Below are 224,100 nucleotides of genomic sequence, written 5' to 3'. Positions count from 1 at the left end.
GAAGATCGCGGTGGGGGGATGCGCGGCGTCGAGGAGAGCGCGGGTGGCGTCGCGGGCCTGGTCGACGGTCTGCTGGTTCGTGGCGACGATGTCCGGGTCGACGGTGAGACCGTGCTCCGACAGGGCGCGGACGAAACCGGCGTAGCGGCGCTCACCGGTGAAGATCGAGAGCGCGTTGCCGAGGTAGCCGATGCGGGTGTGGCCGTGCTCGATGAGTGCGCTGGTTCCGCGGTGGGCGCCGTCGTCGTCCGCGAGCACGACGCTGTCGGCGGCGAGTCCCTCGATGCGGCGGGAGGCGAGGACCACGGGGACGCCCTGACTCTGGGAATGGGCGAGGTGCGCGGACGAGGTGCCGGCGGGGACCACGATGAGCCCGTCGACGCGGCGACCGAGGAAGTCACCCACGAGGTCGGCCTCGCGCGCGGCGTCCTCGGACGTGTTCCCGAGGAGGATGCGACGACCGGTCAGGGCGGCTTCCTCCTCGACGCCCAGCGCGAAGGTGCTGTAGTACGGGTTGGCGATGTTCGTGATCGCGACGCCGATGAGTCCGCTGCTGTGGCCGGGGCGGATGCTGCGGGCGTTCTCGTTGCGGTGGTAGCCGAGCTCGGCGACGGCCTCCATGACGCGCTGCTGCACGTCGGGCTTCACGTTGAGTCCGCCGGAGAGGGTGCGCGACACGGTCATGGGGCTCACGCCCGCTCGGGTCGCGACTTCCTTGACGGTCGGGCGGCGCGCTCGTTCGCTCATCACTGCCCTCCGAGGTGTGGTGTCGCCGATCAAGGGAACGTTACCAGCGGGGCAGCCGCGGCGCGTCGCGTTCACAACTCAGGAGAATTCTTTCTGATGAGTCTCCCGGACCCGGTTGAGGGCCAGCGGAGCGCAATCTTCCGGAGTTGTGAACGCTGCAGACCCGAGCCCCTCCCCCTGGGGCGTCGTCACGCACCGAAATCTGACCTGCACCGGCACGCGGCCGTCCGTAGATTGGTCGGATCCTGCCCGGGAGGAGACCATGCCTGACGACTGTCCGTCGCATCCGTTCGATGCGCGCACCCGAGTGCACCTCGATCGTCCGCAGAGCCGCAAGTGGAGCCTGCATCCCGGTCGGATCGGCGCGTGGGTGGCAGAGATGGACTTCGGGATCGCGCCCGAGATCGCCGACGCGCTGCACCACGCGATCGATGACGAGAACCTCGGCTACCTGTCGCCCCCGCAGGCCGCAGAACTCGGAGAGGCCACCGCCGCGTGGATGCAGGACGAGTACGGCTGGGCGGTCGACCCGGAGCGCGTGCACCCGGTGTCGGACGTGATGGCGGCTCTCGGCGTCGCGGTGCGGGAGTATGCGCCCGCGCGGTCGCCCGTGATCGTGCCCACTCCGGCGTACATGCCGTTCCTGACATATCTTCCGGCGATCGGCCATCCGGTCATCGAGGTCCCGGGTGTCGAGGTCGACGGGCGGTGGCAGCACGACCTGCAGCGCATCGACGAGGCCTTCGCCGCGGGAGCGCGCACGCTCGTGCTCTGCAATCCGCACAATCCCACCGGCACGCTCCTCGGTCGCAAAGAACTCGAGGCGATCGCGGAGGTGGTGGAGCGGCACGGCGGACGGGTCTTCGCGGACGAGATCCACGCCCCGCTCCGCTATGACGGCGCCCCGTTCGTGCCGTATGCCTCGATCTCGGATGCCACCGCCGCCCACACCGTCACGGGGACGAGCGCCTCGAAGGCGTGGAACATCCCCGGACTGAAGTCGGCGCAGCTGATCACCTCGAACGACGCCGACCAGGCGCGGTATCGGCGGTTCGGCTTCGCGGTGCAGCACGGTGCGTCGACCCTGGGGGTGGTGGCCTCGACCGCCGCATACCGTCACGGTGGGCCATGGCTGTCGGACGTGATCTCGTACCTCGACGGGTCGCGGCATGCGCTCGCGGCCCTGGTGGACGAACACCTGCCTGGTGCGGTTTACCGCATTCCCGAGGCGACATACATCGGCTGGATCGATACCGCTGCCCTGCGGATCCCGGGGCCGCCCGCCGAGTTCTTCCGCGAGCGGGCGGGGGTCGTACTCACCGAGGGGCGGCTGCTGGGTCGCGGTGCGGAGAGCCATGTGCGAGTCGTGTTCGCGACGCCCCGTCCCATCCTCGCGGAGGCTGTCACGGCGATGGGTGCGGCGGTTCGGGAAGCCTGTCTCCTGCGCTGACGGCCTCCGCCCCGAGCTCCTGTCAAGAGGGTGTCAAGGGGCTCTACCGGTGTCGGTGGTCTGGCGTAGAAAGGAATGCGAGAGAAGGGATTCCGCATGGCCGCCGGCGATATCGAGACGTTCCACCGCAACGGCATCTGGTTCAACCGCATCGAGGGTGAATCGCAGACGTTGGGCAGCAGCTTCGAAGATGAGGCCGAGGCGGTGAAGGTCGGTCGCAGCGCGGCGGTCGCGCGCCAGGTCGCGCATACCGTGCGCACGGAGGAGGGGCCCTCGCCGGAGGCGCACATCTACGATCTCCACCCGCGTGAGCTGATCGGGTGATCGGGGCGCCCTCGGATCCGCCTTCGCGCCAGGAGTCCGAAGGAGGGATGCTGCTGCAGGCATGTGTCAACGGTGCCCGCGATCTGGTCGAGCATCCGTGGTTGAGTGCGGATGCGAGCGTTGTCGCCGAGGATGCGGCGCGGGCTGTGGATGCGGGCGCGCGGGAGGTGCACGTGCACCCGAAGAACGCGCGCGGGAACGACAGCCTCGCAGCGCCGGACGTCTCGCGGTGGGTCTCAGCCGTCCGCGCGGCGCGGCCCGGTGTCCCGGTGGGGGTCACGACCGGGGCGTGGGCGGAACCCGATGTCGAACGTCGTCTGGCTGCGATCGCGTCGTGGACGGAGGCGCCCGATCATGCCTCCGTGAACTGGCATGAGGTCGGTGCTGACGAGGTGGCGGCTTCGCTGCTGCGCCGTGGCATCGCGGTGGAAGCGGGGCTGTGGGATGCGTCCGGATTCGAGGTGTGGAAGCGTTCGCCCGTCCGGGGCGAGTGCTTGCGGGTGCTGATCGAGTTGCCGGATGAGCCGGCGGAGACCGTGCGCGCGCATGCCGAGGCGATGATCGCGCACGTCCGGCTGGAGGAACCTGGCATGCCGATCCTGCTCCACGGCGAGGAGAGGTCGACCTGGCCCGTGTTCGATCTGGCGGTCGAACTCGGCCTGGCCGCACGGATCGGGGTGGAGGACACACTCCTCCTTCCCGACGGCAGCACGGCGCCCGGCAATGCGGCGCTGGTGCGGGTGGCTATCGAGCGGATGCGGGGAGTCTGACCGACCCGGCAGCGCCTCGGGGGCATCCTGGGGTCATGTTCGGTGAAAACGTGCTTCTCTTCATCCTGTTCTGGGCGGCCGTGTTCCTCAGCGGCATCCTCATCTCGTGGCTGGTGATCTACTCGGCCGTGCGTGCGGCTCTCTACTCGCATCGGCAGGCGATGGCGCGTGACGGGCGTCCGGGTCAGGTCTGATCTCCGGGCTCTTCGGCTGAACGGCACGGTCGCCACCCGGGCGGACTCGGTCGTGTCTTCCCGGGAGCCCGGCCTGCGTGTGACACGTTCTTCTCTATGACTGAATCGCCCGTCGTCGCTGCCGATCCGATCGAGCGGTCGCGCGCTCTGCCGCTCTTCCTCGGCATCGGTGGTGCTGTGCTGGGCCTCTTGCCGTGGGTGATTGCCGGCACGTTGCCGTTGCAGAACCTGTGGGCGTCGCCGACGATGCCGGAGGACATGCCGTTCGTGCTGCTGCCGCTGAGTCAATATCAGGCGACGCTGCTCTTCTCTCTGGTGCTGCTCGGCGGGGTGTTCGCCGGTATCGCGGTGAACGTGGTCGCGCGGCGCCGCGACGTCGCTGTGTGGCCGGCGGCTCTCGGCGTCGCGGTCGTGCATCTGGTCGCGATCATGCAGAGCTTCGGCGTGTTGGCCGGAGGGCTCGGGCTCGGCCGTGGGGGTGACTCGCGCGCGATGCTCTACTTCGCCGGCATCCTGAGTGGCGTGATCGTGGCAGCCCTCCTGGCGCAGCTTGGCCTGTGGATGACGTCGCGCCGCTCGATCGGGGTCGCTGCGCTCGGTGTCGCGCTTGCGGCCGTACCGTTCGGGAGCTGGGTCGGCCGGTGGTTCCTGGCTTTCACCGGCGAGGTGTTTCCGCCGGTGTTCCTGCCCGAACTGCTGCGGTGGATCCCAGCGATCGTGGTCGGCGCTGCACTCGTCTGGTGCGGGGTGCGGCCGGCGTCGCGGATCGTGGTGTGGGTGGTGGCGCTGCTGTCGCTGTGGCTGGTGCCCGCGCTGTTCACGGCGATCCAGTACGGGCTCGGGATGCGGGTGCTCGACGGGGATGTCGCAGAGATGGCACGGGTCTCGGTGCAGTTGTTCCCGATGGTGCTCGCGGAGGTGTGGCTGCCGGTGGTCGTGGCTCTCGTGATCGCAGTGGTCGGGACGGTGGTTCGGATGGTGGTGGAGCGCGACCGTCCGCGTGAGGTCACCGGTGAGCGCGTGCTCTGACCGCCCCGATAGGGTGCAGGCATGGAAGCGACACAGGGTGATGCAGCGACCGTCTCGGCGGAGGAAGTGCAGCGGACGATGATTCGCCGCTGGTCGTGGACGGTTGCCGTCGGCCTTCCGCTGATCGCGACGATCGTCGGCATCGCGCTCACGAGCACCGGGACGATCGAGCAGTGGAACTCGCTCGGCGATGACATGTACGACGTCGTCATGCTCGCCGTCTGGCCCGCCGGCCTCGTGCTGCTCAGCGTCGGGCTGCTCGGTCTGACCGCGACGGCTCTCACTGCCGCGGTGCTCACGACGAAGCGCTCCTCCTAGCCCAGACGCGAAACGCCCCCGCCGTTCGGGTCGGCGGGGGCGTCGGTCTCGCGGGTGCGGCTTACTGCACCGACCATCCGCCGTCCGAGGCGAGGATCGCACCGTTGATGTTCACGGCGTCGTCCGACAGCAGGAAAGTGATGGATGCCGCGAGGTGCTCGGCCGTCGCCACGGTCGGGATGGCCTGCTGGAACGGGGCGAGCCGGCCGGAGCCGTACTCCGACATGTGCGGGGGCATCGGGATGCCGGTCGCGACTCCGCCCGGGGCCACGGAGTTCACGCGGATGCCCTTCGGCCCGTACATGAAGGCTGCGGACTTGGTGACGCCGATGATGCCGTGCTTGCTGGCCGTGTAGGCGTTGCCCGAGGCGTTGCCGCGCAGGCCTGCCTCGCTCGAGACGTTGAGGATCGCGCCGCGACCGGCCGCCTCCATGACGGGGATGACCGCGCGCATGAGCTTGAACGGAGCGGTCAGGTTGATCGCGATCACGCGGTCCCAGACGGCGTCGGGGGTCTCTCCCGCGGGGGAGAAGTCATCGTTGATGCCGGCGACGTTGGCGAGACCGTCGATGCGGTCGCCGGCGGCGGCGAGGACGGCGTCGATCGCGTCCTGCTTCGTGAGATCGCCCGCGACCGTGACGATGTCGGCGTCCGGAAGTTCGGTCTTGAGGGCGTCGAGCTTCTCGGCGGCGATGTCGCTGGCGACCACGCGTCCGCCTTCGCGGGCGATGCGCGCGGCGGTGGCCTTGCCGATGCCGGAGGCGGCGCCGGTGACGATCACGGTCTTGCCGGCGAAGCGACCGGCGGTGGGCTTCTCGGTCCAGCCCTCGGAGGCGTCGTCTTCGGGGATCTCGCCACCGTTGGCCGCGCGGACGAGGTCGTCGACGACCGACTGGGGGAGCTGGCCCTGGCTCATCGCGACGAGCTGCTGAAGGGGGAGGCCGAGCACCGGGGTGAGGAGCTCGGGATCGGCGCCCGTCTTCTCGAAGAGTCCGCGGATGAGGGGCCCGCCGGTCGGGTCGTTCATCCAGTCGCCGATAGTGGAGTGTGCGGTGAGGGCCATGCTCGTTCTCCTTGTTCGGGTTACGCAACGGTGCGTCTACTTATGTTCCAGTGTACGCCTGAGTACGCTCGGAAGGTGCCTCGTCCTCGTAGTGAGAAAGCCCGCCAATCCGTGCTGGAGGCGATGCGGCGCGCGCTCGCGGCGGGTGACTACGATGCCGTGACCATCGAGGGTCTGGCGGAGGCCGCGGAGGTCTCGAAGCAGACGATCTACAGGTGGTGGCCGTCGAAGGCGGCGATCCTGGGTGAGTCACTGCTCGAAGGCGGATTGCCCGGTGCCGAGATGTCGGTTCCGATGACGGCCGATCTCGGGGCGGACCTGCGGGCGTGGTTCTCGGCGATGAGCGCCGCGCTGGCGGATCCGGAGGGCGTCGCGGTGGCTCGCGCGTTGATCGTGGTGACCGCGTCGGATCCCGAACTCGGGCTGGCGTTGAACGAGAAGCTCGCGGCGCCGATCCGCGAGTGGGTCGCGGCACGGGTCGCACGGGCGGTCGAAGCCGGAGACGTGCGGGCCGATGCGGATGCGGCGGCCATCGCGGATCAGTTCATAGCGATGGCCAGCTATGCCGCTCTGCTCGGGCGACCGCTGAGCGAGGGACGGGTGGACGCGACGGTGGCGGTGTTGCTGCGGGGGATCACGGCGCGTTCCGCCGGTTGAGTGACCAGCGACGGTGGCCGTCAGCGGTAGGTTAGGCCCTCGCACGTCACGGCATCGCGGAACTCGCCGTCTTCGACCTCGACCTTCACCGATGCCGTGTACGCGCTCTTCGGGATGATCGAGATCTCGGCGGCACCTGCAGTGTCGAGGTGAGGATCGTCGGCGCAGATCGCCACGACGATCCACTTCGACGGATCCGACGTCGAGAGGTTGAAGGATGCGGATTCACCCACACGCGGGGAGGAGTCCTGGATCAGGAACTCCGTGTCCGTGGGCGCGGTTTCCGTCACCCAACTGAGGGGCTGCCCCACGGCCTCGCCGGTCTCCACGGCCGGTTCTCCCGAGCAGGCCGTGGCCGTCACCATGAGGGTCATGGTGACGGCCACGGTTGCTGACGCTCTGACTACAGACCGGGTGCCCATCGTGCGTGCCTCGACACTTCGTGTTCTTCGGAGATCGGGAGACGGAGGCGGAGGCTTCCGTCATCGAGTGATACTCACATCTAAGACACATATGAGGACATAAACAATACGTGCGACGACAGCATGCCAGAGTATCGAGACGATACCTGCAAGGACGGCCTGGAGCGCGCAGCTAGAGCTCGTGCCGGTGGAGCAGCAGGAGAGCGGCGGCGGCGACGCGGATGGAGGCGTCGTCGACGTATCTTCCGCCGATGATGGCGAGCAGCAGCCCTTCGATGGAGCGGAGGATGGCATCCACCTGGCGTGCGTGTGAGGGGTCGCGGCGGATCCCCTCCCACCGGGGCCGGAACGAGCGGAGCAGTTCCAGGATGAGTCCGATGAACGCGGCGGTCCGGCTGTCGATGCCCAGCTCGGCGGTGGCCGGCCACCATTGCTCGCCCATCGATTCGTCGAGGTTCGCCAGGGCGCGCTCGAGGGTGTCCTGACCGAAGAGGTCTTCGCACGTGCGCATGAGGCTCTCGCGGTCGAAGCTGTCCCAGTGCGGGGCGGGCGGCAGGGCGACGGTGTCGGCGGGGAAGGGCACGGCTTCCGAATACGGAGGTGCCGCCTCGCGCTCGGCCTCGCGGGCATTCAACGAGGTCAGGTCGGACTGGATGAGGGAGAGTCGTTCGCTGATGTCCCCGCCCTGGGTGGTGACGGCGGCTTGCAGATCTTCCAGGCGTGACCGGGTGGCGGTGGTCGTGTCGTCGATGTGGGTGGTCTTGTCGCGGGTTTCGGTGACCTTCTCGACCAGCTTCTTGAGCGTGACGCCGAACGCGCTGAACTCCGAGAGGTCGGGCCAGAGCAGCAGAAGGACGAAGACGACCGCAGCGAGCACGCCGGCGCTCGTGAGGTTCGGGCCCGCGCAGGTGCGGGTGATACCGTCCTTCTCGGAGTCGACCACTTCGCACACCTGGAACCATCCGGTGAGCGACAGGTAGACGGCCAGCCCGACGATGACGAGGACGAGGAGGTAGCGGAGGACCCGTCCGCCGGGGCTCTTCAGCGCGTCGTGGAGCTTCTCCAACCGGCCCGGCGTGGGCTTGGGGTCAGGGGTGGGAGGGGTGTCCGCCGTCATGGGGCTCATGGTGGCAGAACTCCGGGTGCTCCGGAAGGGGTGCTGCGGAAGGGAGCTGCGTCAGGACTCGGTGGCGATGGCAGTGCCGCGACCGTAGGTCGGTTCCGGTGCCACGGCGAATGCCGAGGTCACAGGAGCAGTAGCCTGCATGCAGACGGACTGCAAGTCCTTCGTCTGCACGAGCTCCGGCTCGTTCGCTCTGTCGTAAGGAGAAGGAGTCTTGGAAGCATCGCTTTTCAGCTGGTGGGGGCTCATCATCAGCGTCGCGGTCGTCGTCGCCATCCTCGCGATCGCCTTCCTTCTCGTGCGGGCAGTCGTCCGTTGGGTCAGGCGGCGAACGCGTGGGGGTGCTGCCCGCGGGTCGGGTGGGGCGACGGGCTAGCTCCCGACGTTCGCTTGCGGAGTCGTCGTCGCCGTGCGTCCGTCCGCGAATCGCGCCTGGGCCCGGTCGTGCCGCTTGCCGACTTCGACGAGCTCCGTCGCCTTTGGTAGCCCCATCGGCTTGGTCGAGACGTACACGCTCTCGGCGGTGTCGACGCGGAAGGTCTCGTGCCAGACACCCACGGCTCCCGGAGCCTTGCGGGCTGCGCGGTTGAAAGCGGTCCAGGCGGGGCGGTGCTCCTGATGCGGGCTGGAGGCGTAGGCGTAGAGCTTGTCGACCGAGGACCAGTACTGCACGACGTAGGGGCCGCCCGAGCCGAGGAGCAGGTGGTAGCCGAGCAGGCCCGAGTCGGGGTCTGTGCTGAGTTCGCGCAGCATCCGAGGCATGGCGACGAAGGCCGGCATCCACAGGTCGGGGCGCCACCAGCGGTTGATCTGCATCCCGATGTGGAACACGACGAGCTCGCCCTCGTGGCGGTGGGTCATGCGACCCGTGATGACTTTCGACATGGAGTCTCCTTGATTAGATAGCGTCACTATCCATAATGGATAGCGCTACTATCGATGTCAAGAGGTGGCCATGAGAATTTCCGAGCTGTCAGCCGAGGCCGGCGTGACCGTGCCGACGATCAAGTACTACCTGCGCGAAGGGCTGCTGCCCGAGGGCGAGCGGACGTCGCCGACGCAGGCCGCCTATGGCGAGAAGCACGTGGAGCGGCTGCGGGTGATCCGGGCACTGCTCGACGCCGGGGTGAGCATCGCCGAGACGCGGCGGGTGCTCGGGGCGCTGGACGATCCGCCGGCGAATGCCCATGACCTGCTCGGAACGGCGCACGCGGCGATCACTCCGCCGGTCGAGGACTCACTGGATCTGGCGGAAGCGGAGGCGCTGGTCGCCGGGCTCGGGTGGAAGCCGGGGATGTGCGATCAGGCGGTGCTGCACGCGGTCGCGCGCGCGATGCAGGGGCTGGAGCGCGTCGGGTTCACCGTGCCGGACGCGGTGATGGCGGAGTACCTCGCGAGCATGCGGCGGATTGCGGACGCGGAGATCGCCGGGGTGCCCGAGGAGTCTGCGGAGGCCGCGGTGCGATACGTGGTGCTGGGGTCGGTGCTGGTGGAGCCGTTGTTGTTGGCCCTGCGGCGGGTGGCGCAACAGGTGAGCTCGGGGGAGCGGTTCGGAGGTTCTTAGAACGCTCCGCCGCCTGGCTCGTGGGCGACGATTCCCCGGCGGGATGCGGCCAGCTGGGCTACCTGCGGAGTCAACTCTCGTCGAAGGTTGCCGAGATAGACCGCGTAGTGGTCGGGGTAGGCGGCGCTGAGTTCGAGATACCGGTTACAGGAGCGAGTCATCTCCGAAAGCGGAGCCTGAAGTGAGTCCAGCTGCCGAACGCGGTCGCGGGTCGCACGGATCTCTGTGCGCATCGACGCTACGCTCGCGTTCGCCCTGGCGAAGTCGGCTGACTGCTCGGCCCCAGGAATCACCGGTTCGGGCCCCTCGGCTATCGCTCGTCGACGATGAAGCTCGCTGATGAGCGACTGAATCGCTCGCTTCTCATCAAGGCGAACCTTCAGCACATACGTGATTAGTGCGATCAACACCGTGAACACTGCGCCGATAATCGCCACCACGACGTCTGGAATAAACGATTCCCACATGACGACACTTTGGCAGGCGATCCGACAGGTTGCAGCTATTGAGTCAGGACGCGGTTCCGGCGGCATCTGGCGACCGAGGGCCTCTATCGTCTGCCCGACGTGCGACCCGTTGCCTTCTCTTGCTTGGGGCAGGCCTGACGGTTGATGCGTTCCGCGCCGGTAGGGGGCACCAACTGCTGCTCCCCGCGCGCGATCGAGCAGGTAATCGCCTTCCTGATCCGGCGACAACCGCTAGATAGGATGGACGGACGCGGGCACCGCATCGTTGGAGAGGCGGCAAGGCTGCGTGATGTGCTGGCTCCCAACTTGGCGTGCGTGAGAATAGGACCTCCATATGGCGAGACTCAGCCTCAAGGCGGTCGAGGAGCGCGTCGCGCCTCTGGCTAGTCGTGAAGAGTACGACCGAGAATTCATCTTCGACCTGCTGCTCGCCTACGGGAAGCCCCAGGGCAACGTCACGAGGCTGCGCAACGGCTCGCTCAACGTGGCAGTTGACCCGTCGACCGAGGTCGCGCAGAAGAACGTCGTCTACTTCAAGGAGACGACCAGCGACCCTCTCGAGGTCATCGAAGACCTCAAGTCGACCCCAGCCGTGGTCCGTTTCAGCACGCGGTTTGTCATCGTCACGGACTACGTCGAGCTGGTCGCACACGACATCAAGACGAACGAGACGATCGGCTTCCCGATCCGCGAGATCGACCAGCACTTCACTTTCTTCCTGCCGTGGGCAGGCATGGAGAAGGCGCAGTACGTGGCTGAGTCTCACGCCGATGTCAAGGCCGCTGAGCGAATGGGGAAGCTGTTCGACGAGCTCCTGCAGGCTAACCCCGGCATCTTCGACGACGAGCGCGGTCGTCATTCGCTCAACATCTTCTTCACCCGTCTGTTGTTCTGTTTCTTCGCCGAGGACACGGGCATCTTCGGGGACAACCAGTTCACGACCGCGATCGGATCCCAGACCCAGTCCGACGGCTCGGACCTCGCTGAGTTCCTGACCGACCTGTTCAAGGCCCTCGACACAGAGAACGCGGCTGACAAGCCCAAGCACCTCGCCGATTTCCCCTACGTGAATGGCCGGCTGTTCACGGTAAAGGACGACCAGGTCGTGCCGCGCTTCACGAAGCAAGCGCGAGACGAGCTCATCGCCTCAGGCACGCTCATCTGGCGCGACATCAACCCCGACATCTTCGGCTCGATGTTCCAGGCGATCGTCACACCGGGCAAGCGCAGCGACCTAGGGCAGCACTACACCTCGGTGCCGAACATCCTGAAGACGATCGAACCGCTCTTCCTCGATGACCTGAAGACCGAGCTCAACGAGGCTCAGAACAGCGAGCGGCGGCTGATGCGCCTGCTCGACCGCATCACGGATATCAATGTGTTCGACCCGGCGTTTATGCGCAAGTCGGATGTCTCACGAGACATAGAGCGGGATCCGCTGGAGCTCTTTGGCCGGGCAGCGTAACCGTCGGCGGTCTCGGTTCGCGACCAACGTCCGGGCCTGAGTCTAAGCGAGCGCCTTGTTGATCCCAGTCGACAGCGAACGCCACGCCTCAAGCTCCGAAGGATCGAGCGCTGCTGTTCCGTTCGCACTCAACCACTTCGCGAAGGCGCGCGCGAGTTTCCACTTGGACACTCCCGAATGCTCCGCGACGAGGATCTCCATCAGAGGGCGGGTGGGTTGGCTTTGCACGGTCGCGACGCTGTCCCACCCGAGATCGTCTCGAGCAATCTGAGCCAGAGTCTGACGCAGCAGGTCCTCGATCTCGGCACGTTGCACGCCGGTGAGGTGGTCACCAGTCCGGAGGATTCGCTTCGTGCTCAGAAGCTGCCACAGTGCTTCCTGCTCGGCAGCCAGATCACCGGCAGAATCCGAGTCCAAGAGCGCCGCCACCTTGAGGCTCTGGCTGGTGAGGATCGTGCTGTAGTAAACGACCTTGCTTGCGCTTCCGGCGGGAACGATTGCGATGTCGCTATCCAACGCTGGTCCGCCGTTCGAGGAGAACTCGGCGTTCAGGGCCTCGATGATGAGGAGGTCGGTGATGCCCTCGACCACCAGGTTTCGTTGGTGCGTGAACATGCTCTGCGCAAGGTCGTAGCCGAGTGCCGCCTGAAGCGGGTAGATCGACTTTGGATCGTCGACCGCCAGGCGCGTGTGGACTTTCGTTCCGACCTTGCGGTCCACCATCTCGACCACCCGAACGAGATCCAGTTCGTCCGCTCCCACCATGAAAGGCGAGTGCGTCGTGTAGATGATCTGATTCCCCTCGGCCAGGGCGGACACAGTCTTGCGGAACTCTTGCTGTTTAAGCGCGTGAAGGCTGAGCCCAGGCTCGTCGAGGAGCAGGATCGCGTTCCGGAGATCGTCTTTGGCCTGAGCGTGGAAGACGACGAAGAACGATACGAGCCAGCGGAAGCCCTCGCTTCGCTGGTCGAGTTCGACGGGAATCCCGAGTTCATCCTCGACGAGCGTTTGAAGGTACTGGCCGTCGACGTCGAGCCGGAGTGTGAGGGAGTCATCGTTCCATACGCGACGAATCTCAGCGGTCAGACGTGCGCCAGCGGTCTGCAGCGCGCGCTTACGCTCCGTGAGCCGGCGTTCATGCGCGGCAAGTTCAGTTTTGTACCGTTCCTGCTCCTGGACATCCGTGTCGTAGTAAGCCCCCTTTGTAGGAGCCTCCGAGTCCATATCCGACAGCTCGCGGGCAGTAAAGCCTAGGAACTTCAGCAGTTGCAGATTGCCGAAGTCATAATCGAGGTCAATTTCGCCTGACTCTTCCCGCTCCGCCAGGCGGTTCAGGTGGATTCGGGGGCGCACCGAGAAGTAGGAGGAGAAGTAGACGAACGGTGGCAACTTTGACAGAAGGTGCTTGCCAATCTTGTCTCGTTGCGTCGCCTCTTTGACGACGGAGTCCAGCGCATCCCAGTACCCTTCGGCAGCGGAGCCGTCCGCGAACAACGGCAATAGCGCATCCAGGTGGCCGCGGAGTTCTTTCGCGATCTCGCCGCTGATCGGGTCGTCTTGGCCGTGGCTTGCCCTCCAGCCGGTCAGCGCCTGAGCGGCGTCCTTCGCGTCTTCGCTCGACTGCTTCGACATCGCGCTGGTGAGGCGAACGATGCTCTTGTCAACGTTTCCGAGCGAGGGGGATGGCTGCAGACCCGTGACATCGTAGGTGCGCTTGCCGCTGAGCCACGCAGTCATCTCAAATCGGATGTCGGCGCCATTCGTGAGCGCAAGACCCTCGAGATCGGTCGCGTCGGGCACCAGCACGACCTTGGCGACCGCCATCTGCTCGCGATCTAGGTTCCCGCGTCGGATGTCATCAACCATCGGTGCAGGAGCGTCAAAGAGCCAGTCGATCCTAGGGGTGTCGGGCGTCGGGCTGACGAGCTGTATCGCCTTCAATAGCGCAGTCTTACCTGCTTCGTTGATCCCGACCAGGATTGTCTTGTCAGTTTCAACGCCGAACTCTCCGCTGTCGACGATGCAGCGATAGTTGGTTGCAACTGCTGATTCGATCCTCATCCTTGAGGTCCCTTCCATCTTGATGCCGATCCGATGCACGCCTCATGCACGGCGGACTGCTTACATTGACTAGTTCTCGAAGCCCGAGCTGGCGTCGAACTTCAGCACGCGAGTGTTCTCGGAGATTGTGCGCATCTCGCCCTCGTCGAAGCCGTCACTCTTGATCGCCTGGATGTCGATCGTGATCTCGAGTTTCGCACCGGCGCCGACCAACCGATCGATGACCTCTCGAGTCACGTTGCCGATATCCCGCGAGTACCGAGTTGGATCTACCTTGACTGAGCCGAAGTAGCGGATGGGGCTGCGAGCGGTGTCCGGAGCAGGCGTTGGAACCTCGGGTGCGAAGTCGACTCCTGGACTCGGCGTTACGTAGTCGACCGGTCCGATGGGTTCCGTTCCGTCACCGGCTGCGTCTACCGCAGCTCGCCGAATTGCCTCAGCACGCTCCACTTGCGCTTGCTGCTCGGCCAGGCTCCAGTCGACGAGGATCGTGCTGTCGGTGATCTGAAGTGCCGCGTTGTGGTCGGGCGGGACAATCAGCCCACGGTAACGACCGGTCTCGGGGTCTTTGCCAGATGCGATTGCAAAACGTTCACGGTCGACCAGAACTGCATTGAGCGCGCGCTCGAGGGCGGACTCCAGCACTTCACGATTGGTAAGACGCGGCAGGTAGACGTAGCGGGTGAAGTACCCCCAGAGTTCGCCGACGCTCATTTCCCGCGCGCTGGACCACAGCGTTCCTAGCTCCTCATGCAGTGTCGCGCCGAGAATCGGAGCCCCCAGCTCGGTGACGAGCTGATCGTCACGGCCAAGCTTCGCGCCAACGCGCTCGGCCAGGGAGCGGCCGGCGGAGTCAGGCACCTTCTCGCTCACAATCTCGAAGGGCTTAGTCGGGTCGAACTGTTCCGGGTACAGCGCCCATGCGAAGGTCTCACGGATCCGGTCCGACACCGTCTGATTGAGTCGGGTCACCCACTCGTCAGTCTGCTTGCGTTGCTGCGTGGAGAGGTTGAGCGAGTCGCTCGTCGCCTGCACTCGCTTCCATCCGAGGTAGCTGCGAGTTGCGGCCTCCAGGCTCTCCAACTCGCTCTTGTCCGCCATCAAGAACACGAGTGTGTTCCGGTGGACGCGCTGGCTCGCCCCCTTCGACTCGATCGCATCACGTACCCACTGATGCGCTGCGGAATCGCTTCCGTCTTGCTTGCGGCGGGAATGACGCGGATGGACGATCACTAGGCGCGTGTTCTCGAGGTCTGGAATGTCGGCGCTCGACTCAGGCGCTACATGAACTCGATCGAAAACTCCGCGGGCGCGCTCCTCGCCGCGCAGCCGCTGCACGATCTCGTTCCACACAGTCTCGACGTCTTCACGAAGGCGCTCGGCGTAGTCGCTTGCGGTCTTCGTGACCGACGGCTGAGTGTCGAACCAGTAGTGTCCCTGCTCCTCGTAGAAGTAGGTCGACCGCTGCGCGAGCTGATCGATGGCACTGCCAAAGTTGCCGAGCGTGTCCCCGGGCGTGCCTGTGCCGAGCCAGACGTACTGCTTGTCGAGGCCTTTACGGCTCGCCTTGCTGCGGGGCGCCGCGCCCATGAAGANCCCCCCCCCCCCCCCCCCCCCCCCCCCCCCCCCCCCCCCCCCCCCCCCCCCCCCCCCCCCCCCCCCCCCCCCCCCCCCCCCCCCCCCCCCCCCCCCCCCCCCCCCCCCCCCCCCCCCCCCCCCCCCCCCCCCCCCCCCCCCCCCCCCCAGGCCGGCTCTTGTCGATCTCGGCTGCAGTGGATCCAGGGCCGTCGATATCGGAGTCGATGATCGGCTTCCACTGGTCCTCGAGGTACTGCGTCAGGTCGGTGTTGACCGTGCTCGCATCGAGCGGCACGTAGCCGGGCATGATCAGAGGTGCGGCATCGTCGGAAACCCACAGCTCGTGGACGATCGAAGAAACGAGCTTGAGGACACCGCGGGTGCGCTGGAATCGCTCGAGCGTCGACCAGTCCTCATACAGACGGTCCAGTAGTTCCGGGTGGAGCGGGTACGAAGCTCGGATCCGCGTCTCGTAGTCGTCGCCGGGCGTTGTGGCATCCCGGGGGAAGAGTTCTTTGTTTGTCCGGTACATCGTGACGAAACTGCGTGCCGTGGCAGAGATCGCCGTGAGTCCCTCAGCGTTGGGCGCCTGGAACAGGCGACGACGGACGATCTCGAAGGACTCATCCTTGCTCGACGGCCGCCACTGGTCTGCGACTCGACGGATCACATTCTGGAGGCGCTCCAGCGCGAGCTGGCCGTTCGCGCCGCCGATCTCGATGTCCGCGCCGCTGCCGTCCGTGCCCGTGTCGGATGCCGGGATCGACACGACCAGCATCGCACCGGGTACCGACTTCACGATCTCAGTGAGCGACTGCGCGAACGTGAACTGCGTCTCGAAGGAGCCGGCAGGAAGCTCCTTTTCGGTGACGAGTTGGCGCGCGTAGGCGACCCATTCGTCGATCAGGATCAGTGCGGGGCCGTTTGTCTGGAACAGCGTCAGCAACGCGTCGCCGGGGTTGGTGCCGGCCGCATCATCGGCAGCGATGAGGTCGTATGCTTCTCGGCCGCCGAGCTGCCAGGCGAGTTCCCCCCAGAGCGTGCGGACTTCGGTGCCGTCCGGCTTGATGATCGGTGATCCAGCCTTGAGGTACGTGCCGACAAGGGCGACCCGCTTCACCCTCAGCTCTTCGAGGTGTTCGATCCCGGCCACTGCAACCAAGTCCTGCAGCTCGTTCGGCAGGTGGGCCGTGCTAGTGCCGCTGAACAGGTGGTAGAGCGCGAGCATCGAGTGGGTCTTGCCGCCGCCGAAGTTGGTCTGCAAGTTCACCACGGGGCTGGCATTGCCATCCCCGTTCAGGCGCCGCAAGGCACGTGAGAGAAGGTCTCGCAGGCCTTCTGTGAGGTAGGTGCGGGTGAAGAACTCGATTGGATCGTTGTACTCCGATCCGAGCGCTTGACCCGTATGTACGAGGTGAAGATCGGCTGCGAATTCCGACGCGGTGAACTCACCACGGGCGACATCATCGTGGGGTCGGATGACCTCCCGCCACGGCCGCAGCCCTGAGTCTGGTGTCGCGGAGACCACGCTGCGCTTGACCTGCTTGCGTGTCTGATCCTCGAATACAGTGCGCTGGAGATCGATGCGGAGACCACGGACATCCTTCGCCGAGTCCACCGCTCCGACCGCCTGCAGCAGCCGCTCCATCGTATCCAGCGCACGAGCAGTGTCGTCGGAGCTGAGCTTGCCGGCCTGACCGTGCATGACTGCGTTACGAATCTCACGTAGTTCGGACGCGTAGCCCTGCTGCGCCCGCGAGAGGACGTCCTTGAAGTAGTAGCTCTTTTCGGTCAGCGCACGCAGGAGCACCTGGACGTCGTCCTTGTCCATCACCTGTGGGGCGCGGCCGTTCTTTGCCGCATCCTCGCTGGCCCACTTCGTGGGCCACTCTGGTGTGCCGAGCCCCTTGGTCATGACCTCGTCAACGACATCTCCGAGGCCCTCGGCGAGGAGCACAAAGGCCTTGAAGAGCCGCTCCTGGTTGTTGATCGCCATCGCTCAACCCTCCATGTCGTCGAAATCGAATGCCTGTTGCGAACCCAGTCGTGGGGCCGCTGCCGCAAATTTGCGGGCCTGCTCGTTGAGATCGCCCCACGCTCCCACGAGCCCGTTGAAGAGACCCGCGTCCTTCGAATCCTTCTTCTTCTCTGCCTCATGGAATAGCAGGAAGCCGAGCTCCTTAACGGCCTCTAGGTTGACGCGGGTCTGCACCACTGGAATCAGTTCGGCCACTTTGTCGGCGCCGTCCTTTGCCATCACCGCGGCCAGCCGCATGGTCGCTTCCCAAACGCTCACTCGGTCGTCCGCAGCCGCATCCCACGCCCCCTCGAGCGCGGAAGGCGCAAGAAGTCGTGCCTTGCCACCCTTGGTTTCGAAGATTCCGCCCCGCTCGAGCGCACCGATCGACGTGTCCGATGACCTGGCGAGTTGGTCGGCGATGCCGGAGCGCTCCTGGCCCCAGCCATATTGTCGGTACCACTTGATTGCGAAACGCGTATCAGGATCAAAGTCGCTCTCTTGCTCACCAAGGACCTCGTCCAAGGTTGCGTTGATCAGCAGCAGAGCATCCTTTACGCTCATGTCCGACCCGTCAGCTTCGCGTACTCGTGAGTAGCGGGAGAAGACAGCGATGCCGGGGCCGATGGCTGCCTGTGCAAGGTCAACAGGAGCAATATCTCCGGACAACAAGTCGCGAAGGGCTCCCGGAAGCTCGGCTTTCAGAGCGGCCACGAACGCGCGCCGAGTCGTTGCGCCCGCGTCCTGCGGCCGTGGGCGGCAGGCCAAGACGATAGAGGACGCAAGCGCATTCGTTCCAACGCTCAGCATCCGCCCACTGCGTTCGCTGCGCATGGGCCATGTGGCAGTGATCTCCCAGCCCGAGTGAATAAGTCCGTCTAAGAGTGTGTGCCAGCCTGTGGACGATGTGCCGGCATCCCGAGTGTCTTGCTGCTTGTACGCGTAGTAGACCGTCATCGGTACGTTCTTGTTGGCCCCAAGCCTCATTCTTGAGAAGACTCGGTTGAACCCTTCAACGAAGAACTCGGCTGCTTGTTTCTTTCCGTCGTGCCGATACTGGCTGGCAACGAGTTCTTCTGCCTTGGGTGTGAGGAGGGTCCCGAGGACCTTTGGATGAACCTCGCCGATCGAGCGCCGCAGCCACACGTAGAAGAAGTCAGAAAGATCAGCATAGGAAATGTTGTCGTAGTACGGAGGATCAGTCGAGATGACTACGTTGTCGTACGACCGGCTCGACGCATCGGCCTGGGTTACATGCCCCGGGGTATCCCCCGGGGCAGGCATCGCATTGACCCCCGCAGCAACCCAATTGACGTGCGACAGAAAGTTGCCAACCGACTCTGAAAACGGGTTCACTTCGGCGTAGTCCCATGCCATGGGTATCGACTGACGTGCGAATGTATCGCGCACACCTTGAATCGTATTGATCCAACTGCAAGAGGTTGACGACCAGTCTGCGAGCTTGCTTATGGCGAACGAAAGGTACGTCGCCACGGCGTCGCCGTACGCAATTGCGCCATTCCCCCCTTCCTCCAGACGTGCTCCGCGTGGCATCCCAGCTGCTTCCGCGTCACGTACGACAAGTTCACGGGCTTCAGAAACGAGCTCGCACAAAGTAGTCAGGACCGCGAGTTGACGATTTGTGAAGAGATCAGAGAACCGTGTCAGGCCGTATGGCGGAGTCCAGATATTCCGTGGGTCGTAAGGAAGCTCCTGATCGGGGACGTCGATGGGCCTTGGTGCATCGGCCGCTTGGATGTGCTCATCAGTCGGGGGCAGATACAGGCGACTTCTCTTGCCTTCGGCGACGATGGCGATCAGGTGAGCGCCAAGTCTGCCCGCCGAACCTTCCGACTTGATGTAGTCGGCTGAGATCGGCGTGCCATCAGCGATACTCACTGCACCGCGACCAACACGCGTACCGTCTTGGTCCCCTTGGGGGCCATGGGCGTTCGTGCGGATGTCGTAGCTGACCTTTCCGTCAACAACGGTCGGGACGATGTACGCCTCCTTCCCCTTCTTTTTGCTTAGCCACCAAGTTGCCGCAATCGGCACTTCGATCGGGTTTGCCGGATTAGGACTTTGAACCGTACGTGCCCAGATCCAGGCAATGACCTTATGCTCAGTCCCGCCCGGAGCTACGACCTTTGGATAGAGGCCAGCGAGTCTGAGCTCCGCTTCGTCCCGCATCCACTGCCCGTAGGCGCGGACATCTTCGGCCAGGCCTTCTGCTCGTAGCCACGGTGTTGTGCGGCCTTCGGCATGAGGGCTCACCGGTGATTGACGTTCGAAGCGAGGTGGGATCTCGATGAGTCCCTTAGTCCGTAGGACGGCAACAGGGTTCAGGTCCGACGCAGACGCTGTTAGGCCAAGTCGCTGTGCCTCGAGTGGTATTGCGCCTCCACCAGCAAACGGATCGAGGAAGGTCGGGACACCACTCGGGTTAGACCGTCGAATCTCATCTCTCGCCTGGGAAAGCAGCGTTTCATCGTTCGAGTTCTCCCAACGCACAAGTTCGGCTAGGAGAGCGTGGAGGCGCGCACGCTCCTGATCCTGAGCGTCCTGCGTTGGGTACTCGTCAGGGTGAGATGAAGGGTCATCCACGAGTTGCGCGAAGAGAACCGCGCGAGCGGCGGCAAGCGGACGAGGCGCCCAATACAGATGCATGGTTGAGGGGTGGCCGCGACGTGGCACAGATTTCTCGTGTTGCGCTGCATCGTTGATCGCCTGGAGTGGCAGTGAGACTTCGATGAGCTTCTTCTTGGGCGCGTCGGTCACGGTGCTTCTCTCGTTGGTATTGCTCTGGTGCTCGGTGGTGTGGGTCATCGCGGCGGTCCTCCGCGTTCCCAATAGTCGCGCCAGAGCTCGTTGTACGAACGGGTGGTCGCGGATGGTCCGAGGTGCGCGAAAGCACCGGAGACATAGCGCAGTTGGTCCTGCTCAGGGCCGCCGGTCGATACTTCGACAAGTGCGAGCCTGTGCCGTTCGCCCTGGGTCTGCGCGAAGGTGACCTCGTTCGTGGTGATCGTGAACGTCTCGGAACCCTCGATGCGGCCCTTCACTTCGATGTAGAACACGCGTCCATTGGCATCCGTCGATCGGATGTCGTAGCCCGGGTTGTTCCTGGCCATTTCGACCGGCTCTCGACCGAGTGCGCGCTCGGCCGCGAGCGTTGCGTCGACTGCACGGCGTTCCACTTCCTCAGTGTTGCGCGCGAATGTAGCCGGGTGCTGTTCGCCCGTGGTGAGCATGTCGTCGGGAATCACGAGTGCGGCGCCGAGGATCACGGAGGGGACGGCGACGATGTTGGTGGCTTCGTCGAGCTCCCGCATCCGCTGCTCGAGTCGTTCGTCGAGCTGCCGCGACCGGGTAAGAGCAGTTTCGGCGCGCACCCGACCGATGGTGCCGCCACGCTCGAGCGCGTCAAGACGGCTGTGCTCGCGATCCCAGTGGTTGATCTCGGCGAGAAGTCGATCTCGCACTTGAATGCGGGTCCGCGCGGACTCTACCTCCAGTCGCGCCTTCACCTCGTCGATCCGCGGCTGGAGGCCGTGTCGGAATGCTTGGGCGCGGATCAGCTTCTCGTGGTTCTCCTTAGCCCAATCACTCGTCACGATCTCGTCGATCAGCTCGGCTTCGTGGGGCAGCGGGCGGTCGTAGTCGAGGTACGGCGGGGTCGGTGCGACCGTGACTGTGCCGTCGCTGGAGTACTGCGGGTAGTCGAAGTGGTGTGAGATAGCGTCCGGCTCGGGAGCGGTGTTCTGAATCCGCTGCTCCACCGCGTACATGAGCGCCGGCTCCGCAGCCTGCTTGTTACGTCGGTCGATGAGAATTGTGCCGCGTTTCAGAACATCGCCGAGGTCGTCGACCGTGGCGTCGATCACGGCGTGCAGCAGCGGATGCCCGGGCGCGATGAGTGCTGCCTCGACCTGCCCGTCGATGCGCTTCTTGTCGAGCTCGAACGTGACCCGCTCATACTGCTCGGCGACCGGTGCCCACCTGTTCAAGCGCCGTGCTGTGTCGACGACGCGACGCGGAACGCGAGTGACCTCATAGCGTCCCCTCTCGCGTCGACGGATCCGGCCGCCGAGGCGCTCGAAGGCAGGGATGAAGAACGCGGCGATGTAACCGGGCTGGAGCTTTCGTTCCCGAGCCTTCTCCATGCGAGCGCGGACTTCTTCGAGGTTCAGCGCGCTGAACATCTCCGGGTGCAGCGCACGCTCTTCGAGCATGTCGTCGAGCCCGTGGGAAACACTGGCGTCGATGATGCGGTCAAGCTTTGCCTTGGTCTCGGGCTGGTCACCGTATCGGATCGCTTCGATCAGCAGGTCGCGCAGGGAGCGTTCCTGGAAGGCGTCGGAGTCGCCGAGTACGTTGAAGAGGCTGCCGTTGTAGGCGATCGACATCTGGTCGATTTTGGACAGGAGCCGGGTGAACACATCGCCTTCGCGCGTGTCTTTCGCGACCATGTTCCAGAGGTGACAGACCTCGCGCTGGCCGATTCGGTGGATGCGCCCGAAGCGCTGCTCGATGCGGTTCGGGTTCCACGGCAGGTCGTAGTTCACCATCAGGTGCGCGCGCTGAAGGTTGAGACCTTCGCCGGCTGCGTCGGTTGCGAGCATGACGACTGTGTCAGGGTCATGGGTGAACTGTTCGCGCGCTGCCTTGCGGTCCTCGCGCCTTGTCCCGCCGTGGATCGTGATCACCGAGTCGGCCCGTCCGAGTAGCGCGGAGATCTTCGACTGGAGGTAGTCAAGGGTGTCTCGGTGCTCGGTGAAGATGATGATCTTCCGCGGTTCGCCCGAGCTCGCGTGCGTAAGTAGTTGTTCATCGAGGATCTCGCGGAGCTCGACCCACTTCTTGTCGTCGTCTTGGAGGCGCACGCGACGTGCGGTGCGGACGAGGTCCTCGAGGATCGCGATCTCGGCGCGCAGCTCGGGGATGGTCTTTGCTGCGGTCGCGAGGTCGACGACCGTGTCGACTTGCTCCTCGAATCTGGCGCGTTCTTCCTCGGTTGTCTCTTCGTCGATGTCTTCGTAGTCGTCGACAGACAGGTTCGGGAGAGCCTGCTCGGCGAAGTCCAGCTCCGTGCGACCTGTCGTCCACTGATCGATGTGGGCGGAGATGCTGGAGGTGTCTCGGGCCGTGTCGGCTGCTCGTTGCATCTCGCGGAGCTTCGCTTCGAGGCGGTGCTGGCGTCGCTCGAGCGAACGCAGTATTGCTTCGGGGCTGGAGGCGAGGCGGCGTTGCAGCACGGTGAGGGCGAAGCCCACGTTGTTGCCACGCTTCTTGTCGCCTTCGGCTGCGATGCGCTCGGCGCGTCCCATCTCTGTGCGCACGTAGTTGGTGACCTGTTCGTAGAGATCACGCTCTGCCACGCTCAGCTCGTACTCGACGGTATAGGCACGGCGCTCGGGGAAGAGCGGCTTGCCCTCGAAGGTGAGGAGGTCTTCCTTGACCATGCGCCGCATCAGGCCCTGGGTGTCGGTGCGGTGCACCCCCTGGCGGAACTGGCCTTCGAACCGGTCCCGATCCAGAAGGGACATGAACAGTTGGAAGTCCTCCTCCTTGCGAGCATGCGGGGTCGCCGTCATGAGGAGGAAGCTGTGCGCGGTCTCAGACAGCAGCCGCCCGAGACGGAAGCGTTTGGTCTCATCGACCTCGCCTGCCCACGACGAGTAGTGGGCGGACATGCGGTGGGCTTCGTCGACGATCGCGACGTCCCACTGCACATCTGAAAGCTGCTCCATCAAGTCCTCGCTGCGCGAGGCCTGGTCCATCCGGACGATCAGGTACGGATGGAGATCGAACACATTGCGGCCCTCGGCGTCGTCGACCATCTGGCGACTGAAAACCTCGAAGCGAAGATCGAACTTCTGCGAGAGTTCCTCGCGCCACTGCTCGACGAGACCGCCGGGGGCGACTATGATGGCCCGTTCGCAGTCTGAGCGCAGGATGAGTTCTTTGAGGTAGAGCCCAGCCATGATCGTCTTACCCGCGCCGGGGTCGTCGGCAAGGAGGAATCGCAGGGGAATCCGTGGCAGGAGTTCTTCGTACACGGCGCGAATCTGGTGCGGCAGCGGGTCGACGTCAGAACTGTTGACCGCGGCCATGGGGTCGTAGAGCGCGGCGTACTTGATCCGTAACGCCTCTGCGGCCAGACGGAACTCGTCCGGGTCTCCGTCGAACGGGGGCGCTTGGTCATAGTCGCGTGCAAGTTCGAGCCGAGCGATATCGACGTCGGTCATAGTCCGTGCGCCACTGCGACCGGAGTCTTCCCGGTAGAAGATCTCGAAGAGTGAGTCGTCGATGGCGTCGACCGCGATCAGCGTGACCGCTCCACTCGGAACGAGCCCGCGGACGCGTTGGCCAGCATTCAACGCAGCTGGCGTCATCGTGGCTTCATCCACTTCGCTCCTCCTCCGATTTTGGGCAGTCGATCAGGATACGTCTGGCCGCCGACATTGCGGCGGCGAGTACGACTACTCGGCCGACGCGGCGTCTCCGCGGCGCACCCAGTCATCGACTTCGCTCGTCTGGAACTTCCAGAGACGACCGACCTTGTGGGCCGGCATCCCCTTGTCGGCGATCCAGGCGTATATCGTGTCCTTTGTCACGCCCAGGTAGTCCGCGATGTCGTCGGCAGAGAGCCATGGTTCAGGCACGCGAGCTCCTCGGAGGCGAGTTGAACCGGATTTTTCCGGATATGTCCGAGACTAGCGGGTGAACGCCCGGCGGCGTCAGAGTGGCGGGGGCGACTAGTCAGGAGTGGCCGTCAGCGACAGCGATTCGCTCTTTGTGGTGGTCGGGGCACAGCGTCGACACCCAGAGGCGGATCACGTACTGAGCACCGGTAGCCCCACACTCCTCGCAGGTCTCGATGCTCTCCCACTCGGCTGCGCGGATGGCGTCGTTGAACTCTTCGTTGTACTCGCTGACGTCATTCGACGGGGAAGCATAGAACGACAGCGAACCAAACTTCGACTTGCACTGCTGCACGACATAGGACGGCGCGATCGCCGTCAGGCGGGCGTCAAGTCGTGTCAGCAGCGGGTACCAGCCCGGGCTGACTTCCAGGATGGGCGGCCAGCCTGGCGCGATGCGGTCGATCAGGCGCTGCATGTCTGGTGGATACTCGCTGTGTTCCATCGTTCTGACCATTCACCTTTCGATCGCGGGTCCGCCATCAGATGTCCTACGCGTTCTCATCCATTCGTATCCGAGGCGTCCGACATTCCGTTCTCGAGCCTCGACGCTCCCGCAAGGCGTGCCAGCTGTCGGTGCCGTGATCGTTCGCGGAACGCTCGCCCGACGCGCAGGCTCCGCGTGACGTCTTTGTCGAAGCTGATGAGTCCGCGACGGCGCCAGTCGATCGTGACGTGCCCGCGGAAGGCTGTGACTGCGCGTCTTCGTTCGATGAACTCCATCCCCGGCGGGAAGGGAGCCGGTAGGCCGCTGCTCTCCGGCATGAGATGTGTGAACAGTTCCGCGAACGTCGGACCGAGGCCGTTGCGTCGACGCGTTTGAGCGATGAAGATCGCTGCAGCCAGCGCCCATTCATCACCGGTGTCATCGCCGGTGAAGGACTCGAACATGTAGGTCCACTCGGCGGGCGGCGGTACGTCGGGGCCCCGCCACCAGATCGGGTACGAGTCGGAAGCCATGGCCGCAGTCACATTCGCGGTCGCTGCACGGGCCTTGCCCGCGACGCGACCGGAAGTCATCGGGCTGGGCAGCACACGTGCAAGAAAGCGGAGGAGTCCGATGGGCGTTGATTGTTTCGTATGGCCTCCGAAATTATGCCATACGGAATAGGCCATACGAGGGCGCGACTCTCGCAACCCTGAAAAGATGGCGCGCCGAGACGATACCGCTGACGCGGAGTGGTCTGTTTACGCTCAGCGGCTGGCCACAGCGCTTCGCCGCGCGCGCGAAGGGGCGGGGCTCAGCCAGGAACAGGTGGCCTATCGCGCAGGACTCACGCGATACACCTACCAGAAGTACGAAAAGGGCGAGTCCCGACCAGGCACTCCGGCGAATCCCACGCTGCGTACGATGTTGGCGCTGTCGCAGGTCCTCGACGTGACGGTCGCGAGTTTGATTCCTGCAGACGCGCCTGACCTCAGGAGTCGGTAGGTTCCGCTCTAGATTCGCGATTCCACAGGGACGTGTGAAGCCGTCGTCTCGGGCGTGGGATCGGCAGGCGGGTGCACGCCTTCGCAGTCTGGTCCATGCGAGGTCTGCTCCATTCCGTCGAGGTCGCCTTGATAACTGATCACGTTGTACTCCGCACCGCACACGAAGCAAGCGCCCGACGACCAATCGATCTCTGAGATCTCGTCGCAGCACCCGCACATAACGTGGAGCTGTCCGCACGCGTCGCATTGGCCCACATAGATGCCGTCCACCGGCCCCAACTGGACGTTGCCATACCAACAGTTGTTGGCTTGGCAGTTCCCGAGTACTACTTCTTCCACCAGATCAGAGAAGTCCACGGCATGCTCGTCAAGGACACTCTCGAGAGCGTCGGCAGCCACCTGCGAGGGGTCCGCGTAGAGCGGGACGTCGGACATATCGCGTAGCGTGACCCGCGGGTTTACGCTCCCCTGTGCGCGCAGTCTCGCCGGTTCCGTGACACCACTCGTCGCATACAGGATGCCGTGCGCACACCCGAGGTCAACCAGCTTGCCGACGAACTCATCAATCTTCCCGATGCCGAGTTTTCGCTTGTACTGCTTGCATTCGATCACCACTTCGACGGGTGCTCCCGCCAACGACTTCCTCGCAACGGCGTCCAGCTGGCGCATCGTCCCTGAGAAGTGGCCCCTGACGTGTTCATCGTGCACCACCTCCGCGGCTGGATCGAGATTGGTGATGGTCTTGACCACATCGATTTCGAACTGACGCCACGCGGGAGTGGTCTTGTCCTCCACGACTGATGCGTCTTCATCGGTCGTGAGGTCATCGGTATCCAAGGACGGCCCATCGTTCACCGGCCAATCATCTCAGCAGTTCTCCTCTTTGCGCTCCACTCCGATCTCGCGCGGACTAGCGACGATTGGTGCTGGTCGGCCTCATCGGGCTGACGTTGCGCGTCTGATCCTCACCGCGCAACAGCTCGTTCTCGACGTGCAACTTCGCGACCGCGGTCGCAGCGATGGTGAGTTGCCCTTCGAGTTCCTTGACCCGGGTACGTAACTGCCGTATCTCCGATCGCCGCTCTGTCAGCTGACGCTTTAGGTTCTCGATCTCCTTGTCCCGCGGTTGCGTGCCGTCGACTCGACGATTCCATTCTTCGAGCACGGCCGTGGCGCGGTTCATCGTGGCACGACTTACCTCCGCCTCGCGATACAGGTTCTCCTTGATCAGTCGGCCGTCCGTGCGCAGTGGAGCGCCGGCAAGCAGACGCTCCATCGCTTCGCGGAGCCTGCGCTCCGATGCGCTCATGGCGTCAGGCATCCGTGAATCTCCTTGTGATCTTGCGTACATCTTGAAGCTCGGCCTCAAGCTGCTCGCGATTGTGCGGGGCGACACGTCGATCTCGGAGTTTTGCCACGAGGTTACGCTCCTCGGCGATCCACACAGGCGCATGTTCGTCCGTGATGACAGAGTTGCCGCACACGGTTGGCTGACAACGATTCGGCATGACGCCGTCCGCGGCCGCCGTCGCGGGCAACCCCGTGAGGCAAACGGCCTGCTCTGGATCTCCGAGACAGTGGTTGATCGTTCCCCACCGCAGGGTGCTGAATCGGTCTCGAAGGAGAGCGCGCAAGGTACGTTCGTCTCCGATCTTGACCGCGCTGCCGGCGTCTTCCTCGACGTGCGTCAGCGCGCTGCGGAAGCGTTGCGCGCCGGCGCCAGCAAGTCGGAGGTGGCTCACTGAATCTGAGGACCACATGCCGACGAGACGCGAGGCTACGGCCTCCTGAAGTTCGTGCTCGAACTCCGCAGCCCATTCCGGTGTCTCGCTTGCGTATCCGGACGTCGTGCCATTCGCGACGGCCCGACGCGCGGCATGCTTCAGCTGGATGCCGAGCGCTATCTCTCCGTCGGGCTGCTGAGCTGTGATGGCCGCCATCGTGCGGCGAAACATGTGTGGGGCGAGGTGGAAGTTCGGAATCGGTTCGAGGCCAGCGCCCGGCCCCAGTGCGTTGAGCTGAGGGATGAACTTCTTAAGTTCATCGTGCCGATCAAAGTGGACGGTGCGGCCTCGGCCGTCGCGGTTGCGTCGTGTCGAGCCGAACACCTCCTCGCCAAGCGCGAGCCGCTCCGCGACAGCTATCGCCTGTGCAACGGGTTCGATGATCCACCAGTTGCGCAGGTGCGTTCCTTTTCGGCCCTTGCGCAACTGGGACGTGACCGCCGGCGCGCCGTAGGAGGTCGTGAGTGCATCCTTCTTGATGCTCAGCAGCTCGGAGTCGCGCATCATTGTGAGCGCGGCGCAGAAGACGTAGCAAGCGTTGCGAAGGACCTTCAGTTGCGCGCGGACAGTCGCCGGGTCGAACCCGTTGATCCAGGGACCGACGCTGCCGTCCGCTCGGGTGACATCAGTGGCAGTGGTCATCAATCCGCCCGGGGTCGTCCGAAGTGCGCCCGTTGCGATCGCGTGCGTCACCTTGTGTCGGCGACGCACTACGGCAGGCGAAGTGAGTTCCGCGAACATGCTCTTGCTGTGGCCGCCGGTGACGAGCAATGAAAGCAATGTCCAGTGAATCTCTCCCTGCTGGAATCGTCCGTACGTCAGACGATGCAATGGGACAGAGCTGCTCGTCGCGTCGATCCAGCGCTCGAGAGTGCCGTCAGGATCGTTCAGTCGTACGCGATCCTCCGCAGGACGATCGAGGGCAGCCCATTCGGCAGCTGCAGCAAGAATGTCGTGTGAGAACACATCTATGTACTGCCAGCTGGCTCGCAAGAGAGGCCACCAGACCGCTGGTGGGATCACGGGCGTGCTCAGTTCCTCGCTGGTTGAACGCCCGCTCAGCGCCATCGTCGTCTGAGCTCCCCACGGGCGGAAGGCGATTCCGCCTCCGGTGAGGACGGCGTCGAGGTCATGAAGCGAACGCACTGCATCGACAGCTGAGGTAGTCGCTGAGCTGACGTTCAGCGACTTCATCTGGACAAGGAACTGGTCCAGATGTGCTTGCTGTAGATCCCGTAGCGGGAGCCCCCCGCAGTTTTCTCGGTGCCACGAAGCGAAGTGTTTCAGGCCGAACAGGCGAGAGCTGATCGTCTTGACCGACACCGGTGTCGACCGGCGGTAGACCCCGTGCGCGCGGAGCGTCTTGTGGGCGGGATTGAGTAAAGCGATCGCGAGTTCGCGGGCACGTAGGTTCCATGCGCCGTCGAAACTGTCGAACAGCAGGGACGCGGAATGTCGACCGGCGGCTGGATTCCATCCCAGGGCGAGGAGATCCCATCGCTGGCGGTCACCGAAGGTCGGGATCACATGCTCATTCTCAAGATGTCGGTGCCGCAGAACAGGTTCGTCATCAGGCCAGAAGTCGCTCAGCCGCTCCGAAGCTGGTGCGTTTTGCGCGATCGACGTGGTGTTCATAGGTGAGTTCCCCGTTGGGCGAGGGGTACATGGATGGTCGGTTGCTGATTGTCGATCTTGTTCTCGGCCGCCTGCAGATCGTCGGGCGTGAACTCGCTCAGTATCCGCTCGACGTTCATGAGCTGTTGGCCGTGGACTGCAGCAAACTGGCCAGGGGACATCTCCTTCTCATACCCACGAAGGATGTCTCGGTATGCAAGGATTCGCGGCAGATGGTCGGTGAACACGATTGCGTTCGGACAGGCGAAACACATCGAGGGTCGATGCTCGCAGAGCCGACCGGCGGGACTGAAGGGCGACCCATAAGGCGAGGAACACTGGGCAACGTTCATCGCACGGTCAGTTGGGCTCGATGACAGCTCGGCCGTTGCGGCTGTTGAAAGTTCGCTCTTTGTGTCTGTCGTCACGGCCTTGGCGGGCGACTTGACGAAGATCGGCCCCTCTCTAAGTCGATCGAACACAAGAGCTTGAGCGGCGTTGACAGCGGCGCCGGCGAGGACGTGGACGGTGGTGGACTGGGCGTAGTGGCGTTGATAGACGGCGATGCTGTGATCGTCGCCGGCCGCGGCATCGGCGCTTCGCAGCACCGCTGCGCGAACACTCTTCACCGTCTTGCGAAGCCGTCGAGCGTCGTGAGGCCGCGAGATCCCCGGTGCGATGCTGCTGAGCAGCGCGCCGAACGGTTGGCGGTGGAATGGAGACGCGCGGGGTTCGAGGTGGCGACTGATCGTTCTTTGAACGGTGAGGAACAGGGCATCTATCGTCGGATGCTCCATCGTGTTGGCCTCATCTCTGGCGTGGGCGGTGGCAGCGAGGAGGCGGCGGACGAGGTCGCCGGCTTTCCAACCGTTGTCGGCGTCTGCCGAGGTGATCGGACAGCGGATGGTGCGGCTTCGATGCGCGCGTGCTTTGTGGACGCGCACGTGGAGCGCTGCATCGCTCGATTCAATGTCTTGAACCGTGACACCTGACCATTCCTCGGGAGCTGCTCCGGTGGCCAGCTGCAGCAGAGTGCGGAACGCGATCAAATCCTGGTCCGACGGGTAGAGGTATGACATTGCACGGATCATCGACTGGTGAACGGATTCGTCCTCGAGGCCGGCGCCATCGAGCTGGTTGAGCACGCCGGACCTGCACGCCAGAGCCACATCATCGAAGATCGATGGGTTGTCAGCCCGACCCAACCATCGGACGCCCCACAACACACTGGCGGGGCTCGACCAGCCGTCATCTTCGGGGTTCTTGTTATCGAGCAGTAGCTGTCGCCCAAGCGAGAGTCTTGCTTCAAGGGCGCGTATACGGTTGCGGCAGGCGTCTCGAATCGCGAGGCGCTCCGCGTTCGAGAACTCGTCCAACGGTCGATCCTCACCGCCGCGATGAAGGACCGGGCCTTGGGCCCACCGCATCAGGGGTTCGCTGACTTGCTGGCCGCTGGCTGCGCGTACTCGGAGGAGCCGCCGGATCTGGCGGCCTCGGCGGTGAGGCACGTGGCTTTCGGCTGAATGGGCCTCACTGAGTGAGGATTCCCACTCATGCAGCGCCTCAACCACAGAAGCATCTGCTCGTGACAGGGAGGCCCCTCGGGGGATGGATTCTGGTAAGTCCGTCAGGAGGCTCTCGAGGCCGCGGCGGTAGTGGTACATCGTGCCGTCAGCGAGGCCAAGGGAACTCCTCATTTCAAGCAAGGCGTCGGCGAGCTCGGCTGCGAACACTGGGTGCCGATAGTCCAGTGGGCGTACGACGGAGTCAACGACGCTGCCGGTATCCGTGCGGAACGACATTGGGCGTGGCGCTAGGTTGTGATCGATCATGAGTTAGTCCGATCGGCTAGTGCAGCCTCCGCAAATGTCACTGCGTCATCGTTCCAACTCTCGAACACGTCCTGGATCAAGGCATCCGTGTCCTCGACATAGCGAAGGTAGATCATGGTCGTCGCAGGATTTGAGTGTCCAAGTAGCCGTTGTACGGTCAGCCGAGGATTCATCGAAATGTGCTCGGAAAGCGTCGCCGGGCCGAGCGAGCCCGCTCGACGCTCTGCCTCGCGAGCCAGAGCGAGCTCGGTCAGCGCCCGGAGCGTGACCACTGCGAATGTGTGCCGCAGATCGTGTGGAGTGACGCGCTCGCGGCGTCCACCGAGTCGCTCCGGAGCTAGGTCCACCGCGCGCGCACTCGCGAGCTCAAAAGCTGAGTGCCATGCTCGCAAGCTGATCGGCAGACCGCCTCGCCCCAAGAAGAGGCCGAGCGCTTCAAGCCCGTGCTCGCGCTCAACAACGGCGATCCGTCGGAGATGAGGCGGCAGCAGGTGGAGCCTCCACCTGGAACGACGGCCATCGAGGCGACCACGAATAACACCGGCCGCGGTATCCAGCTCTTCGACGACGAACAGCTCATCGCGGCGGGCCCACAGCGAAGACGCCGAGCGCCGCACGAGTACGCGCCGCTCCGTTTGCCTGTAGAGGTCGATCGTACGCAGCGTCGACACCGGGATGGATACTCGACGGCGCTTCTGATACTTCGCACATGCCTCGAGCAGGATGGATGAGCCCACCCCCGACGGCGCGGTCACCTCTGCGTCGAGGAGAGTGGAGAACTCGGACACTCTCATTCCTGTCGTCACAGCGATCTCGGCGCCGGCCAACGACCGAAGCGAAGAGCGACCGCGCCAGCTTGGGTCGATCCCGCCTGTCGGCCTCATCCCTCTGAGGCCGACGTCGCGGAATGCGACCCACTGCTCCCGAGTCAACGGCCGGATATCAGGCTCGCTGTGCCAAGGGCTGCGCAAGGCTGACGAACGTCCAATCGTGATCCACGGTTCACGGTCGATCATCCCCGTCTGCATCAGCAGGCTGTAAACGCCACGGATCACGACTACCTCTCGTTGCCACGTCGCCGGGGACACCGGCTCGGTGCTGGACAATCGCGAGTCGCGGTAAGCGACGATGTCATCTGTGGTCGCCTGGATGACGTCGGTCCCGCGTTTCGCGAGGAACGATGCGAACCGGAACGCGTCGTAGCCATAGTTGCGCACGGTCGTCTTACCCGTGGCGGCCGCGATGGACCGAAAGTATGTCATCCACGGTTCGACAGGGCGCCACTGATCGTCGAACAAGAGCGGCGTCCCGTCAGGCAGCGACGATGTCGACGCGTATGTATCCCGAGTCAGATTGTCGGCAGCGATCGACGGCGAGAGCCGACGATTGATGAATCGAAGGTGCATGGTGCTCCGGGGTTCTGATCGGTGCTTGATTGAGACACTGACAGAACCTACACATAACTGCGTGTGGATCGGGCAACTTCCTCGTTATCGCCTACAAGGAGCTGCGCAAGCTCGAGCACGCCATCCTCGAGCGGCTCGCAGAGCTGAGCTCCTCGCACCAGATGCTCTGGGCGGACTCGAAGATCAGCATCGAGAACTTCTACGGCATCGAGATCGACGACTTCGCCGTGGAGGTTGCGATCCTCTCGCTCTGGATCGCGAAGCACCAGATGAATCGGGAATTCCGCGAGAAGTTCCGTGTCGAGATCCCGCTGATCCCGCTCAAGGAGACCGGGCAGGTCAAGGCCGGAAACGCGGCGCGGGTGGACTGGAACGAGGTATGTCCGAATGACGGTGAGTCGGAGATCTACCTGATCGGCAACCCGCCGTACAAGGGTGGTAAGTCGCAGAGCAAAGAACTGAAGGCTGACTATCCGTTCGTGTTCGGGACGCGTCCCCACTCGAAGGACCTCGACTACATCGCCCTCTGGTTCGTGAAGGGTGCCGATTACATAGAGGGCACGCGTGCGGAGCTGGCTTTCGTGACGACGAACTCGGTCGCCCAGGGTGAGCAGGTCGGGCTGATGTTTCCGATGATCTTCGCCAAGGGTATCGAGATCGGGTACGCGTACACGTCCTTTAAATGGGAGAACAACGCCAAGCACAATGCTGGCGTGACAGTTGCCGTGATCAACCTCCGTGTTGCACGACCTGGGCAGAAATTCATCTTCACCGATGGGCTTCAGATCGAAGCTAAGAACATAAACGGGTATCTGGCTGATGCTTCCTCCGTGTTCATCTATCGCCGAACTGGAGTGCTCAGCCATTCGCTACCGCGCATGGTCTTGGGCTCTATGCCAAAGGATGGCGGGCACCTGATCCTCGACTCGGCGGAGCGCAACCATGCGATCGAGGCGGCCCCTGAGGCGGACAAGTACCTCAAGCAGTACGTAGGGTCGGCAGAGTTCATCAACGACATCCAGCGATTCTGCGTATGGGTCTCAGACGCAGAACTGTCTTCCGCGAAGCAGGTGGGACCGATCGCAGCACGACTTGATGCCGTAGCCGAATGGCGCGGGGGTCGCGAGGAAGTCGGCGTCCGTGCATTCGCCGAGTTCCCTCACAGGTTCAAGCAGGTCGCCTACAAGGCCACCGAGTCGATCATTGTGCCGCGGGTGTCCTCGGCGCGACGAGAGTATGTCCCGATCGGGTATCTCGGAGAGAACGCCGTAATCTCCGATGCAGCCAATGCGGTCTATGACGCGGAGCCGTGGATCTTTGCGCTGCTCACTTCGAGGATTCACATGGTGTGGCTCGCTGCGGTCGGCGGTCGAATGAAGACTGACTACCGCTACGGTGCTTACATCGTCTACAACAACTTCCCCGTCCCCCCGCTGTCGGAGGCGGTGAAGGAGAAGCTCACCGTCGCCGCCCTCCGCGTGCTCGACGTACGGGAGTACCACTGCGAACAGACGCTGGCCGAGCTCTACGACCCCGAAAAAATGCCGCAGGACCTGCGCGACGCACACGCCCAGATCGACGCGCTGGTTGACTCGATCTATTCGAAGAAGCCTTACGAGACGGACGAGCAACGTCTGTCCGACCTGTTCGCGCTGTACGAGCGGATGACCGCAGAGGAGGCCGCGAAGGCCCCGGCGAAGAAGACCCGGAGGACTGCGAAGTGAACGCGATCAACAAGCCCTTGAACATCGTCGACGTCACGTATGCACAGACCAAGGCTTCGGTGAACACCGACGCGCTGGGCATGCGCGAGATGCAGCAGCGCGTGTTCGAGCAGCGCGACGCCCAGCACCTGCTGGTGAAGGCCCCACCGGCGTCGGGCAAGTCCCGCGCGCTGATGTTCGTGGCGCTGGACAAGCTCTACAACCAGGACCGCAAGAAGGTCATCGTCGCCGTGCCGGAGCGGTCCATCGGCGCGTCATTCGCCTCGACAGCGCTGACGAAGCATGGCTTCTGGGCGGACTGGGAGATCAAAGACGAGCACAACCTGTGCGACGCAGGATCATCGGCGGGCAAGGTCGACGCGTTCGTAAAGTTCCTCGAGGGCCCCGATGCCGCGCTCGTGTGCACGCATGCGACCCTGCGGTTCGCGTTCGAGAAACTGGCCCCGGAATCGTTCAACGGCGCGGTGCTGGCGATCGACGAGTTCCACCACGTCTCCGCCGACACCGAGTCGTCGCGGCTGGGCGCGCTGCTCCGGGACGTGATGAACGGCTCGGACGTCCACATCGTCGCCATGACGGGGTCGTACTTCCGCGGAGACTCCGTGCCGGTGCTCTCGCCCGAGGACGAGGCGAAGTTCACACCGGTCACGTTCAACTACTACGACCAGCTCAATGGCTACGAGCACCTACGGTCGCTGGGCATCGGACACCACTTCTACCAGGGCCGGTACACGGACGCGATCCATGAGGTGCTCGACCTCGACAAGAAGACGATCGTGCACATCCCGAGCGTGAACTCCGGCGAGTCCACGAAGGACAAAATCGAGGAGGTCGGCCGGATCATCGACGCAATCGGTCACGTCGAGTCGACGGACCCGGACACGGGGATCATCAGCGTGCGTCGCGAGGACACGGGTGCGGTCGTGCGAGTCGCGGACCTCGTCGACGACACCGATCAGAAAAAAGCGCGGCGACACGCTGCACTACCTGTCACATACCGCGTCGAAGGAGCGCGACGGCGTCGATATCATCATCGCGCTGGGCATGGCGAAGGAGGGCTTCGACTGGCCGTTCGCGGAGCATGCCCTGACGGTCGGCTACCGAGCGTCGCTCACCGAGGTGATCCAGATCATTGGGCGCGTGACGCGCGACAGCCCGGGCAAGATGCATGCGCAGTTCACGAACCTGATCGCCGAGCCCGATGCCTCGCAGGGCGAGGTCAAGGTGTCAGTGAACAACATGCTCAAGGCAATCACGGCGTCTCTTCTTATGGAGCAGGTGCTCGCGCCGAACTTCAACTTCAAAACGAAGAAGTTCGATGACGATGTGCCGGCAAAGAAGGGCGAGCTCAAGATCAAGGGCTTCAGGGAACCCTCGAGCGACCGTGTGAAGCAGATCGTCGCGACGGACCTGAACGACCTGAAGGCGACGATCCTGCAGGACGACACCTTCGCCCGCGCAGCCGCAGGCTCCGTCGACGCAGAAACGACCAACAAGGTACTGATTCCTAAGATAATTCGTGAGAAGTATCCCGACCTCACCGAGGAGCAGGTCGAGGAAGTGCGTCAGCAAGTCGTCGTGGACTCGGTGATCAAGAACGGTGAGGTGCGCGAGGTCGGTGACAAGCGGTTCATCAAGATGGCCGAGAAGTTCGTGAACATCGACGAGCTGAACATCAACCTCATCGACTCGGTGAACCCGTTCCAGCGGGCGTTCGAGGTGCTGTCGAAGTCGGTTACGCCGTCGGTGCTGCGCTTGATCCAAGACACGATCACCTCGACGAAGATCGAGTTCTCGGAGGAGGAGGCGCTGGCACTGTACCCGAAGATCAAGGCCTGGGTGCAGGTCAACGGCAAGCGCCCCGATCTGCGCTCGGATGACCCTGCGGAGAAGCGCATGGCCGCGGCGCTGCTGTTCCTGCAGAAGCTGAAGCAGAAGCGCGAGGCCGAGAAGACAGCGACCGAGATGGGGGAGCCGTCGTGACCCCGATCGATTTCACGTTCAACGAGAACGTGGTCCTCACAATCGACGACATCCTCGACGACGAGCTGCTAAAGGCGCCGGAGCAACCGAAGAGGATCACGTCATCCGACCGCCTGGAGCGTGCTTTCCTCGAGATCGTCGAGTTCCGGCGTAGCGAAGGGCGGGCGCCCAGCCCGCAGACGCGTGAGATCGCCGAGCGCAAGCTCGGTGCGCGGCTGGATGGCTTTCTCGCCAACGAGGCGAAAGCTGAAGCGGTGAAGCACCTCGACGAGTTCGGTCTGCTCGAAGCACCTGCAGCGCCAGCGTCGCTCGATGAGCTGCTCGAGAGCGACGATCTCGACGATCTGCTGGGCGATGACGCCGGGATACTTGATGTGTCTGGCTTGCCTGTAATCAAGCGGCCAGAGTCCGCCGAGTCTGTCGCACAGCGCGTGAAGGCGAAGGACTTCGAACAGTTCGAGCCACTGTTCAAAGCCAAGCACACAGAGCTCACCGACGGCACTTTCACGCTGAAGCCATTCACCGGCATGGACCTGATCCGAGAGGGTGTGTTCTTCGTCCTCAACGGCGTCATGTGCTTCGTGGCAGAGGTCGGTGACGACGTTGACCTCGTCGTAGGTGGAAAGCGCACCCAGAAGCAGCGCCTGCGAGTGGTGTTCGAGAACGGCACCGAGTCAGCAATGTACAAGCAGAGTCTGATGACGCGGATGTATGAGGCACAAGGGCAGGTTCTGGCTCGCGCCGGTCACGACTCGGATGAGATCCTGGACGCAGACATCGAAAGCGGCCACATATACGTGCTGCAGTCACTCAGTACAGACCCGCTGATCGCGAATCTCGAGCACCTGCACAAGATTGGCTTCTCGACCACGAGTGTCGAACAGCGCGTGAAGGGTGCATCCACGTCCCCGACCTATCTGATGGCTCCCATCAAGATTGTCGCGGACTACAGGGTCTACAACCTCAAGGCCTCCGCGTTGGAGAGTCTTCTGCACCGTGTCTTTGCGGACGTTCGCCTCGACCTGACGCAGACCGACCGGAAGGGACGCGACTACGATCCGTCCGAGTGGTTCGTCGTTCCGCGCGATGTCATCAACCAGGCCGTGGCGATGATCATGTCCGGAGAGATCGTCGACTACTCCTACGACAAGGTGCAACAAAAGTTGGTGCGACTTGCCGAGTGAGTCCAGCGCCTCTTCCCTGTCGTTCAGACGAGGTTTTGCCGCGCCATCGCTGTGAATCTCAACGTGCCTGGTGGGTGGGCGCAGATTGATCGCCCCAACCGCCAGGTCTCGGCCCATTTCGCCTTGCTGCATCAGCCGCACCATGTCCTCCTGTCGGGGTTGCCCGAGGATGAGGCGGTACAGGGGCAGGGCGTCGAGCAACCGCTCGTACTTCTCGTGATCCCTTCTCAACGTGAACGAGGCAATTCGCCGCTGGATCCGGGCGTCCCCCTCGTACACCCACCATGGCGCGAACTGGTCCAAATCGCTTGGTTTCGGGCGACGCGAGAGCAGCAGCGAACGCCGCGTCTCATACCTCCTCCGAGCCGAGCAGACCGTCCGCATCCGGCGAGAACCGCAGGGTCTCGATCAGCTCCAGCTCGGTCGCATCGGGTTGGCGCGTGCCGCCCTTCACGCGTCACTTCGACTGTGCGGCGTACTGGAAGCACCACGGCACGAACAGCAGATAGCGCACGCGGGTGTGCAGGATTGACGTGCAAGGGAACAGGGCGTCGCTGATGCCGTCGCGGAGCTGCCCGATGCCCAGCTTGTTTCGGCTGTCTCGTTGCGTGAACATCGCCGCGAGTTCTCGCATCCGTAGCTGCTCGTCTGCCGACACGTCGAGCCAGGTGATCACGGACGTCATCAGGTCGCCGCGTGTCTCTTGGCCTCATGGGCTTCCCGCACGCGGGCTCTGATCTCCTGCGCGTCCTGATCGGCCGCGCGCATCAGCTCCAGCAGGTGCTTGTGGTGCGCCCAGTGCTGCTGCCACAGGTCGGGCCCGACCGCCGCTTCAAAGTCGACACGAGTCGGGGATGCCTGGCGCTCGTACTCCTGTAGGCGAGCGATGCGATCTTCGATGTCAGGAACACCGCGAGATTCCGGAGAGAGCGGGGCCGAGCTGCGCATCCAGGTCAGCCAGTCCTTGTTGCCCTTGCTCTGGTTGCACTTGCCGCAGGCGGGTACGAGGTTGTGTATCTCGGAGATGTATCCCGTCGGTCGCTGGTTGCTCACCAGAGGACGAAGGTGGTCCCATTCCGTGCTGGTGTCGCCGCAGTAGCTGCAGCTCACACGATCGAGCATGCCGAGAATCTCGAGGGCTGCCCGGACCTCTGCCTCGGTCGGTACGACCACGGGGATGATGCCGTTCACGAACGAGTTCGTGATGCTCGAACTCCGACCCATGATCCGCACGGGCTTCGGCATCGCGAACAAGCTGAGGTAGATCGGGGACTTCATGTCTCGATCATGGCGGAATCCGCGGCGAGAGCGTCAGAACAAGCGCCGACGGTCGCCGATACAGTGGCACCATGACCTCGATTCCCGTGCCCTCCTCCGGTTTCGCGACCATCGACTTTGAGACCACGGGTTTCTACGCCGAGTGGACCGATCGGGCGATCGAGATTTCCGTGGTCCACTCTGAGCCTGATGGCACGATAACCGGCCAGTGGGAGACGCTCATCAACCCGGGGCGGGACCTCGGGCGTCAGGACATCCACGGCATCAGTTCCCGGGAGATCTTGCGAGCGCCGCAGTTCCCGGGCATCACTGCCGACCTGGTCGATCTGCTCTCACGGCGCGTGGTCGTCGCGCACAACGCATCCTTCGACATGAGATTCCTCGAAGCTGAGCTCGGGCGCGCGGCCTATTGGGCAGGCGTGCCGTTCGTTAGCCTCTGCACGATGCGACTGGCGCGCACCCACCTCGGCGGAAGCAGCACGCTCGCCGATTGCTGTGCTGCCTTCGACATCGACCTCAGCGGGGCACACCGTGCAGCGGTTGATGCGCGCGCGACGGCGGAACTCCTTGGCGCTTTCGTGGCGAGTACGGGACAGTCCACTTGGCGTGATTTGCTCGGCCGGGCTGAGCGCCTCGCTCCGTACGCGGGGGAGCGCGGCGAGTGGCTCGCTCGTTCGAGCGTCGAAGAGTATTCGCCGAGCTTCCTGGAGAGAATTGTTGACCGCGTTCCGGACGTCAGCGACTCCGATGAGCAGGCGGAGTATGTCGCTCTCGTCGAGCGGTGCCTCCTCGACCGCTATCTGTCGGAGCATGAGAAGGACGCTCTCGTCGCATTCGCGGAGCGAGCCGGTCTGCCACGCTCAACGGTCGAGCGGCTGCATCGCGACTACCTCGCCGCGTTGGTCAAGATCGCCTGGGCAGATGGCGTCGTCACCGAGGACGAGCGTGCCGATCTGATCTCCGTTGCGGAGCTTCTCGAAGTCCCCGTCGAGATCGTGCTGGATGCCGTGGCTCAGCCCGTTGAGATCGTGGAGCCTCCGTCGATGTCTGCTTTCGCGCTGAGCCCTGGAGACATTGTCGTTCTCACGGGGGAGATGACGCGAGCACGCTCCGAGTGGGAGCAACGTCTCCGCGAACACGGGATCATCGCGAAGCCCGCCGTGACCAAGGCAGCGCGCCTCGTGATCGCGGCCGATCCCGACTCCCTCTCCGGCAAGGCCCGAAAAGCTCGCGACTACGGCATCCCCATCGTCGGCGAGTCTTGGCTCGCCGAACGCTACGCCTGATCTACCCAGGTAGATCAGGTCACTGACGATGCTTCAGATCCGGGCAGTGCTTCGCGACCCTCGCGCGAGTGGCCTCGGGATCTCTTCAACCAGCTAGCTCCTGTCGGGTTCACGACGTGAGGAATCCTGTCCTTCGTCTCCATGGATTAGCTCCCGCGCAGCCCATTCACCACATAGCCGGTCGGATCCCGATCGAGTCGCCCTGATTCGAGTCCGTAGGCAAGCCCAGCTTCGAGGCGTTCCCTGATCGCGGCGGTGAGGCGCTTGCCACCGAACATGCCTAACGCGTCGCGCTTGATCTCTTCGTCGGTCATGCCGCCCGAAAGGTCGGCGCTGACACGCATCGCGTTCGCGATCTCGACCAGCGAAACATGCTCGACATCGCGAGAGGCGCCCGCTTCAACACACTTGACCCCCATCCACGTGTCGGGCTCGATTTGTTCCGGCCAGAGGAAGGTACGTTCTCCGTCGGCCCGGCTCAGCTCGCTCGGTACACAACGGAGGATGGCGGCCGCACGCACCTGTGAGACTCGGTCGAGCCCGAAGGCGGAAGCGACGAGCTTCACGACACGCGCGCGGTGGACCGGACCTTCTGCCCGGACCACTTCCCGGATCGCGTCACGCACCTGGGTGGCGCTTCGACCGTTCGGGAGTGAGTCGAGGACAGCCACCGTTCCCAGTCGAACAGGAATCCATGGGGCGAAGTCTGCGACGTCAGGGTGTCTACGGGGCGTGAAAGGCGCGGGCTCTGTGGGAGTGATCGGCGCTGCGCGGATCAGCCCCGTCGCGCGGTCGAGCTCGACCCGTGCGCTGCTGATGTCTTCCTTGGCCGAGATGGCCACACAAGACTCAGTGATCGAAGGCTCGGGCCCGTCCCCAGATATATCCGCGGCAACGGTCGCTTCAGATGCGTGCTCGCGTGCCGTCGCGAGGAAGTCCTTCGCATCTTCGACAGCCTCCGCCAGACGCTTCAGGGAACCCTCGTGATCGTGCAGCCACTCCGGGAGCCATACTCGCACGACGCTTGGCCAGCGCATCAGCCCCTTCAAGACATCTACCGGAAGCCCGTCGCGGTCGGCAACGGTCTGTCGTGCTCGCCAGTTCTCGCCGTCGAGGAGCACCGCGACGAGCGGCTGATCGGGCGCATCAGCATCGGCGATGCTGATGTCGACTCGAAACTCGGAGAGTCCGACATCGGTGAGCACCGCGTATCCAGCGGAGCGGAGCTCGGCGGCGATTTCATCGCGGTGTCGATCGATACGAGGCATCCGACGCGCTTCATCAGTGACCGCTTCGACACCGCGCGCGGCGAGCTCGAGGTAGGCCTTGAGGTGCTTGATACCGACCGACCCGGTCTGTTCCGCCCGAAGTTGGTCGGGGTCGAAGCTTGCGAACAGCACCACCTGACGGCGGGCGCGAGTGATCGCCACGTTGAGTCGACGTTCTCCACCGGCGCGTGACAACGGCCCGAAATTCAGAGGGAGCACCCCTCGATCGTTCACGCTGAACGCGACCGAGAACAGGATGGTGTCCCGCTCGTCGCCCTGCACGTTCTCGAGGTTCTTCACGAAAACGCCGTCGCGGGCATCCAGAGCGGCGAGGATGCGGTCATCTCCGGTGTCGCGCAGCATGTTGTCGACGAGGTCGCGCTGCTGAGCGTTGAAGGTGATGATGCCGAGCGACGGAATCTCGTCAGGTGACGCGGTGAATCGGCGACGCACCTCATCGACGATCGCCTCTGCCTCGACTCGGTTCGTGCGAAGCGCCTTCCCTCGCCCGGACCGTTCGAAGTGCCCGTGCACGCGCGCGAAGGCGATGCCGTGCCCGTCGATGCCGTCGTCTGCGGCAGTCGACATTGGAGCCGGGAATGACGAGAGCCGGTTCTCGTAGTAGTGGTGGTTGCTGAACGCGATCAGTGATTCGTCTTGGCTGCGGTAGTGCCAGGACAGCCACTTCCGGGGGACCTGGGCTTGGACGCTTTCCGAGAGAATGGACTCCTCGTCGACGACAGTCTCCGGCGTGTAGTCCGTGTCATCGTCGATCGAGGTGCCGGCGTCCGCGAACGACGTCGGCGGCATCTGCTTGCTATCGCCGACCACGACGACGGCGCGGCCTCGTCCCATCGCTCCGACGGCGTCGGCCACGCGAATCTGGGACGCCTCGTCGAACACCACGATGTCGAACAGGTCGGCTTGCGCGGGGAAGAATCGAGCGACCGACTCGGGGCTCATCAGCGTGCAAGGCATGACCTCGACGATGAGATCACCGAAGTTCTCGAGCATCGTGCGCACCGACATGCCGCCTCGCTGCCGGTCGAGTTGGCGCCGGAGGGCTCCCATCTTTCCGCCTGCCGCAGATGAGACTCGCCTGTCAGCCAACAGTTCAGCCGGGATGGATCGGGGGAGCTCGGAGCGTACCGCGTGCGTCGCGTTCGTAAACCTGCTGATGGTGCGGTTGTGTGCTTGGAGATCGAATCCGGTGAGCGCAGTCGCGTCCTGCCGTTCGAGCATCGAGGCCTTTGCGACGCCCTTGTCGAATGCGATCGCCGCGTACTCGGCCGGCACCTCACCGATCAAGAGCGCGCGCCGCGCAGATTCGAGGCCCGCCGCCCGGAGCGGTTCGAGTGCTCTGGTGAAGTCGAGCCAACGCGCGAGTCCGATGTGCCCGGTCTCCGTGATGCGACGTTCCCCACGGGTAGTCCACCACTTCGTGAGGAAGTCCGAATCACCGACCCAGTCGAGTGCGGCCTCGGAATCGGTTCGGGCGGCCGCTTGCAACTCTCGCCAGGCGGACTGGAAGCGGTCCAGCTCTCCAGCGGATGCCCCGACCGGTGTGCTCGCGAAGTACGCGCGTAAGGCGCCGACGAACGGGTCTTCGCTGTTCCCGAGAGCCGTACAGAGCCACGTGGTCCAGTTGAGCCGGGACAAGACGCCCTCGGCGTCGGCCGGAATGAGCGGGTTGAATGAGGCATCCACGAGTGGGATCGGGACTTTGCCGAGTCGTTCGCGGAGCGTGTCAACTGCGGTCGCCGTCGTATCCATTTCGCCGGTCAACGACGACAGATCCTTCAATCGGATGGTCTTCGGCTCGACCGTGAGTTCGTCGGTGAAGCGGGCCAGAACTTCACGTCTGCGCTTCTTGCGCCCGAAGAAACCCGAAGCATCAGCAGCGACGGCGTCGCGGTGAATTCCGTGGATGTCACGGGCAAGAACACTCGCTCCAACCCGTGCGAGCCATGCCGGCTTCGGGAAGCTCGACACTTCAGCGCGAAGGCTCACCAGGAATGCGGTCCACGCCGGGTCTGAGAGGGCGTCGATCGTTGCGAGCGGGTGGCGTGGCGCGCGACTCACTTCGGTCCACGTCGTGATGCCTGCGGGCGAGCCTTCGAGGGCGAGTTGGTTGAGCGGAATCCCACTCTCGACCACAGCAGCGAGGGCTGAATCGAACGCTGCTGCCACGGCATGCAGCTGGGAGCTCTCGACACGAGTGCCTGGGCGTTCATCAACGAAGCCCCACGGGTGGTTCAGGCTCGGCCGGGCCAAGTCCGCGGTTTCGGGGAGCTGACGAAGTGTTTGGCGGAGCGAGTCGAGGGTCGGCGTATCGGCATTCGCGACCAGCGACGACGGAATCGTGAGCGTGGGTGCGTCTGGGTCTAAGGCCAAGTCGGTCGTTCGGGCGGAGTAGAGCGAGAGGCCCGCGGCGTTCGGCTCGTGCAACCGATCTGCGTACCTAGCGAGTGAACGCCTGCTCGACTGGGCGGCTTCGCTGTCGGCGTGAAGCTTCGTGCTGTCGGCCCGAACGTTGAGGTCGAGCGCGCGTTTGATCTGAGCTCGCACTGCGGCAGGGCGTGCCGACTTATCGTGCAGATCCAACGAGAGATCGCCGAGGCCGACGGATTCGAGTCGGGTCTTCACCACGTCGAGCGCCGCTCGCTTCTCGGCGACGAACAGCACTCGCTTTCCAGCCGCCACGGAGCGCGCGAGCAGATTGGTGATCGTCTGCGATTTACCCGTGCCTGGAGGGCCTTCAAGGACGAAGGTTCGACCGGCGACCGCTTCGGCAACCGCATCGAGCTGGGAGGCGTCGGCGGCCACGGGCACGGATTCGCCGAGCTCGTCGAGGTCCACTCCGGCGGCAGGCGCGATCGGGTCGGAGAAGGGCTCGAGCGGAGTCTGGATGAGGTGCGAAACTAGCGAGTTCTTGGCGAGTACTTCCCAGTTCTCGTCGAGATCTTTCCAGAGACGGAACTTCGCGAACTGCAGGATCGAGAGATCGACAGACTCCTCGACCCGGAAGGGCAGACCGGCCGCCGCGATCGCAGTGCGCGCAGCGTGGAACGCGGCGGGGAGATCGATGCCCGAGTCATCCTCGACTGGGTTCGCAAGCCCGGCAATCTCCAGTCCGAACGAGAGCCGAAGCTTTTCGAGAAGGCAGTAGTTCGGGGTAGAGGTGCCGGCCTCGTCGAGGACGAGGCGGTACTCCTGGCCACGGTTCGCCGTGGTCAGGTTCACCGGCACCAAGACAAGCGGCGACCGGAGTTCCCGATCGCTGAACTTCCAATGCAGCATCCCGAAGGCGAGGTAGAGGTTGTTCGCGCCGCTCTCTTCAACGACGGTCTTGGCCTTGTATGCGAGGTAGCGAAGCTTGCTCGTGTAGCTGGCGCCTGTGATGTCGATGTACGCGCGGCGCTTCGTGGTGAGTGCTTCCTCGCGATTCGATTCAGGGAGGTCCTTCGCCCAACGAACGCCGCGCACCTTATCGACGGTCGGAATGTCGTCGGACGCGTTGAGGGCAACTGCCTGGCCAGCGTTGATCGTGTCTTCGAGTCGAGCGACCGACGAGGGTGGAACCTCGAGGCGATAACCGGCACGGTCGGTGTAATTGATTAACTTGTTCCGAAGGCTGAGGTCGAGCAGCGCGTTCTTCCACAACTGCACGCGACGTGGAACCGTCGACCCGCCAGGAGTGGAGCCCGCGGCCCCACTCGGCGCAAAATACGGCTCGGGAGCCACCGGCTTCGGCGCCTCGTACGCGGTGATGACGACAGTTCCGTCGGTCGCGACTGCGCGACTCGGGAGCGGGAAGATCTGATGTTCGCGGGCCTCGCGCACGTCGGTGACCCCGAGCAGCTCGTTCCACTCGGCGTCGGGGCGAAGGTACCTCGCCCGGGGTGCGCGATTCGCGTCGCCGAACGAACGGGACTCAGCGCCGCCAGTGAGCATCGTTGTTTCGATGAGCCCGATATGGCCGAGGTCGACGAGATTGGCAAGCTCCATCGCGTCGGTTGTGGCGACGGTACCGAGCGAGTGGTCGGAGCGCCAGTATCCGAGGAAGATGTGCCCGTTTGCGAGCCACATGGTCGAGTTAACTCCGGCGAGCTCGAGCGCCGATGCCATCGTGATCGTGGTGTCGAGGCACGTGCCGAGACGCTCTTCGAGGACCTCGCGCGGGGTGCGAACTCGCTGGCCGCGCTGTCCCCAGGTCGCGGGCGGCTCGGCATATCGGATGTCCCGACGTCGAATCGCGTCGTAGATCGCAGCTGCGATCGCATCGACCCGATCGGGACTCTCGGACTGGTATCCGTCGATCTCGGTGTTCCCTGTTGTAACACCGAGAATGTCGCTTGCTTCGACGAGCAGGGACGGAAGTGCGGAGGAATTGGGTTGCACGTGGGCTGCCAGCAGTTCGAGGCCGAGTTGAAGCGGAGTGCCGATCCACTGATTCGCCGCGAGCACCCGGACATCCTTCGATGACAGCGCGAGCACGGTTCCTGCCGCGTCGCGAAGCGTGACGCGCAGCACGCCTTGCTGTTCCACGTCGATCTCAAGCATGCGCTGCGGGTCGAGTTGCAGTCCGATGTCGCGGATGGTCGTCGACTGTCCGACCTCCAAGTCGACAAACTGTACCTTCGGGTCGCCGAGGGAGCCGGTTGCGGAGAGTACATCGATTTCGAGGGATGCCCCGCGGTGATCTTCGAGGACATCGACGATAGTGACCTCGTCGAGCACCGGAATTTGGTTCATCGCCATCGGATAGCTGAGGTACGTGATCGCGTTCGTCTCGATGCGCGCGACGGCTCGCTGAGTGATCGATCCGGGCGTCGCGACGGCACCAGCCGCATCGTTGGGAATCCGGGCGCGAGTGCCAGGGTCGAGCGGAGCAGTCGACTCGGCGGCCGGCTGACCCGAGTTGGCCATCGCGGGAGCAGGAAGTATGGGGGTCTTCAACCTCGCGACTTCGGCGGCCTCGTCGTCGGCGGCAATCAGACGAAGGAGCAGCTCCATCGAATCCATAGCGCGGTATGCCTGGGCGGCAGAGAACGATTGATTGTGTGCCCAGCCATTGCGGACCTGCCGAAGCTCGCTCGCATACAGCTTGCCCTGACGCGACAACGCACGTTCGAACGGGTAGCCGAGCTCGCCGAGATGTTCGGTCATGGCGCGCAGCATCAAGGAGAGGTCACCGCGCGAGTACTGGGTGACGTTGCGACCACCGCGACGGTCCTTCTGCTGAAGGATCGTGGTCCAATCGCTGATGTCAGGTGCGGCCTCGGCGAGCACGCGGTCTACGAACGGGCGCAAGCCGTCGATCAGTACTCCGAGCGCATCGCCGACGTCGGAATGATGGTTGCTGTCTTGCACGGGTCTCCTCCTGCTGGACCTTTCGATGCCGAGTCGATCGACGATAGGGGTGACCGACGACATCGCAGGGAGTAAGGCGAGGGTATCGGACGGCTCTCCGTCGACGGAACATGCGCGAACGGCGTCTCATACCCAGTTCCTAGCTCAAGACCGCGGCGAGCTCCGGTCCCTCGCCCTCGCACAGTCGCGCCATTGCGCGAGCCACGGCTTCGGCGCGCAACTCGATGAAGCTCGCGAAGTCCGGCCCGACCTGCGCCAGAAGTTCGGCGCCGACCACCGCGTCCGGATATGGCCCTGCATCTCGAAGAGCCGTGACGGGGATCACGTGACTCCGCAGCCGAGCCTCAACGGACTCCACGCTCGGAGCAGCCTCGGCGCGCGCTGCCAGGTAGGCGATCGGGTCGAGTCGACCGATCGTGCGATTCGTCCGCCACGTGATGAGGGCGCAGTTCAGTGCCAGGTTCGGATCGATTCCGGCGTCGCTGAGCAGCTTCGCCGGGAAGAGGTGGTGGTATTCGCGCTTTCGGACGTTGGAGGCGCTGAGTGGCGAGTCATCCGCGAAATCACGCGCACCGAAGTAGTTGGTCGCGGCGAGTATCGCGCGTGCGAGGCTGCTCCGCCCACTCGGCCACCCTGCGGCCTGGAGCGCCCGAGTACTGGGAAGCGGGTACACCTCGCGGTTGAGGACGGGCACGGTCGAGTCGAGCAATGCGAGCGCACCGGGTGTCGGCGCAGACGCGAAGGTGAGGAGCGGCTTGGCGTCTGCATGCGCACGAGTCGCCGCCGCGCCGTCGTAGCGTCCGGTGAAGAACGCGGTCCACAGGTACTTTCGGCCGACATGTTCGACCAGCCCTCGGGCGTCGCCGAGCTTAGGGGAACGAACGAACATCGCGGCCACGACAGGCACTGCTACGGCAGTGGGCAGTCGCTCGGCATCCCAGATTCGCATCTGCCCGAGAAGCTCGATCGCGTCGAGGAGGCCTTGTAGCGTGAGGTCCCATTCCTTGACGAGTCGATCGGCATCGAGGCTGAAGAAGCCAGACTTGTTCGGCGAGAGATCCTGGTGCAGCGCGATCGTCTGAAGGAGGAGATCGGACACGGAACCGAAAGGGCCGACGTGCGGATGCTGCGCGACGAACGTGTCGATCATCTCCTGCAGCCGAGCTCCCGTCGCGTTCTCCACCTCTGCGACGACGATGTCGAACGGGCGAAGCGGCTTTGCATTGGTGTTCATGTTGATGAACACCTCGAGAGCGACCGACTTTGGTGTGCTGGCGGGAAGATTCAAGTACGGGAGCCGATAGTGCTTGACCGTCTCACGGAGTGGAGAGACGACGTCGTCCTTGAGGAACCGTCGCCGCGCGTCGTAGGCCTCCATGGCGGCGAAGATCTGCGTCGCATCGGAATCGGCGTGGAGCGTTGGCTTGAGGTGCGAAGTCGCCTTCTCGATCCACGCTCCTACCTCATCGTCCGACGCGGGGTCCAGAAGGTGCACGGGAACCAGACCTCGCTGTGCGCATTGAGCGGGGTCTTCGGTCCAGCGTGGCATCAACTGCCCGTTCTTGTTCTTCCACGTCGTGTACGACCAGACGTCGACGCCGTCACCATCGTTCTGCGGGTCCTCGTCGAGCAGGGGGTGATGGACGAAGAACTTGCGATCCTCGTAGTTGCCCTTGAGTGAGCGCCAAAGCGCGGTGAGTCGTTGCTGCCCGTCGAGAAGGTGCTCCGTGACCTTCGCATGCGTCTGCGGAGCGGTTACCAGCGGCCGCGAATGGAACTGCTCTTCCTCGCCGACGTCGAGGACAAGAGTGATTCCCAGCGGAAGATCACGGATGATCGTGCGCAGCATTGACTCGATTCGGCGTCGGTCCCAGGCCTCACCGCGCTGAAAACTTGGAAGGTGAAGCTTGCCGGCCGCGATATCGGAGAGCCACTGGTGGACGGGCCGATCAAGGGCTTTGCTCCCGGTGCTCATGACTCGCCCACCTCGCTCTTCGGGTTGCGGCGTCTGAATGTGCGTCCGGCGAAGTCGGCGAACGATCCCGCGATCTCCTTGGCCTTGTCCACGCCCTCAGCGCCGATGCGTGTGGCGGCCTCGACGCCTTCTGTGCCGAGGCGGCGCGCCGTGTCTACGCCGTCGCTGCCGGCTCGGAGCAAGTCATCGCGGGTGTCCGCAACTGCGGCCGACCAACGCCGGGACTCAAGCTCGTCTGGGGCCGCTTCGACGCCGAGGTGATCGTGGAAAGTTCCGACAGAGTCATTGACTGCGTTCCTCGACCGAACAATCGCCGGAGACTCGATGGGATTGAAGAGCACCTTCGAGTTCGCAAGCGACGCTGCCACGTCCATGCGATTGAGGAGCTGCCGCGTGGCTTGTGTGATCACCTCCGCGCGGTTGGCGCGAGCCGTTCGGAGCGCGATTCGGTGACGGTCGAGTTCCTCGGGAGATGTCTGGAGGACGCGGTCGAGTTCGATGACCCCTGTCGCCTCCTGCAGGTAGAAGCAGTGTGCGAGCACAGCGAGCCAATCCTGCACGTGACGGTCGACGTTCTTCGACAGGTCGGCGAGTTCATTGACGGACTTGCTTTCTAGCTTTTCCGCAAGGGCATCGATCTGGCGCAAGGCGTATGCCTGGGTGCGAGCGATCGTCATCGCCGATCCCTGCACCTTTGACCAAGTCACGTCTGAAACGCCACCGACTTCCTTTCGGATGGTCAGCGCCTCTTCGAGCATCATGTCCACGCCGATCATGTCCGCGAGCACAGCATCTTTCTGCGCTCGGAGCACGTCATCGACCTTCTCGTCTATGACGGCGAGGTAGTCGGTGATCTCTTCCATGGTCTGCTGCATCGCAACCTGGGCCATGATTCCCGCGACGCCCGCGAGCATGGCTGGGTTCGTCAGCATCGATCCCGGCGTCTTGAGGAACTGCAGATTCTTCGCGAACTGCCCATTGGGAGCCCGGAGAGTCGCATGGAGATTACCGCTTGACGAGTTCGTCACTTTGGGCAGTTTTTGCGCGGCAGCCCACGACTCCTCAGTCAGCTTCATCCAGCGCCCGGAGTTCGCTGTGATCTCGGAGCCTGCCTTGAGAGCAGCGGCGCCACCTCCGAAGGCGCTCCCAAGCCGCGGAAGTTCAAGATCGCGAGACTCGAGGCGATTGGATGTCAAGAACTGTTCCACGCTGGACGCTGGGCCGATCAGCGCGAGCCCATCCCCGTCGGTGATCAGCTCGATCTCGGAGAGATCTACGTCGTCCATACGTGATGCCCTTTCGTGCGAAACCCCATGCGCGCCTATGAAGATCATGGCGTATGCGCACGACAACGCGACACTGCGCACCTCCCGCCCCCCTTCCCCCGTCCCCGGTTCCTCCGACATGATGAAGAGGACCGACCTCGAAGGAGTCCGCCGTGTCACTCACATCACCCCCGGCCCCGCAGCCCGACACCACTGCCGCCGGGCTCCCCGGAGCTGTGGTGATCATAGGCATCCGACGGCTCCTCATCTGGGCCCTCGTCGCGGGAGTCCTCTACTCCGTCTTCATGAGCGGCAGCAAGGGATTCTGCCCGGGAGGAATCGATGCCGATGGCGGGTTCATCGACGCGGAGGGCCGGTCGGTCGAGCAGGCTCCGATGTGCGTGTCGTTGGCACTCCGTCCCAGCGTGTTCGTCTATGTCGGCATCGCGCTGATCGTCCTGATCGCGATTGGGCGCGTCACCAAGGCATCGGATGAGCGCGCCGCCCTGCGGACACTGGAACGCGCGATCCGAGGAGCCGGTCTGCTCGTCGCCGTGGCCCTCGTGGTTTCGCACGTGTGGTTCCAGCTGATTCCGCTCGAGCAGTTCTCGTCCGGCTCCTGGTCCGTCTTCAGCCCCTTCCCACTCGGGGTCATCGACGTCGTGATCGAGCCGATGACGGGGCCCTGACGCCCGGACGGCAGGTGTTCTACCTCTAGATCGGATCTTCGGCCCCCCCGAAGGCCCGCCATCACGATTGCGGCACGTTCACGCCTCGGGTGCACGCGTCAGGTTAGCGTGCCTTCATGAAACGTCGGCGCGGTATTGCGATCCTGCTCCTTGCGCCGATGCTGGCATTGACGGCGTGCACGCCTGCCGCCACCGGAACGCTGGGCCTGCTCCGGCAGCCGGACGGCTCACTCGAAGTCCTCGTGCGCCTGTGCCACGGCTCGGTCGATTTCCTCGAGCTCCGTGCCGTCAACTCCTTCCCTCCCAACCAAGACGGCGATCCCGATGGGTGGACCAACGTCAAGACGAAGGAGTTCAACCTGTCGGAGCCGATCAGCGGCGAGGGTGAGGTGGCGATGCCGTTCCGCGAGCAAACACTCGGGAAAGACGTCCTCTTCGCAGTGAAGGCGTTCGGCGACAACGGCGAGAACGCGGAGTCCGGCCTCTTCAGCGCGAGCGAGCTGGCGGCCGTGAAACCTGGCGAGGTGCTCACGCCCATCGGGATGTTCGCGTCCGACATCTACGACTCTTCGGATGACCCCGTCGTGAGTCCCGAGGAATTCGAGCGGTTCGCAGAAGACTTCTGCTCGTGATGATCGGATGCCGACCTCGCTACCGCCCCGCCCGTACCCGCAGTCCGAATGCGATCCCCGCGAGCGCGATCACCACGATCCCGTACCCGACGCACACCGCTTCGAGCCCGAACACCCCGACCAGCGCACCGGCGATCACGGCCGGCACTCCGAAGGCCAGATACGCCAGCACATACAGGACGGCGAAGGTGTCGGCCCGCTGCGTCGCCGGGATCCGCGGAGCCAACGACGCGACGACTCCTGAGAACGCGGTCCCGAAGCCCATGCCGGTGACCGCCGCCGCGACGAGGTAGAACGGCAGCGACCCCACCCCCAGCGCGATCAGCGACAGCAGCGTCCCGACCCCGAGCGCTGACGTGCCGAACAGCACCATCGATCGCGCGGAGATCCGCCGCAGCACGAAGGCCGTCACCGCACCGACACCGGCGAGCAGCACGACGCCGAGCCCCTGCCACACGTGCGCCTCCCCGCCGAGCTCGCCCCGCACGATGTTCGCGCCGAGCGACAGGAAGAGTCCGCCCGTCGCCCACCCCGCGATCACGGCCGGAGCCCCACGCCAGAAGTCGGCCCGAATCGCCGGAGGGATCGACAGCCGGAAGCTCAGCGACGCCCACGCTCCGGGCGTGCGGGGCGCGGTCTCCGGCACCAGCAGGAACAGCGCCGCCAGTACGAGGTAGATCGAGCTCAAGGGCGCGAACACGTCGAGCAGGGCCTCGCCGCTCACGTCGAGCATCACCCCGGACGCGAGCGCCCCGAGCGCGAGTCCGATCCCGGGGCTCAGCGCGTTCCACAGCGCCGCGACCCCGGCACGCCCGCCCGGTGCGAAGTCGAGCACCGTCGCCGACAGGGCCGAGATCAGCAGACCACTCGCCACGCCCTGCAGGATGCGCGCGAGGAACAGCACCGCGACGGCATCCGCGTGCCAGAAGAGGAACATGCTTCCGGCCAGCAGCAGGAACCCGGCGATCGCGACCGGACGACGACCCACGTGATCCGAGAGCGAACCGGCGGTGAGGAGCGTGAGCAGCAGCGCCACCGCGTACACCGCGAATACGGCGCTGATCACCACAGCCGGGAACCCGATGTCCTGCGCGAGCACCGGATAGAACGGCGACGGCGCACTCGCCCCGACCATCATCAGGATCTGCGCCACGATCGCCAGCACGAATCCGAACCGCGCCCGGGGGACCGCGCCGGGCGCGGTGTTGCCCGCCATCGACGGACGGATGATCGGCGCGGTGCTGGTCATGGCGACTCCTCATAAGGTTCGAGAATCATCGAACTATCGGAGCGTACTCGCCATCCTGTGATTGTTCAACTATTCTCGAACCATGCCTGGCGATCTCCCTCACCCGGAACGCTCCGAGATCCAGCTCACGGATGTGCTCTTCGCGCTCAGCGACCCCGAGCGCCTCGCCATCGCGCGCCAGCTCGCCGACGGACCCCTCGACATGGCCGCCTGCCATGCCACCGATCCGAACCTCCCGAAGTCGACCAAGTCGCACTTCATGAAGGTGCTGCGCGAAGCCGGAGTCATCCGCAACGAGCCCAACGGGCGCCGGCGGATGCTGACGCTCCGACGCGACGACCTCGACGCGCTCTTCCCGGGACTGTTGGATTCGGTGCTGCGCACTCCGTGACCGCCCACCGGCCGTCGCGCGTGGATTCCTTGCTCACCCGCAAGAGTGAGTGTATAGTCACTCATGTGTCCAGCACTCGCAGTTCCATCCTTTCGACAGCCGACGCCCGTCGGCCCCTCGTGGCTGCGGCAGCGCTGGCGGCGTTCGCGCGCAGTGGCTATCACGGCACGACCGTCGCCGACGTGGCTCGCGAGGCCAAGATCTCGCCGGCCTACGTCTTCAAGCTGTACTCCGGCAAGGAGGCGCTGTTCGTCGTGGCGCTCGAGGCTTGCTTCGACGCGATCCTCGCCGCTCTCGAGGAGGGGGCGGATGCCGCCGCCGACACCTCGCCGGAAGGCGTGCTCGACGCGATGGGTGATGCCTACGCGCACCTCATCTCCGACCGGACGCTGTTGATGTTGCAGGTGCACGCGCAGTCGGTCGCCGAGATCCCCGCCGTCGGTGGGGCGCTGCGGGAAGGGCTCGAACGCGTCACGACGTTCGCGAAGACCCGTTCTCGGGCGAGCGACGACGACGTGCAGCGCTTCATCGCGTACGGGCAGCTCTGTCACCTGATCGTCACGACGCAGCTCGACGGGCGCCCGGGGGACTGGGTCGCCCTGCTGACCAAGGGGATCACGCACCCCGACTGATGCTTCTGTCGGAGGCGGGTCCTTTTCCGCGCCTTCAAGAGTGAGTGAGCAATCACTCAACACCTCCTCCACCCACAAGAATCGAGAAACGGAGCACGTCATGACCACCCTCACTTCCCTCCCGGCGGTCGCCGCACCGAGCAGCACGCGTCGCTGGCTCGCCCTCAGCGTCCTCGCCCTCGCCCAGTTCCTCGTGGTGCTCGACGCTTCGATCGTGAACATCGCCCTCCCCGTCATCGGGCGGCAGCTGGGCATGGATACCGCCACCCTCTCGTGGGTGATCACCGCCTACGTCCTCGCGTTCGGTGGCCTTCTCCTCCTCGGTGGACGCCTCGCCGACCGCTACGGGCATCGCCGGGTGTTCCTCCTCGGAGCGGCCGGGTTCGTGGCAGCATCCGCGCTCGCCGGTTTCTCCTTCTCGAGCGAGATGCTCCTCTCCGCCCGCGCCCTGCAGGGGGTGTCGGCCGCGCTCCTCGCCCCGGCCGCCCTCGCGCTGCTGACCCAGCTGTTCCCGGACGACGCCGAACGCACCAAGGCGCTGGGCGTGTGGGGAGCGGTCGCCGGCGCCGGATCCGCCGCAGGGGTGCTGCTCGGTGGGGTGCTCACGGCGACCCTCGGCTGGCAGTCGGTGTTCTTCGTGAACGTGCCGATCGGTGCGCTCGTGCTCATCGCGATCCCGCTGCTCATCACCCGTGACGGCCTCCGTGTCTCCGGTCGACTGGACGCTGCCGGCGCCGTGACCGTCACTGCCGCACTGGTCTCGCTCGTCGGTGCACTGAGCGCGGTCGAGCAGGTCGGGTTCGTGCATCCGTTGCCGCTGGGACTGCTCGCCCTCGCGCTGATGCTCGGAGGGGTCTTCGTGGCGATCGAGCGCCGCGCCGCCGCTCCTCTCGTCCCGCTCCGCGTGTTCCGGAACCGCAACCTCGCGCTCGGCAACATCGTCATGCTGCTGGGCGGGGCCACCATGGTCGCCCTCTTCTTCGCCCTCTCGGTCTACATGCAGGCCGTGCTCGGCTATGACGCCCTGACCGCGGGCCTCACGCAGCTACCCCTCGCCGGTGTGCTCGTGCTCGTCGCCGGCGTGGTCCCTGCCGTGATCGCCCGCGTCGGCACGCGGCCGGTGCTGATCGGGGCGCTGCTCCTCCTGGCGGCAGGGCTCGTGTGGCTCTCCGCATCTCCGGTGGATGCCGCGTTCCTCACGCACCTGCTCGGTCCGACCCTCCTGATCGGCGTCGGACTCGGCGGCGCGGTCGTCGCGACCACCCAGCTCGCCGTGGACGGCGTCGAGGGCGGAGAGGCCGGACTCGCGGGTGGACTCGTCAACACCAGTCAGCAGTTCGGTGGCGCGATCGGGCTCGCGGTGCTCGGCACGGTCGCCGGGCTCCGCACCGCGGCACTCTCGGCGGAAGGGTCCTCCCACGCCGAGGCCCTCACGGGAGGGTTCTCCTGGCTCTTTCTCGGCGCGGCTGGACTGGCGGTCGTCGGCGCGGCGATCGTCGCGGTCTGGCGACGCGACTGAGGGTGTCGGAGCGAGCCCGTGGACGACGGCGCAGGGCACGTTCTCCACGGGCTCGTTCGTGTGGGTGGGATCGAAATGACCTTCTGAGTTCGCCGGAAGTCACGGTAATGACAAGTGATGGTTGCCTTTTGTTTGGCATTCTGGCCTCAGATTTGGAACGGATGCCGAGATGGGCGGATACTTCTGGCATCCCGGCCGTCGTGAATCGGCTGGGGAATCGACATGCAGACCTCCACCGCACTCGCGCCAGGAACGACCATCGCCATCGTCGGCGCCGGTCGTGTCGGACGCGTGCTCGCCGGGGCTCTGCGCGCGGCCGGGTTCGACGTCCTCGGACCCCTCCGGCGCGACCAATCGATGCCGAAAGCGGAGATCGCGCTGCTCTGCGTGCCGGACCGCGCCATCCCGGCGGTGGCGTTCGTCGCACGACCGCATGTGCGGTTCGTCGGACACGTCTCGGGTGCCACCTCGCTCGACGACGTCGACTTCCGTTTCCACCCCCTGCAGACCTTCACGGGGACCGAGCCGCCCGACGTGTTCCACGGCATCGGCGTCGCAGTCGCCGGCCGCACCGACGAAGCCCGCTCTGTCGCCGAGCAGCTGGCCCGCGTGCTCGGGACCCGTCCGTTCATGGTCGACGACGAGCACCGCGTGAGCTATCACGCGGCCGCATCGTTCGCCTCGAACTTCGTGCTGACGGTGCTCGATGCGGCCGAGCAGCTCGCCGTCGCCGCCGGCATGCCCGAGGGCGAGGCCCGCGAAATCCTCACCCCGCTCGTCGGTCGCACCATCGAGAACTGGGCACGCGTCGGAGCGCAGGAAGCTCTCACCGGACCGATCGCCCGAGGGGATGAAGCCACGGTCGCGCGTCAGAGGTCGGCTGCGAAGGAACACGACCTTCAGGCACTGTTCGACGCCCTCGCCGTGGTCACCCGAACGATCGCCTCGCGGGAGGCAGGGTCGCGAGGGGTGCTGCAGCGGGAGGGGGTGTCGCGGGAGGGGTCGGGGGAGGTCACGTCGCGGGAGGGGGCGGGTGAGATGGCGTCGCGGGAGATGGTGTCGCGGGAGGAAGGGTCGCGAGGGGTGCCGTCGCGGGAGGCGGTGTCGCGTGAGGGGGCGCGGGGGAACCCGTCGCGAGAAGTTGCCGGCGAAGAGAAGGAGTCTTCTGTATGAGGATCCTCCGCACGATCACCGAGGTTCGGGCGGCCGTTCGCGACGCTCGGCGCACGGACTCGTCGGTCGGGCTCGTCCCCACGATGGGGGCGTTCCATGACGGGCACCTCTCTCTCATGCGTGCGGCCCGAGCGGCTTCTGATCTCGTCGTCGTCTCGCTCTTCGTCAACCCGACGCAGTTCGGCGCGAACGAAGACCTCAGCACCTACCCGCGCGACGAGGCGCGAGACGCCGCGCTCGCCGAAGCCGAGGGCGTGGATATCCTCTTCGCCCCCGCGGCATCCGAGATCTACCCCGACGGGTTCGCGACGAACATCCACGTCGCCGGCCTCACCGATGTTCTCGACGGTGCGAGTCGCGGCGCACATCACTTCGACGGCGTCGCCACGGTCGTCACGAAGCTGTTCGGGATCGTCCGCCCTGATGCCGCCTACTTCGGGCAGAAGGATGCGCAGCAGGTGCTGGTCGTCCGCTGCGTCGTACGCGACCTCGACCTGGACGTGCGGATCGTCGCGTGCCCGATCGTGCGCGAGGCTGACGGGCTCGCGATGAGCTCGCGCAACGTCTACCTCGATGCGGACGCCCGTGCTCAGGCGACCGCGCTCAACCGTGCCCTCGACGAAGCGACCGCGGTGTTCGACGGCGGTGCCCGTGACGCCGGCAGCATCCTGTCGACCGCTCGTCGCGTGCTGGACGAGGCCGACATCGATCCGGAGTACCTCGAGCTCCGCGATGCCGAGACTCTGCGCCCTCTCGGACGCGTCGACCGCGACGCCCTCCTCGCCGTGGCTGCGCACGTCGGGGCTGCTCGGCTCATCGACAACCACATCCTCTCCGGGGGCGACGTCGCCGCCGGCCCCACCGCGACGGAGGTCCGCGCATGAGTGCCCAAGATGCTTCCCACCCCCGTGTCACCCTCGCTACCCTCGCCGCGAAGAAGGACGCGGGCGAAGCGCTCGTCATGGTCACCGCGTATGACCACCCCAGCGCGCAGATCGTGGAAGCTGCCGGGGTCGACATCGTTCTCGTGGGCGACTCGGCCGCGATGACCGTGCTCGGCTACGACAGCACGGTGCCGGTCACGGTCGACGAGATGCTCATGCTCACCAAGGCTGTTCGCCGCGGATTGACCTCCCCGCTGCTCATCGGCGACCTGCCCTTCGGGTCGTATGAAGCCTCTGACGAACTCGCCCTCGCGACGGCACAGCGCTTCATCAAGGAGGCTGGCTGCGACCTCGTGAAGATCGAGCGCGGCGGCGCGACCGTCGACCGCGCTCGGGCCCTGGTTCGAGCCGGCATTCCCGTGGTCGGGCACGTCGGACTCACCCCGCAGACCGCGACGGCTCTCGGCGGCTACCGCGCGCAGGGTAGAACCGCCGAAGCCGCGCTCGCCGTGATCGATGATGCCCTCGCCCTGCAGGATGCCGGGTGCGCGATGCTCGTGATCGAAGCAGTGCCCTCCGAAGTGACCGCAGTCCTCATGCCGCGCCTCGACATCCCGGTGATCGGTATCGGCGCCGGAGCGGGTGCCGACGGGCAGGTGCTCGTCTTCCACGACCTCCTCGGGCTCTATGACGGCGGGGCAGCAAAGTTCGTCAAGCGCTACGCCGATCTGCGCAGTGCGGCCATCGACGGCGTCGAGGCATACGCGCGGGAGGTGCGCAGCGGTGTGTATCCCTCGGCGGAGCACGGCTACACGATGGCGCGCGGTGAGGCGGCGCGCCTGGAGGAGATGCTCGCGACGCGCTGATCCAGCCGGCGCGTGGCCGATCGCCGGCCCCATCGAGAGCATCGCGGGCGTGCGACTCGCATCCGGGGTCATTGTGTGGGGTCATGTTTGCATGGTACATAGTTTCGAAGACGCTTGGTGTGTGATCCCGCGCTTGTGGATAGTTTGCATGGATTCTTGGCGATATTCCGGCATTTAATCGAATAAAGCTTCGAAAGTAGAGCCATTCCGGGTTAGAGTGAAGCATGTCCACTTTGACCGGGTTGCACGAGGCGATGGCTCGCCTCGATGACGCGTGGTCGCGCGCCGAGGAGACCGACGATCTGTCTCGAGCGCAGCTGATCGCCGTCAATGATGCGATCGGTCTGTTGCAGCGGCGTCTGGATGCTGTGCACGTGGAGGTGGCGGCTGGTATCTCACGCGAGTCGCGCCCCGAGTTGGGAGCAGAGAGCCTCGCGAAGCAACAGGGCTTTCGGAGTCCGGCGAAGCTGATCGCAGCGACGTCGGGGGTATCGACGGGTGATGCGCAGCGTCTCGTCAAGGTCGGCGAGGCGACGGCGCCGCGTATGGACCTGATCGGAGCGCGCTTGCCGGCGAGGTATCCGCTCGTACGCGAGGCGCTGGCCACCGGGGCTCTCAGTGCGCAGGCGGCGGCGATGATCGTCGGGCTGCTGGATCGGTGTCGAGTGGCTGCCGGCCCGGAACGCATCGCCGAGGGGGAGCGGGTGCTCGCCGAGAAGGCTCAGGGCCTCGCGCTCGACGACGTCCGCAAGCTCGTGGTCCGCGCGGAGGCGTGGCTCGACCCGCACGGGGTCGAGCCGAAGGAGGAAGAGCGCCGCGGAAAGCGTGCGCTGACGCTGTTCGAGCGTGATGGCATGGTGCATCTGAGCGCGGTGCTGGATGCGGAATCGGCGGCTCCGGTCGTGACGGCGATCCGGGGGTATGTCTCAGCGGCGTTCGCAGCGCGGAAAGATGCGCCGGATCCCGATGCAGTCGATGCGGATCGTCGTTCGGTGCCGATGCTGCAGGCGGATGCACTGGCCGTGTTCGCAGCTCATGTTCTCGGGTGTGCGCAGCGGGTGCCGTTGGCGGGTGCGACGGTCGTGGTGCGGATGCGGCTGGAGGATCTGGAGTCCGGATCCGGAGCCGCAGAGGTCGACGGGATCGAACAGCCGGTCAGTGTCGGTGCGGCGCGGCGGATGGCCGCGGGCGGGGCCGTGATCCCGTGCGTGCTCGGCGGTGCGAGCGAGGTTTTGGACTGGGGCCGGGAGAGACGCCTGTTCACCCGGGCGCAACGGTTGGCTCTGGTGGAGCGGGACGGTGGGTGCGCGATGTGCGGGTTGCCGCCGGAGATGACGAAGGCGCATCACATCCGCTGGTGGAGGCGAGATCGAGGGCCGACGGATCTGTCCAATGGGGTGCTGCTGTGTGAGACCTGTCACCATCGCATTCACGACAACGAGTGGGAGATCCGTATCGATGGGGCTGGCCCGGTAGGACGGGTGTGGTTCATTCCACCCGGATACGTCGACCCCGCCCGCACGCCGCGCCTGGGGGGACGAGCGCGCTTCGACATTGCGGCCTGAGGGCGACACCGCGCGAGGGTTCCGGTTGTCGGCGAGTGGTTGTCAGAGGGCGGTTGTCAGAGGGGGGTTGTCGGGGAGTGGTTATCAGAGCGAGTGGCTGTCGGCGAGTGGTTGTCAGAGATCGGCCGTCGGAGGGCGGTGATCAGCGGGGCCCTTCGCGCTCTGAGCCGGGAGGGGCGGCGCCCGAGAACGTGTCGCAGAGCGAGAACTCCCACCCAACCCACAGCCTGAACGATATATCGTTGAGTATCGTTCACCACAGCAGGAGGTCATCATGAACAACGCATTCCCCTCCAACCCGTTCGGCGGCAACGGCGGCTCCGGGAACAACGGCGGCTCCGGCGGACCGGGCGGAATCTTCGGTGGATCCGGGTTCGGATCCGGCTCCGGGTTCGGCACAGGCCCCGGCGGGCCCGCCGCCGCGATCTTCGAAGCCATGGACCAGCTCCGCAAGTCGTTCGAGTCCCGCCCGTCCGGCGGCTCGCGCATGGCCCGCGGCGACGTCCGCGCCGCCGTGCTCTCACTCCTCGCCGAGAAGCCCATGCACGGCTACCAGATCATCAACGAGATCGCCGAGCGCAGCGGCGGCACCTGGAAGCCGAGCGCCGGCTCCGTGTACCCCACTCTGCAGCTGCTCGCCGACGAAGGACTCATCGAGGCCGAGGAGCAGAACGGCCGCAAGACCTACTCGCTCACCGAGGCCGGCCGCGCCGTCGCCGACGAGAGCTCCGAGACCCCGGCTCCCTGGGAGTCGTCGTCCGGCAAGGACGGCCACCGAGACAGCGCCCGGTTCAATGCACTCCCGAAGGCGGGCGTCGACCTCGCCGCCGCTGCCGCCCAGGTCGGACGAAGCGGCTCGCCCGAGCAGGTGCAGCAGACGATCGAGGTCCTCGACGAAGCCCGCCGTAGGCTGTACTCGATCCTCGCGCAGGACTGACCGCGCAGTGCGGCGGCATCGAGTGAGGACCTGCGAAAGGGCCACACGATGACGGATGCTGCGGCACGGGGCGCCCACCGCGCCCGGTACCGCCGCATCCTGTCGTTCGCCGGCCGGGAGTTCCTCAAGATCTGGTGGTTCGAGCTCGTCCTCCCGCGCCTCGGCATGAGCAGGGTCGCCGAGCGCACACGCGGGCCACGGATGCAGACGTTCGCGCGCCGCTTCCACACGCTCGCCGTGGAACTCGGCGGACTCATGATCAAGGTCGGACAGTTCATGTCGTCGCGCCTCGACGTGCTCCCTCCGGAGATCACCAAGGAGCTCGAAGGGCTGCAGGACGAAGTCCCCGCCGTCCCGACCGCCGCGATCCGCGCGCTCGCCGAGGCCGAACTGGGCATCCCGCTCGAACGCGCCTACGCCTGGTTCGACGACACCCCGGTGGCGGCGGCCTCACTCGGCCAGGTGCACCGTGCCCGACTCTCCGCACTCGACGCTGCCGACACCGGCCTCGAAGACGTCGTGGTCAAGGTGCAGCGCCCCGGGATCGACGAGATCGTCGCCGTCGACCTCGCGGCGCTCCGTCGGGTCGCACGCTGGCTGACCCGCGTGCGCCTCGTCGCCGACCGCGTCGACGCGCCCGCGCTCGTCGAGGAGTTCGCCGAGACCAGTCGCGAGGAGATCGACTACCTGCACGAAGCCGCGAGCGCCGAACGGTTCCGCGAGAACTTCGCCGACGACCCCCGGGTCGGCATGCCGGAGATCGTGTGGGAGCGATCGACCCGCCGCGTGCTCACGCTGTCCGACGTCACCGCCATCAAGATCAACGACACGGATGCGCTGCGGGCTGCCGGCATCGACCCCGCCCAGGTCGCCGAGGTGTTCGCCGAGGTCATGTTCGACCAGGTCTTCACGCACAGCTTCGTGCACGCCGATCCGCACCCCGGCAACATCTTCGTCACGCCGACCTCTCCGACCCCGCCGACCACGCCGACGGCGGATACGACAGATGCGACGCCCGGCGGCTTCCGGCTCACGTTCATCGACTTCGGCATGATGGCCGAGATCCCGGCGAGCCTCCGCGACGGCCTGCGCACCCTCCTGATCGCGGTCACCGGCCGCGACAGCCGGGGCCTCGTCGCTGCGGCCCAGGAGATCGGGGTCCTGCTGCCCTCCGCCGACACCCGCGAACTCGAACGCGCCCTCACCGCCCTGTTCGCCCGGTTCGGGGGCATGGGATTCGCCGAGCTCAGCAAGGTCGACCCCCGCGAGTTCCGTGACTTCGCGGAGGAGTTCGGCGACATGGTGCGCTCGCTCCCGCTGCAGCTGCCCGAGAACATGCTGCTGCTGATCCGCGCCGTCTCGCTGACCTCGGGCATGTGCAGCGGCCTCGACCCCACGTTCAACGTCTGGGACGCCGCCGAACCCTACGCCGGCCGTCTGCTGCGCGACGAGAGCGGCAACATCGTGCAGGCGTTCGCGAGCCAGGCGATGGACACGATGAACACGACCTGGCGCCTGCCGAAGCGCATCGACGACATCATCACCCGCGTCGACGACGGCACCGTCTCGTTCGACACTTCGCGCCTGGAACGCCGCCTCGATCGGCTCGAGGGCATCGCCCGGCGGATTGCCTCGGGCGTGCTCTTCGCGGCGATGCTCATCGGCGGCGCACTGCTCGTGCCCGCGATGCCCCCGCTGGGCATCACGCTGATCTGCGTCTCGGCGCTCCCCCTGCTGCACTCCCTGTTCGCCGGCGTCGGCCGACGGGGCCCGCGGTAGGCGCGGCACGCCCGAGAAACCCGCAGCGTCGAGCATGCACTCGCGCCCCCGCAGGCCCGGGGCGCCGGGGATCGGGCGGATGTTCCGGCATATCGCACAACGAGGGGGCGGCGCCGCGCGTGACAGGATGGGATGCCATGGAGACCCCTGACGAGAAGCCCGATGAACGCTCCGCAGGAAAGACCCCTCCGAGCACCCGGACAGGCGCCGTCGGCACGGGCGTGAACCGACTGCCGGCCAAAGCCACCGAGACCGCCAAGAAGATCGTCCGCGACATCGCGGCGGTTCCTCCGCGCAGCGTCCACCCGGCGCTCGTCCCGGGCGTCTCGGTCGAGGAGACCGGTCGCACCTACCGCACCGACCCGCTCGTGTTCGGCGTGGCGGCGACCCTGACCCTCGCCTTCATCGCCTGGGGCGTGTTCGCGGGCGACAACCTCGCCGGCACCACCCGCACGGTCCTCGACTGGGTCGTCCAGTACTTCGGATTCTTCTTCACCACCATCGCCACCGTCATCCTGGTGTTCATGCTGTTCATCGGCTTCAGCCGCTACGGACGCATCCCGCTCGGGCGCGACGACGAAGAGCCCGAGTACTCGATGTTCTCCTGGATCTCGATGCTCTTCGCCGCCGGGATGGGCATCGGCCTCGTGTTCTGGGGTGCCGCCGAGCCGCTCACCTTCTTCGAGAGCCCGCCGCCGGGCACGGTCGAGGCGAGCACCCTCGACGCCATGCACACCGCGCAGACGCAGGTGCTGTACCACTGGGGTCCGCAGGCCTGGGCGTTCTATGCGCTCGTCGGTGGTGCCATCGCCTACGGCGCCTATCGCCGCGGCCGTACGCCCCTCATCTCCTCGATCTTCGCGCCGCTGCTCGGCGAGGGGCGCACGACCGGTCCGCTCGGCCGCACGATCGACGTCTTCTCGATCATCGTCACGCTGTTCGGCACCGCGGCGTCGCTGGGTCTGGGCGCCTTGCAGATCGGCCACGGCGTCGAGATCGTCAGCGGCATCGGCGAGCTCGGCAACGGCATCCTGATCGCCGTGATCGCCGTGCTCACGGCCTGCTTCATCGCGTCGGCCGTCTCGGGGGTCTCGAAGGGCATCCGCGCGCTGTCGAACATCAATGCGGTCGTCGCGCTCCTGCTCGCCTTCTTCGTGTTCTTCGTGGGGCCGACCCTGCTCATCCTCAACGTGATCCCGTCGGTCGCCGTGCAGTTCATCGGCGACCTCCCGCAGATGATCGGCCGCTCGGCATCGCAGGGTGAAGCGGCTGAGACGTTCCTGTCGGGCTGGACGATCTTCTACTGGGCGTGGTGGATCTCCTGGTCGCCGTTCGTCGGCATGTTCATCGCCAAGATCTCGCGCGGGCGCAGCCTTCGCCAGTTCGTCTCCGTCGTGATCGTGGTGCCGTCGGCCATCTCTCTCGTCTGGTTCGCGATCTTCGGCACCACGGCGATCCAGCAGCAGATGGACGGCGCGAACCTCACGGTCGACCCGCCGGAGGAAGTCCTGTTCGGCGTGCTCGAGAACCTGCCGTTCTCGCTGATCACGAGCGCCATCCTCATCGTGCTGATCGCCATCTTCTTCGTCACGGGAGCGGATTCGGCCTCCCTCGTGATGGGCACGCTGTCTCAGCAGGGCAGGCCGGAGCCGTCGCGTTGGGTCGCCGTCGTGTGGGGTGTGCTGGTCGGAGCGATCGCCGCAGTGCTGCTCGTCATCGGCGAGGAGGGCAGTGGTCTGCGATCGCTGCAGAACGTCACGATCATCGCCGCGCTGCCCTTCGCGATCATCATGGGGTTCATGATGATCGCCTTCATGAAGGATCTCCGACGCGATCCGCTGATCCTTCGTGAGCGTTATGCCCGCGCGGCCGTCCGGCACAGCGTCATGGCCGGTCTCGAGGAGTACGGCGACGATTTCGCGCTCGTGCCGGTCGAGTACGACCACTCCGAGGACGACCTCGACTGGATCGACGAGTCGACCGTCGACGAGACGCTCGCCGAGGTGTACGAGGCCGCGACCGAGGCGATCGACATCATCCCGCCCGCCGAGGTGGATGCGGTCGTCGATGCGTCGATCACGGACCCGACGGCTGCCCCGGACCCGACGGCCGCCCCGGACCCGACGGCTGCCCCGGACCAGCCCCGCACGGACTGATCCGCTCGGACGCCTCCTCGGCGGCAGCGGTGATGCGGGCGGCCATCCCGGCGAAGATCAGTCCGTGGAAGGGCAGCACGGCGAGCCAGTACAGGCGTCCGCTCAGTCCGCGGGGGAAGAAGATCGCGCGCTGCTCGTAGCGCGCGCCTTCGCCGTCCGGCACCGCGCGCAGCTCGAGCCAGGCCTCGCCGGGCACCTTCATCTCGGCGCGGAGGCGCAGCAGGGATCCGGCCTCGGTCCTCTCGACCGCTTCGACGCGCCAGAAGTCGATCGCGTCGCCGACCCTCGCCGCGGTGCGGCTGCGGCGGCCGCGACGCAGGCCCACGCCGCCCACGATCCGGTCCATGAACCCCCGCACGGCCCAGAGCAGCGGGGAGGAGTACCAGCCGTTCTCGCCGCCGATGCCCAGGATCACGCGCCACAGTTCTGCCGCGGAGGCGCGGGTGGCGACGGACCGCGAATCCGTGAACACCGTGCGTCCGGCCCAGTCCGGGTCGCTCGGCAGCGGGTCACTGGGCGCGCCCGACACTTCCGAGTCCTGCCAGCTGGTCTCGATGCTGTCGCCGCGCACCCGCCCGAGCGCGAGGTCGACCGCACGCCGATACGGGGTCAGGCCGTCTTCGGGCCGCGGGATCAGCTCGTCGACCACGTGATCCTTCATGATGCACTCGTTCTGCAGCGATGCCACGAGCGGCCGGGCGATCGAGCGCGGCACCGGCGTCACCAGGTTCACCCAGTGCGAAGCGAGCCCCGGCGTGAGCACGGGGAGAGCGGCGATGGCGCGCTGCCGGAGCCCGGCTTCGACGGCGTAGCCGTTCATCATCTGCCCGTAGCGCAGCACGTCCGGCCCGCCGATGTCGACGGCACGGTTCACATCGGCGTCGACGCGCGCCGCCCCGAGCAGGTAGTGCAGCACATCGCGGACGGCGATCGGCTGGATGCGGTTGCGCACCCACTTCGGCGCCGGCATGTACGGCAGCACGTCGGTGAGGTGGCGGATCATCTCGAACGACGCCGACCCCGAGCCGATCACGACGCCCGCTTGCAGTACGAGCGTCGGCACGCCGGACTGCAGGAAGATCTCCCCCACACGAACACGCGAGCGCAGGTGCGGTGACAGCTTCGCGTCGTCGGGATGCAGTCCGCCGAGGTACACGATCCGTCGCACGCCTGCCCGTGCTGCGGCCTCGGCCACCGTCGTCGCCGCCCGCTCGTCGCTCTCCTCGAAGCCCTTGCCGGCGGACATCGAGTGGATCAGGTAGTACACGACGTCGACGTCGTCCATCGCCGTGGCCACGGCATCCGCATCATCCGCCGAGCCTTCGACGATCTCGCAGTCGCCGCCCCAGGGGAAGGAGGCCGCGCGCGCGGCGTCACGCGCCAGGACCCGCACCCGGTAGCCCGCGTTCAGCAGCCGCGGGGTCAGGCGTCCGCCGATGTAGCCGGTCGCCCCGAGCACGAGGGCGCGCGGGGCGGAGCCGTCGTCGCGGGGTGCGGCGCGCAGCGCCTCTTCACGGCCGGTGGGGTGGGTGAGTTCGGGCATAGGTCGAGCGTAGGTCGCTCCCGCGTCCGGTGGAACGGGGTTGCGGGGCGTCGTGGCGACCGGTACGGGCACAAGCCCCTATTGCAACGCAAGGGTTGCGTTTCCGTCCACGACATGCAACTCTAAAGTTGCAGTCGGTCGCCCGACCGACGGAACATGCAGGAAACGCTGAAAGGAACCATCATGGTGAACATGACCCACAACGAGGCATCCGTCGTCGACGAGGAGACCTTCTCCGTTCGGCGGACCATCCTGATCGCGGCACCCGCCGACAAGGTCTGGCGGGCGGTGGCCGAGCCGGAGCACATCTCCCGGTGGTTCGGGCGCACCGTGCTCGACGGCACCGGGGTCGGCGCGACCGGCACGATGACCTTCCCCGACTACGACGTGATCCCCCTAAGGGTCGAGGAGTACGACGAGCCGCGGCGCATCACCTACCGCTGGAACAACGACGACGCCCTCGGTGCCTTGCCCGACAGCATCGACGAGACCACCTCGACGGTCTTCACCTTCACGCTCGAAGAGGCCGAGGGTGGCACGCGCCTCACGGTCGTCGAGAGCGGCTTCGAGCGCACGTCCGACCCGCGCGCCAACCTGCAGTCGCACCGCACGGGCTGGGACCTGGAGCTGGACAAGATGGTCACCCTGGTGGAAGGCGAAGCATGACAGCAGCAACCCTCCTGCCCATGTTCTCGGCGCTCGCGGACGAGACGCGCTGGCGCATTCTGACGGAGCTCGGGGAGGCGGAGGCGTCGGCATCCGCTCTCGCCGGGCGCCTTCCGGTGTCCCGTCAGGCGATCGCGAAGCATCTCGCCGTCTTGCAGGAGGTCGGTCTCGTCGAGCCCGTGCGGGTCGGCCGCGAAGTGCGCTTCCGCGTCGTCGGCGCCGAGCTCTCCGCCACCGCTGCGAAGCTCGACGTGATCGGGCGCGAGTGGGACCGCCGCCTCGCCGCGATCAAGGAGATCGCGGAGGGGCTGTAGGCGCTCGGGGTGTCGGGCTGTCGGGCTGTCGGGTCACCTTCCCCGCGGACGAAACGCCACATGTCGGATGCTTCGGGCAGGCTCGTCCGACATCTGGCGTGTCGGCGGGGTTGGGTGTCGGGCGGGCGGCGACGGCGGGTCAGCGCGCGGGGCCCGTGTCCTTCTCGTCGCGGATGGCGTCGCGCAGCTCCTGGTCGAGGTCGGAGGCCTCTTCGATCGCCGCCGTCATGCCGGCGAGGAACCGCGTGACCACCGCACGTTCGTCGTCGGACAGCTCGTCGACCAGGGCGAGCATGCGTCGATGCATGGCCCCGAGGGTCGCACGGACCTCTTCGTCGCTGCTCACGGTCGGCACCACGACTCCCGCGCGGCGGTCGGTGGGGTGGGGCTCGCGACGGACGTGTCCGCCCTTCTCGAGCCGGTCGATGAGAGTGGTCGTCGACGCCGTGGAGATGTCGAGCATCTTCGCGATGTCGATCGGGCGGACGATGCGGCCCGCCCGCTGCTCCCGGAGCAGGAAGCGCAGTGCCATCAGGTCGGTCTCGTTCATTCCCATCGATGCGCGGGTGCGTGCGCGCATCGCGGTCTCGGCCGCCCGGTAGCGCCGCAGCATGTTCAGCACGTCGACGGTGCTGACGTTCCCGCCGTCGGGGTACCAGTATCCGGAGCGCGTGTACTCCTGGGGCTCGCTCATGACGCCACCACCTCTCCGTCGGCCTCGGGGAGGGACTCCCGTTCGAGCATCTCCACCGCTCCCGCGGCGACGCCGACGGGGACCACGAGCAGGAACCCGCCGGTGATCGCGTCGTTCTCCGCCACGATGATCTGCTCGATCCTGTCGCGAGGAATCCCGGGGAACCGGCTCTGCAGGTGCTCGAGCAGGCTCGCATAGCCGATGAACTTCTCGTCCTCGAGGGTGACCGGGTCGACCATGGGTTCCTTTCGCGCGGTGAGTCAATCCTCTCATCGTGGGAGGGTCTCGTCGACGACCGAATTCCCTAGTTCGTCAGGTAATAAGGCTACCGAGGTAACATGGGCACCCGGGGTCGAGGGGAGGTGCGAAATGGGGAACGGTCTGGACGTCGTGGCATCGGAGCTCGCCCGCGATGTCGAAGAGTTCCGGCGGGCCGAGGCGCAGCTGCGTCGACGGCTGGCGGCAGCGCGTCAACCCAATGAGACGGATCGCTCGGCCATGCGCATCATCGCGTCGGCTCCGGTCGATACCCCGGTCACGCCCGGCGAGCTGGCCGCTCAGCTCGGGGTGAGCACGGCGGCCGTCACCTCCGTCGTGCGCCGGCTCGCCGAGCGCGGTCAGGTGGTCGTGGCCGTCCATCCGGACGACGCGCGTTCGAAGATCATCCGTCCGTCTCTTCGCGATCTGCACTCTCCTGCCGACGAGATCTCTCGCCGCATCGAGCGGGTGGAGAGGGAGTTCGCACCCGAGCAGCTCGCCGCGATCTCGCTGTTCCTGCGGCGTCTCGCCCGCGAACTCGAAGGCATCGAATAGGCCCGACTTCCATTTAGCTAGTTAAACTAGTAATCTAATTCCTGTACGAAATACGGGAAGGGGACGTCATGGGTCTGCTCAGCTACGCTGGAGAATCGAAGGTCATCGAGATCGACGACCCGCTGCTCGCGCATCTCCGACTCGTCGCCGTCACGAAGCTCCGTCGGGGCGAGTCCTTCCCGCTCACGCTGCGTACGACGGAGTCGACCATCGAGACCCTGTGGATGCACGCGTCGATTCCGGTGCGCTTCGTGGTGGACGACGAGCGTGAGCTCCAGCGGCCGTTGCTGGTGAAGATGATGGCTGCCGCGAGCTCGGCGAACGGGCTGGACCTCACGGATCCCGACTTCGCCGCGTCGTTGCCGTCTGCGGCACCGATGCACGCGGTCGCCTGAAAGCTCGCCTCCGTCAACTCCGCGCTCCTGGGCAAAGCAGCGCGAAGACCGGACGGAGGTGCGTGGCGGTGTCACCGGGGGGTGACGACATCGCTGCTCTTGGCATCCGGCCGCCCGGAATCGGGTCCTGGCGGCCGGATGCCCTTCGCTCAGAGGGCGGTGTATCCGCCGTCGACGAGGTGGTAGCTGCCGGTGATGAAGCTCGCGGCGTCACTGGCGAGGAATGCGATGAGGTTCGCGACCTCGTCGGCCTGGCCCAGTCGGCCGATCGGGTGCTTGCTCACGAGGAACTCCTTCGCCTCGTCGCCCATGTTCGCGAGCAGAGGGGTGTCGATGAAGCCGGGGCCCACCGAGTTCACGCGCACCCCCTTCGCCGAGTACTCGAGCGCTGCCGACTTGGTCATGCCGACCACTCCGTGCTTGGCGGTGACGTAGGCGGGCGAGCCGGCGAACCCGACGCTTCCCAGGATCGAGGCGATGTTCACGACCGATCCGCCGCCGTTCGCGAGGATCGACGGGATCTGCGCCTTCATGTTCCGGAACACGGCGTTGAGGTTGATCGCGATGACCTTGTCCCAGGCGTCGTCCTCGTACTCCGCGGTCGGGGCGCTCGCGCCGCCGATGCCGGCGTTGTTGACCCCGATGCGCAGCGGAGCCAGGGAGTTGGCGGTCTCGATGGAGGAGGCGATCCAGGCGGCGTCCGTCGCATCGCCCACGGAGGCCTCCGCCGTCCCACCGGCCGCGCGGATCTCCTCGACGACCGCGTTCGCGTGCTCGGCATTCAGGTCGTTGACCACGACCGCTGCCCCGTTCTTCGCCAGCAGGAGAGCGGTCGAGCGTCCGATTCCGCTGCCTGCTCCCGTCACGATCGCCGAGCGGTTCGAGACGTCGTACTGAGCCACGAGAGACTCCACTTCCGGGCGGGCACGGTGCCGGGAGATCTTCTCGGACGGTCCGTCCTTCCTTCCACCCTACGCCTTCACGACCGGGGTGGATTCACGTGAATGGAAATGTCTCCGTGCGGAAGGTGCCGGTCAGGCGTCGGCCACGTCGATCCTGCTGAGCGTGGGCGGTGCCAGGATCGCACCCGTCTCCACGGTCTCGACATCGCGCCGGCCCGTGAGGCGCGCGACCGCATCGTCGAACTGCTCGTCGAGCGCGGCCAGTGCGCCCGGTGCGTCGTGGTGCGACAGCGCATCGATCAACGCCTGATAGGTGGGCGAGACGGAGGCGGGCACCGCATAACCTTCGTCGGCACTGAAGCTCGCGATCCGCGTCTGGAGCGCGAGCGTCATCATCGCGCGGGAGAGCCGAGGGCTCTGCGCGGCGTTCACGAGGGCCTGATGGAACGCGATGTCCGCGTCACCGATGCCGAGTGCGTCCGCGCGGGTGCTCGCCTGCCTCAGCTCGGCCAGCGCGCTCTCGAGCTGCTCCGCCGCCGGAAGCCGGTTCCTCACGATGAGGCGCACGGCTTCGCATTCCACGGCCCGGCGCTCGGTGTACAGGTCGGCGATGCCGTCGACCGGGATCACGCTCACGCGCAGGCCCCGACCCGGAAGTGCCGTCAGTGCACCCTCCTGCACGAGTCGCTGCGCCGCCTCGCGCAGGGGACCGCGGCTCACGCCGAGCTTCGCGGCGATGTCCACCTCGCCCAGGGGGCTGCCGACGGGCAGCGCGCCGGAGAAGATCGCCGACCGGAGTTCGGCCGTGATCAGGTCGACCGTCGAAGGCCGTGCCATGCGGAAGACCGCGCCGGGCATCCCGTTCGGGGCGGGCGTGAGTGGCATGAGCGCTCCTGAGTCGATCGTCGGTGACTCCATTCTGCATCCGACGCGTGTCGGCGCCCGACACGTGTCCGCACGGGCCGGGCACCCCACCATAACGAGTTTGTATAAATGTAGACAATCCGACAGTCTGAATGTGCACAAACGGTCGATCCGGCATAACGTGGCCGTCGGCCCGAGGCCGGAGAACGGTCTCGCCCGCCCAACCGCACGCCCGATATCGAAAGAGGAACCGTATGCCCTCCACCCGAACTCATCTGCGCGCCGGCGCCGTCGCGGCCTCCGCCGCGCTCGTCGTGACTCTGGCCGCCTGCTCGTCGTCCGGCACGGACGAGGAGAGCGGCTCGACGCTCGAGCAGCTGCAGAACGACGGGAAGATCACCGTCGCGATCGCCGACGAGCGTCCGTACTCGTGGGTCGAGGGCGGCGAGCCCACCGGCGCGACCATCGCCATGCACCGCGAGATCTTCTCGAACATGGGGATCGACGACGTCGAGGTGGTCGAGGTCGACTGGAACTCGCTTATCCCCGGACTCAAGGCCGGCCGCTTCGACGCGATCAGCGCCGGGATGTCGATCCTGCCCGAGCGCTGCGAGGAGGCGGCGTTCAGCGATCCCGAGATCATGTACACGACCACGCTGATGGTGCCCGAGGGCAACCCGCGCGGTCTCACCGACCTCGACTCGGTCGTCGACGACCCCGACGTCACGCTCGCCGTGCTCGGCGGAGGGATCGAGAGCGGATACGCCGAGAAGCTCGGCATCTCGAACACGGTGTCGGTGGACAACGCGCAGTCCGGCATGGACCTCGTCGCCAACGGGCGCGCCGACGCCTTCGCGATGACGGCGATCTCGCTGAACTGGATGGCGGACAACAACCCGGACGCCGGCGTCGAGACGACCGAGGCGTTCGTCCAGGAGATCGACGGCGTGCCGCAGATCGGTGCCGGGTCGACCGTGTTCCGCACCGGCGACACGGAGCTCCTCGACGCATACAACGAGCAGCTCGCCGCCATCACGGGTGATGAGCAGGCCTACCTCGACCTCGTCGGGGAGTACGGCTTCACCGCGGAGAACCTCCCGCCGTCCGACCTGACGACCGCCCAGCTCTGCGCGGGCGAGCTCGGCTGAGGCCACCGGCGAATGGACAATCTGTCCGCGTTGTGGGCGGCTCTGCCCGCGATCGGCGGCGGCGTGCTCGTCACGCTCACGCTGACCGTGGGCGGGGCCCTCCTCGCGCTCATCGTCGCGGTGGTGCTCGGCCTCTCGGTCCGTGCCGAGAACATCGTCATCCGGGGCACCTCGCGGGTGATCATCGAGTTCTTCCGCGGCACGTCGCTGGTCGTGCAGCTGTTCTTCCTCTTCTTCGTGCTGCCCCAGCTCGGCGTCTCGATCTCCCCGATCGCGTGCGGCATCCTCGGCCTCGGTCTCAACTACGGTGCCTACGGTGCGGAGGTCATCCGCGGCTCGATCAACTCCGTCCCGACCGGGCAGTGGGAGGCGACCACCGCCTTGAGCATGACCCCTGCACACCGGATGCGCCGGGTCATCTTCCCGCAGGCCTGGGCGCTCATGATCCCGTCTCTGACGAATCTGCTCATCCAGCTGCTCAAGGGCACCGCGATCGTCGGGTTCATCACGCTCATCGACCTGACCGTGGCGCTGGACCGCCTCCGCATCCAGACCGACACCTTCTTCTACGGCGTCGTCGGCATGGTGCTCTACTTCGTGATCGCCTACGCGCTGACCCTCGTGATGAACGCCCTGGAGGTGCGCGCGAAGCACAAGCTCGGGCGTGGGGAGTCGCTGGCTGCGACCCTGCGCTTCCGCTCGCCCGTCACCCGAGGGGAGACCGCCGCATGAACGGACCCGTCTGGAGCTGGGACACCGCCTGGGCGGCGCTCCCGCACCTGCTCGAGGGCTTCTTCACGGTCACCCTCGTCGTCACCCTGGCCGGGAGTGCCATCGCCGCCGTGCTCGGCCTCGTGATCGCCGTCGTGCGCCGCAGTGCCCCTCGACCCGTCGCTGCGAGCGTCGGCTTCCTGGTGAACTTCATCCGGATGACCCCGATCGTCATCCAGCTGCTCTTCGCCTACTTCGCGCTGGTGACCGTGGATCCGCTGACCATCGGCATCGCGGTGTTCGGCATCCACTACGCGACCTACATGGCCGAGGTCTACCGTGCCGGCATCGAGTCCGTCCCGCGCGGGCAGTGGGAGGCTGCCACCGCCCTGAGCATGTCCCGCCCGCGCACCTGGACCGCCGTGGTGCTCCCGCAGGCGATCAGGGCGACCGTCCCTTCCCTGGGCAACTACGTGATCTCGATGCTGAAGGACACCCCGTTCCTCATCGCCATCACCGTGGCGGACATGGTCAGCAACGCCCTGGAGTTCGGCGGGAACAGCTTCCGCTACCTCGAGCCCATCACGCTCGCCGGTGTGATCTTCTTCCTCGCCAGCTACCCCGCATCCGTCCTCGTCCGCAGATTGGAGAAGCGCCTTGAATACGCCTCCTGAGAACTCCCGTCCCGCCATCCGCTTCGACGCGGTGCACAAGCGCTACGGCGACCACGTCGTGCTTGACGGCCTCACCTTCGACGTGCAGCAGGGCGACCGGGTCACGCTCATCGGACCGAGCGGTTCGGGCAAGACCACGATCCTCCGTCTGGTCATGACGCTGGAAGAGGCCGACGGCGGATACATCTTCATCGACGGCGAGCCGCTCACGCACGTCGAACGCGGCGGCAAGCGCGTGCCGTTGCGGGAGAAGCACCGCAACGAGGTGCGCAAGCGCATCGGCATGGTCTTCCAGCAGTTCAACCTGTTCCCGAACATGACCGTGATGGAGAACCTCATCGAGGCCCCCGTGCACGTGCTCGGCATGTCGAAGGCGGCGGCCACCGCGAAGGCCACCGACCTGCTGCAGAAGGTCGGCCTCGCGGACAAGGCCGACGCCCATCCGCTGCAGCTCTCGGGTGGCCAGCAGCAGCGGGTCGCCATCGCCCGGGCGCTCGCGATGGACCCGGAGATCCTGCTGCTGGACGAGGTCACCAGCGCTCTGGATCCCGAGATCGTGGGGGAGGTGCTCGGCGTGCTGCGCGACGTCGCCGAGACGACCGACATCACCATGCTCATCGTCACCCACGAGATGCAGTTCGCCCGGGACGTCTCGAACCGCGTGCTGATGTTCGATCAGGGCAGCATCGTCGAGGAGGCCGACCCCGAGACGATGTTCTCCGCGCCGCGCGAGCAGCGCACGAGGGACTTCCTCTCCGCAGTGCTGAGCGACTGAGCCTCGAGCGCGTTTCCCCCTCCCGCTCCTCGTGTCGTCGACGCGAGGAGCGCCCTCCCGGTGGAGGACGAGGAGGCGACGATCCGACGATCCTGTGAGCGCCCCGTGAGGGTCGCCGGGATCGTCGTATGGGTTCTGTAAGGGCGGTCAAAGCAGGGGCACCGAGGGGTGTTGTATCAGGTGTTGCGTCCTCGAGACGCGCGGTCGTCGCCCGGCGATCGCCGCAGCCTGAATGGAGCTCTCTGTGCTTGACCTCGTCTACGTGCTGGGCGTGATCGTCCTGTTCGTGACCGTCGGCCTCGTCGGGAAGGCGGTGGAGAAGCTGTGATCGTGTTCGAGCTTCTCGCGACCGTGCTCGGCGTCGCTGCTGTCGTCTACCTGGTGTTCGCCCTCGTGAAGCCGGAGCGTTTCTGATGGAGTGGGGCTTCCTCATCGCGAGCGTCGCCACCCTCGCGCTCGCCCTCGCCCTCGTCTACCGGCCTGTCGGCGACTACATGGCCTGGACCTTCACGACGACGAAGGACTGGGGTGTCGAGCGCGGCATCTACAAAGTCATCGGCGTCGACCCGAAGCGCGAGCAGTCCTGGCAGGCATATCTGCGTTCGGTTCTCTCCTTCTCGATCGTGGGCGTCCTGCTGCTCTTCGCGCTCCAGCGCACGCAGCAGTGGCTGCCGTACGCCCTCGGCAACGAGAACGTCGAGTCGGGGGTGGCGTTCAACACCGCGATCTCCTTCGTGACCAACACGAACTGGCAGGCCTATTCGGGTGAGGCGCTGTCGTACACCGTGCAGTTCGCCGGTCTCGCGGTGCAGAACTTCGTGTCGGCAGCGACCGGAATCGCCGTCGCGATCGCGCTCGTGCGCGGCTTCGCATACCGTCGATCCGGCGTCATCGGCAACTTCTGGGTCGACCTCGTCCGCGGTACCTTCCGCATCCTGCTCCCGCTGTCGATCATCGCGGCCATCGTCCTGATCGCCGGCGGCGTCGTGCAGAACTTCAACGGCTACGTCGATGTGAGCACGGTCTCCGGTGGCACGCAGACGATCCCCGGTGGTCCCGTCGCCTCTCAGGAGGCGATCAAGGAGATCGGCACGAACGGCGGCGGCTTCTACAACGCGAACGCATCCCACCCCTTCGAGAACCCCGCGGCGTGGACGAGCCTGCTGCAGTGCTTCCTGATCCTGCTGATCCCCTTCTCCCTGCCGCGGACGTTCGGCAGGATCGTCGGCGACAACCGTCAGGGATACGCGATCCTCTCCGTCATGGGAACGCTGTTCCTCGCGTCGACCTTCGCTCTCGCGGCGTTCGAGTTCGCGGGCCGCGGTTCGGCTCCGGAACTCGCCGGCGCCGCGATGGAAGGCAAGGAGGCGCGGTTCGGGCTCGTGCAGTCGGTGCTCTACGCGTCGACCACCACGCTCACCTCGACGGGGTCGGTGAACTCGATGCACGACTCCTATACGGCTCTCGGCGGGATGATGCCGATGGTCAACATGCTGCTCGGCGAGATCGCGCCCGGTGGTGTGGGCGCCGGCCTGTACGGGATGCTCATCATCGCCGTGATCGCCGTCTTCGTCGCCGGCTTGCTCGTCGGCCGCACGCCGGAGTACCTCGGGAAGAAGATCGGGCCGCGCGAGATGAAGCTCGCCAGCATGTACATCCTCGTGATGCCGATCCTCGTGCTCGGGGGCGTCGCCCTCAGCTTCGCGATTCCCGCGCTCCGCGGCAGCATCATCGACGAATCGCTCGCGAACAGCGGTTCGCACGGCCTCTCCGAGGTGATCTACGCGTTCGCCTCCGCAGCGAACAACAACGGATCCGCCTTCGCGGGCCTGACCGCGAGCACGCCGTGGCTGACGGCAGCACTCGGTGTCGCAATGCTCCTCGGACGGTTCCTGCCGATCGCCCTCGTCCTGGCCCTGGCCGGTTCGCTGGCCGCGCAGGACAAGGTCCCCGCCACGGCGGGCACGCTGCCGACGCATCGACCGCTCTTCATCGGTCTCACCGTCGGCACCGCGGTCCTGGTGACCGCACTCGTCTTCTTCCCCGTTCTCACGCTGGGTCCCCTGGCGGAAGGGCTGCTGTAACCATGTCCACCATCACGCACACCCCGTCGCCCGAGACATCGGAGGCGACCCCACCCGCACCGCGCAAGACGCTCACCTGGGCGCAAGTGCGAGCCGCTCTCCCGGGCGCGCTGCGCAAGGTCGACCCGCGCGCGCAGTGGCGCAATCCCGTCATGTTCATCGTGTGGGTCGGCGCCGCCCTCACCACGCTGCTCGCCGTCGCCGAGCCCTTCCTGGGCGGCCCCGCGACGTCGGGTGGCAGCAGCGTCCCGTGGTCGTTCACGTGGATCATCGCGGTGTGGCTGTGGCTCACGGTCGTCTTCGCCAATCTGGCCGAGTCGATCGCCGAAGGACGCGGGAAGGCGCAGGCCGACACGCTGCGCAAGACCCGTACCAGCACCACCGCCCACCGCGTCGACGACTATGACCCGGCGAACGACGGTTCTGCAGAGGCCGCGCGCATCTCCGACGTCTCCTCCGCGGATCTCCGCCTGGGGGACACGGTCGTCGTGTCCGCCGGTGAGCTGATCCCCGGCGACGGGGACATCGTGTGGGGTATCGCGAGCGTCGACGAGTCCGCGATCACCGGCGAGTCCGCCCCCGTCGTGCGCGAATCCGGGGGAGATCGGTCAGCGGTCACCGGCGGTACGCGCGTGCTCTCGGATCGCATCGTCGTGCGTATCACCTCGAAACCGGGGGAGACGTTCGTCGACCGGATGATCGCTCTCGTCGAGGGGGCCGCGCGCCAGCGCACCCCCAACGAGATCGCGTTGAACATCCTTCTCGCGTCGTTGTCGATCGTGTTCGTGGTCGTCGCACTCACACTGAACCCGATCGCCTCCTACCCGGCGAGCCCCGCGAGCATCACCGTTCTCATCGCGCTGCTCGTCTGCCTCATCCCGACCACGATCGGTGCCCTCCTGTCCGCCATCGGCATCGCCGGCATGGATCGCCTGGTGCAGCGCAACGTCCTCGCGATGTCCGGTCGCGCGGTCGAGGCCGCGGGCGACGTCACGACACTGCTGCTCGACAAGACGGGCACGATCACGTACGGAAACCGCCGTGCGAGCGCGTTCGTCCGCATCGACGGCGTCCAGGAGCGAGAGCTCATCGAGGCGGCCGCGAAGTCGTCGCTCGCCGACCCGACGCCCGAGGGCAAGTCGATCGTCGACCTGGCACGTGCCGAAGGCGTCGATGTCGTGGCGGATGCCGGCGGTGAGATCGTTCCGTTCACGGCTCAGACCCGCATGTCGGGACTGGACCTCGACGACGGGACGCAGATCCGCAAGGGCGCAGGCAGCGCCATCACCGCGTGGCTGGAGGAGGACGGCGCGCGTCTGCCGAGCAGCGAACTCGCCGAGCTGGACGAGCACGTCCAACACATCTCGCAGTCCGGCGGGACGCCTCTGGTCGTCGCCGTGAAGGCGGCCGATGGCCGTCGCCGGGTGCTCGGCGTCATCCACCTGAAGGACATCGTCAAGGAGGGGCTGACCGAGCGGTTCGCCGAACTCCGCGCGATGGGCATCCGCACCGTCATGGTCACGGGCGACAATCCGCTGACGGCCGCGGCAATCGCCAAGGAGGCGGGAGTCGACGACTTCCTCGCCGAGGCGACGCCTGAGCAGAAGCTGGCGTACATCCGCAAGGAGCAGGACGGCGGCAACCTGGTGGCGATGACCGGCGACGGCACCAACGATGCGCCCGCGCTCGCGCAGGCCGACGTGGGTGTGGCGATGAACACGGGAACGTCGGCCGCGAAGGAAGCCGGCAACATGGTCGACCTCGATTCAGACCCGACGAAGCTCATCGACATCGTCGCGATCGGGAAGCAGCTGCTCATCACGCGCGGCGCACTGACCACGTTCTCGATCGCGAACGACATCGCGAAGTACTTCGCCATCATCCCGGCCATCTTCATGGGCGTCTTCCCGCAGCTCGCGGTGCTGAACGTCATGGGGTTGCACTCTCCGGCATCGGCGGTGCTGTCCGCGGTGATCTTCAACGCCATCGTGATCGTCTTCCTCGTGCCGCTCGCCCTGCGAGGAGTGAAGTACCGCCCGCTCAACGCCTCGAAGATCCTCGGACGCAACCTCGCCGTATACGGACTCGGCGGCATCATCACACCCTTCATCGGCATCTGGCTCATCGACCTGCTCGTGCGCCTGATCCCCGGCTTCTGATCTGACAAGGAGATCGCACACTCATGAACGCTGGAACACGCAGCGGCGGCCGCACCCTCTGGGTCGCGGTTCGCGCGATGCTCATGTTCACCGTGGTCCTCGGCATCGGCTACACCCTGCTCATCACCGGCATCGGGCAGCTCACATTCCCCGCACAGGCGAACGGCTCAGCCCTCGTCTCGAAGGGCGGGGACGTCGTCGGATCCTCGCTCCTCGGTCAGTCGTTCACCGACGAGGAGGGCAACCCGCTTCCGGAGTACTTCCAGAGCAGGCCGTCGGCGGCCGGCGACGGCTATGACGGCACGGCGTCGTCCGGCACCAACCAGGGGCCGGAGAACGAGGATCTCGTCGCGGCGATCGCCGAGCGCAAGGCACAGATCGCCGAGTTCAACGGGGTCGACGAGTCCGCGGTGCCCGCAGACGCGGTGACCTCGTCGAGTTCCGGCCTCGACCCGCACATCAGCCCGGCCTACGCGCAGATCCAGATCGCCCGCGTCGCCGACGCGCGCGGGATGTCGGAGGACGAGGTCGCCGCGGCGGTGGAGGCCGCCACGAGCGCTCCCGACCTCGGGTACCTCGGGGAGTCGGTCGTCAACGTCGCCGAGCTCAACCTCGCACTCGACGAGTCGGCAGGCTGAGCATGACTCGGGGGCAGCTTCGTGTGCTGCTCGGCGCCGCCCCCGGCGTCGGCAAGACCTACACCATGCTCGAAGAGGGGCGCCGGCTCCTCGCCGAGGGCAAGGACGTCGTCATCGGCATCGTCGAGACGCACGGCCGTGCGGCCACCGCGACCATGACCGACGGCCTCCCGGCGATCCCTCGGATGAACGTGGGTCACCGCGGCGTCGAACTCGAGGAGATGGATCTCGCTGCGCTCTTGACCCGAGCGCCCTCCGTCGCGCTCGTCGATGAGCTCGCCCACACCAACGCACCCGGCTCCCGCAACGAGAAGCGCTGGGAGGACGTCGAGGAACTCCTCGCCGCGGGGATCGATGTGATCTCCACGCTCAACATCCAGCACATCGAATCCCTCAACGACGTCGTCGAACAGATCACCGGCGTGCCGCAACGCGAAACCGTACCCGACAACGTGCTGCGCAGCGCCGATCAGATAGAGGTCATCGACCTCGCCCCGCAGGCGCTTCGCGACCGTCTCTCCGGCGGATTCGTCTACCCGGCCGAACGCATCGACGCCGCGCTGTCGAACTACTTCCGCCTGGGCAACCTCACCGCGCTTCGCGAGCTCGCCCTCATCTGGCTGGCCGATGAGGTCGACCAGGCGCTCAAGGGGTATCGCGCTGAGCACGGCATCGACAGCACCTGGGAGGCGCGGGAGCGCGTCGTCGTCGCCCTCACCGGAGGAGCGGAGGGGGAGACCCTTCTGCGGCGCGGGTCCCGGATCGCGGCGCGGTCGGCCGGCGGCGAGCTGATGGCCGTGCACATCACCAGCCAGGACGGCCTGCGCGCGGCGAACCCGGTCGTGCTGACGGAGCAGCGCGCCCTCGTCGAGAAGCTCAACGGCACCTACCATCAGGTCGTCGGCGAGGACATCCCGACCGCCCTGGTCGAGTTCGCACGATCCGTCAACGCCACCCAACTCGTGCTCGGTGCCAGTCGGCGCGGACGCTTCACGGCGGCGTTCACCGGCCCGGGCATCGGCGCGACCGTCGTGCGCGAGTCCGGTGACATCGACGTGCACATGGTCAATCACTCCGCCGCAGGTCGTCGCTTCGCGCTGCCGCCGCTCACCGGGGCGCTGACCCGCAAGCGCCGCGTACTCGGCTTCCTCGTCGCGCTCCTCGGCGGTCCGCTGCTGACGTTCTTCCTCAGATTCTTCCGCAGCCCCGAATCGATCACGACCGATGTGCTGAGCTACCAGCTGCTCGTCGTGATCGTCGCGCTGGTCGGCGGTATCTGGCCGGCGCTGTTCGCCGCCGTTCTGTCCGGCCTCACCCTGGACTTCCTCTTCGTCGAGCCTCTCTACACGATCCACATCCACGAGCCGCACCACCTGCTGGCGCTCGTCCTGTACGTCATCATCGCGAGCATGGTCAGCTTCATCGTCGATCGCGCCGCCCGATACACGTGCGCAGCGCGCCGGTCTGCCGCAGAGTCCGAGCTGATCCAGACGATCGCCGGCAGCGTGCTCCGCGGCGAGAACGCGATACAGGCGCTCATCGACCGCACGCGGGAGGCGTTCCACCTCGCGGGAGTCCGTCTGGTGCGTGGCGAGGAGGTCATCGCGCGCGCCGGGGAACCCCTGGCGGACAACCGCCACACCGACATCCGCATCGGTGACCACGCTGTGCTCGAACTCCACGGGGGCGATGTGGCAGCGTCCGAGCGTCGACTGCTGGCGGTCATGACCGCTCAGCTCGCCGCGGCGCTCGAGCACCAGCGCCTCGAGAGAACCGCGAAGGAGATCGAGCCGATCGCGGCCTCCGACCGTGTGCGCGGAGCCCTGCTCTCTGCGCTGAGCCATGACCTGCGTCGCCCGCTCGCCGCTGCTGCCGCCGCCGTCGGCGGCTTGCGCGCTGCGGGACCCGATCTGGACCGGCGCGACAAGCAGGAGCTGCTCGACACCGCGGACGAGAGCCTCACCGCGCTCGCGACGCTGGTGACGGATCTGCTCGATGTCAGCCGCCTCCAGACCGGGGTGCTCGCGATCGCCGACATCCCGACCGATCCGGCCGAGGTGATCGCCCCCGCTCTCGACGAACTCCAGCTCGGTCCCACCGACGTCACGCTCGCACTCCATCATGGGGACGCGGTGGCGCAGGCGGACCCGGTGCTGCTGCAGCGTGTGGTCGTCAACCTGCTCACCAACGCCCACCGGTACTCCCCTCCGGACGTGCCCGTGCACGTCAGCACCAGCACCTTCGGTGATCACCTCGAGATCCGCATCATCGACCGCGGGCCCGGTGTCCCGGCCGAGAAGCGCGACGACATCTTCGTCCCGTTCCAGCGCCTCGGTGACACCGACAACTCGTCCGGTCTCGGGCTCGGCCTCGCGCTCTCCCGCGGCTTCGTCGAAGCCATGCACGGGACGCTCACCCCGGAGGACACCCCCGGCGGCGGACTGACCATGGTCATCGCGCTGCCTGCCACCATTCCCGCACCCGGCACATCGGAGGAGACCGAGTGAAGATCCTCATCGCAGACGACGACCCGCAGATCCTGCGCGCGCTCCGCATCACCCTCACGGCCAAGGGATACGACGTGGTCACGGCATCGGATGGCGCCGCCGCCATCGCCGCGGCCATCGACCACCACGCAGACCTGTTCCTCCTCGATCTGGGTATGCCGAAGCTCGACGGGATCGAGGTGATCCACGGAATTCGCGGGTGGTCCGCGGCCCCGATCCTCGTCGTCTCGGGGCGGGCGGGTGCCTCCGACAAGGTCGAGGCGCTCGACGCCGGCGCCGACGACTACATCACCAAGCCTTTCGCCGTCGAGGAGCTCCTCGCCCGGATCAGAGCCCTGACCCGCCGGGTGCCCCAGGAAGAAGCACTTCCCCTCGTCCGGCTCGGCGACATCACCATCGATCTCGCCGCACGCAGCGTCTCCCGCGAGTCCTCCGACGGCAACCGGCAGATCCGGCTCACCCCGACGGAGTGGCAGATGATCGACATCCTCATCCGCAACGCCGGCAAGCTCGTCACCCGGCAGACACTCCTCACGGCCATCTGGGGCAACGAGCACATCGAGGACACCGGGTACCTGCGTCTGTACGTGTCGCAGCTCCGCAAGAAGCTCGAGGACAGGCCGTCGGAGCCGGTGCACATCATCACCGAGCCCGGGATGGGGTACCGCCTGCTGGGCCTGACGGTCGACTGACTCTTGACATGGTCTTCGCTCGGAGTTAATGTACAACCAAATGGTTGTACAAACGGAGTTGAGCGAAGCGGAGGTCGACCGTGTGTTCCACGCACTGGCGACGTCGACCCGGCGCGACATCCTGCGCCGGACGATCGAGCGGGAGCAGTCCGTCTCGACCCTCGCCACTGAATACGAGATGTCGTTCGCCGCGGTGCAGAAGCACGTCGCCGTGCTCGAGGCCGCGAACCTCATCGTCAAGCGCGCCGAGGGACGCGAGCGGCTCGTCCGCGCGAACCCCGAGATGATCGCCCGCGCCAGGGCGCTCCTCGCCCGATACGAAGAGCTGTGGCGATCGCGCATCGCCCGACTCGACGACCTGCTGGCCGAGACGCCTCGGTCAGGCCCCGCCGACACCACCGGCACCACGAGCCCGCAACAAGGAGACTGAAATGCCCGTCACCGATGTCACCACCGACACCGAGAACCTCACGATGACCGTCGTCGCCGACTTCGCCGCCCCCATCGAGCGGGTGTGGAGCGCATACTCCGACCCGCGTCAGCTCGAGCGGTTCTGGGGTCCTCCCGGGTGGCCGGCCACCTTCACCGCCTGGGACCACACCGTCGGCGGCTGCGCCGTCTACTCGATGAACGGCCCGCGCGGCGAGAAGTCTTCCGGATCGTGGGAGTTCGTGTCGATCGACGAGCCTCACGGCTTCGAGGTCATCGACTCCTTCGTCGATGAAGACGGCACACCGCTCGACGGCTTCCCGGCGCAGCGCATGTCGTTCGCCTTCGAGTCCACCGCCGACGGCACGCGCATGGTCACGACGAGTCACTTCGACTCGGTCGATGCGCTCGAGCAGGTCGTCGAGATGGGCCAGGTCGAGGGCATCACGATGGCAATGGCGCAGCTCGACGCCGTTCTGCAGGACCTCCGCGCCTACGCGCAGGGCAAGGGCACCCGTGTGGAGCTGCTCGACGACACGCACGTGCGCATCACCCGCCTCGTCGAGGGGCCGCGCGAGCTGGTCTGGCGCGCGCACTTCGAGCCCGAGCTCATCCGCCAGTGGATGCTCGGCCCCGACGGCTGGGAGATGACGGAGTGCGTCGCCGCCACCGAGGTGGGCCAGTCGTACCGGAACTCCTGGGCACCGGTGGGCGACACCGAGGGGCAGCCCTTCGGCTTCGAGGGCGAGGCGCTGCTGATCGACGCCCCGCGCCGCGCGATCAGCACCGAGCGGATGCAGGGCATGCCGACCGAGACCCTCAACGACCTGAACCTGTACGAGGAGGACGGCGCGACCCTCGTCACGCTCCTCGTCGAGTACCCGGACAAGGAGACGCGCGACATGATCCTCGCCACCGGCATGGCCGACGGCATGGAGCAGTCGTTCGCCCGCCTGGAGCGCGAGCTCCTCGCCGTCTGAGTGTTCACAACTCCTCAGAACTGGTCGGCCTCGCGTGAGTCCGGCCAGTTCTGCGTCTGCTGCCCCGTGTTTCTGCGGAGTTGTGAACACTCACCACGTCTGCTTGGTCCCGCCGGACGGACAGAACCCACCCGCGCGGGATAAAGTGGCGACACGATGAGGATCACGCGCCGCACTCTGCTCCTCGGCGCCGGAGCCGGCGTCGCCTCGGTGCTTCTCGCATCCTGCACCCCGGAACCCGCGCCGACCCCCACGCCCACCCGGACGCGCGAGCCCGAGCCGCCGCCCGGTGTCCCCGCGCCGGCCGGCAGCATCCGCAGCACCTGGACGAGTGACCCGTTCTCCCTCGGCGCCGCCAGCTTCACGCCCGTCGGCGTCCTCGCCGGCACCCGTCTCGCGCTGGCGAAGCCCGTCGACGATCGACTGTTCTTCGCAGGCGAGGCGACCGACGAAGACGCCCCCGGAACGGTACGCGGTGCCATCGCCTCGGGCGCGCGCGCCGCAGAGGAGCTCCTGATCCCGGCGACATCGGGGGAACGCGTCGCCGTGGTCGGTGCGGGCCTCGCCGGTGCGACCGCGGCCGCCCTGCTCGCGGGCGGCGGGATGCAGGTGACGGTCTTCGAGGCGAGGGACCGCGTCGGTGGACGGGTGTCCTCCCGCGTCGACGACTCCTGGCCGGTGCCCGTGCAGCTCGGTGCCTGGCTGTTCGGCGCGGACGACGCCGAGGTGCTCGACCGGCTGAGCGGCGGAGAGGTCGGCATCGTCGATCTGGCCGGTGATCTCTGGCGCACCCCCGACGGCGACATCGACCCCGTCGACCCGGCGCCGTTCGAGGCCGCCATGGTGGCGTCGCAAGCTGCTCCGGAGGACTCGTCGGTGGCCGATGCCCTGACCGCGGCGGGCATCGACCCCGCCGATCCTGGCACCGCCGCTCTGCTCTCGCTCCTCGCCTCCCGCAGTGGTGCCGGTGCCGACGAGCTCTCCAGCTGGTTCGCCCCGCCGCTGCCCACCGGGGATCTGACCGCGGCGCGCGACGACCTCACCCCGTTCGTCGAACACGCACTCGACGGCGTGCGGGTGGGGCTCAACTCCCCGGTCGCCCTCCTCGCCTACGACGACACGGGCGTGAGCGTGCGCCTCGGAACGGGGGAGGCGCTGTCCTTCGACCGGGTGCTCGTGACGGTGCCGCTCGGGGTGCTGCAGGACCGCAGCATCGAGTTCGATCCCCCGCTGCCGTTCTCCAACCGAGGCGCGGTCTCCGCCCTCGGCATGGGGGCGATCGAGACCGTGTGGCTGCGATGGGACGAGCCGTTCTGGGACAACGACGAGGCGATCTGGCACGCCGTGGGCGCTGACGTCGCGATCCCGACCTGGATCAATCTGCGTGCGGCGACCGGCGAGAACGTGCTCGTCGGGATCGTCGGAGGCCCGGCCGCCGTGGAGTTCGCGGAGCTCGACGAAGACGCCGCCCTCGACGCGGCTCTCGCCTCGCTCGCGCTCTACACCTGAGCGACCTTCTCGCCGGCGGGTTCCGGCTCGGACAGCGGTGCGGCGGAGGCGTCCTCCCCACCCTCGCGTAGATCGCGGGGCAGAGGCATCCGGCTGATCAGCACGAGCACGGTGGCGACGGCCGCGAACGAACCCAGCGCGATCGCCGAGGAGATCACGAACTCGGCCGGTCCGCTCACCTGTCGCGGGTCGAGGAAGTAATACGGATACCACCCGATCAGCGGTCCGCGGATCAATGTCGCGACGCCCCACACCACCGGATAGGCGAGTGACACCGGGATGACCCGCCACGGCACGGTCCGGTGTCCGGGAGCCAGCGCCCAGGCCGCCACGGTCACCGCCGGAAGCCAGAAGTGCAGCACCTGATCGGACCACGGCACATCGATGCGGATCCCGCGGATGCCCGCCTGCCACACGAGGATCGCGAACACCAGCCCCGCCGTGATCGTCCAGGTCAGTACGAGGGCGAGCGCGACCGTGAGCCACCGGGGGTCCTTCGCACGGCGCAACGCGAGGATGCCGGCGACGGTGAGCAGCACCACGAACGCGATGTTCGACTGGTTGGTCAGGTACGCGAAGAAGTTCTGGCTCGCGACGGTGTTCGACGCCAACCCCCAGCTCAGCCGGTGGATGAGCGCCACGAGGCAGATGGCGGCGGCACTGAGGCGGAGCAGCCCGAAGACGGTACGCGCCTTCACCGCTGCGTCACCCGCCATTCCTTCATCCGCTGAGTCTACGGACCGGCTCACCGGATCATCGAGAGGAGGAGCCGTCCTGCCTCCTCGCGCGGGAGCGCGGCGAACATCGGCAGCTCCAGCACGTACCGTCCGAACAGGAAGCCGACGATCGCCACGGCCATCCGCCGTGCGTGCTCGCGCCCGAAGTCGGCCACGAGAGGTTCGAACACCGCCACCTGGATGTAGCCGCTGATCGCCGCGGCGGAGTCATCCGCGGCGGCGAGACGCCGTGCGAGACCGACGAGCTGCGCGCCGTGCTCCGGATGCTCCCAGACCGCGAGGATGCCGTGTGCCAGGCGCGAGAGGTCGACGGGGCCGTGACCGTCCCGTCCGCGGGCGAGCGCGATCACATCATGCGGTGCTGCGCGCAGGGCGATCGCCGCGGCGACGAGGTCGTCCCGCGATCCGAAATGATAATTGACCAGTGTGTGGCTGACGCCGACTTCCGCGGCCAGTCGACGGGACGAGATGGCCGCCAGATCACCTCGAAGAACGTGCTTCTGCGCTGCCTCCAGCAGCCGAGCCCGTGCCGTCGACGATCCGCGCGGACGGCCCGGCGATTTATTGACCATTCTCGCATCGTCGCACGCGGAGCGGGACGCTGTCTGCATGGACACGAGAACCGACACCGATACCGACACCGTCATCGTCGGAGGCGGGCCCGCCGGGCTCATGCTCGGACTGCTGCTCGCGCGTCGCGGGCTCCGGGTCACCGTGATCGAGAAGCATGCCGACTTCCTCCGCGACTTCCGGGGCGACACGATCCACCCCTCCACCCAGGAGCTGTTGGGGGAGCTCGGACTGCTCGACGACTTCCTCGCGCGCCCCCACGCCGATATGTCGGAGGTCACGCTCAGCTGGCACGGCACCGAACTGACCCTGGCCGACTTCTCGCACCTGCCGACGGCGAGGAAGGTGATGACGTTCATGCCGCAGTGGGACTTCCTCGACCTGGCGGCCTCGTCGGCGGAAGAGCTCCCGGGGTTCCGCCTGCTGCGTTCGACCCGCATCCAGGACGTCGTGCGCGAGGAGGGGCGGATCGTCGGGGTCACCGGAACCGGGCCGGACGGACCGGTCGACATCCGTGCACACCTCGTCGTCGATGCGTCGGGACGTGACTCCGAGCTCCGTGCCGCTGCCGGGCTCTCACCGGTCGGGGTGGCCGCGTCGATGGATGTCCTGTGGTTCCGGCTGCCGAAGGACGGCGACGAGGTGTACCCGTTCATCCAGGCCGGCGCGGGCATGGTCATCACGATCGACCGCGGGGACTTCTTCCAGATCGCGCACGTGATCCCCGCGGGTGCCTGGACGGGCTCCGAAGACGACCTGCATCGGATGAACGAGCGCCTGCGCCGCATCTCGCCTCGCCTCGGTGCCGCGGCAGCGCACCTCCGTCCGGCCGACGTGCACCTTCTGCGTGTGCGCCTGGAGCGGCTGCGTCGGTGGCACGTCGACGGGCTCCTGTGCATCGGCGACTCTGCGCACGCCATGTCTCCCGCGGGAGGCGTGGGGATCAACCTGGCCATCCAGGATGCGGTGGCCACTGACCGCATCCTCGGGCCGGTGCTGGGTACCCGTGCGCCGCAGCGTGCCGACCTCCGCCGGGTCGAGCGTCGTCGCGTCTGGCCGGTGATCGTGACCCAGGCGATCCAGCGACGACTGCAGGGTCCTCTCCTCGCGTCGCGCGCCGCGGACGCACCTCTGCCCTTCCCGTTGCGGATGCTGCGGGATCACCCTCGCCTGTCCCGCATCACCGGGCGCTTCGTCGGGATCGGAGCGCGCCCCGAATACCTCCGGTGACCCCGGCGGTGCGCGTCAGATCAGCCGACGGAGAGCCTCTTCGAGGGAGACGCCCTGCGCGTCCGCGCGGTCGCGCAACCGGGCATGCTCGTCCGACGTGAGCGGGATGCGCAGTTCGATCGGGTCGTCGTCGGGGGCGTTCGTCGAGCCCGGATCGTCGAGCCCGTCGAGCAGGTCCGAGGCCTCGGCCCACAACGGCTCCGCGAGCGTGGTCGATGGCGCGGCGGCCTCCGGGGCGGAGCCCGTCGCAGGAACGGAGGCCGCCACAGGAGCGGATGCGGCCACGGCGGCACCGGCGCCGGTGGCCCGCGTGAAGCCCGGACCTCGACGCGGCTCCTCCCCGGCCTGGTACGCCTTCGCGGCCGCGTTCGCACGCTCGTCGGCTGCCTCGTTCAGAGGGTGTCCGGCGTGGCCTTTGACCCAGGAGAACTCGACGTCACGCCCACGGATCGCCTCGTCGATGCCCTCCAGCAGGTCGCGGTTGAGCACGGGCCCGCCGTCGGACTTCCGCCAGCCCTTGCGCTTCCACCCCGGCATCCACTTGGTCACGGAGTCGATCACGTAGCGGCTGTCGCATTCGATCAGCAGCTTCTCGTCGGTGCCCGCCGTCGCACGCAGCAGCTCCAGCACCGCCCGCAACTCGCCCTGGTTGTTGGTGCCGTGCGGGGAGCCGCCCGCCGCCCAGTTCGCGTCGTCGATGTACCAGGCCCAGCCGTTGGGGCCGGGGTTGCCCAGGGCGGAGCCGTCTGCGGCGGCGGTGATCGTCATCCCTCCACCGTAATGCGGTCACCGGGTGCGCGATCGCCGCGCACTCGCGTCCTCCGTGCGCGCCGCCTAGGGTGGACGGATGTCTTCCGGCACCGAATGGGAATCCTTGGTCGGCACGGCCGTGGTGATCGCGATCGCGGTCCTCGCCACCGTCGCCGTTCTCGTACTGCTGCGTCTGGTGGCCACGCTCGTGAGCCGTCGTCTGCCGTGGGTGCGTGATTTCGCGCGCAGGGTGCGCAACGCCACGACGGCCACGGCGCTGGTCGTCGCGGTGTGGATCGCGATGGCGATCACGGCGCCCGCCGAGCAGGGATGGTGGCCGGCGGTCTCGCGACTGTTCCTGATCTCGACCATCCTCGTCGGGTCCTGGCTGTTCGCCGCGGCGATCTCGTTCGGTTTCGAACGGCTGATCGAGCGCGAGGAGACCGTCCTGGTCGGTCCGGAGGCACGACGTCGACGCACGCAGCTGCTCGTCATCCATCGGCTCGTGCTGGTGTCGATCGCCGTGCTGGCTCTGGGGGCCGTGCTGTTCACCTTCCCCGAGATGCGGGCCGTGGGCACGAGCCTCCTCGCGTCGGCGGGTATCGCGAGCATCATCGCCGGCCTCGCGGCGCAGTCGATCCTCGGCAACCTCATCGCCGGGATACAGGTGGCCTTCACGGACGCGATCCGCGTGGGCGACGTCGTCGTGGTCGAAGGCGAGTGGGGACGGGTCGGCGAGATCAACCTGTCGTACGTGGTCGTCTACATCTGGGACGAGCGACGCCTCGTCGTGCCGTGCAGCTACTTCACCTCGACGCCGATCGAGACGTGGACGCGCAGGTCGGACAAGATCCTCGGCACCGTCTACCTGGATCTGGACTGGCGCGTGCCGATGGACGCACTGCGCGCGGAGTTCACCCGCATCGTCGAAGCCTCGCCCGCCTGGGACGGGCGCTCGTCGAGCGCACTGGTGACGGACGCACAGGGCGGGTACGTCACCGTCCGGTTGGTGATGTCGGCGAAGGACTCCGACGACCAGTGGACGATCCGCTGCGAGGTGCGGGAGAAGATGATGAGCTGGTTGCAGCGGGAGTACCCGGACGCCCTCCCGCGCACCCGGGTGGAGTTCGGACCTCAGTCGGACTCGGCGCCCGCGTCGTCGACGGGCTCCTCCGCCTCGTAGTCGCCCACGGTCTCCGCCGCCGGCTCCGCGATCGGGAAGACGATCGAGCTGACCTCGGTCGTCGCCCCGAAGCCGAGGCCGAGCGAGAGGGGGTCGACGGCGGGTTCCTCGCCGAGCACCTCGGCCTCGGAGCGCTTCACGGGCTCGGAGGGCAGTGCCCAGGGGCTCTGTTCTTCTTCCGGCTTCTGCTGGAACATTCCCATGGGTCCATTGTGAACCCACGCCTCGACGCGGAGGCCGGATTCACACGGAATTGATCGGACGCCGGGGCCGGACGCCGGGACTGGTTCGCCGGGGGTCAGCCCTTCGCGGCCGCCGCCTGCCGGACCGCCTCGACGAGCGCGCGCCAGGGTCCGTCGAGCGCGGAGTCGGGCAGCTCACGCTCGCGGCGTTCGACCGGAGTCCGGGCGCGGATGCGCCATACGAAGCGGTCGGCGCCGGTCTCGGTCGGCGCCTCCTGATCCCAGGGGCACCGGTCGATCAGGTCGATCCATTCGCCGGCGTCGTCGGGTCCTGCTTCCACCTGCCACCGGCGACGGATGCCGGCGATGCCGCCCGTGCGGACGACGGCGATCACGATCGGTGCGTCAATCGCGGGAGGAGGCTCGCTCATCTGCATAGACTCCCACGACGCTCCACGCGCGTCGAGCCGCCGTGGCCGTGGCCTCGTCGATCGCGGTGGCCGCGGCGACCGTCGCATCGGCGAACTCGAGGAAGGACGCCGTGCTCGACAGGCCGCCGGTGAGTGCCCGGTACCAGACGGTCCCCGCGCGCTCCCAGGCCTTGCCGCCGAGGTCGAGCGCGAACAGGGCGAACGCGCGGTTGGGGATGCCCGAGTTGATGTGCACACCGCCGTTGTCCTCGGTGGTGCGCACGAAGCCGCTCATGTGATCGGGCTGCGGATCCTTGCCGAGCTCGTCGTCGTCGTAGGCGGTGCCCGGGGCGATCATCGACCGCAGGGCCGCGCCCTCGACGGCATCCGTGAAGATCTCGGCACCGATGAGCCACGTGGCGCTGTCGGCCGTCTGCCCGAGTGCATACTGCTCGGTCAGAGCACCGAAGACGTCGGCGATCGACTCGTTCAGCGCGCCCGGCTGGCCCTGGTATTCGAGGTTCGCGGTGTGCTGCACGACGCCGTGCGCGAGCTCGTGCCCGATGACCGTGAGCGAGCCGGTGAAGTGCTGGAACACCTCGCCGTCGCCGTCACCGAACACCATGCGCTCACCGTCCCAGAACGCGTTGTCGTAGTCGACGCCGTAGTGCACGGTGGCGTCCAGCGGGGCTCCGGCGTCATCGAGGGAATTGCGCCCGAAGGCGGACAGCAGCATCTCGAAGGTCGCTCCGAGGCCGTCGAAGGCTTCGTTCACCGCGGTGTCGGCCACGGGGGCGTCGTCTTCGCCGCGCACCACCGCGCCAGGGAGGCGCTGGGTGTTGCCGGCGTCGCTGATGGTGCGGTTCGGAGCATCCGACAGCTGGGCGACCAGGTCGCCGTTCTCGTCGATCGACAGGTCGATGCGGGCGCGGAACGGCGGTCGTCCGGCCGTCAGCGTCTGCCGCGCCGCAGCCGCGGCCTTCGGGAAGCGCCCCGATTCGGCCAGGCGTGCGAGCAGGTACGACGGGACGACTCCAGGACACTGTGTCGATGGTGTGCTGCTCATGGATCGACCCTACGCCGGGCGTCCGACGTCTGCGGGAACCGGCCGGGCAACCGCGCGGATTGTGAAGGAGATCTCACGGTGTGAAGGAGAGGTTCGCGCGGACTCCCCTTCGGAACGCGAGATCTCCTTCACAACGTGCGCGCCCGCCGGATGCGTCTCACTCGTGCTCGATGCTCAACACGGTCGTGCGGATGCCGTCCGACTCGTACTGCACCGGCATCCCGGGGTGGGCGGACGAGAACCAGAAGATCCCGTCGGCGGTGTCGTATCGACGGCAGGTGAGCTCGCCCAGGGGGGAGGACAGCGGCACGGTCGACATGCTCGTCGTCTCGGCGTCGAACGCCGCATGGCCCTGGAGCTCGGTCCAGGTCACCCGGCTCGAGACGACGGCGTTCGGGTCGGCTGCGGCCCACCGATCGAGGGTCGCGCCCTCCTCATCCGTGTGGTGGAAGCGGTTGACGTGTTCGCCCAGCGGCCCGTCCGGGCCTTCAAGGAGGAGGCGGATGCGCTTCCCCCTGCCGGTGGCGTCTCTGATCTCTTCGGCGGTGAACGGCGTCGGCAGGAGGCCGGGGCCGAGCAGGTGCGGGTCGGGATCGGTCATGCACCCAGTCTGCGTCACGGGTGACCAGTACGTCACGGGATGGTCTCGATGTCCGTCACCCGAGGGAGATCCTTGACAGAATTGCGTTCTGTATACAGAATACGAGTGCGCCGGAAAGGCGCTCCCGACACGATCTTCCAATGATGAAAGAGGTAGCGAGATGGCACGTGCGAACGTGACGCGGTATCTGGCATTGGGTGCCGCCGGCGCTCTGGCCCTGGGGCTCGCCGCGTGCAGCGGCGGCGGAGGAGGCGGTGGCGTCGACGCCGACGGCAACGCGACGGTCATCTGGTCCACCTGGGGCACGGCGGACGAGCTGACCCGCTACGAGGAGTTCAACAAGGACTTCATGAAGCGCCACCCCGACATCACCGTCAAGCTCCAGCCCGTCGCCGGCTACGGCGACTACCACTCCAAGCTGCTCGCACAGCTCACCAGCAACACGGCACCCGATGTCTTCTACGTCGGTGACGACATGATCGGCCAGTTCGTCGATTCCGACAGGCTGATGCCGCTCAGCGACCTGATGGAATCGGACGCGAGCAAGACCACGAAGGACGATTTCTTCCCCGGACTCTTCGGCGCGGCGGAGGAGGGCGGCGAGGTCTACGCGGCCCCGAACGACTCCAACCCCGACGTCTTCTGGTACGACAAGCAGGCGCTGGAAGCCGCCGGGATCACCGAGGACCCCGCGACGCTGGCCGAGAACGGCGAGTGGACGACCGACAAGTTCCTCGAGATGAACGCCACGCTCCACGACGCGGGGCTCACCGGGACGATGTACTGGAACTACTGGGCCACCCACTGGAGCTGGCTGTCGTCCCAGGGCCTTCCCGCGCCATACGACGAGGCGGGAGCGTTCGTCGCGAACCAGGACGACGCCACCGTCGCTTCCGTGCAGGAGCTGGGCGACCTCTTCCAGGACGGCACCTTCGTCGTCGCCGACACGCTTCCCGACGGCGCCGGAGCCGACAGCATCTTCGTCACGCACAAGGCCGGTTTCTTCGTGCAGGGCCGCTACACGATCGGCACGGTCAAGGCCACGGGCGAAGAGGACAGCTACGACATCGTCCGCTGGCCGACGCCCGACGGTGAGGCCGCTCCCACCGGTGTCGCGACCAGTTTCCTCGCGATCAACGGCAAGACCAAGGTGAAGGACGCCGCGTTCACGTTCTGGACGGAGTTCCTCTCCGCCGAGGGGCAGACCTTCCGCCTCAAAGGGGGCGGGAACGCGGTCCCGTCGATCAAGGGTGCCGACGACGTGGTGCTCGAGGGGGACTACCCCGTGCACGCGCAGACGTTCCTCGACATGCGCGACATCGGGTTCACGAACTACCCCGCTGAGGCCAGGGTCCCGGGGCTGCCGGTCGCCATCTCCGAGGAGTTCCAGAAGCTCTACGAAGGCAAGACCGACGCGCAGGAGACGCTCGACACGATCGCCGGCGTGGTCGAGGATCGGTCGGAGAAGTAGGAGTGACCACGCTCACCGAGAACGGACGGATGCCGCAGGCCACCCCTGCGGCATCCGTCCCGCCCCTGCGTCGGGAGGCCGCCTGGCGTCGGCGGGATCGGGCCTGGGGCTACGTCTTCGTCGCTCCGCAGCTGCTCGGCATGGCGCTGTTCGTCGTGCTGCCGTTCGCCGCCAGCCTGGTGCTGGCCTTCGCCGAGTGGGACGGCCTGGGCGAGCTCACCTGGGTGGGGCTGGCGAACTTCGCCGATCAGCTGCAGGATCCGCTGCTCGCCCGTGCGATCATCAACACCCTGCTGATCGCGATCATCACCGTGCCGATCGGCCTCACGCTCGCGGTCATCGTCGCCGTCGCACTCGAGAAGCTCAAGACCCGCACGCTCTACCTGATCCTGTTCTTCGCCCCGGTGGTCACCTCGACCGTCGCCGTCGCCATGATCTGGCAGCAGATGTTCCGTGCGGACGGCCTGCTCTCGACCACGATCTCGAAGGTGTTCGGGATCACGCCCCCGGATTGGCTGCAGGATCCCAAGCTCGCGCTCCTCGCCGTCTGCATCGTGACGATCTGGTCGTCGATGGGCCTGAACGTCGTGATCTTCCTGGCCGGTCTGCAGAACATCTCGCCGTCGGTGATCGAGGCCGCCCGCATCGACGGCGCCGGTGCCGTGCGCCTGTTCACCAGCATCCGGCTCCCGCTGCTCTCGCCGATCGTGTTCTTCTCCTCGGTGATCGCGTTCATCTCGTCGCTGCAGACCTTCGACACGGTCTACGTGCTGGTCTCCGGCGGCGGACCCGACAACGCGACCCGCACCATCGTCTATCACATCTTCGACCTCGGCTTCGGGCGATTCGAGTTCGGGCTGTCCAGCGCGGCCAGCATCATCCTGCTCGTGCTCACCCTCGTCATCACGGCGATCCAGTTCGGTGCGCAGAAGAAGTTCGTCCACTACGAGGATGACCCGGCATGACCCTCCAGACCACACCCCTCAGCGACCCCGCCGCCCCCGCGACCGATTCGACCGTCGCCCTCACCGCTCCCGGATACCGTCAGCGAGGCCGAGGGGGACCAGGGGCCGGACGCGCCCGCCGACGTCTCGGTTCGACCGTGCTGCACGTGCTCCTCGTGGTCGGCGGCATCTCGATGGTGTTCCCGTTCATCTGGATGCTGCTGACGTCGTTCAAGACCCTCCCACAGCTGTTGAAGAACCCGCTGGAGTTCCTGCCGAACCCCTGGACCGTCGACAACTACGTGAACGCGTGGAACGCCGTTCCGTTCGGGCAGGCCTACCTGAACAGTGCGTACATCGCCGTGCTGGTGGTGGTCGGCACCCTGATCACCGCGTCGATGGCCGGGTACGCGTTCGCCCGTATCCGGTTCCGGGGCAGCAAGGTGATCTTCATCGTCTTCCTCGCGACGCAGATGATCCCGGCGCAGGTCACCCTCATCCCCTTCTACCTCCTGATGTCGCAGCTCGGCTGGGTGGATTCGCATCTCGCATTGATCGTGCCCGGGATGATCGCGAACCCCTTCGCCGTGTTCCTGATGCGGCAGTTCGTCCTCGCTCTGCCGCGCGAGCTGGAGGAGGCCGCGCTGGTGGACGGCGCCGGGCGCTGGCGCATCTTCTGGAGCATCGTGCTGCCGAACCTGAAGCCCGGCCTCGCTGCGCTCAGCATCATCACCGCCCTCAGCGTCTGGAACGCGTTCCTGTTCCCGTTGGTGCTGTTGAACACGCCGGACCTGTTCACGGTTCCGCTGCTGCTGACCTCGTTCCAGGGGCAGTTCGGCTCCATCAACTACGGGCTCGTGATGGCGGCGTCCGCGATCGCGACCGTGCCGATGCTCATCGTGTTCGTGATCGGTCAGCGCAAGATCCTCAACAGCATGGCCGCATCGGGACTCGGGGGGCGATGATGACGGATCTCGCCGCCCTCGCCGGGCGTCACCTCGACCTGGTGTCCGCTCCCTTCACGCTCCCGCGCTCGCGCGTGCTCGTGTTCCGAGCCGACGACGGCGAGGGCGTGCGCGTGCACACCTCGGAGTACGAGCGGCGGCTGTCGGAGTGCCGGGTGCTCGATGCGCTGATCGTGATCGGTGCCGGGGGCGAGGTGCTCCCGGTGACCGGCGTGCATCCCGCGCGGGTGAGCTTCGGCGGCGGCGCGGTGACCCTGACCTTCGCCGATCCCTCCACACTCAGCCTCGGCGGCGCTTCGGGATCGCGGGTGCGGCTCCGGCGTCCGGACGGCGGCGTCGAGGAGCATCCGCTCGATCGAGGGCTCGGGCTGCACGTCGCCGCAGATCGCACCGTCGCGGTCGTGCACGGCGACCACTCGGCTGCCCTCGCCACGACCGAGGCGATCTGGACCGAGTGGTTCGCGAAGTGCCCGCGCGTGCGCGACGATCTGCAGGAGATGGCCGCCTTCTGCTGGTGGGTGCTCGGGGCGAACATCGTCGAGCTGCCGTCGCTGGGCGATGCCAGGGCCATCGTGCCGTCGAAGATCGGCTACGTCGGTCTCTGGCAATGGGATGCGTACTTCATCGCGGTCGGTCTGCGCCACGGCGACCCCGAGCTCGCTCGCGAGCAGCTCGACCTCGCCTTCCGGTTCCCTCAGCCCGACGGGCAGCTGCCCGACGTCGTGCATGAGCTCGGGGTGCTGGCGACCAGCGACGATCTGCCCGAGAGCGACCGCGCCAACCTGCGCCGTGCCGGGTCGCAGATCGCCGACCCGAGCGCACCCGTGCCGCTGACGAAGCCTCCGCTCGCCGCCTGGGCGCTGCGCAAGGTGCTCGACGTCGAGGATGCGCCCGACTACGCGCGCCGGCAACTGGCCCGGATCGTCCGCTCGCAGGACTGGTGGTTCGCCGGCAGCGACCTCGACCACGACGGGATGCCGGAGTACGGGCACCCCTACTCCTCCGGCCTCGATGACAGCCCGATCTTCGATGGGCCGTTGCCGACTGCCGCGCCCGACCTCGGGGCGTATCTGGTGCGGCAGGATCGCGAGATCGCCGACCTCCTGCGCCGGTACGAGCCCGGGGTCGACGTGTCGCGCTTCGAGCAGCGGGCCGAGACCACACAGGAGCTGCTGCTGCGCATGTGGGATCCCGAGCGGGGACGCTTTCTCGCATTCGGCGGTGGGGAGCCGCAGCTCAGCGACACGGTCGTGGGGTTGATGCCGCTGCTCACGGGCACGTTGCCGCCTCCCGTCGCCGAGGCGCTGCGGGCGGCCGTCGACGACCCCGAACGCTTCGCTCTGCCGTGGGGGCTGCCCACGGTCGCGGCCTCCGACCCCGACTACTCGGACGAGCGCATGTGGCGCGGACCGGTCTGGGTGAACACGAGCATGCTCGTCGCCGAGGGGCTGGAGGCTTCGGGGTACCCCGAACGCGCGCGCGAACTGCGGGAGCAGACCGTGGCGCTGGTGATCCACGGCGGGGGCCCGCACGAGTACTTCAATCCGCACACGGGTAAGAAGGCCCGCACGGCCACGACCGCCTTCGGCTGGTCGGCCGCGCTGTTCGTCGACCTCGCCGTGACGCTCTCGCGGTGAGCACGCGCAGCATCCGTTCCGGTCGCACTTTCTCCCGCTATTCGGCCCTTTTGTCGGCAGGAAGTGCGACCGGAGCGGCGTCAGGCGGTGAAGTACGAACTCGTGGCGTTGTCGAGGATGCGCTGCATGCCGTGCATCCAGTTGAGCTTGAGGGCGTCGACGGCGCCGGGGATGTCGCCGTCGGCGAGGTGGCGGGCGATCTCGGCGTGCTCGGCGGCGACGCGTTCGACCTTGACGTCTTCGGGGACCAGCAGGGACTCGTAGCGGTGGAACGAACTGCGCACGTTGTCGATCACGGCCAGGAGCCGGGTGTTCGGGCAGGCGGACAGCATCACGCTGTGCCACTCGTCGTCCTTGGTGATGACCAGCTGGTGCTCCACGAGCTCGTCGGCGAAGGCTTCGGCCATCTCCTTGAGTCGGATCCCGATCACGCGCAGTTCCTCGGGCGGGCTCAGCTCGAGCGCCAGGCTCTCGAGTGCAGCCATGACCGGCGCGAGGTCGCGGAACTCGGACGCGCTGAGCGGGACGAAGCGGAAGCCCTTGCCGTTCTCGCTCTCGATCTGGCCCTCGGACTCGAGGGCGATGAGCGCTTCACGCAGGGGGGTGCGGCTCACGCCGAGTTCGGTGGCGAGCTGGACCTCGTTGATGCCTTCGCCGGGCTGCACGAGTCCGGCGCGCATACGGGTCAGCAACTCCTGCCGAACCTGCGAGCGCAGGTTCTTGCGTTCGATCGCCATGCGTCCCCTCTTCTGCCGCCTGCCCGTCAGCCTATGGGTTGACGGGCCTCGGGCGACGTCCTAGTGTGTTGTATACAGAATACAGCTGATCCCGGATTCGCACCAGTGCACCGCCGGATCAGCCGGTCATGACTCAGAGAGGAGGCTTCGTGCCCGCACCCGGTGGCGACCAGCCCGCCCGACGCGTCCGCCTCGACGCCCTCGCCTACGGCGGCGATTACAACCCCGACCAGTGGTCGGAGGAGACGTGGCACGAAGACATCCGTCTGATGCGCGAGGCCGGCGTGAACATGGTGAGCCTGCCGATCTTCAGCTGGCCGCAGCTCGAACCCGAGCCCGGCGTCTACGACTGGGCATGGCTCGACCGCATCCTCGATCTGCTGTGGGACGCCGGCATCGCGATCGACCTCGCCACCGCCACCGCGACCCCGCCGTCCTGGCTGCTGCGGGCCCACCCCGAGATGGTGCCGTGGGATTCCGACGGGCACCGGCTCGAGTTCGGCTCCCGTCAGACCTACTGCCCCTCGTCGCCGATCTGGCGCGAGAACGTCGCCCGCATGGCTCGCGCGATGGCGGAGCGCTACGGGGAGCACCCCGGCCTCGCGATGTGGCACATCTCGAACGAGTACGGCGATCACACCTCACGCTGCTGGTGCCCCGAGTCGGCGAGGCACTTCCGCCGCTGGCTGCAGGATCGCTATGGAGACCTCGACGGGCTGAACGAGGCCTGGGGCGTGAACGTCTGGGGTCAGCGCTACACCTCCTGGGAGCACATCGAGACGCCGAAGAAGGCACCGGGTCCGATCAACCCGACCCAGCTGTTGGACTTCGAGCGGTTCTCGTCCGACGCCCTGCGGGAGCTGTTCCAGGTGGAGATCGACGTGCTGCGCGAGGTCACGCCCGACATCGCGGTCACCACGAACTTCATGAGCATGTTCCGCGACCTGGACTACTGGGACTTCGCCGCGATCGAAGATGTCGTGACCGACGACGCCTACCCGGAACCCGCCGACCCGACCTCGCACGTCGGGGCCGCCCTCAACTACGGCCTCATGCGCTCACTCAAGGGCGGACAGCCCTGGCTGCTGCTGGAATCCTCGGCGAGCGCGACCAGCTGGCGCGACGTGAACGTGCCCAAGGCGCCGGGCAAGATCCGCATCGAGAGTCTGCAGGCGGTCGCCCACGGCTCGGACGCCGTCATGTTCTTCCAGTGGCGCCAGGCCAAGTACGGCCAGGAGAAGTTCCACTCCTCGATGCTCGGTCACCGGGGGGAGCGCTCGCGCAGCTTCCGGGAGACCAAGGAGCTGGGCAATGAACTGAAGAGGCTCGAGCCGGTGCGCGGCACCCGGGTGCGCTCGCGCGTGGCGCTGGTCGTGGACTGGGACTCGTGGTGGGGGACCAGCGCTGTCGAGTCGCTGCCCTCGCAGAGACTGCAGTGGGCGCAGCAGGCCCGGGCCTGGCACCGCGCGCTGTACACGCTCGGCCAGCCGGTGGATGCCGTTCGCGCCACGGGGCCGTTCGACGCGTACGACGTGGTCGTGGTGCCGAACCTCTACATCGTCGAACAGCCGCAGGCCGACGCGTTGCGCACCTTCGTGGAGCGCGGAGGACACCTCGTCGTCGGACCGTTCTCGGGAGTGGTGGATGCGACCGAGAAGGTGCACGACGGCGGAGCACCCGGGCCGCTGCGCGATCTTCTGGGCATCGAGGTCGACGAGCAGTGGCCGATCGCCGACGGGCTGACCGAGAGCATCGACTACGCCGGCGAGATCCTGACGGTGCCGTCGTGGAGCGAGTGGCTCGAAACGGATGACGACGTCGAGGTGCGCGGCCGCTATGCCGGTGGCGAGCTCGACGGTCTGCCCGCCGTGACCCATCGCGCGGAAGGCCGGGGATCCGCCTGGTACGTCAGCGCGATGTTCGACGCCGCAGGTCTGCTCCCGGTCTTCCGCGACGTGCTGCGCAGGGCCGGCGTCCCCACCAGGGAGCACACCGATGTCGAGGTCGAGGCGGTCACCCGCGCCGACGACACCACGGACTACACCTTCTACCTCAACCACGGACGCGCACCCGTGACGTTCGAGATCCCGACCCCGGGAGTCGACCTGCTCACCGGTCTGCGTCATACGGACCGACTGGAGCTCGATCGGTACGGCGTCGCCGTGCTCGCCGCGCCCCGCGCACAGTCCATCCCCTTTGCCACCCTGATCCCTGTGAAGGAGGACGCATGACCGCCCCGTTCGTGCATCCGTACATCCCCAACACCGCGCCCGAGTCCCGTGCGGCGATGCTCGCCGCCGTGGGCGCCGCGTCGGTCGACGAGTTCTACGCCGACATCCCGGCCGGCCTCCGGCTCGGGCGACCCCTCGATCTGCCCGCGCCGTTCGTCGCGGAACAGGACCTCGCCCGCCACGTGCGCGCACTGCTCGCCAGGAACCACTCGACGCACGAGCGGCTGAGCTTCCTCGGCGCCGGCACCTACCACCACTACGTACCGGCGGTCGTCGACGAGGTCATCGGACGCAGCGAGTTCCTGACCGCCTACGCCGGCGAGCCCTATGAGGACCACGGCCGCTTCCAGGCGCTGTTCCAGTACCAGTCGCTGATGGCCGAGCTGCTCGAGATGGACGTCGTGAACGTGCCGACCTACGACGGCTACCAGGCGACCGCGACCGGCCTCACCATGTCGGGGCGCCTCACCGGCCGCGGACGGGTGCTGGTCGTGAGCGATGTGCTCCCCGCGAAGCTCGCGAAGGTGCACGACTACGTCCGTGCCCACCTCACGCTCGAGCACCTGCCGACCGTCGGCGGCACCGCCGACGTCGATGCGATCCGCGCCGCGCTGGGCGATGACGTGGCCGCGGTCTGGGTCGAGACGCCCAGCGCCACCGGCGCCGTGGAGGCCGCGCTGCAGGACATCGCGGATGCCGCGCACGCGGTGGGCGCCGTGCTCGTGGTCGGCACCGACCCCATCGGCTACGGCGTCCTCACCCCGCCCGCCGTCTCGGGAGCGGACATCGTCACCGGTGACATCCAGTCCCTCGGCCTGCACCAGTGGTTCGGCGGCGCCCACGGCGGGTTCATCGCCGTCCACGACGACCCGCGGTTCGTGATGGAGATGCCGTCGCGACTGTTCGGGCTCGCGACGACCGACGTTCCCGGCGAGTACGGCTTCGGCGACGTCGCGTACGACCGCACCTCCTTCGCGCATCGCGAGGAGGGGAAGGAATGGGTCGGCACGGCCGCGGCCCTCTGGGGCATCGCCGCCGGGGTCTACCTGGCGCTGATGGGTCCCGTCGGCATGGCGGAGCTCGGCGAGGTGCTGCTCGCCCGCACCCGATACGCCCAGCAGGCGCTCGCCGCGGTTCCTGGCGTCTCGCTCGACGACGACGCCGTGCACCTCCGCGAATTCACCGTGACGTTCAGCGAGGTCACGGCGGACGCGGTCGTCGCGACGCTCCGCGCCCGCGGCATCGAACCCGGCGTGGCCGTGGGGGAGCACCGCCTGCTCGTCTGCGTCACCGAACTCACCTCCCAGGCCGACATCGACACTCTGGCGGGCGCACTCGCTCAGGTCACGGCCTCCGATCTCGCTACGAAGGAGCAGAACCGATGAGCCTCCCCGTCGCCCCGAAGCCCGCGCTGCGCCGCTTCCAACAGGCTCGCTGGGACGAGCCGATCATCTTCGAACTGACCACTCCCGGCGAACGGGGTGTGCTGGTCTCACAGGTGGAGCCCGGCGTGCGCGCGGCGGTGGGGGATGTGGTCGCCGCGCTGCCGTCCTCCCTGCGTCGGGCCGCGAAGCCGAAGCTCCCCGAGATGGGCCAGATGCGTGTGCTCAAGCACTACCTGCGCCTGTCGCAGGAGAACCTCGGCGCCGACTTCAACGTCGACATCGGCCAGGGGACGTGCACCATGAAGTACGCGCCGAAGATCAACGACCAGCTCGCGAACACGCCGCAGCTCACCGCGATGCACCCTCATCAGGACCCGGCAGACGCGCAGGGCGTGCTCGAGATCGTCTGGCAGCTGGAGCGGATGCTCGCCGAGATCTCCGGCATGGACGAGGTCTCCCTCCACACGCAGGGCGGATCGGCGGCGATCTGGGCGAACATCGCGATGATCCGCGCCTTCTACGAGGCGAACGGAGAGGGCGAGCAGCGCCGCGAAGTCATCACCACGATCTTCAGCCACCCCTCGAACGCGGCCGCCGCGAAGGCCGCCGGGTACGAGGTCATCACCGTGTATCCCGACGCTGAGGGATACCCCTCGCTCGATGCGCTGAAGGCAGCGCTCTCGCCGCGCACCGCGGCCATCATGGTCACCAACCCCGAAGACACCGGCATCTACAACCCGGCGATCCGCGAGTGGGTGGACGCCGCGCACGCCGTGGGCGCCCTCGCCTCCTACGACCAGGCCAACGCCAACGGGATCCTCGGCATCACGCGTGCCCGCGACGCCGGGTTCGACGTGTGCCACTTCAACCTGCACAAGACGTTCGGCACTCCGCACGGCAGCGGGGGGCCCGGCTCGGGCGCGAACGCCGTGAGTGCGGCGCTCGCCCCGTTCCTGCCGGGACCACGGGTGGTGCGTGCGGATGACGGGACCTTCGCGGTGGCCGAGGCGGGTCAGCTGTCGATCGGCGCGGTCGGGCCCTTCTTCGGGGTGATCCCCGCGCTCGTGAAGGCCTACTCGTGGATCATGGCGCTCGGGGCCGAGGGCCTGCTGGCCGCCGCCGAGACCGCCGTGCTGAACAACAACTACCTGATGGCGAAGGTGCTCGCGATCCCCGGAGCCTCCGCGCCCTACGCGACCGGGCGTCGGCGGATCGAGCAGGTGCGCTACTCGTGGGAGGAGCTCTCCCGGGAGACCGGGATCTCATCCGAGGAGATCGGTGTGCGCATGACCGACTTCGGCATGCACTACTGGACCAGCCACCACCCCTATGTGGTGCCCCAGCCGTTCACGCTCGAACCGACGGAGTCGTACTCCCTCGCCGAGCTCGACGAGTATGCGGCGACCCTCGCCGAGGTCGCACGCGAAGCACGGGAGACCCCCGAGGTGGTGCGCACCGCCCCGCACAACCAGACCGTGCACCACACGCACCACGACGATCTGGACGACCCCGAGCGCTGGGCGGTCACGTGGCGCGCGTATCAGCGGAAGTACTTCCCCGCGGAGCCCGACGCGTCGTGATCGGACTCGTCGTCAATCCTGTCGCCGGAGTCGGCGGGCCCGCGGGCCTCGCCGGCTCCGACGGTGCGGACGTGCAGCACCTCGCCCTCGCGCGCGGTGCCCGCTCCCGCGTGCAGGAGCGGGCAGTCCTGGCTCTGACGGAACTCGCCGCACGGCATCCGGGGCTCGTGGTCGCGACCGCAGACGGAGCGATGGGAGCCGATGCCGTCCGTGCGGCGGGGCTCGTGCCCCGGGTGGTGTGGGCTCCCGGTCGCGCGACCGCCGGTGCCGACACGACAGCCGGTGCTGACACGACCGCCGGTGCTGACACGACCGCCGGTGCTGACACGACCGCCGCGGTGGGTGGGCTCGCCGCCGCCGGTGCTGACCTGATCCTCGTGGTCGGTGGGGACGGGACCCTGCGGGATGCGTGCGCCGGGCTCGATGCGGCCGCCTCCTTCGACCCGATGCATGACGACACGCCAGATGCAGGACGATCCGCCGGTGAAGGCTCCGACATCTGGCGTGTCGTCCTGCAAGTGGAGGCGGAGGCGGAGGCGGTCGGGGCTGCGGGGGCTGCGGCTGCGGGTGCGGTGGTGCCCGCCGTGCTCGGGGTTCCGGCCGGCGTGAAGATGTACTCGCCCGTGTTCGCGGTCAGCCCGCGGGCGGCCGGGGCGATCGCGGCCGACTGGATCGACCGGGACGGACTTCCCACCGACGACCGCGAAGTGCTCGACATCGACGAGGCAGCGATGCGGCAGGCTCGTGTCGACCCGACGCTGTACGGGATGCTCCGGGTGCCCTACCGCGCCGGACGGACGCAAGCACGGAAGGCCGCGACGCCGGTCACCGAGGCCGCCGCCGTCGAAGCCGCCGCGCGGGGAGCCGTCGCGCGCATGCTCCCGGGCGTCCGCTATCTGCTCGGACCCGGCGGCACGACGGCCGAGATCGCGAGGCAGCTCGGCGTCGAAGGATCCCCCCTCGGTGTCGACGTCGTCCTCGACGGTGCCGTGCGCGTGCGGGGAGCCAGCGAGCAGGAGCTTCTCGCCCAGATCGCGCAGGGCCCGGCCCAGGCCGTGATCACCGTGATCGGCGGCCAAGGATTCCTGCTCGGGCGGGGCAACCAGCAGCTCTCGGCCGCGGTCCTGCGCGCCATCGGCCCCGATCCGCTCCTGGTCGTCGCACCGGAGCAGAAGCTCATCGACCTGCACGGCCGGCCCCTTCTCGTCGACACCGGCGACCCTGATCTGGATGCGAGACTCGCCGGACACGTCCGCATCATCACCGGTGTCGGCACCCGCAGCCTCTACGCCGTGACCGCCCCCGAACTGACCCCCGCCTGACCACCAGTCTGAACGAACCCGAAAGGACACCCCATGCGTCTCGAGAACAAGAAGGCCATCGTCACCGGCGGCGCCGGCGGCATCGGTCGTGCCACGTCGCTCGCGCTCGCCGCGGAGGGCGCTGCCGTCGCCGTCGTCGACCTGAACGCGGATGCGGCCGAAGGCGTCGCCGCGGAGATCCGTGCGGCGGGTGGCTCGGCCATCGCGATCGCCGCCGACGTCGCGAGCGAGGCCGATATCGAGCGGGTCATCGCGACCGCGGTGGCCGAGCTGGGCGGCGTGAACGTCGTCTTCAACAATGCGGGCATCATCCGCCGCACCACGGCGGTGGAGACGACCGTCGAGGAGTGGGACCGGGTGTTCGGTGTGAACGTGCGGTCGATCTTCCTGATGTGCAAGCACATCGTGCCGATCATGGAAGCGGCCGGAGGCGGCTCGATCATCAACACGGGATCGGGGTGGGGCCTCAAGGGCGGAGGCCAGGCGATCTCGTACTGCGCGTCGAAGGGCGCCGTGGTGAACATGACCCGCGCGCTCGCGATCGACCACGGGCCCGCCGGCATCCGCGTGAACTCCGTCAACCCCGGAGACGTGAACACCGGGATGCTGCGCGACGAGGCGCGTCAGCTCGCGCAGGACACGAACGCCTTCCTCGCCGAGGCCGCCGACCGCCCGCTGCGCCGGATGGGAGAGCCGAGCGAGGTCGCACAGGCCGTGGTGTGGCTCGCGAGCGACGACTCCTCGTACGTCACCGGCTCGGCCCTGGTGGTGGACGGCGGCGGCATCGCCTGAGCGAGGGGTGGGGCGGGGAAACTCGCGTAAAATCGGGATGGTGACCGACGCGAACCCCCCTGAACTCGGCGCCGGCATCGACCCGGACGACCTCGCCACGACGCTGCGCGTGCTCGCCGAACTGCACACGATCGACAACGAGCACCCGGACTTCGTCGCGGTGCGCCACGCGACCGCGGCCATGTTCAAGGCCGTCAAGCGCGTGCGCCGCAAAGAGATCCGCGACGCGATCGCCGAGGCCGACAAGGCCGTGGTCGCCCGCACCGCCACCGGTGCCCCGGACCGCATCGACGACGAGACCCGGGGCCACGACCTCGCCACCAGCGTCGTGGACGCCCCGATCGCGGGCGAGCTCCTCAAGCCGCGCAACTGCTACATCTGCAAGCAGCCGTACACGCAGGTCGACGCGTTCTACCACCAGCTCTGCCCCGACTGCGCCCGCTTCAGCCACGGCAAGCGCAACGCCCGCACCGACCTCACCGGCAAGCGCGCCCTGCTCACGGGCGGCCGCGCCAAGATCGGCATGCACATCGCGCTGCGTCTGCTCCGAGACGGGGCGCACACCACGATCACGACGCGTTTCCCGCGCGACGCCGTGCGCCGGTTCTCCGCGCTGCCCGATTCCGCCGACTGGCTGCACCGTCTGAGGGTGGTGGGCATCGACCTGCGTGACCCGGCACAGGTCATCGGGCTCGCGGACTCGGTCGCCGCTCAGGGGCCGCTCGACATCCTGATCAACAACGCCGCCCAGACCGTACGGCGCTCGCCGGGGGCGTACTCGCTGCTCGCGGATGCCGAGCTGCAGCCGCTCCCCGACGGACCGCTGCCCGAGATGGAGACGTTCGGGCACACGGTCGATCCGCACCCGCAGGCGCTGCAGGCCTCGGTCGACTCGCATCCGCTGTTGTCGGTGGCGGCGCTCGGCGGCACCGTCGCGGAGCAGGGTGGCCAGGCGCTCACGGCCGAAGACCTGGCTCGCCTCGCGATGGCCCCCGGGTCCTCCTCCCTCGAGAAGCACGCGGACGGCACCGCGATCGATGCCGGCGGGCTCGTGCCCGATGTGAATCGCGTCAACAGCTGGGTGCAGTCGATCGAGCAGGTCGACCCGCTCGAGATGCTCGAGGTGCAGCTCGCGAACACGACCGCCCCGTTCCTGCTGATCAGCCGCCTGCGCGCATCGATGGCCGCCTCCGCGGCGCGTCGCACCTACGTCGTGAACGTCTCGGCGATGGAGGGGCAGTTCTCCCGCCGCTACAAGGGGCCGGGCCACCCGCACACGAACATGGCGAAGGCCGCGCTCAACATGCTCACCCGCACCAGCGCCGGCGAGATGCTCGAGAAGGACGGCATCCTGATGACCGCGGTCGACACGGGCTGGATCACCGACGAGCGCCCGCACTACACGAAGGTCCGGCTGGCGGAAGAGGGCTTCCACGCGCCGCTCGATCTGGTCGACGGTGCCGCACGCGTCTACGATCCGATCGTGCGCGGCGAGGCCGGGGAGGACATCCATGGCGTGTTCCTGAAGGACTACGAGCCCAGCCCCTGGTGAAGCCGCGGGTCAGAGCGCGTCGAGAGCGGCACGCGCCGTCCCTTCATCGGTGATCAGGGTGGTGACGAGTCCGGATCGCAGGGCGGCGAGCACGGCGCGCTGCTTGCCCGCACCCCCGCCGAGGGCGATGCGCGTCGGGGTGCGCTCCAGCTGCGCGGTGGTGATCCCGATCAGGCGTCGGTGGAGGCCGTCGACCTCGTTGCCGTCGATGTCGAGCAGGGTCGTGCCCAGCTCGGCGACCACCCCTCGGCGCAGGAGGGGAGCGAGTTCGTCGAGTTCGTCGAGCTGGGAAGCCAGCAGTGAGCTGCCCGGCCAACCACCGACCGTGAGCGCTGCCATGTCGATGTGGTCGATGCGTGCCAGGGCCTGTTGCACGGCGGGCTCCCGGGTCACCGCGTCCCACGAGCGGGCACTCCGGGTGACGAACGAGGCGGGGAGGGCGAACATCCTCCCCTTGGCGACGCCGCTGAGCTGACTGATCGCTTCGAGGTGCGTCCCCGCGTCGACCGAGGCGAAGCCGGTGAGCTGGACCACGTCGCAGGTGGCCACCTCCCGGATGCGGCCGCACGTGTCGAGGATCGTCCGCCCGGGGCCGAGTCCCACGATGGCGTCTTCGCCGATGGTCTCGCTCAGGAAGCGTGCACCGATGCTCGCGATCGTCGTGCGGGTGCGTGTCTCGTCGTTCGAGGGGGTGAGGGCCACGAACGCCGATTCGAGACCGTAGGCGCGGCTGAGTGCTTTCGAGAGCTCGGGGGCGATGGGCTCCGGCAGGCGGGTGCGGACCTCGACGAGACCGTCCTCGCGCGCTCGCCGGATCATCCGCCCCACGAGGAATCGCGAGATGCCGAGTTCTTCGGCGATCTCGATGGTCGATCGTCCGTGCTGGAGATTCTGGACGGCAGCGTACGCATACTGCACAGATTCGGTTGTTGAAAGAGTTGTGCACATATGAGCACTCTAGTGACTCACATGAGGACAATCCCTGTACTCTCGAACGCAAGTCACACGGAACCCGTCGCAGTTCGAAGGAGTATCGATGAACAACAGCCGAAAGCGTGCGCGCGCCCACAGCATCACCGCCGCCGTCGTCGTCCTCACCACCGCCGGCCTCCTGGCCGGCTGCGCGCCGAGCGACAGCATGACGTCCTCGACCGACGTCTCGTCGTTCGACTGGAAGAACTACAGCGGCGAGAAGCTGAGCATCCTCATGAGCGAGCATCCCCTCTCCGACGCCGTCCTCGACCACGTGGCCGACTTCGAGGAGAAGACCGGCATCGACGTCGACATCGAGACGCTGACCGAGTCCGACTACATGGTGAAGATCCTCACCGAGCTCCAGTCCGGCGCGGCCGGCTACGACGTCTTCATGACGTCCCAGCCGATGAACTACCAGTACGCCGCGGCCGGCTGGATGGAAGACCTGCAGCCGTGGGTCGACGACGACACGCAGACGGCTCCGGACTACGACTTCGACGACTTCTTCCCGTCGCTCATCGAAGCGGAGCGGTGGGACACCACGGAGTTCGACGGAGCGGGCGAAGGAGGTCTCTGGGCGATTCCCGCGAACGAGGAAGGCTACGCCCTCTTCTATCGAAAGGACATCCTCGAGGCCAACGGCGTCGCGGTGCCGCAGACGATCGACGAGCTCATCGCCGCCGCGCAGAAGCTCGACGGCACCGAGTTCGACGGCAAGACCATCTCCGGGTTCGTCAGTCGCGGCGACAAGACCTACCCCACCCTGAACCCGTTCTCCACGTTCGCCGGGGCCTACGGCGTCCAGGACATCACCGACGGCAAAGCCACTGTGAACTCGAAGGCGGGCAACGCGGCCGTCACCAAGTGGATCGAACTCATGCGCACCGCGCCGGAAGCGGCGAGCACCTACACGTGGTACGAGGCGCAGCAGGACTTCCTCGCCGGGAACTCCGCGTTCTACATCGACGCCGACCACATGGCCCCCGACTTCGAGAAGGAGGGCAGTGGGATCGCGGGCAAGGTCGGCTACGCGCTGCCGCCCGAGGGGCCGAAGGGGCGCGCGTCGAGCATGTGGGTCTGGTCGCTCGGCATGAACGCGGCGTCCACGCACAAGGGCGCTGCCTGGCAGTTCATCCAGTGGGCGACGTCGAAGGAGCTGCTGACGGATTCCATCGCGAACGGCAACCTCAACCCGACGCGCGTCTCCGTCGCCGAGAGCCCTGAACTCTCGGCCGCGACCGAAGGCTGGGGGGACTACAACGAGGTCTGGAAGAAGACCCTGACCGACTATGCGGAGTGGCCGTACGCGCCGTCTGCGAGCTGGACGACGGTCGGCGACATCTGGGCGACCGCGATCCAGTCGGCGCTGCTCGACAAAGCATCTGTGAAAGACGCTCTGGATGACGCGGCGACGAAGATCGACGCGGCGATCGAGTGACCTCGGCGGACCGGAGATGACGATCGGAGTGGACAGAGAGTCATGAAGCCCAAACCTCATTTGCCGTACCTGCTCGTCCTGCCGGCACTCGCTGTTCTCGTGGCGGTGCTCTACCCCTTCCTCACCGGTGTCTGGTGGTCGTTCACGTCCTACCGACTGAACCGGGGTGCGCCGACATTCAACGGTGGCGCGAACTACCTCAATCTGTTCGTCACCGGGGAGGGGCTGCACGCGATCGGCATCACGCTGCTGTACGCCGTCGTCGTCGTGAGCGTGGAGTGCGTTCTCGGCATCGGACTCGCGATGCTGCTGAACTACGGTCCGTACGGCAGCACGTTCCGCCTGCTGATCGTCCTGCCGCTCCTGCTGCCCCCGGTGATCGCCGCGCTGATGTGGAAGGTGATGCTGACCGAGAACGGTGTCGTGAACTGGCTTCTCGAAGCCGTCGGCCAGCCCGGACTGCTCTGGCTCAACGGCCTCGACAGCGCCCTGTGGTCGGTGATGATCATCGACATCTGGATCTTCACCCCGTTCGTCGTGCTCCTCGCGCAGGCCGGCCTCCGCAGCGTTCCGCAGGAGCTTCGCGAGGCTTCCGCGGTCGACGGTGCGGGTCCGGTCCGGAACTTCTTCTCCATCACGCTGCCGATGCTGGTGCCCGTGCTCATCGTGATCATCGCGTTCCGCGGCATCGACTCCTTGAAGATGTTCGACATCATCTACACGACGACCAAGGGCGGGCCCGTGGACGCGACGACCAACCTCCATGTGCTTGCCTACCTGGACGGCATCCGCAACATGAACTTCGGCGCGGCGATGGCGGCCCTCGTGGTGCTGTGGGTGCTGTGCAACCTGCTGTCGTCCGTGCTGCTCCGGGCGCGTCGGACGGAGGCGGGAGCATGAACGCCTCTCCGAGCGGTTCCGTCGCGCGGTCCCGTCGTCGCAAGAAGCTCCTGCGGCATGGTGCGGTGATCGCGTCGCTGAGCATGTGGAGCGTCTTCGCGCTCGCGCCCCTCGTGTGGATCGTGATGATGTCGTTCAAGAAGGCCGAAGACATCGTCGCCTACCCGCCCACCTTCGTCTTCACTCCGACGTTGACGAACTACGTCGAGGTGCTGAGCAGTGCGAAGTTCATGGCCCCGTTCGTGAACTCGCTCATCGTGACGGTGGGGTCGCTGCTCGTGACGGTCGTGATCGGCCTTCCGACCGCGTACGCACTCGCGCGCTTCTCGTTCCGGGGACGCGAGAACATCGCGTTCGGGATCCTGTCCCTGCGATTCGCTCCCGAATTGCTGATCATCCTGCCGCTGTATCTGCTGTTCCAGAAGACGGGCCTGTACGACTCTCATCTGGGGTTGATCCTGGCGTATCAACTCGTCACGCTGCCCATGCTGGTGTGGATGCTCCGCTCCTTCATCGAGGATCTGCCCGGCGAGCTCGAGGAAGCGGTGGCCATGGATGGGGGCACGCGCTGGACTGCTTTCCGTCACGTGCTCCTGCGACTGATCGCACCGGGCCTCGGCGCGAGTCTGATGCTCTCCTTCGTCTGGGCGTGGAACAGCTACACGCTGCCGCTGGTGCTGGCGGGGAAGAACACGCAGGTCATCACGACCGGGATCCAGCAGTACATCTCCGCGCAATCCATCGACTGGGGACCCATGGCAGCGGCCACGGTCGTCTCCCTCATCCCCGGGATTCTCTTCGCGGTGTTCTCACTGCGCTGGATCGTCGGCGGTCTCACCGCCGGCACTGTCAAAGGCTGAAAGCCCGCACGACCGAAAGGTGCCACCCATGTCCGTTCCTTCCACCATGTACGCCAGCGTGCTCACCGGGCCGAAGCGCGTAGAGCTCGAGAGTCGCCCGGTCCCCTCCCCGGGTGCGGGCGGGGTCCTCATCAAGGTCACCGCGGTCGGCGTCTGCGGCTCGGACACCCACTTCTTCGAATCGGGTGCCGTCGGAGACATCGTCGTCCGGGACCATGTCGTGCTCGGGCACGAGACCGCGGGGGAGATCGTCGCCGTGGGTGCGGGCGTCGATGCGAGCCGCGTGGGGACGCGGGTCGCTGTGGAGCCGCAGACGCCGTGTCGCGCCTGCCGCTTCTGCAAGCGCGGCGCCTATCACCTGTGCCCGAGCATCCGCTTCTTCGGCGCCTGGCCGGTCGACGGCTCCTTCGCGGAGTACGTGATCGTCGACGCCGACTTCGCGCACGAGATCCCCTCGGCCATGACCGACGAGCAGGCCGCGCTCGCCGAACCCGTCTCGGTGGCGATCCACGCGGCCCGTCGTGCAGGTGTCACGGCGGGCGCGAGGGTGCTCATCACCGGAGCCGGCCCGATCGGGGTCCTCACCGCGCAGGTCGCGAAGGCGTTCGGTGCCGTCGAGGTCGTCATCAGTGATCCGATTGCGAAACGGCGGGATTTCGCCCGCGCGCGAGGGGCGGACGAGGTCATCGACTCCACAGGCGATGGTCTCGCTCGCTTCGACCAGTACTTCGACATCTACATCGACGCATCGGGCAGTGCCCAGGCGATCCGTGCCGCGCTGCCGACGATCGTCCGTGGAGGCATCGCGGTCCTCGTCGGCATGGGTGGCAACCAGCTCGACGTTCCCGTCGCGATGCTGCAGCACCGAGAGATCACGCTCGCCGGTACCTTCCGGTACGTCAACACATGGCCGACGGCGATCGATCTGATCTCCCGTGGCATCGTCGACACCTCGGGGATCGTGACCGGACGATACGGCTTGGACGGCGTCGAGGAAGCGCTGATGAAGGCGAAGACGGATCCGGAGGCGATCAAGACCATGATCATCCCCGCTCTCACCGTCTCCGACGCCCGGACGGGCTGAGCGACAGCGAGGAGCGACGCCCTCGCCGGGGTGGCGGATACGAATTCAGTGGGCGCGAGTGGCGAGGTTCGCGGAGGCCCATCGGCCGAGCTGGTCCAGGATCGGCAGGAGCCCCTCGCCACTTGGCGTGAGCGCATAGGAGACGGTGATCGGCGGGCCCGCGTCGACCGTGCGCGCGATGAGTCCGGCATCGGAGAGTTCAGCGAGCCGATCGGAGAGCACGGTGTCGCTGATGCCGGCGACGGCGCGGCGCAGGGCGACGAACGTGGACGGCCCACCGCCGAGTGACGACACGATCATGCCGTTCCACCTTTTCCCGAGCACGCTGAACGCCAGTGTGACGGCGACGTCGCACACCTGACGTTCTTCGTCGACCTCGGCCATTCCCCCATCCTACCCGTGCTACGTTAAGCAGTGTCGCTAAGAAAAACATAGCGACTACGAAAACGAGAGGTAGGCCATGTCCCTGTTCCGCCTGGATGCCAGCATCCTTCCCACGTCGTCCGCCAGCCGGGCGCTCGCCGACCTCGTCGAGGCCGAGTGGACCGCGTCCCACCCCGACTCGATCGTCACCCGCCGCGACCTGGCAAGTGACCCGGTGCCGGCGACCGCGTGGGCGGACGCCGTGACCGGTGGATTCGTCGACGAGGCGCAGTGCACCCCCGCGCAGCGCGACGCCCGCGCGCTCGCTTCGACATTCGCCGACGAGTTGATCGGTGCAGACGCGCTTCTGTTCGCGGTGCCGCTGTACAACTACGGCGTCTCGCAGCACTTCAAGACGTGGTTCGACCTGTCCTACACCGATTCACGCATCGACCCGACCGGCACCGCGCTCAACGGCAAGCCTGCGACGCTCGTCACCGTGCTCGGCGGCAACTACTCGCCCGGCTCGCCGAAGGAGGGCTGGGACCACTCCACCGGCTGGCTGCGCCGCGTGCTCGAAGACGTCTGGGGCCTCGATCTGCGCGTGGTGCAGCGTCCGTTCACGCTGGTCGGCGTGAATCCGGCGCTCGACGCCTTCGCTGACACTGCGCGCGAGCTCAAGGAGAACGCCGAGTCCGACGCCCGCATCTACGGACGCGAGCTCGCGGCGTTGCGCGACCCTCGCGTGGCCTGAGCCGAGCGGTCTTCAATGCCATGGAGGCAGATTCCATTGAACGGGCGCGATTGGCAATTGAAGAAAGAAAGTGCGAAGACCTTCGTGGGATACGTCTGTCCTACCCGTCTCGATCACGAGGGTCTTCACACTTTGTGATGTCTTTCGGAGGCGGATTAGCTCACAGAAATTTCATACGGGAAGCCTGCATCGCACGCCTTAAAAGTGACCTTGCCGCCTGACGCGCCAAAGGGAATCGTCTTCTTGTTGACCGTGTTCCAGAGGTCGGTCGAACACTTCCATTTGATGGTCGTCTGGCCCACGCATGTAGCGGTGAGGCTGCCGTTGCTGTGTGTGATCTTCGAACAGGTTCCCGCGTAGGCGGGGGATCCGCCTCCCACGAGGAGTCCGAGCGCGAGTGCGACACCAGCGCTAATACCGAGGATCTTCTTAGACTTTTTCATTGCATTCTCCGGTCTTCTTCGTTGCGCGGCCCTTCTTAGTTCTCCCCGGACCGCGGTCACAATATACACAGCGGCGGAACTGAGGGCGGACCGACATCCGGTCGTCTTGCAGATTCTCGCCCGCTGGATGGGGCGATACAGCGCCAATGAATAGTCAGGCTAATGACTCGGGGTATGGATGCGGCAGCCACACCGTCACGTTCAGGCCGCCGTCCGTGCGAGGCGTGAGCACCAGAGTCCCGCCGTGGGCCTGCGTGATGCGGTCGACGATCGCGAGGCCGAGCCCGGCACCGGCATGGTCGTCTCCGCGCGTGCGGTCGGCGCCGCGCTGGAACGGCTCGACGAGGGTGGCCACGCGGTGCGCCGGCAGCGCCTCGCCGGTGTTCTCGACGACCAGTGCGACAGCGTGGGGCATCGCGTGCGTGCGCACGGCGACAGCTCCGCCGGACGGCAGGTTGTGCACGATCGCGTTGAGAACGAGGTTCGTCACCAGTTGCGGCAGGAGGGCGGTGGAGCCGAGCACCGGGGCCGGGACACCACCCACCTCCATGGCGACGCCACGACGATCCGCGAGCGGTACGAGCGCTTCCACCGCGCCCTCCGCGAGGAGCGAGAGGTCGACGATCTCTCGGGGGAACGTCCGCTGATCCGCGCGGCTGAGCAGCAGGAGCGCCTCGGTCAGGTCGATCGCGCGAGTGTTGACCTCCTGCAGACGAGAGATCAGTGCATCGACGTCGCGGTCGGGATCGTCGCGGGCTACCTCGAGAAGGGTCTGAGATATCGCCAACGGAGTCCGCAGCTCGTGCGAGGCGTTCGCGGCGAACCGCTGCTGCTCGGCCACGTGGGCCTCGAGCTGTTCGAGCATCGAATCGAAGACGTCAGCTAGGCCGCGAAACTCATCGCCGGGGCCGGGGAGCATGATTCGGTGTGAAAGCGATCCCTGCGCTGCTAGCCGCGCTGCGTCGCCGATACGCCCCAACGGTGCCAGCATGCGTCCGGCGAGGATCCAGCCTCCGGCTAGCCCGATCACGAACAGGACAAGCATTGCTATCGCAGCGACAGGAACGAATACCCTCATGAGGTCGCTGCGGTTGGGAAATACTTCTACGGTGTCCGGCACATACCGCAACAGGTAGAAGACCACCGCTCCCAACAGCAGGATGCCCGACACCACGACGATCCCCGCATAACTCAGCGTGAGCTTGAGCCGGGCACTCATCCCGCGCCGCCTAGGCATCGGCGTCCGTCCCGATCCGGTATCCGACGCCGGGCACCGTCAAGATCAGCCACGGCTCGCCCAGGCGCTTGCGCAGCGACGACACCGTGATGCGCACCGCGTTGGTGAACGGGTCGGCATTCTCGTCCCAGGCGCGCTCCAGCAGCTGCTCGGCGCTGACCACCCCTCCCTCGGCGTCGACGAGCACCTCCAGCACGGCGAACTGCTTGCGGGTGAGGGCGACGTAGCGGTCGTCGCGGTACACCTCGCGACGGAACGGATCCAGGCGCAGCCCCGCGACCTCGAGCACGGGCGGCCGGGATCGTTGTCTGCGTCGGTCCAGGGCACGCAGACGCAGCACGAGTTCGCGCAGCTCGAACGGCTTGGTGAGGTAGTCGTCCGCGCCGATCTCGAAGCCGGTCGCCTTGTCGTCGAGACGGTCGGCCGCCGTGAGCATCAGGATCGGGATGCCGGTGCCGGAGGCCACGATCCACCGCGCGATGTCGTCGCCGGACGGGCCCGGAACGTCACGATCGAGCACGGCGATGTCGTAGGAGTTGATGCTCAGAAGCTCCAGCGCGGTGTCGCCGTCGTTCGCGATGTCGGCCGCGATCGCCTCCAGGCGCAGCCCATCCCGCACCGCCTCGGCGAGGTAGGGCTCGTCCTCGACGATCAGTACACGCATGGCTGCGATCCTACGCAGTGGGGCATATCGGGAGCATATGGAAAAGCGCATACGTCCTCGCAACGCGCGTCCTCCTTCACTGGGAGCATGAACACCCGCACCACCTCCCTCACACCGCGAGCGCGCCGCCGCCGGACCGCTTCGGTCGTCATCGGCCTCGCGCTGGCCGTGATCATCGCCTTCGTCGTCCAGCAGTCGCTGTCCGCGGCCTTCGCCGATGCCGAGCGCACCGGTCCGCTGCCCTCTTCCACGCCCCGGCCGAGCGGGCAGAGCGAAGGGTCGGTCATCGCCCCGAGCGAGGCCGACGGGGTGATCCGCGACGGCGACCAGCCGACCGTCTTCGACGTCGATCGGGCCGCCGTGGGCAACCTCGACGCGTTGCTGCTCGCGGCGCTGCAGCGTGCCGCATCCGATGCGGAGGCCGACGGGGTCACGTTCCGGGTGAACAGTGGATGGCGCACCCCCGCGCTGCAGGAACGGATGCTGCAGGACGCGATCGCGCAGTACGGCTCCGAGGCGGAAGCGCGGCGATGGGTGGCGACTCCGGAGACATCGGAGCATGTGACCGGCGACGCCGTCGACCTCGGTCCGCTGCCCGCCTTGGACTGGCTCGTCCAGCGGGGATGGCGCTACGGGCTCTGCCAGATCTACGCCAATGAGTCGTGGCACTACGAGCTGCGTCCGGAGGCGGTCGACCAGGGGTGCCCCGAGATGCTGCCCGACCCCACCGCCGACCCGAGGACGAAGCGATGACCACCCTCCTGCCTGCCCCGCGGGTGACCCTCTCCCGCCTTCATGCCCCGACGCTGCAGACCATCCCGGAGGCCGTCGCCGAGAACGTACGGCGGGTGCGGGCCACGTGCTCCGCGCGCATCATGGCCGTGGTGAAGGCCGACGGCTACGGCCACGGCGCCGTCACGGTCGCCGAGGCCGCGGTCGCCGCCGGTGCCGAATGGCTCGGGGTCACCGATGTCGCCGACGCCGTCACCCTGCGTGATGCCGGGTTCACCGTGCCGATCCTCTCGTGGCTGAATCCCTCGGGGGCCGATGCGGAGACGGCCGCGGCGCTTCGCATCGACGTCGCGGTCGGCTCTGTGGAGGAGCTGCGCCAGTTGATCGCCGACGCCGTGGATCCGGTCCGCGTGCACCTGCACCTCGATACGGGGATGGCCCGGGGCGGGTGTCCGCTCGACGACTGGGAGGAGCTGTTCCGCACCGCACGCGCGGGGCGGGGCAGGGCCGAGGTGGTGGGTGTGATGGGACATCTGCCTCGCGCCGACGAAGCCGACCCCCGGGCGAACGCGGCGGCCGTGCTGCGCTTTCGGCAGGGCAGGGACGCCGTGCTCCGGGCCGGCTTCGGGCCGGTGCTCGTGCATCTCGCGGCGACGTCCGGCGCGCTCACCGATCCGGGGACGCACTTCGACATGGTGCGCATCGGTGCGGGGCTGGTGGGCATCGACCCCTCCGGGGCGACGACGCTGGCCGGTGCCGCGCGGTGGACCGCCCCCGTCGTGCACAGCGCGCTCGTCCCGGCCGGGACGGCGGTGGGCTACGGGGGCGCGCACATCACGGAACGGGAGACGCGCCTGAGCGTCGTGGGCGTCGGATACGCGGACGGGATCCCGCGGGAGCTCGCGGCGGAGGCGGCCGTGGCGATCGACGGGGCGCGGTATCCGGTCGTGGGGAGGGTGTCGATGGATCAGATCGTGATCGATACCGGCACCGTGCCGGTTCCGCGCGGCGCGGTCGCCACGGTGTTCGGACCTGAGGGGGGAGTCGTGCCGTCGGTGCAGGAGTGGGCGCGGTGGGCGGGCAGCATCCCGCACACCGTCGTCACCGGCATCGGAGCACGAGTGCAGAGGAGTGTGGCATGACCACGAGGGTCTTGGTCATCGGTGGGGGGCAGAACGCCGAGCACGAGGTGTCGCTGGCCTCCGCGGCCGCGGTCGCGGCAGCGCTGCGCATGGGCGATCACGAAGTCACGAGTGCGACGATCGATCGAGAGGGGGTGTGGAGGGCCGACGGCATCCCGACCGGGGTCTCGGCGGCGGAGTCGCTGGCGCTCGCGCTTCCGCTGCTCGCCCGCACCGACGTGGTCTTCCCGGCGGTGCACGGCGCGCTCGGGGAGGACGGCGCGCTCGCGGCCCTGTGTGCACTCGCCGGAGTGCGCGTGGTCGGGTCGGGCCTGCGGGCGGGCGCGATCGGCATGGACAAGTGGACCACCAAGCTGGTCGCGGACGCAGTGGGCCTCGGTACCGCGCGCGGTCGTCTGGTCGCCGCCGAGGACATCGGGGATGTGGAGTTCGAAGGAGAGGTCGTCGTCAAGCCGGTGTCGGCCGGATCCAGCCACGGCGTGAGTCTGGTGCGCGAGGAGGGTGGGCTGCTCGCGGCGCTGCGGGAGGCGGCGCGCTTCGACCGGCGGATCCTGGTCGAGGAGGTCGTGCGGGCACGCGAGATCGACGTGGCGGTGCTGCGCGAGAAGGGGGGTATCCGCTGGGCGGCCCCGCCCCTGGAGATCCACGCGACCGGGCTCTTCGACACCGCCACGAAGTACGACGGCAGCGCGCGGTTCACGGTCCCGGCTCAGCTCGACGCGGCCGAGGTGGCGGCGCTCAAACGGGCGGCGATCGCGGTCTTCGACGCCCTCGGCTGTGACGGGGTCGCACGGATGGACTTCTTCCTCACCGATCGGGGTCCGCTGCTGAACGAGGTCAACACCATGCCGGGGCTGACGGCCGCGTCGCAGGTGCCGCGGATGTTCGCGGCGGCGGGCGTGACCTACGTCGACCTGGTGGCGCGGCTCGTGCGTGCGGCATCGTGACCGGCGCGCGTGCGCCGCGGGTCGGTTGGCCGGATGTCGCGAAGGGCATCTGCATCATCCTCGTGGTGCTGTGGCACGTGGTGACGAAGGTCGCGGTCGAGATGCCCGGCGCGGGACCCGTGACAGACGTCTGGGTGATGCTGAACGCGCAGCTGCTCCCGCTGCGGATCCCGCTGTTCTTCCTGGTATCCGGGGTGTTCGCCGCGCGGGCGGTGCTCGACGTGGGCGGACGCTCCTGGCGTCGTCGAGCGGGGCGCCTCGCCCTGCTCTACGTCGTGTGGGTGCTCATCCAGACGTTCGTGCTCGCCCTGACGCCCGGCTTCGACACGGCACGGGCGAACGACGGATGGGAGCTGCTCGCGCAGCTGACCCTCAGCCCGACGAACCTCTGGTACCTGCTCGCGCTCGCGGTCTACCTGACGATCGGTCGGCTCACTCGCGGCCTCCCGACGGCCGTCGTGCTGTCGGTGGCCTTCGTGATCGCGGCGGTCGCCGGTGCCGGGGTCATCCCCGACCTCGGCAACCTCTGGCAGCTGGTGCAGAACCTGTTCTTCTTCCTCCTCGGGCTTCGAGGGCGTGCGGTCATCGAGCGGTTCGCGCAGAGCGTCGGGGTGTGGCGCACGCTCGCGCTCGCCGCCGTCTACGTCGCGGCGCTGGCGCTCGTGGCAGGCCTGACCCTCCGTCTGCTGCCGGGGGTGTGGCCCGCGCTCGCCCTGATCGCGGTGGCGTGCGGGGTGTCGCTCAGCGTGCTCCTGGACCGGCACCTCGAGGTGGTCGCCCGACCGTTGCGCTGGATCGGCCGGCGGACCCTGCCCATCTACGTGCTGCACATGATGCCCCTCGCCCTGATCGATGCGGGGCTGGATGCTGCGGGCTGGAGGACGACGCCGGTGCTCGAAGCCATCGGCCCTCTCGTGCTGACGGCGTCGGTGATCGCGATCTGTCTGGGAGTACATGCGCTGCTCGTGCGCGGCGGACTCGGGGCGCTGTTCGACCCCCTGCAGGCGATCGACCGCCTGGCGCCGCACCTGCGGCGATGAAGGCCTCGACAATCGGCGGCGGACGGCGGATCCTGGAGTCATGGCGGCCTTCACAGCGGACAACGCGTTCAGCGGATTCAGCGTCGACGACATCGATGCGGCGAAAGAGTTCTACGGCACGACCCTCGGCCTCGACGTCGAGGTGAACGCGATGGGGTTCCTCGACCTGCGGCTGCCCCGCGGCGGGTCGATCCTCGTCTACGCGAAGCCGAACCACACACCGGCGAGCTTCACGATCCTGAACTTCCCGGTGGCGGATGTCGACGCCGCGGTGGACGAGCTCATCGCGCGCGGGGTGCAGACCAAGATCTACAGCGACGAGGAGTTCCCGTCCGATTCGCGTGGCATCGTGCGCGGCAACGGTCAGGGGCCGGACATCGCGTGGTTCCGCGACCCTGCGGGCAACGTGCTCGCCGTCCTGCAGGCCTGACGACCGGACGCCGCTACAGCCGGTCGACTCCGGTCACCGTGACCACGGCCTGACCGGCGTCGTCGGACTCGGCGAGGTCGATCGTCGCGGTGATGCCCCAGTCGTGGTCGCCGGCGGGATCGTCGAGGATGTGCCGCGCGGTCCAGGTGGTCGGCCCTTCGGCGAGGATCAGCAGCTTCGAACTACGGGCGTCCGCGCCGGTCAGGATCTCGTCGTGGTCGGCGAAGTACCCGTCGAGGGCGTCGGACCAGGCGTCGGCTCCGAAACCGGGGTCGAGCTCGGCGAGCCCGTCGACGTCGTCCCGCGCGGCGAGCTGCACACGGCGGAACAGCTCGTTCCGGACCAGTATGCGGAAAGCGCGGATGTTGCTCGTGAGGCGCTTCGGGGCGGGTGGAACGATTGGTTCGTCGGGCGCATGCGGATCGAAGCGCCCGTTGTCGACGCCCGCGACCAGTTCTTCCCACTCATCGAGCAGGCTCGAGTCGACCTGGCGGACCAACTCGCCCAGCCACTCGATGAGGTCGCGCAGATCCTCATCCTTGAACTCCTCGGGGATGGTCTGCGAGGCCGCACGGTAGGCATCGGAGAGGTAGCGCAGCACCACGCCCTCGGACCGCGCGATCTTGTAGTACGCGACATATTCCCCGAACGACATGGCTCGCTCGTACATGTCGCGCACCACGGACTTGGGGTGCAGTTCGAAGTCGCGGATCCACGGCTGCGCCGCGCTGAACGTCTCGAACGCGGCTGACAGCAGCTCATCGAGCGGCTTCGGGTAGGTGATCTGCTCGAGCAGCTCCATCCGCTCGTCGTACTCGATGCCCTCGGACTTCATCGCGGCGACCGCCTCGCCGCGGGCCAGGAACTCCTGCTGGCTCAGCACGGCACGGGGATCGTCGAGCGTCGACTCCACGATCGAGATCATGTCGAGAGCGTAGGAGCCGGTGCCCGTGCCCGCGGTCGGGTCGGGGTCGAGCAGCTCGAACGCGGCGAGGGCGAAGGGTGACAGCGGCTGGTTGAGCGCGAAGTTCGGCTGCAGGTCGACCGTGAGCCGGATGTCGCCGTCAGGGGTCTTCTCGACGATGCCCGATTCGCGGAGGGTGCGGTAGATGCCGATGGCCCGGAGCGCCAACTCGCGCTGGCGCTTCCGCGGCTCGTGGTTGTCATATACCAGCGCGCGCATATTGGCGAAGACGTCGCCGCCACGGGCGATCACGTTGAGCATCATCGCGCTCGTGATCTGCATGTGCGAGGTCAGTGTCTCCGGCACCGCGTCGATGAGCTTGCGGAACGACGGCTCACCCCACGACACGAAACCGTCCGGGGCCTTCTTGCGGACGATCTTGCGCTTCTTCTTCGGGTCGTCGCCGGCCTTCTTCACGGCCGCGACGTTCTCGCTCTCGTGCTCGGGGGCCTGCGCGACGACCGTGCCCGCGGTGTCGTAGCCCGCACGGCCCGCGCGGCCGGCGATCTGGTGGAACTCGCGGGCGTTGAGCTGCCGCATCCGGGAGCCGTCGAACTTCGTGAGCGCAGTGAGCAGCACGGTCCGGATCGGGACGTTGATGCCGACGCCGAGCGTGTCGGTGCCGCAGATCACGCGCAGCAGTCCGCGCTGGGCGAGCTGTTCGACTAGGCGGCGGTACTTCGGCAGCATCCCCGCGTGATGCACCCCGATCCCTGCGCGCAAGAAGCGGGAGAGGGTCTTGCCGAACGCGGTCGTGAAACGGAACTGGGCGATCAGCGCCGCGATCTCGTCGCGCTGCTCGCGGGTCGCGACCTTGGTGCTCGACAGAGCCTGGGCCCGCTCCATCGCGGCCGCCTGCGAGAAGTGCACGATGTAGATCGGTGCCTGCCCGGTGCTCAGCAGATCGTCGATCGTCTCGTGGATCGGGGTCGTCTCGTAGAAGAAGTGCAGGGGCACAGGGCGCTCGACGCCGGTGACCGTCGCCGTCTCGCGGCCCGTGCGACGGGTGAGGTCCGCCGCGAGTTCGGTGACATCGCCGAGGGTCGCCGACATCAGGACGAACTGCGCCTGCGGCAGCTCGAGCAGCGGCACCTGCCACGCCCACCCGCGGTCGGGGTCGGCGTAGAAGTGGAACTCGTCCATCACGACCTGACCGACGTCGGCATCGGTGCCCTGGCGCAGCGAGAGGTTCGCGAGGATCTCGGCTGTGCAGCAGATGATGGGCGCGTCGGCGTTGACCGCGGAGTCGCCCGTGACCATCCCGACGTTCTCGGCCCCGAACACGTCGACCAGCGCGAAGAACTTCTCGCTCACGAGTGCCTTGATCGGTGCCGTGTAGTAGCTGCGCCGTCCGGCGACCAGTGCGCTGAAGTGCGCGCCGATCGCGACGAGCGACTTCCCGGTGCCGGTGGGGGTGGACAGGATCAGGTTGTTGCCGGAGACGATCTCGATGACCGCCTCGTCCTGCGCGGGATACAGCCGGATGCCGGTCGACTCCGCCCATTCGACGAATGCGAGGTAGACGGCGTCCGGGTCCGCGGCGTCCGGAACGATGGCGGGGTCGAGCCGCGGCGAGGAAGTCATGGTCCCTCGATCATCCCATCCGCCATCCCGTCCGTTCGTCCCGCCGCCCTGCCGCCCTTCCTGCCGCCCTTCCTGCCGCCCTGCCGCCTGTTGTGAAGGAGATCTCGCGATTCGAAGGACTCGTCCGGGGAATCGCTCCTTCGAATCGCGAGTTCTCCTTCGAATCGCGAGTTCTCCTTCGAATCGCGAGTTCTCCTTCGAATCGCGAGTTCTCCTTCGAGTCGCGAGTTCTCCTTCGAATCGTGAGTTCTCCGTCGTCGCGTGGGGGTCAGACTCCGGTTGCCGCGCGCAGCGCGATGCGGATCATGTCTCCGAAGGTCTGCTCGCGCTCCTGCGCGGTCGTCTGCTCGCCGGTGACGATGTGGTCGCTCACGGTGCAGATCGCGAGGGCGCGCCGACCGTAGTACGCCGCGAGCGTGTAGAGACCGGCGGCCTCCATCTCGACGCCGAGGATGCCGTGCCGCACGAAGGGTTCCGTGAGCTCGGGTCGGGTGCTGTAGAACTGGTCGCTCGAGAAGAGCTGCCCCACGTGCACGGTCGACTCGAGGGTCTCGGCCTCACTCGCCTCGACCGCGGCGCGCAGCAGAGAGAAGTCGGCCACGGGCGCATAGTCGAGTCCGTGGAAGCGCACCCGGTTGATGCCGGAGTCCGTGCTGGCGCCGTTGGCGATGATGATGTCGCGGATCCGCACATCCTCGGTCAGCGCTCCGCACGAGCCGACCCGCACGATCGTCTGCACGTCGTAGGAGTCGAACAGTTCGTTCGCATAGATCGCCATCGAGGGCTGGCCCATCCCCGAACCCTGGACCGAGACGCGGTGCCCTTCCCAAGCGCCGGTGAAGCCCAGCATCCCGCGCGTCTCGGAGTACAGTTCTGCATCCTCGAGGAACGTCTCGGCGATCCACTTCGCCCGCAGCGGATCGCCGGGGAACAGGACGATGGGGGCGATCTGACCGGGCTCTGCCGCGATGTGGGTGCTCATGACCTCAGCGTATCCAGCGCCCACACGCATCCGTCCGGGCGAACGCGGCTCGTGAAGGAGAACTCGCGGAATGAAGGAGCGGATCCCGGATGCGGACCTTCACAGCGTGAGTTCTCCTTCAGGGCGTGAGTTCTCCTTCACAACGGGAGTTCTCCTTCACAACGGGAGTTCTCCTTCAGGGTGTGAGTTCTCCTTCAGGGCGTGAGCGCCTCAGCCTCCACAGGATGAGCGGCTCACCCCCACACGCGGGGACGCCTCAGCCCTCGCGGCGTCGGACGAGTTCGTCGATCCAGAGTGGCGCGAAGGGTGAGGTGCAGCCCGGGGCGGTCGGGTAGTCGGCGAGGACCTGCAGACGCTCGCCGATGGCCCGGGCCCTCGCGCGGTGCTCCGGATGGAAGATGCCGATGTTGGCGAGGGTCTCGTTCATGGCCCACTGCAGCCGTGGCGGTGCATCCTTCAGGTCGCGCTCGATCAGGTCCAGCAGGTGCGGCAGGTCGAGTCCGTCCGCGTCCTTCATCACCCGCACGGTCGTGAGCGACCAGGCGGCGGCGGCCACGGTCGGGTCGGCGTCGTCGAACCAGCGCAGCCGCAGTTCCTCGGCCAGCGGTGTCTTCTTGGCGACGTAGTTCACGAACCAGTCGTTGACCTTCGGCGGGCGGGTCTCGCGCAGCATGGCGTCGAGCTCATCGGCGGTGAAGTCGCGCGGGCGGCAGATCAGCAGGGCCAGCAGCCGTGCCGAGGTCTCGCCGGTCGCCCACAGCTCCTGCGCGAGAGGCTGGTCCGTCTTGATCTTCTTGGCCAACGCGCGCATCCGGCTGAGGTTGATCCCGTGGTCGTCGCCGCGCTTCTCGTTGGCGGCGCGCATCTTCGGATCCTCGAGCGCGGCGAGTTCGTCGAGGGCTTCGGCAACGGTGACGTCGGACATGTCTCCAGGGTAGGCGGCTTTCGAATCGCGTGAATGGTCCGAAGTCGGCGTCGGATGCAACACTTTGCGCGACGAGAAAGGCCGACGGGTCAGTCCTCGTCGAGGAGCTCACCCCTGATCCGGCGCAGATCCTCCATGAGAGAGCCGATCAGGATCCAGTGCTGGGAGGACGGCGGGCGCAGCACGAGCGGGGCGGTGAGCGCGGGGATCGTGGAGGTCAACGTCTCGGGTTCCGGCGATGCCTCGGCGACCTGCACCGCGAGGCGGACGTCGTGCCCGGCCCGCCGCAGCTGCTCGGCGATCGCGACCACGGCCGGCTCCTCGCCGATCGTGTCGTCGTAGTGGTCGAAGTAGGCCCGGGTCATGCCGATCGTCTGGGTCACGATGGGGGACAGCCGCTCGAGGAGCTCCCGCATCTCCCGCAGCTCCGCGCGATGCGTGGAGCGCCGAGGGTTCAGCGTGAGCGATTCCTCTCCGGCGGCGATGGAGGCGTCCGCGGCATCCTTCATCGGCCGCAGCAGGCGTACTTCGAGCATCAGTTCCTGCAGCTGTGCGGGCGTCTGCGGTTCTGGGAGCGCGACGGCGAGTCGGTCGAGGCTCGCGGCGAGTTCGCGCCCGAGGAGGCTGACATCCCGCAGTGCCGGAGCGACCAGCACGGGAGGGACGATGAGGGCGTTCACCACGATGCCGATGGCCACGCCGATCAGCGTCTCCACGATGCGCGCGAACGCGTATTCAGGACTCGACGAGCCCAGCGCCAGCACCAGCATCGCCGAGATCGCGACCTGGTTGCCCGTTCCCGGTGAGGCGCGGAACACCCACGCGACCAGCATCGCCACGACGATCGCGAGCAGCACGATCCAGGTCGGCGAACCGAACAGCAGGCCCAGGGCGACGGCGATCACGACTCCCGCGATCACCCCGATGCTGCGTTCGAGCGCCTTCGACAGCGACTGGTTCACGCTGGGCTGCACGACCAGGAGGGCGGCGATCGCGGCGAAGACCGGCAGCTGCGCGGGGAAGACCCATCCGGCGATGAGCCACGCGGCGATCGTCGCTGCGGCCGACTTCACGACCTGCAGCAGCGGAGAGCGCTGGGAGGCGCGGATCGCGGCGGGGATGCGCATGCCTCCACGGTAGTCGTGACGTCCTGTGCCCGTGGCTCTTGCGTCGCAGGGAGATGCGGGGTTACGCTCTGCCTAACTAATAGTCGTTAGGTAAATGATGACCAGAGCAACGATCCTCACGGAGGCCCGCACGATCTTCGCGCGCCAGGGGTACGCCGAGACGAGCCTGCGCGAGATCGCCGAGGCCGTCGGGATCAAGACGCCCTCCCTCTACGCACACTTCCCCAGCAAGGAAGCGCTGTACGCCGAGGTCTACGCCGGGGTCTCGGTCGATCACACCGCGTTCTTCGACGAGCTCCTCCAGCGCAGCTCGGCGTTGGAGCCGCTCGCACGCCTGCACCACATCCTCGGGGGGATCGAGGCGTACTACCGCGACCGACCCGACCTCGCCGAGTTCAGCCTCAGGGCGGCGGTCACCGAGTACGGACCCGCTGGCGAGCAGCTGCGACAGATCTTCCTCGACTCGGAGTCGACTCTCGCGGCTGCCGTGCGCCAGACCTATGACGACGGTGTCGCGGCAGGAACCTTCGCCGCCGGCGACGCCGAGGGCTTCACGGCGCTGGTGTTCGTGGTCATGGACGGCCTCTTCCTCCAGCTCACCCACTACTCGCCCGAGATCTACCGCGAGCGCTTCGATCAAGCCTGGCGACACCTCTCCACGATCCTGTCCCGATGAACCCCGCCGCATCGATGCGGCGGACACCATCACCCCTCGCCGGCGCGGAGCCACGAACTCCGACCCGGCATCGCACGACCCGGCCGCACAGACAGGCCGCCCCCGACCCGCCCTGCGAGTCGTCCGCATTCCGGGAACCCGAATCCCCGCCGACGGACTCGCAGGGCCACTTCTCAAGGAAAAGATGATGACCACCACCGACTATGAGCACGGTGTCGTGCCGCAGGACCAGCGCAAGAGCTGGCTGTCGATCGCCATCGTGTGGATCGCGATCGGCATCGACCTCTCCGGGGCGTTCCTCGGCGTCTCTCTCGCTTCCGGTATGGCCTTCTGGCCGGCGATCGGTGCCACGATGCTCGGATCCCTCCTGCTCGGACTGCTCGCGATGGCCTGCGCCTACGTCGGCGCCGCCACCGGGCTCTCCACCGCGATGATCTCCCGAGCCGTGTTCGGCCGCATCGGCGGCGCGATCCTCGCCCTGGCGATCGCCGTGAGTCTGGTCGGCTGGTACGCCGTGCAGGCCGGATTCTTCGGTGCGAACGCGCAGATCGCGTTCGCCGAGTTCACCGGGGTCGACGTGCCGGTGCAGGTGTTCACCGCGATCGGCGGCGTGCTGATGGCGATCACCGCGTTCTGGGGGTACCGCTCCATCAACCGTCTCAGCACCCTCGCGGTGCCGCTGCTGCTTCTGCTGCTGGTCGTCGGCGTCATCGTCGCATTCACGGTGAACGGTGCGGCGGGTCTCCAGGCCCCGGTCGAGGCCACCTTCACCTTCGGCGGAGCGGTGTCGCTCGTCATGGGCATCTTCATCCTCGGCGTCGTGCTCGCCCCCGATATGGCGCGGTGGGCGAAGACCCCGAAGCAGGCCATGATCGCCGGCTTCGTGGGGTTCTTCTTCGGCAACTCGATCATCCTGGTCGTCGCGATCCTGCTCGCCCGCATCATGGACGGCACCGAGCTGATGGCGATCTTCTTCGCGCTCGGCCTCGGCGGTGTCGCCGTGATCGTGCTGATCCTGGCGCAGTGGACCACGAACACCACCAACCTCTACTCGGCCGGACTCTCGTTCGCGTCGATCAGTGAGCGGCTGAGTCGTCGCGCCGTCACGATCGTGCTCGGCGCCATCGGCATCGTCGTCGGGGTGATCGGCGCTGCCGACTACTTCGTGCAGTTCATCCTCGTCATCGGCACGATCATCGCCCCCTACGGCGGTGTGTACCTGGCGTCGTTCTTCACAGGCCGCAAGACGGCGCGCTGGGCGCACGGCGCCACCGTGCCGCTGGTCGACGGCTGGTCGATCGCGGCCTGGGTGGTCGGGATCTTCGTCGCCGTCGCGACGACGAATCCGGCGGACGGCCCCGGCTTCGGCTGGTTCACCCTCACGTCGATCTCGGCTCTCGACGGTCTCCTCGTGGGTTTCGTCGCGTATCTCGTGCTGCTGCCGCTGCGCCGCCGCGTGACGTCGGCGTCGGCCCCGGTCGCAGACGAGGTGAGCGCATGAGCGCTGTCGTCACGACGCCCGTGATCACGGAGGCCGACATCGACGAGATCGCCCTCGGTGCCGCCGTGCTCGGCACCGGAGGGGGCGGCGACCCGCACGTCGGCTCGCTGATCGCCAAGCGCCTCATCCGCCTCCACGGGCCGGTCCCGCTGATCGCCGTCGAAGACCTGAGCGATGACGACTTCGTCATCCCGATCGGAGGGATCGGCGCTCCCTCCGTGAGCGTGGAGCGCATCCAGGCCGAGTCCGAGCTGCTCGCGGCCCTGCACGCGATCGAGCGCGCCGTGGGTCGCAAGGCGACAGCGGTGATGCCGATCGAGGTCGGTGGCGGCAACTCGATGATCCCGATCGCGGCCGCAGCCCTCGCTGGCCTCCCGATGGTCGACGGCGATGCGATGGGTCGGGCGTTCCCCGAGGCGCAGATGGTCACCTTCCACCTGGCCGGCTACGGACCCGGCACGACCGTGCTGGTCGACCATCACGGCAATGAGGTGGTGAGCCGCCCGATCGATGGCGGATGGTCGGAGCGCATCGCTCGGGCGGTCACCGTCGAGATGGGCGGAGGGGCGACCATGATCGACTACGCGTACGGCGGCGACGTCGTGCGCGAGTGCGCGATCCCCGGCACTCTCGGACTCGCTCAGCGCATCGGGCGCATCCTGCGGGGGAGGGATACTGCCGGACGCGAGCTTCGAGACGATGAGCGCATCGACGCGCTGTGCGCCGACCTCGACGCCGTGCGCCTGTTCGACGGCAAGGTGGCAGACCTGCAGCGTGCCGTGGACGGTGGATTCACGCGCGGCGCGGCCGAGCTGGTCGGTGTCGGCGCCGACCGGGGCAGTGCGTTCCGGCTCGATTTCCAGAACGAGATGCTGCTCGGACGCCGCGACGGCGTGCTCGCGGCCGTGACCCCCGATCTGATCGCCGTGCTCGACCTGGCGACGGGCATGCCGATCACGACGGAGTCCCTCCGGTACGGCGCGCGGGTCGCGGTGGTCGCGATCCCCTGCCACGACAAGTGGCGTACGTCCATCGGTCTGGAGACCGCCGGACCCGCCCACTTCGGGTACGACGTGGAGTGGGTCCCGGTCGAAGACATCGCGCAGCGCTCCGGTGCGCGCACGACGGACGAGGACGCCGCGTGATGGCCGGCAGGTATCGCCTCGGCATCGACGTCGGCGGCACGAACACCGACGCCGTCATCCTCGACGAGCGGCTCGACGTCGTCGCGTCGGTCAAGCGGCCGACCACGGCCGACACCGGCGACGGCGTGGCCGCGGCCATCGACGCGGTGCTCGCGGCCTCCGGCGTCGATGCCGCGCTGATCGGGCACGCCATGCTCGGCACCACCCACTGCACCAACGCGATCGTGGAGCGCCGCGGGCTCGGCCGTGTGGGCATCCTCCGACTCGGTGCACCGGCCACTACCGCGGTTCCTCCGCTGGAGGGGTGGCCGGACGATCTGCGGGCGGCGATCGGTGAGCACGCGCACCTGCTGGCCGGCGGTTTCGAGGTCGACGGCCGAGCGCTCTCCCCGATCGATGAAGATGCCGTGCGCGAGGCCTGTGCACGGATGCGCGGCGAGGTCGACGCGGTCGCCGTCGTGGGAGTGTTCGCCCCGATCGACGAAAGCCAGGAGGAGCGGGTCGCCACCATCGTCACGGAGGAGCTGGGTGTTCCCGTGTCGCGGTCGGCGCGCATCGGCTCGCTCGGACTGCTCGAGCGCGAGAACGCGACCGTGCTGAACGCGGCGCTGATGCAGACGCTCCGGCAGATGGCCGCAGGCTTCGTGGCGGCCCTGCGCGAGCGCGGCATCCCCGCCACGCCCTACTTCGGCCAGAACGACGGCACCCTCATGCAGCTCGAGTACGCGCTCGAGTTCCCGGTGCTGACGATCGGGTGCGGACCCACGAACTCCATCCGCGGCGCCGCGCACCTCTCCGGGGCGACGGATGCCCTGGTGGTCGACATCGGTGGCACCACGACCGACATCGGCGTGCTGGTCGACGGGTTCCCCCGCCAATCGGCCCACGCGGTCGAGATCGGCGGCATCCGCACCAACTTCCGCATGCCCGACGTGCTGTCGGTCGGACTCGGCGGCGGCACGATCATCCGCGAGACCGAGGCGGGCACGACGGTCGGCCCCGACAGTGTCGGCTATCGGCTTCCTCAGGAGGGCCTGGCCTTCGGAGGGGACACCCTCACGGCCACCGACATCGCGCTCGCGGTCGGAGGGGCCGGGATCGACGGACTCGAGGCGCCCGCTGTTCCTGAGGCGGTCGGCGCCGCGGCCTGGAGTGCGATGCGCGAGATCCTCGAGGACTCGATCGACCGGATGAAGCCGAACGCCGCACCGGTCCCGGTCATCCTGGTCGGGGGTGGCGGCATCATCGCGCCGACCGAGCTCGACGGCGTCACCGAACTGATCCGCCCCGACCACTTCGGCGCGGCGAACGCGGTGGGCGCGGCCCTCGGCGAGGTCGCCGGGCAGGTCGAGAAGATCTACCGGGTCGACCCGTCCGACCGACGGGCCTCCCGTGCGGACGCCGCCGCGGAGGCGACCGAGCGAGCGCGACTTGCGGGCGCGGACCCGGCGACGATCGAGGTCGTCGCGGTGGAGGAGCTGCCGGTGGCGTACTCCGACGGCACGGCCGTGCTCATCCGCGCCAGAGCGGTCGGTCGCCTGGCGGCCTGAGACGCTGTGGGCGGAACGACCTCGGAAGAGCGGGGGTTCCTTCCGTCATAGGTGCGTGCTTGCATGGGCGCATGGATCAGGACGCGAGGCTGCGCGGCGAGACCACGGCGGTCTGGGCGACCGTGATCTGCTTCGTCCTCGGCACGATCGCCGGCATCTTGATCCTGGGTCCCGCCGCGCGCCCGCTCACGGGCACGGAAGCCCTCGCGATGCCGGCCGCGGTGATCGCGGGGGTGATCGCCGCGGCAGCCTTCCTCACGAGCACGCTGATGCACCGCCGAGGGGAGACGGCGCCCATGCCGCGCTGGCAGGCGGTGGTGTCCGACCTCTCGTCGATCGCCCTGACCGTCGCGTTCGGAGTCGTCACGATGATGGGCGTGCTGCTGACCGCCGAGGTTCTGGCGGCGGGTCTTCAGGGGCTGCAGCTCGCCGCGATCGGAGGTGGGCTCCTCACCGGGGTGGCCTCGGCCGTCGGTGGGCGCTTCGCGTTCGGGGCCGGTGTCGACCTTCGCACGGTCGATCTCGCCGCGCTCCTGTTCGGGTTCCTCGTGATCGGCACGCTCTTCGCCATGGTCACGGCGGCCGATCCGCGATGGTGGGAGGAGAACTTCTCGCAGCTGGGCTCCGGGTCGTGGGCTTTCAACGGAACCCTCCTGGTCGCCGGCCTCCTCGTCGCGACCGTGGGGTCGTACATCGGCCGCGACCTGCACCGCCTCCTCGGCGATGCCGCCCTCCCTCGTCTCGCCGTCGTGGTCGGGGCATGGGCGGCGACGGGCGTCGCACTCGCCGCGGTCGGGCTGCTGCCGCTGCACCGGGTGCCGCTCCCGCACGACATCGCCGCCTTCGCCACTCTCGTGCTGTTCGCCGTGGCGGCGGCCACCACCGTGGCATCGATCCCCGGGCGGCCACGCGCTCTGCTGATCACGTCGATCGGGGTGGGCCTCCTCCTCGCGGTCGCGATCGTGCTGTGGGTCCCGTTCGGGCTGTACTCGACCACCGCCGTCGAAGCCATCGTCGTCGGGCTCGGACTGCTGTGGATGGCGACCCTCGTGCGTGTGCTCGCAATCCTCACGCCGGACACCTCCCGCCCTTCGGCGCGCACTTCCCTGATGCCCACCCGGCACGCGTAGTGCCGGCATCCCTAGACACCGGAATCCGAAAGATAGGGCATCTGCCCGATGTCGAGGGGCGCCCGCAGAGCGGACTCTAGGGATACGCAGAACCATCGAGGAGAACCCCATGTACGAGCACCCGTATCTCAGCGAACAGCTCACCCGGCACGACCAGGAGCAGATGGAGCGTGCCGCCGCCCGACGCCTCTTCCTCATCGAGCACGCCGACCAGATCCGGCCGCGTCCGGAGGGAGCCGTCCGACGCATGCTGCGCCGCGCGTTCGGCAGCGCCCGGCAGCGGTCGGCGACGCCACCCACGTCCGCTCGGTGCGACGCAGCGGCAGCTCCCGCGCAGTGAGCGGCGTCCTCGCGAAGCGCGCGTTGCAGGCCGTGCCGAATGTCGGTCCGGGGTGGGACGATGAATCCATGCCCCTTTCCCCGTCGAGCGCTGCGATGGTCGGCCGCGAGGCCGAGCTGACCGAGGTGCGCCGGTCGTTCGCCGGTGTGCGCGACGGCGTGCCTGCGGCCCTGCTCGTGGAGGGAGAGGCCGGGATCGGCAAGTCGCGTCTGCTGCGCGAGTTCGCCGCCGAGATCGAGCAGACCGCCGACGTGCACGTGGGCTGGTGTCTCGACCTCGGTGCCTCGCGCACGCCGTACGGTCCGTTGACCGGCATCCTGCGCTCGATCGTCACGCGCATGGGCGTCGACAGGGTGCGCGACTCGGTGGGAGTCGGGGCGGAGGCCCTCGGCATGCTGCTCCCCGAACTCGTCGACACCCCGACCGATCGTGACCGCACCAGTCCCGAGCGGCTGAGAGACGCGATCGCCTCCCTCATCGAGGCGGCGGCCGAGCGCGCTCCTCAGGTGCTCGTGGTCGAAGACCTGCACTGGGCGGATGAGTCGACGCTCGCCATCCTCTCCTTCCTGCTGCGGGCGTTGGGTCGCGGCCGCATCCTGTTGCTCCTCAGCTGCCGCAGCGACGACGTGCGGCGCGGCGATGCGGTGAGTCGGTTCATCGGAGAGGCGACGCGCGCGCGGCTGCTCGACCGCGTGACCCTTGCCCGGCTCGACGCCTCCGCCGTCCGCGAGCTGGCGGAGCAGATCACCGGCCGCGCGCTCACCGAGAGCGCGCTCGACCGTATGCAGGAGAGGGCGGAGGGCGTCCCCTTCTTCATCGAGGAGATCGCCGGATGCACGAACGGCCCGCTCCCCGATGGGCTCCGTGACCTGCTGCTCGCCCGCTTCGACAGGCTGAGCGACGATGCGCGACACGTCGTGCAGGTCGTCTCCGGGGCCGAGCGTCCGTTGTCGCACCCGCTCATCACGAGTCTCGTCGGCCTGCCGGAGCAGCGGCTCGATGACGCGATCCGCGAGGCGACCCGCAGCGGAATCCTGGTCGTGGGCGACGACGACTATCGCTTCCGCCACGCGCTGCTGCGCGAGGCCGTGCACGACGACCTGCTCCCCGGTGAACGGGCGCGGCTGCACCGTGCCTACGCCGAGGCGCTCGAGGCGCAGTGCGCGGAGTCGGACACCAGCGATGCCGCGGCGCTCGCCTACCACTGGCAACTCGCACAAGACGATCGGAAGGCTCTCATCGCCGCCGCCGATGCCATGCGGCAGGCGAAGGCACAGTATGCGTTCGCGAGCGCGGCCCGCTTCGGTGAGCTGGCGCTGGAGCTGTGGCCGCTCGTGCCCGACGCGGCCGACGCAGCGCGCATCGAGCGCCTGGACCTGCTCCTGGTGCTCGGTTCGATCCTGCGCAACGCCGGTGACGGAGACCGGGCCCTCGCCGTAGCGAACGTCGCCCTCGCCGAGGTCGACCCGAAGACGGTCGACCCGCGGCTGCACGCGCGGCTGCTGCGCAACAAGGCGCTGTACCTGGTCAACCTCGGGCGTCTGGGAGCGATACCGCTCCTGCAGCAGGCTCTGACCATCGCCGACGAGCACGTGCATGACGACGTCTTCCGCGCCGAACTCCTCAACCAGCTCGCGAGCAGACGCATGATCGCGGGCGACCGTGAGGAGGCGATCCGGCTCGCGGACGAGGCCGAGCGCAGTGCTGCCGGCGCCGAATCCACGGATCAGCTGTCGATCGCCGCGAACGTGCGCGGTGGGTCCCTCGCCCATCTGGGACACATCGAGGAGGGGGTACGCGAGTACGAGCGTGCGCGTGTGCTCGCGACGGGGACGACCGCCGAGATGCGTTACCGCGTGAACTACTCCGACCTGCTCACGTTGCTGGGCCGCTACCGTGAGGCGGTCGAGGTCGCAGAAGAGGGCCTGCAGCGTGCGCGTGAGCTCCGGGTCGAGCGCACCTCGGGGTCGATCATGGCGCAGAACATGGTCGTCCCCCTGCTCGAACTCGGAGAGATCGCACGGGTCGAGGAGATGCTGGCGCGTGACTTCGTGCAGGGGACCCTGCGCGTGTTCCGCATGTACATGAGCATGACGCGCGTGCGGGTGCTGGCCTGGCGCGGAAGATCGGCCGAGGCCGCAGAGCTGTTGCAGGCGTGGCTGCCCGCCTTCGAGGAGACCGGTGGCTCGGAACGTCAGATCTGGTACGACCGGGTCATGATGACGGTCGCGGTCGCCGAGAGCGAGGGCAACCTCCGCGGAGCCCTCGACGCGATCCTCGAGATGCTGCGTGACGACCGGCCCGCGTTGCTGCACCAGCGTCGGCTGCTGCTGGAGGGCGGGGCGATCATCGCCGAGCTGCGCGCCGAGGGGGCCGATGTCACGGAGGAGTCCGACGCCATCCGCGCCGCCTGGCTCGCGCAACCCGTGCCGCTGCAGAACGATGCGTGGTCGACGATCCTCGATGCCCTCCTCGACCCGCGCGGCGATGCGCTCGACGCCGCCCTGCGCAGCGCCGAGGGAGAAGACGTCCCGGTCATCTTCCGAGCGGTCCTCCGCCTCGAGAGCGCGCGCCTGCGGGTGCACGAGGGGGATCGCGCATCCGCAGCATCGGTGCTCGGTGAGGCCGCCGCGTTGGCGGACTCCCTGGGCAATGCGCAGCTCCAGGCGGCGGTCTCGCGGTTCAGCGCCGACGCTGGTCTTCGCGCCCCCGATGCGCCGCTGAGCGACGACCTGCTCACCGCTCGTGAGAGGCAAGTGCTCGAGCTCATCGCCGAGGGCCTGAGCAACCGACAGATCGGCGACCGCCTGTTCATCAGCGTGAAGACGGTGAGCGTCCACGTCTCCGCGGTTCTGCGCAAGCTCGGAGTGAACACGCGCACCGAAGCGGCTCTCGTGCAGAAGAATCCGTCGTTCCGTGCTGCTGCTCAGTCTCCCGTGGTAGCGTGACAAAGCGCGCGTGTCGGATGTTCCGACTCGGCGTAGGCCGTGTAAACGGCTAAGTCAACAGAAAGTAGAAACACATGGCCACTGGCACTGTGAAATGGTTCAACGCGGAAAAGGGCTTCGGCTTCATCGCTCCCGATGACGGCTCGGACGACCTCTTCGCCCACTACTCGGCTATCGCCGGCTCCGGTTTCAAGGAGCTCCGCGAGAACCAGAAGGTCGAATTCGACGCTGAGCGTGGCCCCAAGGGCATGCAGGCGGCGAACATCCGCGCTCTCTGAGCGCGCGCTGACTTCCTGAAGCCGGTCGGATCCTCACGGATCCGGCCGGTTTTTTTCGTACCCACGGCGCCTTCGAAATCGCGCGAATGGCTCTATCCGGGCCCAAAGAGACGATCAGTTGCGCCATTCGAAATCCGGAGCGGAGGTGAGGTCACCCTAACCTCCGTGTTAGATTAGGCGAGGCTTACCAATGCCGGGCGCGGTCTGCGCCACACTCCCACCCCGAATCGAAGGGAACGCCTGTGCGCACCTCCCGTCTCCTCGCCCTCGGCGCAGCCGCCGCGCTCGCCGTCGGCCTCTCCGCCTGCGCCTCGTCCGCACCGGAGTCGACGTCCTCCGCCGGGGGCAACCCCGCCTCCGACGACGCCTTCCCCGTCACGATCGAGCACGTCTACGGCGAGACCACGATCACCGAGAAGCCGGAGCGGGTCGCGACCGTCGCCTGGGCGAACCACGAGGTGCCGCTGGCCCTCGGCATCGTGCCGGTCGGGATGAGCAAGGTCACCTGGGGGGACGACGACGACAACGGCGTGCTGCCGTGGGTCGAGGAGAAGCTCGAGGAGATGGGGGCCGAGACACCGGTCCTGTTCGACGAGACCGACGGCATCGACTACGAAGCCGTGGCCGACACCGAGCCCGACGTGATCCTCGCCTCGTACTCCGGCATGACGCAGGAGGAGTACGACACCCTCTCCAAGATCGCGCCGGTCGTCGCCTACCCGGACGTCGCCTGGGGCACCTCGGTGGATGAGATGGTCGAGATGAACTCGAAAGCTCTCGGGCTCGAGGACGAAGGCAAGGCCCTGATCGAAGAGCTGCATGCCGAGTCCGAAGCCGCCCTCGACGAGCACAGCGTCCTGAAGGACAAGAAGGTCCTCTTCGCGTACTTCGACCCGAGCGACCTCAGCACGATCGGCTTCTACACCGCGGCGGACACGCGACCCGGATTCCTGCACAGCCTCGGTCTCCCCTTCCCGTCGATCGTCGAGGAGAACAAGGACACCGAGCTGTTCAACCTCGAGGTGAGCGCCGAGGAGGCGCAGAAGTTCGACGATGTGGATCTGTTCGTGACCTACGGTGACGACTCGACCGTCGCTGCTCTGCAGGCCGATCCGCTGCTGTCGAAGATCCCGGCCATCGCCGAGGGGCGCATCGCGATCCTGCCCAATGCCACGCCGATCGCGGCGTCCGCCAACCCGTCGCCGCTGTCGATCCCGTGGGGACTCGGCGACTACTTCGCGATCCTGGCCGGCCCGCTGGCGTCGTAGTCGTTCGATCCGCTCCCGCGGAATGAGCATTCAGTGACCTCAGCGACCGTCCTCGCGCCGGGTGCCGCAGACCTGCGGCGCCCGGCGCTGGCGCGAACCCTGTGGCTCCTCCTCGGGGTGGTCGTGCTCCTGGTGCTCAGCGTCATGTCGATCGCCTTCGGCGTGCGCGCGGTCTCGTTCGACGACATCGTCGCCGCCCTCACCGGTCACACCGACACGATCGCCGAGGCCGCGATCGTCAAGCGCATCCCCCGTACGGTCCTCGCGCTCCTCGTCGGCGCGGCACTCGCGCTATCCGGAGCCACCATGCAGGCGGTCACGCGGAACCCCATCGCCGACCCCGGCATCCTCGGTGTCTCGAACGGCGCCTCGCTCGCCGTGGTGTGCGGCATCGCGTTCTTCGGTCTCGCCGACCCCTACGGGCAGATGACCTTCGCGATCGTGGGCGCCGGTGCCGCCGCCGTCTTCGTGTACACCGTCGGATCCCTCGGGCGCGGAGGCGCGACGCCGCTCAAGCTCGCGCTCGCCGGGGCCGCCACCTCGGCGGCCTTCGCCTCGCTGATCAGCGCGATCATGCTGCCGCGCGTCGACCTGATGCAGACGTTCCAGTCGTGGCAGATCGGCGGTGTCGGTGGGGCGGAGTGGCCGCGGATCGCGATCACCGCTCCCGTCCTCGCGCTCGGCGCCCTCATCTGCTTCCTGAGCGCGCGCGGCATGAACTCGCTCGCCCTCGGCGACGACATGGCGAAGGGACTCGGCGAACATGTGCTCCGCACCCGCATGATCTCGGCGCTGGGTGCGGTGATCCTCGCGGGTGCCGCGACCGCGATCGCCGGACCTATCGGGTTCGTCGGCCTCGTGATCCCGCACATGTGCCGGCTCCTGGTCGGCACCGACCACCGGTGGCTGCTCCCGTTCTCGGCCATCGCCGGTGCCGCACTCCTGACGGCGAGCGACATCGTCGGTCGCGTGATCGCTCCCTCCTCCGAGGAGATCCAGGTGGGCATCATCACCGCCATCATCGGCGCCCCGTTCTTCATCTGGATCGTCCGTCGGCAGAAGGTGCGTGAGCTGTGACCACGACCGAGCACACGGAACACACCCTCGCCCGCGACGAGGAGTCCGCATCCGCGCGGATCGCCCGGATCGTCGCAGGGCGTCGCTCGCGCCACCGTCGCCACGCGACGGCCACGATCGTCCTCGGAGTCCTGGTCTTCGCCCTCTTCGCGATCGCTCTGATGGTGGGCAACACGTTCTACACACCGGACGAGGTGATCCGCGTGATCCTCGGTGAGAGCGTGCCCGGCGCCTCCTTCACCGTCGGCGACCTGCGACTGCCGCGGGCGGTGCTCGCCGTCCTCACCGGGATCGCGTTCGGCATGGCGGGCGTCTGCTTCCAGACGATGCTGCGCAATCCGCTCGCCTCGCCCGACATCATCGGCATCTCGAACGGTGCCGGCGCCGCGGCCGTGTTCGGCATCATCGTGCTGTCGGTCAACGGCCCGGTCGTCTCCGCGCTCGCGCTCGCCGGCGCGGTGCTCACGGCCCTGGCGATCTATCTGCTCTCGATCAAGGGCGGCTTCGCCGGCACCCGCTTGATCCTGATCGGCATCGGCGTCGCGGCGATGCTGCAGAGCGTCATCTCGTACCTGCTCTCCCGTGCGGCGAACTGGGACATCCAGACCGCGATGCAGTGGCTGACGGGAAGCCTGAACAACGCGTCCTGGGAGCGGGTGCTGCCGATGGCGATCGCCGCGGTGATCATCGTGCCGCTGATGCTGTCGCAGGGTCGCGCGCTGGGGACTCTCCGGCTCGGTGACGACTCCGCCGCCGGACTCGGTGTCCGCGTCGACGCCACACGCCTGCTGCTCATCCTCGGCGCGGTCGCGCTGCTCGCGTTCGCGACCGCGGCCACCGGCCCCATCGCCTTCGTCGCGTTCATGGCGGGACCCATCGCCGCCCGCATCACCGGGCCCGGGGCGAACCTGCTCCTGCCGTCGGCCTTCGTCGGCGCCGTGCTCGTGCTCGCCGGCGACCTGATCGGCCAGTTCGCCTTCGGCACCCGCTACCCCGTCGGCGTCATCACCGGCGTGGTCGGCGCGCCGTACCTGATCTATCTGCTCATCCGCACCAACCGCTCCGGGGGTTCGCTATGACCGTCTCGCACAGCTTGTCGGCCGAGGGGGTGACGCTCGCGTACGGCGACCGCACCGTCATCGACGGGCTCGACCTGCAGATCGCTCCCGGACGCATCACTGCGATCGTCGGCGCGAACGGCTGCGGCAAGTCGACGCTGCTGCGCTCGTTGGCCCGCCTGCTCTCGCCGACCGAGGGGCAGATCGTGCTCGACGGCGCCTCGGTGCACTCGCGTCCGACCAAGGAGGTCGCGCGGATCCTCGGTCTCCTGCCGCAATCGCCCATCGCGCCCGAGGGGATCGCGGTCGCCGACCTGGTCGGTCGAGGGCGACACCCGCACCAGAAGATGCTCGCGCGGTGGAGCGCGCACGATTACGAGGTCGTGGCGGACGCGCTCGATGCGACCGGCATCTCCGATCTCGCCGACCGCAGCGTGGACGAGCTCTCGGGCGGACAGCGGCAGCGCGTCTGGATCGCGATGGCTCTCGCGCAGGAGACGGACATCCTGCTGCTCGACGAGCCGACCACGTTCCTGGACGTCGCGCACCAGGTCGAGGTGCTGGACCTGCTGACCGACCTGAGCGTGTCACGCGGCACGACCATCGTCATGGTGCTGCACGACCTCAACCTCGCCGCCCGCTACGCCGACGAACTGGTCGCCATGAAGGACGGCAGGGTGCATGCAGCGGGAGCCCCGCACGAGGTCGTCACCGCCGACCTCGTCGAAGAGGTCTTCGGCCTCGCCAATCAGATCACCATCGACCCGGTCTCCGGTACGCCGATGGTCACACCCATCGGGAGGCATCATGTCCGCTGAGACGACCACGACCGAGCGTCCGACTTACATCCTCACCCGCGCCGAGGTGCGCGCCGTGGTCCGGGTCTCGCCCTCGTTCGTGCGGGTGACCTTCGGCGGGGACGACCTGTACGAGTTCGGGACCCCGGGCGAGGTGTTCGACAGCCGCATCAAGCTGGTCTTCCCGCCGGCATCCGGGGTGCTGCCCGAGCTCGACCGCGCGTCGGACAACTGGTGGCAGGCGTTCCTGGCGGTGCCGGAAGAGGAGCGCGGCTCGATGCGCACCTACTCGGTGCGGGACCTCCGGGTCGACGACGAGACCGGGACCGAGGTCGACGTCGACTTCGTGCTGCACCTCGAGCCGGGTCTGACCGGCCCCGCGTCGCTGTGGGCGGACCAGGCCGCGGTCGGGCAGGAGCTGTACCTCGTCGGACCGCGTCGCGGCCTCGGCGTCGATATGCACGGCGGTGCCGAGTTCCACCCCGGACGTGCCCCTTCGGTCGTGCTCGCGGGGGATGAGACGGCGGCCCCGGCGATCGCCCGCATCCTGGAGGACGCCCCTCGCGGGCTGCGCGGTGTCGCGTTCATCGAGGTGCCGACTCCGGCCGACGTGCTGCGCATCGATGCACCGACCGGTGTCGAGGTGCACTGGCTGCCGCGCGACGCCGGTGAGCCGCACGGCCTGCACCTGATCCCTGCGGTCCTCGGCTACCTCGGCGACGCCGACGCCTCGGACGAGATCCGCGTGAAGGACATCGACGGCGAGGACCTGCTGTGGGAGACGCCGGCGTACTCCGGCCTCGGTGAGGAGATCGCCGCCGCTGATGCCCCGGCTGAGCGCTACTTCTGGATCGCGGGGGAGAGCGGCGTGGTCACCACCCTGCGCCGACACCTCGTGAAGGACCTCGGCATCGACCGCGGGCAGGTGGCCTTCATGGGCTACTGGCGCCGCGGTGTCGCGATGCGGGGCTGACATGATGACGCAGACCCACGCCCTGCAGGGCGAATCCCTCGTGCTCGGATACGGTCGTGCCCGGGTGGTGCACGATGTCTCGCTGCGCCTCGCCCCCGGAAGGGTGACGGCTCTCATCGGCCCCAACGGCAGCGGCAAGTCGACCGTCCTGCGCGCGCTCGCCCGCCTGCACCGCATCGAGGCGGGGAGTGTGCGCATCGGCGGTGACGAGACGCGCGACGCCGCGGCCCTCTCGGCGAAGGAGTTCGCGAAGACTGTCGCGATGCTCTCACAATCGCGGCCGCATCCCTCCGGCATCGAGGTCTCCGACGTCGTGGCGTACGGCCGTCACCCGCACCGGGGTCGCTTCTCCGGTGTCAGCGACGCCGACCGCACCGCCGTCGCGCGGGCGCTCGAGCTGACCGGACTCACCGGCATGGCTGCCCGCCCCGTCGACCAGCTCTCAGGCGGCGAAATGCAGCGCGTGTGGCTGGCGACCGCGCTGGCGCAGGAGACCGGCGTGCTGCTGCTCGACGAGCCGACGAACCACCTCGACCTGCGCTATCAGGTGGAGACGCTCGACCTGGTGCGCGAGCTCGCCGACGACCACGGCACCGCCCTCGGTGTCGTGCTGCACGACCTCGACCACGCGGCATCCGTCGCCGACGACGTCGTGCTGCTGCACGCGGGGCGAGTGCACGCGGCCGGCACTCCCGCCGAGGTGCTGACCGGCGAGAACCTCTCCGCCGTCTACGGCCTGCGCATCGACACCGAGATCGATGAGGAGACCGGCCTCGTGCGGGTGCTCCCGCGAGGTCGGCACCACCGCCGGCACCGCACCCCCGCGGCATCCTGAACCCCCTCACACCTCCCGGAGGAAGAACCGAATGAAGAAGAAGTCCCTCGCCCTGATCGCCCTCGGTGGCGTGCTCGTGATGGCCCTCGCCGGCTGTGGCACGACCCAGGCTCCCACCGCCGCCGACCCCGACGCCTCGGGCTCGACGAGTGCGGGCTGCGGCGACGACACCACCGCGACTTCGACCGGTGCCGTCTCCGTCACGGACGACCTCGGTCGCACGGTCGAGCTCGACAAGCCCGCCGAGCGGATCGCGGTGCTGGAGTGGCAGCAGATCGAGGATGCGCTGTCGCTGTGCATCACGCCGGTCGCGGTCGCCGACGCCGAGGGCTACAGCACGTGGGTCACCGCGGAAGAGCTCCCGGAGGGCGTGACCGACGTCGGCACCCGGCAGGAGCCGAACCTGGAGACGCTGTTCGGCACCGAGCCCGACCTCGTGATCGTCGAGGTCAGCGCCGCGGACGACCCCATCGTCTCCCAGCTCGAGGCCTACGACGTGCCGGTGCTCGCGACCGTCGGTGCGGATGCCGCCGACCCCATCGCGAAGATGCTCGGGACGCTCGACCTCATCGCCCAGGTGACCGGACGCGAGGAGCGCGCTGCGGTGGTCGCCGACGAGTTCCAGGAGCACCTCGACGCGGCCTCGGCCGAACTCGCCGATCTGGATGTGCCCACGAAGGAGTTCGTGTTCTTCGACGGCTGGGTCGACGGCGGCAACGTCGCTCTGCGCCCGTTCGGCCAGGGCTCGCTTGTGGGTGAGATCGGCGAGAAGCTCGGTCTCGAGAACGCGTGGACCGGCGAGGTCGACCCCACCTACGGCCTCGGACAGACCGATGTCGAAGGCATGACCACGGTCGGCGACGCCAACCTGTTCTACACGGGCACGGAGGACCCCGAGTCGGAGAGCTTCATCGACGCTCTGCAGGGCAACCCGGCCTGGACCTCGCTGCCCGCCGTCGCCGATGACCGCCTCACCGCGTTCCCTGCCGGGATCTGGACGTTCGGCGGACCGCGCTCGACCCAGCAGATCATCGACGGCTACGTCGAGGTGCTCTCGAAGTGACGGGAGCCCTTCGCCTCGACGACGCGGCGGCGATGACGAAGCCGGCGCATCCGGCGCCCGTCGTCGCGCCCGACGAGGCGGAGGGACGCCGACCGCACGCTCTGCTCACGGGCATCGGGGCTCTCGTGGCCCTCGCCGTGGTGCTCTTCGCGGTGGCCTGCTGGCATCTCACCCAGGGCACGAGCGGTGCCGTGTTCGCCGACCCGGACGTGCTGTGGGGCTCGCGGGTGCCGCGCCTGGCCGCGGGCATCGCCGTGGGCGTGGCGCTGGGCGTGGCGGGCATCCTCCTCCAGTCGCTCGCTCGCAACGCCCTGGCCTCGCCGGACACCCTGGGCGTGACAGCCGGCTCGTACCTCGCGGTCACGGCGCTCGCGGCGTTCGGCATCGCGGTGCCGGTGTGGGCGTCGGGCGCCGTCGCGTTCGCCGGCGGCCTCTTCGCCGCGGGGATCGTGCTCGGACTCGCAGGCGGTGCGGGCTCGTCCACCACGCGGCTGATCCTCGCCGGGACTGCCCTCGCCCTCGCGTTCCAGGCCTGCACCTCGACCCTGCTCATCCTGTTCGACGAGGAGACGAAGGGTCTGCTCGCGTGGGGAAGCGGCAGCCTGTCCCAGCTCGGCCTGACCGCGTTCCTCCAGGCGGCCCCGGTCGTGGTCGTGGTGACCGGGGCGGCGCTGTTGCTGGCACGGCGGCTCGACATCCTGGCGCTCGGCGACGACACGGCATCGTCGCTGGGCGTGCCGATCCGCTCGACGCGGGCCATCGGCATCCTGCTCGCCGTCACGCTCACCGCGGTGTCGGTGACGCTCGCGGGGCCGATGGGTTTCGTCGGACTGTGCGCGCCCGTGCTCGCCCGCCTGCTGTCGCGGGTCGTGCCGAGCCTGAACCGCCACCTGCTCTTGATCCCCGCGGCCGGGTTGCTCGGCGCGATCGTCGTGATCCTCTCGGATGCTCTGCTGCGAGCGATCATCGGGGCCGAGGCGGCGATCCTCATCCCGACCGGAGTCGCGACGACACTCCTCGGAGCGATCGTGCTGGTGCTCATGGCACGGCGTCTGCGCGACGCCGGTCCCACACGGCAGCCTCCGCGGGTGCGGTTCGGAGTGCGCAGCCGGCTGCGGTTCCGCATCGCCCTGGCCGTCGTGGTGCTCGGGGTGGTCGGGGTGCTGCTCCTCGGCCTGCTCGCCGGGCACACATGGCTGCTGACCGGCGACATCGCGCTGTGGCTGCAGGGCGAGGCGCCGCCGGTGATCGCCTTCGCGTTGGACGAACGCGCGCCGCGCATCGTGGCCGCGCTCGTCGCCGGTGGGGCGCTCGCGCTGTCCGGCACCATCATCCAGGGGGTGAGTCGGAACCCGCTGGCCGACCCGAGCATCCTCGGTGTCACGGGCGGTGCCGGACTCGGTGCCGTGCTCGTCATCACGAGCGCCGTCTCGTCCACTGCGGGCATGATCGCGGGCGCCGTCGCCGGGGCGCTGCTCGCCTTCGCCCTCGTCTATCTGCTGTCGTGGCGCGGCGGGTTGAACGCCGACCGGTTCCTGCTGATCGGCATCGGCGTCTCGTACTTCTCGGTGTCGCTCACGACGTTCTTCCTGCTGCGGTCGAACCCCTGGGACACCCCGAAGATCTACACCTGGCTTTCGGGCACGACGTACGGCCGAGCGTGGGATCAGGTGCTGCCCCTCGCGATCGTGCTGGCGATCGCGCTGCCGTTCGTGGTGATGAGCCGTCGCGAGCTCGACGTGCTATCCCTCGATGAGGACACCCCGAGGCTCGTCGGCATCCGCCTCGAGCCCGTGCGTCTGACGCTGCTGGTCGTGGCGGCGGTGCTCGCAGCGCTCAGCGTGACGGCGATCGGCGTGATCGGCTTCGTGGGACTCGTCGCTCCGCACGCGGCACGAGCGCTCGTCGGGGCCACGCACGCCAGGGTGATTCCCGTCGCCGTGCTGCTGGGAGGTCTGTTGGTGGGGGTCGCGGACACGATCGGGCGCACCGTCATCGCCCCCGCGCAACTTCCCGCTGGACTCGTGGTGGCGCTGATCGGAGCCCCGTACTTCGTCTGGCTGCTCTGGCGCTCGCGCGACGCGTAGGCCCGGCTTCGAATCGCGCAAATGGCCCCATTCCCTGACGGGATGAGGCCATATGCGCGATTCGGGCGGGGGTTACTTCTGGAGGAAGTCCTTCAGTGCCGCGTTGACCTCGTCGGCGTGGGTCCAGAGCAGACCGTGCGGGGCTCCCTCGACCTCGACATAGTCGGCATCCGGCACCGCCTGGTGGAAACGGCGCGCCGTCGCGTCGATCGGGAGGATGTTGTCCTTCGTGCCGTGCAGGATCAGTGTGGGCTTGGCGGCGGCGCGCACGGCCTCGACGTCCCCACGGAAGTCCTCGATCCAGGACGAGACGACCGCGTAGGCGGCGACGGGGGCGCTGCCGATCGCGACGTTCCAGCTGCCGGTGACGGCCTGCTCGCTGATGCGCGAGCCCAGGTTCTCGTCGAGGTTGTAGAAGTTCTCGTAGAAGTCGGTGAACCACGCGAAGCGGTCGCCCTTGGCGGCGGCCTCGATGCCGTCGAAGACCTCCTGCGGCACGCCCTCGGGGTTGTCGTCGCGCTGCACGAGGAAGGGCTCGAGCGAGGCGAGGAAGGCGAGCTTCGCGACGCGGTCGTGGCCGTACGTGGCGACGTAGCGCGCGAGCTCTCCGGTGCCCATCGAGAAGCCGACGAGCACGACGTCACGCAGATCGAGGGTTTCGAGCACGGTGTTGAGGTCGGCGGCGAACGTGTCGTAGTCGTAGCCGACGTTGACCTTGGAGGATCCGCCGAAGCCGCGCCGATCGTAGGTGATGACCCGGTAGCCCTGGGCGAGCAGCTCGCGGGTCTGACGCTCCCAGCTGTGTCCGTCGAGCGGATACCCGTGGATCAGGACGACGGGCTGACCCGATCCCTGGTCTTCGTAGTAGAGCTCGATCGGGGTGCTGTTCTCGTTTCCGACGGTGATGTAGCCCATGATCCGGGTCCTTTCGGTTGAGAGGAGAACGGTCGTTCTCGCTCGATGTGTTCAATCTAGAGAACGTTCGTTCTCGTGTCAAGTAGACTTCTGGACATGACCGAAGACGAGGCCCGTGAACGCATCCTCACCGCGGCGGAGGAGCTCTACTACCGCAAGGGATACGCGGCGGTGGGCATGGATGAACTGCGTGCCGCGGCCGGAGTGTCGCTGCGCCGCCTCTATGCGCTGTTCCCCGCGAAGACCGACATCGTCGCCGCTGTCCTCGCCCGCAAGCACGCCCAGTGGGAGTCCGGCCTCTCGGGGGCCGTGACGGATGCCGGCGACGACCCGCGCGCGCGTCTCCTCGCGGTCTATGAATACCTCGAGAACTGGTTCTGCGCCGACGACTTCCGCGGCTGCGCGTTCATCAACGCGTTCGGCGAGCTCGGGGGCACGAACGCCGAGGTCGCGGAGATCGTGCGCACGCACAAGGCATCGTTCCAGGAGTACATGGCGGGCCTGGTCGCCGACACGGGTGCGCCTGCGGCGCTCGCTGCACAGCTGTCGATCCTCGCCGAGGGTGCGCAGAGCACGGCGGCGATCTCGAAGGATCCGTCGGTGGCGGTGCAGGCGCGCGGCGCCGCGGAGGTCCTGATCGATGCGGCATTCGCCCGGGCCTGAGCGGAGCTTTCCCTAACCTGGTTAGCGAAACAGCTCCTCGGTGTCAACCCCGATGCGTGTCGGCTCACCGCGCCGTAGCGTCGTGACCATGGACTCACGTACGAAGGGCATCGGCCGGCAGACCCTGGTCATCGCGTCGGCGACGTTCATGCTGATCGCCGCGACCATCGGAGCGGGGGCGTTCGGCGGTGCATCCGTCGACGACCTGCAGGACGGAGCCCTCTCGGCACAGGGTTCCTACCTCGCTCCGGCAGGACCGGCGTTCTCGATCTGGTCGCTGATCTACCTCGGACTCATCGCCTACACGGTGTGGCAGGCGCTCCCGGCGCAGCGGCAGGATCCCCGTCAGCAGGCGGTCGGTGGATGGATCGCCGTGTCGATGGTGCTGAACGGGCTGTGGCTGGTGACCGCGAGGTACCTGACGCTGTGGCTCACGGTCGTCGTGATCGCGCTGCTGCTCGTCGTGCTCGCCCGCGTGATCGTGGTGCTCGGCCGCTTCCCGGCGCGTACCGTCGCGGATCGCATCCTCACCGACGGCGCGAACGGGCTGCACTTCGGCTGGGTCACGATCGCCACCGTCGCGAACACCGCTGCCTGGCTCACCCAAATCGCTCCGGAGAGCTGGGCCGACGCCGCGGACGCCTGGGCCATCGCCGTGCTCGTGGTCGTCTTGGTGATCGGTGCCGCGGCGGCGTGGGCCACCGGCCGGATCGCTCCCGCCCTCGCGACGGCGTGGGGACTGGCCTGGCTCGCGGTCGGACGACTGACCGGGGAGCCGGAGAGCACCCCGACCGCCATCGCCGCGATCATCGTGGCCGTGCTGCTCGTCGTCACCGGTGTCGTCGCGGTGCTGCGCCGGGCACGCGCCGTCGACAACTCCTCAGAATCGTCGCGCTGAGCGCAGCGTGGGCCGACTTCCGGGTCGGTTCCGGCAGTTCTTGCTGAGTTGTGAACGACGCGCACAACTCAGGAAAACCAGCCGAATCGCCCCGGAAACGGCGATACACCGTCCACCGGTCGCAGGTTCTTCCTGAGTTACGAACGGCGAGCCGGCGCACCCCGGCGCGGGCGACGGCTCAGAGCACGAGTCGGTAGCCCATTCCCGCCTCGGTGAGCAGGTGCACCGGGGCACCCGGCTCCCGTTCGAGCTTCTTGCGCAGTTGCGACATGTACAGCCGCAGATAACCGGAGTCGGAGACCTGCTCGCTGCCCCAGATCTCCTTCAACAGGTCCTGCCGGGTGACCAGGGCTCCTGGGTGCCGCGACAGGTGCTCCAGCATGCGCCACTCGGTCGGGGTCAGGTGCACGCGTGTTCCGGCGCGGGTGACGGTCTTCGTGGCCAGGTCGACGACGACCTCACCGAAGGCCACGACGGATTCGCCGTTCGCGGGGGCCGATCGGCGGGACAGTGCGCGCAACCGGGCGAGGAGTTCATCGACCTGGAACGGCTTCGTGACGAAGTCGTCGGCGCCGGCGTCCAGCGCGTCGACCTTGTCGGCCGAACCGGTGCGTCCGGACACCACGATGATCGGCACGTTCGTCCACCCGCGCAGCGCCTGGATCACCTCGATGCCGTCGAGTCGGGGCATGCCGAGGTCGAGCATGATCAGGTCGGGGTGCGACTGCGCGGCGGCGGCGATCGCAGCGGCACCGTCGGCGGCCACGACGACTTCGTATCCGTGGGCGGCCAGCGTGATCCGCAGCGCCCGCACCATCTGCGGGTCGTCGTCGGCGATGAGGAGCTTCACTCCGTCCCCTCCGTGTCGGGAAGCCCTGCGCCGAGCGGCAGGGAGATGACCATGGTGAGGCCTCCCCCAGGGGTGTCCTCCGGTGTCAGGGTACCGCCCATGCCCTCGGTGAACCCGCGGGACAGGGCGAGTCCGAGTCCGAGTCCCGTCGTGTTGTCGGTGTCACCGAAGCGCTGGAACGGCTGGAAGATGCGGTCGCGCCGCTCGGGAGCGATACCTGCCCCGCGGTCGATCACGCGGATCTCGGCGCGGTCGCCGATCGTGCTGGTCGAGATGATCACGCGGCTGCCGTCCGGGGAGTGACGGTGCGCGTTCGCGAGCACGTTCACCAGTACGCGCTGCAGCAGCACGGGATCGGCGAACACCGGCGGCAGGTCCGGGTCGAGGGCGAGCTCGACGTCTGCCGGCCCCAACCCGAGCTCGTCGACGGCGGCGAGCACGGCGCCGGCGGCATCCATCCGGGACGAGGAGACCGCGAGCACGCCGGCCTGCACGCGACTCACATCGAGCAGGTCGGTGACCAGCGCCGACAGCGTCGCGAGGCTCTCGTCGGCGGTGGCGAGCAGTTCTTCGCGATCGGTCGCCGACAGCCCGTGCGCGCCGCGCAGGCCGCCGATCGCGGCGACCGCCGAGGCCAGCGGTCGCCGCAGGTCATGGCTCACGGCCGACAGCAGAGCGCTGCGCACCTGGTCGGTCTCGGCCAGGGCTTCGGCTTCGCTGGCGGTGGCGCGCAGGTCGGTGTGCTCGATCGCGGCGGAGAGTTGCGCGATGATCGCATCGAGCAGGCGTCGTTCCGGTCCGGCCAGAGGTTCGCCGTTCAACTCCAGCAGCGCCCGGGGTCCACCGCCTGGTCCGACGCCGATCGGCAGGGTCGTGGCGCGGCCGTCGGCCACCGGTTCGCCGTCGCTCGCCAGCACCTCGCCATCGGGGGAGAGCACCCGCACCCCGCTGAGTCCGAACGCCTCGCGGGTGCGGCTGACCAGCGCCAGCACCGCGTTGTCGCCCCGGAGCACATTGCCGGCGACCGCGGCGAGCAACTCGGCCTCGGCGGCGGCGCGCTGAGCCGTGCGGGCTCGTCGTGCGGCCTGGTCGACGATGATGCTGACCAGGATCGCGATGAGGACGTAGAGGGACAGGGCGAGCGCGTGCAGGGGGTGTGCGATCGTGATCGTGAACAGTGGCGCGACGAAGAGGAAGTCGAGCGTGATCCCGGAGAGCACCGCGGCGAACACGGCGGGACGGATGCCGCCGATCAGGGCGACCACGACGACGAGGAGCTGATAGGCGAGCACCTCGGCGGTGATCGATTCGGGGCTGCGGACCGTGAACATGATCCACGACAGGATCGGTCCGAAGACGAGCGCGATCGCGAAGCCCAGGAGCTGTCGGCGCCAGCCGAGCGCCCCGCCGGTGATACGCGGCAGAGCCTGGCGACCACCGGCAGCCGCGTGCGTCACGATGTGCACGTCGATGTCGCCGGAGCGGCGGATGACCTCCGATCCGATGCCGGGGCCGGTGAGCGCGGCGGTGAGTCGACTGCGTCGGCTGACCCCGATCACCAGCTGTGTGGCGTCGGCGGCCTGCGCGAACTCGACCAGTGTGGACGGGATGTCGTCGCCGACCACCTGGTGATAGCTGCCGCCGAGCGACTCCACGAGAAGGCGCTGGGAGGCGAGCGCTCCGGGCGTCTCGTTGCGCAGACCGTCCTGTGCCGAGACATGTACGGCGAGCAGCTCGCCGCCGGCCGAGCGTGCCGCGATCCGTGCCCCGCGCCGGAGCAGGGTCTCGCCCTCCGGGCCGCCGGTGAGGGCGACCACGACACGCTCCCTGGCCTGCCAGTTGCCCTCGATCCCCTGTTCGGCGCGGTAGGTGCGCAGCGCGCTGTCGACCTCGTCGGCGAGCCAGAGCAACGCCAGCTCGCGCAGTGCGGTCAGGTTCCCCAACCGGAAGTAGTTCGACAGGGCGGCGTCGATCCGCTCGGCCGGATAGACTAGCCCGGCGGAGAGCCGATCGCGCAGCGATTGCGGCGCGAGGTCGACGACCTCGATCTCATCCGCGGCCCGGACGACGGCATCCGGGATCGTCTCCCGCTGCGTGATGCCGGTGATCTTCTCGACCACGGCGTTGAGCGACTCGATGTGCTGCACATTGACGGTGGTGACCACGTCGATGCCGGCGTCCAGCAGGTCGTCGACGTCCTGCCAGCGCTTCGGGTGCCGCGAGCCCGGGATGTTCGTGTGGGCGAGTTCGTCGACCAGGGCGATCTCCGGGGCGCGCGCGAGCACGGCCTCGAGGTCGAGTTCGGTCAGGGCGACGCCTCGGTGCTCGTCGACCCGGCGCGGTACTTCCGGCAGCCCGACGGTCTGCGCCTTGGTGGCAGCGCGATCGTGGGTTTCGACGATCGCGATGACGACGTCGTGACCCTCCTCGCGGAGGCGGCGGCCTTCGGCGAGCATCTCGAACGTCTTGCCGACGCCCGGGGCAGCGCCCAGGAGCACGCGGAGGCGTCCGCGTCGCGACTGCTCCGGAGCCGGACGCTGCGTCCGCTCTGCGCCCACTCGCCCTCCCTATCGTCCGACGCGGGATTCAGGTCGGCGACGTTGATGTGCTCCTCGCCGAGGAATCCCCGATCCCGTCCTTGAATCCTAGACTCCACGAGGCAGCGCACCGGGTGCTCCCCTTCGCGCTGAAGTGCCCCTATGCTCACCAGGTGGGCACCAGAGAGTGGCGTATCGGCGCAGGGACGTGGGTCGTCGGCGGGCTCGTCGTCCTCGCCCTCGTCCTCGTGCTGACCGAATACCTCCCGCAGTCGGACGCCGACGCTCTCGGGCAGCGGATCGCACCGGTGCTGGGGTTCGTCGTCGCGATCACCGTCGTCGCCGAGCTCGCCCGCGACGCGGCGGTCTTCGATGTCGTCTCGCAACGGCTCGCCCGCTGGGGGCGCGGACGGGTGCTCCTCCTCTGGGCGCTCGTCGTGGTGCTCGCGGTGGTGAGCACGGTGTTCCTGTCCCTCGACACGACCGCCGTGATCGTCACGCCGGTCGTCATCGTGCTCGCGCAGAGCGTCGGCGTCTCCCCGCTCCCGTTCGCCCTGGCGACCGTGTGGCTGGCGAACACGGCTTCCCTCGCCCTACCGGTGTCGAACCTGACCAACCTGCTCGCCGCACCCGCGATCGGCGACGGTCCCGCGGCGTTCATCGCCCTGAGCTGGGCGCCGACTCTGGTCGGCATCCTGGTGCCCGTCGTGATCCTGACCGTGGTGCACCGGCGCACCGTGTTCGCGGCCTACGAGACGCCGCCGCCCCGGCGCCCCGCCGACCCGATGCTGTTCTGGAGCGCTGCCGGGATCCTCGTCGTGCTGTTGCCGCTGCTGGTCGTCACGCACGATGTGTGGATCCCCGCCACGGCCGCGGCGCTCGCGCTCATCGTGCTGTTCGCGGTGCGGCGGCGCCGGGCGCTGCGGCTCGCGCTCGTGCCGTGGAAGGCGATCGCGCTCGCCGCATCGCTGTTCGTGCTGGTCGAGGCCGCGCACGCGCAGGGCCTCCTCGACTTCCTGACGGCGCAGACCGCGAACGGCGACTCCCCCGGCGACCTGTTCCGGCTGGCCGCGCTCGGGGCCGTGAGCGCCAACGCGATCAACAACCTCCCCGCCTATCTCGTGCTCGAGCCCGTCGCCGCGGATCCGGTCGCCCTGATGGCCCTTCTGATCGGCGTCAACCTCGGCCCGCTGATCACGCCGTGGGCCTCGCTCGCGACGCTGCTGTGGCATCACCGCATCACGGCGCTCGGAGTCACGATCCGCTGGCGCGGGTACATGCTGTGGGGCGTGGTCGCCGCCGTGCCGACCGTGCTGGTGGCCGTTCTCGTCCTGTTCCTCGTCTCGGGCTAGACGCCCCGCTCTGGCGGCCACTCCTCGGCGAGCAGTCCGTAGTTCATGCCGTCGAACCATTCGCCCGAGCGGTGCAGCGCCGTCTTCCGGCTGAACTCCTCGCGGCGCATCCCCAGGCGCTCCATCACACGCCAGGAGGGCTCGTTGTCGGCGAAGCACCCGGCGTGCACGCGGCGCAGCCCCAGTGCGCCGAAGCACACGTCGATCACCGCGCGGATCGCCTCGGTCGCATAGCCGTGGCCGGTGTACGCGGGGTCGAGCACCCAGCCGAGTTCCGCCTCGACGCCCTTCGCCTCGGCCTCGACTTCGGCCTGGGCCCACCCATCGCCGAGTTGCACCATGATGTCGCCGATCGGCGTCGGGGCGGCGCCTTCGTGCGCGGGCAGCAGCTCCACGAGGTACAGCGACGCCAGGCGCTCCGGAGCGAGATACCGTTCACGGAACGCATCCCGCGTGTCGGGCGCGGCCCCGAGCCACCGGTTCACCTCGGGGAGTCGACGCCACTCCCACATCACATCGACGTCGGCGGGCGTGCAGGGGCGCACCTGAAGTCGGTCTGTCCGTGCAGGCCACGGCTCGGCGGTTCGCGTCTCGGTCATCGCTCCACCCTAGATGGCACGTCCTGACTGCCTTCGAATCGCGCAAATGATCCCATCCGGGCGGGAGATCGAACCAAATGCGCGATTCGAAGGCCCCGTCGACGCCCCGCGACTACTCCTGCGGCGGGCCGGCGGGCCGGTGTGCGCGCCGACCGTTGACGACCACGGGGCGCCCCGCGCGCTCCTGACCCGGCAGCGGGCGGGAGCGGCGGCCGTAGATGAGCTCCGACGAGTCGAGCAGCCAGGGCACGAGCGTGATCGACACGCCGTGCACGAGCATCAGCTGGTTGGCGAGGCGGCGCGCCCGACGGTTGTGCAGGAACGACTCCCACCAGTGCCCGACGATGTACTGCGGCAGGTACACGGTCACCACCGAGGAACCGTGCTTCTCGCGGTACTGCTTGATGAACTGTGTCACCGGCTGCGCGAACGACCGGTACGGCGACTCGACGATCACGAGCGGGATCGGCACGAGATGGTCGGCCCACTCCTGCTGCAACTGGGCCGCGTCGTCGGACGCCACGGCCACGTGCACCGCCAGGGTCTTGCCGTGCTTGGCCGCGATCGCGTAGTCGATGGCCTTCACGACGGGCTTCTGCAGCCGGTTGACGAGGACGATCGCGAGGTCGCCGGTCGCCCCGAACTTGGTCGTGTCGTCGATCGCGATCTCGTGTTCGACGTCGCGGTAGTACCGCTTCACGCCCAGCATCAGGAAGGCCAGGACCGGGATCGCGAAGAACACCAGGTAGGCGCCGTGCGTGAACTTGGTGATCGTCACGATGACCAGCACGAGCACGGTCATCGCGGCGCCGGTCGAGTTGATGATGAGTCCGACCTTGGCCGAGCGGCGATCCGATGCCGAGGCCCCGTCGATCCCGGAACCGGCCCTGTTCTCCACCGGCCCCCGGAGCACGCGTCGCCAGTGCCTGACCATGCCGATCTGTCCGAGCGAGAACGAGACGAACACCCCGATGATGTAGAGCTGGATGAGGGTCGTCAGCCGCGCCTGGAACACCACGAGAACGGCGATCGCGGCGATGCCGAGCAGGATCATGCCGTTCGAGAACACCAGGCGGTCACCGCGGGTGTTGAGCGATTTGGGGGCGTATCCGTCACGGGCCAGCACCGCGCCCAGCAGGGGGAAGCCGTTGAACGCGGTGTTCGCGGCGAGCAGCAGCACGCACGCGGTCGCCGCCTGCACGATGAAGAACGCGATGCTGCCGCCGCCGAACGTCGCCGCGGCGATCTGCGCCATCAGGCTCGGCTGGGGGGTCGAGCAGTCGAAGCCGATCAGGTCGCAGGGGTTCTCGGCATAGTGCACCCCGGCGATCAGGGCGAGAGCGGTCAGGCCGGCGAACAGGCAGATGGCGATCGACCCCATCAGCACGAGGGTCGACTGGGCGTTGCGCACCTTGGGAGCCCGGAACGCCGGGACACCGTTCGACACCGCCTCGACGCCGGTGAGGGCGGAGCATCCGCTGGAGAACGCACGGAGGATCAGCAGGATCACCGCGGCCTGACCGAGGTTCTCGGCCTGCACGGAGAAGTCGTGGCTCGAGGCCACCGGCGCATCGCCCAGGAACGTCCGGATCAGCCCGGTCGCGATCATGATGCCGACCGAGCCGATGAACACGTACGTGGGGATGGCGAACACGAGTGACGCCTCACGCACGCCGCGCAGGTTCACGATGATGATGAGGATGACGAAGCCGACCGCGAGCTCGACGCGGAGCGGGTCGAGGCCGGGCGCGGCGGAGATGATGTTGTCGACACCGGAGGCGACCGACACGGCCACGGTCAGCACGTAGTCGACCAGGAGGGCCGCGGCGACGATCACACCGGGGATCTCGCCGAGGTTCTTCGACGCGACCTCGTAGTCGCCGCCGCCAGACGGGTAGGCCTTGATCAGCTGTCGGTAGCTCAGGACGACGACGACGAGCAGCACCACGACCGCGATCGCGACCAGCGGCGTGAAGGAGAGGAACGTCAGTCCACCGATCAGCAGGATCATCACGAGTTCCTGCGGCGCGTAGGCCACCGAGCTCAACGCGTCGGACGCGAAGATCGGCAGTGCCATCCGCTTCGGGAGCAGTTGATCATCGACCTGCTGGCTCGTCAGCGGTTCGCCGATGAGGATGCGCTTGGCGAGCGGCGGAGTGTCCGCGCCCTCCCTGTTTTCGTCTGACACGTCGGGCGACACTACGCCTGCCGATGTCATCCTCCTGCGATCCTCACGGAATCCCTACGGCCGGACGCGCTGTCCTCACGGAATCCTTACGGCCGCCCGGACGGCCGGCACGCGCCCTCGATTGATCGATGATCCACAGCCGTTTCCGATCACGAACGCGTAACGTCGGAAGCATGACGACCGTTCACGTCACCGAGGACACGATCAACCAGGCTCGCGAGCTGCGTGACGAGCTGCAGCGTTTCCTTCGCGAGTACGAGTTCGGGATGCGTGAGGTCGAGACGAAGATCTCCATCCTCCGTGACGAGTTCACGCACGACCATGCGTACAACCCGATCGAGCACGTGAAGAGCCGTCTCAAGTCGCCCGACAGCATCGTCGAGAAGCTCGCCCGCAAGGGGATCGACGAGCCGGACTTCGATCGGATCCGTGCGGAGATCACCGACATCGCGGGTGTGCGGGTCACCTGCAGCTTCGTCGCCGACGTGTACCGCCTGTTCGACCTGCTCACCGCGCAGGACGACATCACCGTGCGCACGGTCAAGGACTACATCGCGCAGCCGAAGGCCAACGGCTACAAGAGCCTGCACGCGATCATCGAGGTGCCGGTGTTCCTGTCGACCGGTGCGTTGTCGGTTCCGGTCGAGGTGCAGTTCCGCACGATAGCGATGGACTTCTGGGCGAGCCTCGAGCACAAGATCTACTACAAGTTCTCGAACCAGGTGCCCTCACACCTCGTCGACAGCCTGTCCGATGCCGCCGATGCCGCCGCCGAGCTCGACAGCCGGATGGAGCGTCTGCACCGGGAGGCGCACGGGGTGCCGCAGCGCCGGCTCGCTCCGCCGCCCCCGCCCGTCGTCCCCGTCTGACCTCCGCCCACGGTCTGACCTCCGCCCGGTCTGGCTCTCCGCCCAGTGTGACTCTCCGCCCGCGGACGTTCACAACTCCGGAAGATCGGAGTGTCAGGCGAACGGCTCGCCCGTCGTGCCGTGCCTGACGTGTTTCTCTCCTGCCGATTTTCCGGAGTTATGAACGGGTCCGCGCGACCTCTTCCGCAGATCGTCAGATCCGATCGCGCCTCCGCTCCGAACAACGGGGGATGACGCCGGCGACCGGTGGAACAGGAGACGATCATGGTGCAACGCCGCAGCGGCAAGAGGTTCTTCGTCTGGGCCGCCCTCGCGGGCCTGATCGGGGGTGGCGTCTTCCTCGCCACGGCGGAGGTGTTCGCGCTTCTGTTCGCGCGCACCGCCAGCCCGATCCTCGCGGTCGGCGGCTTCGTGATCGACATCGTGCCCCAGCCCTTCAAGGAGTTCGCGATCGCCACCTTCGGCGAGTACGACAAGATCGCCCTGCTGGCCGGCCTCGGTCTGGCCGTCCTCATCGCCTCGGCGATCGCCGGGATCCTGCAGTTCGTGCGTCCGCCGCTCGGCGTGATCGCGCTCGTGATCGCGGGCGTGCTCTCGACCGCGGCGATCGTCACCCGCGCGGGCGTCGCGCCCCTCGCGTTCCTGCCCCCGGTCCTCGGCACCGTCGTGGGATCGATCATCCTCGTGCTCCTGTGCCGCCGCCTCCGCGGGTGGAGAGACTCCTTCGCAGGCGCCAGCGAGGACGACCGAGCTATGGCGACCACGGATGATCCCCCGACCGATCTCGCCGAAGGAGAGTCCGCCCGGCCCGGGATCGACCGTCGTCGGTTCTTCCTCCTCGCTGCCGTCGCCGGTGCGTCCGCGCTCGTCGTGGGAATCACCGCCCGCACGGTGAGCATGGCCGTGTCCTCGGTCGAAGCCGTCCGCAGTGCGCTCAAGCTCCCCTCTCCGAAGACCACGGTCACGGTGCCGCAGGGCGCGGAGCTGGACATCCCCGGACTCAGCAAGCTGTTCACCCCGAACAAGGACTTCTACCGGGTCGACACGGCCCTCACGGTTCCCTCGATCGACCCGGACACCTGGCGCCTGGTGATCGACGGCATGGTCGACCAGCGTGTGGAGATGAGCTTCCAGGACATCCTCGACATGGGTCTCGACGAGTATGCGATCACGCTCACGTGCGTGTCGAACGAGGTCGGCGGCGAACTCGTCGGCAACGCGAAGTGGCTGGGCGTGCCGTTGCGCGACGTGCTCAAGAAGGCGGGCGTCAAGTCCGGTGCCGACATGGTGCTCTCGCGCAGCGTCGACGGTTACACGGCGAGCACGCCGCTGTCGGCACTCACCGATGATGACCTCGACGCGATCCTGGCGGTCGGGATGAACGGCGAGCCGCTGCCGCTCGAACACGGTTTCCCCGTGCGGATGGTCGTGCCGGGACTCTACGGCTACGTGTCGGCGACCAAGTGGCTCACCGAACTCAAGGTCACGACGTTCGCCGAGGACGAGGCGTACTGGACACCGCGCGGTTACAGCGCCGAGGCGCCGATCAAGTTCTCCTCCCGCGTCGACACCCCCAAGATCGGCGAGGCGGTGGATGCGGGGAAGATCCCGATCGCAGGCGTCGCCTGGGCGCAGTCGGTCGGCATCGAGCGCGTGGAGGTGAGCATCGACGACGGCGACTGGGTTGCGGCCACGCTGTCGACGCCGATCAACGATGACACCTGGGTGCAGTGGTTCATGGAGTGGGATGCCACCCCGGGGACGCACTACGTCGCCGTGCGCGCCGTGAACAAGAACGGCGACCTGCAGATCCAGGAGCGCGCACCCATCGCGCCGAACGGATCGTCGGGCTGGCAGCGTTCGCTCGTCCGCGTCACCTGATACCGGTGCACGGTCATCGGCGCGGGCCTAGGGTGGGAGCCATGGGCCCGTACCCCGCACTCGTCATCACCGTCTCGGATCGATCGGCCTCCGGAGAGCGCGAGGATCGGGGCGGCCCGATCGCCGTGGGGCTGCTTCGTGACGCCGGGTGGCACTGCCCCGATGCCGAGGTCATCGCCGACGGAGCGGGTTCTGTGGCGGATGCCCTGCGCCGGGCGGTCGCGCGCGGCATCCGGTTGGTCGTGACCACCGGTGGGACGGGCGTCGGACCCCGTGACCTGACGCCGGAGGGGACGCGCCGGGTGATCACCCGTGAGATCCCCGGGATCGCGGAGGAGCTGCGCCGCAGCGGACTCGCCGACACCCCGTTGTCGGTGCTGTCGCGCGGGATCGCGGGCATCGTGGACCCCGACGGCATGCTCGTCGTGAACCTCCCCGGTTCGCCCCGAGCCGTCGCCTCCGGCGTGCCCGTGGTGCTCGGCGTCGCCGCGCACATCCTGGATCAAGTCGAAGGCGGAGACCACTCATGAACGACGTACGCATCGCAGCCGTGTCGGAAGAACTCCTCGATCTCGACGTCCACCTCGCCGCGGTCGAAGATCCGCGCCTGGGAGCGGTGACGACGTTCGTCGGCCGGGTGCGTGACAACGACCCGGATGCGCAGACGCCCGTGGTCGGACTGGAGTACAGCGCGCACCCCGATTCGGAAGCCACGTTGCGGCGGATCGCGGAGGAGGCCGGTGCCGGTGCCGATGCTCCTGCTGTGGTGGCTGTGAGTCATCGCGTCGGACGCCTCGATGTGGGCGATGCCGCGGTGGTGATCGCGGTGGCTTCCGAGCACCGAGCCGAGGCGTTCGAGGTGTGCCGTGCGGTCATCGAGGCGATCAAGAGCGACCTTCCCGTGTGGAAGCGTCAGCTCGAGGTCGACGGCACCACGTCGTGGAAGGGCATCGGCGGCTGAGTCCTGCGCGTCAGCTGCCGTTCTCGACGCGTCACCTGCCGTTCTCGACGCGTCAGCGCCGTTCTCGACGCGTCACTTGCATGAGGTTCTGCCGTATGCAGGAGGAAACACCGGCAGACGGTCATGCGGGTGGCCGGCGGTCCTGCAGGTGGCGCGTGGTCAGCCGCCCGCGAAGGGCGGGAGGACGTCGATGAGCTCGGCGTCGTCGAGGGAGAGGTCGCCGTCGGTGCGTACGCCGTCGACGAGCACCGCGCAGCGCGGCAGGATGTCGGCCAGTGCCGGGTGCTCGGCGACGACGGCGGTGCGCAGCTCCAGGAGGGAGTGCTCGGCGCGCTCCTCTGCGTCGGTGCCTGCGGCCTCGGCGGCCGCGGCGAAGTAGCGCACGCGTGTCATCGGTCGGCTCCGGGGGCGGGCTCGCCGGGACGCACCCAGTCGCCGGAGCGGCCGCCGGACTTCGCCACGATGCGCACGTCCTCGATCGTGACCGCGCGGTCGACGCCCTTGATCATGTCGACGATCGCCAGTGCGGTGACCGAGACGGCAGTGAGCGCCTCCATCTCGACCCCGGTGCGGTCGGCGGTGCCCACGGTCGCCTCGATGCGCACGCCGTCGTCGACGACGTCCAGCTCGATGCTCGCCCGGTGCACCCCGATCACGTGCGCGAGCGGCAGCAGGGAGGGCGTGGACTTGGCCGCCTGGATGCCGGCGATGCGCGCCACCGCGAGCACGTCGCCCTTCGGCACGGTGCCGTCGCGGAGGGCGGTGATCACGTCGGCGCTGCAGCGCACGAAACCGCGGGCGGTCGCGGTGCGCACGGTCGGCTGCTTCGCGGTCACATCGACCATGTGTGCACGGCCGCCGGCGTCAAGGTGGGGGAAGCTCATCCGACCAGCATGACATCGATCACATCGCCCACGGCCACGGACTCGACCTCCGCCGGGACGATCGCGAACGCGTGGGCACGCGCGAGTCCGCCCACGAGATGCGATCCCGACCCGCCGGCGGTCGCCGGACGCACGGTGCGCGTGGCGAGGTCGACGACGGCCGGAAGGTACTGGCGGCGGCCGGGCGGGGGTGTCCAGGACGCATCGGCGGTGAAGGGCGAACGCGGGCGGTGGATGAGGGTGCGGCCCTGCATCGCGAGCAGGGCGGGGCGCACGAACACCTCGAACGACACCGCCACGCTGACGGGGTTCCCCGGGAGTCCGAACACCACGCATCCGTCATCGAGCACCCCGAAGGCCTGCGGCTTGCCCGGCTGCATGGATACCGCGCTGAACTCGACCTGTCCGCCGCCGTCGAAGGCCCCGCGTACCGGCTCGTAGGCTCCCGCGCTCACCCCGCCGGTGAAGACGATCACGTCGGCGCCGAGGGCTGTGGCTTCGGCCGTCACGGTCCTGACGGCGCCGGCCGCATCCGGAACGCGTGCGACCAGCACCACCTCGGCGTCGGCCTCGGCGACCAGCTGCGCGAGCAGGGGGCCGTTCGAGTCGGGGATGCGGCCGCGGGTGGGGGTCTCGCCCGGCGCGAGCAGCTCGCTCCCGGTCGACACCACGGCCACGCGCGGAGCCCGCGTCACCCACACCTCGGCGACACCGGCAGCGACCGCGGACGCGAGTTGGAAGGGCCCCAGACGTTCCCCGGCGGGCACGACCTCGTCGCCGGCGTGCAGGTCGGCCCCGCGTCGGCGCACGAACACACCGGGCTTCGACGGGGCACGCAGCACCGTCACCCCATCGAGGGAGTCGGCGAGCCCGCCGGCCGTGTCCTCGAAGGGCACGATCACGTCGGCGTCGGTGGGGGTGGGGGATCCGGTCATGATGCGGGCGGCTTCGCCGGACCCGAGCGGAGGATCGAGGGCCACTCCGGCGGGAAGGTCGGCGACCACGCGCAGGGTGACCGGATTCTCCTCGGAGGCCTCCGCGACGTCGGCACCGCGCACGGCGAACCCATCCATCGCGGAGTTGTCGAAGAGGGGGATGTCGTGGGCGGCGACCGCGGGCGCGGCGAGCGTGCGTCCTGCGGCATCCGTCACCGGGAGAGCCTCGTTGCCGACCAGGCGGATGGCGCCGAGCACACGGTCGAGCTGCTCCTCGACCGTGCGGCGGCCGGTCATGCGTGCACCGCCGTCGAGGTCGTGGACGCCGGGCGGATCGCGATCTCGTGTTGGCGGGAGGTGAGCGCATCGATCATGGCGAGTCGTCCGAGCAGCGGTTCGCCGGCCCCGGTCACCAGCTTGATCACCTCACCCGCCAGCATCCCGCCGACCTGCACGCACAGCGCTCCGAGCACGCCGACCTGGGCGCAGCTGGGCGGTTCCCCCTCGGTGCCGGGCGGGAAGAGGTCGGCGAGCACGACCGGCTCGCCCGCCGGTGGGTCCGACCAGAACACGGTCGCCTGCGCATGCCACTCCTGCACCGCGCCCCAGACCAGGGGAAGTCCGAGCTTCTCGGTCGCCGCGGCCACATCGCGGCGGGTCGCGAAGGAATCGCTCGTGTCGACCACCACGTCGGCTCCCGCGAGCAGGCGGGCGGCGTTGGCCGCGTCGAGGCGTTCCGGCACCGGGGTCACGACGGTCTGCGGGGCGAGAGCCGTGATGGCTCGGGCGGCGGAGGCGGTCTTGGGCGTGCCGATGTCCTCCACGCGGTGCGCCAGCTGGCGCTGCAGGTTGGTCAGCTCCACGACGTCGTCGTCGATCACCGTGAGGCTGCCGATACCTGCGGCGGCCAGGGCGAGCAGGGCAGGGGAGCCGAGCCCGCCGGCGCCGACGACCGTGACGTGAGCGGCGTTGAGGCGGCGCTGACCTTCTTCGCCGATGCCGGCGAGCACCGCGTGCCGGGCCGTGCGGATGAGCTCTTCCGGGGCGAGCGCGGCGGCCGGGGCGACGAGGGGCTGCATGGATTCAGCGTATGCCCCTCCTCCCGGAGGAGGGCGATGACCGTGAAAGCGGATTAAGCCTCCGGAAAACTCCGCATCTGCGGTAGATTCTTCGCATGCAGACCTACCGGATCGCCCGTGCCGCGCAGTTGCTCGGCGTGAGCGATGACACCGTCCGTCGCTGGATCGATCAGGGACTGCTTCCGGTGACGGATGCGACACCGGCCGAGATCCCCGGTGATGCCCTCGCGGCGCGCGCGGTCGAGCTCGCGGAGGAGGCGAGGAACGCCGGAGATGTGCTCTCCAGTGCGCGCAACCGCTTCGTCGGCATCGTCACGCGCGTGCAGGTCGAAGGCCTGATGGCGCAGGTCGACATCCAGTCCGGACCGCATCGTGTGGTGTCGCTGATGTCGTCCGAGGCGGCGCGGGATCTGCGGCTCGAGGTCGGCTCCCTCGCCACCGCTTCCGTCAAGGCGACCCAGGTCGTCGTCGAGATCCCGAACGGCTGACATGAACCGCCTGATGCGCCGCTCCACGCTCGCTCTCCTCGCCGCTGCCTGCCTCGTGCTCACGGGCTGTGCGGGCACAGCTGAGGACACGCCCTCACCGTCGGGGGCCACGGATGGCATGCGCGGCGAGCTCACGGTCTACGCCGCGGCATCCCTCGCCGGAGCCTTCGATGCGATCGGGGAGGCCTTCATGGCCGAGAACCCGGACGTGCGGTTCCGTCCGGTGTACGACGGTTCTTCGACGCTCGTCACCCAGATCCTCGAAGGTGCTCCCGCCGATGTGTTCGCTTCGGCCGACGAGGCGAACATGGCGAAGGCGGCGGACGTCGTGGCTGAGCCCGCGCTGTTCGCATCCAACACCCTGGTGATCGTGGTTCCGTCCGGAAACCCGGGTGACGTCGAGGCGCTGGCGGATCTCGCCGACGTCACCACCGTGCTGTGTGCGCCGGAGGTGCCGTGCGGTGCGGCTTCCGCGACGCTGCTGTCCGCGGCCGAGGTCACGGTCGACCCGGCGAGCCTCGAGCAGAACGTGACGGCCGTGCTCACGAAGGTCGCCGCGTCCGAAGCCGACGCCGGGCTCGTGTACGCCACCGACGTGATCGGCCGCGGCGACGTCGAGGTGATCGTGCCGGACGGCGCTGACGAGGTCGTCAACCACTACCCGATCGCCGTGCTCTCCGATGCTCCGAACGCCACGGCGGCCGAGGCATTCGTGGCGTTCGTGCGGTCGGATGCGGGGCGCAGCATCCTGGCCGACTTCGGCTTCGGAGCACCATGAGCGGGGGAGGTGATCGAGGGTACGCGCCCCGTGCACTCGCCGTACCGGCCCTGGTCGGCCTGGCGTTCCTGATCCTGCCGCTCACCGCGCTCGTCGCGCGCGTGCAGTGGTCGACGTTCCTCGCGGACGTGACCTCGGAGGCCGCGATCTCTGCGCTCACGCTCTCGCTCGGTACCGGCCTGGTGGCCACGGTGCTGTGCATCCTGATCGGCGTACCGCTCGCGCTGTGGATCGCCCGCTCCGGGCCGCGGCTGGCTGCCGTACTCCGCGCGGTCGTCACGGTTCCGCTGGTGCTGCCGCCGATGGTGGGCGGTGTCGCGCTGCTGTACCTGTTCGGACGTGCGGGCTGGCTCGGTGGGCTCGGCCTCTCCTTCAGCACGCCGGCCGTCATCTTGGCGCAGACGTTCGTCGCGCTGCCGTTCCTCGTGCTGGCCGTCGAGGGTGCGGTACGCACCTCGGGCGTGGACTACGAGCGCACGGCGGCGGCCCTCGGCGCCGGACGATGGACGATCCTGCGACGGATCACCCTGCCGTTGGCCGCGCCGGGCATCGTCGCGGGTGTCGTCCTGTGCTTCGCGCGGGCCATCGGCGAGTTCGGTGCGACGGCCCTGTTCGCAGGGAACCGGCCGGGCGTCACCCAGACCATGCCGCTCGCGATCTACACCGCGTTCAACGGGGCCGGAGTGTCGCAGGGCACGGCGGTCGCCCTCGCGCTGCTGCTGCTCGCCACGGCGATCGTCGTGCTGCTGCTCGTGCGCGGCTGGCGGCCGGGGGCGACGCGATGACCTCCTCGACGGGCCGGGCTGTCGGCGGCGGAGGCCTGCGTGCGCACGTCGTGGTCGACCGTGAGCACTTCGCCGTCGACGTCTCGGTGCAGGTCTCGGTAGGGGAGACCGTCGCCATCATGGGGCCGAGCGGCGCGGGCAAGTCGACTCTGCTGCAGGCGCTCGCGGGGCTCGAGCCGCTGACCGCCGGGGCGATCGAGGTCGCGGGACGCGTGGTCGACCGCGTGGCCACACCTCGTGTGCGGACAGCTCCCATGAACCGCGGCATCGTGCTGCTCGGGCAGGAAGCGCGGCTGTTCCCCCACTTGTCCGTGCGCGAGAACGTCGCCTTCGGCCCTCGTGCCGCTGGGCAGGACCTTCGCGTGGCACGCGACTCGGCCGATGAATGGCTCGCACGCGTCGGACTTCCGGGGGCGGGGGACCGGATGCCGCGCGAGCTCTCCGGTGGCGAGGGGCAGCGCGTCGCGGTCGCCCGAGCGCTCGCCGCATCTCCGCGCGCCGTGCTGCTCGACGAACCGCTGGTCGCGCTCGATCCGGCGACGGCCGGCGACATCCGACAGATGCTGCGTGATCAGCTGGCGGGGATCACCACGATCGCGGTCACGCACGATGCTGCGGACGCCGTCGCCCTCGCCGATCGGCTCCTGGTGATCGAGGCGGGGCGGGTCACGCAGCACGGGCCCGTCCGCGAGGTGCTGTCGGCACCCGTTTCGGGCTTCATCGCTGCGATCGCAGGTGTCAACCGGCTGGTGGGCGTCGCCGCGGACGGGGGCTGGCGCGGGGGAGGTCTGCGTCTCGGAAGCACGGATGCCGAGTCGCTCGCGCTCGCCGCGGTCGATGGCTCACCGCTCGCCGCGGTGTTCCGTCCCGCCGCGGTGCGCATCGAGCGAGCTGACGACCCGCACGCGTGGTCCAGCCGGATCCTCCGACTCGAGCCCATCCTCACGGGAGTCCGCCTGCACACCGAGCACTGTCAGGTCGACACCTCGCTGGCGGACGCCGTCGACCTCGTGGTGGGCGACGAGGTGCACCTGCGCGTCGATCCTGCCGGCGTGCGGTTCGTCCCCGCGTCCGTCGCCTCCGTCGCTCCCGTCGCGATATGACAGCCCTCACGCGCATATGGGCTGCCATATCGCGACGGGAACGAAGGGTGTTTCGGCCCCGAGGGGGGAAGCGGCGGGTTAGTCTCGAACGATGACGGGGAGTGGCGGAGCGCGATGACGGCCGTGCCGGTGGTGATCGGTGTGCGCCCGCCGCACGCCGGTTCGACGGCGCAGAGCCCTGGCCACGCCGCCGTCGAAGCAGGTCTCGTCGACACGCACGGCCGGGTGCACCGGGATCTGCGCATCTCGCTGACCGACCGCTGCTCGCTGCGCTGCACGTACTGCATGCCGGAGCAGGGGAACGAGTGGCTCGCCCGCACGAGCATCCTCTCCACGGATGAGATCGTCGAGGTCGCCGAGGTGGCCGCCGCGCTCGGCATCCGCACGTTCCGCCTCACCGGTGGCGAACCGCTCCTGAGGGCCGACATCGTCGAGGTCGTGCGACGCGTCTCCCGCATCCAAGGCGAGGACGGACCCGTCGAGGTCGCCATGACGACCAACGGCATCAGCCTCGCCCAGAAACTCCCGGCGCTGATCGAGGCCGGACTCACGCGCCTCAACATCAGCATCGACACGGTGAACCGTCAGCGCTTCGCCGACCTGACCCGCCGTGACCGCCTCGACGACGTGTTCGAGGGCATCGCCGCGGCTGCGGCCTCGGAGCTCCGTCCGCTCAAGCTCAATGCGGTCGCGATGCGCGGCGTCAACGACGACGAGCTGGTCGATCTCGTGGAGTTCGCGATGGGTGTGGGCGCGCAGCTGCGCTTCATCGAACAGATGCCGCTCGACGCCGGACACACCTGGGACCGGGCATCCATGGTCACACGCGAGGAGATCCTCGCGTCGCTGGGGGAGCGCTGGCATCTCGATCCGGTCGAAGGGCGTGGGGGAGCACCTGCAGAGAAGTGGCGGATCGACGGCGGACCGCACGAGGTCGGGGTGATCGCCTCGGTCACCGCCCCGTTCTGCGGTGCGTGCGACCGTCTGCGCCTGACCGCCGACGGCCAGCTGCGCAACTGCCTGTTCTCGAACGTCGAGTACGACCTCATCGAGGTGCTGCGCGGGGAGTCGGCCTCTGCTCCGGGTGCACGCTCCGCCGGGATCGCCGAGATGCTGCGCTCCTGTGTGCACGGCAAGCTCCCGGGGCACGCGATCAACGACCCCTCGTTCCTGCAACCGGCGCGCGGCATGAACGCGATCGGCGGCTGAGCCGACTGCGCTGCGGAGCGGCGGTGTGCGCAACTCCTCAGAGAACGCTCGTTCCGCGGGGCGAACGGGCCATACGAGCCGAGGCCGAACGATTCTGAGGAGTTGTGAACGCGCTCAGTCCAGGAACTCCCGGGCCGCGGCCGACAGGGCGGTCACGCCGACCTCGATCGTCGGGTGGATCTCGGGCGCGAAGAACGGCGAGTGGTTCGTCGGGATGTCCTGCTCGAGTCGACCCGCGGCGACCGCCTCGGCGAACCGCGCGGGGTCGACGCCGCCCCAGAACCAGAACACGAGCGGCACGCCGGCGTCGCGCGCGAACCAGGACACGTCCTCGCTGCCGGTGAACATGCCGGGGTCGATGACGGACGCCTCGCCGAGGGCCCGCTGGATCGCGGTCGTGACGCGGGCCGTGGCATCCTCATCGTTGATCGTGGCGGGCAGGGTGTGGTCGGTGCGGATCTCCGGCTCACGCTCGGCCCCGGATGCGGTGGCTTCGGCCCGCACGATGCGCTCCACGCTCGCGAGCACCTTCTCGCGTGCTTCCTCGTTCGGGTAGCGCAGGCTGAGCTCGAGCTTCGCCTCGGCCGGGATGATGTTGTTCTTGAGCCCGGCATGGATCGAGCCGACGGTCACGACCGCGACGCCCTGCGGATCGATCTCGCGCGAGGCGATGGTCTGCAGGCGCATCACGGTCGCCGCGGCCATCACCACCGGGTCGATCGTGGCGTGCGGGCGAGAGCCGTGTCCGCCGCGGCCGTGCAGGGTCACGGTGAGCCCGTCGGAGGCGGCCATCTGCGTCCCGCTGCGCACCCCGACGATGCCGGCCGGGAGTGGGGTCACGTGCTGGCCGAGCACGATGTCGGGACGGGGGTAGCGGTCGAGGATGCCGTCGTCGAGCATGGCGCGCGCCCCGGCCCCGTACTCCTCGGCGGGCTGGATCAGCACGACGAGGGTTCCCGACCAGTCGGAGCGCTCCGCGACGAGCCTCTCCACGGCGCCGATCATGGCGGTGACGTGCATGTCGTGGCCACAGGCGTGCATGACGGGGACGGTGGTGCCCGCGGGGTCGACGCCCTTCGCGGTACTCGCATACGAGAGGCCGGTCTGCTCCTCGACCGGGAGAGCGTCCATGTCGGCGCGCACCCACACGACGGGGCCATCGCCGTTGCGGAGAAGGCCCACGACCCCGGTGACCCCGACGCCCTCCTCCACCTCGAGGCCGAGATCGCGCAGATGACGGGCGGCGATGCCCGCGGTGCGTGTCTCCTGGAACGAGAGCTCGGGGTGCTGGTGCAGGTCGATGTAGAGCGCTTCGAGGTCGATCGTCATGGCCCGAGCCTAGTCGGGCGTGTCGGGGGCGTCAGCCGTCCGTGTCGTGCGCGTAGGTCTCCAGCTCCGGCCCGGGATGCAGCACGGCGTTGACGATGGCGCGGATCGCGAACTCGCTCGTCTCGCCGAGCTCCACGACCTCCGGATGCAGGAGCCACTGCAACTGCAGGCCGTCCATCACGGCCAGGATCGCGGCGGCCGCGTCGGCGATGCTGCGCGGATCGCTCACGCCCTCCTGGGCGCACAGCTCGTGGAAGGCGTCCGTCACCTCGCGGCGAAGCGTCGTGTAGCGCTCTTCGAAGAACGGGCGCGACGGATGGTCATCGGTCACGGATTCCGCGGAGAGCACCGTGTACGCCTGCACGATGCCGGGGCGCTTCGCATTCGTGAACGCGGTGCGCACGAGGTGCAGGAACAGCTCCGGTCCGCCGGGGATGTGCTTCTGCGCGAGCCCCGCCACGTCGTCCTGATCGCGGTAGGCGAGCACCTCGAGCAGCAGCTTCTGCTTCGACCCGAAGTGGTGGAGCACGCCGGCGTGCGTGATGCCGACCTGTTCCGCGACGTCGGCCAGTGTGCCGTTCGTCGATCCCTTGTTCCCGAAGATCTCGATGGCCGCCTTGAGGATCTGCTCGCGTTTCGCGAGCGTCGCGGGGCGCACGCGCACCGTCTGGTCGCTGTCTGCCATCGCCGTTCCTCCATCGCCAGCCGTGCTTGCGATCTAACTTACTACTCGGTAACCTCACTGAAACTTACTTTCTCGACAGTAAGCGAATCACACCAGACCGGCGCAGCATCCTCCGCCGGTGCCGCAGCACAAAGACCGTGCCCAAGGAGAAGCAATGAAGCTCAGGAAATCTCTGATCGCGGCGACCGCGATCACCGCCTTCGGTATCTCGGCCCTCGCCGGATGCTCCGCAGGAGGAGGGGGCGACGAGTCCGGCAGCGGTGCCGGTTCCGCCTCGCTCACGATCGCGAAGCCCGACGGCGCGATCACCACCGAATCGAACAACCCCTACGTCGGCGACTCGTCCGCCTCGAAGTACGGCTACGGCAAGGTGATATTCGAGACCCTCGCCCTCGTGAACCAGACCGGCGACCGTGGCGTCACCCCGTGGCTCGCCGACAGCCTGGAATGGAACGACGACTACACGGTGCTCACGGTCGTTCCCCGCGCCGACGTCTCCTGGAGCGACGGCGAGCCCTTCACCGCCGATGACATCGTCTACTCCTACGAGCTCGCCTCCACCCCCGCCCTCGACACCGCGGGCCTCCAGCTCGACAGCGCTGCGGTCGACGGCGACAAGGTCGTGCTGACCTTCGCCGCGTCGAAGTACGTCAACCAGGCCCGCGCCCTGCACGTGCCGATCGTGCCGAAGCACATCTGGGAGAACCTCGACGACCCGGCCACCGACCCCGTCAAGGGCGACGACCTGGTGGGTACCGGACCCTACGTCCTCTCGAACTGGTCGACCGAGTCGGTCACCCTCGACGCCCGCGACGACTACTGGGGTGGCGATCTGGCCGTTCCCGAGCTGCACTACGTCTCCTACGGCGACAACACGGCGCTGACCACCGCTCTCGCCAACGGAGACGCCGACTGGGCGCAGGCGTTCATCCCGCAGATCGAGGAGCAGTTCCTGTCGGTCGACCCCGAGCACAACAAGTTCTGGGCCGCTCCCACCACCGGTTCGGCGACGCTGTTCATGAACCTGCAGCAGAAGCCGTTCGACGACCCGGCCTTCCGCCAGGCGCTCGCCTGGGTGATTGACCGCGACGCCTACGTCGACATCGCCCGCGAGGGTGCCAGCGAGGCCGTGTGGTCGGTCACCGGCCTCTCGTCGATCCTCGAAGACGAGATCCAGCCCGAGTTCACGGACGTGGACTACTCGGTCGATGCAGAGAAGGCCCGCGACCTGCTCGAGACCGCCGGCTACACCTGGAAGGACGACGCGCTGATCGACCCCGACGGCGCCCCCGTGTCGTTCACGCTGTCGGTCCCCTCGGGTTGGAGCGACTGGAACACCGCGCAGGAGCTCATCGCCGAAGACGTGACCGAGGCCATCGGCGCCGAGGTCAAGATCGACATGCCCGACTGGGGCGGCTGGGCCGATCCTCGCGACAACGGCACGTTCTCCGCGATCATCCACTGGCTCGAGGACAGCGGGACCGCCTACGGCCTCTACACCTCGACCATGGACCCGCGCTGGATCTCGGACGGCAAGGCCGGCTTCAACTTCGGTCGCTTCGACGACCCGGAGGCGACGGCAGCCCTGAACTCCTACGCGAACGCGTCGTCGGATGAGGAGCGCACCGCGGCACTCGACACGTTGCAGACGATCTTCGCCGAGCAGGTGCCGGCCATCCCGCTGGGGGCGCACCCGCTGCTGGGCGAGTTCAACACCCGCAACTACGTCGGATGGCCCTCGGAGGAGGACCCGTACGCGTCGGCCGACCCGACGCAGCAGAACATCGTGCAGATCCTCACGAAGCTGAAGCCCGCCGAGTAAGCACCGGGTGGGGAGCCCGGGTGAACGACCCCGGGCTCCCCTTCTCCGCCGACGAAAGACATCACCATGCCAGACCCTCTCCTCAGCGTGCGCGACTTCTCGGTCGTGTACGACGTCGATCCGCCCGTCGAGGCGGTGAAGAACGTGAACCTCGAACTGCAGCGCGGCGAGATCCTCGGTCTCGCCGGTGAGAGCGGGTGCGGCAAGACCACACTCGCCTACGGAGTCCAGCGCCTGTTGCGTGCGCCGGCCGTGATCACCGGCGGCAGTGTGACCTTCCACGATGCGACCGGCGTCGACATCGACATCGACGCGCTCGACGTGGACGCGATGCAGCGGTTCCGTTGGGACAAGGTCTCGATGGTGTTCCAGGGCGCGATGAACGCCCTGAACCCGGTCGCGACGATCGGCTCGCAGCTGGAAGACGTCTTCGAGATCCATCGCCCCGACATGAACCGCCGGCAGCGGCATGCCGAGGCCGAGGAGCTGCTCGAGATCGTCAAGGTCGGGCGACAGCGCATCCGCTCCTTCCCCCATGAACTCTCCGGCGGTATGCGTCAGCGCGTCATGATCGCGATGGCCCTCGCGCTGCGCCCGCAGCTGATGGTCATGGACGAGCCGACCACCGCCCTCGACGTGCTGGTGCAGCGCGAGATCCTCACGCAGATCTCGCAGCTGCGGCACGAGTTCGGCTTCTCGGTGATCTTCATCACCCACGACCTCCCCCTCCTCCTGGAGATCAGCGACCGGGTCGCGATCATGCGGGAGGGCGAGATCATCGAGCTCGCCACCGCCGAGCGCATCTGGACGCGGCCCGAGCACGACTACACGAAGACACTGCTGTCGTCGTTCCCCCGGCTGACCGGGGAGAGAGGGGTGCTGGTGCGATGACCACCCTCGAATTCCGGAACATCACGAAGACGTACAACGTCCGCGGTGCCGGCCAGCTCAAAGCGCTCGACGATGTGAGCTTCACGCTGACCTCCGGGCAGACGATCGGCCTGGTCGGTCAGTCCGGCAGCGGCAAGTCCACGATCGCGAAGATCCTCACCCAGCTCGAGACCCCGACCAGTGGACAGGTGCTGCTCGACGGCGTGCCGATCCCGCGCCGCGGCAAGGGGCTGCGGAAGTACCGGCAGCAGTTGCGCATGGTGTTCCAGGACCCGTTCGCCTCCCTCAACCCTTACCACTCGATCCGTTACCACCTGGAGCGGCCGATCCGCCTCGATGACGTGGTGCCCAAGGGGGAGACCGAGGACGAGGTGCGCCGTCTGCTCAGCAGGGTCCGGCTCGACCCGGACACCGTGATCGACCGGCGTCCGCACGAGCTCTCCGGCGGGCAGCGACAGCGGGTGGCCATCGCCCGTGCCCTCGCGTCCCGCCCTTCGCTCCTCGTCGCCGACGAGCCCGTGTCGATGCTCGACGTCTCGATCCGCCTCGGTGTGCTGAACCTGCTCGCCGACCTGCAACGTGAGGAGGGGCTCGGCGTGCTCTACATCACCCATGACCTCGCCACCGCCCGTCACTTCAGCGACGAGATCATGGTCCTCAACCAGGGCCGGGTCGTGGAGTACGGCGCCGCTGACGAGGTGATCCTCAACCCGCAGGATCCGTACACGCGGGAGCTGCGCGCCGCGTCGCCCGACCCGGACAAACACTTCGCGACCTCGATGGGAGGTGCGCTGTGAGCGCCGCTCTCCCCCGGCTCGACGACGAGCTCGCGTCCCGCGACGCCCTCGAGGTCGGCACCACGGCGACCGTCGCGGAACGCGGACGCCGGAAGATCCCGTGGCGCTTCTTCGCCGGGCGTGCCGGGTTCTACCTGTTCACGCTCTGGGCGGCCATCACGATCAACTTCTTCCTCCCGCGCCTCATGAAGGGCGACGCGGTCAGCTCCTACCTCGCGCGCAACCGCAGCGTGAGCCCGGAGGCTGAGGAAGCGCTACGCATCCTGCTCGGCATCGACACCGACAAGTCGATCTGGCAGCAGTACCTCGAGTACTGGGGGATGCTGCTGCGCGGCGACCTCGGCATCTCGACGCTGCACGGGCTGCGGCCGGTCGCCGAGGTGCTCGCGTCGGCACTGCCGTGGACGCTCGGGCTGGTCGGCATCGCGACGATCATCTCCTTCACGATCGGCACGATCGCCGGTGCCGTCGTCGGATGGAAGCGCGGCAGCAGGCTCGACGCGATCATCCCCGTGACGACCTTCTTCAACACGATCCCCTACTTCTGGCTCGGGCTCATCGCGATCGCGATCTTCTCGTCGACCCTGAAGTGGTTCCCCTCCTCGCACGCCTACGACAAGGGGCAGTCCCCGGAGTGGAGCTTTGACTTCATCGGTCAGGTGATCATGCACGGCACCCTGCCCGCCCTGACGATCGTGGTCGCCTCGCTCGGCGGATGGGTGCTCGGCATGCGCAACATGATGCTGACCGTGCTCGACGATGACTACATCACGGTGGCCCAGGCCAAGGGCATGCCCAACAAGCGCGTGCTGTGGGGCTATGCCGCCCGCAACGCGGTGCTGCCGCAGATCCAGAGCTTCGCGCTGTCGATCGGCTTCATCGTCGGCGGCACGATCGTGATGGAGATGGTCTTCAGCTATCCGGGCGTGGGCAAGCTCCTGCTCGATGCGACCAACGCCAAGGACTTCGCCCTCATGCAGGGCGTGTTCCTCGTGATCACCCTGTCGGTGCTCGTGGCCAACATCCTCGCGGATGTCGTCTACGCCTACCTCGATCCGCGCACCCGCCAGATGGAGTCCTGACATGACCGTTCCCACCACCACCGAGAGCACCGCACCCGACGGGTCGGCCGTCGTCTCCGGCATGCCCGAGACCGCCACGCTGCGCACGCGGTCGGCCGCCGCGCCACCGCGCAAGACCTTCTGGTCGCAGCTGGGTCAGGCGTTCGCGATGTTCCGCAACCCCAAGTCGATCGCCGGGCTGATCATCCTCGGTGTGTTCGTGCTCGTCGCGATCCTCGCTCCGTGGATCGCCCCGTACGGACCGACTCAGAAGGATCGCACGGCGCTCCGGCAGCCTCCTTCGTGGGAGCACTGGCTGGGGACGACGCACATGGGCGAGGACGTGCTGAGCCAGATCATCTACGGCACGCGCGGCGTCATCGTCGTCGGCTTCCTCGCAGCCTTCATCGCCACGATCATCGCGATCACGATCGGGGTGATCGCCGGCTATGTGCGCGGCTGGAAGAGCGAATCGCTGTCGGCGCTGACCAACGTGTTCCTGGTGATCCCGGGTATCCCGCTCATCATCATCATCGCCTCGCAGTTCGACAACCCGCCGCTGATCGTGATCGCCGCCGTGCTCGGCATCACGGGCTGGGCATGGGGTGCGCGCGTGCTCCGTGCCCAGACGATGTCGCTGCGCAACCGTGACTTCATCCAGGCCGCCCGCGCCAACGGCGAGCCTCTGCGCCGGATCATCACGGTCGAGATGCTGCCCAACCTCATGGCCCTGATCGCTTCGAGCTTCGTCGGTACCGTGACCGCCGCGATCCTCGGTCTCACCACGCTGGCCTTCATCGGGGTGATCCCGGTGAGCAACCTGAACTGGGGGACCATCCTGTTCTGGGCCCAGCAGAACGGCGCCTTCCCGCGCCTGTGGTGGTGGTACGTGCCGGCCGGACTCTGCATCGCCATCATCGGCGTCGCCCTCTCGCTCATCAACTTCGGCATCGACGAGTACGTCAACCCGCGCCTGCGTTCGGCGGGCGAGCGGGCCAGGGCCATGAAGAAGAAGGGGCTGAACGTGAACGACGCCGTCACGGCCGTCCGCAGCGTGCCCCTGCCGCAGAAGAACTCCGATCCCTCGCCGACTTCGACCCGGAACACCCCGTGATGACCTCTCAGACTCTGACCACCCAGCTCCCGTACCAGGACCCCGCGCTCTCGATCCCTGAACGTGTGGCCGACCTCCTCGGCCGTATGACGCTCGAGGAGAAGGTCGGGCAGATGCTGCAGCTCGACGCCCGCGACGACCTCGACGATCACGTCGCACGCCGCCACGCGGGCTCGATCCTGCACACCTCGCCCGAGCGGATCCTGCGCGCGAACCAGCTCACGGCGCAGACCCGCCTCCGCATCCCGCTGCTGGTGGGCGAGGACTGCATCCACGGGCACTCGTTCTGGCCCGGGGCGACGATCTATCCCACGCAGCTCGGCATGGCCGCGACGTGGGACCCCGATCTGCTCGAACGCGTGGCCCGCGCGACGGCCGAGGAGGTCGCGATCACCGGCATCCACTGGACGTTCTCGCCGGTGCTGTGCATCGCCCGCGACCTGCGGTGGGGCCGCATCAGCGAGACCTTCGGTGAGGATCCGTTCCTGATCGGGGAACTCGCCTCCGCGATGGTGCGCGGATACCAGGGGGAGGGGCTCGACGACCCGACGGCGATCCTCGCGACGGCCAAGCACTTCGCCGGATACTCCGAGACCCAGGGCGGACGCGATGCCAGCGAGGCCGACATCTCGCGGCGCAAGCTCCGCTCCTGGTTCCTGCCTCCGTTCGAGCGCGTCGCCCGCGAGGGCTGCCGCACCTTCATGCTCGGCTACCAGACCACCGACGGGGTGCCGATCACCACCAACGACTGGCTGCTCAGCGACGTCCTGCGCGGGGAGTGGGGGTACACCGGCACCCTCATCACGGACTGGGACAACGTCGGACGGATGGTGTGGGAGCAGCGGATCCAGCCCGACATCACGCATGCGGCCGCCGCGGCCGTGCGGGCCGGAAACGACATGATCATGACCACGCCGGGGTTCTACGAAGGTGCCCTGGACGCGGTCGCTGCGGGCATGCTCCCGGAGGACGCGTTCGATGCGGCCGCGGCGCGCATCCTCACCCTCAAGTTCGAGCTCGGCCTCTTCGAGAACCCGCGCCTCCCCGGTGCGGGGCTCGACGAGGTGGTCGGCAGCGCCGCGCACGCGGAGCTGAACCTGGAGACGGCACGCCGGTCGATCGTGCTGCTCGAGAACGACGGCCTCCTGCCGCTCGACGCCGCCGCCCCGGTGCGGGTGGCCGTGGTCGGTCCTCTGGCGGACGACGCGCAGACGCAGCTCGGCGACTGGGCCGGGGGATCGGGGCAAGCCGGGTGGCTCGACGGTCAGCCCCGCGAGATGATCACGACCGTGCTCGACGGACTGCGCGCGGTCGACGGCTGGACGGTCACGCACGCCCGGGGCGCGGACATCCTCACCCTTCAGGAAGACCCGCAGGGACCGTTCTTCCCCGACAAGCAGCCACGTCCACCGGTCGTGCAGCCCTGCGCCCCGGATGCCGAGCTGATCGCCGAGGCCGTCGCCGCGGCAGCCGATGCGGACGTCGTCGTGGCCGTGGTGGGGGACCGGATCGAGCTCGTCGGCGAGGGGCGCTCCACCGCGACGCTGGAGCTCATCGGCGGGCAGAACGCCTTGATCGATGCGCTCATCGCGACGGGGAAGCCCGTCGTGGTGGTGCTGCTTGCCTCCAAGCCGCTCGTGCTCCCGGCATCCGCGTCGAAGGCTGCCGCCGTGATCTGGGCGGCGAACCCCGGCATGCAGGGCGGGCGTGCGCTCGCCGAGATCATCTCCGGCGCGGTCGAGCCGTCGGGCCGCCTGCCCATCTCGTTCGCCCGGCACGTGGGCCAGCAGCCGACGTACTACAACCAGATCCGCGGACAGCACGGCGACCGGTACGCCGACCTCACGCAGTCACCGACGTGGGCGTTCGGTGAGGGACTGTCGTACACGACCGTCGAGTACTCCGACCTGGAGCTCGAGGCGACCTCGCTGGAGGAGACGGACACGATCGTCGGCCGGGTCACGGTGGCAAACACGGGCACGCGGCCGGTGCGCGAGACCGTGCAGGTGTATGTGCGCGATGCGGTGACCAGCGTGAGCTGGACCGACAAGGAGCTCAAGGCCTATCGCCAGGTCGAACTCGCACCCGGGGAGTCCGCGCGCGTGCGTGTGGAGTTGCCGGTCGCCGACTGCACGATCGTGGATGCCGCGGGCACGCGTCTGGTCGAGGCCGGCGCGTTCGAGCTGTTGGTCGGCCCCAGCTCGCGCGACGACGTGCTCCTCGCCGCGGACTTCGAGGTCGTGTAGTTCCTGGTTCCTGGTTCCTGGTTCCTGGTTCCTGGTTCCTTCTCGCCGAGACCCCCGCCGGTCGTCGGCACCCCCTCCCACAGGCGTCTGTGCACGGGGGTGTCGACGACCAGCGGGGGTCTCGACCTGGGGGGGGAGTGGGGGGAGAGGGGGCGTGGGGGGAGAGGGGGCGTGGGGGGAGAGGGGGGGGGGGGGAGGGGGCTAGGCGTCGAGGCGGCGGGGACCTGAGCCCTGGGTGCCGAGCGCGTCGTCGGGGTTGAGCAGGCCGCAGGCCTTCATCGACAGGCAGCCGCAGCCGATGCATCCGGTGAGCTCGCGTTCGAGGCGCTCGATGCCCTCGCGGCGCTTCTCGAGTTCGCGCTTCCAACGTCGGGATGCCCGCTGCCAGTCGGCGTGGCTCGGGGTCTCGGTCAGCGGCACGTCGGCGAAGGCCGCCTGCACGTCGGACAGCGGGATGCCGAGGCGCTTGGCGACCGTGATCAGGGAGACGCGGCGCAGCATGTGCCGGGCGTAGCGGCGCTGGTTGCCGGGGGTGCGGGTGGACGCGATGAGCCCGAGCGTCTCGTAGAAGTGCAGGGCGGACGCGGCGACTCCGGTGCGTCGGGTCATCTCGCCGATCGTCAGCGGTTCGTCGGGTGCGTGCGGGCTCATCCGGGCCTCCTCGATTTGACCTCAAGTGTACTTGAGGTTTTACGGTGGACTGCGTGACCCGAGAGAAGACCCCCCGATGACCTACGTCATCGCCCTGCCGTGCGTCGATGTGAAGGACAAGGCCTGCATCGATGAGTGTCCCGTCGACTGCATCTACGAGGGTGAGCGCTCGCTCTACATCCATCCGGACGAATGCGTCGACTGCGGTGCCTGCGAGCCGGTGTGCCCGGTCGAGGCGATCTTCTACGAAGACGATCTCCCCGAGGAGTGGCAGGACTACTACAAGGCCAACGTCGAGTTCTTCGACGAGATCGGCTCCCCCGGAGGCGCCGCGAAGACGGGCATGCTCGCGTTCGACCACCCGGTCATCGCCGCGCTGGCTCCCCAAGGGGAACACGCATGACGGTCGCCGAACCCCGGATCGCCATCGTCGGAGCGGGCCCCGCGGGCATCTACGCCGCCGACATCCTGCTCGATCGTGTGCCGACCGCGTCGATCGACCTCTTCGAGAAGCTCCCGGCACCGTACGGTCTCGTGCGCTACGGGGTCGCCCCCGATCACCCGCGGATCCGCAAGATCACGGATGCGCTGCACGAGGTGCTCGTCCACCCGCGCATCCGCCTGCGCTGCAACGTCGACGTCGGGGGTGACATCGGGATCGATGAGCTGCGTGCGGCATACGACGGGGTGATCGTGGCGACGGGGGCCGACCTCGACGTCCGCCTCGACATCCCCGGTATCGACCTTCCCGGCTCTTTCGGTGCCGCGGACTTCGTCGCGTGGTACGACGGGCACCCCGATGCCCCGCGCACCTGGCCGCTCGCCGCCGAGTCGGTCGCGGTGCTCGGTGCGGGCAACGTCGCGCTCGACGTGACGCGGATCCTCGCCACGCACGCCTCCGCGCTGACGCACACCGACACCCCGGATGCCGTGCTCGACCAGCTCGGCGCCAGCCCCCTGCGGGATGTGCACCTGTTCGCGCGTCGGGGGCCGGCCGACGTGCGCTTCTCTCCGCTGGAACTGCGCGAGCTCGCCGAGCAGGATGACGTCGATGTGATCGTCGATCCGGACGAACTCGCACTCGACGCGCATGCCGAGCGGATGATCGCGCAGTTCTCGCAGCGCCGCATCATCGTGCGCACCCTGACCGAGTGGGCCGCGCTCGATCCGGCCGGCCGCACCGCCGCTCGCCGCATCCACCTGCACCTGCGGCAGCGACCCGTCCGTCTGCTGGGCACCGGACGAGTCGCCGGCATCGAGATGGAGCGGACCGCGTCGGATGAGCTGGGCCGCATGGTGGGCACCGGCGAACTGCGGCGTTATGACGTCGGGGCGGTCTACCGCGCTGTGGGTTACCGCTCGACGCCCGTGGCCGGGGTGCCCTTCGACGACGAGCTCGGGGTCGTGCCGCACGCCGAGGGGCGCGTCCTGGACGCAGCCGGCGAGCCGATCCCGCGCCTGTACGCGACGGGGTGGATCAAGCGCGGACCGGTCGGGCTCATCGGCTCGACGAAGTCGGATGCCGCTCAGACCGTGCGGCACGTCGTCGAGGATCTCGAGGCCGCCGAGGAGGTCGTGCGCGGGGATGACCCGATCGCCCACCTCGGGCACGCCGTCGACTTCGACGGATGGCTGCGCATCGACGCGGCGGAGCGCAGCGCCGGAGCCGACCGCGGTCGCGAGCGGACCAAACTCGTCGAGCGCGACGAGATGCTGAGGCATGCGAAGCAGGAGCAGATGACGGAGGCCGGACGATGACCGCGACACCCATACCCACACCGGTCGGCGACCGGCTCAAGGACGCTTTCCGTACGCACCCCGCGGGCGTCGCGATCATCACGGCGTCCACGCCGGCCGGTCCGGTCGGCCTCACGGCGTCGAGCGTCGCCTCGGTGGCCGTCGACCCTGCGGCGATCGTGTTCTCGGTCACCAGGGCGACCGGGTCGGCCGGGGCGATCCTCGGTGCGGACACTTTCGTCGTGCATCTCATCGACGACGAGCACTCCGCCCTCGCGCAGAGCTTCGCCGTCAGCGGCTCCGAACGCTTCACCGCGGAACAGGGCTGGTCGGAGCTCGACACCGGAGAACCGTACCTCGCCTCCGCGCGCGCCGCCCTGCGCTGCCGTGCACTGCAGACCGTGGCCGTCGGTTCGTCGACGGTGGTGATCGCCGAGGTGCTCGACGTCATCGCCGGACCGCAGGGGCGTCCGCTCGTGTACCTCGACCGTCGCTTCCACGCTCTCCCGCACGACCCCCACCACTGAAAGGAAGATGCCATGTCCGCTCTCTACACGCTCCCCGAGCTGCCCTACGACTACGCAGCGCTCGAGCCGCACATCTCGGGCAAGATCATGGAGCTGCACCACTCCAAGCACCACCAGGCGTATGTCACGGGTGCGAACACCGCCCTCGAGCAGCTCGCCGCCGCCCGCGACGCGGGTGACCTCGCGAACGTGAACAAGCTCGAGAAGGACCTCGCGTTCAACCTCGGCGGCCACATCAACCACTCGGTGTTCTGGCAGAACATGTCGCCCGAGGGCGGCGGCGCTCCGGAAGGCGAGCTGGAGGCGGCGCTCGTGGATGCGTTCGGGTCGATCGACGCGTTCCGCGCGCACTTCACCGCGACGGCACTCGGGGTGCAGGGCTCGGGATGGGCGGTGCTCGCGTGGGACAGCGTGGGTGCGCGTCCGGTCATCTTCCAGCTCTTCGACCAGCAGGGCAACGCGCCGCTCGGTGTGACCCCGTTGCTGCAGCTCGACGTGTGGGAGCACGCCTACTACCTCGACTACCTCAACGTGCGCGCGGACTACGTGAAGGCGTTCTGGAACCTCGTGAACTGGCCCGACGTGCGGCGCCGCTTCGAAGTCGCCCGCACCGCGACCGCGGGCCTCGTCGTCCCGCGCTGACCGTCGTCAGCCGCGGTTCACGCGAGGGAGAGGAAGAGCTTCTCCAGTTCGGCCATCGACACCCCATCGGTGTCGATGGCCGAATCCGTCTCCGATGCCGGGTCGGTCAGGCAGTCCTGCATGGCGGAGGCGATGATCTGGAATCCGGCCTTGTCGAGCGCGGAGGTGACGGCGGCGAGCTGGGTGACGACCGCGCGGCAATCGCTCCCGCGTTCGACGGCGGCGATCACGGCGCCGAGCTGTCCTTGGGCGCGCTTGAGGCGGTTGGCGATCTTGCGCTGGGTCTCGGCATCTGCGGATGACATCGGTCGCTCCCTGAGTGTCGGCTGGACTTGCCACTATACCCCCTGGGGTATGCTGAAACCCTAAAGATACCCACGGGGGTATCGGTGAGGAGTCCAGAACCATGTGCCGAGCAGTCCGTTGCAAGACCTGCGGGAAGACGACCTGGGCGGGGTGCGGCGAGCACGTCGCCGAGGTGCGGCGAACGGTTCCCGCAGCGCAGTGGTGCTCCGGGCACCCGAAGGAGCAGACGCAGGGCGGCTTCTTCTCGCGGATGTTCCAGCGATGACCGCGACCGAAGCGCGCACCGTCGTGGTCGTGGGTGGAGTCGCCGGAGGGATGTCCGCCGCCGCACGTCTGCGCCGACTCGACGAGCACGCGCAGATCGTGGTGTTCGAACGCGGACCCGAGGTCTCGTATGCGAACTGCGGGCTGCCCTACTACGTCGGCGGCGTGATCGCGGAGCGGGAGTCGCTGCTCCTGCAGACGCCCACCTCGCTGCGCAGCCGCTTCGGACTCGACGTCCGGGTGCGTCATGACGTCGTGCGCATCGACACCGCGCAGAAGCTCGTCGAGGTCGAAGAGCTCGACTCGGGTCGACTCTTCACGCAGAGCTACGACAGCCTGATCCTCGCCACGGGGGCACGCCCGCGCCGGGACGAACCGGTCTCCGACATCCCCGTCCGCTCCCTGCGGACGGTCGACGACGCCGATGCGATCGATGCTGCACTCGTGCGACCGGGGCTTCCGGTGGTCGTCGTCGGCGGTGGCTACACGGGCCTGGAAGCGGTCGAGAACCTCGTGGCGCGGGGCGCATCCGTGACCCTCGTGCAGCGTGGGTCACAACTGCTCTCCCCTCTCGATGCGGAGATGGCCGCCCCGATCGCCGCGGAGGTCCGTGCACACGGCGTCGATGTGCGCCTCGGGGTCGAGGTCGTTCGCGCCGATTCCGGATACGTCACGCTCAGTGACGGCTCGTCCATCGCCGCGGAACTCATGGTCGACGCGTCCGGGGTGGTGCCGGAGACGACGTTGGCGGAGCGCGCGGGCATCCGGATCGGCGAGACAGGAGGCATCGACGTCGACGCGCAGTGCCGCACGAGCGCGCCCGACGTGTTCGCCGTGGGAGACGGCGTCGAGAAGGCCGAGCTCGTGGGCGGGGGCGCGGCTCTCGTCACGATGGCCGGGCTCGCGAACCGTCACGGGCGCATGGTGGCCGACCTCCTCGCGGGAAGGTCCGAGACGGTGCGACCCGCGCTCGGCACCGGGATCGTCCGCGTGTTCGGGGTCGCCGCGGGCAAGACGGGCTGGAGCGAACGGCAGCTCCGAGCGGCGGGGCGCGAGTTCTATGTCGTGCACGTGCATCCCGGATCCCACGCCGGGTACTACCCCGGTGCGGAGACCCTGTCGATGAAGCTGCTCGCCGACCCGCGGTCCGACGCCATCCTCGGGGTGCAGGTCGTCGGCCGGGACGGCGTCGACAAGCGGATCGACGTGATCGCGACCGCCATGCATGCAGGGATGCCGGCCGCAGAACTCGCGCAGCTCGAACTCGCCTACGCACCTCAGTTCGGCTCGGCGAAGGATGCGGTGAACATCCTCGGCTACGTCGCGGAGAACACCCGGACCGGTACGACGCCGACGATCCAGTGGCATGAGCTCGACGCCGCGCAGCGTGCGGGGGCGGCACTGATCGACGTCCGCACGCCGACGGAGTTCGCGGCCGGTGCGATCCCCGGCGCCGTCAACGTGCCGCTCGATGAACTGCGGGATCGACTCGATGAGCTGCCCGACGGAGAGATCGTGGTGCACTGTCAGGTCGGACTGCGCGGACACATCGCCACGCGGATCCTCCGGCAGCACGGTGTGGACGCCCGCAACCTCGACGGCGGCTACCGCACCTGGCGCGACGCCGCCCTGCTCCGCGGCTAGAGCAGGCGGGCGGTGGTCCCGCGTACGTTCAGCTCGTAGGGCAGCGCTGACGGGATGCGGACCTCGTCCGGGGTGGTGAGCTTCGCCAGCACGGCATCCGCGGCGCGTTCCCCCTGCCCCAGCGGGAACTGGTCGACCGTCGTCAGACGGAAGAACTCGCCGAGCTCGTGTCCGTCGATGCCGACGATGGACAGCTCCTCCGGCACGCTGAAGCCCAGGTCCCGCGCTGCGAGCAGTGCGCCGATCGCCATCTCGTCCGAGGCGGCGAACACGGCGGTCGGACGCGGGCCGGGGCGTCCGAGCAGTTGCTTCGCGGCGCGGTAGCCACCCTCGACCGTGAAGTCCGCCGGCTCGAGGAACGCGTGGTTCAGGGGGATCCCGGCCTTCGCCAGGGCCTTCTCGAACCCCAGTCGACGGTTGGTCGGGATGTGGAAGTCGATGTCGAACTCGGGGTTGGCCCCGATGTGCGCGATGTCGGTGTGCCCCAGACCGATCAGGTGCTCGGTCGCCAGCTGTGCCACCGCGACGTCGTCGACCGTGAGGGTGTCGAGCTTCGGGTTCGGGCCGCCGATCGCGATCACGGGGAGCCCCAGGTCCAGGAGGAGCTGCGTCTCCTCCTCGTCGAGCTCGATCGACACGGCGATGACGGCATCCACGCGCTGCCGTCGGAGGAACGTGTCGAACACGTGCCGACGCACGTCCTTGTCGGCGGTGATGTTGTAGAGCGTGATGTCGTAGCCGGCGCGCATCAGGGCGGCCGAGACACCGGAGAGCACGGTGCTGAAGAACCACCGGTCGAGGAACGGCACCACGACGCCGACGTTCCGGGTGCGGCCGGAAGCGAGGCTCGACGCTCGTGAAGAGACGACGTAGCCGAGTGACTGCGCCGCCGCCTGCACGCGCTCCCGGGCGGACTCCGACACGTGACCGCGTCCGCTCAGCGCGCGCGAGACGGTCGCGGTCGACACTCCGGCGAGCCGGGCGACCTCATCGATGCTGGCCATGTGTTCCTCGAATGTGCTCCGGTCGCGATATGACATCCCCTGCGGTGCAGAGAGCTGTCATATCGCGACCGGAAGGGGCTCTCAGGCCTGGACGGCCGTGGTGTACCAGACGGCCGTGTCGACCGGGATGGCCGCTCCGTCGAACGGCTGGCTCTGCAGGATCACGACCGCGTTCGCCGGCAGCTCGATCGGTGCGGTGCCGAGGTTCGCGACCACGTGCACATCGCCACGGCGGAAAGCCACGGCGTCGGCCCCGGCCTCCTCCCAGACCAGCGATCCGGTGCCGAAGCCGTGCTCACGACGCCCGGCCAGCAGTCGCTTGTAGAGCGCGAGGGTCGACGCGGGATCGGTCTCCTCCACATCGCGCGCGTAGGTCGCCCACTCGTCCGGCTGCGGGAGCCACGACAGGCCGGTGTCGTTGAAGCCGAAGGCCGGAGCCTCCGCTTCCCACGGCAGCGGCACGCGGCATCCGTCGCGGCCGTAGCGCTCGCCGTGGGTCCGGAACCAGGTCGGGTCCTGACGGAACTCGTCCGGGATCTCCATGGCTTCGGGCAGTCCGAGCTCTTCGCCCTGGTACAGGTACGACGATCCGGGGAGCGCGAGCATCAGGGTGGTCGCAGCGCGGGCGCGGGCGAGACCGATCGCGGTGTCGGGCTTGGTCGGGGTGTTCGGTCCGATGCCCTCGCCCTGCGGGTTCTCGGCCGTGAGCGCCAGGCGGGAGGCGTGCCGCACGACATCGTGGTTCGAGAGCACCCACGTGCTGGGGGCGCCGACCCCGCCGAACTCGTCGAGCGACTCGCGGATGACGTCGCGCAGCGCCTTCGCGTCCCACGGCGTCATCAGGTACGGGAAGTTGAACGTCTGGTGCATCTCATCCGGACGCACCCAGAGCGCGGTCTGCGTGAGCGTCGGCATCCAGGCCTCGCCGCACAGGGCGCGATCGCCGTCGTACTCGGCGAGCACGGTGTGCCAGTCGCGGTAGATGTCGTGCACGCCGTCCTGGCCCCAGTACGGCACGTTGGACTCGCCGCCGCCCATCGAGTCGGCATCGCTCGGGGGCGTGTAGTCGGGCAGACCGTCGGCCTTGATCATGCCGTGGGCCACGTCGACACGGAAGCCGTCGACGCCGCGGTCGAGCCAGAAGCGCAGGATGGAGCGGAACTCCTCGCGCACCTCTTCGTTCGTCCAGTCGAAGTCGGGCTGCGTGGCGTCGAAGATGTGAAGGTACCACTGGCCGGGTGTGCCGTCGGCCTCGACGACGCGCTCCCACATGCCACCGCCGAACACGGACTCCCAGTTGTTCGGCGGGAGTTCGCCGTTCTCCCCCTTGCCGTCGCGGAAGATGTAGCGCGCGCGCTCCGGGCTGCCGGGTGCCGCCTTGAGCGCTTCCTGGAACCAGACGTGCTGGTCTGAGGAGTGGTTGGGGACCAGATCCACGATCACGCGGATGCCGCGGGCGTGCGCTTCTTCGAGCATCAGGTCGAAGTCGGCGAGGGTGCCGAAGAGCGGGTCGACATCGCGGTAGTCGGCGACGTCGTAGCCTGCATCGCGCTGCGGGCTGGTCATGAACGGGCTCAGCCAGATCGCGTCGACGCCCAGTTCCTGCAGTGCATCGAGGCGGCTGGTGATGCCCGGAAGGTCGCCGATGCCGTCGCCCGAGGCATCCGCGAAGGAGCGGGGGTAGATCTGGTAGATGACGGCGCTGCGCCACCACTCGGAACCGGGGGCTGCGATCTGCTCAAGCTGTGCCATGCCGAACAGGCTACTGCAAACGCTTACATTCGTGCCAGGGCGGGAGTCGAATCGGTTCGGAGGCGCGCGCTGCGCGGAGAGCGTGCGGGCGTTTTGCATGAGGCCGTTCCGGATGCATGAGCTCCTCTCCCGCCGGGGTCATGCATCCGTTGCGCGGTCATGCAGGTGTCGGGGACCGGGGGCGCGATGTCGGGAGTAGGGTGGCGGCATCCGAGGAGTGGAGGCTGTCATGGTTCCGGAGATCAACTACTGGGCGGTCCTGCTGGCCACCGCGTCGAGCATGCTCGTCGGCTCGATCTGGTACGCCCGAGGGGTGTTCGGCACGCGCTGGTCGAAGCTCGCGAACGTGGACCTCGACAACCCTTCGGGCAACCCCGTGCTGGCGATCATCACCACGGTCATCGTGAGCTTCATCACGGCCTGGGTGCTCGCCGGAGCCGCCGTCATCGCCTGGCACTTCTACGGCGGATCGTACTTCTGGGGTGCGATCGTCACCGCGGTCACGCTGTGGGCGGGCTTCACGGCCGCCCGCTTCATCACGCACGACGCGTTCGAGGGCCGCTCGACCAAGCTGACCACGCTGAACATCGCGCATGAGCTGGTCACCGTCGTCGTGATGGCCCTGATCATCGGCGTCTGGCCACCCGCGCTCGGCTAGCACTCGCCAATCGGCGAGGGTGAAAGGGCGATATATAGACTTTCGCCGCTTCTCGAGCCCCGACGGAACTGTCAGGCTCATGCTGTGACCTTCAGGTCGCCTGCGCGTCATCCCCCGCGCGCGGTTCTGACCGAGGGGTCTCCATGTCCGGTTCTTCGCGTCGCTCGGCGCCGTGGATCGTCGTCGCCGCGCTCGTCGCCGCAGCCGTTCTCGCCGGCGCGGCCCCTGCCGCTCTGGGCGCCGGAAGGACCGCAGACGGTTCGGCGCCCGGCGGAGGAGCACCGGATGCCGCACAGTCGGTGGCACTGGCCTATGAGTTCCTCGATGCCAGGGTCGACGAGTTCTGCGACGGTGCGGGGCATTGCCTCCCGCGCAGCTACCAGGGCGGCTTCTTCACCACGCCCACCTGGGACTTCACGCCGTCGTTCGTGTACGACGACGCGCTGGTCGTGATCGCCTACATCGCGCGGGGGCTTCCGGACGATCTCCGTCGCGCGCGGGCGATCGGCGACACGCTCCTGTTCGTGCAGGAGAACGACCCGATCGGCGACGGACGCACCCGTGCGTCGTACGAGCCGCACGGCATCCGCCAAGGACGGGTGGAGATCACCGGTCCCGGCAGCTTCACCGGAAACCAGGCGTGGGTCGGGTTGGCGCTCGCGCGGCTCGCGCACGCGACCGGGGATCCGAAGTATCTCGACGGGGCGCTGCGCGTGGGGCAGTGGATCCAGGACAACACCGCGGACATGGTCCGGGCTCCGTACGGCTACACCGGCGGTCAGCTCGAGGACGGCACGTCGCTGACCTGGAAGTCGACCGAGCACAACAGTGACATCGCCGGGTTCTTCACGCAGCTCGCGCAGCTCACCGGGGACGCGGTGTGGGCGGAGCGGGCAGCCGTCGCGGCTGACTTCGTCGCGGCGATGCAGAGCGCGGACGGCCACGTGAACACCGGTACCGGCCTCGACGGCTCGACCATCAACACGCGGCCCATCCCCCTGGACGGCCAGACCTGGAGCGCACTCGCCACCGGAGACCCGCGGTATGGCGCCGCGCTGGACTGGACGCTCGCGAACCTGATGGCCACCGATGGCCCGTACACGGGTCCGTCCATCAGCGAGGTCGACGTGTCGAAGGCGTGGTTCGAGGGGAGCGGACACCTCGCGCTGGCTCTGCGTCTGCGCGACGGAGCGGGCGACGCGGATCGTGCGGAGGCCCTGCTGAGCAGCATCCGGCTGGCGCAGCGCGACGCCCCGAACGGAGACGGCAAGGGCATCGTCGCGACCTCGAACGACGGCCTCGACTCCGGATTCGGCGACCTCTACTACGCGAGTCTGCACACGGGCGCGACGGCCTGGTACCTGCTCGCGGCAGCAGGGAGTAACCCCTTCACACTTCCGGGCGACTGAGCCGGGCTGCGGAAGCGCAGGGGCTGCGGAACCCCGGGCCTACGCGGCGACGCGGGCGACCGCGGCGATGGCGCTGGTGAAGAAGTCGAGTCCGTCGACACCGCTGCGCATGGCGGCGGAGGTGTCGGGGCCGAAGCCCGCCTCGGTCGCGTGCTCGGGGTGCGGCATGAGGCCGACCACGTTGCCCGCCTCGTTCGTGAGGCCGGCGATGTCGCGCAGGGAACCGTTCGGGTTGACCCCGGCATAGCGGAAGGCGACGAGCCCCTCGCCCTCGATGCGGTCGAGCGTCTGCTCGTCGGCGATGTAGCCGCCGTCGGCGTTCTTGAGCGGGATCACGATCTCCTGGCCGGCGCGGAACGCGTTCGTCCAGGCGGTGTCGGAGTTCTCGACCGTGAGCTTCTGGTCACGGCGCACGAAGTGCTGGTGGTTGTTGCGGATCAGACCGCCGGGAAGCAGGTGCGCTTCGACGAGCATCTGGAAGCCGTTGCAGATGCCGAGCACGGGCATGCCCTGGGCAGCGGCATCCTTCACCTCGGACATGATCGGCGAGAGCGCGGCGATGGCGCCCGCGCGCAGGTAGTCGCCGTAGCTGAAGCCGCCGGGGAGGACGAGGGCGTCGACGCCCTCGAGGTCGTGCGAACCGTGCCACAGGGCGACGGGTTCGGCGCCGGCGATGCGCACCGCGCGCTGGGCGTCGCGGTCATCGAGCGACCCGGGGAAGGTGATGACGCCGATGCGGACGGTCACTCGGCGACCTCGATGCCGACGACGTCCTCGATCACGGAGTTGGAGAGCACCTCGTCGGCGATGCGGCGGGCTTCGGCGAGGACCTCTTCGGTGACCTCGCCCTCGACGGTGAGCTCGAAGCGCTTGCCGATGCGGACGTCGGAGAAGCCCTCCACACCGAGGCGGGCGAAGGCGCCGGAGACGGCCTTCCCCTGCGGGTCGAGCAGTTCGGGCTTGGGCATGACGTCGACGACGATGGTGGGCATGAACGGCTCCGGGAGTCGCGGGCGGACGGGCGCACCCAGTCTACTGCCCCGGACGCGGACTACTCCGCGGAGTGGAAGACCGTGTGCAGGTCGCCGATGGCCTCGCGGCCGCCGAGGCCATCGATCTCGAACAGCACCGAGATGCCGATGACGTGGCTGCCGAGCTGTTCGACGAGTTCCCGTCCCGCGGCGAGGGTACCGCCGGTGGCGAGCACGTCGTCGATCAGCAGCACGCGGGATCCGGCGGGCAGATCGTCGTGCATCTCGATCGTGGCGGTGCCGTACTCGAGGGCGTAGTCCACGGAGGCAGCGGGGCGCGGCAGCTTTCCGGCCTTGCGGATCGGGATGAGTCCCACACCGGCCGCGATCGCCGCGGCGCTGGCCAGGATGAATCCACGAGCCTCGATGCCCGCGATCACGTCGAACTGCCCGGCGAAGGGCTCGATGATCGCCTCGGTCGTCACACGGAGAGCCTCGGCGTCGGCGAGGAGCGGCGTGATGTCGCGGAAGATGATCCCCGGCTGCGGGTAGTCCGGAACGTTGCGGATCAGGGCTTCGGCGCGGACGAGGGCAGGGGAGAGTGTGGCATCGGGCACCGGACAAGGGTACGCCGCGTTCACAACTCAGGAGAAAACGGCCCGACTACCGCGTTTGCCGCTCCGTACCGGCCGCGCCGCCAGGTGCTTCCTGAGTTGTGAACAGGACCGGGTTCGAACGGGTCGGGTTGACACCGTGGGAGCGCTCCCATAGAGTGGCTGCTCAACCCGTGGGAGCGCTCCCACGGTGTTCCTACGCACCAACACCGCACGACCACCACAAAGGAGTGAACTGTGAACACACGTGCCCGCCACCGGATCCTCGCGATCGCAGCTGTGGCATCCGTCTCCGCCCTGGCCCTGGCCGGCTGCTCCGGCAGCTCGGGCGACACCTCGGAGGGAAGCGCCGACGAGGAGGTCACCCTGACCGTCACCACGTTCGGCACCTTCGGTTACGAAGACCTCTACAAGGAGTACGAGGAGGCGCACCCGAACGTCAAGATCGAGGCGACCAACATCGACACGGGTGGCAACGCCCGCACCGATGCCTTCACGAAGATCGCCGCCGGTTCCGGCCTCAGCGACATCGTCGCGATCGAGGAGGGCTGGCTCGGCGCGATCATGGACGTGTCCGACACCTTCGTCGACCTGCGCGACTACGGCATCGAGGACCGCAAGGACGACTGGGTCGACTGGAAGTACGGTCAGGCGACTGACGCCGACGGCCGTGTGATCGGCTACGGCACGGACATCGGCCCCAGCGGCATCTGCTACAACGGCGCTGCGTTCGAGGCTGCAGGCCTCCCGAGCGACCGCGAGTCGGTCGCCGAGCTCCTGAACGGCGACTGGGAGAACTACTTCGCGGTCGGCGCGGACTACACCGCCAAGACCGGCAAGGCCTGGTATGACCACTCCGGCTTCGTATGGAACGCCATGGTCAACCAGCTCGACGAGGGCTACTACACGGCCGACGGCGAGCTGAACGTCGAGGGCAACGACGAGCTCAAGAAGCGTTTCGAGGAACTCGGCGCGGCCACCGAGGGCGGTCAGTCCGCCGCGCAGACGGCCTGGGACTGGAACGGTGGCAAGTCGTTCGTCGACGGCACCTTCGCGACCTTCGTGTGCCCGGGCTGGATGCTCGGCGTCGTGCAGGGTCAGGTCGAGGCCGGCGGCGGAGACGCGTCGACCGGATGGGACTTCGCCGACGTGTTCCCCGGCGGCGCGGCCAACTGGGGTGGGGCGTTCCTCTCGATCCCGGAGTCCTCGGAGCACAAGGAGGCGGCGGCCGAGCTCGCCGACTGGCTGACGCAGCCCGACCAGCAGGTGAAGCAGTCCGCAGCCGCGGGCAACTTCCCGTCCACGATCAAGGCGCAGGAGACGCTCGCCGCGGACGCGACACCGAACGCCTTCTTCAACGACGCTCCGACCGGGGCGATCCTCGCCGAGCGTGCCAAGGGCGTGGTCGCGCAGTTCAAGGGCGCGGATGACTCCGTCATCCAGGAGAACGTCTTCGGTCCGGCTCTCAGCAGCCTCGACCGCGGCGAGACCGACACGCAGGGTGCCTGGGATCAGGCGATCGGTCTGCTGAACGACCTCGTCGGCTGACCTCAGCGGACATCCCCCTTCCGGTCGCAGTCTCGCTCGGTATCGCCCGTGCATTCCGAGCGAAACTGCGACCGGAACCCCTCGGACCTCCGGGACAAGGACACCCCATGACTCTCCCCGCCCCGCCCGCGGAGCACCGCGAGACGACACCTCCGGCGAAGGATGCCGTGTCGAAGCGCTCCTGGCGTCATCGCGTCTCGCGGTTCGACCAGAACGCATCGCCCTACTTCTACATCTCGCCGTTCTTCCTGCTGTTCGGGCTGGTCGGCCTGTTCCCCCTGCTCTACACCGTGTGGGTCGCCGTGCACGACTGGGACCTGCTCAAGGGGGAGGGGGACTTCGTCGGATTCGGCAACTTCGTCGAGATCCTCGGCGACGCGATGTTCTGGAACTCGATCGGCAACACCCTGAGCATCTTCCTGCTCTCGGCCATCCCGCAGCTCGCCGTCGCCCTCGTGATCGCGTACCTCCTGGACCGCGGACTCCGTGCCCCGACGTTCTGGCGGATGAGTGTGCTCATCCCGTTCGTGGTCACGCCGGTCGCGGTCGCCATCATCTTCTCGAGCATCTTCAACGAGGCCGACGGTCTGGCCAACAACCTGCTCAACCTCGTCGGGATCGCCGATCAGGAGTGGAAGCACAACACGGCCCTGTCGCACATCGCGATCGCGGTCATGGTGAACTTCCGCTGGACGGGCTACAACGCCCTCATCCTGCTCGCGGCGATGCAGGCCGTGCCGCGCGACCTGTACGAGTCCGCCGCCCTCGACGGCGCCGGTGCCGCACGGCGGTTCTTCTCGATCACGATCCCCACGATCCGTCCGACGCTGATCTTCGTGATCATCACCGCGACGATCGGCGGGCTGCAGATCTTCGCCGAGCCCCGCCTGTTCGACGTCTCGACGGCCGGCGGCATCGGCGGCAGCGATCGGCAGTTCCAGACCACCGTCCTGTTCCTGTGGGAACTCGCCTTCTTCCGCCGCAACCTCGGCGAGGCCTCGGCGGTCGCCATCCTGCTCTTCCTGTTGATCGTGGCCATCGGCGTCATCAACTTCCTGATCTCCCGGCGCATCTCCACCGGTGACGCCCCGAAGAATCGCGCGGCCCGTCGCCGTGCGCGCACGAGCACCGAGGAGGGGACCCGATGACCGCCACGCAGGCTCTCAGCGTGCCGGAGAAGATCCGGCGTCGTCAGGTCCGGACCGGGGGCAACGCCGGCATCGGCAGCCGACCCGGTTTCCTCACCTACGGACTCCTGGCCGCGTTCATCATCGGCAGCGTGTATCCGCTGTGGTGGTCGGTCGTGGTCGCCAGCGGCACGAACGCCACCCGAGGTGAGACGCTGCCGTTGATCCCCGGCGGGAACTTCCTCACCAACGCGGCTCAGGTGTTCGATGCGATCCCGTTCTGGCTCGCGCTCGGCAACTCGTTCCTGATCTCGGGCATCATCACGCTCTCGGTCGTCACGTTCTCGACGCTCGCCGGGTACGCCTTCGCGAAACTGCGCTTCAAGGGTCGCGACGGGCTGATGATCTTCGTGATCGCGACCATGGCGATCCCGACGCAGCTCGGCATCATCCCGCTGTTCATGCTGATGCGCGAACTCGGCTGGACCGGAACGATCGGCGCGGTGATCGTGCCGACCCTGGTCACCGCGTTCGGTGTCTTCTTCATGCGCCAGTATCTGGTCGACGTGATCCCGGAAGAGCTGATCGAGGCCGCGCGGATGGACGGGGCGAACCAGTTCCGGACCTTCCTGACCGTGGGCCTCCCGGCGGCGCGACCGGCCATGGCGATCCTCGGACTCTTCACCTTCATGACCGCGTGGACCGACTACCTGTGGCCGTTGATCGTGCTCTCCCCCCAGAACCCGACGCTGCAGACGGCCCTCAGCCAGCTGCAGTCGGGGTACTACATCGACTACTCGATCGTGCTCGCCGGCGCGGTGCTCGCGACCCTTCCGCTGCTCGTGCTCTTCGTGGTCGCGGGTCGCCAGCTGGTCAGTGGCATCATGGCGGGCGCGGTGAAAGGATGACCCGTATGACCCGCTCCTTCCCCGAGAACTTCCTCTTCGGTGCCGCGACGGCGGCGTACCAGATCGAGGGGGCCGCGTTCGAGGACGGGCGCACCGCGTCGATCTGGGATGCGTTCGCCCGTGTGCCCGGTGCCGTGATCGGCGCAGAGAACGGCGATGTGGCCTGCGACCACTACCACCGCTACCCGCAGGACGTCGCGCTCATGAAGGAGCTCGGCCTGCAGACGTACCGGTTCTCGACGTCGTGGTCGCGGGTGCGGCCGGACGGCGGTGCGGTGAACCCCGCCGGGGTCGACTTCTACGAACGACTGGTCGACGAACTCCTCGGCGCCGACATCCTGCCCTGGTTGACGCTGTACCACTGGGACATGCCGCAGGCGCTGCAGGAGGGCGGGGGATGGACGAACCGTGACACGGTCGATCGGTTCCTCGACTACGCGGGAACGATGCACGATGCGCTGGGCGACCGGGTGAACGTGTGGACGACGCTGAACGAGCCGTGGTGCTCGTCGTTCCTCTCCTACACGGCGGGCGAGCACGCGCCGGGTCACACCAGCGTCGCGGAGGGGCTGCTCGCCGCGCACCATCTGCTGCTCGCGCACGGCAGCACCGTGCAGGAGCTGCGCGGTCGCGATGCGTCGCTCAACCTCGGCATCACGCTGAACCACACGGTCGCCGATCCCGCCGATCCGCAGAACCCGGCCGACGTCGATGCTGCCCGCCGGGTGGACGGGCAGTTCAACCGCTGGTTCCTCGATCCGATCTACCGCGGCAGCTATCCGGCCGACATCGTCGAGGACATCCGTGCGGTCGATGCCGAGGCGGTCGCACGGTTCGAGGCGGCCGTCCACGACGGTGACCTCGAGACCATCGCGCAGCGCATCGACACCCAGGGCGTGAACTACTACCACGGCGACTTCGTGTCCGGCACGGCACCGGCCCAGGGGCCGGTCTCCGCGGAGCCGGACACCGATCGCGTCCGGCGCAGCCCGTATCCATCCAGCGAGGGCATCCACGCGGTCGAGCGGGGTCTGCCGCGCACCGCGCAGAACTGGGAGGTGCAGCCCGAGGGCCTCACCCGCGTGCTGCAGCGGATCTGGACCGAATACGCCGAGCCTGCGGGCACCGTGCTCTCCATGACCGAGAACGGCGCGGCCTATGACGACGTCGTGGTGGTCGAGGGCGACGAGAAGCGTGTGCACGATGCCGACCGCACCGAATTCCTGCGTCTGCACCTCGGCGCGGTGCTCGATGCGGCGGATGCGGGTGTCGACGTGCGCGGCTACTTCTACTGGTCGCTCTTCGACAACTTCGAGTGGGCGTGGGGCTACGACAAGCGCTTCGGCATCGTCCGTGTCGACTACGACACCCAGGAGCGCACGCTCAAGGACTCCGGTCGCGAGTACGCCCGGATCATCGCCGCTCGCGCTCTGTAGTGCGGCCTCCTCCCCGTTCGAATCGCGTGAATGGCTCGATCCGTTGGTCGAGATGCGACCATTTGCGTGATTCGAAGGGAGATGGTCAGCGACAATAGGGCGATGGAAGAGTGCGTACGCTGATGTCGCCCCGAGCGACCATCGAAGAGGTGGCATCCACCGCCGGAGTATCCCGGTCCACCGTGTCGCGGGTGGTGAACGGATCGACGTCCGTGAGCCCGGAGGCCCTGGCCGCCGTGCGGGCCGCGATCGACGAGCTGAACTACGTGCCCAACCGCGCGGCACGCTCGCTGGCATCGAGGCAGACGCACGCGATGGCCCTGATCATCCCCGAGGACACGACCCGCTTCTTCGGCGACCCGTTCTTCGCAGCGATCGTCGCCGGCATCACGGGGGCGCTCGGCAGCTCGGACTACCTGCTCAACCTGCTGATCGCGAGCGACGATCCCGGTGACAAGATGACCAGTTTCGTGCGCAACGGCGGAGTCGACGGCGCGCTGATCGTCTCGCATCACACGAGCGACGCCTTCGTCGATCGGATCGCGGATGCCGTCCCCGTCGTCTTCGGCGGTCGGCCGGTGCGACGCCATGAGGGCGACTACGTGGTCGACGTCGACAACGTCACCGGAGCGCGCAACGCCACCCAGCGCCTGATCGACATCGGCCGTACGCGCATCGCGACGATCTCCGGGCCGCTGACGATGGTCGCGTCGGTCGACCGCGTGCAGGGTTTCCGCGAGGCGCTGAAGGATGCCGGTCTCTCCCCGTACGCGGAGGAGGAGGGGGACTACAGCGAGACGAGCGGGGCGGACGCCGCTCGACGCCTTCTCGCGGGCGGGCGCCCCGACGCCATCTTCGTCGCGAGCGACCTGATGGCCCGTGGCGCCTTGACGGCGCTGCGTGCGTCGGGCCTGCGGGTTCCGGAGGACATCGCCCTGGTGGGCTTCGACGATTCGTCGGTCGCCGTCAGCACGGATCCGCAGCTGACCACGATGCGTCAGCCGATGTACGCGCAGGGCGAGGCGATGGCCCGGGTCCTGCTGTCGCGGCTCGCGGGCGAGGACCCGCCCACCACGACGATCCTGTCCACCGAACTCGTGGTGCGCGCCTCGGCCTGAGTGGGCGGCACGTGCTCAGAGGCAGGGACACCGCGGAACACGGGAGAGGAAGCCGCATGGCACGTTCCGACGAGCAGTATCGGCAGGCGCGCGAACGTACCAGGGAGAGCATCCTGCAGGCGGCGATCGCGGCCTTCTCCGAACGCGGAGTCGCCGGGGCCAGCATCGCGGAGATCACGACGCGTGCCGGTGTGGCCCAGGGGCTCGTCAACTATCACTTCGGCGGCAAGGACCAGCTCATCGCGGCCGTCATCGATCGCTGGTTCGAGACCGTGCTCGGCTTCGCCCGGGTCGAAGGCACGCCGGACGAGATGCTCGCTGCCGTGATCGACGGGGCGCTCGGGGCGACGGGCTACGCGACACCGCTGGAGCGGGCGGTGCTCGCGATGCAGCAGCAGCCGTCGACGCACCGGCTGTTCGCCGAGTCGGAGGTCCGACACGAGGTACGCGTGACGGCAGCGGAGGATGCCATGCGTGAGCTGTTCCGTGCGCGGGGCGCCGAGGATCCGGAGCTCGAGGAGATCATGTTCCGCAGCACCCTCGAAGGCGTCTTCGTGAAGTTCGCGGTGTTCGGTGACACGTATCCACTCGAAGACGCGCGACGCTGGGTCTACCGCCGATACGGACTGCCCGCACCCGCCGCGCCCCTTGCCCCGCCGGTGCGACTGCGGGACGGCGAACGGCGTCCGCGCGCGACCGGAGCGCTCGAGTCGGGTCCGCACCCGCCCGGGGGCACCGCCTGAGGCGTGGTGCGGGGTCGCTCATTCCAGGCGCATGCGGGCGAAGGCGCCGAGCACCACGCGTTCCGACTGCACGAGGTAGCGCTCGAGCTCGGTGGCTCCGGCCTGAGGACCGCGCGCGAGGAATGCGTCGAGCACGGCGCGGTTCTTGCGGACGAAGGGTTCGTGCAGCGAACGCGGATCGTCGATCTTGAGGAAGACCAGGCGGAGCTCGGCCGCCAGATCGCGGTACGTGCGGGCCAGCCGGGGACTGTCGGCGAGATCGACCAGTGCGACGTGGAAGGCCATGTTGGCGCTTCCGACCCGGCGCCAGGCCCGAGGGTCGTCCGCCGCCTCGGCCCGGGCCGCTTCCGCGGACTCGACCGCGTCCTTCATCCGCTGGACGGCCGGGTGCTCGGGTTCCGACTGCAGCAGCGCGGAGCATTCGATCACGCGACGGGCCCGATAGATGTCGATGACGTCGGCGATCGACGGGGAGGCGACGGAGACGCCACGGTGCGGGATGTGCTCCAGCAGCCCCTGCTCGGCGAGAGCGCGGAAGGCTTCGCGAAGGGTGTTGCGTGAGACGTCGAACTGCTCGGCGAGGGCCGACTCGGACAGGCGCGATCCCGGAGCGAAGTCGCCGTCGATGATGCGCTGACGGAGCACATCGGGGAGCATGCCCTGCTGGTTCATGCCTTCATCGTAGGTGGCGCGGGAATCGATCGTTCGAGGATCCTCTCCGGAAAACACACGCGGGCAACGTCTTCGTAGCACAGCCGAAACAATATTGTTGAACAATCAGTGTCTATCCGTTCTACACTGGGGGTCACCCGACACCCACCAACGACGATGGGAATCCCCCTCCATGTCCGAGCAGTCCACCGCCTCCCTCTCCCCGGAAGACGAAGTCCGCCTGGCCGCCGTCAAGAAGCGCGCCGGCCGCAGTGCCGTTCTCGGTGCGATCTTCCTCATGGCCACCAGTGCCATCGGCCCCGGCTTCATCACCCAGACGGCGACGTTCACCGCGACGATGGGGGCGGCGTTCGCCTTCGCCATCCTCGTCTCGATCCTGGTCGACATCGCCGTGCAGCTGAACGTGTGGCGCATGATCACCTCGTCGGGCAAGCGCGCCGGCGAACTCGCCAACAGCGCCATCCCCTTCTCCGGACACGTGATCGCCGTCCTCGTCGTGATCGGCGGACTCGCGTTCAACATCGGCAACATCGCCGGTGGCGGGCTCGGCATGAACGCGCTCCTCGGCATCGATCCGAAGCTCGGAGGCGCACTCACCGCAGCGCTGGCGATCATCATCTTCCTGATCAAGAAGGCGGGGCGGGTGATGGATGTCGTCCTGATCGTGCTCGGCCTCGGCATGATCGTGATGACCCTGATCGTGGCTTTCATCGCGCAGCCGCCGCTCGGCGAAGCGCTCTCCCAGACCTTCCTCCCGGACGAGCTGAACTTCGCCACCATCACCACGATCGTCGGTGGAACGGTCGGCGGCTACATCACCTACTCCGGTGCACACCGCTACCTCGACTCCGGGCACACCGGACCCGAGCGCGCCGGTCCGGTGATGCGCGCCGCCGCCAACGGCATCCTCGTCACGGGCATCATGCGCTACGTCCTGTTCCTCGCGATCCTCGGCGTCGTGGCCTCCGGTGTCACTCTCGACCTGTCGAGTCAGGCCGCGAACCCCGCGGGGCAGGCATTCGGCGCGGTGCTCGGCGACGCCGGACTGCGCATCTTCGGCGCGATCTTCTGGGCCGCCGCGATCAGCTCTGTCATCGGTGCGGCGTACACGTCGGCCACTTTCCTCTCCACCTTCACGAAGAAGCTCAGGGGCGGCTGGCCCTTGCAGCTCGCGACCGTCGCGTTCATCGTGGTGTCGCTGGCCGTGTACCTGTCGATCGGCACGGCACCCGCGGCGATCCTCGTCTTCGTGGGCGGTTTCAACGGTCTGATCCTGCCGATCGGCCTCACGGTGTTCATGTACATCGGCTGGTTCCGTCGCGATCTGCTCGGCTCGAAGAAGTACCCGATGTGGCTGCTGATCGCCGGTACTCTCGTGACGCTGCTGACCTGGTACATGGGGATCGTCTCGGTCGGCCCCATCTTCGCCTTCCTCGGAATCGGAGCGTGATCGCATGACCTCGATCGACCTGAACTCGGACCTCGGCGAGAACGTCGCCGACCGGATCGTCAGCGACGACGCGAGCATGCTCCGCCTCGTCACGAGTGCGAACGTGTCGTGCGGCTTCCACGCCGGCAGTCCGGAGGGCATCCGGCAGACGCTCGCGGCCGCGGTCCAGGGCGGGGTCGTGATCGGCGCGCACCCCGGCTACCGTGACTACGAGAACTTCGGACGCACGAAGGTCGACATCGACTCGGCCACGCTCCAGGCGCACGTCGAGTATCAGCTCGGCGCGCTGATGGGGGTCGCCTCCGCGGTCGGCGGACGGGTCGCCTACGTCAAGCCGCACGGTGCGCTGTACAACACGATCGCGCGGGACGAGCGTCAGTCGAAGGACGTCGTGGCCGCGATCCGTGCGCTCGACCCGAGCCTGGTGCTGCTCGGCCTGTCCGGAGGCGTCGTGCTCGACGTCGCCGAGCGGGCAGGGCTCGCCGTTGCGGCGGAGGCGTTCGCCGACCGCGCCTATCAGCCGGACGGGCAGCTGGTGTCGCGCACCGAGGAGGGGGCCGTGCTGCACGACCCGGCCGCGGTCGCCGAGCGCATGGTGCGCCTGGCCGCCGACGGCGTGATCCGGGCGATCGACGGCACCGATGTGCCCGTGGCCGCGCAGTCGATCTGCGTGCACGGCGACAGCCCCGGCTCGGTGGCGATGGCCGCCGAGACGAAGCGGATGCTGCAGGACGCCGGCATCACGATCGCCCCGTTCACGGGCGCCTGACATGACCGTCCTCGCCACCGCCGATCAGCTCGCCGATGCGCGTGCGGCTCGCGCCGCCATCCGGGCGGGGCACGCCGAGCCGACCAGCGGCGTCGCGGTGGGGCTGACCCAGGCGAACCTCATCGCGGTGCCGGCCGACTGGGCCTTCGAGACGCTGCTCTTCGCGCAGCGGAACCCGAAGCCGTGCCCGGTGCTCGAGGTCATCGAACAGGGACAGGTGGAGTCCCGGCTCGCGCCCGGCAGCGACATCCGCACGGACATCGGCCGCTATCGCGTCTGGCGCGACGGAGAGCTGGCGGAGGAGGTCTCCGACGCGACCGAGGCCTGGGCGGAGCATCCGGACCTCGTGTCGTTCCTGATCGGATGCAGCTTCACCTTCGAATCCGGTCTCGTGCAGGCGGGGATCCCGATCCGCCACCAGGAGCTCGGCCGCAACGTGCCGATGTACCGGACAGCGGTGCCGTGCACGCCGGCGGGACGGCTGAACGGCGAGATGGTCGTGTCGATGCGGCCGATCGCTGCGGATCGGGTGGCGGATGCCGTGCAGATCTCCGGCCGTACTCCGGCGGTGCACGGCGCTCCGGTGCACATCGGGGACCCGGTGTCGCTCGGGATCGACGATCTGGCACGCCCCGACTTCGGTGACGCCCCGGAGATCCGTGCCGGCGAGGTGCCGGTGTTCTGGGCCTGCGGGGTCACCCCGCAGGCCGCGATCATGGCCTCGAAGCCGCCGTTCGCGATCACGCACGCGCCGGGGTACATGTTCCTCACCGACGTTCCGGATGCGGAGTACCTCGTCTGATGCGCATCCTCACGGCATCCGATCATGCTCTGCTCGTCGAGGCGGCCGACCTCGACGAGGCGATGCGCCTGAACCTCGCGTGGGAGGGCGTGCCCGGGGTGGTCGAGCGCATTCCCGGTGCCCGGACCGTGCTCGTGCGCTTCGATCCGCTGCGGGTCTCCGCCGTCGAGCTGGCGACCGCGCTCGCGGCCGTGGAGATCGACACCGCGCAGCTCCCGGACGCGGGCGAGGTCGTCGTGCCGGTGCGGTACGACGGCGAAGACCTCGACGAAGCGGCGACCCTGCTCGGGGTCTCGACGGAGGAACTGGTGAACCGGCACCTCGCTGCCGATTGGCGGGTCGCGTTCTCGGGCTTCGCCCCCGGATTCGGCTACGTCGTCAGCAGCGATCCCCTGTTCGACGTGCCGCGCCGCTCCTCGCCGCGCACGCGCGTGCCCGCCGGGTCCGTCGCACTCGCGGGCGCGTTCACCGGGGTGTATCCGCGCGAGAGCCCCGGAGGATGGCAGCTGATCGGCCGCACGGACGCCGTGATGTGGGACATCGACCGTGACCCTCCCGCACTCCTGGCCCCCGGCACCTCCGTGCGGTTCGAGCACGTGCGCGAAGTGGCTCGGCTGGGCGTGGGTCGCTCGGACGAATCCGGCCGAAACGGAGACGACGCGGTGCGCCCTGGGCGTGTCGTGGAGCAACACGCCGAGACGGATGCGGATGCTCTGGGTTTCCGCACAGAGGCGGCGGTCGAAGTGGTCCGCCCGTCGCTGCAGCTGCTGGTGCAGGATGCCGGGCGTCCGGGTTTCGCGGCACTCGGGGTCTCGGCATCCGGGGCAGCCGACCGCCGGGCCCTGCACGATGCGAACCGCGCGGTGGGCAATGCGACCGAGGCCGCGGTGCTGGAGAGCGTCGGTGGTGCGGTGCTGCGATTCCGGGGAGCCGGCGTCGCCGCGGTCACCGGAGCGATCGGTGCGCTCAGCCTGACCGACGTGGAGGGCGCTGTCCGTTCCGTGGCCCACGGTGTGCCCTTCGCCACGGTCGACGGCGACGAGCTGAACCTCGGCCATCCCGCGCGCGGACTGCGCTACGTCATCGCCGTCCGCGGTGGACTGGAGGCGGCTGCTGCACTGGGCAGCCGCGCCGCCGACACCCTGGCCGGACTCGGACCCGAGGCGCTGACCGCGGGCGCGGTCGTCCCGGTGGGCGGCGTCGCCTCGCATCCGGTCGAACCCGACGCCCTGCCCCGCGAGCTGCCGGCCGTGGGCGACCTCGTCGAGCTCGAGATCACACTCGGTCCCCGCGACGACTGGTTCACGGCCGGAGCGCTCGCGACCCTCACCGGTCAGGAGTGGACGGTGACGCCGCGCTCCGATCGGGTCGGCATCCGGCTCCACGGCGAGGTGCCCCTGGAACGCGCACGCGGCGGGGAGCTGCCGAGCGAGGGCGCCGTCACCGGTGCGATCCAGGTGCCGCCCGACGGGCAGCCGGTGCTGTTCTTGCCCGACCACCCCCTCACCGGGGGATACCCGATCATCGGCGCACTCACGGACCGCAGCCTCGACCTCGCAGGTCAGCTGCCACCGGGCGTGCGCCTTCGCTTCATCGTCAAGGAGACCTCATGACCGCCGCGCCGACCACGCAGAGGGTCCTGATCGCCAATCGCGGAGAGATCGCCGTGCGCGTCATCCGTGCCTGTGCCGAGGCGGGCTACGCATCGATCGCGGTGTACGCCGACCAGGACGTCGACGCCCTGCACGTGCGCCTCGCCGACGAGGCCGTGGGTCTCGTCGGCACCACGGCCGCCGACACCTACCTCTCCATCGATGCGCTGCTCGCCGCCGCACGGCAGTCGGGGGCGACCGCCGTGCATCCCGGATACGGATTCCTGTCGGAGAGCGCCGCGTTCGCGCGGGCGGTGGAAGAGGCCGGGCTGGTCTGGATCGGCCCGACGCCCGCGAGCATCGACGCGCTCGGAGACAAGATGACCGCGCGCCGCATCGCTCAGCAGGTCGGTGCCCCGCTGGCGGCCGGAACCGATGAGCCGTTGGCCGGCGCGGAGGAGGCGGTGGCTTTCGCGGAGGAACACGGTCTCCCGATCGCGATCAAGGCGGCCTTCGGCGGCGGCGGGCGCGGACTCAAGGTCGTGCGCGAGCTGTCCGCGGTGGCGGAGGCGTTCGATGCGGCCACCCGCGAGGCCATCGCGGCGTTCGGTCGAGGCGAGTGCTTCGTGGAGCGGTTCCTGGAGAGCCCGCGTCATATCGAGGTCCAGGTGCTCGGCGACGGACGCGGCGGTGTCGTCATCGTCGGCGATCGTGACTGCTCGATGCAGCGTCGCAACCAGAAGCTCATCGAGGAGGCCCCCGCGCCCGGACTGTCCGTCGCACAGCGGACCCGGTTCCACGACGCCGCACGCTCGATCTGCGCCGAGGTCTCCTACCGCGGGGCCGGCACGGTGGAGTTCCTGCTCGCCGCCGACGGCACCATCTCCTTCCTCGAGGTGAACACCCGGCTCCAGGTGGAGCATCCGGTCACCGAAGCGGTCGCGGGGGTCGATCTGGTGCGCGAGCAGTTCCGGATCGCGTTCGGGGAAGGTCCGTCCTTCACCGAGACGCCCGACCCCGTCGGCCACGCGTTCGAGTTCCGGATCAATGCCGAGGACCCCGGTCGCGGATTCCTGCCCAGCCCCGGTCGCGTCGAGCGGTTGCGGATCCCCGGTGGTCCCGGCGTGCGGTGGGACAGCGGCATCGATGAGGGCGACGTCGTCCAGCCGGCTTTCGACTCGATGATCGCCAAGCTCATCGTGCATGCTGAGTCCCGCGACGCGGCTATGGTGCGGGCGCACCGGGCCCTGCGTGAGCTCGTGGTGGAGGGGCCGGCGACGGTCATCCCGTTCGACCTGCTCGCCCTCGACGATGCGGCGTTCGCCACCGAGACCTTCGCGGTGCACACGCAGTGGATCGAGAGCGCGCTGCTGCCGAAGCTGGAGATGCAGTCCCGCCCGTCCGCGCTGCCGGACGCCGTGCTGCAGCGCTTCCCGGTCGAGATCGACGGACGGCGGGTGATGCTCGGGCTCCCGGCGGCTCTGCTCGCAGGACTCGGGCCGTCGACGGGCGCTGCCGTGCCCACGCCCGCCGCCGATCCGACCGAACTGTGCTCCCCCGTGCCGGGCACGCTCGTGCGCTGGCTCGTCGAGGAGGGCGCGGAGGTCGCACAGGGCGATCCGGTCGCCGTCATCGACGCCATGAAGATGGAGACGACGGTCGAAGCCCATCGCGCCGGCACGCTTTCACAACGCGTTGCGCTCTCCGCGACGGTCTCGGCCGACGGCGTGCTCGCGGTCATCGACTGAGTCGCGTTCACAACTCAGGAGAACTGTGCAGATTCGACCCGTAACTCCTCGTCATGGAGCGGATCCGGCGCTTTCTCCTGAGTTGTGAACCGCGACGGCGGACGAACCGGCGGGAGAGCCGGCGGGGGAACCGGCGGACGAACCGGCGGGAGAGCCGGCGGGAGAGCCGGCGGGGGAGCCGGTTACTCGGGGTCGCCGCCGAGCGGGCCGACGGCTGCGAGCGGACGGGGGTCGTCGGCACCGGTCTTGCGCAGGCGGGCGATCAGGTTGCCCAGGTGGTAGATCAGGATCGCCGCGACCGTGGCGATGACGATTCCGCCGAGTTCGAACCCGGAGGCCTCGTCCTTGATCATGAACCCGCCGACGGCCATGATCAGGGCGACGGCGGCCGTGTACTGGTTGACGGGTCGGGAGAAGTCGACGCGGTTGTCGACCCAGATCTTGATGCCGATGACACCGATGAGGCCGTACAGTGCGGTGGTCACGCCACCGAGCACTCCGGCGGGCACGGAGTTGATGACCTCACCGAACTTGGGCGAGAGGCTGAGCAGGATCGCGGCGGCTCCGGCCACCCAGTACGCGGCGGTGGAGTAGACGCGGGTGGAGGCCATCACGCCGATGTTCTCCCCGTAGGTCGTGGTTCCGGATCCGCCGAAGAAGCCGGCCAGGGTGGTCGAGACACCATCGGCGATCAGGGCCTTGCCGGTCTGCTGGTTCACGCTCGCATCACCGGTCATGGTCGCGACGCCGCGCACGTGGCCGACGTTCTCCGCGATCAGCACCAGGACGACGGGGAGGAACATCGCCAACGCCGTCAGCGTGCCGGGCTCGGTGAAGTTCGGGAAGGTGAAGGTGGGCAGCCCGATCCAGTCCGCCTTCTCGACGGCTGTGAAGTCCAGTTCCCCGCGGAAACCTGCGAAGATGTAGCCCGCGATCACGCCGAGGAAGATCGAGATGCGTCCGAGGAAACCACGGAAGACGACGGCGAAGAGGATCGTGATCGCGAGGGTGAAGGTCGCGGTCACGGGCGCTGCGGCGTAGTTGTTGTGCGCTGCGCCGGCGAGGTTGAACCCGATGAGGGCGACGATGGTCCCCGCGAGGACCGGCGGCAAGAAGCGGTCGACCCACTTCACACCGACCGTGTGCACCACGACGCCGATGATCGCCAGGAGCACGCCGACCGCCACGATGCCGGCCAGGGCGGTGCCCATGTTCGCGGAGGCGGTCGCGGCAGTGACCGGCGCGATGAAGGCGAAGGAAGAGCCGAGGTAGCTGGGCAGCTTGTTGCGGGTGATCAGCAGGAACAGGATCGTGCCGACACCGCTGAACAGCAGGGTGGTGGCGACCGGGAAGCCGGTGATGATCGGCACCAGGAACGTGGCGCCGAACATCGCGACGACGTGCTGGAGTCCGATCGCGATCGTCGCCGGCCAGTTCAGGCGCTCATCGGGACGGACGACGGCGTCGGGTTCGACCGTGCGGCCGTTTCCGTGCAGCTTCCACAGGGCCATGCGGGCTCCTCAGAGGTTCGGGGGATGGCAGGAGTGCTGGAGCAACACTATCGATTCCTGAGGGTTCCCTGAGTGCGGACGCCCCTCTCCGTCGGTCGCCGTGCAGGTTCAGATGCAGGTGTGCACGACGGATGCAGGAGCGGCTCGCGGCCGATCGTCATGCATCCGTCGGATCGTCATGCATCCGAGCAGCACACGCGGGCGTCGGAGCAGCACACGCGGGCGTGCGAGCAGCACACAGCGGGACGGGTCAGGCTCCGAGACGCTCGATCAGCTCGCGGTAGCGGTCGGCGGTGCGTGCGACCACATCGTCCGGAAGCAGCGGCGGCTCGCCCTGCTGGTCCCAGTTCGCCGCCAGCCAGTCGCGCACGATCTGCTTGTCGAAGCTCGCCATCCGTGCGCTCGGGGTGCTGCCGGTGCGCCAGGCCTCGGCGTCCCAGTACCGCGACGAATCGCTCGTGAGCACCTCGTCGGCCAGGCGCAGAGTGCCGTCGGCATCCGTCCCGAACTCGAACTTGGTGTCGGCGAGGATCAGGCCCTTCTCCTCGGCGATGGCGGCCGCAGCCGTGTAGATCGCGAGGGAGGTGTCGCGCAGTTCGGCCGCACGGTCGGCGCCGACCAGCTCGACGGCTCGGTCGAACGTGATGTTCTCGTCGTGCTCGCCCATCGGCGCCTTGTAGGCGGGGGTGAACAGGGGCTCCGGCAGCCGGTCGCCGTTCTGCAGGCCCGCGGGCAGCGGGATGCCGCACACGGTGCCGCTCTCCTGGTACTCGGCCCAGCCCGACCCCGTGATGTAGCCGCGCACGACGCACTCGATCGGCAGCATCTCGAGCGACTGTGCGAGCATGGCGCGATCGGCGACGGCCTCGGGCAGCTCACCCGCGGCGATGTGGTTGGGGAAGTCGGAGAGCTGGGCGAACCACCAGCGGCTCAGACGGGTCAGGAGGGCGCCCTTGTCGGTGATGCCGGGAGAGAGCACGAAGTCGAAGGCGCTCACACGGTCGGAGGCGACCACGAGGATGCGGGTGTCCGCCGGGTCTTCCGAGGCGTACAGGTCGCGGACCTTGCCCGAGTAGATGTGCCGCCAACCGGGGATGCTCTGTGCCGTGCCTTCTGAAGGAATGCTCACCCGCTCATTATCCCGGTTCCCTCGGGCGGGTCCCACCGAGACCCCCGTTCGACGCCGAGACCCCGCCGTACCGCCGTAGCTGCGACGGGGTGTCGGCGACAGGACGGGGTCTCGGCGGGAGGACGGGGTCTCGGCGCGGTCGAAATGGGCGTATAGTCCACATGGACTATTTGAGGGGACCCATGAAGAAGGATGCCGTCGATCGCCTCACCCCGATGGGGGTGATGGTGCTCGCGCTGCTGCGCGAGGGTGACATGCACCCCTACGAGATGGTGCGTCTCATGCGGGCCCGCCACGACGACCGGCTCCTCACGATCACGAACGGGACCCTGTACCACACGGTCTCCCGGCTGCATCGTGCAGGGTTGATCGATGAACTCGGCATCGACCGCGAGGGCAACCGTCCGGAGCGCACGACATACTCCCTGACGGATGCCGGACGCGAAGCGGTCGTCACGTGGGTGCAGCGCGAGCTGCCCCGCATCGACCGCCCCGCCGAGTTCCGGATCGCGCTCGCCGAGGCGCACAACCTCGAGCGTCCGGAGGTCATCGAGCTTCTGGGCGCGCACCGGGTCGCCCTGGTCGACGACCACATCCGACATCGCGACGGCCTGGCGAAGGCCAGGCAGCACGCGGTTCCCGAACAGGTCCTCGTCGAGATCGAGCGCCAGGAAGCGCTGCTGGCGGCGGAGCTCCGCTGGCTCGACTCCCTCCTCGAGCGCCTCGAGGCCGACGCCCTGCCGTGGGGTCCCACGGCATTCCAGAACTCAGACCGCTACCGCGCTCAGCGAAAGGCTGCACAGCAATGACCGATACTCCTCGTGCCGGAGACCGCCCACCGGTGTCCGCGCCCTCGTCCTCCGGTTCGTCGACCGGCACCTACTCCCTCGGGCACAAGCCCACGAGTCCCTGGCCCGCGCTCTGGGCGCTCGTCATCGGCTTCTTCATGATCCTGGTCGACACCACGATCGTGTCGGTCGCGAACCCGGCCATCAAGGCGGCCCTCGACCCGAACACGAACAACCTCGACAACGTGGTGTGGGTCACGAGCGCCTACCTGCTCGCCTACGCCGTGCCGCTGCTGATCACCGGACGCCTCGGCGACCGCTTCGGCCCGAAGAACATCTACCTGATCGGTCTCGCGATCTTCACGCTCGCCTCGCTCTGGTGCGGACTCTCCACCACACTCGAGGGGCTCATCGTCGCCCGCGCGGTGCAGGGTCTCGGGGCGGCGTTCATGACCCCGCAGACGATGGCCGTGATCACCCGCACGTTCCCGCCGGAGCGCCGCGGCGCCGCGATGGGACTGTGGGGCGCGACCGCCGGTGTCGCCACCCTGGTCGGCCCGCTCGTCGGAGGCCTGCTGGTCGACGGCTTCGGCTGGGAGTGGATCTTCTTCGTGAACATCCCGGTCGGCATCGTCGCGTTCGTGCTCGCCTGGCGCCTGGTCCCGAAGCTCGCGACGCACCCGCACCGCTTCGACATCGTGGGCGTGGTGCTGAGCGCCGTGGCCCTCTTCCTCCTCGTGTTCGGACTCCAGGAGGGCGAGAAGTACGACTGGGGCGTCATCTGGGGCCCCATCTCGGTGTGGAGCTTGATCATCGCCGGGCTGGTGGTCCTCGGTCTCTTCATTTTGCAGCAGGCCAAGACCCGGAGTGAGCCGCTGGTCCCGCTCGAGCTATTCCGCGACCGCAACTTCTCGGGGGCGAACGTGGCGATCGCCGCGGTCGGCTTCACGGTGACGAGCATGTCGCTGCCGATGATGTTCTTCCTGCAGACGGCGCGCGGGCTCACGCCCACCGAAGCGGCGCTGCTCCTGATCCCGATGGCCGTGCTCTCGGGTGTGCTCGCTCCGGCCGCGGGCAAGCTGCTCGACCGGGTCGATCCGCGCATCATCCTCATCCCGGGGCTGCTCTGCGTGGCCGGAGCGTTGGTCTGGTACTCGGCCCTGATCAACATGGACACCCCGATCTGGATGTTCCTGCTGCCGTCCGCCCTGATGGGCATCGGCAATGCGGGCATGTGGGGCCCGCTCGCCACCACGGCGACGCGCAAGCTCCCTCCGCGCCAGGCCGGTGCGGGTGCGGGCATCTACAACACGACCAGGACGATCGGATCGGTCATCGGCTCGGCATCCATCGCGGCGTTCATGCAGTCGCGCCTGGAGGCGAACCTCCCGGGTCTCGCCGATGCGCCCTCCGGCATCTCGACGGGCGGGACGCTTCCGCCGCAGGTGGCCGACGGGTTCGCCGCCGGTATGGCGCAGTCGATCCTGCTGCCGGCGTGCGTCATGGGGATCGCCCTCATCGCCTCGCTGTTCCTCGGCCGCTACGACAAGACCACGGCTCCCTGAGTCCGGCCGCGGCTTTCGAATCGCGTGAATCGTCGCATCCGTGGCTCGGATCGGGCCGTTTGCGGGATTCGAAAGCCGGGAGCGAGTTGCACCGGCGACCACCGTCTGGTGTGCTGAGGCGATGACGATCGCGCTCTCCCGACCGACCACCGACCTGTTCGAGTCCTGGGCCTCCGCGGTGGCCGAGTTCGAGGGCGGACACGTCGATGGTGCCGGTGTCGAGAAGGGGCTGGTGCCCGACCGTGCCGCGTGCGAGGCCTTCGTCGAGATGGCGGCGCTGTTCGCTACCCCCGGTGCCGCGTTGCCGGAGGGGCGGGTTCCGTGCGACTACTTCTGGATCACCGAGGGTGACGAGGTCGTCGGGTTCATCGCGTTCCGTCGGGAGCTCAACGAGTGGCTTCGTCGCTTCGGCGGCCACATCGGATACTCGGTGATCCCCTCCCGACGCCGGGAGGGGATCGTGCGCGAGGCGCTCCGCCTGATGCTGCGCCTGGCGAAGGCCGAGGGCTACGAGCGGGTCATGCTCACCTGCGATGACGACAACGTGGGGTCGATCCGGACGATCGAGGGTGCAGGTGGCGAGCTCGAAGACGTGATCGACGCCCCCGAGCCCGGGCAGCCCCGCGTACGGCGGTACTGGATCGACATCTCGGGGACCAGCCTCACCGCGAGCTAGCCTCACCGCGAGCGTCTGCGGTCCGGAGGCGGAGCAGGACTACTCCGCGACGCGGGCGGCGATGTCCGTGCGGTGGTGCGAGCCCTCGAGGGAGATGCGGGAGATCGCCTCGTACGCGCGGTCACGCGCCGTGCGGAAGTCGGAGGCGACGGCCACGACGTTCAGCACGCGGCCGCCCGTCGCGATGAGCGATCCTCCCGGTGCATCGGGGCTCGCGGTCGCCGCGTGCACGAGTCGCACGCCCTCGACCGATGCAGCGTCCGCGAGGCCCTCGATCGGGCGACCGGTCTGCGGCGCCTCGGGGTAGCCTTCGCTGGCGAGCACGACGGTGATCGCCACGTCGTCGCTGAACTCGGGCTCGGGCTGATCCTCGAGCGTGCCGGAGGCAGCGGCGAACAGCAGGTCCGACAACGGGGTCACCAGTCGGGGCAGCACGATCTGCGTCTCGGGGTCGCCGAAGCGGGCGTTGAACTCGATCACGCGCACACCGGCCGGGGTGAGGATCAGCCCCGCATAGAGCAGCCCGATGAACGGGGTGCCCTCGGCGTCGAGCTGCCGCACCACGGGGAGAGCCACGTCACGGGTGACCTCTTCGACGAAAGCCCGCTCGCTGCCGAACTGCTCGGCGAGCCACGGCAGCGGCGAATACGCGCCCATGCCACCGGTGTTGGGTCCGGCGTCACCGTCGAGTGCGCGCTTGAAGTCCTGAGCGGGGCTGAGCGCGCGCACCGTGTCGCCGTCGCTGAGGAAGAACAGCGAGACCTCGGGGCCGGAGAGGAACTCCTCGATGAGGACGGGCCCGGCAGGAAGGTACTGCTCGGCGTGCGCGAGGGCGTCGGCACGCTCGGACGTCACGATGACACCCTTGCCCGCGGCGAGGCCATCGGCCTTGACCACGTACGGTGCGCCGAGCTCGTCGAACGCGGACTCGACCTCGGCTGTGGTGGATGCACGGACTGCACGACCGGTCGGCACGCCCGCCGCGTCCATGACCCGCTTGGCGAAGGACTTCGAGCCCTCCAGCTGAGCGGCGGCCTTGCCCGGGCCGAACACCGGGATGCCACGCACCCGCAGCGCATCCGCGACACCGGCGACCAGCGGGGCCTCGGGGCCGACGACGACCAGGTCGATGGCGTGCTCATGCGCGAAGGCCGTCACCGCGGCACCGTCGAGGGGATCGACCGTGACGGGGGTCGCATCCTGCGCGATGCCGGCATTGCCCGGAGCGACGAAGATCTCGTGCTCCGTCTGCTCTGCCCGCAGGGCGAGGATGATCGCGTGCTCACGGGCACCGGAACCGAGGACGAGAATCTTCACCCGTCCAGACTACCGAGGCTCACGGTCCGGGTTTCAGGTGTTCGGGTGTTCGGGTGTTCGGTGTTCGGGTGGTCGGTGTTCACAACTCAGGAGGAATCTCTCCGGCCGGCGAGCATCCGCGGCGTGTCCGCCGCTTTCGCCGCATCCTTCCTGAGTTGTGACCGAGGACGACCGGGCTCCGAGAACGACCGGGCTCCGAGGTCGACCGGGCTCCGAGGGCGACCGGGGTCAGAGGTCGACGGTCCGTTCCACGGAGGCATCCCAGGGCACGGTCCAGCCGGCGGCGTCGAACAGGGCATCGAGCACCATCGCGGTGAAGCCCCACACGATCGTGCCGTCGACGTCGAAGGCGGGGCCGCGGAAGGTGTGGCCCATCCGTGTGAGGGTCGAGGTGAACCGGGTGGCCGGGTCGAGGAGCTGGGCGACAGGGACGCGGAACACCTCGACGGTCTCGGCGTGGTCGACGGCCACGACCCGCGACGGCGACTGCCACCAGGCCAGCACCGGGGTCACCAGGTGGTTGCTGGCGGCGAGCGGAATCACGGGGAGCGTGGCCAGGATCTCCACTCCGTCCGGATCGAGCCCGGTCTCCTCCTCGGCTTCGCGCAGGGCTGTGGCCACGGCATCGGCGTCATCCGGCTCGACACGGCCGCCCGGAAACGAGACCTGACCGGGGTGGGAGGAGAGGGTGGGTGCGCGGCGTTGCAGCAGTACGTCGAGATCGCGGGCGACGGCGGGTCCGGCCGTGGGGGCGGGGATGCGGTCGAGCACGCCGAACAGGATGAGCACGGCCGCGTCGTGAGCGCTCTGCGGATCGGCGAGCTGCGGGATGCGCACGCCCCAGGAATGATCGGCGACAGCCGCGAGCAGCTCGGCGCGGGCGCCCTGGGGATGCATGCTCATGCGTTCGAGCTTAGGACTCGTCGCGCGACGTCGGACGTAGTCTGGAGAGATGGCCAGGAAGATCGACATCACGGACGGACGCGTCGCGCTCGATGCCGTCCGTGCCGCCGATGCCTCGGGGGCGAAGCCGCAGCGCTCCGACCTCGCCACCGCCGTGCGCTACCTGCTGCAGCTGCTGGACGAGAAGGCGCCGGGTAACAGCGTCGAGGTTCGGGTGCCCCCGTTCGGTGCGGTGCAGGTCATCCAAGGACCCCGTCACACCCGGGGCACGCCGCCCAACGTCGTCGAGATGGATGCCGCGACCTGGATCGCCGTGTCGACCGGGACCGAGCGATGGGCGGAAGCCGCGGCCGCCGGGCGCATCCACGCCTCCGGGACCCGCGCCGATCTGAGCGACGTCCTCCCGTTGCGGCCCTAGCCGCGCCCGGATCAGCGCCGCGCGACGACCAGCGGAACCCCGGTCGTGGGGTGGGGGAACACATCGACGGCCTGGCCGTAGACCTGCTCGATCCGCTCGGCGCTCAGCACCTCGGACGCCGTGCCGGTCGCGGCGACCCGCCCGTCGGCGAGGAGCGTCACGCGGTCGGCGTGCGCGAGCGCGGCATTGAGATCGTGCAGCACGATGGCCACCGCGATCCCGGCGTCCGCACGCGTCCGGATCAGCCGCATGACGTCTTCGTGGTGCTTCAGGTCGAGCGCCGCGGTCGGCTCGTCGAGCAACAGGATGCCGGTGCTCTGGGCGATCACGCGGGCGAGGGCGACCCGGGCGCGCTCACCTCCCGACAGCGACGGCACCGCGCGCGCACGGAGTGTCGTCACCTCGGTCTGCGCCATCGCGGAGGACACCAGATCGTCGTCTTCCTCGGCCGCGGGCGTGCGCGCCCAGGGGGTCCGGCCCATCCGCACGACCTGCTCTGCGCTGAAGGGGAACGTGACGGTGTTCTCCTGCAGGAGCACGGCACGCTGCCGGGCGAGCATGCGCGGTGCGACCCGGTCGAGGGGCCGGCCATCGAGCTCCACCGTGCCCGCCTGCGCGGTGACGTCTCCGGCGAGGACTCCGAACAGCGTGGACTTGCCCGCACCGTTCGGTCCGACGAGGGCGTGGATCTCCCCGCTGTGGACGTCGATGGACGCATCGTCGAGGATCGTCCGCCCTTCGCCGACGCGCACCGTGAGCCCCGCCCCGCGGAGCCGCACGGTCACGCCCATCCTCCCGAGCGACGGCGCGTGCGCACGAGCAGCCACAGGAAGAACGGCCCGCCCACGAGCGAGGTGATCATGCCGATGGGGAGATCCGCGAGCGGCACCGCGGTGCGGGCGACCAGGTCGGCGACCGCGATGAGCAGCGCGCCGCCGAGTGCCGAGGCGACCACGAGCGGGAGGTGGGCGGGGCCGATCATCATGCGCATCAGGTGCGGCACCACGAGCCCGGCGAAGCCGATGATCCCGGCGAACGCGACCGCCGCGCACACCAGCAGCGCGACGGTCACGATGACCACCACCCGCAGCAGCTCGACGTTCACGCCGAGGTGTCGTGCGGTGCGCTCGCCGAGGGCGAAGAGGTCCAGGCCGGGCGCCACGATCAGGGCGACGACCACGCCGATCAGGACGAGCGGTGCCACGAGCTGGATGTTCGACCACAGCGCGCCGTTCAGCGAGCCGAGCTGCCAGAACACGATCTGCTCGCGGGTCGACGTCGTGCCGAGGAACGTGAAGAACGCCATGCCCGCGCCGGCGATCGCATTGATCGCGATACCGGTGAGCAGGAGGGTCACGACCTCGGTGCGTCCGCCGGAGCGGCTGATGAAGTACACCGAGAACACCGCGACCAGGCCCCCGAGGAACGCGAAGGCGGGCGTCGTCCACATCCCGAACGTCGCCAGCCCGAAGGTGATGCTCGCGGCTGCACCGAGAGCCGCGCCCGAGGAGACCCCGACCACCCCGGCGTCCGCGAGCGGGTTGCCGAAGATCGCCTGCATGAGCACACCCGAGACGGCGAGGGCGGCGCCGACCAGCAGACCGAGCACGATGCGCGGCATCCGCAGGGTGAAGATCACGCCGTAGTCGGTGGATGCCGCCGGAGCCCACGCCGAGTCGATCCCGACGCCGCGCAGCAGCACCCCGACCAGCGAGGTGGGGGACAGGTCGTACTGCCCGCTCGTGATCGACACGATGCACGTGATCGCGAGCGCGACGACCAGGCCGACCGTCACCAGGGTGAAGCGCAGGCCCCGATGCCTGGTCGGAGTCGGGGTGACGACCTCGCCGGTCACTTCGCGGGCTCGGGGGCGTACAGGGCGCGGGCCAGGGCGCCGATCACGTCGGCGGTGCGCGGACCGAAGCTGAGGATCTCGCTGTCGGCCATGTCGATCACGCGACGGTGTGCTCCGGCGGGTGTCTGAGCCACGGCGGGGATCCGCTCGATCAGCCCGTCGATGCCACCGACGGATTCGAGCCCGTCGGTCATCATCACCAGCACGTCGGGCTGCGCGGCGACGAGGGCTTCGGCGGTCATGGGCTTCATGCCCTCCCATCCGATCTCGGCGGCGACGTCGACTCCGCCGACCGCGTCGATCAGCGAGTCGGCCCCGGAGTCCTCGCCGAAGATGTAGTACACGTTCGCGCTGCCGCGGACGTAGAGGAAGAGCATGCGGGCGCGATCCGCTTCGTCGGCGGGCACCACCTCGGAGATCTCGGCCAGCGTCTCATCGACCGCGGCATCGAGCCGCGCGATGAGCGCCTCCCCCCGGCTCGGGACCCCGAGGGCTGCCGCGATCTCGGTGACCAGCTCATCGGTGGTGTCGAGCCGCCGGTCGCTGGAGATGACCACGACCGCGATGCCCGCGTCGCGCAACTGCTGGCGCACCTCCTTCGGGCCGATCGTCGTGTCGGTGAGGATGACGGTCGGGGACAGTTCGAGGATCGCCTCGGCATTGAGCGTGTGGCCGGTCTTCGTGACGACCGGGAGGTCTTCCGTGCCCGCGAAGTCGGTCGACGCGTCGCGCCCGACGACCTGATCGCCGAGACCGAGAGCGAACACGGTCGACGCGATCGTGCCCGAGATGTCGATCGGCAGGATGCGGTCGACGTCGGTGATCTCGACCTCCCGGCCTTCGCTGTCGGTCACCGTCACCGGCAGGTCCGGCGCGGTGCCATCGTCGACGGCGTCGATCGCGTGGCTGGAGAGGCACGCGGTGGAGGGGCCTTCCTGTCCGCGCACGTCGTCGATCAGGCCGAGGGACGCGAGGGGCGTGGATGCCTGCGGGCACGTGTCCTCCACGGCGAGAGGGGGTGCGGCGGTGGCTCCCGGCTCGGCGCACGCGGTGAGCCCGGCGGCGAGGGCGGCGACGAAGAAGACGGCGATGACGCGGCGCATTAGGCAAGGCTATCCTAAAACTTGACGAGCCTCGATCGGCACCTCTACGCTCAGGATCAGTGCTTACTTAGCTAAGCCTAACCAAAAACCATCCGTCGCCCGACCGCATTGCGGCACCGTCGGCACACGTGATCTTCTGCGTGCCCGGAGCCGTGGAGAATCGTGAACGCCATAGCCACCGCATCCTCAGGGAGCACTCGCCTACGCGTGCTGCTCGCCGCTTTCGTCTCCTTCCTTCTCGTCGCGGCCGGTGCGGTGATCGTCCCGCCCGCGCACGCCGCCGGCGCCACGGTCACGGCGTCGGTCTCTTCCGCCGACACGTCGGGGGTGCGCGTGCAGGTGCAGGCCGACGGGCTGCCCGATGTCGCGGGCGCCTACGCGGCCCTGATCGTCACCGGCACGGAAGGTGGGCTCAGCGGTGGGGGCGGATACGCCGCGTTCGTGATGCCCGTCGTCGCCGGAGGGGCGAGCACGTTCACGCTCGAGGCACCGGCAGGCTCGCTCGACCGGACGAAGTCCTACGAGGTGCTCGTGTGGCAGAAGCACTCGAACCCGGACGCGACGACGATCTACGGACGCGGTGACGTCGCGATCTCCGCGGGGCAGTGGGATGCCGTGTTCGGCCCCGTGCCCACCGACCCGGGCACGGATCCGGGGACGGATCCCGGTACCGATCCGGGGACTGACCCTGGTACGGATCCGGGGACTGATCCCGGTACCGATCCGGGGACTGACCCTGGTACGGATCCGGGGACGGATCCCGGTACCGATCCGGGGGCTGACCCTGGTACCGATCCGGGCACGGACCCGGGGACCGACCCCGGTACGGACCCGGGCACGACCCCGCCGACCGACGCGACGATCGAGGTGTTCCTTGCCGACGGCACCACCCCGGCGGGGAATGCCGCCCTCGAGGCCGGCGACAAGATCGTCGTGAAGGGCTCGGGCTACGACCCGGCGGCCAACGTCGGCGGGCGCGGCGTGCCGATCCCCAAGGACCTTCCGCAGGGCACCTACGTCGTGTTCGGCAACTTCGCCTCGACATGGCAGCCGTCCACCGGTGCCGCGTCGTCGACACGCTCCGTGGGGGCGCAGGTCTGGGCGCTCTCCGAGGACGTGCTGAACCAGGTGCCGTCCCCGTATCAGGGTGCGATCCGCGCGCAGTGGGTCGACATCGCGGACGACGGCACGTTCCAGGCGACCCTGACGCTGAAGGACGCTTCCTCGACTCCGGGCTCATACGGCGTCTACACCTACGCGGCCGGAGGCGTGGTCAACGTCGATCAGGAGCGCAGCGTCGCACTGAACTACACCGAGACCGCCACTCTCACCGCCACGGTGAAGAACGCGAGCGCGAAGGATGGGCTCACGATCGAGGCGAAGGCGTCGAAGCTGGGCGCCATCACGGGTGCCTACGTCGCGCTGATCGAGGCGGGAACCGAGGCGGAGGTCACCACCGGCGGCGGATTCCTCGCGATGCAGTACGTGCGCGGCATCTCCGGCGGCGTGTTCACCGCAGACCTCACAGCCGCTGCCTCCACGCTCGACCGCACGAAGTCCTACGAGGTGATCGTCTGGAAGCAGCACACGATGCCGAACGCCGACACCCTGCACGCCCGCGACGCGGTCACGATCAGCGACGCCGAGTGGGATGCGCTCACCGCCCCGACGTTCACCCCGTCGCTCGAGGTCTTCCTTGCCGACGGCACCACGCCGGCCGGGAGTGCCGCCCTCGCGGCCGGCGACAAGATCGTCGTGAAGGGCTCGGGCTACGACCCGGCGGCCAACGTCGGCGGCCGTGGCGTGCCGATCCCGAAGGATCTTCCGCAGGGCACCTACGTGGTCTTCGGCAACTTCGCCGCGGACTGGAAGCCGTCGGAGGGGGCTTCCTCCGCGAACCGCTCGGTCGCGGCGCAGGTGTGGGCGCTCGCCGAGGGCGTACTGAACCAGGTCCCGTCGCAGTACCAGGGTGCGATCCGTGCGCAGTGGGTCGACATCGCCGACGACGGCACTTTCGAGGCGACGCTGACGCTGAAGGATGCCGCCGCCACCCCCGGCTCCTACGGCGTCTTCACCTACGGCGCGGGTGGGGTCACCAATGCCGCGCAGGAACGCAGCGTGGCACTGAACTACGGCGACGCGGCGACTCTCGAGACCTCGGTGACCTCGGCGACCGCGAAGGACGGGCTGACGGTCAGGGCCGCGGCCACGAACCTCGGCGACATCCCCGGCGCGTACGCCGCTCTGATCGAGACCGGCACGGAGGCGGATGTCACGGCCTCCGGAGGATTCCTCGCGATGACGTACGTGAGGGAGATCACGTACGGGGCGTTCGCGGTCGACCTCACGACGGCAGCGAAGAACCTCGATCGCACGAAGTCGTACGAGGTGATCGTGTGGAAGCAGCACTCCATGCCCACGGCCGACACGATCTACGCGCGTTCGACGGTGGAGATCACCCCCGCGCAGTGGGATGCCCTGTTCGCGACGGTCGTCCCCCCGAAGCCCACGAAGCCCACGAAGCCGACGACCCCGCCGGCGAGCGTCCCCGGTGGGTCGCTCCGCTGGGCCATCTCGTCGTCGTTCGTGAACTACGTCACGGGTGACATCGCGCAGGGATCGATCACGGTCTCCGACGGGGCGACCCGATCGGGTGGTCAGTTCCAGTTCGGACAGTCGGTCGGCGGCGACTACGACCGTGGGACCGGTCTGGGGGGCGTCGTCTACCGCGGATCGGTGCGGTTCACCGGTCACCACGGTGTGCTCGACGTCACGGTCTCGAACCCGCAGATCCGCATCACTTCGGCGGGGGCGGCGACTCTCTCCGTGACGAGCGGCGGTGCGCAGGTGCCGTTCGCGACTCTCGACCTCTCCCGTGCCGCACGCACCACGGTCGACGGCGCCGTGACGTACACCGCGGCCCCCGCCGCACTGACGGCCGCCGGACGGGACAGGGTCCTGGCCGGGTACTCGACCACGCTCAACCCGGTCACGTTCACGATCGGCTCGGTGGCCGCTGCTCCGTCCGGGACGACGGGCACCGTGGCTGCGGCTGCCGTGAAGGCCAAGACGACCCTGCCCGCCGCCCCACCGGCATCGGACGGCATCGACGTCGACGCGGAGAACCTCGCCGCCCTCGAATCCGGGCAGCCGGCGACCATCTCGGCCTCCGGCTTCCAGCCGAACGAAGAGGGCATCAAGGTCGTCGTCTACTCGAGCCCCGTGCTGCTCGACACCGTGACCGCCGACTCCGCGGGTGTCGCGACCTGGTCGGGTTCGGTGCCCGCGGGCCTGGAAGACGGTGCCCACACCCTGACCCTCCAGGGATCGGTCGACCGCGGTCTGACGTTCACGCTGACCCGCGCCACGACCGTGCTCGGATCCTGCACGGTGGAGGGCGCCACGCTCAAGTGGGGCTACAAGGAATCGTTCCGCACGTACATCGAGGGCATCGCGAAGGGTGGCTGGACGCTGACCGACGTGGCCTACCAGTACCCGGACTTCGTGTGGCAGAACGGCACCGGATCGTTCGACGACGAGGCACTGACCGGTCTCGTCTCCTTCGGAGGGAGCATCACGTTCACGGGACACGACGGCGCACTGAACACGACCCTCGCGAATGCCGGCATCGAGCTCGCCGGGGACAAGGGTTACCTCGTCTTCGACGTGACCGGCACCACGCAGGGCGGCGAGAGCATCGACCAGCAGGGCGTCCGCCTCGCGGAGTTCGCCCGCGGTGACGCGACGACCGTCAACGGTGTGCTGACCCTCGATGCGATCCCGACGACGCTCACCGAGGCGGGGGCTGCCGCGTTCGGCACCTACGCCGCGGGCGAGGCGCTGGATCCGGTGACCGCGGTCATCCCGGTGAACGCCGACTGCGGTGTCACGCCGGAGGAGGAGGTCGACTCCGAGGCCGCGGCGTCCGTCACGACGGTGACCGAGCCCGCGACCTCCGAAGGCGCACCCGTGTGGCCGTGGATCGTCGGCGGCCTGGTCGTCGTGGTGCTCGCCGCGACCGGCGGTGTGCTGATCGCCCGCCGCAACCGTAAGGACGAGACCGCCGAGACGACGACCGAGGTCTGATCCCCTCCCGAAGACAGGACGGCCCTCCCCGCGGCGCACGCGGGGAGGGCCGCCCTCCGTCTCCTGTCGCTTACGGATGTCGGAGGATCGCACGGATGCAGGAGGAAATCGGTGGGCCGGCTCCTGCATCCGTGCAATCGTCCGACCGATGCGCACCAGACCGAGGGCCGTGAACCCCGGTTCCCGGCATCCGTAGACGGTGGGACAATGGAGTCATGGCCCCCACCGATTCCCACCAGACCGTCGAAGCGACCGTGCGCCGCGTGCCGCGGTACGGCGTGTTCATGGGCATCGGCGTCGTGGTCGGCATCATCGCCGCCGGCATCCTCACCTGGGCGGGCAGCTTCGAGCCTTCGCAGGCGCTCGACGTCGTCTATCCGCCCGGACAGGTCTTCGGCTTCCTCCTGCTGTGGACGGTGCCGATCGGCATCGCGCTGGGCGGAGTCGTCGCCCTCATCCTGGAGCGCGTGGCCCGCCGACACGACCGCGTCGTGCGGGTCGACCACGAGACCGTCGTCGACGACTGAGGCTACGCCAGCTCGGCGATCACCGGACGGATGGCGGCGTCGAACGCCACGACGTCGCGACGCAGGCCGTCGGTCACCGCGACGGTGAGCGCTCCGATCCACCAGATGCCGCGCTGCGAGAACGGCAGCACCTGCACATTGAGCTCGAACGAGTGCGCCCGACGCCCGACCTCGCGCTCGAACTCCGCGATCGCGCTCGCATAGGCGCGGTAGGCATCGCCGCCGGTGTGGCTCTTCATCGAGCTCACATATCGGTCGTGCGCGGCGCGCGCGTAGCGGAGTGCGGACTCCGCCTGCGGAGCGATCGCGGCGGTCAGCTCTTCGGCGCCCGAGGCCGGCAGCGCGACCAGGGTGTCGAATCCGTCGATGAGCTCGAGCGGCACCTCGGAGGGGTGCGCGCGCGGCTCGACCGTCATGTCCCAGTACTCGCGCCATTGCGCCTCGACCGCGGGGGAGGCGTCGACCGCATCCGGCGCGCGGACGGCGAGCTCGCGGAGCGTCGGGAGGCCCTCCGGCTCGCGGATCCCGAGGCTCTGCCGCAATGCGAGCGCGACGAGCACCGGAACGCTCGCGTCTTCGCGGATGAGCCACTGCGGCTTGTCGGCCATGGCCCCATCGTAGGCGGGTCGAGGGCCCGGATCCGAGAGTGATCCTGGCGGAGAGTCGAACCCCTCGCGGGCGGTAGGCTGGAAGCGTGGCTGCCTCCCCCACCAATCCCTATTCCGAAGCCGGCGTCGACACCGCTGCAGGTGATCTCGCCGTCGAGCTGATGAAGTCGTCCGTGCGCGCGACGCACGGCCCCGAAGTGCTCGGCGGTGTCGGCGGATTCGCCGGACTGTTCGATGCCAGCGCGCTGCGCGATTTCCGTCGCCCCCTGCTCGCGACCAGTACCGACGGCGTCGGCACGAAGGTCGCGATCGCGCAGGCGATCGACAAGCACGACACGATCGGCCAGGACCTGGTCGGGATGGTCGTCGATGACATCGTCGTGGTGGGCGCGAAGCCCCTCTTCATGACCGACTACATCGCGTGCGGCAAGGTCGTCCCGGAGCGTATCGCCGACATCGTCCGGGGTATCGCCGAGGCATGCTCGGCCACCGGCACGGCACTCGTCGGCGGCGAGACCGCAGAGCACCCTGGGCTTCTCGGGCCCCGCGACTACGACGTGGCGGGTGCGGCGACCGGTGTGGTCGAGGCCGATGCGATCCTCGGGGCTGAGCTCGTGCAGGACGGCGATGCGGTGATCGCCGTCGCCTCCAGCGGACTGCACTCCAACGGCTACTCCCTCGTGCGCCACATCGTGACCCGCGCGGGGATCGGGTACGGCGACAACGCCGCCGACTTCGGCACCACCTGGGGCGAGGCGCTCCTCGAGCCGACCCGCCTCTACACGCTTCCCCTTCTGCGTCTGATCGAGCAGCTGGGCGGCGGAGTCCACTCTCTCAGCCACGTCACCGGCGGCGGCATCGCGGCGAACCTCGCCCGTGTGCTCCCGCAGGGCAGCTGGGTGGAGGTCGACCGCAGCAGCTGGTCGCCGAGCCCCGTCTTCCGCGTGCTCAGTGACATCGCCGGATCCACGCTGGAGTCGGCAGAGGGAACCTGGAACCTCGGCATCGGCTTCCTCGCCGTGGTCGCCGCGGAGAAGAAGGATGCCGCGATCGCGGCGCTGAACGCCGAGGGCATGCCCTCGTGGCAGGTCGGGACCGTGGGCTTCGGGCCGCGTCCGGCCGGTGAATTCGAACAGGGCGCCAAGGGCGTCGACGGTGGAGCGGTGCGCCTGGTCGGCGCCTACGCGGACGGAGCGAAGTAAGAGCCCATGTGCGGCATCGTCGGAATGGTGGGCTCTGCCCCGGTCAATCAGGACATCTACGACGCACTCCTGCTGCTGCAGCACCGCGGCCAGGATGCGACGGGCATCGCCACCGCCGAGGCGAACGGCGTGATGCACAACGCCAAGGCGCAGGGCATGGTCCGTGAGGCGTTCCGCACCCGCGACATGCGCGCGCTGCTCGGCAACGTGGGCCTCGGCCACGTGCGCTACGCGACCAAGGGCACGGCTTCGAATGAAGAGGAGATGCAGCCGTTCTACGTGAACGCGCCGTACGGCATCATCCTCATCCACAACGGCAACCTCACCAACACCCGCGAGCTCACGGCCGACATGGCCAAGCGCGACCGCCGCCACCTGAACTCGTCCAGCGACACCGAACTGCTGCTCAATGTGCTCGCCGGCGAACTGCAGAACACGACCTCGGCCGTCGACCTCGACCCCGAGCGCGTCTTCGAAGCCGTCGCCCGCACGCACGAGCGGATCGAGGGCGCGTACGCCGTGATCGCCGTGATCGCCGGCTACGGTCTGCTCGCCTTCCGCGATCCGTTCGGCATCCGCCCGCTGATCCTCGGTCGTCGCCCCTCGACGGTCCCCGGCGCCGAGGGCAAGGATGAGTGGGTCGTCGCGAGCGAGTCGCTCGTGCTCGAGAACGGCGACTACGACGTCGTCCGTGAGGTCGAGCCCGGTGAGGCGGTCTTCATCACCAATGACGGGGAGCTGTTCTCGAAGCAGTGCGCCCCGGCCGCGACGCTCGCGCCGTGCGCCTTCGAGTACGTCTACCTCGCGCGCCCCGACTCGGTCATGAACGGCATCTCGGTGTACGAGTCGCGCCTGCGCATGGGCGACCGTCTGGCCGACACCATCGCCAAGCACGTGCCGATGGACAAGATCGACGTGGTCATGCCGATCCCCGACTCCTCTCGTCCCGCCGCGATGGAGGTCGCCCGCAAGCTCGGCATCGAGTACCGCGAGGGCTTCTACAAGAACCGCTACGTCGGCCGGACCTTCATCATGCCCGGGCAGGCGGTGCGCAAGAAGAGCGTGCGTCAGAAGCTCAACGCCATGTCCACCGAGTTCCAGGGCAAGAACGTGCTGCTGATCGACGACTCGATCGTGCGCGGGACCACGTCCAAGGAGATCATCCAGATGGCGCGGGATGCCGGTGCCGCCTCGGTCACCTTCGCCTCCGCGGCGCCTCCCGTGCGGCACCCGCACGTGTACGGCATCAACATGCCCTCACGCCACGAGCTCATCGCCCACGGGCGGACGATCCCCGAGATCGCCGAGGAACTCGGTTGCGATCACCTCGTGTACCAGGAGGTCGACGACCTCAAGGCGGCGATCATCGAAGGGTCGGCCCTCACGGATCTCGACCTGAGCTGCTTCGACGGCCGGTACGTGACCGGCACGGTCTCCGACGAATACCTGGCCTGGGTGGAGGGGTCGCAGACCTCATGACGATGCCGGGCGCTCGACCGCTGTGGCAGGGTCGGGCTCTCGCACTCGTGGGGATCGTCCTGGTGGCGTTCTCGCTGCGCTCGGCGGTCGCCTCCCTGTCTCCGGTGATCGACCATGTCGCCGAGGACTTTCCCGTCTCGCCGGTGATCATCGGGCTGATCGGCGCCGCCCCTCCGGTCTGCTTCGCCATCTTCGGGCTGCTCACGCCGTTGTTCGAGCGGCGCTTCGGCCTGGAGCGGATGGCGGTCGCCGCGATCACTCTGATGGCTCTGGGGCTCCTGCTGCGCGGTCTCGCCATCGACTCCACCACCTTGCTCGCGGCGACCGCGGTCGTGTTCGCGGGGGTCGGTTCGGGCAACGTGCTGCTTCCCCCGCTGGTGAAGAAGTACTTCCCCGACCGCCTCGGGATCATGATGACGATCTACTCGACCACGATGGCGGTGTCGACCTTCCTGCCGCCGCTCGTCGCGGTTCCGGTCGCCGATTCGCTCGGGTGGCGGGTGTCGCTCGGCATGTGGGGCATCGTCGCCGGAATCGCGCTGGTGCCCTGGGTCGCGCTGCTGCTGGGGAATCGGGCTCGCCCGGACGCGCCGATGAAGACGGAGCTCCTCGTCCCCGATCCCACGGACGGCGTCAACGACGTGCAGGATGCGGTGGCCGTCGCGACCGGTCCGATCTCGACCACTCCGGCGAACCGCAGGCACTTCGCCCGCCTGTGGCGACTGCCGCTCGCCTGGGCACTCGCGCTCGTGTTCGGGGCATCTTCCACCATGGCGTACGTCTCGTTCGCGTGGATGCCGACCATGCTCGTCGACATCGGCGGGGTCAGCCCGGCGACGGCGGGCTTCCTGTTGTCGCTGTTCGCGCTGATCGGTCTGCCCTGTTCACTGCTGGTGCCGATCCTGGTGGTCCGGTTCCAGGCGACACGTCCCCTCTTCTTCGTGGCCGTCGCCGGAGGACTGGTCGGGCTCGCCGGCCTCCTGCTCATCCCGACCGTGGCCCTGCCGCTGTGGGTGAGCATCTTCGGTCTCACGGCCATCATGTTCCCGCTGAGCCTGGTCCTGCTCAGCATCCGTGCCCGTACGCCGGAGAGCGCCGTCGCGTTGAGCGGGTTCGTGCAGAGCATCGGCTACGCGATCGCCGCGGTGTTCCCGCTGCTGATCGGGCTGCTCCACGAGACGACCGACGGCTGGCAGATCCCGCTCCTCGTCATCGCAGGTGTGCTCGTCGTCGTGATCCCCGCGGGCGTCGTCGCAGGGCGTCGCCGCACCGTCGAGGACGAGTGGGAGCGCCGGCACGGCCGCTGGTGAGCGTGCGGAGCCGGCGGCTGCGCGGTGGCGGTGGCGGTGGCTGCGGTGGATGCTGGCACACGTTTCGAAGGAGATCTCACGGAACGAAGGAGGCTTTATTCAGTACGCTCCTTCGTTCCGTGAGATCTCCTTCAGGTTGTGCGGGGCTGGAACAGGCTGCGGCCCTGGAACGCGCGCCGAGCTTGCCTAGCTCGCCTCGTGCGCCTCGCGCGCCTCGTGCGCCTGGCGCGCCGAGTGGGGCGGGGCCGTCGACGAGCGCACGATGAGCTGCGGCTCGGTGGAGGGCATCTCGCCGACCGCCTCATGTCCCTCGATCTGTGCGATGACCCGGAGAGCGGCCGCACGGCCCATCGCCTCGAAGGGCTGGCGGACGGTCGTGAGCGCGGGGGAGGCGTACGCGGCGAGAGCGATGTCGTCGACGCTGACCACCGAGACGTCCTCCGGCACACTGCGACCGGCCTCGTGCAGGGCGCGGATCAGACCGAACGCCATCTCGTCACTGCTGACGAAGACCGCGGTAGCCTCCGGGATGGCCGCGATCGTGCGCCCGGCGCGGTAGCCGGATTCGGGTGTCCAGTCGGCGGGGATCAACGGCGGCGGCACGATGCCCCGATCGCGGAGCGTCTGCTCCCAGGCCTCGCTGCGCTGCTGGGTCTCGGTCCAGTAGTCGTCGCCCGAGACGTGCCACACGGTCTCGTGCCCGAGGTCGAGGAGGTGCTCGACGGCGAGGCGGGCGATGGCGCGCTGGTCGACCGCGAGGGGGGCGTCCTCGTCCAGGGAGGTGCGTTCGCTGCGGGTCGCGGGCGTGCGCTCGGTGCGCGTCCGCATCGCCGGACTCTCGAGTTCGACCGGGACACCGAGGATGATGCCTTCCGCACCCTGACGCTCCAGTCGGTCGAAGGCCTCCAGGAACGCTTCGGCCGAGGCATGGTCCGCGACGGCCGCCGTCGACACGGTGTATCCGTTGGCCGCGGCCGCCTGCTGGATGCCGACGCCGAGCGCCGCCGACGAGTACCGGTCCGTCGAGACCACGATCACGCCCAACACGCGGGTGCGACCGGAGGCGAGCGAGGCGGCGGCGGCGTGCACGCGGTAGCCGAGCTCCTCGACTGCCGCCAGCACGCGGCGGGCGGTGTCGGGGCGCACGTTGTCCTGCCCGGACATGACGCGGGAGACGGTCTGCGTGGAGACTCCGGCGAGCTGGGCGACATCGACCTGGCTCGGGGCGCGGTCGTCTCTCGGGCGGCGAGGGGACATGTGCTCAATGGTAGCGATCAATCGGCGTAAATCCAGGAGGCGGCGAGTCGGGCGATGCGATAATGTGAACGCAAACACTCGTACTTGGAGCGCTATGCCTGACCTTCTCGCCTCGGCTCTCGACGGCTCTTCCGTTGCCGTCGACGCCTCGGCCACCGCGACGCCGATCGGCGCGCCCACCCTGTCCTGGCGCGACGGGGAGATCCTCCGCGACGGTGTCACGCACCGCATCCTCGCGGGCTCGATCCACTACTTCCGGGTGCATCCCGACCTGTGGGAGGACCGTCTCCGCCGACTCGCGGCGATGGGCGCGAACACGGTCGACACCTATGTCGCGTGGAACTTCCATGAGCGCGTCGAGGGCGACGTCCGCTTCGACGGATGGCGTGACATCGAGCGCTTCATCCGCCTGGCCGGAGAAGTGGGTCTGGATGTCTTCCTCCGCCCCAGCCCTTACATCTGCGCCGAGTGGTCCAACGGCGGCATCCCGTCCTGGTTGTCCGGGCGCGTCGCGGCGCTGCGCACCAGCGATGTCGGCTTCCTCGCCGCGGTGGACGCCTGGTACGACCGGTTGATCCCCCGGCTCGTTCCGCTCCAGGCCTCGCACGGCGGGCCGATCGTCGCGATCCAGATCGAGAACGAGTACGGGTCGTTCGGCAGTGACGCCGACTACCTCGCACACCTGCGGGACGGGCTCCGCCGCCGCGGGATGGTCGAGATGCTCACCACCGCCGACGGCATCACGGGCGACATGATCGAGCACGGCAGCGTCGCCGGGGCCCTGGCGACCTTCACGTTCGGCACCGGGGTGGCGAGGGCCGTGGAACTGCGCCGCGAGGGTGATGCGCTCATGTGCAGCGAGCTGTGGGGTGGCTGGTTCGACCACTGGGGGGAGCGGCACCATGTGCGGTCCGCCGCGAGCGCCGGGGGCACGATCGAGGAGCTGCTGACCGCCGGCGGATCGGTGAGCCTGTACATGGCGCACGGTGGCACCAACTTCGGCCTCTGGAACGGGGCCAACCATGACCAGGTCCTGCAGCCGACCGTCACCAGCTACGACTCGGACGCACCGATCGGCGAAGATGGCACGCTCACTGAGAAGTTCCACGCGCTCCGTGCGCTGTTCGCGCCGTTCCACGCGAGTGATCTCCCCCCGGTTCCCGGTGCGCCGCGGCGGCAGAGCGCGGCGACCACGCCGCTCGCGCCGCGCGCATCCCTGCGGGGGCTGATCGCTTCGCTCCCCGTGGCCGGTGACGTCTCGCCGCGACCGCGTACGTTCGAGGAGCTCGGTGCGGAAGACGGCCTCGTCGCGTATGAGGCGGACGTGTCCTTCCCCGCCGATGCGACGCTCACGGTCGACGGACTGCACGACCGTGCCGTGGTGTTCCTCGACGAGCGGCGTCTCGGCGTGCTGGAGCGCGACGGTGAGACCTCTCTCGCTCTGCCCGCCGACGGGGGGATGGGACGACTCACGATCCTCGTCGAGAGCCTCGGACGGATCAACTACGGGCCGTACACGGGCGAGGGCAAGGGCATCATGCGCGGCGTGATGATCGGCCGTCGGCTCGTGAACGGCTGGACGCATCGCCTGGTTCCCCAGGAGGCGCCGGCTCTCCCCACCGACGCGACCGACGCGACCGACGCAACGGATGGTGTCGCCGTCGCCTCCCTCGACGTCGCCGAGCCGCTCGATGCCTGGCTCGCCTTCCCCGGCGGTGCGAAGGGGATGGTCTGGCTGAACGGCTTCCTCCTCGGCAGGTACTGGAAGGTCGGTCCGCAGGAGACGCTCTACGCGCCGGCGCCGCTGTGGAAGGCCGGCCGCAACGAGATCGTCGTGCTCGACACCGATGTCCTCGGGGTGACCGTTGAGATCCGCGAAGAACCGTCGTTCGGGGAGACCGAGGAGTTCATCGGCTCCTGATCCGGACACCACGAGAGCCGTCCTGCACCGAGGGTGTGGGGCGGCTCTTCTCGTCTGTTCTTCTCATCTGTGCACGGCACTTCTCGCCAATGTTTGCGCTTCTGCTCGCTTGATGCTTGATATTAAGGCATCCACGAGTCTAGTGTGATAGCGCAAACATCGATGAGGGTCGTCGATGATCATCTGCGGCGCACCGGGGCGTCTGTGCTCCCGGCCGCCGCTCGACCGAGAGGCAAGACGTGTCGAAACCTTCCCGACCGCCCCGCGCTACCGTCGCCCTCAGCTCGCTGCTGGCGACGGCACTCGCCTTCGGCGGTGTGCTCACCCAGGCGCCGGCCGCGCAGGCCGCCGAGCTGATCCCGGTCCCGAAAGCCGACTACCGCCTGCACGCGGTGTCGAGTGAATCGGACCCGTACCCGGCGCCGCCCTCGCTCGACGGCACCG

At 68.1% G+C, this 224,100-nt stretch carries 205 protein-coding genes (2 of these 205 cut by a window edge); 130 read left to right on the top strand and 75 right to left on the bottom strand.

What is annotated here, in order from left to right:
* Window positions 1-747, bottom strand: partial view of a LacI family DNA-binding transcriptional regulator gene (locus ACLF6J_RS10045; protein ID WP_131493067.1) — the 5' portion only. The gene continues 276 nt to the left of window position 1, outside the view; only the first 747 of its 1,023 coding nucleotides appear in the window; its start codon is at window positions 745-747; its stop codon lies beyond the left edge, outside the window.
* 262 nt (window positions 748-1,009) lie between these two features.
* Between ACLF6J_RS10045 and ACLF6J_RS10040 the strand changes: the two genes are divergently transcribed.
* From ACLF6J_RS10040 to ACLF6J_RS10015, 6 genes are all read left to right on the top strand, one after another.
* Window positions 1,010-2,197 carry a MalY/PatB family protein gene (locus ACLF6J_RS10040; protein WP_421076876.1) on the top strand — a complete coding sequence of 396 codons (1,188 nt, stop codon included), beginning with the start codon at window positions 1,010-1,012 and terminating at the stop codon, window positions 2,195-2,197.
* Window positions 2,198-2,293: 96 nt separating this feature from the next.
* Window positions 2,294-2,521, top strand: coding sequence for a hypothetical protein (locus ACLF6J_RS10035; RefSeq protein WP_047523674.1), 228 nt, complete (start codon window positions 2,294-2,296; stop codon window positions 2,519-2,521).
* Between the two features lie 47 nt (window positions 2,522-2,568).
* A complete protein-coding gene (locus ACLF6J_RS10030; RefSeq protein WP_134352712.1) occupies window positions 2,569-3,291 on the top strand; it encodes a 3-keto-5-aminohexanoate cleavage protein in 723 nt (240 codons plus the stop codon).
* Between the two features lie 35 nt (window positions 3,292-3,326).
* Complete coding sequence (locus tag ACLF6J_RS10025) at window positions 3,327-3,485, top strand: hypothetical protein (RefSeq protein WP_166804681.1); 159 nt, start codon at window positions 3,327-3,329, stop codon at window positions 3,483-3,485.
* Window positions 3,486-3,581: 96 nt separating this feature from the next.
* On the top strand, window positions 3,582-4,514 hold the full coding sequence (locus ACLF6J_RS10020) for a hypothetical protein (protein WP_134352713.1): 933 nt from the start codon (window positions 3,582-3,584) through the stop codon (window positions 4,512-4,514).
* 21 nt (window positions 4,515-4,535) lie between these two features.
* Complete coding sequence (locus ACLF6J_RS10015) at window positions 4,536-4,832, top strand: hypothetical protein (protein ID WP_134352714.1); 297 nt, start codon at window positions 4,536-4,538, stop codon at window positions 4,830-4,832.
* Between the two features lie 61 nt (window positions 4,833-4,893).
* Here ACLF6J_RS10015 and ACLF6J_RS10010 read toward each other — a convergent pair whose 3' ends face one another.
* Window positions 4,894-5,895: an SDR family NAD(P)-dependent oxidoreductase gene (locus ACLF6J_RS10010; protein ID WP_134352715.1), complete on the bottom strand. Its 1,002-nt coding sequence runs from the start codon at window positions 5,893-5,895 to the stop codon at window positions 4,894-4,896.
* A 75-nt stretch (window positions 5,896-5,970) separates the two neighbouring features.
* Here ACLF6J_RS10010 and ACLF6J_RS10005 point away from each other — a divergent pair, with 75 nt between their 5' ends.
* On the top strand, window positions 5,971-6,552 hold the full coding sequence (locus ACLF6J_RS10005) for a TetR/AcrR family transcriptional regulator (RefSeq protein WP_244093561.1): 582 nt from the start codon (window positions 5,971-5,973) through the stop codon (window positions 6,550-6,552).
* A 20-nt stretch (window positions 6,553-6,572) separates the two neighbouring features.
* On the opposite strand, the gene ACLF6J_RS10000 is transcribed toward ACLF6J_RS10005, so the two are convergent.
* The 4 genes from ACLF6J_RS10000 to ACLF6J_RS09985 form a co-directional block, all read right to left on the bottom strand.
* Window positions 6,573-6,938, bottom strand: coding sequence for a hypothetical protein (locus tag ACLF6J_RS10000; RefSeq protein ID WP_134352716.1), 366 nt, complete (start codon window positions 6,936-6,938; stop codon window positions 6,573-6,575).
* Between the two features lie 208 nt (window positions 6,939-7,146).
* On the bottom strand, window positions 7,147-8,091 hold the full coding sequence (locus ACLF6J_RS09995; RefSeq protein ID WP_134352717.1) for a hypothetical protein: 945 nt from the start codon (window positions 8,089-8,091) through the stop codon (window positions 7,147-7,149).
* A 60-nt stretch (window positions 8,092-8,151) separates the two neighbouring features.
* A complete protein-coding gene (locus ACLF6J_RS09990; protein ID WP_134352718.1) occupies window positions 8,152-8,373 on the bottom strand; it encodes a hypothetical protein in 222 nt (73 codons plus the stop codon).
* 96 nt (window positions 8,374-8,469) lie between these two features.
* A complete protein-coding gene (locus ACLF6J_RS09985; protein ID WP_134352719.1) occupies window positions 8,470-8,982 on the bottom strand; it encodes a DUF4188 domain-containing protein in 513 nt (170 codons plus the stop codon).
* 70 nt (window positions 8,983-9,052) lie between these two features.
* Here ACLF6J_RS09985 and ACLF6J_RS09980 point away from each other — a divergent pair, with 70 nt between their 5' ends.
* Complete coding sequence (locus ACLF6J_RS09980) at window positions 9,053-9,661, top strand: MerR family transcriptional regulator (protein WP_134352720.1); 609 nt, start codon at window positions 9,053-9,055, stop codon at window positions 9,659-9,661.
* Here the strand turns inward: ACLF6J_RS09980 and ACLF6J_RS09975 are convergent.
* Window positions 9,658-10,128, bottom strand: a complete 471-nt coding sequence (locus tag ACLF6J_RS09975) for a hypothetical protein (protein ID WP_134352721.1) — start codon at window positions 10,126-10,128, stop codon at window positions 9,658-9,660. The genes ACLF6J_RS09980 and ACLF6J_RS09975 overlap by 4 nt on opposite strands.
* Before the next feature lie 334 nt (window positions 10,129-10,462).
* Between ACLF6J_RS09975 and ACLF6J_RS09970 the strand changes: the two genes are divergently transcribed.
* Complete coding sequence (locus ACLF6J_RS09970) at window positions 10,463-11,593, top strand: type IIL restriction-modification enzyme MmeI (protein ID WP_421076875.1); 1,131 nt, start codon at window positions 10,463-10,465, stop codon at window positions 11,591-11,593.
* Window positions 11,594-11,635: 42 nt separating this feature from the next.
* Here ACLF6J_RS09970 and ACLF6J_RS09965 read toward each other — a convergent pair whose 3' ends face one another.
* The 8 genes from ACLF6J_RS09965 to ACLF6J_RS09930 all read right to left on the bottom strand — a co-directional run bounded on the left by ACLF6J_RS09965 (window position 11,636) and on the right by ACLF6J_RS09930 (window position 24,913).
* Window positions 11,636-13,654: an ATP-dependent nuclease gene (locus ACLF6J_RS09965; protein ID WP_421076874.1), complete on the bottom strand. Its 2,019-nt coding sequence runs from the start codon at window positions 13,652-13,654 to the stop codon at window positions 11,636-11,638.
* 69 nt (window positions 13,655-13,723) lie between these two features.
* Complete coding sequence (locus ACLF6J_RS09960; protein ID WP_421076873.1) at window positions 13,724-15,244, bottom strand: DUF499 domain-containing protein; 1,521 nt, start codon at window positions 15,242-15,244, stop codon at window positions 13,724-13,726.
* On the bottom strand, window positions 15,210-17,147 hold the full coding sequence (locus ACLF6J_RS09955; RefSeq protein ID WP_425185826.1) for a DUF499 domain-containing protein: 1,938 nt from the start codon (window positions 17,145-17,147) through the stop codon (window positions 15,210-15,212). The genes ACLF6J_RS09960 and ACLF6J_RS09955 overlap by 35 nt, the downstream gene beginning before the upstream one ends.
* 84 nt (window positions 17,148-17,231) lie before the next feature.
* Window positions 17,232-20,075, bottom strand: coding sequence for a DUF1156 domain-containing protein (locus tag ACLF6J_RS09950; RefSeq protein ID WP_421076871.1), 2,844 nt, complete (start codon window positions 20,073-20,075; stop codon window positions 17,232-17,234).
* The gene (locus ACLF6J_RS09945; RefSeq protein WP_421076870.1) at window positions 20,072-23,659 is read right to left on the bottom strand and encodes a helicase-related protein; all 3,588 of its coding nucleotides are present in this window, start codon (window positions 23,657-23,659) and stop codon (window positions 20,072-20,074) included. Before ACLF6J_RS09945 ends, ACLF6J_RS09950 begins: the two co-directional genes overlap by 4 nt.
* 72 nt (window positions 23,660-23,731) lie before the next feature.
* On the bottom strand, window positions 23,732-23,914 hold the full coding sequence (locus ACLF6J_RS09940; protein WP_248539439.1) for a helix-turn-helix domain-containing protein: 183 nt from the start codon (window positions 23,912-23,914) through the stop codon (window positions 23,732-23,734).
* Between the two features lie 97 nt (window positions 23,915-24,011).
* Entirely contained in the window at window positions 24,012-24,371 is a 360-nt protein-coding gene (locus ACLF6J_RS09935; protein ID WP_421076869.1) for a hypothetical protein, read from the bottom strand.
* 83 nt (window positions 24,372-24,454) lie between these two features.
* The gene (locus ACLF6J_RS09930) at window positions 24,455-24,913 is read right to left on the bottom strand and encodes a hypothetical protein (RefSeq protein WP_421076868.1); all 459 of its coding nucleotides are present in this window, start codon (window positions 24,911-24,913) and stop codon (window positions 24,455-24,457) included.
* Window positions 24,914-25,100: 187 nt separating this feature from the next.
* Between ACLF6J_RS09930 and ACLF6J_RS09925 the strand changes: the two genes are divergently transcribed.
* On the top strand, window positions 25,101-25,385 hold the full coding sequence (locus tag ACLF6J_RS09925) for a helix-turn-helix transcriptional regulator (RefSeq protein WP_421076867.1): 285 nt from the start codon (window positions 25,101-25,103) through the stop codon (window positions 25,383-25,385).
* Window positions 25,386-25,393: 8 nt separating this feature from the next.
* Here ACLF6J_RS09925 and ACLF6J_RS09920 read toward each other — a convergent pair whose 3' ends face one another.
* From ACLF6J_RS09920 to ACLF6J_RS09900, 5 genes are all read right to left on the bottom strand, one after another.
* Window positions 25,394-26,224 carry a restriction endonuclease gene (locus tag ACLF6J_RS09920; RefSeq protein ID WP_421076866.1) on the bottom strand — a complete coding sequence of 277 codons (831 nt, stop codon included), beginning with the start codon at window positions 26,222-26,224 and terminating at the stop codon, window positions 25,394-25,396.
* Window positions 26,225-26,297: 73 nt separating this feature from the next.
* A complete protein-coding gene (locus tag ACLF6J_RS09915) occupies window positions 26,298-26,708 on the bottom strand; it encodes a hypothetical protein (protein ID WP_421076865.1) in 411 nt (136 codons plus the stop codon).
* Window positions 26,701-28,806 carry a hypothetical protein gene (locus ACLF6J_RS09910; protein ID WP_421076864.1) on the bottom strand — a complete coding sequence of 702 codons (2,106 nt, stop codon included), beginning with the start codon at window positions 28,804-28,806 and terminating at the stop codon, window positions 26,701-26,703. Before ACLF6J_RS09910 ends, ACLF6J_RS09915 begins: the two co-directional genes overlap by 8 nt.
* Complete coding sequence (locus ACLF6J_RS09905; RefSeq protein WP_421076863.1) at window positions 28,803-30,161, bottom strand: hypothetical protein; 1,359 nt, start codon at window positions 30,159-30,161, stop codon at window positions 28,803-28,805. Before ACLF6J_RS09905 ends, ACLF6J_RS09910 begins: the two co-directional genes overlap by 4 nt.
* Before the next feature lie 452 nt (window positions 30,162-30,613).
* The gene (locus ACLF6J_RS09900) at window positions 30,614-32,023 is read right to left on the bottom strand and encodes a tyrosine-type recombinase/integrase (protein ID WP_421076862.1); all 1,410 of its coding nucleotides are present in this window, start codon (window positions 32,021-32,023) and stop codon (window positions 30,614-30,616) included.
* 53 nt (window positions 32,024-32,076) lie between these two features.
* On the opposite strand from ACLF6J_RS09900, the gene ACLF6J_RS09895 reads away from it, so the two are divergent.
* Genes ACLF6J_RS09895 through ACLF6J_RS09880 form a run of 4 tightly spaced genes read left to right on the top strand, consistent with a single transcriptional unit; the run spans window position 32,077 to window position 36,914 of the window.
* Entirely contained in the window at window positions 32,077-33,747 is a 1,671-nt protein-coding gene (locus tag ACLF6J_RS09895; RefSeq protein ID WP_421076894.1) for a class I SAM-dependent DNA methyltransferase, read from the top strand.
* Window positions 33,744-35,069 (top strand): DEAD/DEAH box helicase, encoded by a 1,326-nt coding sequence (locus ACLF6J_RS09890; protein ID WP_421076861.1) that lies wholly within the window; start codon window positions 33,744-33,746, stop codon window positions 35,067-35,069. Before ACLF6J_RS09895 ends, ACLF6J_RS09890 begins: the two co-directional genes overlap by 4 nt.
* The gene (locus ACLF6J_RS09885) at window positions 34,987-35,730 is read left to right on the top strand and encodes a hypothetical protein (RefSeq protein WP_421076895.1); all 744 of its coding nucleotides are present in this window, start codon (window positions 34,987-34,989) and stop codon (window positions 35,728-35,730) included. The genes ACLF6J_RS09890 and ACLF6J_RS09885 overlap by 83 nt, the downstream gene beginning before the upstream one ends.
* Complete coding sequence (locus tag ACLF6J_RS09880; protein ID WP_244093562.1) at window positions 35,727-36,914, top strand: GIY-YIG nuclease family protein; 1,188 nt, start codon at window positions 35,727-35,729, stop codon at window positions 36,912-36,914. Before ACLF6J_RS09885 ends, ACLF6J_RS09880 begins: the two co-directional genes overlap by 4 nt.
* A 457-nt stretch (window positions 36,915-37,371) precedes the next feature.
* Here the strand turns inward: ACLF6J_RS09880 and ACLF6J_RS09875 are convergent, their stop codons facing one another.
* Both ACLF6J_RS09875 and ACLF6J_RS09870 read right to left on the bottom strand, forming a co-directional pair.
* Window positions 37,372-37,599 (bottom strand): DUF6361 family protein, encoded by a 228-nt coding sequence (locus ACLF6J_RS09875; RefSeq protein ID WP_134352724.1) that lies wholly within the window; start codon window positions 37,597-37,599, stop codon window positions 37,372-37,374.
* Window positions 37,599-38,192: an HNH endonuclease gene (locus ACLF6J_RS09870; RefSeq protein ID WP_134352725.1), complete on the bottom strand. Its 594-nt coding sequence runs from the start codon at window positions 38,190-38,192 to the stop codon at window positions 37,599-37,601. The genes ACLF6J_RS09875 and ACLF6J_RS09870 overlap by 1 nt, the downstream gene beginning before the upstream one ends.
* Window positions 38,193-38,263: 71 nt before the next feature.
* Here ACLF6J_RS09870 and ACLF6J_RS09865 point away from each other — a divergent pair, with 71 nt between their 5' ends.
* Entirely contained in the window at window positions 38,264-39,478 is a 1,215-nt protein-coding gene (locus tag ACLF6J_RS09865; protein ID WP_134352726.1) for an exonuclease domain-containing protein, read from the top strand.
* Window positions 39,479-39,624: 146 nt separating this feature from the next.
* On the opposite strand, the gene ACLF6J_RS09860 is transcribed toward ACLF6J_RS09865, so the two are convergent.
* From ACLF6J_RS09860 to ACLF6J_RS09850, 3 genes are all read right to left on the bottom strand, one after another.
* The gene (locus tag ACLF6J_RS09860; protein ID WP_208526498.1) at window positions 39,625-46,119 is read right to left on the bottom strand and encodes a DUF3320 domain-containing protein; all 6,495 of its coding nucleotides are present in this window, start codon (window positions 46,117-46,119) and stop codon (window positions 39,625-39,627) included.
* 139 nt (window positions 46,120-46,258) lie between these two features.
* On the bottom strand, window positions 46,259-48,094 hold the full coding sequence (locus ACLF6J_RS09855; protein ID WP_134352728.1) for a DUF262 domain-containing protein: 1,836 nt from the start codon (window positions 48,092-48,094) through the stop codon (window positions 46,259-46,261).
* Window positions 48,091-49,380, bottom strand: a complete 1,290-nt coding sequence (locus ACLF6J_RS09850) for a hypothetical protein (protein WP_134352729.1) — start codon at window positions 49,378-49,380, stop codon at window positions 48,091-48,093. Before ACLF6J_RS09850 ends, ACLF6J_RS09855 begins: the two co-directional genes overlap by 4 nt.
* Window positions 49,381-49,532: 152 nt before the next feature.
* Between ACLF6J_RS09850 and ACLF6J_RS09845 the strand changes: the two genes are divergently transcribed.
* A complete protein-coding gene (locus ACLF6J_RS09845; protein ID WP_244093563.1) occupies window positions 49,533-50,048 on the top strand; it encodes a hypothetical protein in 516 nt (171 codons plus the stop codon).
* A gap of 116 nt (window positions 50,049-50,164) precedes the next feature.
* Window positions 50,165-50,680: a hypothetical protein gene (locus tag ACLF6J_RS09840; RefSeq protein WP_134352730.1), complete on the top strand. Its 516-nt coding sequence runs from the start codon at window positions 50,165-50,167 to the stop codon at window positions 50,678-50,680.
* A 19-nt stretch (window positions 50,681-50,699) separates the two neighbouring features.
* Here ACLF6J_RS09840 and ACLF6J_RS09835 read toward each other — a convergent pair whose 3' ends face one another.
* The gene (locus ACLF6J_RS09835; RefSeq protein ID WP_208526499.1) at window positions 50,700-51,929 is read right to left on the bottom strand and encodes an MFS transporter; all 1,230 of its coding nucleotides are present in this window, start codon (window positions 51,927-51,929) and stop codon (window positions 50,700-50,702) included.
* Window positions 51,930-52,011: 82 nt separating this feature from the next.
* Between ACLF6J_RS09835 and ACLF6J_RS09830 the strand changes: the two genes are divergently transcribed.
* The 10 genes from ACLF6J_RS09830 (at window position 52,012) to ACLF6J_RS09785 (ending at window position 63,831) form a co-directional block, all read left to right on the top strand.
* Window positions 52,012-52,320 carry an ArsR/SmtB family transcription factor gene (locus ACLF6J_RS09830; RefSeq protein WP_134352731.1) on the top strand — a complete coding sequence of 103 codons (309 nt, stop codon included), beginning with the start codon at window positions 52,012-52,014 and terminating at the stop codon, window positions 52,318-52,320.
* Between the two features lie 65 nt (window positions 52,321-52,385).
* A complete protein-coding gene (locus ACLF6J_RS09825; protein ID WP_134352732.1) occupies window positions 52,386-52,952 on the top strand; it encodes a TetR/AcrR family transcriptional regulator in 567 nt (188 codons plus the stop codon).
* Window positions 52,953-53,052: 100 nt separating this feature from the next.
* Window positions 53,053-54,471 (top strand): MFS transporter, encoded by a 1,419-nt coding sequence (locus tag ACLF6J_RS09820; RefSeq protein WP_134352733.1) that lies wholly within the window; start codon window positions 53,053-53,055, stop codon window positions 54,469-54,471.
* Between the two features lie 222 nt (window positions 54,472-54,693).
* Entirely contained in the window at window positions 54,694-55,644 is a 951-nt protein-coding gene (locus tag ACLF6J_RS09815; protein WP_134352734.1) for a Rossmann-like and DUF2520 domain-containing protein, read from the top strand.
* Window positions 55,641-56,528, top strand: a complete 888-nt coding sequence (panC, locus tag ACLF6J_RS09810) for a pantoate--beta-alanine ligase (protein WP_134352735.1) — start codon at window positions 55,641-55,643, stop codon at window positions 56,526-56,528. The genes ACLF6J_RS09815 and panC overlap by 4 nt, the downstream gene beginning before the upstream one ends.
* A complete protein-coding gene (panB, locus tag ACLF6J_RS09805; RefSeq protein ID WP_134352736.1) occupies window positions 56,525-57,394 on the top strand; it encodes a 3-methyl-2-oxobutanoate hydroxymethyltransferase in 870 nt (289 codons plus the stop codon). Before panC ends, panB begins: the two co-directional genes overlap by 4 nt.
* Before the next feature lie 224 nt (window positions 57,395-57,618).
* Window positions 57,619-58,959, top strand: coding sequence for an HNH endonuclease (locus ACLF6J_RS09800; protein ID WP_244093565.1), 1,341 nt, complete (start codon window positions 57,619-57,621; stop codon window positions 58,957-58,959).
* 274 nt (window positions 58,960-59,233) lie between these two features.
* Window positions 59,234-59,896 (top strand): PadR family transcriptional regulator, encoded by a 663-nt coding sequence (locus ACLF6J_RS09795; RefSeq protein WP_208526500.1) that lies wholly within the window; start codon window positions 59,234-59,236, stop codon window positions 59,894-59,896.
* Window positions 59,897-59,944: 48 nt separating this feature from the next.
* Window positions 59,945-61,675 carry an ABC1 kinase family protein gene (locus tag ACLF6J_RS09790; protein ID WP_134352737.1) on the top strand — a complete coding sequence of 577 codons (1,731 nt, stop codon included), beginning with the start codon at window positions 59,945-59,947 and terminating at the stop codon, window positions 61,673-61,675.
* Between the two features lie 137 nt (window positions 61,676-61,812).
* Window positions 61,813-63,831: a BCCT family transporter gene (locus tag ACLF6J_RS09785; protein WP_134352738.1), complete on the top strand. Its 2,019-nt coding sequence runs from the start codon at window positions 61,813-61,815 to the stop codon at window positions 63,829-63,831.
* On the opposite strand, the gene ACLF6J_RS09780 is transcribed toward ACLF6J_RS09785, so the two are convergent.
* Window positions 63,752-65,374, bottom strand: a complete 1,623-nt coding sequence (locus ACLF6J_RS09780) for an SDR family oxidoreductase (protein WP_244093568.1) — start codon at window positions 65,372-65,374, stop codon at window positions 63,752-63,754. The genes ACLF6J_RS09785 and ACLF6J_RS09780 overlap by 80 nt on opposite strands.
* 183 nt (window positions 65,375-65,557) lie before the next feature.
* On the opposite strand from ACLF6J_RS09780, the gene ACLF6J_RS09775 reads away from it, so the two are divergent.
* Together ACLF6J_RS09775 and ACLF6J_RS09770 are read left to right on the top strand one after the other, a co-directional pair.
* Window positions 65,558-66,040: an SRPBCC domain-containing protein gene (locus ACLF6J_RS09775; RefSeq protein WP_131493100.1), complete on the top strand. Its 483-nt coding sequence runs from the start codon at window positions 65,558-65,560 to the stop codon at window positions 66,038-66,040.
* Window positions 66,037-66,354, top strand: coding sequence for an ArsR/SmtB family transcription factor (locus tag ACLF6J_RS09770; RefSeq protein WP_165875459.1), 318 nt, complete (start codon window positions 66,037-66,039; stop codon window positions 66,352-66,354). Before ACLF6J_RS09775 ends, ACLF6J_RS09770 begins: the two co-directional genes overlap by 4 nt.
* A 139-nt stretch (window positions 66,355-66,493) precedes the next feature.
* On the opposite strand, the gene ACLF6J_RS09765 is transcribed toward ACLF6J_RS09770, so the two are convergent.
* Window positions 66,494-67,048 (bottom strand): MarR family winged helix-turn-helix transcriptional regulator, encoded by a 555-nt coding sequence (locus ACLF6J_RS09765; RefSeq protein WP_131493102.1) that lies wholly within the window; start codon window positions 67,046-67,048, stop codon window positions 66,494-66,496.
* On the bottom strand, window positions 67,045-67,287 hold the full coding sequence (locus ACLF6J_RS09760; protein WP_131493104.1) for a hypothetical protein: 243 nt from the start codon (window positions 67,285-67,287) through the stop codon (window positions 67,045-67,047). The genes ACLF6J_RS09765 and ACLF6J_RS09760 overlap by 4 nt, the downstream gene beginning before the upstream one ends.
* Window positions 67,288-67,417: 130 nt before the next feature.
* Here ACLF6J_RS09760 and ACLF6J_RS09755 point away from each other — a divergent pair, with 130 nt between their 5' ends.
* Complete coding sequence (locus ACLF6J_RS09755; protein WP_134352739.1) at window positions 67,418-67,861, top strand: MarR family winged helix-turn-helix transcriptional regulator; 444 nt, start codon at window positions 67,418-67,420, stop codon at window positions 67,859-67,861.
* Window positions 67,862-67,929: 68 nt separating this feature from the next.
* Window positions 67,930-68,256 carry a hypothetical protein gene (locus ACLF6J_RS09750; protein WP_131493108.1) on the top strand — a complete coding sequence of 109 codons (327 nt, stop codon included), beginning with the start codon at window positions 67,930-67,932 and terminating at the stop codon, window positions 68,254-68,256.
* Between the two features lie 149 nt (window positions 68,257-68,405).
* Here the strand turns inward: ACLF6J_RS09750 and ACLF6J_RS09745 are convergent, their stop codons facing one another.
* Complete coding sequence (locus ACLF6J_RS09745) at window positions 68,406-69,158, bottom strand: SDR family NAD(P)-dependent oxidoreductase (RefSeq protein WP_134352740.1); 753 nt, start codon at window positions 69,156-69,158, stop codon at window positions 68,406-68,408.
* 132 nt (window positions 69,159-69,290) lie between these two features.
* Window positions 69,291-70,043, bottom strand: coding sequence for a GntR family transcriptional regulator (locus tag ACLF6J_RS09740; RefSeq protein ID WP_166804682.1), 753 nt, complete (start codon window positions 70,041-70,043; stop codon window positions 69,291-69,293).
* A gap of 233 nt (window positions 70,044-70,276) precedes the next feature.
* On the opposite strand from ACLF6J_RS09740, the gene ehuB reads away from it, so the two are divergent.
* The 13 genes from ehuB to ACLF6J_RS09675 all read left to right on the top strand — a co-directional run bounded on the left by ehuB (window position 70,277) and on the right by ACLF6J_RS09675 (window position 84,328).
* Entirely contained in the window at window positions 70,277-71,170 is an 894-nt protein-coding gene (ehuB, locus tag ACLF6J_RS09735; protein ID WP_131493114.1) for an ectoine/hydroxyectoine ABC transporter substrate-binding protein EhuB, read from the top strand.
* A gap of 12 nt (window positions 71,171-71,182) precedes the next feature.
* Window positions 71,183-71,902 carry an amino acid ABC transporter permease gene (locus ACLF6J_RS09730; protein WP_047522806.1) on the top strand — a complete coding sequence of 240 codons (720 nt, stop codon included), beginning with the start codon at window positions 71,183-71,185 and terminating at the stop codon, window positions 71,900-71,902.
* On the top strand, window positions 71,899-72,555 hold the full coding sequence (gene ehuD / locus ACLF6J_RS09725; protein WP_047522808.1) for an ectoine/hydroxyectoine ABC transporter permease subunit EhuD: 657 nt from the start codon (window positions 71,899-71,901) through the stop codon (window positions 72,553-72,555). Before ACLF6J_RS09730 ends, ehuD begins: the two co-directional genes overlap by 4 nt.
* A complete protein-coding gene (gene ehuA, locus ACLF6J_RS09720) occupies window positions 72,539-73,330 on the top strand; it encodes an ectoine/hydroxyectoine ABC transporter ATP-binding protein EhuA (protein WP_081996992.1) in 792 nt (263 codons plus the stop codon). The genes ehuD and ehuA overlap by 17 nt, the downstream gene beginning before the upstream one ends.
* A 324-nt stretch (window positions 73,331-73,654) precedes the next feature.
* Window positions 73,655-73,744 carry a potassium-transporting ATPase subunit F gene (locus ACLF6J_RS09715; protein WP_081996993.1) on the top strand — a complete coding sequence of 30 codons (90 nt, stop codon included), beginning with the start codon at window positions 73,655-73,657 and terminating at the stop codon, window positions 73,742-73,744.
* A complete protein-coding gene (gene kdpA, locus ACLF6J_RS09710; RefSeq protein WP_134352742.1) occupies window positions 73,744-75,414 on the top strand; it encodes a potassium-transporting ATPase subunit KdpA in 1,671 nt (556 codons plus the stop codon). The genes ACLF6J_RS09715 and kdpA overlap by 1 nt, the downstream gene beginning before the upstream one ends.
* Window positions 75,415-75,416: 2 nt before the next feature.
* Complete coding sequence (gene kdpB / locus ACLF6J_RS09705; protein ID WP_134352743.1) at window positions 75,417-77,573, top strand: potassium-transporting ATPase subunit KdpB; 2,157 nt, start codon at window positions 75,417-75,419, stop codon at window positions 77,571-77,573.
* 23 nt (window positions 77,574-77,596) lie between these two features.
* Window positions 77,597-78,211 (top strand): potassium-transporting ATPase subunit KdpC, encoded by a 615-nt coding sequence (gene kdpC, locus ACLF6J_RS09700; RefSeq protein ID WP_134352744.1) that lies wholly within the window; start codon window positions 77,597-77,599, stop codon window positions 78,209-78,211.
* A gap of 2 nt (window positions 78,212-78,213) precedes the next feature.
* Entirely contained in the window at window positions 78,214-80,718 is a 2,505-nt protein-coding gene (locus tag ACLF6J_RS09695) for an ATP-binding protein (RefSeq protein ID WP_134352745.1), read from the top strand.
* Window positions 80,715-81,410 (top strand): response regulator, encoded by a 696-nt coding sequence (locus tag ACLF6J_RS09690; RefSeq protein ID WP_421076860.1) that lies wholly within the window; start codon window positions 80,715-80,717, stop codon window positions 81,408-81,410. The genes ACLF6J_RS09695 and ACLF6J_RS09690 overlap by 4 nt, the downstream gene beginning before the upstream one ends.
* Window positions 81,411-81,450: 40 nt before the next feature.
* Window positions 81,451-81,840: an ArsR/SmtB family transcription factor gene (locus ACLF6J_RS09685; protein ID WP_134352747.1), complete on the top strand. Its 390-nt coding sequence runs from the start codon at window positions 81,451-81,453 to the stop codon at window positions 81,838-81,840.
* A gap of 1 nt (window position 81,841) precedes the next feature.
* Window positions 81,842-82,819 (top strand): SRPBCC family protein, encoded by a 978-nt coding sequence (locus tag ACLF6J_RS09680; RefSeq protein ID WP_134352748.1) that lies wholly within the window; start codon window positions 81,842-81,844, stop codon window positions 82,817-82,819.
* Between the two features lie 156 nt (window positions 82,820-82,975).
* Window positions 82,976-84,328, top strand: a complete 1,353-nt coding sequence (locus ACLF6J_RS09675; protein ID WP_134352749.1) for a flavin monoamine oxidase family protein — start codon at window positions 82,976-82,978, stop codon at window positions 84,326-84,328.
* Here ACLF6J_RS09675 and ACLF6J_RS09670 read toward each other — a convergent pair.
* The gene (locus tag ACLF6J_RS09670; protein WP_134352750.1) at window positions 84,319-85,044 is read right to left on the bottom strand and encodes a Pr6Pr family membrane protein; all 726 of its coding nucleotides are present in this window, start codon (window positions 85,042-85,044) and stop codon (window positions 84,319-84,321) included. The two genes, ACLF6J_RS09675 and ACLF6J_RS09670, sit on opposite strands and share 10 nt — an antisense overlap.
* Before the next feature lie 29 nt (window positions 85,045-85,073).
* Window positions 85,074-85,637 (bottom strand): TetR/AcrR family transcriptional regulator, encoded by a 564-nt coding sequence (locus ACLF6J_RS09665; protein WP_166804683.1) that lies wholly within the window; start codon window positions 85,635-85,637, stop codon window positions 85,074-85,076.
* A gap of 37 nt (window positions 85,638-85,674) precedes the next feature.
* Between ACLF6J_RS09665 and ACLF6J_RS09660 the strand changes: the two genes are divergently transcribed.
* Window positions 85,675-86,865: an FAD-dependent monooxygenase gene (locus tag ACLF6J_RS09660; protein WP_134352752.1), complete on the top strand. Its 1,191-nt coding sequence runs from the start codon at window positions 85,675-85,677 to the stop codon at window positions 86,863-86,865.
* Between the two features lie 15 nt (window positions 86,866-86,880).
* Here the strand turns inward: ACLF6J_RS09660 and ACLF6J_RS09655 are convergent, their stop codons facing one another.
* Window positions 86,881-87,633: a ribonuclease H family protein gene (locus ACLF6J_RS09655; protein WP_421076859.1), complete on the bottom strand. Its 753-nt coding sequence runs from the start codon at window positions 87,631-87,633 to the stop codon at window positions 86,881-86,883.
* Between the two features lie 79 nt (window positions 87,634-87,712).
* Here ACLF6J_RS09655 and ACLF6J_RS09650 point away from each other — a divergent pair, with 79 nt between their 5' ends.
* Window positions 87,713-88,798, top strand: coding sequence for a mechanosensitive ion channel family protein (locus ACLF6J_RS09650; protein WP_134352754.1), 1,086 nt, complete (start codon window positions 87,713-87,715; stop codon window positions 88,796-88,798).
* On the opposite strand, the gene ACLF6J_RS09645 is transcribed toward ACLF6J_RS09650, so the two are convergent.
* The 4 genes from ACLF6J_RS09645 to ACLF6J_RS09630 form a co-directional block, all read right to left on the bottom strand.
* Complete coding sequence (locus tag ACLF6J_RS09645; RefSeq protein WP_208526501.1) at window positions 88,750-89,001, bottom strand: hypothetical protein; 252 nt, start codon at window positions 88,999-89,001, stop codon at window positions 88,750-88,752. The genes ACLF6J_RS09650 and ACLF6J_RS09645 overlap by 49 nt on opposite strands.
* 95 nt (window positions 89,002-89,096) lie before the next feature.
* Window positions 89,097-89,411, bottom strand: a complete 315-nt coding sequence (locus ACLF6J_RS09640; protein WP_134352755.1) for a protealysin inhibitor emfourin — start codon at window positions 89,409-89,411, stop codon at window positions 89,097-89,099.
* Window positions 89,386-90,456 carry a M4 family metallopeptidase gene (locus tag ACLF6J_RS09635; RefSeq protein ID WP_134352756.1) on the bottom strand — a complete coding sequence of 357 codons (1,071 nt, stop codon included), beginning with the start codon at window positions 90,454-90,456 and terminating at the stop codon, window positions 89,386-89,388. Before ACLF6J_RS09635 ends, ACLF6J_RS09640 begins: the two co-directional genes overlap by 26 nt.
* A gap of 157 nt (window positions 90,457-90,613) precedes the next feature.
* On the bottom strand, window positions 90,614-91,057 hold the full coding sequence (locus ACLF6J_RS09630) for a hypothetical protein (protein ID WP_131493141.1): 444 nt from the start codon (window positions 91,055-91,057) through the stop codon (window positions 90,614-90,616).
* A gap of 160 nt (window positions 91,058-91,217) precedes the next feature.
* Between ACLF6J_RS09630 and ACLF6J_RS09625 the strand changes: the two genes are divergently transcribed.
* The 4 genes from ACLF6J_RS09625 to ACLF6J_RS09610 are packed head-to-tail and all read left to right on the top strand — an operon-like array spanning window position 91,218 to window position 96,074.
* On the top strand, window positions 91,218-92,528 hold the full coding sequence (locus tag ACLF6J_RS09625; protein ID WP_134352758.1) for an ABC transporter substrate-binding protein: 1,311 nt from the start codon (window positions 91,218-91,220) through the stop codon (window positions 92,526-92,528).
* A gap of 2 nt (window positions 92,529-92,530) precedes the next feature.
* Window positions 92,531-93,493, top strand: a complete 963-nt coding sequence (locus ACLF6J_RS09620; RefSeq protein ID WP_047522834.1) for a carbohydrate ABC transporter permease — start codon at window positions 92,531-92,533, stop codon at window positions 93,491-93,493.
* Entirely contained in the window at window positions 93,490-94,437 is a 948-nt protein-coding gene (locus ACLF6J_RS09615; protein WP_081996995.1) for a carbohydrate ABC transporter permease, read from the top strand. Before ACLF6J_RS09620 ends, ACLF6J_RS09615 begins: the two co-directional genes overlap by 4 nt.
* A complete protein-coding gene (locus ACLF6J_RS09610) occupies window positions 94,434-96,074 on the top strand; it encodes an amylo-alpha-1,6-glucosidase (protein WP_134352759.1) in 1,641 nt (546 codons plus the stop codon). The genes ACLF6J_RS09615 and ACLF6J_RS09610 overlap by 4 nt, the downstream gene beginning before the upstream one ends.
* 80 nt (window positions 96,075-96,154) lie before the next feature.
* Here the strand turns inward: ACLF6J_RS09610 and ACLF6J_RS09605 are convergent, their stop codons facing one another.
* The gene (locus tag ACLF6J_RS09605; protein ID WP_052193514.1) at window positions 96,155-96,811 is read right to left on the bottom strand and encodes a GntR family transcriptional regulator; all 657 of its coding nucleotides are present in this window, start codon (window positions 96,809-96,811) and stop codon (window positions 96,155-96,157) included.
* A gap of 128 nt (window positions 96,812-96,939) precedes the next feature.
* On the opposite strand from ACLF6J_RS09605, the gene ACLF6J_RS09600 reads away from it, so the two are divergent.
* The 6 genes from ACLF6J_RS09600 to ACLF6J_RS09575 are packed head-to-tail and all read left to right on the top strand — an operon-like array spanning window position 96,940 to window position 105,673.
* Entirely contained in the window at window positions 96,940-99,042 is a 2,103-nt protein-coding gene (locus ACLF6J_RS09600; protein WP_244093571.1) for a beta-galactosidase, read from the top strand.
* Complete coding sequence (gene gcvPA / locus ACLF6J_RS09595) at window positions 99,039-100,427, top strand: aminomethyl-transferring glycine dehydrogenase subunit GcvPA (protein WP_134352760.1); 1,389 nt, start codon at window positions 99,039-99,041, stop codon at window positions 100,425-100,427. Before ACLF6J_RS09600 ends, gcvPA begins: the two co-directional genes overlap by 4 nt.
* The gene (gcvPB, locus tag ACLF6J_RS09590) at window positions 100,424-102,007 is read left to right on the top strand and encodes an aminomethyl-transferring glycine dehydrogenase subunit GcvPB (RefSeq protein ID WP_134352761.1); all 1,584 of its coding nucleotides are present in this window, start codon (window positions 100,424-100,426) and stop codon (window positions 102,005-102,007) included. The genes gcvPA and gcvPB overlap by 4 nt, the downstream gene beginning before the upstream one ends.
* Window positions 102,004-103,329, top strand: coding sequence for an ATP-NAD kinase family protein (locus ACLF6J_RS09585; protein WP_166804684.1), 1,326 nt, complete (start codon window positions 102,004-102,006; stop codon window positions 103,327-103,329). Before gcvPB ends, ACLF6J_RS09585 begins: the two co-directional genes overlap by 4 nt.
* A 33-nt stretch (window positions 103,330-103,362) precedes the next feature.
* Window positions 103,363-104,121, top strand: a complete 759-nt coding sequence (locus tag ACLF6J_RS09580) for an SDR family NAD(P)-dependent oxidoreductase (protein WP_134352763.1) — start codon at window positions 103,363-103,365, stop codon at window positions 104,119-104,121.
* 37 nt (window positions 104,122-104,158) lie between these two features.
* Window positions 104,159-105,673, top strand: a complete 1,515-nt coding sequence (locus ACLF6J_RS09575) for an SDR family NAD(P)-dependent oxidoreductase (RefSeq protein WP_134352764.1) — start codon at window positions 104,159-104,161, stop codon at window positions 105,671-105,673.
* 9 nt (window positions 105,674-105,682) lie between these two features.
* On the opposite strand, the gene ACLF6J_RS09570 is transcribed toward ACLF6J_RS09575, so the two are convergent.
* Window positions 105,683-106,591, bottom strand: coding sequence for a sugar-binding transcriptional regulator (locus ACLF6J_RS09570; protein ID WP_208526502.1), 909 nt, complete (start codon window positions 106,589-106,591; stop codon window positions 105,683-105,685).
* A gap of 118 nt (window positions 106,592-106,709) precedes the next feature.
* Between ACLF6J_RS09570 and ACLF6J_RS09565 the strand changes: the two genes are divergently transcribed.
* The 4 genes from ACLF6J_RS09565 to ACLF6J_RS09550 are packed head-to-tail and all read left to right on the top strand — an operon-like array spanning window position 106,710 to window position 110,930.
* Window positions 106,710-108,086 carry an ABC transporter substrate-binding protein gene (locus ACLF6J_RS09565; RefSeq protein WP_134352766.1) on the top strand — a complete coding sequence of 459 codons (1,377 nt, stop codon included), beginning with the start codon at window positions 106,710-106,712 and terminating at the stop codon, window positions 108,084-108,086.
* Between the two features lie 42 nt (window positions 108,087-108,128).
* Window positions 108,129-108,986: a carbohydrate ABC transporter permease gene (locus tag ACLF6J_RS09560; RefSeq protein ID WP_047523301.1), complete on the top strand. Its 858-nt coding sequence runs from the start codon at window positions 108,129-108,131 to the stop codon at window positions 108,984-108,986.
* Complete coding sequence (locus ACLF6J_RS09555) at window positions 108,983-109,846, top strand: carbohydrate ABC transporter permease (RefSeq protein WP_134352767.1); 864 nt, start codon at window positions 108,983-108,985, stop codon at window positions 109,844-109,846. Before ACLF6J_RS09560 ends, ACLF6J_RS09555 begins: the two co-directional genes overlap by 4 nt.
* Before the next feature lie 28 nt (window positions 109,847-109,874).
* Window positions 109,875-110,930 carry an NAD(P)-dependent alcohol dehydrogenase gene (locus ACLF6J_RS09550; protein ID WP_134352768.1) on the top strand — a complete coding sequence of 352 codons (1,056 nt, stop codon included), beginning with the start codon at window positions 109,875-109,877 and terminating at the stop codon, window positions 110,928-110,930.
* A gap of 45 nt (window positions 110,931-110,975) precedes the next feature.
* On the opposite strand, the gene ACLF6J_RS09545 is transcribed toward ACLF6J_RS09550, so the two are convergent.
* The gene (locus tag ACLF6J_RS09545) at window positions 110,976-111,314 is read right to left on the bottom strand and encodes a winged helix-turn-helix transcriptional regulator (protein ID WP_131492000.1); all 339 of its coding nucleotides are present in this window, start codon (window positions 111,312-111,314) and stop codon (window positions 110,976-110,978) included.
* A 76-nt stretch (window positions 111,315-111,390) separates the two neighbouring features.
* Here ACLF6J_RS09545 and ACLF6J_RS09540 point away from each other — a divergent pair, with 76 nt between their 5' ends.
* Complete coding sequence (locus ACLF6J_RS09540) at window positions 111,391-112,047, top strand: FMN-dependent NADH-azoreductase (RefSeq protein WP_134352769.1); 657 nt, start codon at window positions 111,391-111,393, stop codon at window positions 112,045-112,047.
* Between the two features lie 597 nt (window positions 112,048-112,644).
* Here ACLF6J_RS09540 and ACLF6J_RS09535 read toward each other — a convergent pair.
* A complete protein-coding gene (locus ACLF6J_RS09535) occupies window positions 112,645-113,709 on the bottom strand; it encodes a sensor histidine kinase (RefSeq protein ID WP_131492002.1) in 1,065 nt (354 codons plus the stop codon).
* A gap of 10 nt (window positions 113,710-113,719) precedes the next feature.
* A complete protein-coding gene (locus tag ACLF6J_RS09530) occupies window positions 113,720-114,391 on the bottom strand; it encodes a response regulator transcription factor (protein ID WP_134352770.1) in 672 nt (223 codons plus the stop codon).
* Between the two features lie 87 nt (window positions 114,392-114,478).
* Between ACLF6J_RS09530 and ACLF6J_RS09525 the strand changes: the two genes are divergently transcribed.
* From ACLF6J_RS09525 to ACLF6J_RS09505, 5 genes are read left to right on the top strand one after another with little or no spacing between them, the layout of a single operon-like run.
* Window positions 114,479-115,144 carry a M15 family metallopeptidase gene (locus tag ACLF6J_RS09525; protein WP_134352771.1) on the top strand — a complete coding sequence of 222 codons (666 nt, stop codon included), beginning with the start codon at window positions 114,479-114,481 and terminating at the stop codon, window positions 115,142-115,144.
* Window positions 115,141-116,265, top strand: coding sequence for an alanine racemase (gene alr / locus ACLF6J_RS09520; RefSeq protein WP_134352772.1), 1,125 nt, complete (start codon window positions 115,141-115,143; stop codon window positions 116,263-116,265). The genes ACLF6J_RS09525 and alr overlap by 4 nt, the downstream gene beginning before the upstream one ends.
* A complete protein-coding gene (locus ACLF6J_RS09515) occupies window positions 116,262-117,212 on the top strand; it encodes a D-alanine--D-alanine ligase family protein (RefSeq protein WP_134352773.1) in 951 nt (316 codons plus the stop codon). Before alr ends, ACLF6J_RS09515 begins: the two co-directional genes overlap by 4 nt.
* On the top strand, window positions 117,209-118,252 hold the full coding sequence (locus ACLF6J_RS09510) for an acyltransferase family protein (protein ID WP_166804685.1): 1,044 nt from the start codon (window positions 117,209-117,211) through the stop codon (window positions 118,250-118,252). The genes ACLF6J_RS09515 and ACLF6J_RS09510 overlap by 4 nt, the downstream gene beginning before the upstream one ends.
* Window positions 118,253-118,292: 40 nt before the next feature.
* Window positions 118,293-118,682, top strand: a complete 390-nt coding sequence (locus tag ACLF6J_RS09505; RefSeq protein ID WP_134352775.1) for a VOC family protein — start codon at window positions 118,293-118,295, stop codon at window positions 118,680-118,682.
* A 13-nt stretch (window positions 118,683-118,695) separates the two neighbouring features.
* Here ACLF6J_RS09505 and ACLF6J_RS09500 read toward each other — a convergent pair whose 3' ends face one another.
* The 4 genes from ACLF6J_RS09500 to ACLF6J_RS09485 form a co-directional block, all read right to left on the bottom strand.
* Window positions 118,696-121,230, bottom strand: coding sequence for a DEAD/DEAH box helicase (locus tag ACLF6J_RS09500; protein ID WP_421076858.1), 2,535 nt, complete (start codon window positions 121,228-121,230; stop codon window positions 118,696-118,698).
* A 268-nt stretch (window positions 121,231-121,498) separates the two neighbouring features.
* The gene (deoD, locus tag ACLF6J_RS09495) at window positions 121,499-122,212 is read right to left on the bottom strand and encodes a purine-nucleoside phosphorylase (RefSeq protein WP_134352777.1); all 714 of its coding nucleotides are present in this window, start codon (window positions 122,210-122,212) and stop codon (window positions 121,499-121,501) included.
* 256 nt (window positions 122,213-122,468) lie between these two features.
* Complete coding sequence (locus ACLF6J_RS09490) at window positions 122,469-123,137, bottom strand: DNA alkylation repair protein (protein ID WP_134352778.1); 669 nt, start codon at window positions 123,135-123,137, stop codon at window positions 122,469-122,471.
* Window positions 123,138-123,226: 89 nt separating this feature from the next.
* Window positions 123,227-124,264, bottom strand: coding sequence for an FUSC family protein (locus ACLF6J_RS09485; protein ID WP_047523288.1), 1,038 nt, complete (start codon window positions 124,262-124,264; stop codon window positions 123,227-123,229).
* A gap of 94 nt (window positions 124,265-124,358) precedes the next feature.
* Here ACLF6J_RS09485 and ACLF6J_RS09480 point away from each other — a divergent pair, with 94 nt between their 5' ends.
* The 16 genes from ACLF6J_RS09480 to ACLF6J_RS09405 all read left to right on the top strand — a co-directional run bounded on the left by ACLF6J_RS09480 (window position 124,359) and on the right by ACLF6J_RS09405 (window position 142,990).
* Window positions 124,359-124,940 carry a TetR/AcrR family transcriptional regulator gene (locus ACLF6J_RS09480; protein WP_166804686.1) on the top strand — a complete coding sequence of 194 codons (582 nt, stop codon included), beginning with the start codon at window positions 124,359-124,361 and terminating at the stop codon, window positions 124,938-124,940.
* A 187-nt stretch (window positions 124,941-125,127) separates the two neighbouring features.
* A complete protein-coding gene (locus ACLF6J_RS09475) occupies window positions 125,128-126,441 on the top strand; it encodes a cytosine permease (RefSeq protein WP_244093572.1) in 1,314 nt (437 codons plus the stop codon).
* Complete coding sequence (locus ACLF6J_RS09470) at window positions 126,438-127,586, top strand: DUF917 domain-containing protein (protein ID WP_134352780.1); 1,149 nt, start codon at window positions 126,438-126,440, stop codon at window positions 127,584-127,586. Before ACLF6J_RS09475 ends, ACLF6J_RS09470 begins: the two co-directional genes overlap by 4 nt.
* The gene (locus tag ACLF6J_RS09465; protein WP_134352781.1) at window positions 127,586-129,136 is read left to right on the top strand and encodes a hydantoinase/oxoprolinase N-terminal domain-containing protein; all 1,551 of its coding nucleotides are present in this window, start codon (window positions 127,586-127,588) and stop codon (window positions 129,134-129,136) included. Before ACLF6J_RS09470 ends, ACLF6J_RS09465 begins: the two co-directional genes overlap by 1 nt.
* Window positions 129,137-129,207: 71 nt before the next feature.
* Window positions 129,208-130,266 carry a DUF998 domain-containing protein gene (locus ACLF6J_RS09460; RefSeq protein WP_134352782.1) on the top strand — a complete coding sequence of 353 codons (1,059 nt, stop codon included), beginning with the start codon at window positions 129,208-129,210 and terminating at the stop codon, window positions 130,264-130,266.
* A 109-nt stretch (window positions 130,267-130,375) separates the two neighbouring features.
* On the top strand, window positions 130,376-130,606 hold the full coding sequence (locus ACLF6J_RS09455; RefSeq protein ID WP_166804687.1) for a hypothetical protein: 231 nt from the start codon (window positions 130,376-130,378) through the stop codon (window positions 130,604-130,606).
* 68 nt (window positions 130,607-130,674) lie between these two features.
* Window positions 130,675-133,554, top strand: a complete 2,880-nt coding sequence (locus ACLF6J_RS09450) for a helix-turn-helix transcriptional regulator (RefSeq protein ID WP_166804688.1) — start codon at window positions 130,675-130,677, stop codon at window positions 133,552-133,554.
* A gap of 74 nt (window positions 133,555-133,628) precedes the next feature.
* Window positions 133,629-133,832 (top strand): cold-shock protein, encoded by a 204-nt coding sequence (locus tag ACLF6J_RS09445; protein WP_017831237.1) that lies wholly within the window; start codon window positions 133,629-133,631, stop codon window positions 133,830-133,832.
* 242 nt (window positions 133,833-134,074) lie between these two features.
* Window positions 134,075-135,100, top strand: a complete 1,026-nt coding sequence (locus ACLF6J_RS09440) for an iron-siderophore ABC transporter substrate-binding protein (protein WP_047523281.1) — start codon at window positions 134,075-134,077, stop codon at window positions 135,098-135,100.
* 33 nt (window positions 135,101-135,133) lie between these two features.
* Complete coding sequence (locus ACLF6J_RS09435) at window positions 135,134-136,177, top strand: FecCD family ABC transporter permease (protein ID WP_134352784.1); 1,044 nt, start codon at window positions 135,134-135,136, stop codon at window positions 136,175-136,177.
* Window positions 136,174-137,256, top strand: coding sequence for a FecCD family ABC transporter permease (locus ACLF6J_RS09430; RefSeq protein WP_052193652.1), 1,083 nt, complete (start codon window positions 136,174-136,176; stop codon window positions 137,254-137,256). The genes ACLF6J_RS09435 and ACLF6J_RS09430 overlap by 4 nt, the downstream gene beginning before the upstream one ends.
* On the top strand, window positions 137,253-138,053 hold the full coding sequence (locus tag ACLF6J_RS09425) for an ABC transporter ATP-binding protein (RefSeq protein ID WP_134352785.1): 801 nt from the start codon (window positions 137,253-137,255) through the stop codon (window positions 138,051-138,053). The genes ACLF6J_RS09430 and ACLF6J_RS09425 overlap by 4 nt, the downstream gene beginning before the upstream one ends.
* Complete coding sequence (locus ACLF6J_RS09420) at window positions 138,043-139,005, top strand: siderophore-interacting protein (RefSeq protein WP_134352786.1); 963 nt, start codon at window positions 138,043-138,045, stop codon at window positions 139,003-139,005. The genes ACLF6J_RS09425 and ACLF6J_RS09420 overlap by 11 nt, the downstream gene beginning before the upstream one ends.
* 4 nt (window positions 139,006-139,009) lie before the next feature.
* The gene (locus ACLF6J_RS09415) at window positions 139,010-139,840 is read left to right on the top strand and encodes an ABC transporter ATP-binding protein (protein WP_134353932.1); all 831 of its coding nucleotides are present in this window, start codon (window positions 139,010-139,012) and stop codon (window positions 139,838-139,840) included.
* Window positions 139,841-139,871: 31 nt separating this feature from the next.
* Window positions 139,872-140,903, top strand: coding sequence for an iron-siderophore ABC transporter substrate-binding protein (locus ACLF6J_RS09410; RefSeq protein ID WP_134352787.1), 1,032 nt, complete (start codon window positions 139,872-139,874; stop codon window positions 140,901-140,903).
* Window positions 140,904-140,935: 32 nt separating this feature from the next.
* The gene (locus ACLF6J_RS09405) at window positions 140,936-142,990 is read left to right on the top strand and encodes an iron ABC transporter permease (RefSeq protein ID WP_134353933.1); all 2,055 of its coding nucleotides are present in this window, start codon (window positions 140,936-140,938) and stop codon (window positions 142,988-142,990) included.
* 72 nt (window positions 142,991-143,062) lie between these two features.
* On the opposite strand, the gene ACLF6J_RS09400 is transcribed toward ACLF6J_RS09405, so the two are convergent.
* Window positions 143,063-143,905 (bottom strand): alpha/beta fold hydrolase, encoded by an 843-nt coding sequence (locus tag ACLF6J_RS09400; protein ID WP_134352788.1) that lies wholly within the window; start codon window positions 143,903-143,905, stop codon window positions 143,063-143,065.
* A 96-nt stretch (window positions 143,906-144,001) separates the two neighbouring features.
* Between ACLF6J_RS09400 and ACLF6J_RS09395 the strand changes: the two genes are divergently transcribed.
* Together ACLF6J_RS09395 and ACLF6J_RS09390 are read left to right on the top strand one after the other, a co-directional pair.
* Window positions 144,002-144,568 carry a TetR/AcrR family transcriptional regulator gene (locus ACLF6J_RS09395; RefSeq protein ID WP_134352789.1) on the top strand — a complete coding sequence of 189 codons (567 nt, stop codon included), beginning with the start codon at window positions 144,002-144,004 and terminating at the stop codon, window positions 144,566-144,568.
* An 88-nt stretch (window positions 144,569-144,656) separates the two neighbouring features.
* On the top strand, window positions 144,657-145,466 hold the full coding sequence (locus tag ACLF6J_RS09390) for a tryptophan-rich sensory protein (protein ID WP_134352790.1): 810 nt from the start codon (window positions 144,657-144,659) through the stop codon (window positions 145,464-145,466).
* 178 nt (window positions 145,467-145,644) lie between these two features.
* Here the strand turns inward: ACLF6J_RS09390 and ACLF6J_RS09385 are convergent, their stop codons facing one another.
* Both ACLF6J_RS09385 and ACLF6J_RS09380 read right to left on the bottom strand, forming a co-directional pair.
* Window positions 145,645-146,316 (bottom strand): response regulator, encoded by a 672-nt coding sequence (locus ACLF6J_RS09385; RefSeq protein WP_131492021.1) that lies wholly within the window; start codon window positions 146,314-146,316, stop codon window positions 145,645-145,647.
* Entirely contained in the window at window positions 146,313-148,772 is a 2,460-nt protein-coding gene (locus tag ACLF6J_RS09380; RefSeq protein WP_421076893.1) for an ATP-binding protein, read from the bottom strand. The genes ACLF6J_RS09385 and ACLF6J_RS09380 overlap by 4 nt, the downstream gene beginning before the upstream one ends.
* A 254-nt stretch (window positions 148,773-149,026) precedes the next feature.
* Between ACLF6J_RS09380 and ACLF6J_RS09375 the strand changes: the two genes are divergently transcribed.
* Window positions 149,027-150,205 (top strand): SLC13 family permease, encoded by a 1,179-nt coding sequence (locus ACLF6J_RS09375; RefSeq protein ID WP_208526503.1) that lies wholly within the window; start codon window positions 149,027-149,029, stop codon window positions 150,203-150,205.
* On the opposite strand, the gene ACLF6J_RS09370 is transcribed toward ACLF6J_RS09375, so the two are convergent.
* Together ACLF6J_RS09370 and ACLF6J_RS09365 are read right to left on the bottom strand one after the other, a co-directional pair.
* Window positions 150,202-150,804 carry a GNAT family N-acetyltransferase gene (locus ACLF6J_RS09370; RefSeq protein ID WP_134352792.1) on the bottom strand — a complete coding sequence of 201 codons (603 nt, stop codon included), beginning with the start codon at window positions 150,802-150,804 and terminating at the stop codon, window positions 150,202-150,204. The genes ACLF6J_RS09375 and ACLF6J_RS09370 overlap by 4 nt on opposite strands.
* 112 nt (window positions 150,805-150,916) lie before the next feature.
* A complete protein-coding gene (locus ACLF6J_RS09365) occupies window positions 150,917-153,004 on the bottom strand; it encodes an APC family permease (protein WP_134353935.1) in 2,088 nt (695 codons plus the stop codon).
* Between the two features lie 161 nt (window positions 153,005-153,165).
* Between ACLF6J_RS09365 and ACLF6J_RS09360 the strand changes: the two genes are divergently transcribed.
* From ACLF6J_RS09360 to ACLF6J_RS09345, 4 genes are all read left to right on the top strand, one after another.
* Window positions 153,166-153,861: a GTP pyrophosphokinase gene (locus ACLF6J_RS09360; protein ID WP_047522937.1), complete on the top strand. Its 696-nt coding sequence runs from the start codon at window positions 153,166-153,168 to the stop codon at window positions 153,859-153,861.
* A gap of 264 nt (window positions 153,862-154,125) precedes the next feature.
* Window positions 154,126-155,742, top strand: a complete 1,617-nt coding sequence (locus ACLF6J_RS09355; RefSeq protein ID WP_134352793.1) for a molybdopterin-dependent oxidoreductase — start codon at window positions 154,126-154,128, stop codon at window positions 155,740-155,742.
* A gap of 41 nt (window positions 155,743-155,783) precedes the next feature.
* Entirely contained in the window at window positions 155,784-156,272 is a 489-nt protein-coding gene (locus tag ACLF6J_RS09350) for a MogA/MoaB family molybdenum cofactor biosynthesis protein (protein ID WP_134352794.1), read from the top strand.
* On the top strand, window positions 156,269-156,703 hold the full coding sequence (locus ACLF6J_RS09345; RefSeq protein ID WP_134352795.1) for a molybdenum cofactor biosynthesis protein MoaE: 435 nt from the start codon (window positions 156,269-156,271) through the stop codon (window positions 156,701-156,703). The genes ACLF6J_RS09350 and ACLF6J_RS09345 overlap by 4 nt, the downstream gene beginning before the upstream one ends.
* Window positions 156,704-156,862: 159 nt before the next feature.
* Here the strand turns inward: ACLF6J_RS09345 and ACLF6J_RS09340 are convergent, their stop codons facing one another.
* Genes ACLF6J_RS09340 through ACLF6J_RS09325 form a run of 4 tightly spaced genes read right to left on the bottom strand, consistent with a single transcriptional unit; the run spans window position 156,863 to window position 159,601 of the window.
* Window positions 156,863-157,096, bottom strand: a complete 234-nt coding sequence (locus tag ACLF6J_RS09340) for a MoaD/ThiS family protein (RefSeq protein ID WP_047522933.1) — start codon at window positions 157,094-157,096, stop codon at window positions 156,863-156,865.
* Complete coding sequence (gene moaC / locus ACLF6J_RS09335) at window positions 157,093-157,587, bottom strand: cyclic pyranopterin monophosphate synthase MoaC (protein WP_131492032.1); 495 nt, start codon at window positions 157,585-157,587, stop codon at window positions 157,093-157,095. The genes ACLF6J_RS09340 and moaC overlap by 4 nt, the downstream gene beginning before the upstream one ends.
* Window positions 157,584-158,819 (bottom strand): gephyrin-like molybdotransferase Glp, encoded by a 1,236-nt coding sequence (gene glp, locus ACLF6J_RS09330; RefSeq protein ID WP_134352796.1) that lies wholly within the window; start codon window positions 158,817-158,819, stop codon window positions 157,584-157,586. Before glp ends, moaC begins: the two co-directional genes overlap by 4 nt.
* A complete protein-coding gene (locus tag ACLF6J_RS09325; RefSeq protein ID WP_134352797.1) occupies window positions 158,816-159,601 on the bottom strand; it encodes a HesA/MoeB/ThiF family protein in 786 nt (261 codons plus the stop codon). Before ACLF6J_RS09325 ends, glp begins: the two co-directional genes overlap by 4 nt.
* A gap of 95 nt (window positions 159,602-159,696) precedes the next feature.
* Here ACLF6J_RS09325 and ACLF6J_RS09320 point away from each other — a divergent pair, with 95 nt between their 5' ends.
* The 5 genes from ACLF6J_RS09320 (at window position 159,697) to moaA (ending at window position 163,964) form a co-directional block, all read left to right on the top strand.
* On the top strand, window positions 159,697-160,089 hold the full coding sequence (locus tag ACLF6J_RS09320; RefSeq protein ID WP_047522928.1) for a TOBE domain-containing protein: 393 nt from the start codon (window positions 159,697-159,699) through the stop codon (window positions 160,087-160,089).
* Between the two features lie 13 nt (window positions 160,090-160,102).
* A complete protein-coding gene (gene modA / locus ACLF6J_RS09315; protein WP_166804689.1) occupies window positions 160,103-160,867 on the top strand; it encodes a molybdate ABC transporter substrate-binding protein in 765 nt (254 codons plus the stop codon).
* A complete protein-coding gene (gene modB, locus ACLF6J_RS09310) occupies window positions 160,864-161,652 on the top strand; it encodes a molybdate ABC transporter permease subunit (protein ID WP_134352799.1) in 789 nt (262 codons plus the stop codon). Before modA ends, modB begins: the two co-directional genes overlap by 4 nt.
* Window positions 161,649-162,755: an ABC transporter ATP-binding protein gene (locus ACLF6J_RS09305; protein ID WP_134352800.1), complete on the top strand. Its 1,107-nt coding sequence runs from the start codon at window positions 161,649-161,651 to the stop codon at window positions 162,753-162,755. Before modB ends, ACLF6J_RS09305 begins: the two co-directional genes overlap by 4 nt.
* Before the next feature lie 114 nt (window positions 162,756-162,869).
* Entirely contained in the window at window positions 162,870-163,964 is a 1,095-nt protein-coding gene (moaA, locus tag ACLF6J_RS09300) for a GTP 3',8-cyclase MoaA (RefSeq protein ID WP_134352801.1), read from the top strand.
* Between the two features lie 114 nt (window positions 163,965-164,078).
* On the opposite strand, the gene ACLF6J_RS09295 is transcribed toward moaA, so the two are convergent.
* Both ACLF6J_RS09295 and ACLF6J_RS09290 read right to left on the bottom strand, forming a co-directional pair.
* Window positions 164,079-165,293, bottom strand: coding sequence for an amidohydrolase (locus ACLF6J_RS09295; protein ID WP_131492042.1), 1,215 nt, complete (start codon window positions 165,291-165,293; stop codon window positions 164,079-164,081).
* 31 nt (window positions 165,294-165,324) lie between these two features.
* Window positions 165,325-165,978, bottom strand: coding sequence for a TetR/AcrR family transcriptional regulator (locus ACLF6J_RS09290; RefSeq protein ID WP_134352802.1), 654 nt, complete (start codon window positions 165,976-165,978; stop codon window positions 165,325-165,327).
* Window positions 165,979-166,132: 154 nt separating this feature from the next.
* On the opposite strand from ACLF6J_RS09290, the gene ACLF6J_RS09285 reads away from it, so the two are divergent.
* From ACLF6J_RS09285 to ACLF6J_RS09260, 6 genes are all read left to right on the top strand, one after another.
* The gene (locus tag ACLF6J_RS09285) at window positions 166,133-167,800 is read left to right on the top strand and encodes an ABC transporter substrate-binding protein (RefSeq protein WP_134352803.1); all 1,668 of its coding nucleotides are present in this window, start codon (window positions 166,133-166,135) and stop codon (window positions 167,798-167,800) included.
* 66 nt (window positions 167,801-167,866) lie between these two features.
* A complete protein-coding gene (locus ACLF6J_RS09280; protein ID WP_134352804.1) occupies window positions 167,867-168,691 on the top strand; it encodes an ABC transporter ATP-binding protein in 825 nt (274 codons plus the stop codon).
* Window positions 168,688-169,488, top strand: coding sequence for an ABC transporter ATP-binding protein (locus tag ACLF6J_RS09275; protein WP_134352805.1), 801 nt, complete (start codon window positions 168,688-168,690; stop codon window positions 169,486-169,488). Before ACLF6J_RS09280 ends, ACLF6J_RS09275 begins: the two co-directional genes overlap by 4 nt.
* Window positions 169,485-170,570 (top strand): ABC transporter permease, encoded by a 1,086-nt coding sequence (locus tag ACLF6J_RS09270; protein WP_047522919.1) that lies wholly within the window; start codon window positions 169,485-169,487, stop codon window positions 170,568-170,570. Before ACLF6J_RS09275 ends, ACLF6J_RS09270 begins: the two co-directional genes overlap by 4 nt.
* 1 nt (window position 170,571) lies before the next feature.
* Window positions 170,572-171,663: an ABC transporter permease gene (locus ACLF6J_RS09265; protein ID WP_244093576.1), complete on the top strand. Its 1,092-nt coding sequence runs from the start codon at window positions 170,572-170,574 to the stop codon at window positions 171,661-171,663.
* Entirely contained in the window at window positions 171,663-173,909 is a 2,247-nt protein-coding gene (locus ACLF6J_RS09260; RefSeq protein ID WP_208526504.1) for a glycoside hydrolase family 3 N-terminal domain-containing protein, read from the top strand. Before ACLF6J_RS09265 ends, ACLF6J_RS09260 begins: the two co-directional genes overlap by 1 nt.
* Before the next feature lie 201 nt (window positions 173,910-174,110).
* On the opposite strand, the gene soxR is transcribed toward ACLF6J_RS09260, so the two are convergent.
* Entirely contained in the window at window positions 174,111-174,560 is a 450-nt protein-coding gene (gene soxR, locus ACLF6J_RS09255; RefSeq protein ID WP_047524863.1) for a redox-sensitive transcriptional activator SoxR, read from the bottom strand.
* 76 nt (window positions 174,561-174,636) lie between these two features.
* On the opposite strand from soxR, the gene fdxA reads away from it, so the two are divergent.
* From fdxA to ACLF6J_RS09235, 4 genes are read left to right on the top strand one after another with little or no spacing between them, the layout of a single operon-like run.
* Entirely contained in the window at window positions 174,637-174,963 is a 327-nt protein-coding gene (gene fdxA, locus ACLF6J_RS09250; protein WP_047524864.1) for a ferredoxin, read from the top strand.
* Window positions 174,960-176,318 carry an FAD-dependent oxidoreductase gene (locus ACLF6J_RS09245; protein ID WP_134352806.1) on the top strand — a complete coding sequence of 453 codons (1,359 nt, stop codon included), beginning with the start codon at window positions 174,960-174,962 and terminating at the stop codon, window positions 176,316-176,318. The genes fdxA and ACLF6J_RS09245 overlap by 4 nt, the downstream gene beginning before the upstream one ends.
* A complete protein-coding gene (locus tag ACLF6J_RS09240; RefSeq protein ID WP_047524867.1) occupies window positions 176,315-176,824 on the top strand; it encodes a flavin reductase family protein in 510 nt (169 codons plus the stop codon). Before ACLF6J_RS09245 ends, ACLF6J_RS09240 begins: the two co-directional genes overlap by 4 nt.
* A gap of 12 nt (window positions 176,825-176,836) precedes the next feature.
* On the top strand, window positions 176,837-177,466 hold the full coding sequence (locus ACLF6J_RS09235) for a superoxide dismutase (protein WP_134352807.1): 630 nt from the start codon (window positions 176,837-176,839) through the stop codon (window positions 177,464-177,466).
* A gap of 17 nt (window positions 177,467-177,483) precedes the next feature.
* On the opposite strand, the gene ACLF6J_RS09230 is transcribed toward ACLF6J_RS09235, so the two are convergent.
* The gene (locus tag ACLF6J_RS09230) at window positions 177,484-177,771 is read right to left on the bottom strand and encodes a metal-sensitive transcriptional regulator (RefSeq protein WP_134352808.1); all 288 of its coding nucleotides are present in this window, start codon (window positions 177,769-177,771) and stop codon (window positions 177,484-177,486) included.
* Between the two features lie 101 nt (window positions 177,772-177,872).
* Here ACLF6J_RS09230 and ACLF6J_RS09225 point away from each other — a divergent pair, with 101 nt between their 5' ends.
* Entirely contained in the window at window positions 177,873-178,037 is a 165-nt protein-coding gene (locus ACLF6J_RS09225; protein WP_166804690.1) for a hypothetical protein, read from the top strand.
* Entirely contained in the window at window positions 178,034-179,680 is a 1,647-nt protein-coding gene (locus ACLF6J_RS09220; RefSeq protein WP_421076857.1) for an FAD-dependent oxidoreductase, read from the top strand. The genes ACLF6J_RS09225 and ACLF6J_RS09220 overlap by 4 nt, the downstream gene beginning before the upstream one ends.
* Here the strand turns inward: ACLF6J_RS09220 and ACLF6J_RS09215 are convergent.
* Together ACLF6J_RS09215 and ACLF6J_RS09210 are read right to left on the bottom strand one after the other, a co-directional pair.
* Entirely contained in the window at window positions 179,677-180,684 is a 1,008-nt protein-coding gene (locus tag ACLF6J_RS09215; RefSeq protein WP_047524873.1) for a LacI family DNA-binding transcriptional regulator, read from the bottom strand. The genes ACLF6J_RS09220 and ACLF6J_RS09215 overlap by 4 nt on opposite strands.
* Window positions 180,685-180,765: 81 nt before the next feature.
* Window positions 180,766-182,436: a glycoside hydrolase family 13 protein gene (locus tag ACLF6J_RS09210; protein WP_134352810.1), complete on the bottom strand. Its 1,671-nt coding sequence runs from the start codon at window positions 182,434-182,436 to the stop codon at window positions 180,766-180,768.
* Between the two features lie 229 nt (window positions 182,437-182,665).
* Between ACLF6J_RS09210 and ACLF6J_RS09205 the strand changes: the two genes are divergently transcribed.
* Both ACLF6J_RS09205 and ACLF6J_RS09200 read left to right on the top strand, forming a co-directional pair.
* Complete coding sequence (locus tag ACLF6J_RS09205; RefSeq protein ID WP_131492054.1) at window positions 182,666-183,094, top strand: DUF1761 domain-containing protein; 429 nt, start codon at window positions 182,666-182,668, stop codon at window positions 183,092-183,094.
* Between the two features lie 143 nt (window positions 183,095-183,237).
* Window positions 183,238-184,503, top strand: coding sequence for a hypothetical protein (locus tag ACLF6J_RS09200; protein WP_134352811.1), 1,266 nt, complete (start codon window positions 183,238-183,240; stop codon window positions 184,501-184,503).
* A 39-nt stretch (window positions 184,504-184,542) separates the two neighbouring features.
* On the opposite strand, the gene purQ is transcribed toward ACLF6J_RS09200, so the two are convergent.
* From purQ to ACLF6J_RS09185, 3 genes are read right to left on the bottom strand one after another with little or no spacing between them, the layout of a single operon-like run.
* Complete coding sequence (purQ, locus tag ACLF6J_RS09195) at window positions 184,543-185,250, bottom strand: phosphoribosylformylglycinamidine synthase subunit PurQ (RefSeq protein ID WP_047524394.1); 708 nt, start codon at window positions 185,248-185,250, stop codon at window positions 184,543-184,545.
* Entirely contained in the window at window positions 185,247-185,495 is a 249-nt protein-coding gene (gene purS, locus ACLF6J_RS09190) for a phosphoribosylformylglycinamidine synthase subunit PurS (RefSeq protein WP_131492056.1), read from the bottom strand. The genes purQ and purS overlap by 4 nt, the downstream gene beginning before the upstream one ends.
* 59 nt (window positions 185,496-185,554) lie before the next feature.
* Complete coding sequence (locus tag ACLF6J_RS09185; protein ID WP_131492057.1) at window positions 185,555-186,091, bottom strand: adenine phosphoribosyltransferase; 537 nt, start codon at window positions 186,089-186,091, stop codon at window positions 185,555-185,557.
* A gap of 234 nt (window positions 186,092-186,325) precedes the next feature.
* Here ACLF6J_RS09185 and ACLF6J_RS09180 point away from each other — a divergent pair, with 234 nt between their 5' ends.
* The 6 genes from ACLF6J_RS09180 to ACLF6J_RS09155 all read left to right on the top strand — a co-directional run bounded on the left by ACLF6J_RS09180 (window position 186,326) and on the right by ACLF6J_RS09155 (window position 192,968).
* Complete coding sequence (locus tag ACLF6J_RS09180; protein ID WP_131492058.1) at window positions 186,326-187,636, top strand: ABC transporter substrate-binding protein; 1,311 nt, start codon at window positions 186,326-186,328, stop codon at window positions 187,634-187,636.
* Between the two features lie 107 nt (window positions 187,637-187,743).
* Window positions 187,744-188,784, top strand: a complete 1,041-nt coding sequence (locus tag ACLF6J_RS09175) for a carbohydrate ABC transporter permease (RefSeq protein ID WP_134352812.1) — start codon at window positions 187,744-187,746, stop codon at window positions 188,782-188,784.
* On the top strand, window positions 188,781-189,671 hold the full coding sequence (locus ACLF6J_RS09170) for a carbohydrate ABC transporter permease (RefSeq protein WP_134352813.1): 891 nt from the start codon (window positions 188,781-188,783) through the stop codon (window positions 189,669-189,671). The genes ACLF6J_RS09175 and ACLF6J_RS09170 overlap by 4 nt, the downstream gene beginning before the upstream one ends.
* Window positions 189,672-189,676: 5 nt before the next feature.
* Window positions 189,677-191,107 (top strand): GH1 family beta-glucosidase, encoded by a 1,431-nt coding sequence (locus ACLF6J_RS09165; protein ID WP_208526505.1) that lies wholly within the window; start codon window positions 189,677-189,679, stop codon window positions 191,105-191,107.
* 122 nt (window positions 191,108-191,229) lie between these two features.
* Complete coding sequence (locus ACLF6J_RS09160; protein ID WP_134352815.1) at window positions 191,230-192,225, top strand: LacI family DNA-binding transcriptional regulator; 996 nt, start codon at window positions 191,230-191,232, stop codon at window positions 192,223-192,225.
* A 56-nt stretch (window positions 192,226-192,281) separates the two neighbouring features.
* Window positions 192,282-192,968: a TetR/AcrR family transcriptional regulator gene (locus tag ACLF6J_RS09155; protein WP_134352816.1), complete on the top strand. Its 687-nt coding sequence runs from the start codon at window positions 192,282-192,284 to the stop codon at window positions 192,966-192,968.
* 18 nt (window positions 192,969-192,986) lie between these two features.
* On the opposite strand, the gene ACLF6J_RS09150 is transcribed toward ACLF6J_RS09155, so the two are convergent.
* A complete protein-coding gene (locus ACLF6J_RS09150) occupies window positions 192,987-193,640 on the bottom strand; it encodes a GntR family transcriptional regulator (protein ID WP_047522236.1) in 654 nt (217 codons plus the stop codon).
* A gap of 172 nt (window positions 193,641-193,812) precedes the next feature.
* On the opposite strand from ACLF6J_RS09150, the gene ACLF6J_RS09145 reads away from it, so the two are divergent.
* Genes ACLF6J_RS09145 through ACLF6J_RS09125 form a run of 5 tightly spaced genes read left to right on the top strand, consistent with a single transcriptional unit; the run spans window position 193,813 to window position 200,001 of the window.
* The gene (locus ACLF6J_RS09145; RefSeq protein WP_047522189.1) at window positions 193,813-195,090 is read left to right on the top strand and encodes an NRAMP family divalent metal transporter; all 1,278 of its coding nucleotides are present in this window, start codon (window positions 193,813-193,815) and stop codon (window positions 195,088-195,090) included.
* Window positions 195,091-195,094: 4 nt separating this feature from the next.
* Window positions 195,095-195,859, top strand: a complete 765-nt coding sequence (locus ACLF6J_RS09140; RefSeq protein WP_134352817.1) for a LamB/YcsF family protein — start codon at window positions 195,095-195,097, stop codon at window positions 195,857-195,859.
* Between the two features lies 1 nt (window position 195,860).
* The gene (locus tag ACLF6J_RS09135; RefSeq protein WP_134352818.1) at window positions 195,861-196,661 is read left to right on the top strand and encodes a putative hydro-lyase; all 801 of its coding nucleotides are present in this window, start codon (window positions 195,861-195,863) and stop codon (window positions 196,659-196,661) included.
* Window positions 196,661-198,274: an urea amidolyase family protein gene (locus ACLF6J_RS09130; protein WP_134352819.1), complete on the top strand. Its 1,614-nt coding sequence runs from the start codon at window positions 196,661-196,663 to the stop codon at window positions 198,272-198,274. Before ACLF6J_RS09135 ends, ACLF6J_RS09130 begins: the two co-directional genes overlap by 1 nt.
* Window positions 198,271-200,001, top strand: a complete 1,731-nt coding sequence (locus tag ACLF6J_RS09125; RefSeq protein ID WP_134352820.1) for an acetyl/propionyl/methylcrotonyl-CoA carboxylase subunit alpha — start codon at window positions 198,271-198,273, stop codon at window positions 199,999-200,001. The genes ACLF6J_RS09130 and ACLF6J_RS09125 overlap by 4 nt, the downstream gene beginning before the upstream one ends.
* A 182-nt stretch (window positions 200,002-200,183) precedes the next feature.
* Here the strand turns inward: ACLF6J_RS09125 and ACLF6J_RS09120 are convergent, their stop codons facing one another.
* Window positions 200,184-201,512, bottom strand: coding sequence for a uracil-xanthine permease family protein (locus ACLF6J_RS09120; protein ID WP_047522199.1), 1,329 nt, complete (start codon window positions 201,510-201,512; stop codon window positions 200,184-200,186).
* Window positions 201,513-201,762: 250 nt separating this feature from the next.
* Entirely contained in the window at window positions 201,763-202,641 is an 879-nt protein-coding gene (locus ACLF6J_RS09115) for a phosphoribosylaminoimidazolesuccinocarboxamide synthase (protein ID WP_134352821.1), read from the bottom strand.
* 182 nt (window positions 202,642-202,823) lie between these two features.
* Here ACLF6J_RS09115 and ACLF6J_RS09110 point away from each other — a divergent pair, with 182 nt between their 5' ends.
* The 3 genes from ACLF6J_RS09110 (at window position 202,824) to ACLF6J_RS09100 (ending at window position 205,670) form a co-directional block, all read left to right on the top strand.
* Window positions 202,824-203,450, top strand: a complete 627-nt coding sequence (locus ACLF6J_RS09110; RefSeq protein ID WP_134352822.1) for a PadR family transcriptional regulator — start codon at window positions 202,824-202,826, stop codon at window positions 203,448-203,450.
* On the top strand, window positions 203,447-204,994 hold the full coding sequence (locus ACLF6J_RS09105) for a DHA2 family efflux MFS transporter permease subunit (protein WP_279586694.1): 1,548 nt from the start codon (window positions 203,447-203,449) through the stop codon (window positions 204,992-204,994). Before ACLF6J_RS09110 ends, ACLF6J_RS09105 begins: the two co-directional genes overlap by 4 nt.
* A 121-nt stretch (window positions 204,995-205,115) precedes the next feature.
* Entirely contained in the window at window positions 205,116-205,670 is a 555-nt protein-coding gene (locus ACLF6J_RS09100) for a GNAT family N-acetyltransferase (protein ID WP_134352823.1), read from the top strand.
* A 39-nt stretch (window positions 205,671-205,709) separates the two neighbouring features.
* On the opposite strand, the gene purD is transcribed toward ACLF6J_RS09100, so the two are convergent.
* Together purD and ACLF6J_RS09090 are read right to left on the bottom strand one after the other, a co-directional pair.
* The gene (gene purD, locus ACLF6J_RS09095; protein ID WP_047522209.1) at window positions 205,710-206,987 is read right to left on the bottom strand and encodes a phosphoribosylamine--glycine ligase; all 1,278 of its coding nucleotides are present in this window, start codon (window positions 206,985-206,987) and stop codon (window positions 205,710-205,712) included.
* Window positions 206,988-207,215: 228 nt separating this feature from the next.
* Complete coding sequence (locus ACLF6J_RS09090) at window positions 207,216-207,890, bottom strand: NUDIX hydrolase (RefSeq protein ID WP_131492072.1); 675 nt, start codon at window positions 207,888-207,890, stop codon at window positions 207,216-207,218.
* A 49-nt stretch (window positions 207,891-207,939) separates the two neighbouring features.
* On the opposite strand from ACLF6J_RS09090, the gene ACLF6J_RS09085 reads away from it, so the two are divergent.
* Window positions 207,940-208,308, top strand: a complete 369-nt coding sequence (locus ACLF6J_RS09085) for a sterol carrier family protein (protein WP_131492073.1) — start codon at window positions 207,940-207,942, stop codon at window positions 208,306-208,308.
* A gap of 11 nt (window positions 208,309-208,319) precedes the next feature.
* On the opposite strand, the gene ACLF6J_RS09080 is transcribed toward ACLF6J_RS09085, so the two are convergent.
* Genes ACLF6J_RS09080 through ACLF6J_RS09070 form a run of 3 tightly spaced genes read right to left on the bottom strand, consistent with a single transcriptional unit; the run spans window position 208,320 to window position 211,266 of the window.
* Window positions 208,320-209,099, bottom strand: a complete 780-nt coding sequence (locus tag ACLF6J_RS09080; RefSeq protein ID WP_421076856.1) for a heme ABC transporter ATP-binding protein — start codon at window positions 209,097-209,099, stop codon at window positions 208,320-208,322.
* Window positions 209,090-210,163 (bottom strand): FecCD family ABC transporter permease, encoded by a 1,074-nt coding sequence (locus tag ACLF6J_RS09075; protein WP_134352825.1) that lies wholly within the window; start codon window positions 210,161-210,163, stop codon window positions 209,090-209,092. The genes ACLF6J_RS09080 and ACLF6J_RS09075 overlap by 10 nt, the downstream gene beginning before the upstream one ends.
* Window positions 210,160-211,266, bottom strand: coding sequence for a heme/hemin ABC transporter substrate-binding protein (locus ACLF6J_RS09070; protein ID WP_134352826.1), 1,107 nt, complete (start codon window positions 211,264-211,266; stop codon window positions 210,160-210,162). The genes ACLF6J_RS09075 and ACLF6J_RS09070 overlap by 4 nt, the downstream gene beginning before the upstream one ends.
* Window positions 211,267-211,473: 207 nt before the next feature.
* Here ACLF6J_RS09070 and ACLF6J_RS09065 point away from each other — a divergent pair, with 207 nt between their 5' ends.
* Both ACLF6J_RS09065 and ACLF6J_RS09060 read left to right on the top strand, forming a co-directional pair.
* The gene (locus tag ACLF6J_RS09065) at window positions 211,474-215,352 is read left to right on the top strand and encodes an HtaA domain-containing protein (RefSeq protein WP_134352827.1); all 3,879 of its coding nucleotides are present in this window, start codon (window positions 211,474-211,476) and stop codon (window positions 215,350-215,352) included.
* 215 nt (window positions 215,353-215,567) lie between these two features.
* The gene (locus ACLF6J_RS09060) at window positions 215,568-215,879 is read left to right on the top strand and encodes a hypothetical protein (protein WP_047522953.1); all 312 of its coding nucleotides are present in this window, start codon (window positions 215,568-215,570) and stop codon (window positions 215,877-215,879) included.
* A gap of 2 nt (window positions 215,880-215,881) precedes the next feature.
* Here the strand turns inward: ACLF6J_RS09060 and ACLF6J_RS09055 are convergent, their stop codons facing one another.
* Window positions 215,882-216,487: a zinc-binding alcohol dehydrogenase gene (locus tag ACLF6J_RS09055; RefSeq protein WP_134352828.1), complete on the bottom strand. Its 606-nt coding sequence runs from the start codon at window positions 216,485-216,487 to the stop codon at window positions 215,882-215,884.
* Window positions 216,488-216,573: 86 nt separating this feature from the next.
* Here ACLF6J_RS09055 and purM point away from each other — a divergent pair, with 86 nt between their 5' ends.
* Genes purM through ACLF6J_RS09040 form a run of 3 tightly spaced genes read left to right on the top strand, consistent with a single transcriptional unit; the run spans window position 216,574 to window position 220,478 of the window.
* Entirely contained in the window at window positions 216,574-217,689 is a 1,116-nt protein-coding gene (gene purM / locus ACLF6J_RS09050; protein ID WP_134352829.1) for a phosphoribosylformylglycinamidine cyclo-ligase, read from the top strand.
* Between the two features lie 6 nt (window positions 217,690-217,695).
* A complete protein-coding gene (purF, locus tag ACLF6J_RS09045) occupies window positions 217,696-219,168 on the top strand; it encodes an amidophosphoribosyltransferase (RefSeq protein WP_047522956.1) in 1,473 nt (490 codons plus the stop codon).
* Window positions 219,165-220,478, top strand: a complete 1,314-nt coding sequence (locus ACLF6J_RS09040; RefSeq protein WP_134352830.1) for a CynX/NimT family MFS transporter — start codon at window positions 219,165-219,167, stop codon at window positions 220,476-220,478. Before purF ends, ACLF6J_RS09040 begins: the two co-directional genes overlap by 4 nt.
* A gap of 186 nt (window positions 220,479-220,664) precedes the next feature.
* On the opposite strand, the gene ACLF6J_RS09035 is transcribed toward ACLF6J_RS09040, so the two are convergent.
* Window positions 220,665-221,735, bottom strand: a complete 1,071-nt coding sequence (locus ACLF6J_RS09035; RefSeq protein WP_134352831.1) for a LacI family DNA-binding transcriptional regulator — start codon at window positions 221,733-221,735, stop codon at window positions 220,665-220,667.
* 94 nt (window positions 221,736-221,829) lie between these two features.
* On the opposite strand from ACLF6J_RS09035, the gene ACLF6J_RS09030 reads away from it, so the two are divergent.
* Complete coding sequence (locus ACLF6J_RS09030) at window positions 221,830-223,656, top strand: glycoside hydrolase family 35 protein (protein WP_134352832.1); 1,827 nt, start codon at window positions 221,830-221,832, stop codon at window positions 223,654-223,656.
* Between the two features lie 239 nt (window positions 223,657-223,895).
* Window positions 223,896-224,100 carry the beginning of an endo-alpha-N-acetylgalactosaminidase family protein gene (locus ACLF6J_RS09025; RefSeq protein WP_134352833.1) on the top strand. It continues 4,976 nt past the right edge of the window, so the window shows 205 of its 5,181 coding nt (coding positions 1-205); it begins with the start codon at window positions 223,896-223,898; its stop codon lies off the right edge, out of view.

The organism is Microbacterium sp. IO18 (assembly GCF_049099505.1).
Classification (GTDB): domain Bacteria; phylum Actinomycetota; class Actinomycetes; order Actinomycetales; family Microbacteriaceae; genus Microbacterium; species Microbacterium aurugineum.
This window is presented reverse-complemented; position numbering and strand designations above follow the sequence as displayed.

What these genes read in the sequence shown, in the direction of transcription:
- ACLF6J_RS09420 (WP_134352786.1), top strand. Translation starts at nt 138,043, where the DNA reads ATGTCCGCTGAGACGACCACGACCGAGCGTCCGACTTACATCCTCACC.
- ACLF6J_RS09660 (WP_134352752.1), top strand. Translation starts at nt 85,675, where the DNA reads ATGGACACGAGAACCGACACCGATACCGACACCGTCATCGTCGGAGGC.
- kdpA (WP_134352742.1), top strand. Translation starts at nt 73,744, where the DNA reads ATGGAGTGGGGCTTCCTCATCGCGAGCGTCGCCACCCTCGCGCTCGCC.
- ACLF6J_RS09340 (WP_047522933.1), bottom strand. Translation starts at nt 157,096, where the DNA reads ATGACACGCGTGCGCTACTTCGCCGCGGCCGCCGAGGCCGCAGGCACC.
- ACLF6J_RS09995 (WP_134352717.1), bottom strand. Translation starts at nt 8,091, where the DNA reads ATGACGGCGGACACCCCTCCCACCCCTGACCCCAAGCCCACGCCGGGC.
- ACLF6J_RS09400 (WP_134352788.1), bottom strand. Translation starts at nt 143,905, where the DNA reads ATGGGCTACATCACCGTCGGAAACGAGAACAGCACCCCGATCGAGCTC.
- ACLF6J_RS09885 (WP_421076895.1), top strand. Translation starts at nt 34,987, where the DNA reads ATGCTCAAGGCAATCACGGCGTCTCTTCTTATGGAGCAGGTGCTCGCG.
- ACLF6J_RS09355 (WP_134352793.1), top strand. Translation starts at nt 154,126, where the DNA reads ATGGTGCAACGCCGCAGCGGCAAGAGGTTCTTCGTCTGGGCCGCCCTC.
- ACLF6J_RS09220 (WP_421076857.1), top strand. Translation starts at nt 178,034, where the DNA reads ATGACCGCGACCGAAGCGCGCACCGTCGTGGTCGTGGGTGGAGTCGCC.
- ACLF6J_RS09235 (WP_134352807.1), top strand. Translation starts at nt 176,837, where the DNA reads ATGTCCGCTCTCTACACGCTCCCCGAGCTGCCCTACGACTACGCAGCG.
- ACLF6J_RS09215 (WP_047524873.1), bottom strand. Translation starts at nt 180,684, where the DNA reads ATGGCCAGCATCGATGAGGTCGCCCGGCTCGCCGGAGTGTCGACCGCG.
- ACLF6J_RS09040 (WP_134352830.1), top strand. Translation starts at nt 219,165, where the DNA reads ATGACGATGCCGGGCGCTCGACCGCTGTGGCAGGGTCGGGCTCTCGCA.
- ACLF6J_RS10040 (WP_421076876.1), top strand. Translation starts at nt 1,010, where the DNA reads ATGCCTGACGACTGTCCGTCGCATCCGTTCGATGCGCGCACCCGAGTG.
- ACLF6J_RS09240 (WP_047524867.1), top strand. Translation starts at nt 176,315, where the DNA reads ATGACCGCGACACCCATACCCACACCGGTCGGCGACCGGCTCAAGGAC.
- ACLF6J_RS09630 (WP_131493141.1), bottom strand. Translation starts at nt 91,057, where the DNA reads ATGACCGATCCCGACCCGCACCTGCTCGGCCCCGGCCTCCTGCCGACG.
- ACLF6J_RS09645 (WP_208526501.1), bottom strand. Translation starts at nt 89,001, where the DNA reads ATGGGAATGTTCCAGCAGAAGCCGGAAGAAGAACAGAGCCCCTGGGCA.
- ACLF6J_RS09090 (WP_131492072.1), bottom strand. Translation starts at nt 207,890, where the DNA reads ATGAGCATGCATCCCCAGGGCGCCCGCGCCGAGCTGCTCGCGGCTGTC.
- panB (WP_134352736.1), top strand. Translation starts at nt 56,525, where the DNA reads ATGAGTGCCCAAGATGCTTCCCACCCCCGTGTCACCCTCGCTACCCTC.
- ACLF6J_RS09160 (WP_134352815.1), top strand. Translation starts at nt 191,230, where the DNA reads ATGTCGCCCCGAGCGACCATCGAAGAGGTGGCATCCACCGCCGGAGTA.
- ACLF6J_RS10020 (WP_134352713.1), top strand. Translation starts at nt 3,582, where the DNA reads ATGACTGAATCGCCCGTCGTCGCTGCCGATCCGATCGAGCGGTCGCGC.
- ACLF6J_RS09145 (WP_047522189.1), top strand. Translation starts at nt 193,813, where the DNA reads ATGTCCGAGCAGTCCACCGCCTCCCTCTCCCCGGAAGACGAAGTCCGC.
- ACLF6J_RS09950 (WP_421076871.1), bottom strand. Translation starts at nt 20,075, where the DNA reads ATGACCCACACCACCGAGCACCAGAGCAATACCAACGAGAGAAGCACC.
- ACLF6J_RS09635 (WP_134352756.1), bottom strand. Translation starts at nt 90,456, where the DNA reads ATGAGCAGCACACCATCGACACAGTGTCCTGGAGTCGTCCCGTCGTAC.
- ACLF6J_RS09685 (WP_134352747.1), top strand. Translation starts at nt 81,451, where the DNA reads ATGGTTGTACAAACGGAGTTGAGCGAAGCGGAGGTCGACCGTGTGTTC.
- ACLF6J_RS09985 (WP_134352719.1), bottom strand. Translation starts at nt 8,982, where the DNA reads ATGTCGAAAGTCATCACGGGTCGCATGACCCACCGCCACGAGGGCGAG.
- ACLF6J_RS09775 (WP_131493100.1), top strand. Translation starts at nt 65,558, where the DNA reads ATGGTGAACATGACCCACAACGAGGCATCCGTCGTCGACGAGGAGACC.
- ehuB (WP_131493114.1), top strand. Translation starts at nt 70,277, where the DNA reads ATGCCCTCCACCCGAACTCATCTGCGCGCCGGCGCCGTCGCGGCCTCC.
- ACLF6J_RS09970 (WP_421076875.1), top strand. Translation starts at nt 10,463, where the DNA reads ATGGCGAGACTCAGCCTCAAGGCGGTCGAGGAGCGCGTCGCGCCTCTG.
- ACLF6J_RS09425 (WP_134352785.1), top strand. Translation starts at nt 137,253, where the DNA reads ATGACCGTCTCGCACAGCTTGTCGGCCGAGGGGGTGACGCTCGCGTAC.
- ACLF6J_RS09410 (WP_134352787.1), top strand. Translation starts at nt 139,872, where the DNA reads ATGAAGAAGAAGTCCCTCGCCCTGATCGCCCTCGGTGGCGTGCTCGTG.
- ACLF6J_RS09915 (WP_421076865.1), bottom strand. Translation starts at nt 26,708, where the DNA reads ATGCCTGACGCCATGAGCGCATCGGAGCGCAGGCTCCGCGAAGCGATG.
- ACLF6J_RS09640 (WP_134352755.1), bottom strand. Translation starts at nt 89,411, where the DNA reads ATGAGCGAGCCTCCTCCCGCGATTGACGCACCGATCGTGATCGCCGTC.
- ACLF6J_RS09925 (WP_421076867.1), top strand. Translation starts at nt 25,101, where the DNA reads ATGGCGCGCCGAGACGATACCGCTGACGCGGAGTGGTCTGTTTACGCT.
- kdpC (WP_134352744.1), top strand. Translation starts at nt 77,597, where the DNA reads ATGAACGCTGGAACACGCAGCGGCGGCCGCACCCTCTGGGTCGCGGTT.
- moaC (WP_131492032.1), bottom strand. Translation starts at nt 157,587, where the DNA reads ATGAGCTTCCCCCACCTTGACGCCGGCGGCCGTGCACACATGGTCGAT.
- ACLF6J_RS09155 (WP_134352816.1), top strand. Translation starts at nt 192,282, where the DNA reads ATGGCACGTTCCGACGAGCAGTATCGGCAGGCGCGCGAACGTACCAGG.
- ehuD (WP_047522808.1), top strand. Translation starts at nt 71,899, where the DNA reads ATGAACGGACCCGTCTGGAGCTGGGACACCGCCTGGGCGGCGCTCCCG.
- ACLF6J_RS09035 (WP_134352831.1), bottom strand. Translation starts at nt 221,735, where the DNA reads ATGTCCCCTCGCCGCCCGAGAGACGACCGCGCCCCGAGCCAGGTCGAT.
- ACLF6J_RS09575 (WP_134352764.1), top strand. Translation starts at nt 104,159, where the DNA reads ATGGTGACCGACGCGAACCCCCCTGAACTCGGCGCCGGCATCGACCCG.
- ACLF6J_RS09865 (WP_134352726.1), top strand. Translation starts at nt 38,264, where the DNA reads ATGACCTCGATTCCCGTGCCCTCCTCCGGTTTCGCGACCATCGACTTT.
- ACLF6J_RS10010 (WP_134352715.1), bottom strand. Translation starts at nt 5,895, where the DNA reads ATGGCCCTCACCGCACACTCCACTATCGGCGACTGGATGAACGACCCG.
- ACLF6J_RS09770 (WP_165875459.1), top strand. Translation starts at nt 66,037, where the DNA reads ATGACAGCAGCAACCCTCCTGCCCATGTTCTCGGCGCTCGCGGACGAG.
- ACLF6J_RS09975 (WP_134352721.1), bottom strand. Translation starts at nt 10,128, where the DNA reads ATGTGGGAATCGTTTATTCCAGACGTCGTGGTGGCGATTATCGGCGCA.
- ACLF6J_RS09450 (WP_166804688.1), top strand. Translation starts at nt 130,675, where the DNA reads ATGCCCCTTTCCCCGTCGAGCGCTGCGATGGTCGGCCGCGAGGCCGAG.
- ACLF6J_RS09545 (WP_131492000.1), bottom strand. Translation starts at nt 111,314, where the DNA reads ATGGCCGAGGTCGACGAAGAACGTCAGGTGTGCGACGTCGCCGTCACA.
- ACLF6J_RS09875 (WP_134352724.1), bottom strand. Translation starts at nt 37,599, where the DNA reads ATGACGTCCGTGATCACCTGGCTCGACGTGTCGGCAGACGAGCAGCTA.
- panC (WP_134352735.1), top strand. Translation starts at nt 55,641, where the DNA reads ATGAGGATCCTCCGCACGATCACCGAGGTTCGGGCGGCCGTTCGCGAC.
- ACLF6J_RS09230 (WP_134352808.1), bottom strand. Translation starts at nt 177,771, where the DNA reads ATGTCATCCGCAGATGCCGAGACCCAGCGCAAGATCGCCAACCGCCTC.
- ACLF6J_RS09800 (WP_244093565.1), top strand. Translation starts at nt 57,619, where the DNA reads ATGTCCACTTTGACCGGGTTGCACGAGGCGATGGCTCGCCTCGATGAC.
- ACLF6J_RS09565 (WP_134352766.1), top strand. Translation starts at nt 106,710, where the DNA reads ATGAACAACAGCCGAAAGCGTGCGCGCGCCCACAGCATCACCGCCGCC.
- purF (WP_047522956.1), top strand. Translation starts at nt 217,696, where the DNA reads ATGTGCGGCATCGTCGGAATGGTGGGCTCTGCCCCGGTCAATCAGGAC.
- purS (WP_131492056.1), bottom strand. Translation starts at nt 185,495, where the DNA reads ATGCCCACCATCGTCGTCGACGTCATGCCCAAGCCCGAACTGCTCGAC.
- ACLF6J_RS09395 (WP_134352789.1), top strand. Translation starts at nt 144,002, where the DNA reads ATGACCGAAGACGAGGCCCGTGAACGCATCCTCACCGCGGCGGAGGAG.
- ACLF6J_RS09445 (WP_017831237.1), top strand. Translation starts at nt 133,629, where the DNA reads ATGGCCACTGGCACTGTGAAATGGTTCAACGCGGAAAAGGGCTTCGGC.
- ACLF6J_RS09125 (WP_134352820.1), top strand. Translation starts at nt 198,271, where the DNA reads ATGACCGCCGCGCCGACCACGCAGAGGGTCCTGATCGCCAATCGCGGA.
- ACLF6J_RS09320 (WP_047522928.1), top strand. Translation starts at nt 159,697, where the DNA reads ATGCAGACCTACCGGATCGCCCGTGCCGCGCAGTTGCTCGGCGTGAGC.
- ACLF6J_RS09900 (WP_421076862.1), bottom strand. Translation starts at nt 32,023, where the DNA reads ATGCACCTTCGATTCATCAATCGTCGGCTCTCGCCGTCGATCGCTGCC.
- ACLF6J_RS09105 (WP_279586694.1), top strand. Translation starts at nt 203,447, where the DNA reads ATGACCGATACTCCTCGTGCCGGAGACCGCCCACCGGTGTCCGCGCCC.
- ACLF6J_RS09980 (WP_134352720.1), top strand. Translation starts at nt 9,053, where the DNA reads ATGAGAATTTCCGAGCTGTCAGCCGAGGCCGGCGTGACCGTGCCGACG.
- ACLF6J_RS09795 (WP_208526500.1), top strand. Translation starts at nt 59,234, where the DNA reads ATGAACAACGCATTCCCCTCCAACCCGTTCGGCGGCAACGGCGGCTCC.
- ACLF6J_RS09855 (WP_134352728.1), bottom strand. Translation starts at nt 48,094, where the DNA reads ATGAGCACCGGGAGCAAAGCCCTTGATCGGCCCGTCCACCAGTGGCTC.
- ACLF6J_RS09345 (WP_134352795.1), top strand. Translation starts at nt 156,269, where the DNA reads ATGAACGACGTACGCATCGCAGCCGTGTCGGAAGAACTCCTCGATCTC.
- ACLF6J_RS09295 (WP_131492042.1), bottom strand. Translation starts at nt 165,293, where the DNA reads ATGACGATCGACCTCGAAGCGCTCTACATCGACCTGCACCAGCACCCC.
- ACLF6J_RS09070 (WP_134352826.1), bottom strand. Translation starts at nt 211,266, where the DNA reads ATGCGCCGCGTCATCGCCGTCTTCTTCGTCGCCGCCCTCGCCGCCGGG.
- ACLF6J_RS09480 (WP_166804686.1), top strand. Translation starts at nt 124,359, where the DNA reads ATGATGACCAGAGCAACGATCCTCACGGAGGCCCGCACGATCTTCGCG.
- ACLF6J_RS09060 (WP_047522953.1), top strand. Translation starts at nt 215,568, where the DNA reads ATGGCCCCCACCGATTCCCACCAGACCGTCGAAGCGACCGTGCGCCGC.
- ACLF6J_RS09550 (WP_134352768.1), top strand. Translation starts at nt 109,875, where the DNA reads ATGTCCGTTCCTTCCACCATGTACGCCAGCGTGCTCACCGGGCCGAAG.
- ACLF6J_RS09415 (WP_134353932.1), top strand. Translation starts at nt 139,010, where the DNA reads ATGACGCAGACCCACGCCCTGCAGGGCGAATCCCTCGTGCTCGGATAC.
- ACLF6J_RS09245 (WP_134352806.1), top strand. Translation starts at nt 174,960, where the DNA reads ATGACGGTCGCCGAACCCCGGATCGCCATCGTCGGAGCGGGCCCCGCG.
- ACLF6J_RS09610 (WP_134352759.1), top strand. Translation starts at nt 94,434, where the DNA reads ATGATGACGGATCTCGCCGCCCTCGCCGGGCGTCACCTCGACCTGGTG.
- ACLF6J_RS09965 (WP_421076874.1), bottom strand. Translation starts at nt 13,654, where the DNA reads ATGAGGATCGAATCAGCAGTTGCAACCAACTATCGCTGCATCGTCGAC.
- ACLF6J_RS09380 (WP_421076893.1), bottom strand. Translation starts at nt 148,772, where the DNA reads ATGCTCGCCGAAGGCCGCCGCCTCCGCGAGGAGGGTCACGACGTCGTC.
- ACLF6J_RS10035 (WP_047523674.1), top strand. Translation starts at nt 2,294, where the DNA reads ATGGCCGCCGGCGATATCGAGACGTTCCACCGCAACGGCATCTGGTTC.
- soxR (WP_047524863.1), bottom strand. Translation starts at nt 174,560, where the DNA reads ATGAGCCCGCACGCACCCGACGAACCGCTGACGATCGGCGAGATGACC.
- alr (WP_134352772.1), top strand. Translation starts at nt 115,141, where the DNA reads ATGACCACCCTCCTGCCTGCCCCGCGGGTGACCCTCTCCCGCCTTCAT.
- ACLF6J_RS09780 (WP_244093568.1), bottom strand. Translation starts at nt 65,374, where the DNA reads ATGCCCGAACTCACCCACCCCACCGGCCGTGAAGAGGCGCTGCGCGCC.
- ACLF6J_RS09990 (WP_134352718.1), bottom strand. Translation starts at nt 8,373, where the DNA reads ATGGCGACGACGACCGCGACGCTGATGATGAGCCCCCACCAGCTGAAA.
- ACLF6J_RS09325 (WP_134352797.1), bottom strand. Translation starts at nt 159,601, where the DNA reads ATGCAGCCCCTCGTCGCCCCGGCCGCCGCGCTCGCCCCGGAAGAGCTC.
- ACLF6J_RS09525 (WP_134352771.1), top strand. Translation starts at nt 114,479, where the DNA reads ATGAACACCCGCACCACCTCCCTCACACCGCGAGCGCGCCGCCGCCGG.
- ACLF6J_RS09200 (WP_134352811.1), top strand. Translation starts at nt 183,238, where the DNA reads ATGTCCGGTTCTTCGCGTCGCTCGGCGCCGTGGATCGTCGTCGCCGCG.
- kdpB (WP_134352743.1), top strand. Translation starts at nt 75,417, where the DNA reads ATGTCCACCATCACGCACACCCCGTCGCCCGAGACATCGGAGGCGACC.
- ACLF6J_RS09305 (WP_134352800.1), top strand. Translation starts at nt 161,649, where the DNA reads ATGACCTCCTCGACGGGCCGGGCTGTCGGCGGCGGAGGCCTGCGTGCG.
- ACLF6J_RS09150 (WP_047522236.1), bottom strand. Translation starts at nt 193,640, where the DNA reads ATGAACCAGCAGGGCATGCTCCCCGATGTGCTCCGTCAGCGCATCATC.
- ACLF6J_RS09530 (WP_134352770.1), bottom strand. Translation starts at nt 114,391, where the DNA reads ATGCGTGTACTGATCGTCGAGGACGAGCCCTACCTCGCCGAGGCGGTG.
- ACLF6J_RS09730 (WP_047522806.1), top strand. Translation starts at nt 71,183, where the DNA reads ATGGACAATCTGTCCGCGTTGTGGGCGGCTCTGCCCGCGATCGGCGGC.
- ACLF6J_RS09290 (WP_134352802.1), bottom strand. Translation starts at nt 165,978, where the DNA reads ATGGCAGACAGCGACCAGACGGTGCGCGTGCGCCCCGCGACGCTCGCG.
- ACLF6J_RS09600 (WP_244093571.1), top strand. Translation starts at nt 96,940, where the DNA reads ATGACTCAGAGAGGAGGCTTCGTGCCCGCACCCGGTGGCGACCAGCCC.
- ACLF6J_RS09830 (WP_134352731.1), top strand. Translation starts at nt 52,012, where the DNA reads ATGCCTGGCGATCTCCCTCACCCGGAACGCTCCGAGATCCAGCTCACG.
- moaA (WP_134352801.1), top strand. Translation starts at nt 162,870, where the DNA reads ATGACGGCCGTGCCGGTGGTGATCGGTGTGCGCCCGCCGCACGCCGGT.
- ACLF6J_RS09455 (WP_166804687.1), top strand. Translation starts at nt 130,376, where the DNA reads ATGTACGAGCACCCGTATCTCAGCGAACAGCTCACCCGGCACGACCAG.
- deoD (WP_134352777.1), bottom strand. Translation starts at nt 122,212, where the DNA reads ATGAGCACCCACATCGCGGCAGAGCCCGGTCAGATCGCCCCCATCGTC.
- ACLF6J_RS09560 (WP_047523301.1), top strand. Translation starts at nt 108,129, where the DNA reads ATGAAGCCCAAACCTCATTTGCCGTACCTGCTCGTCCTGCCGGCACTC.
- ACLF6J_RS09470 (WP_134352780.1), top strand. Translation starts at nt 126,438, where the DNA reads ATGAGCGCTGTCGTCACGACGCCCGTGATCACGGAGGCCGACATCGAC.
- ACLF6J_RS09820 (WP_134352733.1), top strand. Translation starts at nt 53,053, where the DNA reads ATGACCACCCTCACTTCCCTCCCGGCGGTCGCCGCACCGAGCAGCACG.
- ACLF6J_RS09760 (WP_131493104.1), bottom strand. Translation starts at nt 67,287, where the DNA reads ATGGTCGACCCGGTCACCCTCGAGGACGAGAAGTTCATCGGCTATGCG.
- ACLF6J_RS09500 (WP_421076858.1), bottom strand. Translation starts at nt 121,230, where the DNA reads ATGACTTCCTCGCCGCGGCTCGACCCCGCCATCGTTCCGGACGCCGCG.
- ACLF6J_RS09265 (WP_244093576.1), top strand. Translation starts at nt 170,572, where the DNA reads ATGACCGTTCCCACCACCACCGAGAGCACCGCACCCGACGGGTCGGCC.
- ACLF6J_RS09135 (WP_134352818.1), top strand. Translation starts at nt 195,861, where the DNA reads ATGACCGTCCTCGCCACCGCCGATCAGCTCGCCGATGCGCGTGCGGCT.
- ACLF6J_RS09350 (WP_134352794.1), top strand. Translation starts at nt 155,784, where the DNA reads ATGGGCCCGTACCCCGCACTCGTCATCACCGTCTCGGATCGATCGGCC.
- modA (WP_166804689.1), top strand. Translation starts at nt 160,103, where the DNA reads ATGCGCCGCTCCACGCTCGCTCTCCTCGCCGCTGCCTGCCTCGTGCTC.
- ACLF6J_RS09360 (WP_047522937.1), top strand. Translation starts at nt 153,166, where the DNA reads ATGACGACCGTTCACGTCACCGAGGACACGATCAACCAGGCTCGCGAG.
- ACLF6J_RS09815 (WP_134352734.1), top strand. Translation starts at nt 54,694, where the DNA reads ATGCAGACCTCCACCGCACTCGCGCCAGGAACGACCATCGCCATCGTC.
- ACLF6J_RS09535 (WP_131492002.1), bottom strand. Translation starts at nt 113,709, where the DNA reads ATGAGTGCCCGGCTCAAGCTCACGCTGAGTTATGCGGGGATCGTCGTG.
- ACLF6J_RS09485 (WP_047523288.1), bottom strand. Translation starts at nt 124,264, where the DNA reads ATGCGCATCCCCGCCGCGATCCGCGCCTCCCAGCGCTCTCCGCTGCTG.
- ACLF6J_RS09210 (WP_134352810.1), bottom strand. Translation starts at nt 182,436, where the DNA reads ATGGCACAGCTTGAGCAGATCGCAGCCCCCGGTTCCGAGTGGTGGCGC.
- ACLF6J_RS09650 (WP_134352754.1), top strand. Translation starts at nt 87,713, where the DNA reads ATGTCTTCCGGCACCGAATGGGAATCCTTGGTCGGCACGGCCGTGGTG.
- ACLF6J_RS09120 (WP_047522199.1), bottom strand. Translation starts at nt 201,512, where the DNA reads ATGGCCCTGTGGAAGCTGCACGGAAACGGCCGCACGGTCGAACCCGAC.
- ACLF6J_RS09275 (WP_134352805.1), top strand. Translation starts at nt 168,688, where the DNA reads ATGACCACCCTCGAATTCCGGAACATCACGAAGACGTACAACGTCCGC.
- ACLF6J_RS10025 (WP_166804681.1), top strand. Translation starts at nt 3,327, where the DNA reads ATGTTCGGTGAAAACGTGCTTCTCTTCATCCTGTTCTGGGCGGCCGTG.
- ACLF6J_RS09280 (WP_134352804.1), top strand. Translation starts at nt 167,867, where the DNA reads ATGCCAGACCCTCTCCTCAGCGTGCGCGACTTCTCGGTCGTGTACGAC.
- ACLF6J_RS09675 (WP_134352749.1), top strand. Translation starts at nt 82,976, where the DNA reads ATGAGGATCACGCGCCGCACTCTGCTCCTCGGCGCCGGAGCCGGCGTC.
- ACLF6J_RS09555 (WP_134352767.1), top strand. Translation starts at nt 108,983, where the DNA reads ATGAACGCCTCTCCGAGCGGTTCCGTCGCGCGGTCCCGTCGTCGCAAG.
- ACLF6J_RS09515 (WP_134352773.1), top strand. Translation starts at nt 116,262, where the DNA reads ATGACCACGAGGGTCTTGGTCATCGGTGGGGGGCAGAACGCCGAGCAC.
- ACLF6J_RS09755 (WP_134352739.1), top strand. Translation starts at nt 67,418, where the DNA reads ATGGGGAACGGTCTGGACGTCGTGGCATCGGAGCTCGCCCGCGATGTC.
- ACLF6J_RS09390 (WP_134352790.1), top strand. Translation starts at nt 144,657, where the DNA reads ATGGACTCACGTACGAAGGGCATCGGCCGGCAGACCCTGGTCATCGCG.
- ACLF6J_RS09100 (WP_134352823.1), top strand. Translation starts at nt 205,116, where the DNA reads ATGACGATCGCGCTCTCCCGACCGACCACCGACCTGTTCGAGTCCTGG.
- ACLF6J_RS09370 (WP_134352792.1), bottom strand. Translation starts at nt 150,804, where the DNA reads ATGACCGAGACGCGAACCGCCGAGCCGTGGCCTGCACGGACAGACCGA.
- ACLF6J_RS09110 (WP_134352822.1), top strand. Translation starts at nt 202,824, where the DNA reads ATGAAGAAGGATGCCGTCGATCGCCTCACCCCGATGGGGGTGATGGTG.
- ACLF6J_RS09840 (WP_134352730.1), top strand. Translation starts at nt 50,165, where the DNA reads ATGAAACGTCGGCGCGGTATTGCGATCCTGCTCCTTGCGCCGATGCTG.
- modB (WP_134352799.1), top strand. Translation starts at nt 160,864, where the DNA reads ATGAGCGGGGGAGGTGATCGAGGGTACGCGCCCCGTGCACTCGCCGTA.
- ACLF6J_RS09405 (WP_134353933.1), top strand. Translation starts at nt 140,936, where the DNA reads ATGACGAAGCCGGCGCATCCGGCGCCCGTCGTCGCGCCCGACGAGGCG.
- ACLF6J_RS09670 (WP_134352750.1), bottom strand. Translation starts at nt 85,044, where the DNA reads ATGGCGGGTGACGCAGCGGTGAAGGCGCGTACCGTCTTCGGGCTGCTC.
- ACLF6J_RS09225 (WP_166804690.1), top strand. Translation starts at nt 177,873, where the DNA reads ATGTGCCGAGCAGTCCGTTGCAAGACCTGCGGGAAGACGACCTGGGCG.
- ACLF6J_RS09130 (WP_134352819.1), top strand. Translation starts at nt 196,661, where the DNA reads ATGCGCATCCTCACGGCATCCGATCATGCTCTGCTCGTCGAGGCGGCC.
- ACLF6J_RS10015 (WP_134352714.1), top strand. Translation starts at nt 4,536, where the DNA reads ATGGAAGCGACACAGGGTGATGCAGCGACCGTCTCGGCGGAGGAAGTG.
- ACLF6J_RS09625 (WP_134352758.1), top strand. Translation starts at nt 91,218, where the DNA reads ATGGCACGTGCGAACGTGACGCGGTATCTGGCATTGGGTGCCGCCGGC.
- ACLF6J_RS09960 (WP_421076873.1), bottom strand. Translation starts at nt 15,244, where the DNA reads ATGGGCGCGGCGCCCCGCAGCAAGGCGAGCCGTAAAGGCCTCGACAAG.
- ACLF6J_RS09605 (WP_052193514.1), bottom strand. Translation starts at nt 96,811, where the DNA reads ATGGCGATCGAACGCAAGAACCTGCGCTCGCAGGTTCGGCAGGAGTTG.
- ACLF6J_RS09910 (WP_421076864.1), bottom strand. Translation starts at nt 28,806, where the DNA reads ATGAACACCACGTCGATCGCGCAAAACGCACCAGCTTCGGAGCGGCTG.
- ACLF6J_RS09935 (WP_421076869.1), bottom strand. Translation starts at nt 24,371, where the DNA reads ATGCAGCGCCTGATCGACCGCATCGCGCCAGGCTGGCCGCCCATCCTG.
- fdxA (WP_047524864.1), top strand. Translation starts at nt 174,637, where the DNA reads ATGACCTACGTCATCGCCCTGCCGTGCGTCGATGTGAAGGACAAGGCC.
- ACLF6J_RS09870 (WP_134352725.1), bottom strand. Translation starts at nt 38,192, where the DNA reads ATGAAGTCCCCGATCTACCTCAGCTTGTTCGCGATGCCGAAGCCCGTG.
- ACLF6J_RS09740 (WP_166804682.1), bottom strand. Translation starts at nt 70,043, where the DNA reads ATGCCACTCACGCCCGCCCCGAACGGGATGCCCGGCGCGGTCTTCCGC.
- ACLF6J_RS09680 (WP_134352748.1), top strand. Translation starts at nt 81,842, where the DNA reads ATGCCCGTCACCGATGTCACCACCGACACCGAGAACCTCACGATGACC.
- ACLF6J_RS09785 (WP_134352738.1), top strand. Translation starts at nt 61,813, where the DNA reads ATGGAGACCCCTGACGAGAAGCCCGATGAACGCTCCGCAGGAAAGACC.
- gcvPA (WP_134352760.1), top strand. Translation starts at nt 99,039, where the DNA reads ATGACCGCCCCGTTCGTGCATCCGTACATCCCCAACACCGCGCCCGAG.
- ACLF6J_RS10030 (WP_134352712.1), top strand. Translation starts at nt 2,569, where the DNA reads ATGCTGCTGCAGGCATGTGTCAACGGTGCCCGCGATCTGGTCGAGCAT.
- ACLF6J_RS09615 (WP_081996995.1), top strand. Translation starts at nt 93,490, where the DNA reads ATGACCCTCCAGACCACACCCCTCAGCGACCCCGCCGCCCCCGCGACC.
- glp (WP_134352796.1), bottom strand. Translation starts at nt 158,819, where the DNA reads ATGACCGGCCGCCGCACGGTCGAGGAGCAGCTCGACCGTGTGCTCGGC.
- ACLF6J_RS09475 (WP_244093572.1), top strand. Translation starts at nt 125,128, where the DNA reads ATGACCACCACCGACTATGAGCACGGTGTCGTGCCGCAGGACCAGCGC.
- ACLF6J_RS09695 (WP_134352745.1), top strand. Translation starts at nt 78,214, where the DNA reads ATGACTCGGGGGCAGCTTCGTGTGCTGCTCGGCGCCGCCCCCGGCGTC.
- ACLF6J_RS09285 (WP_134352803.1), top strand. Translation starts at nt 166,133, where the DNA reads ATGAAGCTCAGGAAATCTCTGATCGCGGCGACCGCGATCACCGCCTTC.
- ACLF6J_RS09930 (WP_421076868.1), bottom strand. Translation starts at nt 24,913, where the DNA reads ATGGCTTCCGACTCGTACCCGATCTGGTGGCGGGGCCCCGACGTACCG.
- ACLF6J_RS09580 (WP_134352763.1), top strand. Translation starts at nt 103,363, where the DNA reads ATGCGTCTCGAGAACAAGAAGGCCATCGTCACCGGCGGCGCCGGCGGC.
- ACLF6J_RS09140 (WP_134352817.1), top strand. Translation starts at nt 195,095, where the DNA reads ATGACCTCGATCGACCTGAACTCGGACCTCGGCGAGAACGTCGCCGAC.
- ACLF6J_RS09655 (WP_421076859.1), bottom strand. Translation starts at nt 87,633, where the DNA reads ATGACGATCACCGCCGCCGCAGACGGCTCCGCCCTGGGCAACCCCGGC.
- ACLF6J_RS09030 (WP_134352832.1), top strand. Translation starts at nt 221,830, where the DNA reads ATGCCTGACCTTCTCGCCTCGGCTCTCGACGGCTCTTCCGTTGCCGTC.
- ACLF6J_RS09085 (WP_131492073.1), top strand. Translation starts at nt 207,940, where the DNA reads ATGGCCAGGAAGATCGACATCACGGACGGACGCGTCGCGCTCGATGCC.
- ACLF6J_RS09505 (WP_134352775.1), top strand. Translation starts at nt 118,293, where the DNA reads ATGGCGGCCTTCACAGCGGACAACGCGTTCAGCGGATTCAGCGTCGAC.
- ACLF6J_RS09750 (WP_131493108.1), top strand. Translation starts at nt 67,930, where the DNA reads ATGGGTCTGCTCAGCTACGCTGGAGAATCGAAGGTCATCGAGATCGAC.
- ACLF6J_RS09765 (WP_131493102.1), bottom strand. Translation starts at nt 67,048, where the DNA reads ATGAGCGAGCCCCAGGAGTACACGCGCTCCGGATACTGGTACCCCGAC.
- ACLF6J_RS09665 (WP_166804683.1), bottom strand. Translation starts at nt 85,637, where the DNA reads ATGGTCAATAAATCGCCGGGCCGTCCGCGCGGATCGTCGACGGCACGG.
- ACLF6J_RS09835 (WP_208526499.1), bottom strand. Translation starts at nt 51,929, where the DNA reads ATGACCAGCACCGCGCCGATCATCCGTCCGTCGATGGCGGGCAACACC.
- ACLF6J_RS09055 (WP_134352828.1), bottom strand. Translation starts at nt 216,487, where the DNA reads ATGGCCGACAAGCCGCAGTGGCTCATCCGCGAAGACGCGAGCGTTCCG.
- gcvPB (WP_134352761.1), top strand. Translation starts at nt 100,424, where the DNA reads ATGAGCCTCCCCGTCGCCCCGAAGCCCGCGCTGCGCCGCTTCCAACAG.
- ACLF6J_RS09165 (WP_208526505.1), top strand. Translation starts at nt 189,677, where the DNA reads ATGACCCGCTCCTTCCCCGAGAACTTCCTCTTCGGTGCCGCGACGGCG.
- ACLF6J_RS09540 (WP_134352769.1), top strand. Translation starts at nt 111,391, where the DNA reads ATGTCCCTGTTCCGCCTGGATGCCAGCATCCTTCCCACGTCGTCCGCC.
- ACLF6J_RS09490 (WP_134352778.1), bottom strand. Translation starts at nt 123,137, where the DNA reads ATGTCCGACGTCACCGTTGCCGAAGCCCTCGACGAACTCGCCGCGCTC.
- ACLF6J_RS09850 (WP_134352729.1), bottom strand. Translation starts at nt 49,380, where the DNA reads ATGGACGACGTAGATCTCTCCGAGATCGAGCTGATCACCGACGGGGAT.
- ACLF6J_RS09175 (WP_134352812.1), top strand. Translation starts at nt 187,744, where the DNA reads ATGACTCTCCCCGCCCCGCCCGCGGAGCACCGCGAGACGACACCTCCG.
- ACLF6J_RS09790 (WP_134352737.1), top strand. Translation starts at nt 59,945, where the DNA reads ATGACGGATGCTGCGGCACGGGGCGCCCACCGCGCCCGGTACCGCCGC.
- ACLF6J_RS09260 (WP_208526504.1), top strand. Translation starts at nt 171,663, where the DNA reads ATGACCTCTCAGACTCTGACCACCCAGCTCCCGTACCAGGACCCCGCG.
- ACLF6J_RS09080 (WP_421076856.1), bottom strand. Translation starts at nt 209,099, where the DNA reads ATGGGCGTGACCGTGCGGCTCCGCGGGGCGGGGCTCACGGTGCGCGTC.
- ACLF6J_RS09170 (WP_134352813.1), top strand. Translation starts at nt 188,781, where the DNA reads ATGACCGCCACGCAGGCTCTCAGCGTGCCGGAGAAGATCCGGCGTCGT.
- ACLF6J_RS09465 (WP_134352781.1), top strand. Translation starts at nt 127,586, where the DNA reads ATGGCCGGCAGGTATCGCCTCGGCATCGACGTCGGCGGCACGAACACC.
- ACLF6J_RS09460 (WP_134352782.1), top strand. Translation starts at nt 129,208, where the DNA reads ATGGATCAGGACGCGAGGCTGCGCGGCGAGACCACGGCGGTCTGGGCG.
- ACLF6J_RS09205 (WP_131492054.1), top strand. Translation starts at nt 182,666, where the DNA reads ATGGTTCCGGAGATCAACTACTGGGCGGTCCTGCTGGCCACCGCGTCG.